Origin of the sequence: Citrobacter sp. MGH103 (assembly GCF_001034475.2) — a bacterium.
Lineage (GTDB): Bacteria > Pseudomonadota > Gammaproteobacteria > Enterobacterales > Enterobacteriaceae > Citrobacter > Citrobacter freundii.
Genome location: NZ_CP073043.1, coordinates 171,837 through 402,522, shown reverse-complemented (window position 1 = coordinate 402,522; position 230,686 = coordinate 171,837). Strand labels below are relative to the sequence as shown.

The window sequence follows — 230,686 nt, the reverse complement described above, 5'->3', positions numbered from 1 at the left end:
CATCGTTGATGATATGTTCGAAACGATGTATGCCGAAGAAGGTATCGGCCTGGCAGCAACACAGGTCGATATTCATCAGCGCATCATCGTTATTGATGTCTCTGAAAACCGCGACGAGCAGTTGGTACTCATTAACCCAGAGCTGCTGGAAAAAGACGGCGAAACCGGCATTGAAGAAGGCTGCCTGTCAATTCCTGAACAGCGTGCGTTAGTACCACGCGCAGAGAAAGTAAAAATTCGTGCGCTCGATCGCAACGGCAAATCTTTTGAACTGGAAGCCGATGGCCTGCTGGCTATCTGCATTCAACATGAAATGGATCACCTCGTCGGTAAACTGTTTATCGATTATCTGTCTCCGTTGAAGCAACAACGCATTCGTCAGAAAGTTGAAAAACTCGACCGCCTGAACGCCCGAGCTTAAGGACAAGAATCAACGTGTCAGACTCACTACGTATTATTTTTGCGGGTACACCTGACTTTGCAGCGCGTCATCTCGACGCGCTGTTGTCTTCTGGACACAACGTCGTTGGCGTGTTTACCCAACCGGACCGCCCGGCGGGACGCGGTAAAAAGCTGATGCCCAGCCCGATCAAAGTGCTGGCGGAAGAAAAAGGGATACCGGTTTTCCAACCTGTCTCTCTTCGCCCTCAGGAAAACCAGCAGCTGGTTTCTGATTTACGCGCAGACGTGATGGTGGTGGTGGCATATGGCCTGATTCTGCCAAAAACCGTACTGGAAATGCCGCGTCTGGGTTGTATCAACGTTCACGGCTCCCTGCTTCCACGCTGGCGTGGTGCAGCACCGATCCAGCGCTCACTGTGGGCAGGTGACACCGAAACAGGTGTAACCATCATGCAGATGGATGTTGGCCTCGACACCGGAGATATGCTGCTTAAGCTGTCTTGCCCGATTACGGCAGAAGATACCAGCGGTTCGTTATACGATAAGCTGGCAGATTTGGGGCCGCAGGGGCTGATTGAAACGCTAAAACAGCTGGCTGCCGGCACAATAAAACCGGTGGTACAAGATGAATCACTGGTTACGCATGCAGAAAAACTCAGCAAAGAAGAGGCCCGTATCGACTGGTCGCTTTCGGCTGTTCAATTGGAACGCTGCATCCGCGCCTTTAACCCATGGCCAATGAGCTGGCTTGAAATCGACGGTCAACCAGTGAAAGTCTGGCAAGCTTCGGTTATTGCGGAAAACACCCAGGCTGCGCCAGGCACCATTCTGGAGGCAACAAAGCAGGGTATTCAGGTCGCCACGGGTGACGGCATCCTGAATCTCGTCTCTTTGCAGCCTGCAGGTAAAAAAGCCATGAGCGCGCAGGATCTGCTTAATTCACGCCGGGAATGGTTTGTACCCGGTAACCGCCTGGTCTGACGGTTCATCTCTTTAAGCCCGGTGTTTCCGGGCATTTTTATTTTTGCGCTTATGAAAAAACATCTTAATTTACGCAGTATGGCGGCCCAAGCCGTCGAACAGGTTGTCGAAAAAGGACAGTCATTAAGCAACGTGCTGCCCGCCATGCAGCAAAAAGTTGCTGATAAAGACAAAGCGCTGTTGCAGGAACTTTGCTTCGGCGTATTGCGTACACTCTCTCAACTGGAATGGATGATCCAGCAACTCATGGAACGTCCAATGACGGGCAAACAGCGCACCGTACACTACCTGATCATGGTGGGCTTCTACCAACTTCTGCATACTCGTATTCCAGCACACGCCGCGCTGGCTGAGACAGTAGAAGGTGCGGTTGCCATTAAGCGTCCGCAACTGAAAGGGCTGATCAACGGCGTGTTGCGCCAGTTTCAACGCCGTCAGGATGAACTGCTGGCCGAGTTTGCGCAAAGCGATTTGCGCTTCTTACACCCCTCCTGGCTGGTGAAACGTATTAAAAGTGCGTATCCGCAGCAGTGGGAAGCTATTCTTGAAGCCAATAACCAGCGACCTCCGATGTGGCTACGCGTCAATCGTAATCACCATACTCGCGACGCCTGGATAGACCTGCTTACCGCAGCGGGATTAACCGGTTTCCCGCATCCAGACTACCCGGATGCAGTGCGTCTGGAAACACCGGCCCCAGTTCACGCCCTCCCTGGTTTTGACGAAGGTTGGGTCACCGTTCAGGATGCTTCTGCTCAGGGGTGCGTTAAATACCTGCTGCCGAAAGATGGCGAGCAGATTCTCGACCTATGCTGCGCGCCGGGCGGTAAAACGACGCACATTCTGGAAGTTGCTCCGCAAGCTAACGTCATGGCCGTCGATGTGGATGAAAAACGCTTATCGCGCGTTTACGACAATCTGAAACGTCTGGGCATGAAGGCAACCGTAAAACAGGGTGATGGTCGATATCCGCAACAATGGTGTGGCGAGCAACAGTTTGACCGTATTTTGCTGGATGCTCCGTGTTCTGCCACCGGCGTTATTCGTCGCCATCCAGACATCAAATGGCTGCGCCGCGACCGGGATATTGCCGAACTTGCGCAGTTGCAGGCCGAGATCCTGAATGCAACCTGGTTACATCTTAAACCTGGCGGCACGCTGGTTTATGCAACGTGCTCTATCCTGCCAGAAGAAAACCAGCAGCAAATTACCGCCTTCCTGGCACGCACGCCGGATGCGGTATTAAGCGAAACCGGTACGCCGGAAAAACCCGGACGTCAGAATTTACCGGGTGCGGAAGATGGCGATGGCTTCTTTTACGCTAAGCTAATCAAAAAGTGATGAGATAACGGGTCGCGACTGATGAAAATTATCATTCTGGGCGCAGGGCAAGTTGGCGGTACGCTGGCTGAAAACCTGGTCGGAGAGAACAACGATATCACGGTAGTCGATACCAATGGTGAACGTCTGCGCAGCCTGCAGGACAAGTTTGATCTCCGCGTCGTGCAAGGGCACGGTTCACATCCTCGCGTACTGCGTGAAGCTGGGGCCGACGATGCCGATATGCTGGTTGCCGTAACCAGCTCAGATGAAACAAATATGGTTGCCTGCCAGGTAGCTTATTCACTGTTTAATACGCCTAATCGCATCGCCCGTATTCGTTCACCGGATTATGTTCGTGATGCGGACAAGCTATTCCAATCCGATGCGGTACCTATCGATCACCTGATTGCGCCGGAGCAACTGGTTATCGATAGCATTTATCGACTGATTGAATATCCGGGTGCATTACAGGTGGTGAATTTTGCCGAAGGTAAAGTCAGTCTGGCAGTAGTAAAAGCCTATTACGGCGGGCCGCTTATCGGTAATGCGCTGTCAACAATGCGTGAACATATGCCGCACATCGATACCCGCGTTGCGGCGATTTTCCGTCATGACCGACCAATCCGTCCACAAGGTTCTACGATCGTTGAAGCGGGTGATGAAGTCTTCTTTATTGCGGCATCACAGCATATTCGCGCCGTAATGAGTGAACTGCAGCGTCTGGAAAAACCGTACAAACGCATTATGTTAGTAGGCGGCGGTAATATCGGAGCGGGTCTTGCACGTCGTCTGGAAAAAGATTACAGCGTCAAACTGATCGAACGTAATCAACAGCGAGCATCCGAACTTGCAGAGAAACTGCAAAATACGATCGTCTTTTTTGGTGATGCTTCGGATCAAGAGTTACTGGCCGAAGAACATATCGATCAAGTTGATCTGTTCATCGCAGTGACCAACGATGATGAAGCGAATATCATGTCGGCGATGCTTGCCAAACGGATGGGTGCCAAGAAAGTGATGGTGTTAATCCAACGCAGAGCATACGTCGATCTGGTGCAAGGTAGCGTGATCGATATTGCTATTTCACCGCAGCAGGCGACCATCTCCGCGCTGCTCAGTCACGTACGTAAAGCTGACATTGTCGGTGTTTCTTCACTACGCCGTGGCGTCGCGGAAGCCATTGAAGCCGTCGCACACGGGGATGAAACAACATCTCGGGTTGTGGGGCGTTCAATTGATGAAATTAAACTTCCCCCTGGAACCATTATTGGCGCCGTTGTGCGTGGTAATGATGTGATGATTGCCAACGATAACCTGCGCATTGAGCAGGGCGATCACGTAATTATGTTCCTGACAGATAAAAAGTTTATTACCGACGTCGAGAGACTATTCCAGCCAAGTCCTTTCTTCCTGTAATAATTTGGGCGCTAATACAGCGCCCTTTTTATTTCCCTTTATATTTCATGGTCTAATAAATTTTCCTTTCGGCAATACATAAATGGAAATTGCCTAAACATTTGTTAAACTTATAAACGTCAGCTGCATAGGGAGAATAAAATGAGCATTATTAAAGAGTTTCGCGAATTCGCGATGCGCGGGAATGTTGTCGATTTGGCAGTGGGTGTCATTATTGGTGCGGCATTCGGTAAGATTGTTTCATCACTGGTTGCCGATATCATCATGCCGCCACTGGGGTTGTTAATTGGTGGGATTGATTTTAAACAGTTTGCTTTAACGCTACGTGATGCACAGGGAGACATCCCTGCCGTGGTCATGCATTACGGTGTATTTATTCAGAATGTCTTCGATTTCATTATTGTTGCGTTTGCTATCTTTATGGCAATCAAACTGATCAACAAACTGAACCGTAAAAAAGCGGAGGAGCCAGCAGCACCGCCAGCTCCATCGAAAGAAGAAGTATTACTGAGTGAAATTCGTGACCTGCTGAAAGAACAGAATAACCGCTCTTAAACACTCACTGAAACAAGAAGGCCAGTGGTAAAAAAGTTAATTACTTTCTTGCCACTGGCCTCCCAGTTACCCCGATTGCCATGTTTGCCTTTACGTAGATAACTTCCTTTCCCTTTCTTATTTTTCTCAACGCGCTGTCTGAACAGTGGGTCATGCAGAAGCGCCTCAATGGCGTTGTCCTTTATCTGCCCTTTGGTGTGCTGATAACGACTCATAATATCTCCAGTTTGTAGTAATTTACGCCGCGAGTGTAGACCCGGCAGTTCAAGAAATCAACAGCCTGATGTTGTTCCACTGGCGCCTTGCTCAAGAGCTTCAAGAATAGAGCAGTACACGCTGCTGTGTGCCTTGCCGCAGCATGCATCATTCAATCGCTGCAGAGACCGCTGTATCGTCTGAAGTTCGGCAATACGTGCTTCGACTTCTTGCAGTCTTTCCTGGACGATCCCTTTTGATTCCTGACAGGTATGGTGTTCGGGATCAACACGGATCGAAAGCAATTCGCGGATCGACTCCAGAGTGAAACCAAGCTGGCGGGCATAACGAATAAACTTCAGGCGCTGAAGATCGCTTTCTGTATAGAGGCGAAATCCGCCTTCAGTACGCACTTCATGCTCCATCATCTGCTGCTTTTCATAGTAGCGGATAGTATCTGGCGTCACGTCAGCCAGTTTCGCTATTTCACCAATTCGGTACATGCTCTCTCCGCTATTCATCGTTGATCTTTTTTAGCAGCTTATCTGCGTAGTCACCGCGCAAAAACTCGGTGCTGAGTCCAGCCTGCCGAAGTTTAAGTTCCAGCAGCGACAGTCTTCGGCTCACCTCCGGATAACTTGGATCATCTTTGCGAATCCCCGCGAGTATTTCAAGCAGTTGTATTGCTTCTCTGCGTTGCTCGAGCTCAGGAGGAAGGCAACCTGCATTTTTTAATAAACGGTATCCGGCTCGGAGTTCAGGCGGGACATGGGAGTCATCGTCAAGAGTCAGCGGTTCGCCCGTTCCCGGTAAATCATCAAACTCACCTTTAGATTGTGCATCAATAATATGGCGCTCTGCCCACTGGTCCAGTAACCACATACAACACTCCAGGGGATGAACAAAAAGAGTACAGATATTGTAGATAAGTGGGGATATGACGGATATAAAAAAACCCGCCGAGGCGGGTTTTTTTACGTTACTACAGATTACTCTGCAGCAGCTTCTGTTTTCTCTGAACGATCAACCAGCTCGATGTATGCCATCGGCGCGTTGTCGCCTGCACGGAAACCACACTTCAGAATGCGAGTGTAACCACCGGCGCGGCTCGCGAAACGCGGGCCCAGTTCGTTAAACAGTTTTGCCACGATCTCGTTATCACGAGTACGGGCGAATGCCAGACGACGATTAGCTACGCTATCAGTCTTGGCAAGAGTAATCAGCGGCTCAACTACGCGACGCAGCTCTTTCGCTTTCGGCAGAGTCGTCTTGATGATTTCATGACGAACCAGTGAACCTGCCATATTGCGGAACATAGCCTGGCGATGGCTGCTGTTGCGGTTCAGTTGACGACCACTCTTACGATGGCGCATGACCTTATCCTTCTCAGTAAAACCTTAACCTGTGATCCGGTTACTCGTCAGCGATGCTTGCCGGTGGCCAGTTTTCCAGGCGCATGCCCAGAGACAGTCCACGGGAAGCCAGCACGTCTTTAATCTCGGTAAGAGATTTTTTACCAAGGTTAGGCGTCTTAAGAAGCTCAACCTCAGTACGCTGTACCAGATCACCGATATAGTGGATAGCTTCTGCTTTGAGGCAGTTAGCAGAGCGGACAGTCAATTCCAGATCGTCAACAGGGCGCAGCAGGATCGGATCGAATTCTGGTTTCTCTTCTTTAACTTCCGGCTGACGTACATCACGTAAATCAACGAAAGCTTCCAGTTGTTCAGCCAGAATGGTAGCCGCACGACGAATCGCCTCTTCAGGATCGATTGTGCCGTTGGTTTCCATTTCGATGACCAGCTTGTCCAGGTCGGTACGCTGTTCTACACGCGCTGCTTCAACATTGTAGGCAATACGCTCTACAGGGCTGTAGCATGCGTCGACCAGCAGACGGCCGATTGGGCGCTCATCTTCTTCCGAATGAATTCGGGTAGAAGCCGGCACATAACCACGACCGCGCTGAACTTTGATACGCATGCTAATAGATGCATTCTCATCGGTCAGGTGGCAGATCACGTGCTGTGGCTTGACGATTTCGACATCACCATCATGGGTAATGTCGGCTGCAGTCACAGGGCCAATGCCAGATTTATTCAAGGTAAGAATAACATCATCTTTACCCTGAACTCTCACCGCCAGCCCTTTCAGGTTGAGCAGGATTTCCAGGATATCTTCCTGAACGCCTTCTTTGGTGCTGTACTCATGTAGTACACCATCAATCTCAACCTCGGTCACCGCGCAACCCGGCATCGATGAGAGCAGAATACGGCGCAGTGCGTTACCCAAAGTATGGCCAAAGCCACGCTCTAAAGGCTCAAGGGTCACCTTGGCGTGCGTCGAACTCACTTGCTCGATATCTACCAGGCGCGGTTTTAGAAACTCTGTCACAGAACCCTGCATTGTGTCCTCTCTTTGGTACTAAGCTTTACTTGGAGTAAAGCTCGACGATCAGGTGTTCGTTAATGTCCGCAGACAGATCAGAACGCTCCGGCTTACGCTTGAACGTACCTTCCATCTTGCCAGCATCAACTTCCAGCCAGGTTGGCTTTTCACGCTGCTCAGCCAGCTCCAGAGCGGCTTTCACGCGAGACTGCTTCTTCGCTTTCTCACGAATGCTAACAACGTCATTCGGACTAACCTGATAAGAAGCGATGTTAACAACACGACCGTTTACCATAATTGCTTTATGGCTGACCAGCTGACGTGCTTCTGCACGAGTGGCACCGAAGCCCATACGGTATACAACGTTGTCCAGACGACCTTCCAGCAGACCCAACAGGTTTTCACCGGTGTTGCCTTTCAGACGTGCTGCTTCTTTGTAGTAGTTACGGAACTGACGCTCCAGCACACCGTAGATACGGCGAACTTTTTGCTTTTCACGCAACTGCACACCATAGTCAGACAGACGCGGTTTACGCGCACCGTGCTGGCCAGGAGCTTGTTCAATTTTACACTTGGTATCGATCGCGCGAACGCCAGACTTAAGGAATAAGTCAGTGCCCTCACGACGGCTCAGCTTGAGCTTAGGACCCAAATATCTTGCCATTTTCTTTCTCCAACAATCCTAGAAACGACAGCGTTATACGCGACGTTTTTTCGGCGGACGACAACCGTTATGAGGGATCGGAGTCACATCAGTAATATTAGTGATGCGGAAACCAGCGGCGTTCAGAGCACGAACAGTAGATTCGCGACCTGGACCCGGTCCTTTGACCATAACTTCCAGATTCTTGATACCGTATTCTTTTACGGCTTCAGCGCAACGCTCTGCTGCAACCTGAGCTGCAAACGGAGTGGATTTGCGAGAACCACGGAAACCGGAACCACCGGCTGTTGCCCAACCCAGTGCGTTACCCTGACGATCAGTAATGGTAACGATGGTGTTGTTAAAAGAAGCATGGATATGAGCCACGCCGTCAGAGACTTGTTTTCTTACACGTTTACGTGCACGAATTGGTGCCTTTGCCATTATTCAATCACCCCGATTATTTCTTGATCGGTTTGCGCGGACCCTTACGGGTACGTGCGTTGGTCTTGGTACGCTGACCGCGAACCGGGAGACCACGACGATGACGCAAACCGCGATAGCAACCAAGGTCCATAAGGCGCTTGATGCTCATGCTAACTTCACGGCGCAGATCACCTTCAACGACAAATTTGGCAACTTCGTCACGCAGCGTGTCGATTTGTTCTTCAGACAGCTCACTGATCTTAACATCTTCAGCGATACCCGCGGCAGCCAGAATGGCTTTAGAACGGGTCTTGCCGACGCCGTAGATCGAAGTTAATGCGATCACAGCATGTTTCTGATCAGGAATGTTAATGCCTGCTATACGGGCCACTATGCACTCCTACTATTTAATATGTACGCACCATGCTGAAAAGCCCGTTTTCAGGATACTCAAATGGAAACGCACAGACATACAAAAGATTGGCTGGCTAATCTAGCCAGCTCAACCCAACTTTGCAAGAAAAATATGCGAATAAATCAGCCTTGGCGCTGTTTATGCTTCGGCTCGGCACTGCAAATCACACGGATGACACCATCACGCTTAACGATTTTGCAGTTACGGCATAATTTCTTGACGGAAGCACGAACTTTCATTTTTACTCTCCGTAACTTCTCGGGCGACTGTTAACGGCCGTAGCCTTTCAGATTCGCCTTCTTCAATGCAGACTCGTACTGACTTGACATCATCAGAGTTTGCACTTGAGCCATAAAGTCCATAATCACGACAACAACGATAAGCAGTGAGGTCCCACCGAAGTAGAACGGTACTTTCATTGCATCACGCATGAACTCCGGGATCAGGCAGATAAAGGTAATGTAGAGCGCACCAACCAAAGTCAGGCGGGTCATTACTTTATCGATATACTTCGCCGTTTGCTCTCCCGGACGAATTCCTGGTACAAATGCACCGGACTTCTTCAGGTTATCTGCTGTTTCACGCGGGTTGAAAACCAACGCCGTGTAGAAGAAACAGAAGAATATGATTGCAGACGCATAGAGTAACACATAAAGCGGTTGCCCAGGCTGCAAATACAGCGAAATTGTTGTCAGCCAGTTCCAACCAGTCCCGCCCCCGAACCATGACGCGATGGTCGCCGGGAACAGAATAATACTGGAAGCGAAGATTGCCGGGATTACCCCCGCCATATTCACTTTCAGCGGTAAATGTGTGCTCTGTGCAGCATAGACACGACGACCTTGCTGACGTTTCGCGTAGTTTACCACAATGCGGCGTTGACCACGCTCAACAAATACAACAAAGAACGTCACTGCGAATACTAATACTGCAACCAACAGCAACACGAGGAAGTGCAGGTCGCCTTGACGCGCTTGCTCGATAGTATGGGCAATGGCTGGCGGGAGTCCCGCTACAATACCGGCGAAGATAATGATTGAGATACCGTTGCCGATACCACGTTCAGTAATCTGTTCACCCAACCACATCAGGAACATCGTCCCTGTAACCAGACTTACAACAGCGGTGAAATAGAATGCAAAGCCTGGGTTCATCACCAGGCCCTGCATACCAGGCATATTCGGCAGACCGGTAGCAATACCGATCGACTGGAATATTGCCAGCACCAGAGTACCGTAGCGGGTGTACTGGCTGATCTTACGACGACCAGACTCCCCTTCTTTCTTAATTTCTGCCAGCGTTGGATGAACCACCGTCAGCAGCTGGATAATGATCGACGCCGAAATATACGGCATGATCCCCAGAGCAAAGATAGAAGCACGGCTGAGAGCACCACCAGAGAACATGTTAAACATTTCAATGATGGTGCCTCGCTGTTGCTCAAGCAGTTTGGCAAGTACAGCGGCATCAATACCAGGGATCGGAATGAAAGAGCCAATACGGAACACAATCAGCGCGCCGATTACAAACAGCAGTCTGCGTTTCAGCTCGCCTAAGCCACCTTTGGCACTTTGAAAATCTAATCCCGGTTGTTTAGCCATCTGCTACTTATTCCTCGATTTTACCGCCAGCAGCTTCGATAGCAGCACGAGCGCCTTTAGTAACACGCAGGCCACGAACAGTTACCGGAGTAGTGACTTCACCAGCCAGGATCACTTTCGCGAACTCGATCTGGATACCGATAATGTTAGCTGCTTTCAGCGTGTTCAGGTCTACAACACCGCCTTCAACTTTAGCCAGGTCAGACAGACGAACTTCGGCTGTAATCGCTGCTTTACGTGAAGTGAAGCCGAATTTCGGCAGACGACGGTACAGAGGCATCTGACCACCCTCGAAACCGCGACGTACGCCACCGCCAGAACGAGACTTCTGACCTTTGTGACCACGACCACCGGTTTTACCGAGGCCAGAACCGATACCACGACCCAGGCGGCGAGCCGCTTTTTTAGAGCCTTCGGCCGGAGACAGAGTATTTAAACGCATCTCTTACTCCTCAACTTTAACCATGAAGGAAACCGCGTTGACCATACCACGAACAGCAGGAGTATCCTCGCGCTCTACGGTGTGACCAATACGACGCAGACCCAGGCCAAGCAGCGTTGCCTTGTGTTTCGGCAGACGACCGATTGCACTGCGGGTTTGAGTAATTTTAATAGTCTTTGCCATGGTTTATTTCCCCAGAATTTCTTCAACGGATTTACCACGCTTGGCAGCGACCATTTCCGGAGATTTCATATTTTCCAGGCCATCGATAGTTGCACGAACCACGTTAATCGGGTTAGTAGAACCATACGCTTTAGCCAGAACGTTACGAACTCCAGCGACTTCCAGAACGGCGCGCATTGCACCACCGGCGATGATACCGGTACCTTCGGAAGCCGGCTGCATGAATACACGAGAACCCGTGTGAGTACCCTTAACCGGGTGCTGCAGGGTGCCGTGGTTCAGCGCGACGTTAATCATATTGCGACGGGCTTTTTCCATCGCTTTCTGGATCGCTGCTGGAACTTCACGCGCTTTACCGTAACCAAAACCAACGCGACCGTTACCATCACCAACTACAGTCAGAGCTGTGAAGGAGAAAATACGACCACCTTTAACGGTTTTAGATACGCGGTTAACCGCGATCAGCTTTTCCTGCAGTTCGCCAGCTTGTTTTTCGATGTGAGCCATCTTACACCTCTACCTTAGAACTGAAGGCCAGCTTCACGGGCAGCATCTGCCAGTGCCTGGACACGACCATGATATTGGAACCCGGAACGGTCAAAAGAAACATCTTTGATGCCTTTTTCCAGAGCGCGTTCAGCAACAGCTTTACCTACAGCTGCAGCAGCGTCTTTGTTACCGGTGTACTTCAATTGTTCAGCGATAGCTTTTTCTACAGTAGAAGCAGCTACCAGAACTTCAGAACCGTTCGGTGCAATTACCTGTGCGTAAATATGACGCGGGGTACGATGTACCACCAGGCGAGTTGCACCCAGCTCCTGGAACTTGCGGCGTGCGCGGGTCGCACGACGGATACGAGCAGATTTCTTATCCATAGTGTTACCTTACTTCTTCTTAGCCTCTTTGGTACGCACGACTTCGTCGGCGTAACGAACACCCTTGCCTTTATAAGGCTCAGGACGACGGTAGGCGCGCAGATCTGCTGCAACCTGACCGATCAGCTGTTTATCAGCGCCTTTCAGCACGATTTCAGTCTGAGACGGACATTCTGCAGTGATTCCCGCAGGCAGCTGATGGTCAACTGGGTGAGAGAAACCTAAAGCCAGGTTTACTACATTCCCTTTAACCGCTGCACGATAACCTACACCAACCAGCTGAAGCTTCTTAGTGAAGCCTTCGGTAACACCGACAACCATTGCATTCAACAGGGCACGCGCGGTACCAGCCTGAGCCCATCCATCTGCGTAACCATCACGCGGACCGAAGGTCAGTGCATTATCTGCATGATTTACTGCAACAGCATCGTTGAGAGTACGAGTCAGCTCGCCGTTTTTACCTTTGATCGTAATAACCTGACCGTTGATTTTTACATCAACGCCGGCAGGAATAACGACCGGTGCTTTAGCAACACGAGACATTTTTTCCTCCGATTAGGCTACGTAGCAGATAATTTCGCCACCAAGACCAGCCTGGCGCGCTGCACGATCAGTCATAACACCTTTAGAGGTAGAAACAACTGCGATACCCATGCCAGCCATAACTTTCGGCAGCTCGTCTTTACGCTTATAAATGCGCAGACCTGGGCGACTGACACGCTGAATGCTTTCTACAACAGCTTTACCCTGGAAATACTTGAGAGTAAGTTCCAGTTCCGGCTTGGTGTCGCCTTCAACTTTAAAATCTTCAATAAAACCTTCTTCCTTCAGCACGTTGGCAATTGCCACTTTCAGCTTGGAGGAAGGCATGGTGACCGCAGCTTTATTCGCGGCCTGACCGTTACGGATACGGGTCAGCATATCCGCGATCGGATCTTGCATGCTCATCTGTCTTTACTCCCGTGATTCAATTGGTAATTACCAGCTAGCCTTTTTCAAGCCTGGTACTTCACCGCGCATGGCGGCTTCACGCAGTTTGATACGGCTCAACCCGAACTTGCCCACATAGCCATGCGGACGACCTGTTTGACGGCAGCGGTTACGCTGACGGGACGGGCTGGAATCACGCGGCAGAGACTGCAGCTTGAGAACTGCGTTCCAACGATCTTCGTCGGTCGCGTTCACATCAGAGATAATAGCTTTCAGTTCAGCGCGTTTTGCGAAGTACTTATCAGCTAAAGCTACGCGCTTTACTTCGCGTGCTTTCATTGATTGCTTAGCCATTCAGTAACCCTACCTTACTTGCGGAACGGGAAGTCAAAGGCAGCCAGCAGAGCACGGCCTTCTTCATCAGATTTCGCAGTAGTGGTAATGGTAATATCCAAACCACGCACGCGGTCGACTTTATCGTAGTCGATTTCTGGGAAGATGATCTGCTCACGGACACCCATGCTGTAGTTACCACGACCGTCGAAAGACTTAGCGGACAAGCCACGGAAGTCACGGATACGTGGAACAGCAATAGTGATCAGGCGCTCAAAGAACTCCCACATGCGTTCGCCACGCAGAGTTACTTTACAGCCGATCGGATAGCCCTGACGGATTTTGAAGCCTGCAACTGATTTGCGTGCTTTGGTGATCAGCGGTTTTTGACCGGAGATTGCTGTCAGGTCAGCTGCTGCGTTATCCAGCAGTTTCTTGTCAGCGATCGCTTCACCAACACCCATGTTCAGGGTGATCTTCTCGACCCGAGGGACTTGCATGACAGAATTGTAGTTAAACTCAGTCATGAGTTTAGCGACTACTTCGTCTTTGTAGTAATCATGCAGTTTCGCCATCGTACTACTCCAAATTACTTGATAGTTTCGCTGTTAGATTTGAAGAAACGGACTTTTTTGCCGTCTTCGAATCTAAAGCCTACACGGTCAGCCTTGCCGGTTGCCGCGTTGAAGATAGCAAGGTTAGAGATCTGAATAGCTGCTTCTTTCTCTACGATGCCGCCTGGTTGGTTCAGGGCCGGAACCGGCTTCTGATGTTTTTTAACCAGGTTGATACCTTCAACAATGACCTTGCCGGAAGACAGGACATTCTTAACTTTACCGCGTTTACCTTTATCTTTACCGGTTAACACGATAACTTCGTCATCACGACGGATCTTCGCTGCCATGATTCGCTCCTTAGAGTACTTCTGGTGCCAGAGAGATAATTTTCATGAACTTCTCGTTACGAAGTTCACGAGTTACCGGCCCAAAAATACGCGTACCGATAGGTTGCTCGCTGTTATTGTTTAAAATAACGCATGCATTACCATCGAAGCGAATGACAGAACCGTCCGGGCGACGAACACCCTTCTTGGTGCGCACCACTACCGCCTTCAGCACATCACCTTTTTTGACCTTACCACGCGGAATTGCTTCCTTGATGGTGATCTTGATGATATCGCCGACGCCTGCGTAGCGACGGTGCGAGCCACCCAGAACCTTGATACACATTACGCGACGTGCACCGGAGTTGTCGGCGACGTTCAGCATAGTCTGTTCTTGGATCATTTTAGTGCTCCGCTAATGTCAACTACTACTGAGACCCGAAAATCAGGTCGTTAAAAAAGCCCCATATCGGGGGCGCGGCATTATAACACCGCTTCAACGATATGGGTAGAAAAAATAAACGGCTCATCGCTGAGCCGTTTATTCGTTGAGAATGCCTACTGTATTACAGAACGGCTTTCTCTACAACGCGAACCAGCGTCCAGGACTTAGTCTTGGACAGCGGACGGCATTCGCGGATTTCAACCACGTCACCAGTACCGCATTCGTTGTTCTCGTCATGTACGTGCAGTTTGGTCGTACGCTTAATGAATTTACCGTAGATCGGGTGTTTCACAAAACGTTCGATAGCAACAACGATGGATTTCTCCATTTTATCGCTAACAACGCGACCTTGCAGAGTACGGATTTTATCGGTCATTACGCACCCGCCTTCTCAGTCAGTAAAGTCTTAACGCGTGCGACGTCACGACGCACTTGCTTCAACAGGTGAGACTGTTGCAGCTGGCCACTTGCAGCCTGCATACGCAGGTTGAACTGCTCACGCAGCAGATTCAGCAGCTCGGTGTTCAGCTCTTCAACACTCTTCTCACGCAGCTCTTTTGCTTTCATTACATCACCGTCTTAGTTACAAAGGTGGTTTTAATCGGCAGTTTCGCTGCTGCCAGCTTGAATGCTTCACGGGCCAGCTCTTCCGGTACGCCGTCCATTTCATACAGGACTTTACCCGGCTGAATCAAGGCAACCCAATACTCCACGTTACCTTTACCTTTACCCATACGCACTGCCAGCGGCTTTTCAGTGATCGGTTTGTCCGGGAATACACGGATCCAGATCTTACCTTGACGCTTAACTGCACGGGTCATAGCACGACGTGCTGCTTCGATCTGACGGGCAGTCAGACGACCACGGCCAACAGCTTTCAGACCGAAGCTGCCGAAGCTAACATCCGCGCCAGCAGCCAGACCGCGGTTACGGCCTTTGTGCATTTTACGGAATTTTGTACGCTTTGGTTGTAACATCAGCGACGCTCCTTATTTACGGCCTTTACGCTGCTGCTTTTTAGGTTGAGCAGCCGGTTTTTCCGGTTGTTCAACAGCAGCCATACCACCCAGGATCTCGCCTTTGAAGATCCACACTTTAACGCCGATTACACCGTAAGTGGTGTGCGCTTCAGAGGTGTTGTAGTCGATGTCAGCACGCAGAGTGTGCAGAGGTACGCGACCTTCGCGGTACCATTCGGTACGTGCGATTTCCGCGCCGCCCAGACGGCCGCTAACTTCAACTTTGATACCTTTAGCGCCCAGACGCATTGCGTTCTGTACAGCACGCTTCATAGCACGACGGAACATAACGCGACGTTCCAGCTGAGAAGTGATGCTGTCAGCAACCAATTTTGCGTCCAGTTCAGGCTTACGCACTTCGGCGATATTGATCTGAGCAGGAACGCCAGCAATATCCGCTACGACTTTGCGCAGTTTTTCTACGTCTTCGCCTTTCTTACCGATAACGATACCCGGGCGAGCGGTGTGAATGGTCACACGGATGCTCTTAGCCGGACGCTCGATAACGATACGAGATACAGACGCTTTAGCCAGTTCCTTAGTCAGGTACTGACGTACTTTAAAATCGCTGTCCAGGTTGTCAGCGAATTCTTTGGTGTTCGCAAACCAGGTTGAGTTCCATGGTTTTACAATACCCAGGCGAATACCATTAGGATGTACTTTCTGACCCATTGCTAGTCTCCAGAGTCTCAGCGATCGGACACAACCACAGTAATGTGGCTGGTGCGCTTCAGGATGCGATCTGCACGACCTTTTGCACGCGGCATAATGCGCTTCATGCTCGGGCCTTCGTCTACGAAAATTTTCGTAACTTTCAGATCGTCAATGTCAGCGCCATCGTTGTGTTCAGCGTTAGCAATGGCAGATTCCAGGACTTTCTTAACCAGTACAGCCGCTTTCTTATTGGTGTAGGTCAGAATATCCAGAGCCTGCGACACTTTCTTACCGCGAATCAGGTCTGCAACAAGGCGAACCTTCTGAGCAGAAGAACGAGCATGGCGATGTTGAGCTAAAGTTTCCATCTCTTCCTCCTACCTTATTTCTTCTTCGCTTTTTTATCAGCAGCGTGGCCGCGATAAGTACGAGTCGGTGCGAATTCACCCAGTTTGTGACCGACCATTTCGTCGGAAACAAATACCGGAACGTGCTGACGACCATTATGGACAGCGATGGTCAAACCGATCATGTTAGGAAAGATCGTTGAACGACGGGACCAAGTGCGCAGGGGCTTCTTGTCTCCGCTTTCCACCGCTTTCTCTACCTTCTTCAGCAAGTGCAGGTCAATAAAAGGACCTTTCTTGAGAGAACGTGGCATGGCTTATCCTCTAAAATTATTTGCTACGGCGACGTACGATGAATTTATCAGTACGCTTGTTGCTGCGGGTCTTCTTACCTTTGGTCTGAACGCCCCACGGAGTTACCGGGTGCTTACCAAAGTTACGACCTTCACCACCACCATGTGGGTGGTCGACTGGGTTCATCGCAGTACCGCGAACGGTAGGACGAACACCACGCCAGCGTGCAGCACCTGCTTTACCCAGAACGCGCAGCATATGCTCAGCATTGCCAACTTCGCCCAGAGTTGCACGGCAGTCTGCTTCGACTTTACGCATTTCACCAGAACGCAGACGCAGGGTGACATAAGCACCATCACGAGCAACGATCTGAACGTAAGTACCAGCGGAACGTGCCAGCTGACCGCCTTTACCTGGTTTCATTTCTACGTTATGAACGGTAGAACCAACCGGGATATTGCGCATCGGCAGGGTGTTACCTGCTTTGATTGCAGCATCAACGCCAGACTGAATCTGGTCGCCAGCTTTCAGGCCTTTAGGGGCCAGGATGTAACGGCGTTCACCGTCTTTGTACAGAACCAGCGCGATGTTCGCGGAGCGGTTCGGATCGTACTCAAGACGTTCAACAACTGCCGGGATACCGTCTTTGTTGCGTTTGAAGTCAACAATACGATAAGCCTGCTTGTGACCACCACCGATGTGACGAGTGGTGATACGGCCATTGTTGTTACGACCACCGGATTTGCTGTTTTTTTCAACCAGCGGAGCAAAAGGTTTGCCCTTGTGCAGCTCTGGGTTGACCACTTTAACAACGTGGCGACGACCCGGAGATGTCGGTTTACATTTAACAACTGCCATTGTATTACTCCTCCGACTTACTCAGCGCCGCCGACGAAGTCCAGATTCTGGCCTTCCTTCAGGGTGACGTAAGCTTTTTTCCAGTCGCTACGACGACCGATACGCTGTCCGTGACGTTTAACTTTCCCTTTAACTACCAGGGTGTTAACGACTTCGACTTCGACTTCAAACAGTTTCTGCACAGCAGCTTTGATTTCTGCTTTGGTCGCGTCTTTAGCAACTTTGAGAACGATGGTGTTAGTTTTTTCCATCGCAGTAGACGCTTTTTCAGAAACGTGCGGTGCGCGCAGCACTTTCAGCAGACGTTCTTCACGAATCATGCCAGCATCTCCTCAACTTGCTTAACAGCATCAGCAGTCATTACGACTTTGTCGAAGGCGATCAGGCTAACCGGGTCGATACCAGTTGCATCGCGTACGTCAACCTTGTGCAGGTTGCGCGCAGCCAGGAACAGGTTTTCGTCCAGCTCACCGGTGATGATCAGCACATCTTCCAGAGCCATGTCTTTCAGTTTCTGTGCCAGCAGCTTAGTTTTAGGCGCTTCTACAGAGAATGATTCGACAACGATCAGACGATCCTGACGTACCAGTTCGGACAGAATGCTTTTCAGCGCGCCGCGGTACATCTTTTTGTTAACTTTTTGACTGTGGTCCTGTGGACGAGCAGCGAAGGTCACGCCACCTGAACGCCAGATCGGGCTCTTGATAGAACCTGAACGCGCACGGCCGGTACCTTTCTGGCGCCACGGCTTTTTGCCTGAACCAGTTACTTCAGCACGAGTCTTCTGAGCACGAGTACCCTGACGAGCACCAGCTGCATAAGCAACAACAACCTGGTGAACCAGCGCTTCGTTGAAATCACGACCGAAGGTAGTTTCGGAAACAGTCAGCGCGCTCTGCGCGTCTTTCAATACTAATTCCATTGCTATCCCCTTACGCCTTCACAGCTGGTTTAACGATCAGGTCGCAACCGGTCGCACCCGGAACACCACCTTTAACCAGCAGCAGGTTGCGCTCAGCGTCAACACGTACTACGTCCAGGCTCTGAACGGTTACACGTTCGTTGCCCAGCTGACCTGCCATTTTCTTGCCTTTGAACACTTTGCCCGGAGTCTGGTTCTGACCGATAGAACCCGGAACGCGGTGAGACAAGGAGTTACCGTGAGTAGCGTCCTGGGTACGGAAGTTCCAGCGCTTAACGGTACCAGCGAAACCTTTACCTTTAGAGGTACCGGTTACGTCAACTTTTTTAACGTCAGCAAACAGTTCAACGCTAATGTTCTGACCAACGGTGTATTCTTCACCATCTGCCAGACGGAACTCCCACAGGCCGCGGCCAGCTTCTACGCCAGCTTTAGCAAAGTGGCCAGCTTCCGGCTTAGTTACGCGGTTAGCTTTTTTAGCACCGGTGGTAACCTGAACAGCGCGATAGCCATCGTTAGCCAGATCTTTAACCTGAGTAACGCGGTTTGCTTCAACTTCGATAACGGTTACTGGGATAGATACGCCATCTTCAGTGAAGATGCGGGTCATACCCACTTTTTTACCGACTAAACCAATCATTGTATCAACCTCTCAATCGCTCGATGACCTGATTAACCCAGGCTGATCTGCACGTCTACACCGGCAGCCAGGTCCAGACGCATCAGAGCATCAACGGTTTTTTCAGTTGGCTCAACGATGTCAACCAGACGCTTGTGAGTACGGATCTCGTACTGATCACGCGCGTCTTTGTTGACGTGCGGGGAGATCAGAACGGTGAAACGCTCTTTGCGGGTCGGCAGCGGGATCGGACCACGAACCTGCGCACCAGTGCGCTTGGCAGTCTCGACGATTTCCGCGGTTGATTGATCGATCAGACGATGATCAAACGCTTTCAAACGGATACGGATTCTTTGGTTCTGCATGAGACCAGAGCTCCAATTATTTTATAGACGAAATAGTTACTCCTCAAACCCATTACGATTGATGGGAGAGTGTAACCGTTCTTACAGAGTTCCCCGATTGGGAACATTGTCTGGTATTGCTTTCGCAGTACCGGTGGCTCATATCGAACCGCTGTCAATATTAGACAAGCCCGCGCATTATACGTAAATCTCAGTCTTAAGCAAGTGCCGCGTAGAAATTAATCACTCGTTCATAAATGCGGGCCTCCTTCCACTCTGATTGTATGTCCTGTGATGCAACGCGTTTTCCGTGGAAGAGAGCATCCATAACTCACATCCCGGACTTGTAGGGCCGGCGTGCTTACCCGAAGGTAAACTCTTTACCAAATGAGATTTGCCCATGTACATCGACCTCCCCTTTCTGCTGATTTATGTTTCGCTATCAGGGTTGCTCTTAGTCCATGACCTGCGTACCGGGTTGCTGCCCGACAAATTTACCTACCCTCTTTTGTGGGGCGGTCTTATTTATCATCAGTGCTGCAGACCTGCACAGTTATCCGACGCGCTTTGGGGTGCCGTAGCGGGCTATGGGGTATTTGCTTTGTTCTACTGGGGGTATCGTTTGATATGCCGACAGGAAGGATTAGGCTTTGGTGATGTCAAATTTCTTGCCGCACTGGGCGCATGGCATCGCTGGGAATCATTACCACTGTTGGTTTTACTTGCCGCGGGCATGGCATGTTGTCTCACCGGGATTTCTTGCGTCCGTTACGGGAGACAGATGCTAAAAAACCCGCTGCCTTTTGGGCCATATCTGGCGGCTGCGGGTTTCGTTATTGGCTGGGTAAATCTGATACAGGGCGGTTAGTCACTGACTTTAATTTGCGATTGCAGATAATTTTGCAAGCCAAGTTTTGCAATCAGGTCCAGCTCAGTTTCGAGCCAGTCAATATGCCCTTCTTCTTCAGTCAGGATCTCGATCATCATGTCCCGGCTGACATAATCATGAACGCTATCGGCATAGGCAATGGCTTCACGCAGATCTTTCGCCCCATCCAACTCGAGTCGAAGATCGGATTGCAGCATCTCTTCAACGTCTTCGCCAATACCCAACTTGCCAAGATCCTGCAAGTTCGGGAGCCCTTCTAAGAATAAAATACGCTCGATATATTTATCAGCGTGTTTCATCTCATCGATAGATTCATGGTACTCAACATCATTGAGGCGAGTCAGTCCCCAGTTTTTAAACATACGAGCATGGAGAAAATACTGGTTGATCGCGACAAGCTCATTTCCCAATAGTTTATTGAGATAATTTATGATTTTAACATCACCTTTCATTTTATAGTCCCTCCGCTTCCACTCTTAGAGCGTAGATGGGGCTACAGGGATGTCAAAAAAAAGAGTGTGACTTAGGCGATCTCTTTAAATTCTGGCATTTGCGTTAATTCATCCTGCATGACTTCACGGGCAGCACGAATGCACTTACCGCATTGATTTCCTACAGGAATAAATTTACGTAATTGCTGAAAGGACTGAGGGTGAAACTGGCGAACAGCCTGACGTATTTTTTTATCACTTATCGCATTACACAAACAAACGTACATGATCGCTCCCGTTCAATTTCTGCGCAAAGTGTAAATGAGAATAGTTATGATTACAATAGCACAGCGCTATTTACGCGGCGGGAGAATGAATAAAAAATGCGAATAAATATGACAGCTACTAAATTGCAGGCAGCAAAAAGGGCGCCGAAGCGCCCTTTTTAAGCTCAAAGCTAATTAATCAATAATTAGCTCATTACTTTAGCAACAACGCCCGCACCAACAGTACGGCCGCCTTCACGGATTGCGAAACGCAGACCGTCGTCCATCGCGATCGGGTGGATCAGGGTAACAACCATTTTGATGTTGTCGCCCGGCATTACCATCTCTACGCCTTCCGGCAGTTCGATGGTACCAGTCACGTCAGTAGTACGGAAGTAGAACTGCGGACGGTAGCCTTTGAAGAACGGAGTATGACGGCCGCCTTCGTCTTTGGACAGAATGTACACTTCAGATTCGAACTTGGTGTGCGGCTTGATAGAGCCCGGCTTAGCCAGTACCTGACCACGTTCGATTTCTTCACGTTTGATACCACGCAGCAGAACACCAACGTTCTCACCAGCACGGCCTTCGTCCAGCAGTTTGCGGAACATTTCAACGCCAGTACAGGTAGACTTAGCAGTCTCTTTGATACCAACGATTTCAACTTCTTCACCAACTTTGATGATACCGCGCTCTACACGACCGGTAACAACGGTACCACGACCGGAGATGGAGAATACGTCTTCGATAGGCAGCAGGAACGGCTTGTCAATCGCACGCTCTGGTTCTGGGATGTAAGAATCCAGGAAGCCAGCCAGTTCGATGATTTTCGCTTCCCACTCTGCTTCGCCTTCCAGCGCTTTCAGAGCAGAACCACGAACGATCGGAGTGTCGTCGCCCGGGAAATCGTACTGAGACAGAAGTTCACGAACTTCCATTTCTACCAGTTCCAGCAGCTCTTCGTCATCAACCATGTCGCATTTGTTCAGGAACACGATGATGTACGGAACGCCTACCTGACGACCCAGCAGGATGTGCTCACGAGTCTGCGGCATCGGGCCGTCAGTCGCAGCAACAACCAGGATCGCGCCATCCATCTGCGCAGCACCGGTGATCATGTTTTTAACATAGTCGGCGTGGCCCGGGCAGTCTACGTGTGCGTAGTGGCGAGTCGGGGTGTCATATTCAACGTGAGAAGTGTTGATGGTGATACCACGAGCTTTTTCTTCCGGCGCGTTATCGATCTGGTCGAATGCACGAGCAGCACCGCCGTAGGTTTTAGCCAGTACGGTAGTGATTGCAGCGGTCAGGGTAGTTTTACCGTGGTCAACGTGGCCGATGGTGCCGACGTTAACGTGCGGTTTTGTACGTTCAAATTTTTCTTTAGACACGGCTATATTCCTTACTATAGTGCTCTCCCCTATGGAGAGAGCACGGGACTTAGGTTTTAATCCTGTGGATTATTTACCACGGGCTTCAATAACGGCCTGAGCAACGTTGTTCGGCGCATCGTCGTACTTCAGGAACTCCATGGAGTAAGAAGCACGGCCTTTGGTCAGAGAACGCAGCTGGGTTGCATATCCGAACATTTCAGACAGCGGAACTTCAGCATGGATAACAACGCCAGTGACGTTGGATTCCTGACCACGAAGCATACCACGACGGCGGCTCAAGTCACCGATTACGTCACCGGTGTTCTCTTCCGGAGTCTCTACTTCAACCTTCATGATAGGCTCAAGCAGAACTGGTTTCGCTTTCTTAAAGCCATCTTTGAAGGCGATAGAAGCGGCCAGTTTAAACGCCAGCTCAGAGGAGTCAACGTCATGGTAAGAACCGAAGTGCAGACGCACGCCCAGATCAACAACCGGGTAACCAGCCAGCGGGCCAGATTTCAGCTGTTCCTGGATGCCTTTATCAACGGCCGGGATGTATTCGCCAGGAATTACACCACCTTTGATGTCGTTGATGAACTCGTAGCCTTTCGGGTTTGAACCCGGCTCCAGCGGGTACATGTCGATAACAACATGACCGTACTGACCGCGACCACCAGACTGCTTAGCGTGTTTACCTTCGATATCGGTAACTTTCGCGCGAATCGCTTCACGGTAAGCAACCTGAGGTTTACCGACGTTCGCTTCAACGTTGAATTCACGCTTCATACGGTCAACGATGATGTCGAGGTGCAGCTCACCCATACCAGCGATAATGGTCTGGTTAGATTCTTCGTCAGTCCATACGCGGAATGACGGGTCTTCTTTAGCCAGACGGCCCAGAGCCAGACCCATTTTTTCCTGGTCAGCTTTGGTTTTCGGTTCTACCGCGATGGAAATTACCGGCTCAGGGAATTCCATACGTTCCAGAATGATCGGGTGATCCGGGTCACACAGAGTGTCACCAGTGGTCACGTCTTTCAGACCGATTGCAGCAGCGATATCGCCCGCGCGAACTTCTTTGATCTCTTCACGTTTGTTAGCGTGCATCTGTACGATACGGCCGAAACGTTCACGTGCAGTTTTCACGGAGTTCAGGATGGTGTCACCGGAGTTAACCACACCAGAGTACACGCGGAAGAAGGTCAGGTTACCCACGAACGGGTCGGTAGCGATTTTGAATGCCAGAGCAGCAAACGGCTCGTCATCGCTAGCATGACGCTCAGCAGGAGTATCTTTACCGTCGTCCAGAATACCGTTGATCGCAGGTACGTCTACTGGGGATGGCAGGTAATCAATTACCGCATCCAGCATCGCCTGAACACCTTTGTTCTTGAACGCAGAACCACAGGTTACCAGGATGATTTCGTTGTTCAGAACACGCTGACGCAGAGCTTTTTTGATCTCTTCTTCAGTCAGTTCTTCACCACCCAGGTATTTCTCCATCAGCTCTTCTGAAGCTTCTGCAGCGGACTCGATCAGGTTCTGGTGCCATTCTTCAGCCAGTTCCTGCATGTCAGCCGGGATATCTTCATAAGTGAAGGTTACGCCTGCATCTTCTTCGTTCCAGTTGATGGCTTTCATTTTCACCAGGTCAACAACACCGGTGAACGCTTCTTCAGCGCCAATTGCCAGCTGCAGCGGAACAGGGTTCGCGCCCAGACGGGTTTTGATCTGACCAACAACTTTCAGGAAGTTCGCACCCATACGGTCCATTTTGTTAACGAACGCAATGCGCGGAACTTTATATTTGTTTGCCTGACGCCATACGGTTTCAGACTGAGGCTGAACACCACCAACTGCGCAGTAAACCATTACTGCACCATCAAGCACACGCATGGAACGTTCTACTTCGATAGTGAAGTCAACGTGCCCCGGGGTGTCGATGATGTTTACGCGATGCGGTTCATACTGCTTAGCCATACCAGACCAGAATGCAGTAGTCGCTGCGGAGGTGATAGTAATACCACGTTCCTGCTCCTGCTCCATCCAGTCCATGGTGGCTGCGCCGTCATGAACTTCACCGATTTTATGGTTTACACCGGTGTAGAACAGAATACGTTCGGTAGTAGTGGTTTTACCGGCGTCGATGTGCGCACTGATACCGATGTTACGGTAGCGCGCGATGGGTGTTGTACGAGCCATTTGATTCCTCGTTTATCTTTTAGGCGTTCAATTTAAGTAGCCCAAAGCGGGCTGCTTACTAGAAGCGCCCGCCTGGTGACTAAAACTCCGAAGGGATTACCAACGGTAGTGTGCGAACGCCTTGTTGGCTTCTGCCATACGGTGAACGTCTTCACGTTTCTTAACTGCAGTACCTTTGTTTTCTGCAGCATCAGAAAGTTCGTTCGCCAGGCGCAGAGCCATGGATTTATCACCGCGTTTACGAGCAGCTTCAACGATCCAACGCATTGCCAGAGCATTACGACGGACCGGACGGACTTCAACTGGTACCTGATAAGTAGAACCACCAACGCGGCGAGACTTAACTTCGACAGTCGGGCGCACGTTTTCGAGAGCTACTTCGAAAGCTTCCAGTTCGTTTTTACCAGAACGCTGAGCCAGGGTCTCCAGCGCGCTGTATACGATAGTTTCGGCAGTAGATTTTTTACCATCTACCATCAGGATATTTACAAATTTAGCCAGCAGTTCTGATCCGAACTTCGGATCCGGCAGAATTTTACGCTGACCAATGACGCGACGACGTGGCATGGAAATACTCCGTTGTTAATTCAGGATTGTCCAAAACTCTAAGAGTTTAGTTTGACATTAATATAAAACGTTTGGCCTTACTTAACGGAGAACCATTAAGCCTTAGGACGTTTCACGCCATACTTGGAGCGTGATTGCTTACGGTCTTTAACGCCGGAGCAGTCAAGCGCACCACGAACGGTGTGGTAACGAACACCCGGGAGGTCTTTTACACGACCGCCACGGATCAGGATCACGGAGTGCTCCTGCAGGTTGTGACCTTCACCACCGATGTAGGAAGTCACTTCAAAACCGTTAGTCAGACGAACACGGCAAACTTTACGCAGTGCGGAGTTCGGTTTTTTAGGAGTGGTAGTATATACACGAGTACATACGCCACGTTTCTGCGGGCATGCTTCCAGCGCAGGCACGTTGCTTTTTGCAACTTTGCGTGCACGTGGTTTGCGTACCAGCTGGTTAACTGTTGCCATTAAATAGCTCCTGGTTTTAGCTTTTGCTTCGTAAACACGTAATAAAACGACCTCATACAATATGAGGACGCAGAATTTTAGGTCGGTGTCGAAAAGGTGTCAAGAAATATACAACGATCCCACAATTACCAGGACATCTGGCTGGGATGCTTCACCGTAAGTCTGACGAAGTCAGTATAGCTAACCCTGACGACACTGTCTGAAATTTGACCGCTCAACCCGCGAGCCTTAATGTCTTCTTCCAGTACATAGACCTTAATGGAGGCATTTTGCAGACTTTCAAGGAAACGGCTTCCTTCGATTGCTGCCGTCACGCCATCCTGGAGCAATAAAAGTTCATCGTCTTTATCAATCAGACGAAGAAGAGAGGAGAAATCGGTAAGCCACGCGGAGCGATGTAGTGTGTGCAGCATGAGAGTCTCAAAACCTTAAAATGACGTCATAGTTGCCTAGCTCACGGCGTAAATCTTCCGGTTCAAGCGCTGTCGCATTGATCACAAAATTACTCCCCTGCTGAAGGCCCCGCTCGCGTAATGAGGCAGCGCAGAGCCAACATTGATCGATATCGTACAACCCTAACAGTTTGAAGGTCGCGATATAGTCTCGCGCCAGCACGGCATCCGGTTGCTGTCCCTGAAGGATTTGAAAGACGCCATCACCGATAAAAAACACACCGAGGTCTTCCGTTAATGCAGAGGTCGCCAGCAATGCATCTAACCCTTCACGGCCAGATGCGCTGCCGTGCGGCACGGTAGAAAAGACAAAAGCAACACGTTTCATCAGAATTGCACCACGCGATCGCAGGTCAGGGATGCCTCAGCCAGCGATCCAAGCCCGCTGAGGTTAAAACCTGATTGTAAATTAGCGCCTGCCAGCCCCAGCCGCTTTGCCTCAGTCTCATCAACCACACCGCGTCGCAACGCCGCAGCCACGCAAATATTCAGTGTTACACCATGCTGTTGGTTCAGCTGTTGCCAGGCCCGTACCAGATCGTATTCATCACTGGCAGGCGAAGTGAGTAGGTTGGCGTTATACACACCTTCACGATAGAAAAAGACGCTGCTTAGCTCATGCCCTTCTTTGAGTAGCGCATGAGCAAATTGCAACGCGCTGCTCGCCTGCTGCGTGCCGTACGCAGGCCCCGTCACCATGATGGCAAAACGCATTACTTATCTTGCCCCTGGAAATCGCCACTTTTGAACTGACGAATATAGAGGTAGACCGTATGTTTGGAGATGTTCAGCCGATCGGCGACCTGGTTGATGGCATCTTTAATATCGAAGATGCCTTTCTCATACAAATTCAGGACTATCTGGCGGTTCTTCGCGTTGTTGGAAACATTACGATCGGCATTCACTTCTTCGATTGTGAATTCCAGCGTCTGGGTAACCAGATCTTCCACCGAAGAAGCGAAGTTGACGGCAGAGCCCACTTCCGGGGTTTCCGGTGGGATAAAGGTATTCATTATCTGCGAGAAAGGGACATCAAGGTTCATGTTGATGCACAGCAGACCAATCACGCGATGCTCACGGTTGCGAATGGCAATCGTCACCGACTTCATCAAGACACCGCTTTTCGCACGTGTGAAGTAACACTTCGACACGCTGCTATCCGCACCCGTCATATCATGCAGCATACGCAACGCAAGGTCAGTAATCGGTGAGCCAATTTTACGGCCCGTGTGTTCACCATTAGCAATGCGGATGGCCGAGCATTTCAAATCCTGCAAAGAGTGCAATACGATTTCACAATGGGAACCAATGAGCATCGCCAACCCGTCCACTACCGCTTCGTAGGATTTGAGGATATCGAAGTCGGTTTGATCGAAAGGACGTTGATCCAGCAAATCTAGCTCACTGGTTTCGTTGGTTAAAAGCGACCTGGACATGAAAAAAAGCACTCCTTTTCAGGAGCCTGTCGTTATGTTGTCAGGGCAGGCTCATCACTATTATAGGGGCATCTAAAGTAATACAGCGCACAAGGCGCTTTCCAGTATTAATTATATCCTGTCGATAATAAAAAACCGCCGCCCTGTGGGCGGCGGTTTCTGTTAGCTTATTTTTTGCTGCTGTCTGCAGCTTTATCTGCCGGTGCAGCATCTGACTGCGCGTCAGCTTTCGGTGCCGGTTTGATGTCTAACAGTTCAACATCAAAGACCAGCGTAGAGTTGGCCGGAATGCCCGGAACGCCCGTTTTGCCGTAAGCCAGATCCGGTGGGATAACCAGCTGGATTTTGCCGCCTTTCTTGATGTTTTTCAGGCCTTCAGTCCAGCCCGGGATTACACCGTCAAGACGGAAAGAGAGCGGCTCACCACGGGTATAAGAGTTATCAAACTCTTTACCATCGATCAGCGTACCTTTGTAGTTAACAACCACGGTATCGCTGTCTTTCGGTGCAGCGCCGGTACCTTCTTTCTCTACTTTGTAGACCAGGCCAGTAGCCGAGGTTTTAACGCCTTTCTCTTTAGCAAATTTCTCGCGGTAAACTTTACCTTTGGCTTCATTGTCAGCCGCGTCTTTTTCCATTTTCGCCTGAGCGGAGCTCTTCACGCGCGCTTCAAACGCCTGCAGAGTTTGTTCGATTTCCTGGTCAGACAGTTTACTCTTGTCTGCAAACGCATCCTGAACACCAGCGATCAGTTGATCTTTATCCAGTTTGATGCCCAGCTTTTCCTGCTCTTTCAGAGAGTTTTCCATATAACGACCCAGGGACGCGCCCAGCGCGTAAGCGGCTTTTTGGTCGTCATTCTTGAATGCTGCTTTGCTGTCAGCAGTAGCGGCTGGTTTCGCAGCATCAGCAGCGAAGGTGATCGGGGCATGCAGAGCAACAGCCATTGTGGTCGCCAGCAGCGTTACTTTAAACAGTGATTTCATCCATATCTCCAGGGCCGGGGCATCTCACCCCAGGGTTAACTAACATAAAAATGTACTATAAAGCGTTGCAGAACAAATCAACATACAGGCACGCCCTATTATCACCACTTTTCAGACTCTTTTTGTTTAAATTAGTTTCGTGACCGAAGATTGAGTGCTGTGCAAACAGGCAAAGTTAAGTAGAATTCGCCGCAGTCCGCGATCTGCCGGAGAAAAAAGAAAGAGGTGAATCATGCAGGATACAACAATGGAAACTCGCCTGGCTGAACTGGAAAGTCGCCTGGCATTTCAGGAGATAACCATTGAAGAGCTCAACGTGACGGTGACCGCGCATGAACTGGAAATGGCCAAACTGCGCGACCATCTGCGTCTGCTGACGGAAAAGCTCAAAGCAACGCAACCGTCCCACATCGCGTCGCAGTCTGAAGAGACCCCTCCGCCACATTATTGAGACGTAAAAAAGCGGGGATATCCCCGCTTTTTTTGTGTCCGAAAGCGCTAACGCTTATCGGATCTACTCACATATACCCAAAGGATTTCAAATCACAGCAAGGCGGCAAGCTTGAGGAAGTCCTGGGAGCATAGATAACTATGTGACCAGGATTCGAAAGCGCAGCCAACACCGCTGTGGGTTGAAAGACGAAGGGTATTAGTGGCAACCGCAGCCGCCGCCGTTACCTTTACCGCCACCGCCGCAGCAGCCTTCGCCGCCGTGCTCGTGACCATGGTCGTGGCCGTGTCCACCGCAGCAACCGTCATGACCGTGGTCATGATCGTGGTCGTGACCGTGCGCACCGTGAACGTGGCCGTGAGCCAGTTCTTCTTCGGTCGCTTCGCGGATAGCAACAACTTCTACGTTGAATTTCAGATTCTGGCCAGCCAGCATGTGGTTACCGTCAACCACAACGTGGTCGTCTTCCACTTCGGTAATTTCTACCGGTACTGGACCCTGGTCAGTTTCAGCCAGGAAACGCATGCCAACCTGCAGTTCGTCAACGCCCATGAAGACGTCTTTAGGAACGCGCTGCACCAGGTTTTCGTCGTACTGACCGTATGCGTCGTTTGCGCCAACAGCAACATCGAATTTGTCGCCAACTTCATGACCGTCCAGCGCTGTTTCCAGGCCAGAAATCAGGGAACCGTGACCATGCAGGTAGTCCAGCGGTGCACTCACCGGAGACTCATCAACCAACACACCGTCTTCTGTACGTACCTGATAGGCCAGGCTGACCACCAGGTCCTTTGCTACTTTCATGATATCTCCTGAGCATGGAAAGAATAGTGGCGCAGATTGTAGCGGAATTCTGCACCCGTGTACCCTCTAGCTTAAAAAAAGCTGCGCCATATCGCTAGTCCGGATGAAAAATCCCGATCACTTGCTCTTCTTTGCGAACGTGCTCGCGCGCCTCTTTATCGGCTTCCCGCATCTGATGACCGCACTTAACACACTCAACAATATCGATATTATTTTCACGCCACATCGCCAGCGTATCCTGCGACTGGCAGGACGGACATTTTGCACCTGCGATAAAACGTTTACGAATTGCCATGATTATCCTCTACTCAAATTCATCCCAGCCATCCAGCTGACGTCGCTCTTGCTGCATCTCTCGTTGGAAAATTTCCTCCAGCTCGCGCCGTGCTTCCCTGGCTCGAGAGATTTGTACCGTATCTGTATGCATGGGGATCAGTTCCCGCAGCATGCGCATATCCAGCCGACGAAAATGCAGCTGAGCACGCTGGGCCTGGTGCGGATGCATCCCCAGTGTAACCAGCGTTTTACGCCCCAACTCCAGCGCACTGGAGAACGTTTCGCGGGAAAACTGCGTCACACCGGCCTGTAATAACTCATGCGCCTCTACACGTCCGCGCGCTCGCGCAAGAATATGCAAATGCGGAAAATACTGTTGGCACAGTTCCACCAGTTTCATTGTGTCTTCAGGCTCATTACAGGTAATAACAATAGACTGTGCCGCCTCTGCCCCTGCGGAGCGCAACAGTTCCACCTGAGTGGCGTCACCGTAGTAGACCTTATAGCCATATTTGCGCATCAGATTCACCGCGCTGATATCTCGCTCCAGGACGGTAATACGCATTTTATTGGCCATCAACAGGCGACCAATAACCTGACCAAAACGCCCAAACCCCACTACAATCACCTGCGGTTTATCATCTTCCACCCAGGGTTTTTCGTCTTCCTCATCCGTGCCGTTAAACTGGCGGGAGAGCCATTTATCAATCAACTTCATCACCAGCGGCGTGGTCATCATCGACAGCGTGACGGTCACCAGCAGCAACGCCATTTGGTCGCCCTGAAACAGCCGTTGCGAGGATGCCGTTGAAAACAGCACGAAAGCGAATTCACCGCCCTGACTTAAAACCCCGGCAAATTGCATCCGTTCAGAGCTTCTCATGCCGTTAAGACGCGCCAGTACATACAGCACCAGCATTTTTACGACCACCAGCACGATCACACTCGCTGCCACCCACAGAATATGGGTGTAGAGCACGCCGAGATTGAGCGACATGCCAACGGAGATAAAAAACAGCCCGAGCAACAGTCCTTTAAAAGGATCGATTGCCGTTTCCAGCTCATGTCGGTATTCACTTTCCGCCAGCAGCACACCCGCGATAAACGTTCCCAGCGCCATTGACAGCCCCAGCGCATCCATAAATAAAGCAGAACCCAGCACCAACAGCAGCGTGGCAGCGGTGAACACTTCCCGCACGCCAGAATCCGCAATAAAGCGGAAAACCGGACGCAGCAAATAGCGCCCGCCAATCAGCATGCCGGCAAAGGCCAGCACCTTCATTCCCACTTTAATCCAGTCAAAATGTTCGTCAGCAGACCCCGCCAGCAGCGGAACCAGCGCCAGTGCAGGGATCACCGCCAGATCCTGAAACAGCAGCACCGAAAAACCCAACTGCCCGGATTCACTGCGGTTCATGCCTTTCTCACGCATCAACTGCAGCGCCATCGCGGTCGATGACATCGCCAGACCAATGCCGCCAACCACTGCCGCCTGCCAGGAGAACGCAGTGAGCATCAATAATCCGGCCAGCACCACCGCGCTCAGCATCACCTGCGCGGCGCCGACGCCAAAAATTGAACGCCGCAGTTGCCACAGCTTGGCCGGATTAAGTTCCAACCCAATGATGAACATCAGAAAAACCACGCCCAGCTCGGAAAAGTGCAGGATTTCATCCACATCGCTGATGAACCCTAATCCCCACGGGCCGATGGCAATACCCGCCAGCAAGTAACCCAACACCGGGCCGATACCCAACCTGGACGCCAACGGTACCGCCGCCACCGCCGCGAAGAGAAACAACACTCCGGCTGTCAACAAATCTGAACCTTCCATCAGCGGCCTCCCACAGGGATCGGATTCGCCAGCCAGTCACCATACGCTTTCGCATGGCTGTCCAGCTCCTGCTTCGTTTGCCTTCTGGCCCAGTAAACGATAATAGGGCTCATCCAGTGCATGCGGCACATACCGGCCGTCAGCTCGAAAGGGCGCAGCACATCGCTCATTGGATAACGGTTTAGCGCGTCATAGCGGTAGGCACTTTCCGGTTCTCCGGTAGTGATAACGCTACGCCAGTACTTTCCCGCCAGTTGATTCCCTCCGGGACCGCTGGCAAATCCGCGGCTCAGTACGCGGTCAAGCCACTCCTTTAACAGCGCCGGACAGCTATAGGTGTAAAGCGGATGCTGAAAAACGATCACATCATGCTCACGCAGCAGCGCCTGTTCATGCGGAATATCGATAAAAAAATCAGGATAGTGCGCGTAAAGGTCGTGCACGGTAACATTGCTGAGCTGCATGGCCGGTTTAAGCAGAACACGGTTCGCGACCGAGTCCTGAGATTCCGGATGGGCATACAGCAGCAAGACTTTCGCTGGCTGGAACATCATCCCCCTCCCGGTTTTGTCTTTTGTCTATTTTCGACGTTTTGGGCTACCATTGCGCCTCGGTGCGGCAAACGGCCCGCACATTACATTATCATAATGATAAATTAACATAGTCTGAACATACGGCGCCTTATGATTGTTTTCTCATCGTTACAAATTCGTCGCGGCGTGCGCGTCTTGCTGGACAATGCCACGGCCACCATTAATCCAGGGCAGAAGGTTGGCCTGGTGGGTAAAAATGGCTGCGGTAAATCTACCCTGCTGGCATTGCTGAAAAATGAACTCAGCGCCGACGCTGGAGGATTTACCTATCCGGGAAACTGGCAGCTCGCGTGGGTGAATCAGGAAACGCCTGCGTTGCCACAGCCCGCGCTGGAGTACGTCATTGACGGTGACCGCGAATATCGTCAACTGGAAGCGCAGTTGAACGACGCCAACGAACGTAACGATGGACATGCCATTGCCACTGTCCATGGCAAGCTGGATGCCATCGATGCCTGGACCGTGCGTTCACGCGCCGCCAGCCTGCTGCATGGCCTCGGTTTCTCCAACGAACAGCTTGAACGGCCGGTCAGCGACTTCTCCGGTGGCTGGCGTATGCGCCTCAACCTGGCCCAGGCGCTGATTTGCCGTTCAGACCTACTACTGCTCGATGAACCTACCAACCACCTCGATCTCGACGCGGTGATCTGGCTGGAAAGATGGCTGAAAAGCTATCAGGGCACGCTGATCTTGATCTCCCACGACCGAGACTTCCTCGATCCGGTGGTGGATAAAATTATTCATATCGAACAGCAAACCATGTTCGAGTACACCGGCAACTACAGCGCGTTTGAAATCCAGCGTGCGACCCGCCTCGCGCAGCAACAGGCCATGTACGAAAGCCAGCAGGAGCGCGTGGCACATCTGCAAAGCTATATCGATCGCTTCCGCGCTAAAGCAACGAAAGCAAAACAGGCGCAGAGTCGTATCAAAATGCTGGAACGCATGGAGCTGATTGCCCCAGCGCACGTGGACAACCCGTTCCACTTCAGCTTCCGTGAACCGGAAAGCCTGCCAAACCCGCTGCTGAAGATGGAAAAGGTCAGCGCTGGCTACGGCGATCGCGTCATTCTCGATTCGATCAAACTGAACCTGGTGCCGGGTTCCCGCATCGGTCTGCTCGGTCGCAACGGCGCGGGTAAATCGACGCTGATTAAGCAGCTGGCCGGCGAACTGGCCCCCATCAGCGGCGAGATTGGCCTGGCGAAAGGCATCAAGCTGGGCTACTTCGCGCAGCACCAGCTGGAGTTTTTACGCGCCGATGAATCACCAATTCAGCATCTGGCACGCATGGCGCCGCAGGAGCTGGAGCAGAAACTACGAGACTACCTGGGTGGATTCGGCTTCCAGGGCGATAAAGTCAGCGAAGAGACTCGCCGCTTCTCCGGTGGCGAAAAAGCGCGTCTGGTGCTGGCATTGATCGTCTGGCAGCGCCCGAACCTGCTGCTGCTCGATGAACCGACCAACCACCTGGACTTAGATATGCGTCAGGCGCTGACCGAAGCGCTGATCGATTTTGAAGGCGCGCTGGTTGTCGTCTCGCACGACCGTCACCTGATCCGCTCCACCACCGACGACCTCTATCTGGTACACGACAAGAAAGTCGAGCCGTTTGATGGCGATCTGGAGGATTATCAGCAGTGGCTGAGCGATGTGCAAAAACAGGAAAGCCAGGGCGACGAACCGGCGAAAGAGAGCGTTAACAGTGCCCAGGCGCGTAAAGATCAGAAGCGTCGCGAAGCGGAACTGCGCACTCTGACGCAACCGCTGCGCAAAGAGATCACCCGTCTGGAAAAAGAGATGGAGAAACTGCACGCGCAGTTAGCTCAGGCGGAAGAGAAACTCGGAGACAGCGAACTGTACGACCAAAGCCGCAAAGCCGAACTCACCGCTTGTCTGCAGCAGCAGGCCAGTGCGAAATCCGGGCTGGAAGAGTGTGAAATGGCCTGGCTGGACGCTCAGGAACAACTTGAGCAGATGTTGGGTGAGTAAGTTTTTGCCGGATGGCGACGCTGGCGCGTCTGATCCGGCCTACATAAAGCGTGCGGCCTGCTGCCCGTAGGCCGGATAAGGCAAAGCCGCCATCCGGCAAAAGCCCAGCTTAGCCTTGCATCGCCAGACGCTGGCGGATTTCTTCGAAATGCTCGCGGTTAAACAGCTTGCCGTTGAGAAAACGAGTTTTCAGCTCCCCTTCCTGCTCTTGTTTCCAGGTTTGTTCATCATGCAGACGCAGTTCCCCTTGCTCATCACGTGTGACGCGAAGCAGACCACGGGCTGAACGCTTCAGGCCATTATCGGTTTTCGGCTCTTTGAAAATCGTCCGGCCTTTGCCGTCGACTTCTCCCCACGTCGCTTTCATCGCAAAACCGAAGGTGTCACGCGTGTTGTACTGATAGGTAAAGGAACCGACGCCAAACACGACGTTTGAACTGGCAAATCCTTTCGATTCCAGACGACGCAGGATCTCATTCGCCCGCTCAAGGGTGATGGAGTCGCCATAAATCAGTCCAACATGCGGGTCGAGCACCTTGTAACCTTTGGCGTTAATCGTACCGCCAAAAATCTCCCACAGCACTTCCACGGACCCTTTCTCCTGAGCGGTACGATCGCTGCTTGTATCGTTATCTTCGCCAGTACCGCACAGAATCTCTACCGGGTTGCCGCTATCCGGACGGAATACCACACGACCTTCACGCGCCAGAATGATGCTCTTCAGTTCACGGGTAAATTCCGTCAGCACCTGCCAGTAGTCCCAGGTATCAGATACTATCGATACAAATCCTTGCGGGTAGAGATCGGCAATCAGGCGGCGGAAGGTTTCAATCTCATGCTCGCGCTCGCCCATACACATCACGCTGTGTTCAGTAGCTGGAATGCTGGCGCCGATAAAATAGGGCTCGCCGTCGGTGTAGTAATCGCGGGCGTACAACAGAGATGGAATACTGTCGGTCCCTTTAAAGCTCAACAAATGCCCACTGCCCGCCTGCATGGTGTCCTGTAATCCGGACATACCGCGAAATGAAAAGTCATGGCACTGGAAGTCAAGATGCGTCTGGTCGCTACAGGTTTTCTGTGCCCAGCGTGCGCAGATTTTGCGGTAATGGTGAGCAATCGTGGCGTTTGTCGACGCTTTCCACAATTCCGCCGACAGGACGGTCTCCAGGTAATTCACCAGCCAGAAAAATTCGGGTTTGGTGTTGATAATGGTTAAAACCGGCACCGTCATTGGGACTTTGCTACCTTCATCCAGCGCCTTGATGTGCAGCGGCAGATAGCCCAACTGATGCAATGCACGAATATGGTCCACCGCCACTGCATCTTTGCCGAGATAGCTATCCATGACCTGTTTGTATTCACTCACAACCTCATCTTCCGGGCGGGCAAAGAACGCCTCATTAAACAGGTCGACTAAAAACCACTGCATAAACCCCTGCAGGCCGAAAAATACCAGTTTGCCATCCGCCAACGGCGAGGAGAAAAAGCGATCGCTGCGTGGGGTAAAGTTGGAATACACGCGACGGGTGCCCTGCGGATACTGCACGCGGTGAGACACTTTGTAGCCGTCGATAGCTAAAATTGGATTCATTTTCATAACAGGTGTCTCCCTCAGGCGCGGTAAATCGCGTCAATATCGATAAGTTCAAGCTGCGGATGTTCCAGCGTCGGGGCAGCTAAAGAAGTGGTGGTGTAGATGGCGTCAATACCGTTAGCAAACAGGTGTTCAACGCCCTTAGAAAAGATCCCGTGGGTGACGTACAGGCTAACGCTGCGGGCACCGGCATCACGTAGCACCTGCGCAGAACCTATGAAGGTGCCGCCAGCATCACACAGGTCGTCGACAATCAGCAGATCCCTCCCCCTGACGTCTCCGGCCAATAACGCAAATCCCGTCAGGCTGCCGCTTGCCACATCACGTTTTTTGCTCAGGATGGCGTACTGCTCCACACCGGCCGCTCTGGCTACGGCATCAATCTTCTTCAGCGATCCTGCATCGGGAGCAACCAACATCAGCGCGTTTTGCTGAAACAGCCGCGATAATGACGCGCTTTGCATCAGGCAAACCTCCTGGGGGATCGCCACAAAGTTGTCGATTGAAGCCGCCGCCGCGTCACTGTGCGGGTCGAGCACGTTGACCTTGTCAAATTTCAACGTATTGAGCTGACTGGCGAAGACTTTCAGCGCAAAGCTGTCACCCGATACCATATGTCTGTCCTGACGCGCCCACGGCAGCCAGGGAAGGTCGAGATGGCTGACCAGTACATCGGTCTGATGACGGACCGCCTCAACCAGTTGCGCCAGCAGCATAAAATCGTTCATATCGCGCATAGCCGTGGCACGGATGCGCATCAGGCGAGCAAAGGTTGGCAACGCATCGGTGACTTTTAACCAGACAGCACCATCAGGAAAAACACCGCTGGCAACGGCATAGACCTGGTCGTCCAAAGTTAGTGTCAATTTTATGTTCATCGCGCTCACCCCTTAATTGTGTCCCTTCGACACAATTAATAATGTCCCTAAGACACATATTAAGCAAGCAGAAAATGAATTATTTTTAAGCTGTTAGTTAATCCACTGATAAGTAATGAGAAAAAACGAACCTTGCCCCCCGTTGCCGGGCTGGTACACTTATCAGCGTTACAAATCATCGTGAGTACCTTATGACCACCGAAGCCGACTACCTGAATCAGTACGACGCCAGCCGCTTCCCTTCACCTCTGGTGACGGTAGATAGTGTGTTATTTACCCTGCATCAACAGGCGCTGTGCGTATTACTGGTCGAGCGGGCAAAGCAGCCGCAAAAAGGACGTTGGGGATTACCCGGCGGCTTTATTGATATCGAAAACGATGATTCAACCCGTGCCACCGCACTGCGCAAACTCACTGAAAAAACGGGTGTTTCGCCTTCGTGGCTGGAACAACTGGATACCTTTTCCGGGCCTGATCGTGACCCGCGCGGCTGGAGCCTGACGGTCACCTGGTTTGCACTAATCGCCTGGGTAGACTGCGCGCCCCATATCGCCAGCGTCAGCAATGCCCGTTGGGTGCCGGTTGATGAGTTGAAAAACTATTCACTCGCGTTTGATCACGAGAAAATCATTACAGCGGCGCTGCATCGCTTGCGGCAAAAAACGATGTACTCGCTCCTGCCAGTGTACTGCTTGCCGGAAACATTTACCCATGGGCAACTACTCGAAGCCACTGAGGTGATCCTCGGTCAGTCGATCCAGCGTAAAAGTCTGATTCGTCGCTTTGAAGCGTCAGGAATGTTTGAAGATACTGGAGAAAGCGTAGCGACAGGGACGCGTAAAGCCCGCCTGTGGCGACGTAAACCTAACGTCGATTTTCATTTTTTCTCGCGTAACCTGCTGACTGACTAGCGACAAAATCACATATTGGCTAACCCGCACGCGCTGTGCGCGGTATAGTTATTCTTCCCGATTATTAATTGCTCCGGTGTTATGGTTGAAATCACGTCCACAGAAATGACCCCACCTACCGACGATTCGCGAGAATTCCGCCCGATGCGCGGTATCAGTAACCGCCATCTGCAGACGATGCTGCCGCGATTAATTCGCCGTAAGGTGAAGTTCGACGCCCACTGGCAGCGTCTGGAATTGCCCGACGGCGATTTCGTCGATCTGGCGTGGAGTGAAGATCCGCAACAGGCGAAACACAAACCGCGCCTGGTGGTTTTTCACGGTCTGGAAGGTAGTCTGAACAGCCCCTACGCACATGGCCTGATTGAAGCAGCACAAAAGCGCGGCTGGCTGGGCGTGGTAATGCATTTTCGCGGTTGCAGTGGTGAGCCCAATCGTTTGAACCGTATTTATCACTCCGGTGAAACAGAAGATGGCACCTGGTTTTTACACTGGCTGGATCGTGAGTTCGGTCGCGCACCGACCGCCGCGGTAGGTTATTCACTCGGTGGAAACATGCTGGCTTGTCTGCTGGCAAAAGAAGGCAACGATATTCCGATAGATGCAGCGGTTATCGTTTCTGCGCCTTTCGTGCTCGAAGCCTGTAGCTACCATATGGACAAGGGCTTTTCCCGTGTCTATCAGCGCTACCTGCTCAATTTATTGAAAGCCAACGCCTCGCGTAAGCTTGAGGCGTATCCAGGTTCGCTGCCGGTAAGCCTGGCCCAGTTGAAATCTTTGCGCCGCATTCGCGATTTTGACGATCTGATCACCGCCAAAATCCACGGTTTCGCCGATGCTATAGACTATTACCGCCAGTGCAGCGCCATGGCGTTGCTCAATCGGATCGCCAAACCAACGCTGATTATCCATGCTAAAGACGATCCGTTTATGGATCATCACGTGATCCCGAAACCGGAAAATCTGCCTTCACAGGTGGAATATCAGCTGACTGAACATGGCGGCCACGTCGGATTTATTGGTGGCACAGTGCGCCGTCCTGAGATGTGGCTGGAATCAAGAATCCCGGACTGGCTGACAACGTATCTGGAGGCGTCATCATGATTATCCCATGGCAAGATATCTCTCCGGACGCGCTGGACAATCTGATTGAAAGCTTTGTCTTGCGTGAAGGCACCGATTACGGTGAACATGAACGCTCGCTCGAACAAAAAGTCGCCGACGTCAAACGCCAACTACAATCAGGTGAAGCCGTGCTGGTGTGGTCCGAACTGCATGAAACGGTCAACATTATGCCGAGGAAGCAGATTCACGAGTAATCCGTAGCCGCCGGCCGACTTTACTATAATTACAACCATTTCATGGAGTTGTTATGTCTGCCAAACATCCGGTGATTGCGGTAACAGGATCCAGCGGCGCGGGGACCACCACCACCAGCCTCGCGTTTCGTAAAATTTTCGCGCAGTTAAACCTGCGCGCCGCCGAGGTGGAAGGTGACAGTTTTCACCGCTATACCCGTCCGGAAATGGACATGGCGATTCGCAAAGCACGCGATGCCGGGCGGCATATCAGCTATTTCGGCCCCGAAGCTAACGACTTCGGTCTGCTGGAGCAAACCTTCATTGAATACGGCCAGACGGGCAAAGGTCAGTCGCGTAAATACCTGCACACCTACGATGAAGCAGTACCGTGGAATCAGGTTCCGGGGACATTCACGCCCTGGCAGCCGCTGCCTGAACCGACGGATGTCCTGTTCTATGAGGGACTTCACGGCGGCGTTGTCACCCCTCAGCAAAATGTGGCCCGGCATGTCGATCTGCTGGTTGGCGTGGTGCCAATCGTGAACCTGGAGTGGATCCAGAAGCTGATCCGCGATACCAGCGAGCGTGGACACTCGCGTGAAGCGGTGATGGACTCGGTGGTGCGCTCAATGGACGATTACATCAATTACATCACGCCACAGTTTTCCCGTACGCATATCAACTTCCAACGCGTACCAACCGTCGATACCTCTAATCCCTTTGCCGCCAAGAGCATTCCGTCACTCGATGAAAGCTTTGTCGTTATTCATTTTCGTAATCTGGAAGGGATCGACTTCCCGTGGCTACTGGCCATGCTGCAGGGCTCATTCATTTCTCATATCAATACGTTGGTCGTACCGGGCGGAAAAATGGGTCTGGCGATGGAATTGATTATGCTGCCGCTGGTGCAGCGACTGATGGAAGGCAAAAAGATAGAGTGATATGTGGAAAGCGCCCGATGGCGCTTCGCTTATCGGGCCTACGACTCAACATCACCCTGTAGGCCGGATAAGGCAACGCCGCCATCCGGCATCAGCAATTACGCGGCAACCACTTCATAGGAGTGGGTAATGTTCACCGCCTTTTCCAGCATCAGCGCCACGGAGCAGTATTTTTCCGCCGAAAGATCGACCGCACGTGCGACGGACGCATCTTTCAGATCGTTACCCGTTACGATGAAATGCAGGTTGATATGGGTAAACAGGCGCGGCGCTTCATCACGACGCTCGGAGGTCAGCTTCACTTCGCAGTTGGTCACATCCTGACGACCCTTTTGCAGGATCGACACCACATCAATTGCGCTGCAACCACCCGCAGCCATTAAGACCATTTCCATCGGGCTCGGCGCTTTATCACCGGAATTACCGTCCATCAAAATCTGGTGGCCAGAGGCGGACTCACCGAGGAAGGTCAGCCCTTCAACCCACTTAACACGTGCTTGCATATTTTATTACTCCGATGCATCAATTTTCCTGACAGATTACGCGCACACAACAAATCTCGCAACGGAAGGCGACCTGCGTCATGCTGAAGCGAGACACCAGGAGACACACGGCGAAAGCTATGCTAAAACAGTCGGGATGCTACAGTAATACATTGACGTACTGCATGTATGCAGAGGACATCACATTACAGGCCGTCGCACGTATTGACAGCCCCCTTCCCAGGTAGCGGGAAGCACATTTTTGCAAACCCAGAGACAGGATGTTTTTTGGCTCTGGAGACAGCTTATAACAGAGGATAACCGCGCATGGTGCTTGGCAAACCGCAAACAGACCCGACTCTCGAATGGTTCTTGTCTCATTGCCATATTCATAAGTACCCATCGAAGAGCACGCTGATTCACCAGGGTGAAAAAGCGGAAACGTTGTACTACATCGTTAAAGGCTCAGTGGCAGTGCTGATCAAAGATGAAGAAGGGAAAGAAATGATCCTTTCTTATCTGAATCAGGGCGATTTTATTGGTGAATTAGGCCTCTTCGAAGAAGGTCAGGAACGCAGCGCCTGGGTCCGTGCTAAAACTGCATGTGAAGTCGCTGAAATTTCCTACAAAAAATTTCGCCAATTAATCCAGGTCAATCCAGATATTCTGATGCGCCTGTCCTCTCAGATGGCTCGCCGTCTGCAGGTCACGTCTGAAAAAGTGGGCAACCTTGCCTTCCTCGACGTTACCGGTCGTATCGCGCAGACTCTGCTGAATCTGGCGAAACAGCCTGATGCGATGACCCACCCGGACGGCATGCAGATTAAAATCACCCGTCAGGAAATCGGCCAGATCGTTGGCTGCTCCCGTGAGACCGTCGGTCGTATTCTGAAGATGCTGGAAGATCAGAACCTGATCTCCGCACACGGTAAGACCATCGTCGTCTACGGCACACGTTAACCCCATCGAAGTGGCGCGTTACCCCGTAATGCGCCACTTTTGTTTGCTCCGATGTGGCGAAGACTGATATACCACCCAGAGATCAACTACGCACTACGACAAACGCTGGTGCTATGTTTACCTGTGGCCGTCGGCCTGATCATCGGTCAGCTTCATCTGGGACTCCTCTTTTCCCTCGTCCCTGCCTGCTGCAATATTGCCGGTCTTGATACCCCGCATAAGCGCTTTTTCAAACGCTTAGTGATTGGCGCGTCTTTGTTTGCCGGATGCAGTCTGATCATGCAATTACTGCTGGCACAGACTATACCGCTGCCGCTGATCCTCACCGGCCTGACGCTGATTCTTGGTGTAACCGCAGAATTAGGCCCTCTGCATGCGCGACTACTACCTGCCTCGCTTATCGCGGCAATTTTCACACTCAGTCTGGCAGGTAACATGCCCGTCTGGGAGCCGCTGCTAATCTACGCGCTGGGCACATTGTGGTATGGCCTGTTCAACTGGTTCTGGTTCTGGATGTGGCGCGAGCAGCCGCTGCGTGAGTCGCTCAGCTTGTTGTACCGCGAATTAGCCGATTACTGTGAGGCCAAGTACAGCATGCTGACCCAGCATGCCGACCCAGAAAAAGCGCTGCCTCCCCTGCTGGTGCGCCAGCAAAAAGCGGTGGATTTAATTACCCAGTGCTATCAGCAAATGCATATGCTGTCGGCGCATCGCAACAACGATTATAAGCGCCTGCTACGTGCCTTTCAGGAGGCGCTCGATTTACAGGAACATATTTCCGTTAGCCTCCACCAGCCGGAAGAGGTGCAAAAGCTGGTCGAACGTAGCCACGCCGAACAAGTGATTCGCTGGAATGCGCGCACCGTCGCCGAACGCCTTCGCGTACTGGCCGATGATATTTTGTATCACCGCTTACCGACCCGTTTCTCAATGGAAAAGCAGATTGGCACGCTGGAGAAAATCGCCAACCAGCATCCGGACAATCCGGTGGGTCAATTTTGCTACTGGCACTTCAGCCGTATTGCCCGTGTGCTACGCACCCAGCGGCCACTGTATGCCCGTGATTTAATGGCTGACAAGCAGCGTCGGCTGCCGCTGATCCCTGCCCTGAAAAGCTATCTGTCGTTGAAATCCCCGGCGCTGCGTAATGCCGGACGCATCAGCGTCATGTTGAGCATTGCCAGCCTGATGGGCAGCGCCTTACACCTGCCAAAACCCTACTGGATTTTGATGACAATCCTGTTCGTCACGCAAAATGGCTATGGGGCAACCCGGGTACGTATTTTACACCGTTCAGTAGGGACGCTCGTCGGCCTGGTGATCGCCGGCGTCACGCTGCACTTTCATATTCAGGAAGGTTACACGCTGGCAGGCATGCTGCTGATAACCCTGGTGAGTTATCTGACCATCCGCAAAAACTACGGCTGGGCTACCGTCGGCTTTACAGTCACCGCGGTATATACCCTGCAACTGCTGACGCTGAACGGGGAACAGTTTATCGTGCCGCGGTTTATCGATACGGTCACTGGCTGCCTGATCGCTTTTGGCGGGATGCTCTGGCTGTGGCCGCAGTGGCAGAGCGGTTTACTGCGTAAAAACGCCCACGATGCGTTAGAAGCCGATCAGGAGGCCATTCGCCTGATTCTTAGCAACGATCCCCAGGCCACACCGCTGGCGTATCAACGCATGCGGGTCAACCAGGCGCATAACACGCTGTTCAACTCACTTAACCAGGCGATGCAGGAACCTGGGTTCAACTCGCACTATCTGGCGGACATGAAACTGTGGGTTACGCATAGCCAGTTCATCGTCGAACACATCAACGCAATGACTACGCTGGCAAGGGAACATACGATGCTGACGCCGGATTTGGCGCAGCGATATCTGGAGTCCTGTGAAATTGCGATCCAGCGCTGTCAGCAGCGGCTGGAATATGACGGACCCGGAAGCTCCGGCGATGTGAATATTCTTGAGGCGCCAGAGATGCTGTCCCATGGGCCTTTAAGCACCCTTGAGCAGCATCTGCAGCGGGTTTTGGGGCATCTGAACACCATGCATACCATTTCGTCGGTAGCATGGCGTCAGCGACCGCACCACGGGATCTGGCTGAGCCGCCGGTTGCGGGACATGAAAGGTTAAGGTCGACTGCCGGATGCGCTACGCTTATCCGGCCTACGAATCACACCTTACCCTGTAGGCCGGATAAGGCGCTCGCGCCGCCATCCGGCAATCAGCCCACCACCTTCGCCACGGCCTGCGCGAAGCGCTGCATCCCTTCATCGATATCGGTCTGCTCCACCACCAGCGACGGCGCGAAACGCATCACGTCCGGTCCGGCGTTCAGTACCATCACGCCTTCATTCGCCGCGGCGTACAAGAAATCACGCGCCCGGCCTTTAAACTGCGGCTTCAGTTCGGCGCCAATCAGCAGTCCCATACCGCGAATGTCGCTGAAAATGTCAAACTGCTGGTCAATTTTCTGCAAATGCTGAACAAACGCCTGGCGTTTGGCCTGAATACCTTCCAGCACTTCCGGCGTGTTGATGATATCAAACGCAGCTCCCGCAACCGCGCAGGCCAGCGGGTTACCGCCGTATGTGGAGCCGTGTGAACCCACGTGGAACGCGGAGGCAATCTCCTGGGTGGTCAGCACCGCGCTCACCGGGAAACCGCCACCGAGCGCCTTGGCGCTGGTGAGGATATCAGGCGTCACGCCGTAGTGCATATAGGCAAACAGTGAGCCAGTACGCCCCATCCCGCTCTGTACTTCATCAAATACCAACAGCGCCTGGTGCTGATCACAGAGCTCACGCAAGCCTTGCAGGAATGCCGGCGTTGCCGCAGTAACGCCACCCTCGCCCTGAATAGGCTCGATCACCACCGCGCAGGTGTGATCGTCCATCACCGCTTTGACCGCATGCAGATCGTTAAACGGGACATGGATGATATCTGCCGGCTTTGGTCCAAAGCCGTCGGAATATTTCGGCTGCCCGCCGACGGATACGGTAAACAGCGAGCGGCCGTGAAACGCGTTATGGAAGGCAATGATTTTGGTTTTGAACGGGCTATGACGCACGCAGGCATAGTGGCGCGCCAGCTTAAAGGCGGTTTCGTTAGCTTCGGTACCGGAGTTCATGAACAGTACGCGTTCGGCGAATGTTGCCTCAATGATTTTACGGCCTAAGCGCAACGCAGGTTCGTTGGTGAAAACGTTGCTGGTATGCCACAGGGTTTCACCCTGGGTTTTTAACGCCTCAACCAGTGCAGGATGGCAATGCCCTAACGCGGTAACTGCAATGCCGCCCGCGAAATCAACATACTCTTTACCCTGTTGATCCCATACTCGACTCCCTTTCCCTTTTACCGGGATAAACTCAGCCGGTGCATAAATCGGCAGAATCACTTCATCGAATGTCGCGCGTGTAATTGCAATTTGTTCAGTTGCCATGTCATTACCACCCTGTTAAGCAGAAATGCTAGTGAAATTATAATCACAAAATATGAATAAAAAATCACTGAATAGCAACCACAAATCACCGGTTGAGGAAATTAGCCAGCAGCTGATGCCCCTGTTCGCTGAGAATGCTCTCCGGGTGAAACTGCACCCCTTCCATATCCCACTCCCGGTGGCGAATACCCATGATCTCCTGCGTTTCACTCCAGGCGGTCACCTCAAAGCAGTCAGGAAGGGTTTCGGGAGCAACCACCAGAGAATGGTAGCGCGTTACCGTTAATGGATTGGCGAGCCCCTGAAAAACGCCCTGCCCGTTATGCGTAATCGGCGACGTTTTACCATGCATCACTTTCGCCGCCCGAACCACGGTCGCGCCAAAGGCCTGCGCCATCGCCTGGTGCCCCAGACAAACGCCCAGCAGAGGGATCTTCCCTGCGAAATAGCGAATAACCTCCAGCGAAATACCGGCGTCATCCGGCGTACAGGGTCCCGGGGAAATGACGATTTTTTGCGGGCTCAGCGCGTCAATTTGCGCCAGCGTCAGATCGTCGTTGCGCCTGACAAGGACATCTGCCCCCAGTTCGCAGAAGTATTGGTACAGGTTCCAGGTAAAAGAATCATAGTTATCGATAAGCAGGATCATGGCGGCTCCGGTACATAAGAACCGCGCTATTCTACTCAGTTTCCAGTGCTTCGCTTACCACTTTACGAAATATCGCCCGCAGTGCAGACAGGTCACCCATCGCCCCGCTCTGATTAGCCTGATTCCACTCCTCAACCGGAATGCCATCCCAGCTCAGCACATACCCTGCATGAATCGCTAACTGTTCGAAGAAAATACGCTGCGCCAGACCGCTACCAATGCGAAACGGATGCAGCACATTGATTTCGCAATAATAGTGCGCAAGACGATCGACAAACTTGTCTTCCAGTAATCCCACCAGCCAGGACTCATCTTCCAGGTCCTGCATCAGTGCATTGCCCTCTTTCTCGATATAGGCGAAATGGCAAAAGCGAGTATCGCCCTGGTAAATATCGACTTCGCGCAGGTGTCCCGCCCAGTCAAAAATATCCCGATACAGCTGGCGATGAATGGCGCACAGGTGCGGTAAGCCCCGTTTAAGCGGCCCCAATTCGATAGTCGCCGCACGCAGCGCCGTCAGTTCATAAGCCGCCTGCGCCAAACGCTGCGCCTGATGAATCCCCAGACGGTTACGCATGACATTCAGGCCCGGATATAAATACGGGTCGCGACCATCACCGAATTTATCGCTCATAGTGCCTCCTCAGCTCTTCAAGACGCGCCAGAGCGTCTTCAGCACTCAGAGTAACCCGTAGAATATCTACGCCTTCCAGCCGTCGGCTGGCCTGGAAATTAGCGTTTCGCCGCTGTTCCCACAGCCTGGACTTTTGTTTATCGGTGAGTTTTTTCACGTGACCTCCCTGAATGAGCCGACACTTGCCACAAGTATAAGCAGCAATTTCGGGTTACGCAGAGAGAGGGGGGAACGCGGGCAAGAACTACCCGCGCTAGATGCGATTACGGCAGAACTTTAGCAGAAAGGATAACAATCGGTTTTGACGGAACATTCTGGTATGGACCGACATCATGGGTCTGTACCTGAGAGATCTTATCCGCGACATCCATACCTTTCACAACTTTTCCGAAGACAGCATAGCCAAAGTCGCGCTGGCCGTGATCGAGGAAAGCGTTGTCTGCAATGTTGATAAAGAACTGGCTGGTCGCGCTGTCTTTATCCGCTGTACGCGCCATAGCAATCGTGCCGCGGGTGTTACGCAGTCCGTTATCGGCTTCATTCTTGATTGGCGGGTTAGGTTTCTTCTGCTGCATCTGCTCGGTAAAACCGCCACCCTGCACCATGAAGCCAGGGATCACACGGTGGAACGTAGTGTTGTTATAGAAACCGCTGTTGACATAATCGACAAAGTTTTGCACTGAAACCGGGGCTTTCTGACTGTTCAGCTCCAGCTCAATGTTACCAGCAGAGGTTGTCAGCAGAACATGAGGATCACCTTTTGCTGCCAGTGCTGCGGGAGAGAGAGCAGAAAGAGCGAGAACAGCTGCAACAGCCGCCAGAGTCGATTTGAGCATGAGAATTCCTTAACAAGAGCAGAAATGAAGCAAGTGAATTGATTCTAAAGAGCCTTCAAGGACAAGGCCATCCCTTTACCTAATTTTACGTACTTGAAACAAATGTAACCTTACTGCCGCATGAATCAATGCGATTTAGATCACATACAAAAATGTAATAAACAAACTCATTACCAATAAATATTTAAATACATCACAAAAGCGCCTAAAATCTGCCCGCTCACGGCGCAGTCAATGCGCCTTACACTTCTATACAGGCCAGTCATGACTAACAGCAATCGCATCAAGCTCACATGGATTAGCTTTCTCTCCTACGCCCTGACAGGTGCGTTGGTAATTGTCACCGGGATGGTGATGGGAAACATCGCAGATTACTTCCATTTGCCCGTTTCCAGCATGAGTAACACCTTCACCTTCCTGAATGCCGGCATTCTGATCTCTATCTTTCTAAATGCATGGCTAATGGAAATCGTGCCCCTGAAAACCCAGTTGCGCTTCGGCTTTATCCTGATGGTACTGGCAGTCGCCGGACTGATGCTCAGCCATAGCCTGGCCTTGTTCTCTGCCGCCATGTTTGTATTGGGTCTTGTGAGCGGTATAACCATGTCGATTGGTACGTTCCTGGTAACTCAAATGTACGAAGGTCGCCAGCGCGGTTCACGCCTGCTGTTTACTGACTCCTTCTTCAGCATGGCCGGTATGATTTTCCCGATGGTTGCCGCGTTCCTGTTAGCGCGCAGCATCGAATGGTATTGGGTCTATGCCTGCATCGGCCTGGTATACGTCGCCATTTTCCTGCTGACCTTCGGTTGTGAATTTCCGGCACTGGGTAAACACGCTCAGCAGTCAGATGCGCCGGTAGTAAAAGAAAAATGGGGGATTGGCGTGCTGTTTCTGGCGATCGCCGCACTGTGCTACATCCTCGGTCAGTTGGGCTTTATCTCCTGGGTTCCGGAATACGCCAAAAGCCTGGGTATGAGCCTGAACGACGCAGGTAAACTGGTCAGCGACTTCTGGATGTCTTACATGGTTGGCATGTGGGCGTTTAGCTTCATTCTGCGTTTCTTCGATTTGCAACGCATCCTGACCGTACTGGCGGGTCTGGCCACCGTACTGATGTATCTGTTTATCACGGGTACGCCGGAACATATGCCGTGGTTCATTCTAACGCTGGGCTTCTTCTCCAGCGCGATTTATACCACCATCATTACCCTTGGATCCCAGCAGACGAAGGTCGCCTCACCCAAACTGGTTAACTTCGTTCTGACCTGCGGCACCATCGGTACTATGCTCACCTTCGTGGTAACCGGCCCTATTGTGGCACATAGCGGCCCACAGGCGGCATTGCAGACGGCTAACGGCTTATATGCGGTTGTATTCGTAATGTGCTTTATTCTTGGCTTCGTCACGCGTCATCGCCAGCATAACGCGCCAGCAACGCATTAATTTCAGTGCCGGGGGCGCTTCGCTAGCCCGGCCTACACACTGCCGGATTGTATCCACATCATCCGGCATATTTTCGCCTCCTCTCTTCTTTCTCTGGTCATGTAGGCCAATTCTTACAAAAACCCCTTAATTTGTACGCTATTTGTACAAACACGAAAACTCAAATAATTCCGTCACTTATAAAAATGCTGACAAATCAGTTATATACCTCTTAAGGAGTATATAAGGGCGAATTTGATTTGCATCAATAAGTGCGGTTGCTGAATCGTTAAGGTAGGCAGTAATAGAAAAGAAATCGAGGCAAAAATGAGCAAAGTCAGACTCGCTATTATCGGTAATGGTATGGTCGGCCATCGCTTTATTGAGGATCTTCTTGATAAATCCGACGCTGCCAATTTTGATATTACCGTCTTCTGTGAAGAACCCCGCAAAGCATACGACCGCGTACACCTGTCTTCCTACTTCTCCCACCACACCGCCGAAGAGCTTTCTCTGGTGCGTGAAGGATTCTACGAGAAGCACGGCGTTAAGGTGTTAGTGGGCGAGCGCGCAATTACCATTAACCGCCAGGAGAAAGTAATCCACTCCAGCGCAGGTCGTACGGTTTACTACGATAAGCTAATCATGGCGACGGGCTCTTACCCGTGGATCCCACCGATTAAAGGTTCGGAAACCCAGGACTGCTTCGTTTACCGCACCATCGAAGACCTCAACGCGATTGAGTCTTGCGCGCGCCGTAGCAAACGCGGTGCCGTGGTCGGCGGTGGCCTGCTGGGCCTGGAAGCCGCTGGTGCGCTGAAAAGCCTCGGCGTTGAAACCCACGTGATTGAATTCGCCCCAATGCTGATGGCTGAACAGCTGGATCATATGGGTGGCGAGCAGTTACGTCGCAAAATTGAAAGCATGGGCGTGCGTGTGCACACCAGCAAAAACACCAAAGAGATCGTTCAGGAAGGCACCGAAGCGCGCAAAACCATGCGTTTTGCCGACGGTAGCGAACTGGAAGTCGATTTCATCGTCTTCTCTACCGGTATTCGTCCACGCGACAAACTGGCCACCCAGTGCGGCCTTGACGTCGCGCCACGCGGCGGTATCGTCATTAACGACACCTGCCAGACTTCTGACCCGGACATCTATGCCATCGGCGAATGCGCAAGCTGGAACAACCGCGTGTATGGTCTGGTCGCTCCTGGCTACAAAATGGCGCAGGTTGCCGTTGACCATATTCTCGAAACTGAAAACGCCTTTGAAGGCGCGGACCTGAGCGCCAAGCTGAAGCTGCTCGGCGTTGACGTCGGCGGTATTGGCGACGCGCATGCTCGCACGCCGGGCGCACGTAGCTATGTCTATCTCGACGAAAGCAAAGAAGTCTACAAACGCCTGATCGTTAGCGAAGATAACAAAACCCTGCTCGGCGCGGTTCTGGTTGGCGACACCAGCGATTACGGCAATCTGCTGCAGTTGGTGCTGAACGCCATTGAACTGCCGGAAAATCCAGATTCACTGATTCTGCCAGCACATGCGGGCAGCGGTAAGCCATCTATCGGTGTCGATAAACTGCCGGACAGCGCGCAGATTTGCTCCTGCTTTGACGTCACCAAAGGCATGCTGGTTGCCGCTATCAACAAAGGCTGCCATACCGTTGCGGCGCTGAAAGCGGAAACCAAAGCCGGTACCGGATGTGGCGGGTGTATCCCGCTGGTAACGCAGGTCCTGAACGCCGAACTGGCGAAACAGGGTATCGAAGTTAACAACAACCTGTGCGAACACTTCCCGTATTCACGTCAGGAACTGTTCCACCTGATCCGCGTAGAAGGCATTAAAACTTTCGAAGAGTTGCTGGCTAAACACGGTAAAGGTTACGGCTGCGAAGTGTGTAAACCTACCGTGGGTTCCCTACTGGCGTCCTGCTGGAATGAGTACATCCTCAAACCACAGCACACGCCGCTGCAGGACACCAACGACAACTTCCTGGCTAACATCCAGAAAGACGGTACTTACTCCGTGATCCCGCGCTCTGCGGGCGGTGAAATTACCCCTGAAGGCCTGGTGGCCGTGGGCCGTATCGCGCGTGAGTTTAACCTGTACACCAAAATTACCGGTTCTCAGCGTATCGGTCTGTTCGGCGCGCAGAAAGATGACCTGCCGGAAATCTGGCGTCAGCTGATTGAAGCGGGTTTTGAAACCGGCCACGCGTATGCCAAAGCGCTGCGTATGGCGAAAACCTGCGTAGGTAGCACCTGGTGTCGTTATGGCGTCGGCGATAGCGTCGGCTTCGGCGTGGAGCTGGAAAATCGCTACAAAGGCATTCGTACCCCGCACAAAATGAAATTCGGCGTCTCCGGTTGTACCCGCGAATGTGCGGAAGCTCAGGGCAAAGACGTGGGTATCATCGCCACTGAGAAAGGCTGGAACCTGTACGTTTGCGGTAACGGCGGGATGAAACCTCGCCATGCAGACCTGCTGGCAGCAGATATCGATCGCGAAACGCTGCTCAAGTATCTTGATCGTTTCATGATGTTCTACATCCGTACCGCCGACAAACTGACCCGCACCGCACCGTGGTTAGACAATCTGGAAGGCGGTATCGAGTATCTGAAGTCCGTCATCATCGACGACAAGCTGGGCCTGAACCAGCATCTTGAAGAAGAGATGGCCCGTCTGCGTGAAGCGGTGGTCTGCGAGTGGACAGAAACCGTTAACACTCCATCCGCGCAGGTTCGCTTCAAACACTTTATCAACAGCGATAAACGCGATCCGAATGTCCAGGTTGTGCCTGAACGTGAACAACATCGTCCGGCCACGCCTTATGAGCGTATCCCGGTGACTCTGGTGGAGGAAAACGCATGAGCCAGTGGAAAAACATCTGCAAAATCGATGACATTCTGCCTGCAACAGGCGTCTGCGCCCTGTTAGGTAACGAGCAGGTTGCGATTTTCCGCCCGTATCACAGCGACCAGGTGTTTGCGATCAGCAACATCGACCCGTTCTTTGAGTCCAGCGTGCTTTCTCGTGGGCTGATTGCTGAACACCAGGGCGAATTGTGGGTTGCCAGCCCGCTGAAAAAACAGCGTTTTCGTTTAAGCGACGGACTGTGCATGGAAGACGAACAGTTCTCCGTGAAACATTACGAAGCGCGAGTGAAAGACGGCACGGTGCAACTGCGCGGTTAATTAATTTTTGGGAGGCGCAACGCCTCCCCTTTTTTGACGTATTTGTAGGTCTTTTATTGGTAGGCCTGATAAGCGTAGCGCCATCAGGCAATTGCAAAAGCACATTGCCGGATGGCGGCATAAATGCCTTATCCGGCCTACGGTTACGATTTCTTTTTATTTTTGTACTTCAAGGATAATCAACACATGTTCACAGACACTATCAATAAGTGTGCGGCTAACGCTGCGCGCATCGCACGCCTGTCGGCAAATAACCCGCTCGGGTTCTGGGTCAGTTCGGCAATGGCAGGGGCCTATGTTGGCCTCGGCATCATCCTTATTTTTACCCTCGGTAACCTGCTCGACCCGTCCGTACGTCCGCTGGTGATGGGTGCAACCTTTGGTATCGCCTTAACGCTGGTTATTATTGCCGGTTCAGAACTGTTTACCGGTCACACCATGTTCCTGACGCTTGGCGTCAAAGCGGGCACCATCAGCCACGGCCAAATGTGGGCTATCCTACCGCAAACCTGGCTGGGAAATCTGGTCGGATCCGTGTTTGTCGCCCTGCTTTATAGCTGGGGAGGCGGCAGTCTGCTGCCGGTCGATACCAGCATCGTCCATTCGGTCGCGCTGGCGAAAACCACCGCGCCTGCAACGGTGCTGTTCTTTAAAGGCGTACTGTGTAACTGGTTGGTTTGTCTGGCAATATGGATGGCAATCCGTACCGAAGGCGCGGCAAAATTCCTCGCTATCTGGTGGTGTCTGCTGGCGTTTATCGCTTCCGGCTACGAGCACTCGGTGGCCAACATGACGCTGTTTGCCCTCTCCTGGTTCGGTCATCACAGCGAAGCTTATACCCTGTCAGGAATTGGTCATAACCTGCTGTGGGTGACACTCGGTAATACTTTGTCCGGTGTCGTATTCATGGGATTAGGTTATTGGTATGCTACGCCAAAATCGGAGCGTCCGGCTCCGGCAAAAATCAACCAGCCAGAGGCGGCTGCTAATAATTAATTAAGGGGTAATGTCGTGGACCATTTGCCTATATTTTGTCAACTACGTGACCGCGACTGCTTGATCGTCGGCGGTGGTGATGTCGCAGAACGCAAAGCGCGGTTACTGCTGGAAGCGGGCGCCCGTTTAACGGTTAATGCACTGGCGTTTATTCCGCAGTTCAAAGTATGGGCAGATGAAGGCATGCTGACGCTGGTTGAGGGACCGTTCGATGAGTCCCTGCTCAACACCTGCTGGCTGGCTATTGCCGCCACCGATGACGATGCCGTCAACCAAAGCGTCAGCACCGCCGCGGAGTCACGTCGTATCTTCTGCAACGTGGTCGACGCGCCAAAAGCAGCCAGTTTTATCATGCCCTCCATTATCGACCGCTCGCCGCTGATGGTGGCGGTCTCCTCCGGCGGGACATCGCCGGTGCTTGCCCGTCTGCTGCGTGAAAGGCTTGAATCCGTACTGCCTCAGCATTTGGGCCAGGTCGCACAATATGCCGGCAAGTTGCGCTCCCGGGTGAAGCAACAGTTTGCCAGCATGGGTGAACGTCGCCGCTTCTGGGAAAAATTGTTTGTGAATGACCGCCTGGCGCAGTCGCTGGCTAACAATGACCTAAAAGCCGTCGAGGAAACCACCGAGCAAATGCTCAGCGAACCGCTGGATCACCGTGGTGAAGTGGTGCTGGTTGGCGCCGGTCCTGGCGATGCCGGACTATTGACGCTGAAAGGGTTACAGCAGATCCAGCAAGCGGATGTCGTGGTTTATGACCGCCTGGTTTCCGACGACATCATGAACCTTGTCCGCCGCGATGCAGACCGAGTGTTCGTCGGCAAACGTGCGGGCTATCACTGCGTACCGCAGGAAGAGATCAATCAGATCCTGCTGCGTGAAGCACAACAGGGCAAGCGCGTGGTACGACTGAAAGGTGGCGACCCGTTCATCTTTGGCCGTGGTGGCGAAGAGCTGGAAACGCTGTGCCATGCCGGTATTCCATTCTCTGTAGTGCCTGGTATTACCGCAGCCTCTGGTTGTTCTGCCTATTCCGGCATTCCACTGACCCATCGTGATTACGCTCAGAGCGTGCGTCTGGTTACCGGACACCTGAAAACCGGCGGTGAGCTGGACTGGGAAAACCTGGCGGCCGAGAAACAGACGCTGGTGTTCTACATGGGACTGAATCAGGCAGCCACCATCCAGGAAAAACTGATTGAGTTTGGCATGCAGCCTGATATGACCGTCGCGTTGGTAGAAAACGGGACTTCCGTGAAGCAACGCGTCGTCAACGGGGTTCTGACGCAGCTCGGCGAGCTGGCACAGCAGGTTGAAAGTCCGGCGCTGATTATCGTCGGTCGCGTGGTTGGACTACGCGATAAGCTGAACTGGTTCTCGAATCATTAATTGAATGCTAATAAATGCCCTGATATTCAGGGCATTTATTTATGATTCACAAAAGTTAATATTTAATCTAAATAAAATATCATCCATAGCATTCATCAATTTATTAAAAATAGATACATTTCATAGCATTTTAATTCATTAAAAATATAATTTACCCTAACATTATCATGTCCTTATTCGGACTATTTAAAATCTTCCTTAGTTGATATCTTAATCGCCGAGAAATGGATTTCATCCATTTAATAAATAGATATTTTACAAGGATTTTATCATGTTTAAATTTGCAAAAATCACCATCGTGGCAGGTGTACTGGCTACGCTGACCGCATGTACTGGTCATATTGAAAACACAAAAAACAACTGTAGCTACGATTATTTATTCCATCCGGCGATTTCAATTTCTAAAATTATTGGTGGCTGCGGCCCGGCTGCAAATCAATAATATACGCGATTGCGCAGATACAAAAAAACCGGGAATTTCCCGGTTTTTTCATTTTAGATTTACGCTCACTCACATGCACTCACGCTTTCCCGCAAAATACGCAGCACCGTTTCTTCTCCACTTCGGTTAGGATTAATGCGAATCGCATAATCACCCAGCAACGGATTCGCTTCACGGAAGGTCCCGGAGAGGCGATAAAACAGCGGCGGGATTTCATATTTCGACTCCGCTCCTACCGGATACGGTAGCGCACCTCTCTCTTGCGCCGCTTTCAGCACACGGGCGGCAATCGGCTGGTGAAACTCCACGATCAGCACCTTCGACTGGGCATTAGCAATAACCGCTTTTTTCACCTCAGGTATCACTCCACTATCGAGCAGATTCAGCAGACGCTCAGAAACGCCAGCCTGCACCGCATGCATCACCGGTGCGAAAACCAGACCGCGAAGTACCTCGAGCGCCTGCGCCCCCTGAATCTGGCTGCCGCCGGAATAGAGGGTGCTACGGATTTTAGCGATGACCTCTGCCTTGCCGACAACCGCCCCTACGCCTTCCGGGCCGAAGAGCTTAAAGCAGGAAAAGGTGGACAGCGTCGCCCCACACTCGCAGCCGATACCCTCTACTTTCATCACCGCGTAGTTATCATCGGTTAATGTCGGTACGCCGCATTGTGTTATTTCCGCCAACACATCCGCTAAAACGTAATGGTCCTGCGGTTGCTGCCGCGTATGCTGTACCAGCGCGGCATCAGGGCGATACTGCGTAATAGCCCGCATGATTGCCGAGGGACTGTTGAAATCAGCCCTGACCAGGGTGATGCCCATCTGCTCGATGATCACCTGTGTTGTAGGATACACAGGTGCGTCGTGTACCAGCAGCCGCTGCCCGGGTTTGAGCAGTGCGGCCAGCCCGGCGCGAATAGCCCCGGTGCCAGCCCCCTGAACCAGCACGGCGGCTTCAGCATGAAACGCCTCGGCCAGCACCTTTTCCACACGCTGCGTGACCCGGGGCTGATTCAGCCCCGGGGTCAGCCCGAAATCGCCACCGGCCAGAAAGTCAGCGCCAGGAAAGTGACGGCAGAGCGTATCCACCAGCGCAAACTGCTTTTGTTGTGCTTGCGCGAGCGTCAGACTTTGTAGAGGGAACGTCTTCATGTTTTACGCCTCCTCAGGCCGGAACAAACAGACCAAACCAGTAGAGAATATTCAGCACAATACCCGTAATCATCACCGCCACGACCGGGGCCGCCATCTTCTGCACCGGACGCCCTATCGATTCGTTAAGGAAGTAAATCGCCACCGCAATCGAGAAACCGGTGTAGCCAGCCATCTTAATGGCGGCAAAAATCGAGCCTATCAGCAGCGCCATTTCCATCAGCATATTCATCGCATTACGAATATTGTCCGATGCGTTACGCACTGACGGATAACGCCCCAGCCATTTGCCAATTGAGCGCAGCAGCAACACTTCCGCGGAAATCACGATAGCGCCAAGGATTGCCGCTATCCACGGGTTCGGTGCCAGATAACCAACGGAATAAACAAAGGTGAAGCCCGCTACCGCGTATACACCGGTTGCCAGCGCGGTGGTGGCAATCAACGGCACAAAACCCAACCCACGCATAAATTCCGCCAGCGCCGCCTGGTTAACCAGCGTCTGCGATTGCTCAGGCGTAATCCCCGCTGAATAGGCTTTTTCCAGCGTAAAAATTGAGACCTCGCTACCAGCAAAAATTTTCATACTGGCAACGGCGGCAATCAGCGCGCCTACAATGGCAATATACGGCAGGTTTTTAATAATCCGTGAGGTTCGTTCTTCAAAGACCGATAGCCCGCTGGCATCCATCTCCTCATCACCGCGATGGCGAATATCATGCGTAATAGCGATCGCCAGCAGCATCATCATCCCCACAAAAATCTCAATTGATTCCGGGTTCAGATGCGGGAAGTAACGCACCACCACCACGCGGGTCATCAGTACCACTACTGCCGCGATAATGCTGTGTTTCCAGCCAAACTGGTAGAAAATCGCCACCAGCGGGAAGAGTGCGAATGCAGAAACCACCGGCGAACTTAATTCACCCAAGCTACCCAGCACATCCACCGGCAGCGCCGTGAGCAGATGGTTCACCGGCAGCAGGCAGGTCAGAATCAATACGCCCCAGATAGCGCCCAGACCGAACGCCAACAGGCTGTTCATTGCCAGCACGCCGAGAATATCCGTCGGCAGGAACAGCAGCCAGGCGTTGAGCAAGCCGGTTTTCAGGGTAAAGGAGATCCCCACCGACGCGACAAAGCCGATACTCAGACCAAACGCGATACTTCCCGCCTCCCGGCGGTTCATGTACCCCTCGATCAGTTGCGGCAGAATCGGGCGGATGCCGTCATGAAAGACGGCCGCCGAGCGGTGTGCCAGAAGTGACGTCATGCCGGTCAGGCAGGCCACCACCACAATCTGAATATACAGATCCATAGTCATGCCTTTTATTTCAGGTGGTTAACCAGCATCGGAATCGCATGTTCAACATGTTCGACGGAGAGACCAAACGCCACTTTCCCTTCCGCAACCATTTTTGCGATATGTTCGTCTTTCGCCTTAATACCCGGCTTGGCGATAGTGCAACTCTTGTTGTAGCCAATCACCGCGATGGCAATCGACAGTGCTGCACCCGCACCGGTGTTACAAGCGCCGATGTAGTAATCCAGTTGTCCGGATTTCACCTTCATCGCCGCTTCCATATCGTTATGAATGGAGACTTCAAAGCAGCCCGGTGCTGCGGTTTCGATGGTTTTTTTAATCTGCTCACGCTGTAAGCCAGCAACGCCAATCTTTTTCATGATTCTGTCCTTATTGGAAAAATTTTGAGGGGTTATCACGTAACATCGTGTCCACATCGGCCTGACTGAATCCTGACTGGAGCAGCTGTGGGATAAAGGTGGTTAACAGATAGTCGTAGCCATTGCCGCCATTGGCTTTTAAATGCGAGCGGCGGGTAATGTCCATAGAGAGCATGACGTGGCTAAGCAGTCCGCAATCGCGTATCGCGTGCAGCATGGCGATGCGTTTCTCGTCCGGGTAATAGTTGTTTTTTCCGATGGTATCGAATTGCACATACGCGCCGAGCTCGATCATGCGTAAGATATTGTCGAGATTATCTTTCAGGTCGCAGTGACCAACGGTTACGCGGGAAAGGTCGACGCCGTGCGCCTGTAGCAACACCAGCTGTTCCACTCCCATCGTGCTAAAAGAGGTATGGGTTGAGATGGGGCGTCCGGTTTCGATGTGTGCCCGCGCCGCGGCGATAAACACCTTCTCTTCAAGCGGCGTAATCACGCCTTCACTAGAGCCAATTTCCGCGATAATTCCGGCCTTCAATTCAGTGCCATCAATACCGATGACTATCTCATCGACCATCTCCTGCGCGAGCTGTTCCACGCTGTGCGCCGCAACATGTTCAGGGAAGAACGCATCCTGGTAATAGCCTGTGCAGGCCACGACGTTGATGCCGGTATCGCGCATCAGGTCGAGCATGAATTGCGGATTACGTCCCATATAGCGGTTGGTCATCTCAATAATGTTGCTGACGCCTAACGCCCGGAGATCCTTCATTTCCTGACAAATGAGATCGTACTGATCTAACCGGCAGTCGAGGTTATTCTTAAATCCGGAGAGATCGATATGCAGATGTTCGTGGACCCAGGTGTAGCCCGTCGGATCAAAGTTCATAAGGTGTCTCCTGTAAGGCGCAATGCCGAGAGAAAAGAACAGCCGTTTTGTGGCGCCGCCGCGCCGAAAAATTCACACACCGTAGCGCCAACATCGGATAACGTCGCCCGGATGCCTAATTGCGCAGGCTCAAGCCCCTGTTGATACACCAATACCGGCACAACTTCCCGGGTATGGTGGCTGTGCCCTATGGTCGGATCGTTGCCGTGATCGGCCATGACCACCAGACAGTCATTTGGCTCCATAGCGGTCAGAAGGCGTGAAAGATTAAGATCAACAAGCTGCAGCCGTTCGGCATAACGTGCGACGTCTTCAGCGTGTCCGGCGAGATCGGTTTCCTGAATGTTGGTACAGATAAATACCGTCGATTCCGCGTTAAATTCGTTAAGCGTGATATCCATAATCTGCTGGCTATCTACCAGGTTTTGCCAGCTGCGCCCGTGCGGATTGCCAACGATGTCCGCCACTTTACCGACCAGCACGGTAGGGATTCCGGCGTCATGCAGTTTTTGCGGTACCTGTACCTGCTCATCTACGCCAAAGCCCATATGCCTGACCTGAAAACCGCTTTCATACGCGCCGGAGCGTGGGGCATTAATGCCGACAAAGCGCCCTTCCATCGTTTCGGCGGCATCCAGAATGCGCTGGCTGTTCGCAAGCTGGCCGCCAAAGGTGATGACGCGCCCGACCTGAACCTGTTCACGCACTACGCGGCCAATCTTTAGCACCTCATCAAACGCAATGGCGGACAGGTTGGCAGTGACGTTGTAGACCTGACCTAAATCCGCCTCTAGGTTATCGCCCACTGCAACCGCATCGTTGACCCACAGAAACGCCAGTTCGCCGCCGCGACGTTCCACCTGCCAGCCTGCGGCTTTTAGCGCTTGCTCAACGCGATCAATGACGTCGCTAAATGGCATCCGCAGCGGGGCCTGAGGCCGTGTGCCTAAAATCTCCTGATGGCCCATAAAGGTATCTCCCCCTTCATGCTGCAGTTCCGCAACGCCCCAGACCGCCGATTCCGAAGGTTTCATCACGCCAGGCGCAAAGCCCAGAGCGTTGATCAGCCCCAACTTCTCAAGCGTTGGCAGCCGTAACTGCGGGAGTTCGCCCAGGATATGACCACAGGTATTCGCTCCGGCATCCTGCGGCCTGACCCGCGTGACGTCTTTCATTGCGCCAACGCCAAAACTGTCGATTACCAACACCACGAATCGGGCCATTAGTCCTCCAGAATATTGCCGAGACTGTCGTATCGCGCGACGATTTCAGCTACGCCGCGCTGAATGCCCGACACCAGCACCACGTCGCTACGCGTCACGAAGATCTGGGTGCGAAAACAGAAGATCACCGCGCTGCTCACCGGAAACTCACCGGCCACAGGCAGGTAGTAGTCAATGCTGCTGTCGTCCACGGGTTTTAGCTTCGCTGCGATCGGCGCGTCATTTTCTGGCGTAAAGACCAGCGCATTTTGCGCATGGCCGCGACGATAATAGCCCCCGCCGTAGCAATAACTGTCCCCGCGAAAATTGTGCGATATCTCGCTCAACCACAGCATCGCAATGCGTTCCGGCTGGTCGCCTTTTTGATTGGAAGGAATGGTGCCGGTCAACGCATGACCCGGCTCCGCATGGGTGACACCATATTCCGCCAGCAAAGGGAGTGACGAACAGCTACTGGCTGACGGCGCATTAAGCTGCTCAATGGCAATCCCGGCCTCAACCAACTGACGTCGGGCATTTACCAGCGTATGCAGATTAGGCGTCGGCATCGTCTGCGCGGAGTTTTCATCCCATAACAGGCATGGGAAATGGGTGAGGCCGCTCAGGCGGAGGCCCGGCAGTCTGCGGATTTCATTGACCACATCCGTCAGATACATCAGCGGAAATCCGCTTTCCTGTCCCGGGTAGAGAAAATCATCTTTGTCGTACACCTTCAGCATCACGTTCTGTTCACAACCGGCCTTCACCGCAGCAGCGGAAACTTCGCGCGCTTTCTCCAGTGAGAACAATGTGATGACTTCAGTACCTTGCGCTACAGCTTCATTGACCAGCCGCGACGGGATCTGCACCAGATGTCCCTGATGCGCAACCGGCAACCCGGCACGGCGCATGACGCGACTCTCCTTGTAATCGACAACCACGATGCCTTCATAGCCAAGCTGCAACAGTTTCTCCGCCAGCCACGGGTTACGTCCAACCTGTTTGGTCATCAGATACAGCGAGATACCATGTTGCCCCGCGACATCCAGCAGACGTTTGCCATTCTCAATGACCTGGTCAACATCAATGACCCAACTATCAGGGGCGATCTTTCCCTGCTGCCATAACGCGATAGCGGCGGAGATTAGCGCAGGGTTCTGGCGTTTCAATGCGTCTATAAACATTTCTCGGCCTCGTTTCTAATCCTTCAGTTAAATATTCATTTTTTTGAATATTTAAGATGCAATAAGCTCATTTCCCAGTGATTTCAGACACCTTCGTTCGCCGCCATCCACAATCCATACAAGTTCGCCAACATATAGCCTTCTTCATTCGCGTGCAGCGCCACCGTAAACTCTTTCATCAGCGCCTGATGTACCAGCAAAATAGTTGGCCAGAGATGAGATTGCGCCAACTCCTCCAGCAACTCACCATCCAGCGCTTCAATCACTTCGCCCTGGCGACTGCGCATTAACGCACTCGCCATATGGGTCATCGCCATGGTTCCTTGCTCGCTGTGAATCGGCAAACGCCACTCTTCATCCAACCGCCTGACCACTTGCAGCATGCCGCTACAAATATCCTTGTCGATAACGCCTGCTTCACACAGCAGGTTAAGCCTGTTTTCCATGTCGTTTGCCTTCACTTAATAACTGGGTTCCTGTTCACCGTTCGCCACACGTTGTTGGTGGGCAAGCAGCGCCTCTTTGTTAACAACGGCGCGCAGTAGCTGCTGCATCGCATAATCCTCTGCGCGGGTAAGTACCACGGCCTCCGTGGCCTGCAAAAATCGCGGGTCGTTGGTGAGCGGCGTAGCTTCTAACCCCAAAACCGCCAGCTCGGCCTCGGCAACCACGTTCCAGATAACCGCATCCACATCCCCTTTCGCAATACGCTGCAAGCTTTCGTGATAAGGCATATCGATCAATTCAACGTCACGGTTGCCAAAACAGGCCTCGGTCATGATTTTCTGATCCGCCGAACGGTTATCGAGTCCGACACGTTTTACATCTGCAGATTCGCCCTTGCGACAAATTAGCTGATGCTCGCCAACGTAGGTATGCGGTCCCAGCGCCAACGTGATACGCAGCCCGTCCTGAGCAAGGTAACTTTCCGCCGCCAGACGAGAAACCACCGCCATGTCGTAGACGCCGTTTAGCAGGCATTCCACGCGAATATCAGCCCCACGCATGTGTGCGTAATAAAACGGGATCCCATCGAACTGCGCTTTCAGCCCACTCGCCAGTCCTTCATATAAACGGGTGTAAGGCAGCGGCATCGCACAGACCACGTTATTAATATCCACATGCTTTAGCAGCGTACGGTTATCCATATCCACCAGATAGCTACCGTTACGCCCACGACGCTCAATACGGATTGCCCCAGAGGATTCCAGCGTTTTCAACGCAGCCTGAGTTAACCCTACCGATGAGTGACACTCGGCTGCCAGTTCATCAATAGTTTTCAATCTGTTACCGCACTTCTCACCGAGCAGATAACGGGCCAGGGTTGTCAGCACAACCCCCTCTTTCTTGATAAATGTCCGACGCATTTTATATTTTCAGTAAATTGAATATTTATATCTTCATTAAAGTGAAGATATAACGCAATGAGGAAATATGCAAACGGCGAGGCGCTTCACATTTTTTGAGGTTCACAAACCAACAGGCGAAAAAAAACCGGGCGTAACCCGGTTTCTTCAACAACACAGAGCGCATTACGGCTTGGCGACAAAACCAATCGCTTCGTAAACGGCTTTCAGCGTAACAGAAGCACGTGCGCTGGCTTTTTCCGCACCGTCTTTCATCACTTTCTGCAGGAAAGCTTCATCGTTACGGAAACGGTGATAACGCTCCTGAAGCTCGGTCAGCATACCGGAAACGGCCTCTGCGACTTCACCTTTCAGATGACCATACATTTTGCCTTCGAAGTGCTGTTCCAGCTCCGGAATGCTCTGGCCGGTGACCGCAGAGAGGATATCCAGCAGGTTGGAAACGCCCGCTTTGTTCTGCACGTCGTAGCGTACAACAGGCGGCTCTTCAGAGTCGGTCATCGCGCGTTTGATTTTCTTAACCACAGATTTCGGATCTTCCAGCAGACCGATCACGTTGTTGCGGTTGTCATCCGACTTGGACATTTTCTTCGTCGGCTCCAGCAGCGACATCACGCGCGCACCGGATTTAGGAATGAACGGCTCAGGCACTTTGAAGATCTCGCCATACAGGGCGTTGAAGCGCTGGGCGATATCGCGGCTCAGTTCCAGATGCTGTTTCTGATCTTCGCCAACCGGTACCTGGTTGGTCTGATACAGCAGAATGTCTGCCGCCATCAGTACCGGATAATCAAACAGGCCGGCGTTGATGTTCTCCGCATAGCGTGCGGATTTATCTTTGAACTGGGTCATACGGCTCAGCTCGCCGAAGTAGGTGTAGCAGTTCAGTGCCCAACCTAACTGTGCATGCTCCGGTACGTGAGACTGCACGAAAATTGTACTTTTTTCAGGATCGATACCGCATGCCAGGTACAGCGCCAGCGTATCGAGCGTTGCTTTACGCAACTGCTGAGCATCCTGACGAACGGTGATGGCATGTTGGTCAACGATGCAGTAGATGCAATGGTAGTCATCCTGCATGCTCACCCACTGACGCAGCGCACCCATATAGTTGCCAATGGTCAATTCACCTGAGGGCTGTGCGCCACTAAAAACGATGGGCTTAGTCATTTTTTGATTCCTGATTTTCGCTATGCGGAAGCCCGAGAGCGGGCAGTAGTTCATTAATACGGTCGTAAATAACGTCGGGCTGGCTCAGCGCGATCGACTCACCGTAGTTGTAGCCATAGGTCAGGCCAACGGACGGACAGCCAGCAGCTTTTGCCGCCTGAATATCATTGCGTGAATCCCCTACGAAGAGCATTTGCTCAGGCTTGATGCCAAGCTTGCTTGCCACCAGCAGCAGCGGATCCGGATGCGGTTTTTTATTCTGCACGTCGTCACCACCGATGACCACGCTAAAGTATTTGGCGATATCTAATGCTTCGAGTAATGGCGCGACAAACGGGGTCGGTTTGTTGGTCACCAGACCCAGCGGCAATCCTTTCGCATGCAGCGCGCCCAGCGTGTCGGCAACATCAGGGAACAGGAATGTCCCCTCTTCTGCGACATCACCGTAGTATCTGTCGAACAGCTTACGCAAAATACGTACCTGTTCCTCAGCGGGAATATCATCATCAACGGGCGGTTTACCCATCGTTTTACGTAATGTCGCGCGCTCCTGACGAGACCACGCCAGCGCGCGCTCCATCAGTACGTCTGCACCGTTACCAATCCAGGTGATAACGCGTTCTTCTCCGGCAACCGGCAATTCCAGCGCATACAGCGCCATATCCACCGCTGCGGCTAATCCCGGCGCGCTGTCGACCAGCGTGCCGTCGAGGTCAAATGCAGCGCCCCGAATATCCTGAAACTTATCCATGACTTACCTTCGCCAGTTCATTGCGCATTTCATCAATGACTTTTTTGTAGTCTGGTTGGTCAAAAATAGCGGAGCCTGCGACAAACATATCTGCGCCTGCCGCGGCAATTTCGCCAATGTTGTTCACTTTGACACCGCCGTCCACTTCGAGGCGGATATCGTAGCCAGATTCATCAATGCGACGACGCACTTCGCGCAGCTTATCCAGCGTTTGCGGGATGAAGGACTGCCCGCCAAAGCCTGGGTTAACGGACATCAGCAGGATCACATCGAGCTTATCCATGACGTAGTCCAGATAGCTCAGCGGCGTTGCCGGGTTGAACACCAGGCCCGCTTTACAGCCATGTTCTTTGATCAGCTGTAAAGTACGATCGACATGCTCGGAGGCTTCCGGGTGAAAAGTAATGATGCTGGCACCGGCGGCGGCGAAGTCCGGGACAATACGATCAACCGGTTTCACCATCAGGTGAACATCAATCGGGGCAGTGATGCCATATTTACGCAGCGATTTCAGCACCATCGGTCCGATGGTCAAGTTCGGTACGTAGTGATTGTCCATGACGTCGAAGTGCACAACGTCGGCACCGGCAGTCAGCGCTCTCGCAGTGTCCTCACCCAGGCGGGCAAAATCAGCCGACAGAATTGAGGGGGCGATCAAATACTGTTTCATCCGCTTCTCCTTGAGATTTATTTCTTCGCAGGCGTTACAACTCCTGGTTTATACAGTGCCAGCAGTTCGTTCACCTTTTTACGCGTGCCGCCATTGCTGCTTATGCTGCGCCGCACTTTGACCTGAAAATGTTTCGCCGCTCGGTACCATTCACGGGTATCGGGCGTATCGTGGTTCGAAATTAACACTGGGATCTGCTTACTGACCAGCTTTTCTGCCATCTCGGCCAAATGCGCCTGCTCTTTCGGGCTAAAGCTATTGGTGTGATACGCAGTGAAATTTGCCGTCGCCGAAAGTGGTGCATAAGGCGGGTCACAATAGACCACAGAGTTGCTATCCGCACGGTCCATACACTCTTCATAGGAGAGGCAATGGAACTCCGCATTCTGCGCTTTCTCAGCAAAATGGTACAACTCGGCTTCCGGGAAGTAAGGTTTTTTATAACGCCCAAACGGGACGTTAAACTCGCCGCGCAGGTTATAACGGCATAATCCGTTGTAACCAAAGCGGTTCAGATACAAGAACAGCACTGCTCTGCGGAACGGATCCTGGCTGGCATTAAATTCTTCTCTGAACCGATAGTACACCTCAGCCTGATTGGTTTCAGGCATAAACAGCTCACGAGAAGCCTGCACATACTCATCGGTACGCGTCTTCACGATGTTATAGAGACTGATAAGGTCGCTGTTGATATCGGCAAGAATATAACGAGAAAAGTCGGTGTTGAGAAACACCGACCCGGCACCCACGAAAGGTTCAATCAGGCACTCACCCTGAGGTAAATGCCGTTTAATATCATCAAGCAGGGGGTATTTCCCCCCAGCCCATTTTAAAAAAGCGCGATTTTTTTTCATGCTGACTAACTAATTACACCTTCTCCGGCTGTGGAGAAAGCTCCGACAGCATCCTGCGCTTTAGTCTTTGTCCCGCAATTGGGCGAAACAGCAAACCATTGCAGAACATATCCTATCTTACTTCAAATCGGCCTGAACCTGGTGCAGCGGTTTTGCCCACGGGTTTTTCGCCTGAATATCAGCGGGTAACGTAGACACTGCACGTTTCGCATCTTCTTTAGACGCATACACGCCTGTTACCAGAACATACCACGGTTGACCGTTACGCGTTGTCTGGTACACCACATAGTTCTTCAGGTTTTCTTTCTTCGCCCAACCGTTCAGGTTGTCGTAGTTAGAAGAACTGCTGAGCTGCAGCGTGTAATGGCTGGACGGCGCAGATTTTAACGCTCCAACGTTACCTGCACTTTTCGCTCCGCCAGCAACAGGTGTTGTCGTTGTTGCTGTCGCCGTTGGCGCAGGCGTTGCGGTCTGTGCTGGCGCCGTCGTGGTTGCTTTCGGCTCAACGGTCGCTTTCGGCGTAGCGGTTACCACAGGCGCTTTGGTTGTGGTAGTCGGCGCAGTTGCGGTTGGTTTTGCCTGGGCAACAGGTTTCGGCTCTGTCGGCGTCGCTTTCACCGTAGTTTGCGGTTTGCTCTTCGGCTCAATTACGGCCTGTTTACGTTCCTGATGCGTAGCCGCAGGACGTTCAGTCGTTTCCGTTTTCGCAGTCTGGCGCGCAGCATTACCATTACGCATCGGCGCAACGGTCGCAGGTTCGGTCGGCAGCGTAGAGTTAACCACAGCGTTGTTAACTTGCTCCTGGCCTTGCGGTTGTGTCAGAGCGTTGTTCAAATCGCCCTGCACTTCAACACGCTGCTGCCCTTCAGTTGCCGCAGGTGTCTGACCTTGAGTCGGGGTAGAGGAAATCGGTGGCAGGGAAACATCCTGCTGGGTATTGCCAGCAGTCTGCTCTGCGCCCGTTGCAGGTGTCGTTGCACTCGCCTGATCCGTTGCATTGCTGCCAGAGAGATCGATGCTCTTCTCACCAGATACTGCCTGCTCATTGGAAGAAGATGAGGGGGCTTTCAGCGCAGAACCAATGCCGATAATCAGCAGCAGCAGTACCAGAACACCCACACCCATCATCATATACTGGCGGGAGGCAGGCTTGCTGGCGGCTTTCTTACGCTTGCGCGGACGACGTTCTACACGCTCTTCATCCACGGTATCGTCATCAGATTCATACTCTTCTTCAATGTCCTGCTCTTCATCACGCTCTTTGCGTGCGCGCGCAGGACGGCGATCGTCAGCATCCAGATCAACATCATCAAAATTGATTTGCGGCTCATTATCGCGTTCAGACGATTGACGAGAACGACCAGTACGACGATCGCTGGGATCGGGTTTCAGCTCGTCTTCTGGTTTGAATTCATCCATTTAACACCCCACTCAAAGGTTAATGCTTACGACTTTGCACATAACCTGAAGCTAAAAGACCTACGTTTCGCAACGTAAGCCTGACCTTTCTTGTTGTTACGCCTGCTGGCAATCAGCAATAGCGTTAAGAACCACCTCGTGCGACACTCCGCCGCGCACTTCACTCTTCCCTATCGCTCGCGGAAGCACCAAACGAATCTCTCCCGCTAACACTTTTTTATCTCGCAGCATGTGCGGCAGATAAGCCTCAGTGGACATTTCACGCGGCCCATTCACCGGTAAGCCTGCTCGCTGTAACAGCGTAATGATGCGCTGCGTATCAGCGGAGGTGAACTGACCCAAACGTTCAGACGTACGGGCAGCCATTACCATACCAGCGGCCACCGCTTCACCATGTAACCAATTGCCATAACCCATTTCAGCTTCGATCGCATGGCCAAACGTGTGCCCCAGATTCAGTAAAGCACGTAAGCCCATTTCACGCTCGTCTGCTGCGACAACTTCTGCTTTCAGCTCACAACAACGACGAATACAGTACGCCATCGCCGGGCCGTCCAGACGCAACAACGCATCCAGATTGTCTTCCAACCAGCTGAAAAATTCACCGTCAAGAATGATGCCGTATTTGATCACTTCCGCCAGCCCCGATGCCAGCTCACGCGCAGGAAGCGTTTTCAGACAATCGAGATCCACCACCACGGAGGCCGGTTGGTAAAACGCGCCAATCATGTTTTTACCGAGGGGATGGTTTACGGCGGTTTTACCGCCAACGGAGGAGTCGACCTGCGACAACAGGGTTGTCGGGACTTGAATAAAACGAACACCACGTTGATAGCTGGCTGCCGCAAAACCGGTCAGATCGCCAATCACGCCGCCGCCAAGGGCAACTAACGTGGTATCACGACCGTGCGGTTTTTGCAGTAACGCGGTGAAAACCGTATCCAGAACCGTCAGGCTTTTATGCTGCTCGCCATCGGGAAGGATAACGCTATCAACGTTAACACCCGCCTGTTCAAGTACGCCGCGAACCTTATCGAGATAAAGGGGGGCCAGGGTTTCGTTGGTCACCAACATAACCTGATCGCCCGATTTCAGCGGTAAGAATGAAGCTGGTTCATTGAACAAACCAGCCGCGATGGTGATAGGGTAACTACGTTCCCCGAGAGTGACTGTGATCCTCTCCATTACGCGACATCCACCTTAGTTACTTGTACCCGCAGACGAGTGTGTATTCAGCCAGAATTAGTTGCTTTCCAACATATGAATAATCTGGTTTGCTACGACTTTTGCGCTCTGATCGTCGGTGCGAATGGTCACGTCAGCAATCTCTTCGTACAGAGGATTGCGTTCGTCAGCCAACGCTTCCAGAACTTCACGAGGCGGTGATTCTACCTGCAGCAGCGGGCGTTTCTTGTCACGTTGAGTACGCGCAAGTTGTTTTTCAATTGTCGTTTCAAGATAGACCACGACGCCACGCGCGGAAAGACGGTTACGTGTTTCACGTGATTTTACAGAGCCACCGCCAGTTGCCAGCACAATACCCTGTTTTTCCGTCAACTCGTTGATGACTTTTTCTTCGCGATCACGGAAGCCGTCTTCACCTTCTACATCGAAGACCCAGCCCACATCAGCTCCGGTTCGTTTCTCAATCTCTTGATCAGAATCGTAAAATTCCATATTGAGTTGTTGAGCTAACTGGCGCCCAATAGTGCTTTTTCCGGCACCCATAGGCCCAACCAGAAAGATATTGCGTTTCTCTGCCATTTTTTCGGTACTACTAAGACTATTCGTTAATGGTAAACCCGCTTCGCAGACACCCAGCGCAGCAGGACATGAACTGAAACCTCATAAGATATTGCGAGAGTCAGACTGAAAATTATCTCAATACTCAAGCGGGTTTGGCAACTGAATAAATCACCAAACCTAACGCATTTCTGGTCGTGGCAGGCATGCTACCCTGCAAACATCAGACCTGGCGACGTATCGCGCAGCCAAATGACACCCAATAAGCCTATGGCACACCACCGGAAAGGCAAAGCGTATTCACTGCCGCATAAGTAAAGAAAAGTACCGACGCTCAAATCGGTACTCCTTGTATGCTAAATACACCCTCACGTCAAATCCCTGAAACGTGTTCAGTGCAAAAACAACGGCTTTTCATGCATAAGTTATTCCGTTGAAACCAGTCTGGGCGTAATAAAGACCACTAATTCGCGCCGTTCATCTTCTTTACCATCATGGCGAAAAAGAGAGCCAAGCCAGGGAATGTCGCCTAATAGCGGCACGCTGTCGGCTGCGGATTTATTCTTATGTGAAAAAATCCCGCCAAGCGCAATCGTCTCGCCGCTTCTTACCTCGACCTGCGTTTCAATCTCTTGCTTGTCGATAGCCAGCACTTCGCCATCTGCCTGTTGTAGAACCTGTCCCGGAACATTCTGGCTGATATGCAGTTTCAGCCTGATTCTCCCTTTCTGCAACACCGTTGGCGTCACCTCCATCCCCAGTACCGCTTCCTTGAACTCGACGGATGTCGCACCGCTTTCACCGCTGGAGACCTGATAAGGGATCTCACTGCCCTGCTTAATACTGGCAGGTTGCAGGTGAGATGCCAGTAATCGTGGACTGGCAATGATATCCAGTTGCTGTTTTTGCTCCAGCGCAGACAACTCCAGTTCCAGTAAACGACCGTTAATACGGCCAATGTTAAATCCCACACGGGATGTGGCGGTGGCTACAGAGAGATCGCTGGCAAGCGTTGTGACATTCCCAACCGCCCCCGGTTGTTGTGCGTCAGCCAGTGACCACTTCACCCCCAGCTCACGCAAACTTTTTTCATTAATGGTGACGATATGCGCCGCCAGTTCAACCTGGGCAACCGGCAAATCCATTTGCGCTACCCACGTTTCCAGGGTGTCGAGAACAACACGATTGTCACGCAGCAGTAAGCGGTTGGTTCGTTTATCCACCGTCATGCTTCCTTTGGCACTGAGCAGCTTTTCTCCGGCTTTTACCAGCTCGGTGGCATCAGCATAGTGCAAAATGATGCTGCGATGTTCCAGCGGAAGACTAGCCTGAATCCGCGCCTGCTCGTTTTCCTGACGAGCCGCATTTTCACTCTGCCATTGAACAGAATGCACATGCAGGACGTTGCCTTCCTGACGTAATACCAGCCCAGCACTTTTTACCACCGTCTGCAATGCCTGCTTCCAGGGGACATCCGTCAAATGCAGCGACAGCACACCGCTGACATCCGGCGAAACCACCAGGTTTTTTTGTTCCTGTTCAGCCAGCGCCTGCAATACCTGCGTAACCGGCACATCATCGACCACCAGCGTCACGTTTTGCGGTTTCGTCGCCAGCGCGCTCGTTATCCCGACCGCCAGTGCCATTACTATCAACGCTCTCCATCGCTTCATTTACCGCTCCTTGTCGCTGCCACTGCCACCGCGGCGGTTCGCAGTTTTTTTCTGTGTCGAGGGTTATGTTCTGGGCCGTTATCTGCATAATCGTCCAACCGTTTTTCAGGACGTCATTTCGCTTAACCCGCCGCCATTTTTTCTGGCTATCCTGAACGATGCCGATGGGTCGCGTGCCCTGACTCACCATGCCCTGAAAACGCCATGTCGACAGCTCAGCAATTTGACAACGGTCCTCCGGCGGCAGGAAGGGATTACGCATACCGGTAAGCATCAGTACGCTTATACATGCCAACAACCAGCGTTCAACCATCATTCAGGCGCTCCAGCTGTAGCGTTAGCAGCAGCTCCGTGCCTTCTGCGCTAAGCGAAAATCGGCTGACGTTCATCCCCTGAGCCGCCAACTGGACAAACGTCAGCGGGATAGCATCCCAGGCCGATATCAGCGCCATCTCTCCCCCCTGAGCTGAGGGTTGCCAGTGGATAAGACGGGTAAGTGAATTCTGAAACAGCAGCGGGGAGAACAAGGTCAGTTTCTCTTCAGACTCTGCTGGTGATGCCGCCAGCAGATATATATCTCGCCATTGCATCTGAATAGCCGCACGTTGCTGGACCAGCGACTCGCGTTGCATAGTCCGCTCCCGCGCTACGGGGTAAAGACATAGCGTCACCAGTATGAGTAACCCCAACATCCAGCCGCACCAGCATATGATTCGAAAGCGTGGCGACTGCGCTAACCAGACATCACAGAGCGTCATCATGCGCACCGCTCCGTGTCAGTCGAAAGTGGAATTGCCAGCGTCCCTGCGCATCCTGCTGCGTTTCTCCAGGGCTGTTCAACATAAACAACGGCAACTGGCGTAATTGCGCTTCCAATGCCTTCAATGCGGCAAAGTTCAGCGTGTTTCCCGTCAGTTCCAGCGTGTCCTGCTGCCAGGTCATTTTTGTTAACCACGCCTGCTCCGGCAGTAATTCCGCCAGCCCTTGCAAAGCCCGCTGCCAGCTTCGGGTCTGCTCACGCTGTTTGTTCCGCGCCTGAACCTGCTGCCATCGTTGCTGGCGCTGTTGCACACGCGGCTTCAGCGCCATGAGGGCCTCGGCCCGCGTCTTTTCGGCGTCTGCCAGCAACAATTCAGCCCGATTTTCTACACTCAAAACGCTGTAATAGCGCAACAACACGCCAATACTAAGCAAGAGTGAAGCGCTAAATAAGATGCCCCAGAAGCGCAGGCAAGCGTAACGCCGAGCCTGACGCCAGGGCAGAAGATTAATGGTCGCAATCATCAGTACACGCCCCCCATAGCGAGTCCCAGCGCAATGGCGAAGTGATGGCTTTGCGTTGGAATGGGCGGCTGGCGTACAGACACGGCGCTTAAAGGATCGAAGCCGCCGGGGGAGCATTGCGCAATGGCTGTCGTGGGCAGAGATAATGTCGTGGCAAGCTCCTCGATACGGCCAATATCGCCCGTTGATTTACGTCCCCATGCTGAACGGGTCGCCCATAGCCACTGGGCATCATCACGCCATACCAGACACTGGTGATGCTCCGGCAGGAAGGGAATAAATCGCTGTAACGCGCTGGCGTCCGGGGTAATCGCCGTAACCTGCACCTTAAGGGTTTGGATAAGCGTCAGAAGCGCTGAAATCTCTTTGCTTTGCGCAGCAGTGACGTTAAACGCCGGGCTCAACGTGTCTTCGCTATAATCAAAATGCAGTGCATCCGGCGCCATATCCAGTTCACGCGCCATCGAACCGGACAACCATGCGGTTTGCTCTGGCTCGCGTAACGTCATTGTCGGACGAGGAAACTTTTTTTGTAACGTCCTGTTGGCGGGAAAAGAGAGATGAATATGGTGTCGGCGAGGGAGCTCCCGGCTCCACGACAGTAGCGCGGCGACCAGTTGTTCAGGCTCGCGAATATGACCATCGACGATAACCTGAGGCGTCAGCGGTATACGCCACCAGCGCTGCAGATACCAACCTGATGCTTCGCGAACGATAGCGACAGCCAGCACTTCATGTTGCTGAATATGCAGACCAATTTTCCAGATATTGAAAGCCATTGCTGATGATCTCCTTATCACCCGTCGCTTTAACGGGTATATCAATGCGTCTGGCTTGCCTTTATACTACCGCGCGTTTGTTTATAAACTGCCCAAATGCCACTAAATGGGAAATCTCCAGTGAAGTTCGTAAAGTATTTATTAATCCTTGCAGTATGTTGCATCCTGCTGGGAGCAGGCTCGATTTATGGCCTTTATCGCTATATCGAACCGCAATTACCTGACGTCGCGACGCTCAAAGATGTGCGTTTACAGATCCCGATGCAGGTTTACAGCGCTGACGGCGAGCTAATCGCGCAGTATGGCGAGAAACGTCGAATCCCGGTCACGCTGGATCAGATGCCGCCGGTAATGGTTAAAGCCTTTATCGCCACAGAAGACAGCCGCTTTTATGAGCACCACGGGGTAGACCCGGTGGGGATCTTCCGTGCGGCCAGCGTAGCATTGTTCTCTGGTCACGCGTCGCAAGGGGCGAGTACCATTACCCAGCAGTTGGCGAGAAACTTCTTCCTGAGCCCGGAACGTACGCTGATGCGTAAGATCAAAGAAGTGTTCCTGGCGATCCGCATTGAACAACTGCTGAGTAAAGATGAGATCCTCGAGCTGTATCTGAACAAGATTTACCTGGGGTATCGCGCCTATGGTGTGGGTGCTGCCGCGCAGGTCTATTTCGGTAAAACGGTGGATCAACTCAGCTTAAGTGAAATTGCGGTGATTGCCGGTCTGCCAAAAGCGCCGTCAACCTTCAACCCTCTCTATTCGATGGACCGGGCAACCGCGCGACGTAACGTTGTACTGTCGCGTATGTTGAGCGAAAACTACATCACGCAGGCCCAGTACGATCAGGCGCGCGGCGAGGCCATTGACGCCAACTACCACGCACCGGAAATCGCTTTCTCTGCACCATATCTGTCTGAAATGGTGCGCCAGGAGATGTATAACCGTTATGGTGAGAAAGCCTATGAAGACGGGTATCGCATCACCACCACCATTACACGCAAAGTACAGCAGGCAGCTCAGCAGGCAGTACGTAACAACGTGATGGATTACGACATGCGCCACGGCTACCGCGGCCCATCGAACATACTGTGGAAAGTGGGCGAAAGCAGTTGGGACAGCAAAAAAATCACCGATACGCTGAAAGCGCTGCCGACTTATGGCCCGCTGTTACCGGCGGTTGTTACCAGTGCCAATCCGCAGGAAGCCATTGCCGCGCTGGCGGATGGTACGTCAGTGTCATTACGCATGGATGGTATGCGCTGGGCGCGTCCTTACCGCTCGGATACTCAACAAGGCCCAACGCCGCGTAAAGTGACCGACGTGGTACAGGCCGGCCAGCAAATCTGGGTACGCCAGGTGGGCGATGCCTGGTGGCTGGCGCAAGTGCCGGACGTCAACTCCGCACTGGTCTCCATCAATCCGCAAAACGGCGCGGTGCTGGCACTGGTTGGTGGTTTTGACTTCAACCAGAGCAAGTTTAACCGCGCAACGCAGGCATTACGCCAGGTGGGTTCTAACATCAAGCCATTCCTGTATACCGCCGCGATGGATAAAGGTCTGACGTTGGCGAGCATGCTCAACGACGTACCAATCTCCCGCTGGGATGCCGGTGCTGGTTCCGACTGGCAGCCGAAGAACTCCCCGCCGCAGTATGCCGGTCCTATCCGCTTACGTCAGGGGCTGGGTCAGTCGAAAAACGTGGTGATGGTACGCGCCATGCGCGCCATGGGCGTGGATTACGCGGCAGAGTATCTGCAACGTTTCGGTTTCCCGGCACAGAACATTGTGCATACCGAGTCACTGGCGCTGGGTTCGGCTTCGTTCACACCGTTGCAGGTGGCGCGCGGTTACGCAGTGATGTCTAACGGCGGCTTCCTGGTCGATCCGTATTTCATCAGTAAGATCGAAAGCGATATGGGCGGCGTTATCTTCGAAGCGAAGCCGAAAATTGCCTGCCCGGAATGCGATATTCCGGTGATTTACGGCGATACCCAGAAATCTAACGTGCTGGAAAACAGTAACGTAGAAGATGTCGCCGTCTCGCAGGAACAGCAGAATGCCGCCGTGCCTATGCCGCAGCTTGAGCAGGCTAACCAGGCACTGGTCGCGCAAAGCGGCACACAGGAATACGCTCCGCACGTGATCAACACACCGCTGGCCTTCCTGATTAAAAGCGCGCTGAACACCAATATATTTGGTGAACCAGGCTGGATGGGAACCGGTTGGCGCGCAGGTCGCGATTTACAGCGTCATGATATCGGCGGGAAAACCGGAACCACCAACAGCTCTAAAGATGCGTGGTTCTCCGGTTACGGACCAGGCGTGGTGACGTCAGTATGGATCGGCTTTGATGATCATCGCCGCAACCTTGGTCATACGACAGCTTCCGGCGCGATCAAAGACCAAATCTCCGGCTACGAAGGCGGTGCGAAGAGTGCGCAGCCAGCATGGGATGCCTACATGAAGTCCGTGCTGGAAGGCGTGCCTGAACAGCCGTTGACACCGCCACCGGGTATCGTGACGGTCAATATCGATCGCAGCACAGGACAACTGGCAAGCGGTGGCAATAGCCGCGCAGAGTACTTCATTGAAGGCACTCAGCCGACGCAACAGGCGGTGCATGAAGTGGGGACGACCATTATCGATAATGGTGAGACGCACGAACTGTTCTGATCAAAAAAGGCGCTTAGGCGCCTTTTTTGTTGTTCGTGTATTAGCTGCAGAGAAATTAAAGCCGCCCCTGCCCTTTCAGCCATTCGCGTACGAGGAACAACGCACTGACATTACGCGCTTCGTGAAAATCAGGATCTTCCAGCAGGTCCATCAAATGCGCCAGCGGCCAGCGCACCTGCGGCAATGGCTCAGGTTCATCACCCTCCAGCGATTCAGGATATAAATCTTCTGCCACCACGATGTTCATCTTGCTGGAGAAATAAGATGGTGCCATGCTGAGTTTCTTTAAAAACGTCAGATCTTTTGCGCCAAACCCCACCTCTTCTTTCAGCTCCCGATTCGCCGCCTCAAAAATGCTTTCGCCAGGATCGATTAATCCCTTAGAAAAACCCAGTTCGTAAGATTCGGTCCCGACTGCGTACTCGCGGATGAGGATCATGTGGTCGTCAACAATCGGCACAATCATTACCGCTTCACGCGTGGATGGACGCATACGTTCATAAACGCGGCGTACGCCATTGCTGAACTCAAGGTCCACGCTTTCGACTTTAAACAGCCGGGATTGGGCGACGGTTTCCACTTTCAAAATCGTGGGTTTCTGTAATGATTTGCTCATTGTGAGGATCTTTGCTGTGAAATCTGGGGTTATTGTGCGATATACCGCACGGTTTCGGCAATGTGAATTGCCGTTTATTTACATTTATGTAACGTACTAAAAGTTAATCCCTATTTCAAATTAAAAGTCAATAGGTTGAAATAACTCCAGGAATTTGCTGATATTCCATTTTTAGTGATTTTGCTATGATTCGCTTTTACTGGGCTGTACTTAAAGATGCTCAAGTTCGACTCCACACTTGCCGATAGCCAACCACAGAATCACGAATATTGAACAGGGTGCGACTGACCACGCCTGACAGACTAAGTAAGATGGGGAAAGCATGAGCACCATTCTGATTTTTTTAGCTGCTTTGCTGGCCTGCTCATTGCTTGCAGGATGGCTACTCAAATCAAAATCCAGGCAGAAAAATTTACCCTTGAGCAGCGTTTTCTCAGACGCCTCGAAACGTAAACTCGCGCCTGAAGAACGCACTGCCGTCGAAAACTATCTCGAAAGCCTTAGTCAAATTCAGCAAGTACCAGGTCCAACTGGAGCCAGTTCTGCGCCAGTCTCATTAACGTTGAATGCCCAAAGTAATAGCGTCATCGTGCTTACTCGTTCGATTACACGTTACGGCATCACTACCGACGATCCTAACAAATGGCGCTACTATCTTGATTCCGTTGAGGTACACCTTCCCCCTTTCTGGGAACAATACATCAATGACGAAAATAGCGTTGAGATAATCCATACCAATACAATACCGCTGGTTATCTCGTTGAACGGCCATACGCTGCAGGAATATATGCAGGAAGCGCGTGGCTATGCGTTGCAGCACACCGCTTCTACCCAGGCATCCATTCGTGGTGAAGAAAGTGAGCAGATTGAACTGCTGAATATTCGCCAGGAAACCCATGAAGAATATGCGCTCAGCCGCCCTTCGGGATTGCGCGAGGCGTTGCTGATAACCGCATCATTCCTGCTGTTCTTTTTCTGTTTGGTTATCCCGAATACGTTTGTTCCATGGGCAGTCGGTGGCGCGGTGTTGCTGTTAGCTGCGGGTCTGTGGGGATTATTCGCCCCGCCGTCCAAAACCGCCCTGCGGGAAATTCATTGTCTGCGCGGTACGCCGCGTCGCTGGGGGTTGTTTGGCGAAAACGACCAGGAGCAAATTAATAATATCTCGCTGGGTATTATTGATCTGATCTACCCACCTCACTGGCAACCTTACATCGCCCAAGACCTTGGCCAGCAAACGGATATCGATATTTATCTCGATCGCCACGTTGTCCGCCAGGGGCGTTTTTTATCTCTGCACGATGAAGTCAAAAATTTCCCGTTGCAACATTGGCTGCGCAACGCCGTCATCGCTGGCGGCTCGTTGCTGGTACTGCTGATGCTGCTGTTTTGGATCCCGCTGGATATGCCGATAAAGGTCACGCTTTCCTGGATGAAGGGCGCGCAAACTATCGAAGCCACCAGCGTTAAACAACTCGAAAACGCGGGCGTTCGCGTGGGTGACACGCTGCACCTGAGCGGTACGGGTATGTGTAATATTCATACCCAAGGGAGCTGGAATGCACAGCCCACCACGCCGTTTATGCCTTTCGATTGCTCGCAAATTATCTGGAATGACGCACGCGCATTACCACTGCCCGAATCCGATTTGGTGAATAAGGCCACTGCGCTCACGCAGGCCGTGAACCGCCAGCTGCATCCCAAACCTGACGATGACTCTCGCGTCAGCGCATCGCTACGCTCGGCAATCCAAAAGTCCGGCATGGTGTTACTGGACGATTTTGGTGAGATTGTCCTGAAAACGGCCGATCTGTGTGCAGCCAAAGATGAATGTGTACGCTTAAAGAATGCGCTGGTTAACCTCGGTAACAGCAAAGACTGGGCCGCGCTGGTAAAGCGAGCGAACGCAGGCAAACTGGATGGGGTGAACGTGCTGCTGCGTCCGGTAAGCGCTGAGTCGTTAGATAATCTGGTGAATACCTCTACGGCACCATTTATTTCACGCGAGACTGCGCGAGCGGCCCAGGCGCTGAATAGCCCTGCTCCCGGCGGTTTCCTGATTATCAGCGATGAAGGCAGCGATCTGGTCGATCAGCCGTGGCCGACGACCTCGCTATATGACTATCCTCCCCAGGAACAGTGGAACGCCTTCCAGCGCCTGGCGCAGATGCTGATGCAGACACCGTTTCGCGCAGAGGGGATCGTCACCAATATTTCGACTGACGCCAATGGCACCCAGCACATTGGCCTGCACCGTATCCCGGATCGTTCAGGGTTATGGCGCTACCTTGGCACGACGCTGCTGATGTTCTCCATGCTCGGATGCGCTGTCTACAACAGCGTGCAGGCATTCAGACGCTACCAGCGTCACCGCACCCGCATCGCGGAAATTCAGAGCTACTACGAAAGTTGCCTGAATCCAACGCTGATTGACGACCCGGAAAGCCTGATTCGATAACACGCTTGCACGACAGGATATGCTACTCTGTCGCGCATCATGTTTTCTTGTGGGGAGTTTCCATGCATATCAATATTGCCTGGCAGGATGTCGACACCGTGTTGTTAGATATGGACGGCACGCTGCTCGACCTGGCATTCGATAACTATTTCTGGCAAAAACTGGTGCCGGAAACCTATGGCGCGAAGCAGGGTATCTCTCCCCAGGAAGCCCAGGACTATATTCGTCAGCAGTATCATGCCGTGCAGCATACGCTAAACTGGTACTGCCTGGATTACTGGAGCGAGTGCCTGGATCTGGATATTTGCGCCATGACAACGGAACAGGGACCGCGCGCCGTTTTGCGTGAAGATACCGTACCGTTTCTTGATGCCTTAAAAGCCAGCGGCAAGCGCCGTATTTTGCTCACCAACGCGCATCCGCATAATCTGGCGGTGAAGCTGGAGCATACCGGTCTGGCCTCACACCTTGATTTATTACTTTCCACCCACACATTTGGTTATCCCAAAGAGGATCAGCGGTTATGGCACGCTGTGGCTGAAGAAACGGGAATGAGTGCAGAGAAGACGCTGTTTATTGACGACAGCGAACCCATTCTCGACGCCGCTGCTCTGTACGGTATTCGTTACTGCCTCGGCGTGACCAATCCCGACTCCGGCATCGCCGAAAAGCAGTACGCACGCCATCCGTCACTGAATGACTACCGCCGACTGATCCCCTCACTGATGTGAAGGAGACGCCATGAAAGAAAAGCCCTCTACTGAAGTCAGGCTGGATAAATGGCTGTGGGCTGCACGCTTTTACAAAACGCGTGCGCTAGCCCGCGAAATGGTTGAAGGCGGTAAGGTGCACTACAACGGCCAGCGCAGTAAGCCGAGCAAGATTGTCGAGCTGAACGCCACCCTCACCCTTCGCCAGGGAAATGACGAGCGAACGGTCATTATCAAGGCCATTACCGAGCAGCGTCGCCCGGCAACGGAAGCCGTTACGCTGTATGAAGAAACCGCGGAAAGCGTGGAAAAACGCGAAAAAATGGCGCTGGCGCGTAAACTTAACGCGTTAACCATGCCGCACCCGGACAGACGACCGGACAAGAAAGAGCGCCGCGACCTGTTACGATTTAAACATGGCGACAGCGAGTGACTGTCACCTGCAAGAGAGATGATTATGCCGCAACATGACCAATTACATCGTTATCTGTTTGAAAACTTTGCCGTGCGCGGCGAGCTGGTGACCGTTTCGGAAACCCTGCAACAGATCCTCGAAAATCATACTTATCCGCAGCCGGTCAAAAACGTACTGGCTGAGCTGCTGGTTGCCACCAGCCTGCTCACCGCTACGCTGAAGTTTGCCGGTGATATCACTGTGCAGTTGCAGGGTGATGGTCCGCTGAGCCTGGCCGTCATCAACGGCAACAACAATCAGCAGATGCGCGGCGTGGCCCGCATGCAGGGTGATATTCCTGAAGATGCCGATTTGAAAACCCTGGTGGGCAACGGCTACCTGGTGATCACCATTACCCCGGAAGAAGGCGAGCGTTATCAGGGCGTGGTCGGTCTGGAAGGTGACACGCTGGCAGCCTGTCTGGAAGACTACTTCATGCGTTCCGAACAGCTGCCGACACGCCTGTTCATCCGCACTGGCGACGTTGATGGCAAACCCGCTGCTGGCGGAATGCTGCTGCAAGTGATGCCGGCGCAAAACGCACAGGCAGATGATTTCGATCACCTGACCGCCCTGACCGAAACCATCAAGGCCGAAGAGTTGCTGACGCTGCCGGCCAACGAAGTGCTGTGGCGCTTATACCACGAAGAAGAGGTTACTCTCTACGATCCGCAGGACGTTGAGTTCAAATGCACCTGTTCACGCGAACGCTGCGCAGGCGCACTGAAAACGTTGCCGGACGAAGAAGTTGACAGCATTCTGGCGGAAGAAGGCGAGATCGATATGCACTGCGATTACTGCGGTAGCCACTATCTGTTTAACGCCATGGATATTGCAGAGATCCGCAGCAACGCCTCCCCTGCCGATCCACAGGTGCATTAATCACCGTCTTGCCTGAAGGCGCTTATCAGGCCTACGGAAAAACTGTCGTAGGCCGGATAAGGCGTTCGCGCCGCTATCCGGCAAAAACGCTGTCGGCAACACACTCACTCGGTGTAATAAGTCATCGGCAGTCTTTTGCCATCAATAGTGATATCCCGCCAGATTCTGGGGGCTGAACCCAGTTGCTGATTCGCCACCGCCTGCAGCAATTTATCCTTATTGAATCCTTCTGGTAGCCTGGCAACAGCTAACAAATCCCATTTGTTTTTCTGCATGCCGAAGACCAGACTCTCCCCATCGCCAAAAGCATATAGCACCTGCTCAGGATGACCATCCGCATTGAGGTCCTGACTCACCAATACGCACGCATTCTGCTCAGCACAAGAGGTGATACGATACCCCTGTGCTTTGACAAACGTCCAGAACGCATCGTCTGGCTTCTCGCTTCCCGGAGCAATCACAACCTTCGATACTAACTGTGTTGCGGTTAGCTCTTTAACCGGATCCCGGCTCCCTTGCAGCAGAGAATTCAAGTCGCGTCTGCGCTTACTGTCTTGATTAAACGCCACATCTTTTTGTAATGCTTCCAACGCTGCGCGCCCCGGTTTTCCGCTGTGATCCAACATATACAGGCTGACCTGATCCGGTTTAATTTTCCCGCTGTGATACAGCCCCATATGGCTGCTAACGCTGATACGCCAGGCATCAATAACCGGCGACGACAGCAGAACCAACAGCCCCAATGCCAGCAACGAAACGCCAAGAATGACCGGCCCCTGAAGCTCAAGCGGATTGCGCCCGCGGCGTAAAATGCTGGCCAGATAGCCAAACGACCATACCAGCAGTACCACGACCACCAGCACGCCATACAAACGCTCAGGCGTCCAACCGTACTGCTGTATTCGCACCCACAGTGACCAACCGGCAATCAGCATATAGATGGGCGCGACAATCAGAGAGCATTTGATCAGGTAGCGTAACGCGCCAGGATAGGGTAACGCCTCTTTTTGCGGTTCACGCACGATAGCCATCAACAGCAACAGGAGCAGCGTCAGCGTTGACATCAACCCGGCCGCAGACACGCGTTGCGAAATAGCCTCCAGTCCGGTGAAGGGCAAGGTCAGTATGAACATCAGCGCCAACAGCGCGACCAGAGGTAACAGACCGGTGGCAATAAACGTCAGTAATTTTTGTACCGCCGTGACCAAACGCGACTGTGTACGAGCCAGTACCACTGCCAGTGCGGTAATCAGACCAAAGGCCACATAGCCAAACCAGTCGGTATCAAAGAAGAGCGTGCTGAAGAAGGGAGTACCGACCAGCTTAAACATCTCGCTCCATAGCAGGAGCACCAGCCAGAACAGACCGTTGGCGACAAAGACAATCAGCAACGTCAACGCATTAAGCCACAATTGCCGATAAAAATGCGGGTAACGCGCCTGCTCACGAGAGACATGAAGCGAGTACTGAATCCAGGGCAAGGCAAGCATCGCCATCAGCAGTAAGCGCCAACCGTAGAACATAAAAACTTCATGTTGCCGCCACTTATCACTGTCCTCGACTTGCCACTTTAGCCAGACGCTCATCGCCAGCACCACAACAAAGATCAGCGCCATCCAATACCACAGCGCGCGTTGTTTGAAAGAAACGACATTAAGCAAAAGTGCCGAGGTGATCGCAATCGTCGCAGGCATGCCATAGAACAGCCAGCCGTCGTTATGGGGCACCAGATATGTCATCAGCAGGTAGCATAATGCCCCCTGCAGCAGGCCGATAAATATCATGCCCAAACGCGTCGTACGTGAAATTTCAGCACTATCCATGTCAGTTTCCAGAATGAAGGGAAAAGCTAATTATCGCATCAACTTCACAATTTTGAGCATTGGTAGGCTGATTTCAGACTAACGCGACGGGAAGTGAATCGATATTGTATATGTATGAGTTACGTTATTTTCTTACGTGAATGCGATTACACTCACAAGATTCCCGCCAAAAACACTCTTCATTAACGTTTTAAGAACATTTTCCACAACAAAAAAGGGTTTCCTGCCATAATATCCGCCTCTTTGTGACAGGAGTCGCAGCGTATTCGGTAACCCGTGATTTTCCCGGATGCGTAAATCTATGAGCCTTGTCGCGGTTAGCAATCCCTAAAAAACCTTACTATTCCAGGTAATACATATTGGCTAAGGAGCAGTGAAATGCGTGTGAACAACAGTTTAACCCCGCAAGATCTCAAGGCTTATGGTATCAATGACGTTCAGGATATCGTTTACAATCCAGACTACGACACGCTTTTCCAGGAAGAACTTGATCCAAACCTGGAAGGTTATGAACGTGGCGTGTTAACGAATCTGGGCGCCGTTGCCGTTGATACCGGTATCTTTACCGGACGTTCGCCAAAGGATAAGTACATTGTCCGTGACGACACCACGCGCGACACGCTCTGGTGGTCCGACAAAGGTAAAGGTAAGAACGACAACAAACCGCTCTCCCCGGAAACCTGGCAGCATCTGAAAGGATTAGTTACCCAGCAACTTTCCGGCAAGCGCCTGTTTATCATTGATGCATTCTGCGGCGCTAACGCCGATACCCGTCTTTCCGTGCGCTTCATTACCGAAGTTGCCTGGCAGGCGCATTTCGTCAAAAACATGTTCATCCGCCCAAGCGACGAAGAGCTGGTTGATTTTAAACCGGATTTCATCGTGATGAACGGCGCTAAGTGCACCAACCCACAATGGAAAGAGCAGGGTCTGAACTCTGAAAACTTCGTGGCTTTCAACCTGACTGAGCGTATCCAGCTGATTGGCGGCACCTGGTACGGCGGCGAAATGAAGAAAGGTATGTTCTCCGTGATGAACTACCTGCTGCCGCTGAAAGGCATTGCCTCCATGCACTGCTCAGCAAACGTCGGGGAAAAAGGTGATGTGGCAGTCTTCTTTGGCCTGTCCGGTACCGGTAAAACAACTCTGTCCACCGATCCGAAACGTCGCCTGATTGGCGATGACGAACACGGCTGGGATGACGACGGCGTATTTAACTTCGAAGGCGGTTGCTACGCGAAGACCATCAAACTGTCTAAAGATGCCGAGCCAGAAATCTACAACGCAATTCGCCGTGACGCGCTGCTGGAAAACGTCACCGTACGCGAAGACGGTTCCATTGATTTCGATGACGGTTCCAAAACCGAGAACACTCGCGTTTCCTACCCGATTTATCACATCGATAATATCGTTAAGCCAGTGTCAAAAGCGGGTCATGCAACGAAGGTTATCTTCCTGACTGCCGACGCATTTGGCGTGCTGCCGCCGGTTTCTCGCCTGACAGCAGACCAAACTCAGTACCATTTCCTGTCTGGCTTCACCGCCAAACTGGCCGGTACCGAACGCGGCGTTACCGAACCGACCCCAACCTTCTCTGCCTGCTTCGGCGCAGCATTCCTGTCTCTGCACCCAACGCAGTATGCAGAAGTGCTGGTGAAACGTATGCAGGCGGCAGGTGCGCAGGCGTATCTGGTTAACACCGGCTGGAACGGTACTGGCAAACGTATCTCTATCAAAGATACCCGTGCGATTATTGACGCCATCCTGAACGGTTCGCTGGATGACGCAGAAACGTTCCGTCTGCCGATGTTTGACCTGGCTATCCCGACCGAGTTGCCGGGCGTGGATACGCGCATTCTCGATCCGCGTAATACCTACGCGTCTCCAGAGCAGTGGCAGGAAAAAGCCAATGCACTGGCGAAACTGTTTATCGAGAACTTCGAGAAATACACCGACACCCCTGCGGGTGAAGCGCTGGTTAGCGCCGGACCGAAGCTGTAATTTTTGATTCGTTATATAGCCCCTTATCCGAGAGGGTAAGGGGTTTTTTATTGTGTTTATCTTTTAAAATGTACTCCGTACACCTATAATCTGTACTATCAACCCCATGCGCAGGACGCGCTATGTTCACATTTATTGAGCTACAAGGATTTAGTAAACGCCGTCCGTTACTTTTGCCTGACGATGAGTTTCGCGCTTTTCAAGAGGCGCTTATAGAGAACCCTGAGGCTGGAGATACTATCGCTGGTACAGGTGGATTCAGAAAAATTCGCTGGAGTCGCTCTGGTATGGGCAAACGCAGCGGTATTAGGGTTATCTATTACAACGTGACGCGCAAAGGTCGAATCTATCTCGCTTTGCTCTATCCTAAAAATGAACAGGATGATTTAACCGAAGAGCAAAAAAGAGTTTTAATGCACTTATCCAATATGCTGATTTAATCATGGGAATTTTAATCATCAGGACACCGCTATCCGGTGTGGTGAGGCCAAAATGAAAGACGAATTATTTGCCGATTTGCTGGCCAGTGCAGAAGAAATGGTGCGTATAGAGAAAGGTGAAGAAACACCTAAGCCTGAACATGTACATACCTTTAGCGAAATTGATGTTAAAGCCATCCGCGAAGCAACAGGGTTACGCCAACAGGATTTTGCCATAGCTGTTGGCGTGAGTTATGACCTGGTTAAAAGCTGGGAAACGAAACGACGCCAGCCGACTGGTGCACCAAGAAAACTGCTTTTATTAATTCAAAAAAATCCATTTATAATTAATCAATTAAAAGTAATTTAAGCCAGAAGTTTTACTCTGTATCCCGTAAACAAAGGGAGGCATTTCGCCTCCCTTTCTTATACGTCTTTCGTGATACCCTGCGCGCGAGTGAAAGGAACCGGAAGCCATGCACGAATCGACAACCCACCACGTTCACTGGTACCAATCTCCAGCATGCCGTTATGGTTATCGATAATACGTTGCACAATCGCCAGACCCAGCCCCGTGCCGCTGGTACTGCGCGCGCTGTCGCCGCGGACAAATGGCTGGAACAGGTGCTTACGCTGCTCCGGCTTGATGCCCGGACCATCATCTTCTACCTGGAACCAGGCGCGATGCGTCTCCGTACCGCTACTGACCTTAATCCAGCCGTTGCCGTAGCGGGCGGCGTTAACCACCATATTGGCAACCGCACGCTTGATCGACAGCGGGTGCATCTTCACCTGAATGGCGCCAGGCTGCAGCGCAGTTTCGATTTCACGTTCATAGCCGCTTTCTGCCGCAACCACTTCACCCAGCACCGAGTTCAGATCCGCCATCTCCATCGGCATCTCTTGACCGGTACGCAGGTAATCGATGAACTGCTCGATGATGGCGTTACACTCTTCGATGTCCTTATTGATGGACTCCGCAAGATAACCGTCCTCTTCGCCCATCATTTCCGTTGCCAGACGAATACGCGTCAGCGGAGTACGTAAATCGTGGCTCACGCCCGCCATTAACAGCGTACGGTCATCGGCCAACTGCTTCACACCTGCGGCCATATGGTTAAAGGCTCGGGTTACGGAGCGCACCTCTGAAGCGCCATACTCACGCAACGGCGGTGGAATGATACCTTTCCCCACCTGCAGCGCCGCATGTTCAAGATCCACCAACGGTCGGTTCTGGATACGGATAAACAGCCACGCGCCACCGATAGCCAGCAGCATAATCGCCAGCGTATAGCGGAACAGCGGTGAGAAATCGCCTTGATGAATTTCCGTAAGCGGCACACGTACCCAGATGTTGGGCGACAGCCAGGTTTTCAGCCACACAACCGGCGAGCTTTTGTTTACCTCAACGCGGACTTCCGTTGGGCCACCCAACTGCTGCGCCATCTGATGGCTTAAGAATTCATAGTGTTGCGCCCAACGCAGTCCGGCTTCTTCAGCGGCCTCGTTGGAATAGAGGGAAATACCCAGCTCACGATAAATTTCCCGACGGAATGCGGGCGGCACCACCAGTTGCGTACCGTCCTCCAGCTGTAGTTTATCGGTCATCAGCATACGAACTTCGTAGGCCAGGACCTTATTAAACTGCTGGAGGCTCGGCAGAATCGCGAAGTTCAGCACTACCAGGTAAGTCGTCACCAGGCTGGCAAACAGCAAGGTGACGATGAGCAATAACGTGCGGGCAAACGAACTTCGTGGCGAGAAGCGCATTCGCCTCATGCTTTAGAACCGTCCGGAACAAAGACGTAGCCCAGACCCCATACGGTCTGAATGTATCGTGGATGCGCCGGGTCTTCTTCCACCATGCGACGCAAACGGGAAATCTGGACGTCGATAGAACGTTCCATCGCAGAATATTCACGACCACGGGCGAGGTTCATCAACTTGTCGCGGGACAGCGGCTCACGCGGATGGCTAACCAGTGCTTTCAGCACTGCAAACTCACCGCTGGTGAGCGGCATAGGCTCATCTTCACGGAACATTTCACGCGTACCGAGGTTCAGTTTGAACTTACCAAACGCAATGACCGCTTCTTCCTGAGAAGGCGCGCCCGGCAGTTCATTCGCCTGACGGCGCAGGACTGCGCGAATACGTGCCAGTAGCTCACGCGGGTTAAACGGTTTCGGAATGTAATCGTCAGCGCCGATTTCCAGTCCTACAATACGGTCCACTTCTTCGCCCTTCGCCGTAACCATAATGATCGGCATCGGGTTGCTTTGGCTGCGCAGGCGACGGCAAATAGACAGGCCATCTTCTCCCGGCAGCATTAAATCCAGCACCATCAGGTGGAAAGACTCACGGGTCAGCAGACGATCCATCTGCTCAGCGTTTGCGACGCTTCGAACCTGGAAGCCCTGCTCGGTCAGATAACGCTCCAGAAGCGCACGTAAGCGCATGTCGTCATCGACCACCAGAATCTTATAGTTCTCTTGCATTGTTATTACTCCCAAAGGTTCGCAACAATTAAGTGTATATTCTTAAGAAAGCTAACGTGAGTCACCAGCGAATTCTGGTATGAATTCCAGGCTAAATTGTTACAAAGCATATTAAACAGCAGCTTAAGTATACAATGTTTCTCGCAATACATTATTTATTCTGTTGATATGCTCACGTAATACTAATTGTGCGCATCATCACAGAGTCGAAGGTAAAACAATAAGATGAAAACGCCCCTGATAACCCGTGAAGGGTATGAAAAACTCAAACAAGAGCTGAATTATCTCTGGCGTGAAGAGCGCCCGGAAGTCACCAAAAAAGTAACCTGGGCCGCGAGTCTGGGTGACCGCAGCGAAAATGCCGACTACCAGTATAATAAAAAGCGCCTGCGTGAGATCGACCGTCGCGTCCGATATTTGACCAAGTGCATGGAGAATCTGAAAATCGTCGATTACTCCCCGCAGCAGGAGGGCAAAGTCTTCTTTGGCGCATGGGTTGAAATTGAAAATGACGATGGCGACATCCGCAAATTCCGTATTGTTGGCTACGATGAGATCTTCGGTCGTAAAGATTACATCTCTATCGACTCACCAATGGCGCGAGCGCTGCTGAAAAAAGAAGTCGGCGATCTCGCAGTAGTAAACACCCCTGGTGGCGAAGCCAGCTGGTACGTGAACGAGATTGAATACGTTAAGTGAGACCGGAACAATCCGAAGCCCCGGCAGATGGCTGGCATTTTTGTCAGTCAATCCGTATAACTATCCCCTGATTTTTTATCCTATAGACGAAGCTATCCATGATGAATGATTCTTTCTGCCGCATTATCGCAGGTGAAATTCAGGCTCGTGCTGAACAGGTAGAAGCTGCCGTTCGCCTGCTTGACGAAGGGAACACCGTGCCGTTTATCGCACGATATCGTAAGGAAATCACCGGCGGTCTGGACGATACGCAACTGCGTAATCTGGAAACCCGTCTGGGATATCTGCGTGAACTGGAAGACCGCCGTCAGGCAATCCTGAAATCTATCGGCGAGCAAGGCAAACTGACCGACGACCTGGCGAAAGCGATCAACGGCACGTTAAGTAAGACCGAACTCGAAGATCTCTATCTGCCGTACAAACCTAAACGCCGTACCCGTGGACAGATCGCCATTGAAGCAGGCCTTGAGCCTCTGGCAGACCTGCTGTGGAACGAGCCGTCTCACGACCCGGAAACAGAAGCCGCTAAATATCTCAACGCCGACAACGGCGTGGCGGATACCAAAGCGGCCCTCGACGGCGCACGTTACATCCTGATGGAACGCTTCGCTGAAGATGCCGCGCTGCTGGCGAAAGTGCGTGACTACCTGTGGAAGAACGCGCATTTGGTTTCCACCGTGGTAAGCGGTAAAGAAGAGGAAGGCGCGAAATTCCGCGACTACTTCGATCACCACGAACCGATCTCTACCGTGCCATCCCACCGTGCGCTGGCCATGTTCCGTGGCCGTAACGAAGGCGTGCTGCAGCTTTCGCTGAATGCCGATCCGCAGTTCGATGAGCCACCGAAAGAGAGCCACGGCGAACAGATTATCCAGAACCACCTGGGACTGCGCCTGAACAACGCACCGGCAGACAGCTGGCGTAAAGGCGTGGTCAGCTGGACCTGGCGCATCAAAGTGCTGATGCACCTCGAAACCGAACTGATGGGCACCGTGCGCGAACGCGCGGAAGATGAAGCAATCAACGTCTTTGCCCGTAACCTGCATGACCTGCTGATGGCGGCTCCGGCCGGCCTGCGCGCCACCATGGGCCTCGATCCCGGCCTGCGTACCGGCGTGAAGGTGGCGGTTGTTGACGGTACCGGTAAGCTGGTCGCGACCGACACCATTTATCCACACACCGGTCAGGCCGCCAAAGCCGCCGTTGCCGTTGCGGCGCTGTGTGAAAAATACAACGTTGAACTGGTGGCGATTGGTAACGGTACAGCGTCGCGCGAAACCGAGCGCTTCTTCCTCGACGTGCAGAAACAGTTCCCGAAAGTCACCGCGCAGAAAGTGATCGTCAGCGAAGCCGGGGCATCGGTTTACTCGGCTTCCGAGCTGGCGGCGCAGGAGTTCCCGGATCTCGACGTTTCATTGCGTGGCGCAGTGTCTATCGCCCGTCGTCTGCAGGATCCGCTGGCTGAGCTGGTGAAAATCGATCCGAAATCGATCGGTGTGGGCCAGTATCAGCACGACGTTAGTCAGACGCAGCTGGCGCGTAAGCTGGACGCGGTGGTGGAAGACTGTGTGAACGCCGTCGGCGTCGATCTCAATACCGCTTCCGTTCCGCTGTTGACCCGCGTGGCCGGCCTGACACGCATGATGGCGCAAAATATCGTTGCCTGGCGTGATGAGAACGGTCAGTTCCAGAACCGTCAGCAACTGCTGGAAGTCAGCCGTCTGGGGCCAAAAGCCTTTGAACAGTGCGCAGGCTTCCTGCGCATCAACCATGGCGATAACCCACTGGATGCCTCCACCGTTCACCCGGAAGCCTATCCGATTGTGGAACGCATTCTGGCCGCTACCGAGCAATCGCTGCGTGACCTGATGGGCAACAGCAACGAACTGCGCAATCTGAAAGCCGCCGATTTTACTGACGAACGCTTCGGGGTGCCGACCGTCACCGACATCATCAAAGAGCTGGAAAAACCGGGCCGCGATCCGCGTCCTGAATTTAAAACCGCGCAGTTTGCCGATGGTGTCGAAACCATGAACGATCTGCTGCCGGGAATGATCCTGGAAGGGGCGGTCACCAACGTCACCAATTTCGGCGCGTTTGTTGATATCGGCGTTCATCAGGATGGTCTGGTGCATATCTCTTCGCTGTCGAATAAGTTCGTCGACGATCCACACACCGTGGTGAAAGCGGGCGACATTGTGAAGGTGAAAGTGCTGGAAGTGGACCTGCAACGTAAGCGTATCGCGCTGACCATGCGTTTGGACGAGCAGCCGGGTGAAACCAATGCGCGTCGCGGCGGCGGGAATAACGATCGCCCGGCGCCAAAAGCGGCGAAACCGCGTGGCCGTGACGCCCAGCCTGCGGGCAACAGCGCGATGATGGATGCGCTGGCGGCGGCAATGGGTAAAAAGCGCTAAGTTTAAACCGTGTGCCGGATGACGGAATCAATACCTTATCCGGCATATTTAATATATGCCCCGCTTTTCACCACAATATATTTATCACTTTATTAACAGATGAAACCTTAATTAAACATTAAGATTCTCAATAATTACCTCCGCGAACCATTCTTTCCCTACCAGAATAAATATTGAGGAATATCAAAATTGGCTCAAATTATTATCCAATTGTACATTCCGTCACATTTATTCTATTGATGATAGAAACCATTCTCATTATCATTGTTTTGTTGATTATTTACTCTTTCCTTACGTTGGCTAATCATCTGGTCTCATGCCGCCCTGTCGCCCCATGAGGTAATCATCCAGTTAGCGAGATATAAGTAGGTCCCTATGCAATTCACTCCTGACAGTGCGTGGAAAATTACCGGCTTTGCCCGTGAAATCAGCCCGGCTTATCGTCAGAAACTGTTGTCACTTGGCATGCTGCCCGGCTCCTCCTTCAACGTAGTACGCGTCGCCCCGCTCGGCGATCCTATCCATATCGAAACGCGTCGCGTAAGTCTGGTATTGCGTAAAAAGGATTTGGCGTTATTAGAAGTGGAAGCGGTTTCCTGTTAATACAGTGAGTCTATAAAAATGAAAAAACTAACCATTGGTTTAATTGGTAATCCTAATTCCGGCAAGACAACTTTATTCAACCAGCTCACCGGCGCGCGCCAGCGTGTAGGTAACTGGGCTGGCGTTACCGTTGAGCGTAAAGAAGGTCATTTCGCCACAACGGACCATCAGGTCACGCTGGTGGATTTACCCGGCACCTATTCTCTGACGACAATCTCATCCCAGACCTCTCTCGATGAGCAGATTGCCTGCCACTATATTTTAAGCGGCGACGCGGATCTGTTGATCAACGTGGTCGATGCTTCAAACCTTGAACGCAACCTCTACCTGACGTTGCAACTGCTTGAGTTGGGCATCCCCTGCATCGTCGCGTTGAATATGCTGGATATCGCTGAAAAGCAGCAAATCCGTATTGATATCGACGCTCTCTCAGCACGTCTTGGCTGCCCGGTGGTTCCGCTGGTTTCCACCCGCGCCCGCGGCATTGAAGCGCTGAAGCTGGCGATCGATCGCTACAAAGAAAACGACACCGTCGAGCTGGTCCATTATGCCCAGCCGTTGCTGCAGGAAGCGGACTCCCTCGCCGACGCGATGGCCAAAGATATGCCGCTCAAACAGCGCCGCTGGCTTGGCCTGCAGATGCTGGAAGGCGATATCTACAGCCGCGCCTATGCGGGTGATGCCGCGCAAAATCTCGATGCCTCTATCGCACGCCTGAGCGAGACAATGGACGATCCGGCGCTGCATATCGCCGATGCGCGCTATCAGTGCATTGCCGCTATCTGCGATACCGTCAGCAATACTCTGACGGCAGAACCGAGCCGTTTCACCACCGCGGTAGATAAAATCGTTCTCAACCGCTTCCTCGGGCTACCGATTTTCCTGTTCGTGATGTATCTGATGTTCCTGCTCGCCATTAACATCGGCGGCGCACTGCAACCGTTGTTTGACGTTGGCTCCGTAGCACTCTTTATCCATGGTATTCAGTGGATTGGCTACACGCTGCACTTCCCGGACTGGCTAACCATCTTCCTGGCCCAGGGCCTTGGCGGCGGGATTAACACCGTGCTGCCGCTGGTACCACAAATCGGCATGATGTATCTGTTCCTCTCCTTCCTTGAAGACTCCGGCTACATGGCGCGCGCCGCGTTTGTGATGGACCGTCTGATGCAGGCGCTGGGACTGCCGGGCAAATCGTTCGTCCCGCTGATCGTCGGCTTTGGCTGTAACGTACCGTCCGTGATGGGCGCACGTACGCTGGACGCCCCGCGTGAGCGTCTGATGACCATCATGATGGCGCCGTTTATGTCCTGCGGCGCACGTCTGGCGATTTTCGCCGTCTTTGCCGCGGCGTTCTTTGGTCAGAACGGCGCACTGGCGGTCTTCTCGCTGTACGTACTGGGTATCGTGATGGCTGTTTTGACGGGCCTGATGCTCAAACACACCATCATGCGTGGTGAAGCAACACCGTTCGTGATGGAGCTGCCGGTATATCACGTGCCGCACATCAAGAGTCTGATTATTCAGACCTGGCAACGCCTGAAAGGCTTCGTTCTGCGTGCAGGTAAAGTCATCATCATCGTCAGCATTTTCCTCAGCGCGTTTAACAGTTTCTCGCTGAGCGGGAAAATCGTCGATAACATCAACGACTCTGCTCTGGCCTCCGTTAGCCGTGTTATTACTCCTGTGTTTAAACCGATTGGCGTTCACGAAGATAACTGGCAGGCAACCGTAGGTTTGTTCACCGGCGCGATGGCGAAAGAAGTGGTGGTGGGTACGCTGAACACGCTCTATACCGCGGAAAACATTCAGGAAGAAGAGTTCAACCCGGCAGATTTCCACCTCGGTGACGAGCTGATCGGCGCAGTGGATGAAACCTGGCAAAGCCTGAAAGACACCTTCAGCCTGAGCGTACTGGCTAACCCTATCGAAGCCAGCAAGGGCGACGGCGAAATGGCGACGGGCGCAATGGGCGTGATGGGCGAGAAATTTGGCAGCGCCGCAGCCGCGTACAGCTACCTGATCTTTGTTCTGCTGTATGTGCCGTGCATTTCAGTGATGGGCGCTATCGCACGTGAATCCAGCCGTGGCTGGATGAGTTTCTCGATTCTGTGGGGCCTGAATATCGCCTACTCTCTGTCGACGCTGTTTTATCAGACGGTCAGCTACAAAGAGCACCCGACCTACAGCCTGGTGTGCATTTTAGCGGTCATCCTGTTTAACATCGTGTTGCTGGGCCTACTGCGTCGAGCTCGCAGCCGCGTGGACCTCGCACTGCTGGCAACCAACAGAACGGCGAGTTCCTGCTGTTCCAGCACGACTGGCGATTGCCACTAAGGTTATCGACAATGGCATCACTTATTCAGGTTCGTGATTTATTGGCTTTGCGGGGGCGTATGGAGGCAACACAAATTAGCCACACGCTGCATACCCCGCAGCCCATGATTGACGCCATGCTGAATCAGTTAGAAAAGATGGGCAAAGCGGTGCGGATTCAGGAAGATGCCGACGGGTGTCTTTCCGGAAGCTGCAAAAGTTGCCCGGAAGGTAAAGCCTGCCTGCGCGAATGGTGGGCTTTACGCTAATCAGATGCTATTTGCCGGATGGCGCTACGCTTATCCGGCCTACAAATGATGCAAACGTCCAGGCCGGATAATTCGTTTATGCAGATATCCGGCTTTTTTGCGTAATGGATTCCACATAGATTTCATTATTTCAGCAAAAAAGATCTATCCTCCAGCCAGCTACGCATCGTTATTAATTCGTGGATGATTACTGCCGACCATGAAAGTAGAGTCTCGTCATCTTGTTTCTCAGGTGACGGATCGCCATGAATACTGACACGACTGCTACGCCGCATGACGCGATTTTCAAAACGTTCTTAAACCACCCGGCAACCGCACGCGACTTTCTTCAGCTCCATCTTCCAGCCTCTTTACAAAAACTATGCGATCTTAAAACGCTGCAACTGGAATCAGGCAGCTTTATCGAGGACGATTTACGCGCGTACTATTCCGACGTGCTGTGGTCGTTAAAAACTCGCGAAGGTGATGGTTACATTTACACCATTATTGAACATCAAAGCAGCGCCGATGCTCACATGGCATTTCGGCTAATGCGCTATGCCATTGCGGTAATGCAGCGTCATCTGGATGCGGGACATAAGAAGCTGCCTCTGGTAATCCCCCTACTTTTTTATCATGGTGCAGCAAGCCCATACCCCTATTCACTTTGTTGGCTGGACGAGTTTGATGACCCAGAGTCCGCCAGACAGCTTTATAGCACCGCGTTTCCATTGATCGATATCACCGTTATGCCCGATGACGAGATTATGCAGCATCGCCGGATGGCGCTGTTGGAACTCATCCAAAAACATATCCGTAAACGCGATTTAATGGGGCTGGTAGAAAAACTGGCCATCCTGCTTGTTAAAGGACACGCTAATGACAACCAGTTGAAAGCCTTGTTTAATTACCTGATGCAAGCCGGAGACACCATGCATTTTGGGGAATTTATTCATGAAGTCGCCGAACGTTTACCCCAACACAAGGAGAGATTGATGACAATCGCTGAGAGGCTACGGCAGGAAGGACATTTTAATGGTCTTCAGGAAGGCCATAGGAAAGGATTACAACAGGGGTTACAAACAGGTCTACAACAAGGCAAACGAGAGGAAGCTTTGCGCATCGCGACGACCATGCTAGCGGATGGTATCGACAGATTAACAATACTCAGAATTACCGGGCTTAGCGCTAAAGACCTGCCTGCGCAACCGCATTAATTTCAGGCCCGGCAAGCGCGACGCTACCGGGCAAATCAACATTGGCTATAGCTGTTGTTTTAACGCCACCAGCGCTGAGCAGAACTCCGCCGGATGCGAGATAAACGGCGCATGCGCCGCCTTAGCAAACACCAACGACTCGCTCTGCGGCCACAGGGCATCCAGCATCGGGACGACTTTGCGCGGCACCAGGCCATCAAGATAGCCGTATAGCCGCAGGAAAGGCATTTCCACCGTGCACAGCGGTTCTCGCAGATCGACCGTTTTCAGGATCTCCAGCCCGCCATTAAGCACCTCGACTTCCGGCATGGGTAAAGCCAGCACCGTTTTCTTCAACGCTCGCGCATCCTGACGCGCGGTTTCAGTACCCATCGTTTGCAATGCCAGAAAACGCTCCACTGTACGCTGGAAATCTTCGCTCAGCTGCTGCTGGAAGCCTGCCAGCACCTCTGGCTTGATACCCGGCCACTCATCCCGCGCGTTAAAGCAAGGGGAAGACGCGACGGTCACCAGCGCCTGAACACGCTCAGGATGCGTTAGGGCTACCTGACTCGCGACCAACCCGCCCAGACTCCAGCCGAGCCAGATAGCTTTCTCCGGTGCCTGATTCAATACCCGCTCAGCCATCTCTTCCAGCGACATTGCACCGAAACCCTGGCTACGACCAAATCCCGGTAAGTCGACAAGATGCAGCGTAAAATGCGAACTCAGTTCCTCGCTTATGCAATGCCACACTTGCGCATTCAGTCCCCATCCGTGCAGCAGCACAAGATGGCAATTTCCCGAACCCTGGGTCTGCCACCAGATGTCATTCATCAGTTATTGTTCTCTTTTAGCCTGAAAGGATGCATCTATGCTAACAGTACCGGGATTGTGCTGGCTATGCCGAATGCCCCTGACGTTAGGGCATTGGGGGATCTGCTCAGTCTGTACGCGGGCAACGCGCCAACACGCCAGCCTATGCCCCCAATGTGGACTCCCTGCCGCTCATACCGTCATTCCCTGTGGGCGCTGTCTGCAAAAACCGCCGCCGTGGCAGCGGCTGGTCACCGTCAGCGACTATGTTCCGCCGTTGAGCGGACTTATCCACCAGCTCAAGTTTTCACGACGCAGCGAAACAGCCTCCGCTCTTTCGCGTTTGCTGTTGCTGGAGGTACTACAGGCCCGGCGCGCCAGCGCTCTTCCTCTGCCGGACAGGCTGGTCAGCGTCCCGCTCTGGCAACGCCGACACTGGCGCAGAGGGTTTAATCAGAGCGATTTACTGTGCCGTCCGCTTGCACGATGGCTGGGTTGCGACTGGGACAGCCGGACCGTCTCGCGGGTTCGGGCAACCGCCACACAGCACCACCTCAGCGCCCGATTACGTAAACGTAACCTGAAAAATGCCTTTCGCCTTGAATTGCCGGTGCAGGGACTCCATATGGTTATTGTGGATGATGTCGTCACTACCGGAAGTACCGTCGCGGAAATCGCGCAGCTGCTTTTACGCAACGGCGCGGCGACTGTCCAGGTATGGTGCCTGTGTCGAACCTTGTAGAGCCTCGATGATGGGCGTATTATAACCAAGTAAAATAGTCAACTATTAGGCCATTACTATGATCCATATTTCCGATGCTGCACAAGCGCACTTTGCCAAACTGCTGGCAAATCAGGAAGAAGGGACACAAATCCGCGTATTTGTGATTAATCCCGGCACGCCTAACGCTGAATGCGGCGTTTCTTATTGTCCGCCGGACGCCGTGGAAGCAACCGACACCGCCATTAAATTTGACCTGCTGACCGCATATGTTGATGAACTGAGCGCACCGTATCTGGAAGATGCAGAAATCGATTTCGTTACCGACCAGTTAGGCTCCCAGCTGACCCTGAAAGCACCAAACGCCAAAATGCGTAAAGTTGCCGATGATGCGCCGCTGATGGAACGCGTGGAGTACATGCTGCAATCGCAGATCAACCCACAGCTGGCTGGCCACGGTGGTCGCGTATCTCTGATGGAAATCACCGATGAAGGCTACGCCATTCTGCAGTTTGGCGGCGGCTGTAACGGCTGTTCAATGGTCGATGTGACGCTGAAAGAAGGTATCGAGAAGCAGCTGCTGGCTGAATTCCCTGAACTGAAAGGCGTTCGCGATTTAACCGAACACCAGCGCGGCGAGCACTCTTACTACTAACGACCAGACTTGTAGGCCCGGTAAGACGCATCCGCGTCGCCACCGGGCATCGATGCCGGATGGCAGCGTAAACGCTTTATCCGGCCTACGCCCTTACATTTCTCTGCACGTACCCTGTAATAATCCCCTGCATAATTTGACCAGCCTCTCATAATTTAAATTTTGCCTGCCCAGGTGATTTTCAAGCGCCACATGTTACCCGTATCATTCACATCAGCACCTAACACACACATAATAGTCCGCTAAACTGATTAGTTTTGCTGGCAACCAGCATTGGTGCTGAGAATACTCTGTTCCCGGTCGGGACAATCGGAATTTGTCATCTAAACACTGACGTTACCCATAACAAAGTTAAGGCCAGGTAAATCATGCCATTAGTCATCGTTGCTATCGGTGTAATCTTGTTACTCCTCCTGATGATCCGTTTCAAAATGAACGGCTTCATCGCTCTCGTCCTGGTGGCGCTTGCTGTCGGATTGATGCAAGGGATGCCACTGGATAAAGTCATCGGTTCAATTAAAGCCGGCGTCGGCGGAACCCTTGGCAGCCTCGCCCTGATTATGGGTTTTGGCGCCATGCTGGGCAAAATGCTGGCGGACTGCGGCGGCGCACAGCGCATCGCAACCACCCTGATTGCTAAATTCGGCAAAAAACATATTCAATGGGCGGTGGTATTAACCGGCTTCACCGTTGGTTTTGCCCTGTTCTACGAAGTTGGTTTCGTACTGATGCTGCCGCTGGTGTTCACCATTGCCGCTGCTGCCAATATCCCGCTGCTGTACGTTGGCGTGCCAATGGCTGCGGCACTGTCCGTAACGCACGGCTTCCTGCCACCGCACCCGGGTCCAACCGCTATTGCCACCATTTTCCACGCAGATATGGGTAAAACCCTGCTGTTTGGTACGATTCTGGCAATCCCGACCGTTATTCTCGCCGGTCCGGTATACGCACGTTTCCTGAAAGGCATTGATAAGCCAATCCCGGAAGGTCTGTACAGCGCAAAAACCTTCACTGAAGAAGAGATGCCAGGCTTTGGCGTCAGCGTCTGGACCTCTCTGGTCCCGGTTATTCTGATGGCAATGCGCGCCGTGGCGGAGATGATTCTGCCGAAAGGTCATGCTTTCCTGACGGTTGCAGAATTCCTCGGTGACCCGGTCATGGCAACGCTGATTGCAGTGCTGATTGCGATGTTCACGTTTGGTCTGAACCGCGGACGTTCGATGGATCAGATTAACGACACGCTGGTGTCTTCAATCAAAATCATTGCGATGATGCTGTTGATCATCGGCGGCGGCGGTGCCTTCAAACAGGTTCTGGTTGATAGCGGCGTGGACAAATACATCGCCTCAATGATGCACGGCTCTAACGTGTCTCCGCTGCTGATGGCATGGTCTATCGCTGCAGTACTGCGTATCGCATTGGGTTCCGCAACCGTTGCAGCGATCACCGCTGGTGGGATAGTGGCGCCGCTGATTGCAACAACCGGCGTAAGCCCTGAGCTGATGGTTATTGCGGTTGGTTCCGGTTCTGTCATCTTCTCCCACGTGAACGATCCAGGTTTCTGGCTGTTCAAGGAGTACTTCAACCTGACCATCGGTGAAACCATCAAGTCATGGTCAATGCTGGAAACCATTATCTCCGTGTGCGGTCTGGTAGGGTGTCTGCTGTTAAATATGGCAATCTGATGTAAAAAAGCCGGGTGGCGCTAGCGCCAACCCGGCTTGATTTCTTTATTTCTTCTTCGCCGCCGCTTTTCGCCGCTTATCCAAATCCTTAATCAGCTTATTCACTCTCTCATCGGCGAACATCTGCTCCAGCGTGGCGGTGAGCTTACGCCGCCAGTTTTTGTACTGGTCGCTGGTCCCCGGAATGTTAACCGGTTCAGCCATATCCAGCCAGTCTTCCGGTTGTAGGCCCAGCAGCGCACTGTTGCTGTCAGCGATGTAGCGTTGCATGCCGCGATTAAGAATCGGCGTCATCGACATCAGGGATGCCTTGTGACCGGCACGTTTTGGCAGGCAGCCGTATTTGTGCAGCGCGTCCAGCAGCCCCTGTTTCGCCAGTTCTCGGTCCTGATACAACCCGAGCAGCACGACTTCATCCGGATACAGGCCCAGTGCTTTACCCAGCGTCAAATCACCGCTATCCCAATAACCTTTAAGCGTAGGAAGGTCATGCGTCGCCGCGACTGCCATTGATTGTTCCGGGTACGCTTTCGGCGTACGGAAGTTTTTCTCATGGTCATTCTCGAAATAAAGCACTTTGTAGGAGTACACGCCGCTGTCGCGCAGCTTGCTGACGATCTCCACCGGCACAGTACCCAGATCCTCACCAATTACCATGCAGTGATGACGTTTACTCTCCAGCGCCAGAATTGAAAGCAGGTCATCGACCGGATAGTGCACGTAAGCGCCGTGATCGGCAGTTTCACCGTAGGGGATCCACCACAGACGCAGCATCGACATAACATGGTCAATACGCAGCGCACCGCAGTTCTGCATATTGGCGCGCAGCAGTTCGATAAACGGTTCGTAGGCGCGTGCCGTGATGATGTGCGGATCCATCGGCGGCAGCCCCCAGTTTTGTCCGAGCGGACCGAGAATATCCGGCGGCGCACCAACCGAGGCTTTCAGGCAATACAGCTCGCGGTCGCACCAGGTTTCCGCCCCACCTTCGGCCACGCCAACCGCCAGATCGCGATACAGTCCAATCGGCATCGCAAAACTCTGGCTGGTTTTCCAGCAGTCAGCAAACTGGGTATACGCCAGCCACTGTAACCACAGGTAGAAATCCACATCGTCACGATGTTCTTCGCAGAAGCGTTTTACCTCTGGCGAGTCCACTGACTGGAAAGCTTCCGGCCACACCGGCCATCCCCAGCGTAATGCGTCCTCTTTGACCTGATGCGCATGCAGCGCATCAAAGGCTGCCTGCCAGTAGAGGCTGTCCCCTTCCTGAGACACAAACTGGCGAAATGCCGCCATCTGCTCATCATCACGTGCAGAGAAGCTTTTCCACGCCATACGTAGCGCCGTCATCTTCAGTGCAGTAACGGCAGAATAATCAACCCACTCGGCATCGCGCGCACGTTGCAGAGCTTGCTGAGTCGCGGGTTTCTGCCACCACGCCTGCGCCTCTTTACTCAGACGGAAATCGTCTACGGCGTTCACATCAATATAAATCACGTTCAACCAGCGGCGTGAAGACGGGCTGTACGGGCTGGCGCTCTCCGGGTTAGCCGGATACAGCGCGTGAATAGGATTAAGCCCGATAAACGCGCCGCCGCGTTGCGCCACATCTACCAGCATGGCGCGGAGATCGCCAAAGTCGCCAATCCCCCAGTTCTTTTCTGATCGCAGGGTGTAGAGCTGAACGCATGCGCCCCACAGCTTCTGCCCGGCTAACAGCGCCTGCGGTTCATAGCAGCGCTTTGGTGCCACGATGATACGACAATGGGTACGCAGCTCGCCCTGGGTCAGGGTCAACGTGTGATACCCCTCCGGCAGCTTCGCCGGAAGAGTGAAAGATTTACCGCCGACGGCATGCCCTTTGTGCTGCACGCCCTCTTCGGTGGTCAGCAGCCAGTTAAACTCTCCGCTTCCCTCAACCGCCAGCGGCATTTTCTTACCGGCGGTATAGACCATGACATTCGGCACCGGAGTTACCGCCACCTGAGTGGCAGCGGTGGTGCGATGCATGGCGTCAAGCAAACGCCGTTTGGTTTCGGCACCAATAGACTGCGGTTTACCGTGGGCATTAATGTAATTGGGGCTGATCCCCGCCGCCAGCGCGGCATTATCCAGACGTTTGCTTTCCATCGCGATTCCTTAACGTTTCGCCTGCCAGATACGAGCCTGATAATCGCGGATGGAGCGATCCGAGCTGAACATGCCGCAACGTGCGGTATTCAGAATCGCCGCCCGGGTCCAGGCTTCCTGGTCACGATACAACACGTCAACCTGCTTCTGAGCTTCAACGTAGGCCGCGAAGTCCGCCATCACCAGATACGGGTCGCCGCCCTGCTTGCCGATACTGTGCAGCATCTGGTCAAAGGCATGCTTGTCGCCGTCGCTGTATTTCCCGCTTTCCAGCTCTTTCAGGACAGCATCCAGCACTTTGTCTTTTTTACGCCATTTCACCGGGTCGTAGCCTTTGGCTTTGAGCACCTTCACCTCTTCCACGGTATGACCAAAGATAAAGATATTCTCGTCACCCACCTTCTCGGCGATTTCGACGTTTGCGCCATCCAGCGTACCAACGGTTAACGCACCGTTCAGCGCCAGCTTCATGTTACCAGTGCCGGAAGCCTCTTTCCCTGCGGTTGAAATTTGCTCAGAGATATCCGCCGCCGGGATCAGCATTTCCGCCGCCGAGACACAATAATCCGGCAGGAAGACGACCTTCAGCTTGTCGCCAACTTTCGGGTCGTTATTGATAGTTTGTGCAACCTGGTTGATGGCGAAGATGATATTTTTCGCCAGGTAGTAACCTGGAGCAGCTTTTGCGCCAAACAGGAATACGCGCGGCACGCGATCTGCCTGCGGGTTGTCACGGATTTCTTTGTACAACGCCAGAATATGCAGCAGGTTGAGGTGCTGACGCTTGTATTCATGCAGACGTTTAATCTGGATATCAAAGATAGCGTTAGTCGTTATTTCAATACCGGTACGCGCTTTAATAAACTTCACCAGGCGCTCTTTGTTCGCCAGCTTGATGTCGCGATACTGCTGACGGAACTTCGCGTCGTCGGCATATTTTTCCAGGTTAATCAACTGGTCGAGGTCGTTGGCCCACTCTTTTTTCAGCGTTTTATCCAGCAGTGCGGCAAGCGCCGGGTTGCACTGCTTAATCCAGCGACGTGGGGTAATCCCATTGGTGACGTTATGGAATTTGTTCGGCCAGAGCTGGTGGTATTCAGGGAACAGATCTTTCACCACCAGATCGGAGTGCAGCGCCGCCACACCGTTAACAGCAAAGCCGCTGACCACGCACATGTTAGCCATGCGCACCTGTTTGTTGTGCACCACCGCCAGCTTCGCCCAGACTTCAGCATCACCCGGCCAGGTTTTATCAACCAACGTCTTAAAGCGCTCGTTAATCTCTTTGATGATTTGCATATGGCGCGGCAGTAGCGCTTTCACCAGCTCCTCGTCCCAGCACTCCAGCGCTTCTGGCATAAGGGTGTGGTTGGTGTAAGCAAAGGTTTTGCTGGTAATGGCCCACGCATCGTCCCAGCTCATCTGGTGCTCATCAATCAGCACGCGCAGCAGCTCAGGAATGGCAATGGTCGGGTGAGTATCGTTGAGCTGAATAACTTCAAAATCAGCCAGCTCATGCAGTTTACGCCCTGCCAGATGATGGCGGCGCAGAATGTCAGCTACGGAACAGGCACACTGGAAGTATTGCTGCATCAGGCGCAGCTTTTTACCCGCGGTGTGGTTATCGTTCGGGTACAGCACTTTCGTCAGTTTTTCGGCGTCGATGCCCTGCTGCTCTGCGCGCAGGAAATCACCGTCGTTAAATTTGGTCAGGTTAAACGGATGCGCGTGGCTGGCCTGCCACAGACGCAGCGGTTGCGCTACGCCGTTACGGTAGCCGAGAACTGGCAGATCCCAGGCCTGACCGGTGATGGTAAAACCTGGCTCCCAGTGGCCTTCTTTGCTGACCTTACCGCCAATCCCAACCTGCACATCCAGCGCCTCGTTGTGACGGAACCACGGGTAGCTGCCACGATGCCAGTCATCCGGGGCTTCCATCTGTTGCCCATCGGCAAACGACTGACGGAACAGGCCGTACTGGTAGTTGAGGCCATAGCCCGTCGCCGACTGGCCGACAGTCGCCATCGAATCGAGGAAGCAGGCTGCCAGGCGTCCCAATCCACCGTTACCCAACGCCGGATCGGTCTCTTCTTCCAGCAGGTCGGTCAGGTTGACGTCATGTGCTTTCAGCTCATCGCTCACCTCCTGATACCAGCCGAGGTTGAGTAAGTTATTGCCGGTCAGACGGCCAATCAAAAACTCCATCGAGATGTAGTTAACGTGACGCTGATTTTTTGCCGGTTTCGCCGCAGGCTGGGCGCTGAGTAACTCAGCCAACGCCCCACTCACTGCCTGCCACCACTGGCGCGACGTCATTTCTTGAGCCGACAGTAAACCGAAGCGCTGCCACTGACGCGTCAGGGCAGCCTGAAATTGATCTTTGTTGAAAGTAGGCTGTGACATAGGGGTTCCAGATCCTTAGGTAATAAAACAACGTTATCGCTAGTTTGCCTGGCTCGTTGTTGACATTCCTCATCCTGGCACGGATTAGGGAGGGAGGAGGAGCGGGGATGAGCATAAAAGTGTGATCTCCGCCACTTAAAGGGGGCGTAATCACCCGTAAATTCGCGCAAACCGTGCATAACGCTCTTTGGATGACGCATTAATAACAAAGGATTAATCGACAATCTCAAATAATGGAGTGACGATGAGAAACAAAATGTAAATAGAGAAATAGTTTCTAACCTGAAATATCTATGCCGGGTAAGATAATTCACATAAAAATTTTAAGTCGGCCACAAAATTCGTCGATTTTGATTAGCCGCCTGGGTAACCATATAAAAACAGAGGGATTTTTCGACACATTAAAAATTACAACGGATCCAGTCGCCACGCCTGTTGCGACTCTTTAAAACAATTATTGCAATAGATGTATAGATTTGTGACATAGTGCAAAATCAGACACACAAAAAGTCCGCTTAGCTTGCATAAAACACCAATCTGGCCGACCTTATATCTATTAATTACGAAGCGCAAAAAAATCATTCTTCCCTATTTTCACACAGTGAAGTGACTAACTTATGTTGATTCCGTCTAAATTAAGTCGTCCGGTTCGACTCGACCATACGGTGGTTCGTGAGCGCCTGTTGGCTAAACTTTCCGGCGTGAACAATTTCAGGCTTGCCCTGATAACAAGTCCTGCTGGTTATGGAAAAACAACGCTGGTTTCACAATGGGCGGCGGGGAAGAACGACTTAGGTTGGTACTCTCTGGATGAAGGCGATAATCAACAAGAGCGCTTTGCCAGCTATCTGATCGCCGCCATCCAACAGGCAACGGGTGGACATTGCACCACCAGCGAAGCGATGGTGCAAAAGCGCCAGTACGCCAGTCTGACGTCACTGTTTGCCCAGCTATTTATCGAACTGGCCGAGTGGCACCGTCCGCTCTACCTGGTGGTGGATGATTATCATCTGATCTCCCATCCAGCTATTCACGAAGCGATGCGTTTCTTCCTGCGTCACCAGCCTGAAAACCTCACGCTGGTCGTACTGTCGCGCAACCTGCCGCAGTTGGGTATTGCCAATCTGCGGGTGCGCGATCAACTGCTGGAAATAGGCAGCCAACAGCTGGCCTTTAACCATCAGGAAGCCAAACAATTTTTCGACCGACGTTTGTCCTCTCCCATTGAAGCGGCAGAAAGCAGCCGGATGTGCGATGACGTTGCTGGCTGGGCCACAGCGTTACAGCTGATCGCCCTCTCCGCCCGCCAGAACAACCATTCTGCGCACCAGTCCGCACGCCGTCTCGCGGGGATCAACGCCAGCCATTTGTCCGATTATCTGGTTGATGAAGTGCTGGACAGCGTCGACCTCGGCACCCGTCACTTCCTGCTGAAAAGCGCCATTCTGCGTTCCATGAACGATGCGCTGATCGTCCGCGTTACCGGAGAAGAAAATGGCCAGATGCGGCTGGAAGAAATTGAGCGCCAGGGGTTATTCCTGCAGCGGATGGATGACGTTGGCGAGTGGTTCAGCTATCACCCGCTGTTTGGCAGCTTTTTACGCCAGCGCTGCCAATGGGAGTTGGCGAACGAACTGCCCGAAATACACCGCGCCGCCGCCGAAAGCTGGATGGCGCAAGGCTTCCCCAGCGAAGCTATCCACCACGCGCTGGCGGCCGGTGACGCCCATATGCTGCGCGATATCCTGCTTAATCATGCGTGGGGACTGTTTAACCACAGCGAGCTGACGTTACTGGAAGAGTCGCTGAAAGCCCTGCCGTGGGAAAGCCTGCTGGAAAATCCGCGTCTGGTTCTGCTACAGGCCTGGCTGATGCAGAGCCAGCACCGCTACGGAGAGGTTAACACCCTGCTGGCGCGCGCAGAGCAGGAAATAAAAGGCGACATGGAGCCAACGCTGCACGCCGAATTCAACGCTTTACGGGCGCAGGTAGCGATTAACGATGGCAACCCTGACGAAGCCGAACGCCTGGCAAAACTGGCGCTGGATGAATTACCCATCGCCTGGTTCTATAGTCGTATCGTCGCCACCTCGGTGCACGGCGAAGTCCTGCATTGTAAGGGCGATCTCACGCGCTCTCTGGCGTTAATGCAGCAAACCGAGCAAATGGCACGTCATCATGACGTCTGGCATTACGCACTGTGGAGCCTTATCCAGCAAAGCGAAATTTTGTTTGCCCAAGGCTTTTTACAGGCCGCCTGGGAGACTCAGGAAAAAGCGTTCCAACTGATCAAAGAGCAGCACCTGGAACAGCTGCCGATGCACGAGTTCCTGGTGCGCATTCGTGCGCAGCTACTGTGGGCATGGGCGCGTCTGGACGAATCCGAAGCCTCTGCCCGTAGCGGTATTGAACTGCTTTCCACTTTCCAGCCGCAGCAGCAGCTACAGTGTCTGGCGCTGCTGGTTCAGTGTTCACTTGCGCGGGGCGATCTTGATAACGCTCGCAGCCTGCTCAACCGTCTGGAAAACCTGCTGGGCAACGGTCACTATCACAGCGACTGGATCTCCAACGCCGATAAGGTGCGGGTGATTTACTGGCAAATGGTGAGCGACAAAAACTCTGCCGCCAACTGGCTGCGCCACACGCCGAAACCAGAATTCGCCAATAACCACTTCCTGCAAAGCCAGTGGCGCAACATCGCTCGCGCGCAAATCCTGTTGGGTGAGTTTGAACCGGCTGAAATTGTGCTGGAAGAGTTGAATGAAAATGCGCGCAATCTGCGCCTGATGAGCGATCTGAACCGTAACCTGCTGCTGCTTAATCAGCTCTACTGGCAGGCAGGGCGCAAAAATGACGCCCAGCGTGTGTTACTCGAGGCCCTACAGCTGGCGAACCGCACCGGGTTTATCAGCCACTTTGTTATTGAAGGCGAGGCCATGGCGCAACAACTGCGTCAGCTGATTCAGCTCAACACCTTACCGGAACTCGATCAGCACCGCGCCCAGCGCATTTTGCGTGAAATTAACCAGCACCATCGCCATAAATTCGCCCACTTTGATGAAGGGTTCGTTGAGCGTCTGCTGACTCACCCGGAAGTACCAGAGCTTATCCGCACCAGCCCGCTGACCCAGCGCGAATGGCAGGTTCTGGGACTAATTTATTCGGGCTACAGCAACGAGCAGATCGCCGCAGAGCTGGCCGTCGCGGCAACGACCATCAAGACGCACATCCGCAATTTGTACCAAAAGCTCGGCGTCGCACACCGCCAGGATGCGGTGCAACATGCGCAGAAGCTGCTGAAAATGATGGGATACGGCGTTTAGTTAATGCCTGATACGCGACGCTTATCAGGCCTGGAATTACCTTAGCACAGCTCTAACTGAATATGATGGTCAGCAATCACCTGCATCACACCAGCAGGCGGCAGCGTATCGGTATACACCGCATCCACCATGCTGATGCTGCCCATATTCACCATCGCGTTACGCCCAAACTTCGAGTGGTCCACCACCAGCATCACATGACGTGAATTCTCAATGATCGCGCGTTTGGTGCGAACTTCGTGATAATCAAATTCCAGCAGCGAACCATCGCTGTCGATACCGCTGATGCCTAAGATGCCGAAGTCCAGACGGAACTGAGAAATAAAGTCGAGGGTCGCTTCGCCCATAATACCGCCGTCGCGGCTACGCAGTTCGCCACCGGCGAGGATTATGCGGAAATCCTCTTTCGCCATCAGCGTATTCGCCACATTGAGGTTGTTGGTCACAATACGTAAATTGCTGTGATTGAGCAGCGCGTGAGCCACCGCTTCCGGCGTGGTTCCGATATCAATAAACAGCGTAGAACCGTTCGGGATCTGCGTGGCAACTTTGCGGGCAATGCGCTCTTTTTCCGCCGTCTGCGTTGCTTTACGGTCATGCCACGGGGTGTTAACGGAGCTGGATGGCAACGCCGCGCCGCCGTGATGGCGCAAAATCATGTTCTGATCGGCCAGATCGTTAAGATCGCGGCGAATCGTCTGCGGGCTGACGGAGAAATGCTCCACCAGTTCTTCAGTACTGACGTATCCCTGTTTTTTTACCAGCTCGATAATCGCGTCATGTCGTTGTGTTTGCTTCATTATTGTTCCCTGAAATTTTGCCGGATGCGCTGACGCTTATCCGGCCTACAAATTGGTCCAAACGCACACCGCCTTCCGGCACCACAAAACTTGAATCAAGTTCGTTTTCGTACATTTATAGTATCGGCAAACGCCATTGCCAAACCCACGGCCAACCCGGCGATATGAGCGCCATTCGCCATCGACATGCCGAATAGATCAAACCAACCGGCAACAATCCAGATCAAGGCAAAGATAATCAAACCACGCTGCAGGAAAATACCGCTCTGCGGATCGCGCTCGCCGCGCAACCACACGTAGCCCATCAGCGCATATACCACGCCAGACAATCCACCAAACCACGGGCCGCTAAATTTCTGCTGAACATAGCCGCTCAACAGGGCGCTGATCACGGTAATAACAATCAGTTTTCCACTGCCCAGACGCTTTTCAACCGCACCGCCGAGATACCACCACCACAGCAGGTTGAACAGAATATGCATCAGCGAGAAGTGCATAAAAGCGTGGGTGAAATAACGCCAGAATTCAAATTTCAGCGAAGGGTCAAACGGCCATGCCAGCCAGAGCATCACAGCCTGGTCGCCCAGCACGTTCATCGCGATAAACACCAGCACACACGCGGCCATCACCAACCAGGTTACCGGACCTGCGCGTTCGCGCAATGTGGCCAGGAACGGATAACGTTGGTAGCGCAGACCGCTGTCGGTCTGACCCGACTGCCAGCTTGCCGCGAGGTAGCGCGGATCGCCCGGATTTTCCAGAAACCGCACCAGTTCAGCGTGCACGCGCTGAGCCTGGGACTCATCCGCCAGCCAGACATCCGTTTGCTGATGTTGTTGAATCGTCAGGATAACGCCCTGTGTCGCCATATAATCAACGAATGCCTGCGCCACGCGGGGGTTAGCAAAAGAGGTAATCATCAACATGGTTGCTGTCGCTTATTCCACACAAAAGAGGACAGTATATCTATCCTGCCCGTTTCAGGCTGCATCTTTGTTAGCTTACGAACCGTATGCCACTTCTGCCGGAAAATGTCGATGCCAGGCATCGAAGCCGCCGTCAACGCTGTAAACCGCGTCATAGCCCTGCTGCAGAAGATATTGCGCCGCGCCTTTACTGCTGTTGCCGTGATAACACATCACCAACACGGCAGTGTCGAAATCATGCTCGCGCATAAATGATCCCAGCGTGTCGTTCGTCAAATGAAATGCCTGTGGGGCATGGCCCATTGCATAGCTTTGCGGGTCGCGAATATCCACTAACACCGCCGCCCCCTGATGCAGCTTCTGATGCGCTTCTTCGACATTAATACATTCAAACTGATCCATTGCTCTCTCTTCTTTTTATGGCAGGTGACGCTTTTCGGACATGTTACTGCTTAGTGTACGTCCCGACGGCAGTTAAACGCCATAATGTTATATGTATCACTGTAAATTGTTTATCCGATGTTACCAATGGCGCGATTCTTTGCTATTATGCTCGATAACGAACATTAATGAGCTATAACGAAAGTGCGAGAGGCCAGCATGGAAACCAAAGATCTGATTGTGATAGGTGGAGGCATCAACGGTGCCGGTATCGCGGCAGATGCCGCTGGACGCGGTTTATCCGTGCTGATGCTGGAAGCGCAGGATTTAGCCTGCGCCACCTCTTCCGCTAGCTCCAAACTCATCCACGGTGGCCTGCGCTACCTGGAACACTACGAATTTCGTCTGGTGAGCGAAGCGCTGGCCGAACGTGAAGTGCTGTTGAAAATGGCACCACACATCGCCTTCCCGATGCGCTTTCGTCTGCCCCACCGCCCGCACCTGCGTCCGGCGTGGATGATCCGCATTGGTTTGTTTATGTACGATCATCTGGGCAAACGCACCAGTTTGCCAAGTTCTACCGGTTTGCGTTTTGGCGCAGATTCCGTAATGAAACCTGAGATTGTGCGCGGTTTCGAATATTCTGACTGCTGGGTAGACGATGCACGACTGGTTTTGGCAAACGCCCAAATGGTCGTACGCAAAGGCGGAGAAGTATTAACCCGCACTCGCGCCACCTCTGCTCGCCGTGAAAACGGTTTGTGGATTGTTGAAGCTGAAGATATCGATACCGGCAAAAAACACACCTGGCAGGCGCGTGGCCTAGTCAACGCCACCGGTCCGTGGGTGAAAGAGTTCTTCGACGACGGTATGCACCTGCCATCACCGTACGGTATTCGCCTGATTAAAGGCAGCCACATCGTGGTGCCGCGTGTACATACCCAGAAGCAGGCTTATATTCTGCAAAACGAAGATAAACGCATTGTGTTTGTCATCCCATGGATGGACGAATTCTCGATCATCGGGACGACAGACGTTGAATACAAAGGCGATCCGAAAGCCGTGAAAATTGATGAAAGCGAGATCAATTACCTGCTGAAGGTTTACAACGCGCACTTTAAGAAGCAGCTGGGCCGTGATGATATCGTCTGGACTTACTCGGGCGTGCGTCCGCTGTGCGATGACGAGTCTGACTCACCGCAGGCGATCACCCGTGATTACACGCTGGATATCCACGACGAAAACGGCAAAGCGCCGCTGCTGTCGGTCTTTGGCGGTAAGCTGACGACCTATCGTAAGCTGGCTGAACATGCGATGGAAAAACTGGCGTCGTACTATCAGGGCATCGGCCCGGCGTGGACCAAAGAGTGCATTCTGCCCGGCGGTGACATTGGCGGCGATCGCGAAGACTACGCGGCCAAACTGCGCCGTCGCTACCCGTTCCTGACCGAGTCGCTGGCGCGCCATTATTCTCGCACCTACGGCAGCAACACCGAATGGGTCATCGGCGAAGCCACCTCGCTTGCCGAGTTAGGTGAAGACTTTGGCCATGAGTTTTATGAAGCCGAGCTGAAATATCTGGTCGATCACGAATGGGTTCGTCGTGCAGAAGATGCGTTGTGGCGTCGCACGAAAGAAGGTATGTGGCTGAACGCTGAGCAGCAGTCGCGCATGACCCAGTGGCTGGCTGAATACATTGAGAAGCACCAGCTGTCGCTGGCGTCCTGATAAAAATGCCGGATGGCGGCGACGCCTTATCCGGCCTACAAAAGTGCATAAACGTAGGCCGGGCAAGCGAAACGCCCCCGGCCTCGTGTTTTACAACCGCACCGAATCAATATGCCAGATGTTTTCGGCGTACTCTTTGATCGTCCTGTCCGATGAGAAGTAACCCATGTTGGCGATATTAATCATCGACTTGGTAGTCCACTCTTCCGGGTGGCGATACAGTTCATCAACCTTATCCTGACAATCAACGTAACTGCGATAATCCGCCAGCACCTGATAGTGGTCGCCAAAGTTGATCAATGAGTCCACCAGGTCGCGATAGCGTCCCGGCTCCTCTGGGCTGAATACACCGCTGCCGATCTGCGTCAGCACCTGGTGCAACTCCTCGTCTTTCTCGTAATATTCACGCGGCTTATAGCCCTGACTACGCAAGGCTTCAACCTCTTCCGCCGTATTACCAAAGATAAAGATATTTTCTGCGCCCACATGTTCCAGCATCTCGACGTTGGCACCATCCAGCGTACCGATGGTCAACGCGCCATTCAGCGCAAATTTCATGTTACTGGTCCCGGAGGCTTCGGTCCCGGCCAGTGAAATCTGCTCAGACAGGTCGGCAGCAGGAATAATCACCTGCGCCAGGCTGACGCTGTAATTGGGGATAAACACCACTTTCAGTTTGTCGCCAATTTGCGGATCGTTATTGATCACTTTCGCGACATCGTTGATCAGATGAATGATGTGCTTCGCCATGTAATAGGCCGAAGCCGCTTTACCGGCGAAGATATTCACACGCGGCACCCACTCGGCGTCAGGATCGGCCTTAATGCGGTTGTAGCGGGTGATCACATGCAGTACGTTCATCAGCTGACGTTTGTATTCGTGAATACGCTTTATCTGCACATCAAACAGCGATTTCGGATTCACTACCACGTTAAGCTGCTGGGCAATGAGCGTGGCCAGACGTTTTTTGTTCTCCAGCTTCGCCCGGCGTACCGCCTGGTTCACCAACGGGAAATCACAGTGCTGTTCAAGCTCGCTCAACTGGCTGAGATCGGTACGCCAGGTGCGGCCAATATTCTCATCCAGCACCTCAGAGAGCGGCGGGTTAGCCAGCGCCAGCCAGCGACGCGGCGTCACGCCGTTGGTAACGTTGCAGAAGCGGGTTGGGAAGATCTTCGCAAAGTCAGCAAATAGCGACTGCACCATCAGGTTGGAGTGCAGTTCAGACACACCATTAACCTTGTGGCTCACCACGACCGCCAGCCATGCCATACGCACCCGGCGGCCGTTAGATTCATCGATAATCGACGTCCGCCCCAGCAGACCGGTATCGTTCGGATACTGCTCCTGCAGCGTTTTCAGGAAGTAGTCGTTAATCTCAAAAATGATTTGCAGATGGCGCGGCAGAATTTTGCCCAGCATATCCACCGGCCAGGTCTCCAGCGCTTCGCTCATCAAAGTGTGGTTGGTATACGAGAAAACCTGACAGCACACTTCAAACGCATCATCCCAACTGAACTTGTGCTCATCAATCAACAGACGCATCAGCTCAGGGATCGACAGCACCGGATGGGTGTCGTTGAGGTGAATGGCGATTTTATCCGCCAGATTATCGTAGGTTTTGTGCAGTTGATAATGACGATTCAGAATGTCCTGCACCGTGGAGGAGACCAGGAAATACTCCTGGCGCAAGCGCAGCTCGCGTCCTGAATAGGTGGAGTCATCCGGATAGAGCACGCGGGAGACGTTCTCGGAGTGGTTTTTATCTTCCACCGCCGCAAAGTAGTCGCCCTGGTTAAATTTACCGAGGTTGATCTCGCTACTGGCCTGGGCATTCCACAGGCGCAGCGTGTTGGTGGCATCGGTGTCGTAACCGGGGATAATCTGGTCGTAGGCAACCGCGAGGATCTCTTCGGTTTCTATCCAGCGCGTTTTCTTGCCTTCCTGCTGTATACGCCCGCCAAAGCGCACTTTGTAGCGCGTATTGTGGCGTTTGAACTCCCATGGGTTACCGTATTCCAGCCAGTAGTCCGGCGACTCTTTCTGTCGGCCATCAACAATGTTTTGCTTGAACATGCCGTAGTCATAACGAATACCGTAGCCGCGTCCCGGCAGTCCCAGCGTTGCCAGTGAGTCCAGGAAGCAGGCCGCCAGGCGCCCGAGGCCGCCGTTGCCAAGACCCGGGTCATTTTCTTCATCGATCAGATCTTCAAGATCCAACCCCATACCTTCCAGCGCATTTTTGACATCGTCATAAATACCCAACGATAACAGTGCATTGGAAAGCGTGCGGCCAATCAAAAACTCCATAGACAGGTAATAAACCTGGCGAGTTTCCTGGGATAATTGCGCACGATTAGAACGCAGCCAGCGCTCCACGAGACGATCGCGCACCGCGAACAACGTGGCGTTCAGCCACTCATGTTTATTGGCAATGACCGGGTCCTTACCAATCGTGAACATCAGCTTGTAGGCGATAGAATGCTTAAGTGCCTCTACGCTGAGTGTGGGCGATGCATAAGTAAATGGAGCATTCATATAGGTGATTCCTGGATATCTATTTCAAGCGATAGTAAAGCTCACGGTATGACTTCGCCGCGACTTGCCAGCTAAAATCCATGGTCATGGCCTGACGTTGTACAAACCGCCACAGCGAAGGCCGGGACCACAATACGAAAGCACGCCGGATCGCACGTAGTAGCGACCAGGCATTACTATCTTCAAATACAAACCCACTGGCGATACCATCCGCCAGGTTTTCCAGCGAACTGTCAGAGACCGTATCAGCCAGCCCACCGGTGCGCCGCACCAGCGGCAGCGTGCCGTACTTCAGTCCATACAACTGCGTTAAGCCACATGGCTCAAAACGGCTGGGAACCAATATCACATCGGCCCCACCCATGATGCGGTGCGAGAAGGCTTCGTGATAACCAATCTGCACGCCCACTTGCCCCGGATGCTCCGCCGCCGCGGCGAGGAAACCTTCCTGTAATACTGGGTCGCCCGCGCCAAGTAACGCCAGTTGCCCCCCCTGCTCTAACAGACCCGGCAGAGCCTCCAGCACCAGATCCAACCCTTTCTGACTGGTCAGGCGACTGACTACGGCAAACAGCGGCACTTTATCGTTAACCTTAAGTCCCATCGCGATCTGTAGCTGCCGTTTGTTCTCCGCCTTTTCTTCCAGCGTGTCACGCGTATAGCGCGACGCCAGCAGCAGGTCGGTTTCCGGGCTCCAGATTTTTTCATCCACACCGTTCAGCACGCCGGAAAGCCGTCCTTCCCGATGACGCTGCTGCAACAGACCTTCCATACCATAGGCAAACTGCGGCTCGGTAATCTCCCGCGCGTAAGTTGGACTCACCGCTGTAATGTGGTCTGCGTAGTACAACCCGGCCTTCAGGAACGAAATCTGGCCGTTAAACTCCAGCCCGTGCACATTAAAGAACGACCATGGCAATTGGATGTCATCCATATGCTTTGCATAAAACATGCCTTGATACGCCAGGTTGTGTACGGTGAACACCGATTTCGCCGGATGGCCGCGCGCCGCCAGATACGCCGGGGCCAGACCGGCATGCCAGTCGTGCGCATGCACCACATCCGGGCGCCAGAATGGGTCAAGGCCGCAGGCCATTTCACATCCGGCCCAGCCAAGCAACGCAAAACGCAGGACGTTATCGGTATACGCAAACAGGTTGGTGTCGTGATACGGGCTACCGGGACGGTCGTAGAGATGCGGCGCGTCAATCAGGTAAATACCCACACCGTTGAAATGCCCGAAAAGCAGCGTGATACGTCCAGCGAAGGTATCGCGACGCGTCACGACCTGTGCATCGGGAATGCCGCGACGAATATCAGGAAACGCCGGGAGCAACACGCGGGCATCCACGCCGTCCGCAATTTGCGCGGCAGGTAACGCCCCAATAACATCCGCCAGTCCCCCGGTTTTTAACAGGGGGAACATCTCTGAACAAACGTGTAAAACCTGCATTATCGCTCCTGTTTGATCTGCAGTTTGCGCAGCATTTCACGCGTGACCAGCACAATGCCTTCCTCTGAACGGTAGAAACGACGCGCATCTTCTTCCGCGTTTTCACCTATCACCATGCCTTCAGGAATAACGCAGGCGCGGTCGATAATGCAACGACGTAAGCGGCACGAACGTCCCACCCACACTTCAGGTAACAACACTGCCGAATCAATGTTACAGAATGAATTCACCCGCACTCGCGGGAACAGAACCGACTGCACCACCACCGAACCTGAAATTATGCATCCGCCAGAAACCAGCGAGTTCAGCGTCATTCCGTGGCTACCAGAACGGTCCTGCACAAATTTCGCCGGAGGCAGCGATTCCATGTGCGTTCGGATTGGCCAGTCCTGGTCGTACATATCCAGTTCAGGCGTCACCGAAGCCAGATCAAGGTTCGCCTTCCAGTAGGCTTCCAGCGTCCCCACATCGCGCCAGTACGGCTCGGATTCCGGGTCAGACTGCACGCAGGACAACGGGAATGGATGTGCATACGCCATGCCAGCTTCGGTGATTTTTGGAATGATGTCTTTGCCAAAATCGTGACTGGATTTTTCATCGAGATCATCTTCCGCCAGCAGTTCATACAGATAATCGGCGTTGAAAATGTAGATCCCCATACTGGCAAGAGATTTGGTCGGGTCGCCTGGCATCGCTGGCGGGTTGGCGGGTTTTTCAACGAACTCGATAATTTTATCGGTGTCGTCCACGTCCATCACGCCAAACGCGCTGGCCTCTTCAATAGGCACTGGCATACAGGCCACGGTGCAACGCGCGCCCTTCTCGACGTGGTCGATCAGCATGCGTGAGTAGTCCTGCTTATAAATATGATCGCCCGCGAGGATCACCACGTATTCCGCTTTATAGCGTCGAATGATGTCCAGGTTTTGGGTCACCGCATCCGCCGTTCCGCGATACCAGTTTTCACCCTGCATTCTCTGCTGGGCAGGCAGCAAATCGACAAACTCGTTCATCTCTTCGCTAAAGAACGACCAGCCGCGCTGAATATGCTGCACCAGCGTGTGGGACTGGTACTGAGTGATCACGCCGATACGGCGGATCCCGGAGTTAATACAGTTGGATAAGGCAAAATCGATAATGCGGAACTTACCGCCAAAGTGCACAGCAGGTTTGGCACGTTTGTTGGTCAAATCTTTTAAGCGGGTACCGCGGCCACCGGCCAGGATCAGGGCAACAGATTTTAATGGCAGCTGGCGCGCCAACATTACACGATCGTTCTTCTCTAAACTCACCATGACTAACTCCTTTTTTATCTTCTCTGGAACACACACAGTCCGTGCGCAGGTCCCTGCCAGACAGCCGTAAGCACCGGATTATCCTCTCCGGCAAATGGGGGAATGGCATGCCATTCCCCTTCAGGTAAAACGATATCTGTCACCTCAAGCGTGGCGTTTATTGCAATCAGAAAACGGTCTGAAAGCTGGATTTGCATCTGCCTCGGGCCGTTTTGCCACTCATCCGCACTTAAGGGTTGTGCGTACTTATTCAGCCAACGAACATTGCCATCGCCCTCTTCCCACCAGCAATCCCCTGTTAATGCAGGTATTTGCCGGCGCAGATGAATCAGCGCAGCGGTAAATGTGGTTAGCCCACTATTTGCCTGCTGCCAGTCCAGCCACGTTAAGGCGTTATCCTGACAGTAAGCGTTATTGTTGCCGTGCTGGCTATGACCATGCTCATCGCCCGCCAGCAACATCGGCGTCCCCTGAGAGAGCAACAGCGTAGTTAACAGCGCATGAATGCTGTCGCGCCGTCGCTCAATCAGGTCCAGCGTGCCGCCTAATCCTTCTTTACCATGATTGTCGCTGTAGTTATTGCTAGTGCCGTCGCGATTTTCCTCACCATTCGCTTCATTGTGCTTATTTGTGAAGCACACACAGTCGCGTAGCGTAAAACCGTCGTGCGCGGTCACCAGATTGACCGTGGCGCTGGGTTTGCGACCCTGGCGTTTAAACACATCGCTGGATGCGGCAAAACGCCCGGCAAACTCGCCCAACGAGAGATTACGCTGGAGCCAAAAGCGTCGCGTCGCATCGCGGAAATGGTCATTCCACTCGGCAAACGGAGGGGGGAAATTCCCCACCTGATACCCGCCTTCACCAATATCCCACGGTTCCGCAATCAGCTTCACGCGTGAGAGCAGCGGACAGGTTTGGATCGCGGTAAACAGCGGCGCATCCTGACGAAACGCAGGTGTACGCCCCATGACGGAAGCCAAATCAAAACGAAAACCATCTACATGGCAGGTTTCAACCCAATAGCGCAGGCATTCACATGCGTATTCCACAACGCCGGGATGGCTCAAATTGAGGGTGTTCCCACAACCGGTCCAGTTGTAGTAATCACCATCGTCCCTGATCCAATAATAGCTACGGTTATCAATTCCGCGCAGCGAGAAGACAGGCCCTTCGAGATCCAGCTCGGCGCTGTGGTTCAAAACGATATCGAGAATGACCTCAATCCCCGCTTTGTGCAGCGCTTTTACCGCGTCGCGAAACTCATCAAGCGCACTCTCCGGCGAACAGGCATAGGCCGGATGCAGCGCGAACATGGCCACCGGGTTGTAGCCCCAGTAGTTCGACAGGCCCAGCCGCTGAAGTCGCGGTTCGCTGGCAAAATGCGCCACCGGCAGCAGCTCCAGCGCGGTAATGCCGAGACGCTTGAAATAGTCGATCATTACCGGATGACCCAGCGCTTTGTAGGTTCCGCGAATCTCTTCCGGCAGGTCAGGATGCAAATACGTCAACCCTTTGACATGCGCTTCGTAAATCACGGTATTGCCCCACGGCGTGCGCGGCGGGGCATCATCCTCCCAGTCATAATGGTCGGACACCACCACGCCCTTCAGCGCGATGGTGGCATTATCATGGTGATCCGGTTCATTTAGCCCGCCGTGCAGCAGCGGGTTATCTTTTAACTCGCCCTCGACCCTACGGGCGCAAGAGTCGAGCAGCAGCTTGGCTGGGTTAAACCGGTGGCCCTGCTGCGGTTGCCATGGGCCATGGACGCGATAACCATAGCGCAGACCGGGCCGGGCGTTGGCCAGATAGCCGTGCCAGACATCGCCGCTACGCCCCGGCAGGTCGTAGCGGAGTTCGCAACCGTCCTCGTCAAATACGCATAATTCAACGCGTTCAGCGTGGGCTGAGAAGAGAGTAAAATTAACGCCATGGCCGTCATACGTTGCACCATGGGGGGTGGCGTTGCCGGTTGCCAGTTGCGTCATTCCCCCTCCCGAACCAGCCAGATCGTTGCCAACGGCGGTAACGTGAGGCTCAGTGAATGCTGACGACCATGACTGGCGATTTCATCACTGTGCACCGCACCGCCGTTGCCAGTATTGCTGCCGTGGTAATGCATCGAATCGGTATTGAGGATCTCACGCCATTTCCCCGGCTGGTTAATACCGAAGCGATAGCCATGGCGCGGCACTGGCGTAAAGTTGCTGATAACGATGATTTCATTGCCGACCTTGTCACGACGCACGAAAGCCAGCACCGAACGTTCTTTGTCATCCACCACCAGCCACTCAAAGCCATAGGCGTCAAAGTCGAGCTCGTGCAGCGCTTTGTGATGACGATAGGTGAGGTTCAGATCGCGCACCAGACGCTGTACGCCGTGATGCCAGTTATCACCGCCTTCCAGCAGGTGCCAGTCGAGGCTGGCGTCATGGTTCCATTCACGTCCCTGCGCAAACTCGTTGCCCATAAACAGCAGTTTCTTACCGGGGAAGGCCCACATCCAGCCGTAGTAGGCGCGCAGGTTGGCAAACTTCTGCCACGCATCGCCCGGCATGCGGTCGAGAATCGATTTCTTGCCGTGCACCACTTCATCGTGCGACAACGGCAGGACAAAGTTCTCGGTGTAGTTGTACAGCATGCCGAAGGTCAGCTTATCGTGGTGATGTTGGCGATAAACCGGATCCAGTTTCATGTAGTCCAGTGTGTCGTGCATCCAGCCGAGGTTCCACTTATACCAGAACCCTAAACCGCCCATGTCCTGCGGTCTTGAAACGCCGGCAAAGTCAGTGGACTCTTCCGCCATGCTCACCGCACCAGGCACCTGTTCGCCAAGAATACGGTTGGTATTGCGTAAAAACTCAATGGCTTCGAGGTTTTCACGACCACCAAATTCGTTCGGGACCCATTCCCCTTCTTTACGGCTGTAGTCGCGATAAATCATCGATGCCACGGCATCCACGCGCAGCGCGTCGATACCAAAGCGCTCAATCCAGTACAGGGCGTTGCCCACCAGATAGTTGCTGACTTCACGGCGGCCATAGTTGTAGATCAGCGTGTTCCAGTCCTGGTGATACCCTTCTCGCGGGTCGCTGTGCTCATACAGATTAGTGCCATCAAACTCTGCCAGACCAAAATCGTCCGACGGGAAATGGCCCGGCACCCAGTCAAGAATGACGTTCAGCCCCGCCTGATGCGCGGCATTCACAAAATAGCGGAAGTCATCGCGCGTACCAAATCGACGGGTCGGCGCATACATGCCGGTAGGTTGGTAACCCCAGCTACCGTCGAACGGATGCTCGTTAATCGGCAACAGTTCAAGGTGGGTAAAGCCCATCCACTTGGCGTAAGGCACCAGTTGATCCGCCAGCTCGCGGTAGCTCAGCCAGAAGTTGTTATCGGTATGACGACGCCATGAACCCAGGTGCACTTCATAGATAGATATTGGCGCATCAAACTGGTTGGCTTTTTTACGCTCCTCGCTTTGCACCACTTTTTCCGGCAGACCACAGATAAGCGACGCGGTTTCCGGGCGCATTTGCGCTTCGAAGGCGTAAGGGTCCGCTTTGATTCGCAGCTTACCGTTGGCATCGATCATCTCATATTTATACAGCTGGCCATGCTGCGCGCCGGGGATAAACAGCTCCCAGATACCGCTTTCTTTGCGCAGGCGCATCGGGTGGCGACGGCCATCCCAGTAGTTGAACTGCCCAACCACTGACACGCGTTGAGCGTTAGGTGCCCAGACAGAGAAGCGCGTGCCGGTTACGCCATCCATGGTATCCGCATGCGCGCCCAGCGTTTCGTAAGGTCGCAGGTGCGTACCTTCAGATAGCAGCCAGGCATCCATATCCTGGATCAATGGGCCAAAACGATAAGGGTCATCAATCAGATTCTGCTGTCCATGCCAGACAACGGCCAACTGATAGCGAAAGAAATTTTTACGGCGGGGAAGTACTGCACAGAAAAAACCACGAGAGTCGAGGCAATCCAGCTTGCCGACTTTGCGTCCGGTTTTGGGTTCGATCACCCACACTTCGGTGGCGTCAGGTAATAGGGCGCGGACTTCAAGTCCAGCGTCAGTTTGGTGCATACCGAGTACGGAAAAAGGATCCGCAAAATGGCCTGCAATTAGCGCATTAATCACGTCTCTATCGATACGAACGGACATGGTTGTCATCCTGTTTTATGGTGTCACCCCTTCCAACTGATTTTCGACATCAGGTAGCGACACTTTTTTTGACCTGAACGGCGCAGCACAATTGTGCATCCTCTCTGCGTCGTCCCACCTTCAGGCAACAACTTAATACCTCCGGTACTAAGTCACCCTTAAAGAATAGCCAATGCTTTATCTTACTCCCGGTAAAAAATGAAACATCTGCGCTTACTCCTGTATTACGCAAAAAAAAGGGTGACTCAGCACCCTTTGATCATTAACAAACCATTACGCCAGTTGACGTAACATGCGGCGCAATGGCTCCGCAGCACCCCAAAGCAGCTGGTCACCTACGGTAAAGGCTGACAGGAACTCCGGTCCCATATTCAGCTTACGCAGACGACCTACTGGCGTGGTCAACGTGCCGGTAACGGCCGCCGGGGTTAACTCACGCATGGTGATTTCACGATCGTTTGGTACTACTTTCGCCCACGGGTTGTGCGCCGCCAGCAGTTCTTCCACGGTCGGAATAGACACATCTTTTTTCAGTTTGATGGTGAACGCCTGGCTGTGGCAGCGCAACGCGCCGACGCGCACGCACAGACCATCAACCGGGATCACGGAAGAAGTGTTGAGAATTTTGTTGGTTTCCGCCTGTCCCTTCCACTCTTCACGGCTCTGACCGTTATCGAGCTGTTTGTCGATCCACGGAATCAGGCTACCGGCCAGCGGTACGCCGAAGTTATCAACCGGCAGTTCGCCGCTGCGGGACAGCGTCGTTACTTTACGTTCGATATCGAGAATAGCAGAGGATGGGGTCGCCAGTTCATCGGCCACATGGCCATACAGATGACCCATCTGAGACAACAGCTCGCGCATATGACGCGCGCCGCCGCCGGAAGCCGCCTGATAGGTCGCCACGGAGACCCAGTCGACCAGGTCGTTGGCAAACAGGCCACCGAGGGACATCAGCATCAGGCTAACGGTACAGTTACCGCCGACAAAGGTCTTAATCCCTTTATTCAGGCCATCGGTGATGACATCCTGGTTAACCGGATCGAGAATAATGATGGCATCGTCTTTCATACGCAGCGAAGAGGCCGCGTCGATCCAGTAACCCTGCCAACCGCTTTCACGAAGCTTTGGATAGATTTCGTTGGTATAATCGCCGCCCTGACAGGTCACGATGATATCGAGCGCCTTCAGCGCATCCAGATCAAAAGCGTCCTGAAGCGTGCCGGTCGCGGTTCCACCGAATGTCGGTGCCGCCTGCCCGAGCTGGGAAGTAGAAAAGAAAACAGGGCGAATGGCGTCGAAGTCACGCTCCTCAACCATGCGTTGCATGAGAACAGAGCCGACCATACCGCGCCAGCCGATAAAACCAACATTTTTCATAGCGTTTTTTTCCTGCAGAGATGTGTGCTGTGTATGTATGCCAGTGTCCTGGTGGCATATCCTTCACCATACAAAATGCAGCCAAAGTCGCAAGTGAAATTAATCAATGATAGCGAAGCCATCAGTAATGCGACTTATCCCGCTGCGCAAGCAAGCAGAAAGTCCGTGGTAATTATCAGGGAATTTGAGTTATGAATGAAATCATTTCAGCGGCAGTTTTATTGATCCTGATTATGGATCCACTCGGAAATCTGCCCATTTTCATGTCCGTATTGAAACATACCGAACCAAAACGCCGCCGCGCGATTATGATTCGCGAGCTGTTCATTGCGCTGTTGGTGATGCTGATATTCCTGTTTGCGGGCGAGAAAATTCTGGCATTTCTTAACCTGCGCGCGGAAACCGTTTCTATCTCCGGGGGCATCATTTTGTTCCTGATCGCCATTAAGATGATTTTCCCCAGCGCCACCGGGAATAGCACCGGGCTTCCGGCGGGTGAAGAGCCGTTTATCGTTCCGCTGGCGATCCCGCTGGTAGCGGGTCCAACAATCCTGGCTTCACTAATGCTGTTGTCGCATCAGTATCCTAATCAGATGGGGCATCTGGTAATCGCCCTGCTGATCGCCTGGGGCGGTACGTTTGTGATTCTGTTGCAGTCGTCGCTGTTTTTGCGTCTGCTGGGGGAGAAAGGGGTGAACGCGCTGGAGCGCCTGATGGGGCTGATTCTGGTGATGATGGCCACCCAGATGTTCCTCGACGGCGTACGGATGTGGATGAAGGGGTAATGTACTCGTTTCACGCCGGGTGGCGGCTTCGCCTTACCCGGCCTACGATGTGGATGTGTGCTCATTTGTAGGCCCGGTAAGCATAGCGCCACCGAGCAATGGTGTTGAAACTGGAAGAACATGGCATTTCAGAGAACGGTTCCGTTCACGTTATGTTCGTTGCTTCTCTGGAGTTTCTTCATCGGTGAACGTGTTAAGGGGGCTACGCAGCCCCCTTAACAATCCCGGCTCTCCGGCAGGAAAATTGTTGCTGCGCAATACCCTCCGCTTATTCCTCCAGGCTACCGGGCCGGGCGCGAGGAAACGTCCCTGTAAAACGCGCCCTGAGCCAGCATCCATGCTGGCTCCCCCGGCCTTACGGAAACACGTCGGCAATTTTCAGCCGGACCAGCCCACACCTGACCATCTGCGTTTTTATTTGAACAGGTTTGGACAGCAAAACAAATTTAACTGGAAGTCAGAGCGTTGAAGCGATGACACCGGTCCGGCTGAAAATCGATGAGGCGTTGACGGCTGACCGGGTCTGCCCGCAAGGATGCGGGCAAAGGGGACGGCCTGCAGGGACGCAGGCTCGGCCCCGACCCGACAGGCAGACGGAATAAGACGAATAACTCGCGCAGCGACGATTTTCCCGCCGGGAGCCTGGGTTGCAAGGGAGGCGGCGGTGAGCCTCCCTTGCACGTTCACGGGTATCAGCGCTTCAGAGAAATGACACCACTGAGGTGAACGGAAACCTGAGCAATAATCACATGTTCACCCTACATGTTTAACTGAACGGCATTGCGCTGTAATTTCAGGTATTCCTTATGCTTTTAAGTCACTGATATAACGTATTTTCATTTCTGCGAAGCGCCTTCCGGAATGCCCTCTTGTCAGCATCGTGGATTAGCCTTATCTTCTCGCTGCACCTGCAAAATCAGGTGTCAGAATTAGCCTTCTGAAAATCATACTGGCGACATATACTTCTATGTCGTGCGACCGATTTCGTCTCAATGGCGGGTCGAGCGGGGGCGTCGCAAGACGCGCCGGTATCCAGTATGACCGGTAAGGCTAACTCCGCTCGATTCTGCCACCCGCGAGATTAGCCTCTCCGGTGGTGGTTTAAATAAAACATACTGGAGGCTGCCCTATGGCGACTACCCCTCTCTTTTCACACTCTTTATTTACCCTGCCCTTTAGCCATGCCACGGATTTCACCGAACTGGCGGATAACTGCGAGCGTTTTGTCGAAGGACTGGTTGAATGCCATGACCCGGTTGAAAAACTGGCGATTTGTGCACGTCTGTCGGCCTGTCTCGCGTTATTGCAACCGACCTTAACGGAGCCTGTACCGCAGCATCTGCAGGCCAGTCTGACGGTAGAAACATTCCCGACCCGTTTTCCCCTTTTCGAGCCTGAGACAGACCAGATGGGGCGTTACTGCCAGCTTTTGACGCATTTACTGATGAGCAAAACGCTTTCTGATGATATGGAGCGAGTAGCGGGTGATTTGCTGCAGGATTTGGTGGGCTATTTCGCCGACACGCTGAAAGCGCCGCGTTGGTTGAAAACCGAGGATGGGGTGATGGTGCTGTAAAAAAGCCGGGTGACGCTTGCGCTTACCCGGCCTACGATGTGGATGTGTGCTCATTTCCAGGCCCGGTAAGCGCAAGCGCCACCGGGCAACAAGACTCAGCTCAACAGCTGGAAGGCAATCATACCGACAATTGCGCCGACCGTACCGAGGATGGTTTCCATCATCGTCCAGGTCTTCAACGTTTGTGCTTCCGTTGCGCCGGTAAATTTACCGAACAACCAGAAACCGGCGTCGTTAACGTGGCTGACCACGATCGAGCCGCCTGCGATACAAATAGACAGTGCCGCCATCTGTGCGCCGGAGAAGTTTAGCTGTTCAATCACCGGCATCACCAGACCGACCGCCGTTAAGCACGCCACGGTCGCAGAACCCTGAATGATACGCACCGCTGCCGCCAGCACGAAGCAGGTAATGGCAATCGGCAGACCCATTCCGGTTAACGCTTCGCCCAGCGCCGGACCGACGCCGGAATCAACCAGCACTTGTTTAAACACGCCACCTGCACCAATCACCAGCAGGATAATCCCCGCCGGTTGCAGCGCATGACCGCAGATCTCCATCACTTTGTCTTTTGGCATACCCTGGCGAATCGCCAGACCGTAAATCGCCACCAGACAGGCAACCAGAATCGCGGTAAACGGGTGGCCGATAAACTCAAACCATTCGTAAGTTGAAGAACCAACCGGCACAAAGCGCGCGGCGATGGTTTTCAGACCAACCAATACCAGCGGCAGCAGGATCAGCGACAAGCTAAAGCCGAAGGACGGCATTTTACCTTCGCCCAGATGCGGCTCGGTAATGTCATCAGGAATGTTCAGCTCAACGTAACGGCTGATGAAATTACCCCACAGCGGCCCGGCGATAATCATGCCCGGAATCGCGGCACACAGGCCAATCAGGATCATCCAGCCAAAGTCAGCGTGCATCTGCGAAGCCAGCAACATCGGCGCTGGCCCCGGCAGTAAAAACGCCGCAGCCGCCGCTACGCCTGCAAACAACGGAATGACTAATTTAACCAGGTTGGTACCGGTGTGACGCGCCATCGAGAACGCTACGCTAATCAGCAGCACAATCGCCACCTCAAAGAACAGCGGTAGCGCGCAAATCAGACCGGCCAGGCCAATCGCGTAATGTGCGCGGCTGTGGCCGAAGGATTTCAGCATTTTGACGGCAATTTGATCGACTGCGCCGGTCTCATGCAAAATCTTGCCGAACATCGCCCCCAACGCCACAACAATCGCCAGGAAACCGAGCGTGCCTCCCATCCCTTTTTCCATAGTCGCGGCGATTTTATCGAGCGGCATACCGGAAAAGAGACCTGCACCAATAGACACCACCATCAAAGCAAGGAAGGCGTGCATACGCGCCTTCATCACTAAAAACAGCAGTAATAAAACGGACCCTACTGCTGTTAAAACAAGCGTTAATGTACTCACTACTTACTGCCCTGGTTAATAACCTTAATGGTGCTGGCGACCACACCGTCCAGTGGTTGATCGATATCGACCACCAGTACATCGTTTTCATTCGCACCTGGTTCTTCCAGCGCTTCAAACTGGGTCACCAGCATCTGCGTTTTGAAGAAGTGGCCTTTACGCGCTTTCAGACGGCTTTCGATAACGTCAAAATCCCCTTTCAGATAGATGAAAGAGAGGTTCGGGTTACCGTCGCGCAGCTGGTCGCGATAGACTTTTTTCAGAGCGGAACAGACGATCAGCGAAACCTTGTTGGTACGCTGCATCGCAAAGGCGGCGTCATTCAGCGCCTGTAACCACGGTTTACGGTCATCATCGTTGAGTGGCTCACCAGAAGCCATTTTCATGATGTTGCTGCGCGGATGGAGAAAATCGCCATCAAGAAACGCGGCCTGCAGTTGATGCGCCACTTCGCTGGCGACAGCAGATTTACCGCTGCCCGATACGCCCATCAGAACGTAAACGTGGTGATCATGATTAGTCGTGCTCAAAGCGTTGCCCCCACTGGTACAAGAATCTGGAAATTGTTACGGGTAACTGTTATCGGTAACATTGTCCAGCCGGATAAATAGAGAAGCAATATCCATTCGTGCTCGAAGTGTATAAGTGTGAGCTACTTCAAACTTGTTGGCTTAAATAGATCCGCCCGGTGACAAGGTGAAACCTAAATCTAACATTTTAGGTGTGACTGCTTCACCACGGATGCGCGCCAGCAGGCGTTCAGCACCAATGCTGCCCATGCGTTCACGCGGCGTGAGCACGCTCGCCAGACGCGGCTCCATCACCTGTCCGATGTCGTGACCGTGGAATCCGGCAATCGCCATGTCATCCGGGATTTTTAGCCCTAAACGCTGGCATTCGAAGGCCGCCCCTACCGCCAGGTCATCGTTGGTACAGAAAATGCCGTCGAGCTGCGGGTATTCGCGTCGCGCCTGACGGATGAGTTCAATACCGGAGGAGTAGGAAGAAGACTGTTCCATCATCACGCTGTACGGCACCAGGTTGGCATCGCGCATTGCCTGCTCGTAGCCCCTCTGTTTGATGATAGTACGTTCATCAAGACGTGCGCCAAGATAGGCAACATGACGGTGCCCTCTGGCGATGATAGCGGCAGTCATCTGGCGCGCGGCTTCGAAGTTGTCGAAACCGACGGCGATATCCAGACACGGGGACTGGCTGTCCATCAGCTCAACCACCGGGATACCGGCGACCTCAATCATTTTCAGCGTACGAGGCGTATGGCTACGTTCGGTGAGGATCAGGCCATCGATATTCCACGACAGCATCGATTCCAGGCGCTCTTGTTCCATCTCTGGCTTATAGCCGTAGTGCGCAAGCATAGTTTGATAACCATGGGCGTCGGTGACGGCCTCAATGCCGCGTAACACTTCAGCAAAAACCTGGTTAGTGAGAGACGGTAACAACACGCCGATAGCGCGGCTGGTGGCGTTAGAAAGGATATCAGGAGCGCGATTGGGAATATAACCCAGCTCATCAAGTGCAGCGGCAATTTTGCCCCGCAGCGCCACGGAGACCTGCTCCGGGTTACGCAAAAAGCGACTGACCGTCATTTTAGTCACGCCCACGCGGTCGGCTACATCCTGAAGTACGGGTCTTTTCTTTTTCATCGTCCTGAAGCGTTAAAAAGGGATAGATTCCCCCAGTTTACCACGGACGCATGGAATTAATGACAAACGATGAAAAGCCGGATGTCGACGCTTTCGCGTCTTATCCGGCCTACATCAGGTTCCAGCACGTTATACAGGTGGCAAGTCAAACAGCAATACTTCGCTGTCGCTGTCGGCATGAATAGAAATTGCCTGTTCATTCCAGATTGCCAGACCGTCGCTGGTGGTCGCTTTGGTTCCGTTAATGGTGACGTTGCCTTTAACGACCTGGATCCAGACGCGACGTTCAGCGGCAATCTGATGTACCGACTGCTCATCTTTGACCAGCGCCCAACGGTACAGCTCCATATCCTGGTACACTTTCAGTGAGCCATCGCGGGCATCAGGCGACAGCACCAGTTGTTTACCCTGAGCGGCATCGAAACGGCGCTGTTCATAGCGCGGCGTAATACCGTTTTCCTGCGGCATGATCCAGATCTGATACAGATGCAGCTTCTCAGTATTACTCGGGTTGTACTCCGAGTGACGGATCCCCGTCCCGGCGCTCATAATCTGGAACTCACCGGCAGGAACCTGCTCTTTGTTGCCCATGCTGTCCTGATGTTCTACTGCGCCTTCCAGCACGTAGGTCAGGATTTCCATGTCTTTATGGGGGTGAGTGCCAAAGCCCTGGCCTGCGTCAATCACGTCATCGTTAATCACGCGCAGTGCCGAGAACCCCATAAAGTTCGGGTCATAGTAGTTGGCAAAAGAGAAGGTATGCCAGGAATCGAGCCAGCCATGATTCGCATGACCGCGGTCGTTAGCTTTGCGTAAATAGATCATTGTGTTCACCCCCAGATGTTTTCGATGGAGTAAGTGTGGACTCAATCCGCCTGGGATCATAGAGGGTGAAAATTGACTCCTCTGTTCAAAAAATATGAATAAACCCAGAGGAGTCTGTGCAGGCTATTTGGCGAGGGTTATCGTCGCCGGAGATGCCTGTTCGAAGGCGCGTTCGAGGATCTCCAGGTTGGTTAGAACTTCAGATTCCTTGACGTAATTAGGCGTACCGGCGGTCAGCGTCTGGTACAGCGCATCATAGACGCGACCGTAATCCCCCACCTCCGGCTTCACCTCTTCTTTTACTGTGATGCCGTCATCGTTGACATACTCCAGCATTCCGATGGAATCATCAGCAGCGAAACCTGGCTCACCCGGCATGATATTGGCCTTCAGACTGGTTTCCTGCTGGTCGATGCCGTACTTCACAAACGAGCCTTTGGTGCCATGAACGATAAACTTCGGATAGTCGATTTTTACCAGGTGGCTGGTTTTGACGATAGCCTTCAGGTCGCCGTAAAACAGCTGCGCTTCAAAGGTATCGTCCGGGTTCGCTTTATTACGCAGGCTGCGGATGTCATAGGCCACATGATCGGGGCGTCCGAACAACGAGATAATCTGATCCATGGTGTGTACGCCCAGGCCATAAAATGCGCCGTCCTGCGGCAGTCCCGGCTTAGTTTCCGCCTCGGGACGGTAGTAATCGAAATGGCTTTCAACCTCAACAATTTCGCCGAGCTTGCCGCTCTCAATCGCCTTTTTGGCGGTAAGGAAGCAGGAATCAAAACGACGATTCTGATACGGCGTAACGGTCAGCCCTTTGCTTTGCGCCAGTTCGAACAGCACTTTTGCTTCTGCCAGCGTCGGCGTGAACGGTTTCTCAACCAGCACGTTTTTACCCGCCTCCAGCGCACGTTTGGCGTAGTCAAAATGGCTGTCAGCATGGGTACAAACGATCACTAACTTCACCTGCGGATCGTTTAAGATCTCGTCGAGGTCGCTGGTGAAGTGAATATGTGAATACTGCGGCGCCTGCTCTTCCGGCCTGGCGTTACGGCGGAAAATGTGCGCGACATGCCAGCTATTTTTGCGGTTGAGGACGTACGGCAAATGGTAGCGAGTGGTACTTTTACCAAAACCAATAAATGCGCAGTGTAAAGTCATGAGACAGTCCTTTTGAAGGTGATTGTCTACACCATAGCGCAAAGCGGCTGGAGACTGAATGTTGGATTCTTTGCCGGATGCGGCGTTGCCTTATCCGGCCTACAAAACCCAGGCCTCAGCCGTAGGCCGGATAAGCGCAAGCGCCATCCGGCATCATCCCGGGGACAAAATGACAAGTAAGCCAGGCTGAAACAAAACCCCAAAAAAAAAGCCAGCAAAAGCTGGCTAAAGTAATACTGGAAGCAATGTGAGCAATGTCGTGCTTTCAGGTTCTCCGTAGGGGTTCCCCTGAACGCAGAGCAATAATAATCATTCTCATTCGCACTTGTCTACTTCTTTTTGCAAAAAAATGCAGTTGACGGAATTTTCTTTCTCAGCGAGGGTAAAGACTCAATTAACCCTGAAGGAGATAAGGAATGAGTGAGATAGTGATACGCCACGCTGAACCGAAAGATTACGACGCAATTCGTCAGATCCATGCCCAGCCAGAGGTGTATCACAACACGCTACAGGTTCCTCATCCTTCCATGGAGATGTGGCAAGAGCGACTAACCGAACGGGTCGGAATCAAACAACTGGTCGCGTGCATTGATGATATCGTCGTCGGACATCTCTGTATTGAGGTCGCGCAGCGCCCGCGCCGCAGCCACGTGGCCGATTTTGGTATCTGCGTTGATGCCCGCTGGCAGAATCGCGGCGTTGCCAGCGCGCTTCTCCGTACGATGATCGACATGTGCGACAACTGGCTGCGCGTCGACCGTATCGAGTTAACGGTGTTTGTTGATAACGAACCTGCTGTTGCGGTCTATAAAAAGCATGGCTTTGAGATCGAAGGGACAGGTAAGAAATACGGCCTGCGCAACGGCGAGTACGTGGATGCGTATTTTATGGCACGCGTGAAATAAATTTAAGGGCGAGTCTTATCGCCCTGTTTATTGAAAGGACGCAATAGTGAAAAAGTTTGTTCCCCTGGTTTTACTGGCCTCGCTCTCCCCAGCTTTTGCCACTACCGTACAAAATCTCGATGCCGTACCCGGCGTTATTCAACATACTGAAGGTAAACAGATTTTTGCTGAGCAAATGGCAGGGGCAACACCTGCGAAAGGATTTGGTGAACTTCCACAGGGATTATCAGAGAACCAGTGGATTGGCTGGGTTGCGCCGAACGAAAATCCTAATAATCTGATCCTCACCGGCGCCAAAGCATGGGGAAAAGAGGGTAAATATATTGGCATTGCCTGTTTTGCTGACAATCAGGCCGATGCCGGGCAGGCAAAAAAGTACGCGGATAACACCTGTCCGGAAAACTACAACAACGGACGCGCCAATAAATTATATCTCGGCGTTTTCTCCTGGCAGAACCAACAGCTACAACCGATTGCCCGCTTGGAAAAACCATTAAACCAGATCTCAGCGTGGAATAAAGCTGCCGAGAAAGGGAGCGATGATGAGTCCGTCAGACCGCTGGCTTATTATACAAAATTGGATCTGGCACCGTACCGGATCGCTCCCGATACTCTGGCGTTCGGGGTGCGCGGTGGCTACTCCGATGCCTACTCCGGCGGCGGGGCGTTTTATGAAGTGCTGGAACTCTACACCATCAAAGACAGCAAGATAATCAACGTGTTTTCTGACCTTGTTTATTACTATTCGGATATCGCCGGAGACTGGAATAAAGACGGCACAAGACAGCACGACATCAGCGAGAGTAAGTACATCCTGAAATTGCGGTCGGCAAAGACGCAGGGATTTTATGATTTAGAGGTCGTGAACCTGCAGGATAAAAGCAGCCAAATATTTCACTGGTCTGAATCACTGCAACAGTATGTTCCTTAAGGAACTAATAAGACCTGCAACGTTCAGAAGGCTGTAGGTCATTATCCTTAATTTCCCCGTCGTTACATCCAAAAGCGGAATTGCCATCCAATCCTGGCATAAAGTTGTTGATTGCAGTCCATCGCCTCCGCCGTCATCTTCAGGCGTAACAACCACCTGAATCATATGGTTATTTTACTTACTATCTTCATCGCTATTTATCTTAACTTTAATAATATTAATATTACATTTTTGTTTTTTTTTGGTTTCTGCCATCACTTTATGGTGACAATCACAACAATATACTTCCCCTGGGACTAACTTAACCACGGTGAGGTAAAAAATGAAATTTGAACGCCATCATAGAATATTGAAAGAAATCAGTATTTCGGGAGTTGTAAAAGTTTCAAATCTGGCGAAAAGTCTCAAGGTAACAAAGGAAACTATTCGCTCAGATCTCAATGAGCTTGCCGGACAGGGATATCTCACTCGCTGTCATGGTGGTGCATTTATTACCCTTGACTCTCTTGATAACGTTGCAAAAAACGAAATTGCTTATGTGCTGGAAAAATATGAATCAGCGCAGAAAATAAAAAAAGGTCTCTCTGCCATGAAGAATAATGTATGTGTTATTGGCTCGTTCAATGTTGATATTATCAGTTACCTACCGAGGCTCCCCTCGACAGGCGAATCATTACTTGCCGATAAATTTATTTTTTCGCCCGGAGGTAAAGGATGCAATCAGGCATTAGCTGCAAGCTATGCCGATTCTGATGTGCATTTTATTACTAAAGTAGGGTCAGACCATTTCAGTGATTACGCCATTAATTTTATAAACTCATCAAAAATCCATAAAAGCGTTATCTATCAGACCAAAGAAACACAAACAGGTACAGCTACTATTATGGTGAATGGAGATACCGGGGATAACGTCATCGCTATCTACCCCGGTGCTAACATGACAATTTCCCCTGATGAAATCACCATACAAAAAGAAGCCATCGTTCATTCAGATATTGTTCTCGTACAACTGGAGACAAATTACGAAGCGCTTCACCAAACCATTCGTCTCGCACAGAAAAATGATATCCCTGTCATTATAAATCCAGCACCATACAATGAAATGGTCAATACTATTATTGATAATATTGATTATATCACGCCAAATGAAACCGAAGCGGGTCTGTTGGCAAACATGTCCGTCAATGATATTGAGTCGGCAAAAAGTGCGGCAAAGATTATTCATCAGAAAGGCGTCAAAAATACCATTATCACCCTAGGGAGCAAAGGCTCCCTCGCTTATGACGGAACACAATTCATCTATTCTCCGGCATTCCCGGCAGTTGTAAAAAATACCGCAGGAGCGGGTGATGCCTTCAATGGTGCACTCGCATCTGGCCTTGCTAAAGGAAAATCACTGGCATCTGCATTGTGCTACGCCAGTGCATTCGCCTCGCTTGCTGTTGAAACACCCAATGCCTCTGACATGCCAGAAAACGAATCCGTTCTTCATCGCATTCAAGGTTCGCATTACAAACAAACTATCTCGACTCACTAAATCAAGGAGCAGACTATGAATAATACACAGAAAAAACTAAAGGTGCTCTTTATTGGAGAATCCTGGCATATTCACATGATCCATTCAAAAGGCTATGACAGTTTTACCTCCAGTAAATATGAAGAGGGTGCCACATGGTTACTGGAATGCTTAAAGAAAGGCGGAGTAGAAGTTGATTACATGCCTGCTCACACCGTGCAAATCGCATTTCCAGAAAGCATTGATGACCTAAACCGTTACGATGTCATTGTCATTAGCGATATCGGCAGCAATACGTTCCTGTTGCAAAACGAGACGTTCTATCAGCTAAAAATAAAGCCCAATGCTCTGGAATCAATTAAAGAGTATGTCAAAAATGGTGGTGGACTGCTCATGATTGGCGGCTATCTGTCATTTATGGGTATTGAGGCAAAAGCTAATTACAAGAACACCATTCTTGCCGAGGTTTTGCCAGTTATTATGCTTGACGGCGATGACCGGGTAGAAAAACCAGAAGGTATCTACGCTGAGGCTATTTCCCCTGAACATCCTGTCGTTAACGGATTCACCGACTACCCGGCATTTCTTGGATATAACCAGGTTGTCTCCAGAGAAGATGCCGATGTTGTCTTAACAATAAATAATGACCCGCTGTTAGTGTTTGGTGAATACCAACAGGGTAAAACCGCCTGCTTCATGAGCGACTGTTCGCCGCACTGGGGAACACAGCAATTTATGTCCTGGTCGTTTTATACCGACCTGTGGGTTAACACGCTTCAATTCATCGCCAGAAAATAAAAAACAATGGAGTAACGAAAGTTACTCCTTTTATAAAATATAAGGATTGATGTATGAACAAGAATAAGTACTCAACCCCCTTACTGATGCTTGCAACTATCTTAGCCGGTATGCTTTCCCCTATGCAGTCTGCCGTTAATGGGCAATTGGGACACTGGTTGCAGGATGGAAATGCTTGCGCAGTAATCTCGTTCGCCAGTGGTCTGGTCGTCATGTTTTTTATTATTATTGCGCGCAAAGAAACACGCCAGCAATTCGCGTCGATCCCAGCTCTGATAAAAACGCGGAAAATCCCTTTGTGGAATTGGTTTGCCGGATTATGTGGGGCGATGGTTGTATTTTCGGAAGGGGCATCAGCCAGCGCGTTGGGCGTTGCCACGTTTCAAACTGCATTAATTTCCGCCCTCCTCCTTTCCGGCCTGCTGTGCGACCGTTTTGGTGTCGGTGTGGACGAGAAGAAATACTTCACGCCATGGCGCGTTACTGGCGCATTGTTCGCTGTTATTGCCACGATTTTTGTCGTGTCACCACAGTGGCATTCAACCTCCTTTATCCTGCTCGCCATCCTTCCATTTTTGGCAGGATTACTCGCTGGCTGGCAGCCCGCTGGAAATGCCAAAGTTGCCGAGGCAACGGGCTCTATGCTGGTTTCCATTACCTGGAACTTCATCGTCGGCTTTTGTGTGCTGGGCGCTGCGCTGGCGATACGTGTCGCATTAGGTCATGTCACCGTCCAGTTACCCGATACGTGGTGGATGTATCTCGGTGGCCCGCTGGGTCTGCTGTCCATCGGGCTGATGGCGATTCTGGTCAGAGGCTTAGGGCTGTTGATGCTCGGTGTTGCTTCTACCGCGGGTCAATTGCTTGGCTCAGTGTTGATTGATGAACTTATCCCGTCACTGGGTAATACGGTCTATCTGGTCACGATCATTGGGACGCTGTTTGCGCTAATAGGCGCAATTGTTACCACCATCCCCGAATACAGAGCATCCAAAATGGCGCAAAAAATGGAGGTGTCAGGATGAAAGGTTTCCTGCAAACCGTGACAGGCCCAGTGGCGCACACGGATATGGGTCTGACGCTACCGCATGAGCATCTGTTTAACGATTTATCATCGGTTGTTGACGAACCGCATTATGAATTCTCACAGCAACTCGTGGGGAAAAAGGTCAGCGCTGATCTGCAGTGGGGATTGAAACATGATCCCTACTGCTGCGCCGATAACATGGACAGAAAGGAAATTGATGATGTCATCTTTGAAATCAACAACTTTATGTCACTGGGAGGCAGGACGATTGTCGACGCGACAGGTTCTGAATCTATCGGTCGAGATGTCTTGTCATTACGAGAAGTGGCATTAAAAACCGGTTTGAACATCGTAGCTTCATCAGGACCTTATCTGGAGAAGTTTGAAAGTGCCAGGATCCACAAACCTGTCGAGTTGTTAGCCTCACTTATTGATAAGGAACTGAATCAGGGGATAGGCGAGACGGATATTCGCGCCGGCATGATAGGTGAAATTGGCGTATCACCCGCTTTTACGCAGGCGGAACGCAACAGTCTGCGAGCGGCTTCTCTGGCACAACGTAATAATCCTCATACTGCGATGAATATCCATATGCCAGGGTGGCTGCGGCTGGGTGATGAGGTGCTGGATATTGTCCTTGAAGAGATGAACGTCTCTCCGGCAAAAGTCTCGCTGGCGCATTCAGATCCTTCGGGAAAAGATGTTGCCTATCAACGAAAAATGCTCGATCGCGGCGTATGGCTTGAATTTGACATGATTGGCCTGGACATCACTTTCCCAAAAGAAGGTATCGCCCCAGGCGTTCAGGAAACCGCAGATGCGGTAGCACATCTGATTGAATTGGGTTACGCCGATCAGATAGTTTTAAGCCATGATGTTTTTCTCAAACAGATGTGGGCAAAAAATGGGGGGAACGGTTGGGGATTTGTCCCGAATGTTTTCCTCGCCTATCTGGCCGCCCGTGGAGTAGACAACGATACTCTACGCAGGCTCTGTATTGATAACCCAGCGCGGTTGCTCACGGCATAGCCAACAAAACGCCCGGTGCCTGACACCGGGCTATTAATCAAAAATCAGTATCCCGCCGTTAAATCATCCACGGAACGCGGGTCAGATGCGCCATACAGTGCACCATCCGGTCCTACCATAATGCTCTGCGTGCTGCCCATCGCTTCCTTCAGCGCGACTTTCTGCCCTTTCTGCTCCAGCAGCTTAATGGTGTCCGGGCTAAACCCTTTCTCAACGCGCAGTTCATCGGGCAACCACTGATGATGGAAGCGCGGCGCGTTGGTCGCTTCGGCGACGTTCATTCCAAAATCAATGCTGTTGACTACCATTTGCAGCACGGTAGTGATGATTCGGCTCCCGCCAGGGCTGCCGGTAACCAGCCAGGTTTTCCCGTCTTTTACCACGATAGTCGGCGACATTGATGACAGCGGACGCTTCTTCGGCCCAACCGCGTTGGCATCGCCGCCCACCAGCCCATAAACGTTCGGCACGCCCGGCTTGGCGGAGAAATCGTCCATTTCGTTATTAAGCAGAATGCCGGTGTTACCCGCCACAATGCCGGTGCCGAAGGTGGTGTTCAGGGTATACGTCACCGCCACGGCATTACCGTCTTTATCCACCACCGAGAAATGGGTGGTCTGATTGCTTTCATACGGCGCGAGCTTGCCAGGTTTGATCTGGCTGGAAGGCTTAGCCTTGTTGATATCAATTTGATCGGCAAGCGATTTGGCATAGGCTTTGTTGGTCAGCGCCTGCCACGGTACTTTCACAAAATCCGGGTCGCCCAGATACTCCGAGCGGTCGGCGTAGGCATATTTCTCCGCTTCAGCCATTACCTGCATGGCATCAGCGCTGCCAAACCCGTACTTCTTCATATCGAAGTTTTCGAGAATATTGAGGATCTGCACAATGTGAATACCGCCAGAGGACGGCGGTGGCATGGAGAAGACCTGATATCCGCGATAGTCGCCGCTAATCGGCGTACGCTCCACGGCTTTATAGCTGGCTAAATCCTCTTTGGTCATCAACCCGCCGTTTTTCTGCATTTCCTCCGCAATCTGATCGGCAATTGCCCCTTTATAAAACGCATCCGGACCGTTCTCGGCAATCATCTCCAGGCTTTTCGCTAGGTTCGTTTGCACCAGCTTGTCACCCTTTTTCAGCGGCTCGCCGTCTTTCCAGAAAATGGCTTTGCTGTTCTCGTGATTAGGGAGCACTTCGCTGCCATAGGTTTTCAGATCGTCAGCCAGCGCGTCGTTAACCACAAAGCCTTCTTCCGCTAGCTTCATTGCTGGGCGCACGACTTTGTTCAGCGGCATCGTGCCGTATTTCTCCAGCGCCAGCGAGAAACCCGCCACGGTACCCGGCGTACCGGATGCCAGATGCGACGTTAGTGACTTTTTCGCATCGGCGTTGCCCTGTTCATCAAGGAACATATCACGGGTCGCGCCAGCGGGAGCCATTTCACGAAAATCGATCGCCGTGGTGTTACCGTCTTTGGTACGCAGCAGCATAAACCCGCCGCCGCCCAGATTGCCCGCCTGCGGATGCGTCACCGCCAGCGCGTAGCCAACGGCTACAGCGGCATCAACGGCATTCCCGCCCTGTTTCAGAATATCCACCCCAACCTGGGTGGCTAAAGCATCTACGGAAGCCACCATCCCCTGTTGCGCGCGAACGGGATGGAACACATCTTCCTCGACACCGTAGGATACCGGCGGTGGCGCAGCCGGCGCGGCAGCAACGCTAAAACAACTTCCTGAGAGCAGAGCAGCAATGGCTACCCGGCGTAAAAACGTCGGTTTTATCATCGTTATTCTCCAGATGTACGGGGGTCTGCCCCCACTAAGCCTGGTGCATAACTCTGAAATAATCATCGTAACGGCGAGAAAGGAGTAAACTTAAATGATCCCCGAGAGGAGAAAAGCGATGAAACGACTCTTACTTTTAGCCATGCTCTTGCCGTTTGCAGGCTTTGCACAGCCCATCAACACCATGAATAACCCGAATCAACCCGGTTATCAGATCCCGAGCCAGCAGCGTATGCAAACCCAAATGCAATCACAGCAGATTCAGCAGAAAGGGATGCTCAACCAGCAGTTGCAAACGCAGACGCGCATGCAGCAACAGCATATGGAAAACCAAATCAACACGAACACCCAGCGCGTGCTGCAGTCTCAGCCGGGCGAGTTGAATCCTGGACAGCAGCAAATGCTGCCTAACAGTAACGGTGGGATGTTGAGTGGAACCCGTAATCCGGACAGCTCGCTCAATAAGCAACATATGCTGTCGGAGAAAAAGAACGGCGACATGCTGAAGCCCTCCAGCACGCCGCAGCCTAACGTTCCGTTAAAAACGATTGGGCCTTAACAGGGTTGGAAATCCGGACCAATCGTATCAATGGCATCGGTACAGATGCAGTCCACCCCCCAGCGCAGCAGTTCCGCCGCGCGCTGGGGTCGGTTGACGGTATACACCAGAATACGTAGCCCCGCATCGCGCAGCACATCCACGCGCGCCTCATCCAGCAGCTTATGATTAAGATGAATAGAGACGCAGCCAAGCCGCGTGGTCAGCTCACGCCAGTCCTCGCGCCATTCATCCAGCAGCAAACCTCTCGGCAGTTCAGGCACCGCCTGCTGCGCCGCTTCTAGCGCATCAATTTCAAAGGATGACAACAGTGGTGGCGTCATTCCCGCCCACAATTCACGCGCGGCCAGCGCCACGACCTTCCCGGTGAGCGCCCCCGTCCCGGTGGTGGGTTTGATCTCAATATTTGCCATCATGCCGTGCTGGCGACAGCGCTCAGCAACTTGCGAGAGCAGCGGCAACGGTTCGCCTTTAAACTCACCGCTAAACCAGCCGCCGGCGTCCACGCGCAATAGATCCTGCCAGTTCAATTCGCCAGCCACGCCCCAGCCGTTGCTGGTGCGTTCCAGGTTGTCGTCATGCAGTAAGAAGATCTCACCGTCTTTCGACAATTTAGCGTCAAACTCAATCATGGTATGCCCGTATCGCGCCCCCACGTCGATCGCCGCCAGGGTATTTTCCGGGGCTAACTTACCGCCGCCGCGATGGGCGACAATATGGGGGTAAGGCCAGTTATTCATACGCGTTGTCCTGTTTCGCCATCAAAAAGATGCAGATGATGTTCTGGCAGATGCAGCCACAGCGTACTGCCTGCCGTCGGGCGATGCTGATGCGCCAACCGCACCACCAGCTTTTGCTCACCCCAACGTCCATGTGCCAGATTATCCGCACCCAGCATTTCCAGCGTGTCGACGACCAGCGGCACGCCGCCTTCGGCCTGCGAGCTTAGCGCAATATGCTCCGGGCGGATACCCAGCGTCATGTTACGCCCAATACACTCCCTGGCGCTTCTGCCAATGGGCAACGTCATGCCGCCCTCCAACTCAAAATGGGTACCCGTAGCGCTGATGCGCCCATCGAGCAGATTCATCGCCGGGCTGCCGATAAAGCTCGCCACAAAGCGGCTGGCGGGTTTTTCATACACCTCAACTGGGGTACCGATTTGCTCGGCAATACCTTTGTTCATTACCATTACCCGTTGGGCGAGGGTCATCGCTTCAACCTGATCGTGCGTCACGTACAGCGAGGTGGTTTTCAGTCGGCGATGCAAATGTTGTAACTCCAGACGCATCTGTACGCGCAGCTTGGCATCAAGGTTAGAAAGCGGCTCATCGAACAGGAATACCGCCGGGTCACGTACAATCGCTCGTCCCATCGCTACACGCTGGCGCTGGCCGCCGGAAAGTTCGCGCGGACGACGTTTGAGCAGCTCACCTAGCTCGAGAATACGCGCCGCCTCATTTACCCGCTCAGCAATGTGTTCCTTGCCCATCCCGCGGATTTTCAGCCCCCAGGCCATGTTTTCTTCCACGCTCATATGCGGGTAGAGAGCATAGTTTTGAAAGACCATCGCAATGCCGCGATCCTTCGGCTCCATCTCGGTGACGCGTTTATTATCAATCCAGATATCGCCGCCGCTTACCCGTTCAAGCCCGGCCACCATCCGCAGCAGCGTAGACTTACCGCAACCGGATGGTCCAACCATCACAATAAATTCCCCGTCCGCGACGTCCAGCGTCAGCGGTTTAATCACCTGGGTTTTACCGTCCCAGCTTTTGGTTACTGCCTGTAGTTTTAAACCAGCCATTTTTATTTCTCACTGTCCACTAAACCACGCACAAACGCGCGCTGCATGGCTAACACGATGATTACCGGAGGGATGAGCGTCAGCAGCATGGCGGCCATTACCTGGTTCCACTGCGTGGTGCCTTCACCGGTGGCAATCATGCCTTTGATACCCGCCACCGCAGTGCCCAAATTGACGTCGGTAATAATTAACAACGGCCACAGATACTGGTTCCAGCCGTAGATAAAGGTAATAACGAACAGCGCCGCCAGATTGGTTTTTGACAGCGGTAGTACGATATCGCGGAAAAAACGCATTGGTGACGCGCCGTCAATACGCGCCGCCTCAACCAGTTCATCCGGCAGGGTCATAAAGAACTGACGGAACAGGAAAGTCGCTGTCGCAGATGCCATCAACGGCAGTGTCAGACCCGCATAGCTGTCGAGCATCTTCAGGTTGGCGATCACTTCTACCGTCGGGAAAATACGCACCTCAACCGGCAGCATCAGGGTGATAAAAATCATCCAGAAGAACAGGTTGCGCAGCGGAAAGCGAAACCAGACGATGGCAAATGCGGAAAGCATAGAGACAGTAATTTTCCCTACCGTAATGCTGAACGCCATGATGAAACTGTTGAGCATCATCAGCCAGAACGGCGCGCTGTTGACGCCCACGCCGTTGACCCAGATGTATTTCATGTTTTCCAGCAGCTGCGTGCCGGGAACCAGCGTCATCGGCGTCTCAAACACCGCTTTGTTGTCCAGCGTCGCCGCGACAAACGCGACGTACAACGGAAACAGGATCACCATGATCCCCATAATCAACATGGCATGGCTGAATATTGTCAGCCCACGACGGTTCTCAATCATTGGTAACGCACCTTACTTTCCACATAGCGGAACTGCACCACCGTCAAAATAATGACCAGGAACATCAGCACCACCGATTGTGCAGCGGAAGAAGCCAGATCCAGCCCGACAAAACCTTCGCGATAGATCTTATAAATCAGCGTCGTGGTCGCCTGTACCGGCCCGCCTGCAGTGGCAGCATCAATCACCGGGAAGGTGTCAAAGAAGGCATACACCAGATTCACCACCAGCAGGAAGAAGCTCACCGGGGCAATGAGCGGCAGCGCCAGTTTAAAGAAGCGGCGAACCGGCCCCGCACCGTCAATCGCGGCGGCTTCGATCAGCGAGCGAGGAATAGACTGCAGTGCGGCAAAGAAGAACAGGAAGTTGTAACTAATCTGCTTCCAGACCGACGCAAACACCACCAGGAACATTGCCTGACCGCTGTTTTGCGCATGGTTCCAGTCATAGCCAAACTCACCGAGAAAATGGGTAATCAGCCCGCGCCCTGGGTTAAACAGGAAGATCCACAATACGGCGGCAACGGCGGGCGCAACGGCGTAAGGCAACAGCATTAGCGTTTGGTAAAAACGGCTGCCGCGCACCACGTAATTCACCAACGCCGCAAAAAATAACGACACCAGCAGACCGCTTAGCGTGACTAACGTACTGAACTTAATGGTGGTCCAGAATGAGTCGAGGTAGTACGGGTCATGAAACAGCGCGACAAAGTTTTCCAGTCCGACAAACTGGCTGGAAAGACCAAACGGATCAACGGATTGTAGCGAGTACCACAGCGCTTCACCGGCAGGCCAGATAAAGAAAATAACGGTGATAACCAGCTGCGGAGCCACCAGTAAATAGGGAAGCCAGCGCGAACGGAACACCGGACGGGATGAGGACATGGAAGTTTGATTCCTGAACAGCGCCGGATGGCGCTACGCTTATCCGGCCTACGCGCATTTGTAGGCCGGGTAAGGCACAGCCGCCACCCGGCATTTCACATTACGATTTGGTCGATTGCTCAAAGCGGCGCAGTAACTGATTGCCACGCTCAACGGCGGCATCCAGCGCCTGCTGCGGGTTTTTCTTCCCGGTCCAGACGCTTTCCAGCTCTTCATCCACAATGGTACGGATCTGCGGCATGTTGCCCAGACGCAGCCCTTTGGTGAACGGCAACGGCGGCTTGTTCAGCATCTGGCGGGTGGCAATATCAGCCCCAGGGTTCTTATCATAGAAGCCCTGCTCACGGGTCAGGTCGTAGGCAGCTGTGGTGATCGGCAGATAGCCGGTCTTCTGATGCCATTCGGCAGCAATTTCAGGCTTCGCCAGGAAGTTGAGGAACTTCGCCACGCCTTCGTAGGTGGCTTTGTCTTTGCCCTGCATCACCCAAAGACTGGCCCCACCGATAATTGCGTTCTGCGGCGCGCCCTTCACATCGGCATCGTACGGCATCATTCCGACGCCATAGTTGAATTTCGCGTAATGGCGGATATCAGCCAGCGAACCGGAAGAGGCGGTGGTAATGGCACAATCCCCGTTATAGAACTTCTCAGTGGATTCGTCCTTACGCCCGAAGTAGCTGAAATCGCCTTTTTTGTTCAGCTCTTCCAGCAGAGCGATATGTTTTACCTGTTCCGGTTTATTGAACTCCAGCACCGCGTCAGTACCGTCAAAACCGTTGTTTTTGGTAGCGACCGGCAGACCGTTCCAGGCACTGAAGTTTTCAATCTGAATCCACCCCTGCCAGCCGCTGGCGTAACCGCACTTCATGCCTGCCGCTTTCAGCTTCGCGGTGTACTCCGCCAGGTCCTGCCAGGTTTTCGGCGGCTGCTCAGGGTCTAAACCAGCTTTTTTAAAGGCATCTTTGTTGTAGTACAGCACCGGAGTGGAGCTGTTAAACGGTTGAGAAAGCAAATGTCCGCTTTTAGAGTCGGTGTAATAACCAGAAACCGTCGGTACGAACTGAGACTCATCGAAGTTGATGCCAGCCTCTTTGAATACTTCATAGACCGGTTTAATGGCTTTCGAAGCCATCATCGTTGCCGTACCCACTTCATAAACCTGTAGCAGCGCAGGCGCGTTTCCGGTACGGAAAGCGGCAATTCCTGCACTCAGGCTCTGCTCGTAGTTGCCTTTGTACTGCGGAACAATTTTGTAGTCGGGATTGGCGGCATTAAAACGTTGCGCCAGAGAATCAACTTCTTTACCCAGTTCGCCTTCCATTGAGTGCCAGAATGGGATGGTGGTGACCGCCAGTGCCTGACCTGCAAACGCCAGGCTAAGTGCCAGTCCTAAAGCTGTATGTCGTAACGATATCATCGGTTATCTCTCTTGTTGTGCCGGATGCGCGATATCACGCGTTTTATGCTCGCGGGGGTAACATGACATGCTCGAATGACAGAAAAATAACTTTTTTATTACAAAAAAAAGATAGTAAGGCGACAAACAGATGGCAAGGCGGTGAAAGCGTAGTGACAGGAAAATGCGGAGTGGTGCACAACAAAGCCGGGTAGCGGTATGCCTTACCCGGCCAGGATGGCGTTATCTGTTGCTGCAGGAGAAAGATTAATCTCTGCGCCAGCGTCGTTCGTACTCATTCTGTAAACGCTGCTGCTCTCGTCGCTCACGTTCACGTTGGATATCTGATTTATCATCTTCCCAGCCCGGGCATACCGAGCTGGTAAACACTTCGCAGGGCGAGTCGGATTGCGCTAACGGGTTGTCCGATTTCTCTTCCCAGATTGCGGGATCGCGCGGGTCAAACGCTGGCGGTGTCGAGGCCAGGGTAGTTAAAGAAAGCGTCAAAAACAAACTGCCAATCATCATGCAGGTACCTGAACGAATCATCCTTTCTCCATGTTCATTTTTTATTATTGATAACTATTCTCAATAATAACATAGCGCAATAAAAAGGGGCCACAGCGGGCCCCTTGTCTATTCAGAGAATGATTAACCACCCAGATACGCACTGCGCACCGCTTCGTTAGCCAGTAGCGCATCGCCGGTGTCTTCCAGCACCACATGACCATTTTCCAGCACGTAGCCGCGATCGGCGAGCTTCAGCGCCTGGTTAGCGTTCTGTTCGACAAGGAAGATGGTCATCCCCTGCTCGCGCAGTTGCTCAATGGTGTTAAAGATCTGCTGGATGATAATCGGCGCCAGACCCAGCGATGGTTCATCAAGCAGTAGCAGCCTCGGCTGGCTCATCAGCGCACGGCCTATCGCCAGCATCTGTTGTTCACCGCCGGACATCGTTCCTGCACGTTGAATACGACGCTCATGCAGGCGAGGAAACAGGTCATACACCCACTTGATGCGTTCCTGAAACTGGTCTTTCTCGGCAAAGAAACCGCCCATCGCCAGGTTCTCTTCCACCGTCATACGGGAAAACACGCGACGCCCTTCCGGCACAATCGCTACCGCTTCGCGCATGATTTTCGCCGTCTGCCAGTCGGTAATGTCTTTACCATCAAAGACGATTCGCCCGCTGGTCGCTCGCGGGTCACCACACAATGTGCCGAGCAGCGTGGTTTTTCCCGCGCCGTTGGCACCAATCAGAGTAACGATTTCACCCTGGTTGATATACAAGCTGACGTCATGCAGCGCCTGTATCTTGCCGTAGTGGGCGTTGACTTTGTCGAACGATAACATCGCCTTATCCATATTAATCCTCGCCCCCATTATGCTTCACCTAAATAGGCGCGGATAACATCCGGGTTATTACGAATCTGTTCCGGCGTCCCATTCGCCAGCGGCGTGCCCTGGTTCACCACGTAAATACGATCGGAAATCCCCATCACCAGCTTCATGTCGTGCTCAATCAACAAAATGGTGGTGTTGTGATGGTTACGCAGTTCAGCAATCAGTTCGTCCAGCTCTTTGGTCTCTTTCGGGTTGAGTCCCGCAGCGGGTTCGTCGAGCATCAGAATTTCCGGCTGGGTCACCATGCAACGGGCAATCTCCAGACGACGTTGATCGCCATAGGCCAGGTTACTCGCCTGACGGTTAGCGTGCTCCAGCAAACCAATACGCTCCAGCCAGGTGGCGGCGCGATCCAACGCTTCACTCTGCGCGCGACGGAACGACGGAGTTTTCAACAGGCCGGAGAAGACGCCGGTTTTCAGTTGCTGATGTTGCGCCACCAGCAGATTTTCAATCACCGTCATTTCGCGAAACAGACGTACGTGCTGGAAAGTACGCACCACGCCCATACGCGCGATTTGCTGACCCGGTAGTCCTTCCAGATGCTGGTCGCGCAGCTTAATCGTCCCGCCGGTCGGCTTATAAAAACCGGTCAGACAGTTAAAGACCGTGGTTTTTCCCGCGCCGTTTGGCCCGATTAACGAAACTATTTCCTGCGGCCGCAGTTCCAGTTCAACGTTGTTTACCGCCAGCAGACCGCCGAAGCGCATCATCAGGCCGTTAACAGATAATAATGGCTGACTCATGCCTGCTCTCCTTTTGCTTCCCCGTTTTTCAGTTTCAACTGTGGACGGGTCATCGGCAACAAGCCCTGCGGACGCCAGATCATCATCAGCACCATCAAACCACCCAGCATTAACATGCTGTATTCATTGAAATCACGCATCAGCTCGCGTGACACTACCAGCAGGATGGCCGCGAGGATCACCGCAAACTGTGAGCCCATTCCGCCCAATACCACAATCGCCAGCACAAAGGCCGACTCGGCAAAGGTGAAGGATTCCGGGCTGACAAACCCCTGGCGCGCGGCAAACAGCGTACCGGCAAAACCGGCAAACGCGGCGCTGATGGTAAAAGCTGTCAGTTTGATGCGCGTAGGGTTTAAGCCCAGCGAGCGACAGGCAATTTCATCTTCACGTAGCGCTTCCCACGCACGGCCCAACGGCATACGCAGCAGACGGTTAATCACAAACAGCGAGAAGACCACCAGCAGCAGCGCCACCAGATAGAGGAAAATGACGCGGTCAGAGGGATCGTACTTGACGTTAAAGAAGTTGCTGAAGGTATCCCAGCCGCCTTCACGGGCGGTACGGCTAAACTCCAGACCGAAAAAGGTCGGTTTCGGGATCTGGCTGATACCGTTCGGGCCACCGGTCACTTCGGTGTTGTTGAGCAGCAGGATACGGACGATTTCACCGAAGCCTAAGGTCACAATAGCCAGATAATCACCGCGCAGGCGCAGTACCGGGAAGCCGAGCAGGAAGCCAGCAGCAGCGGAAACCAGCCCCGCCAGCGGCAGACAGGTCCAGAAGCCGAGTCCGTAATAGTGGTTCAGCAGCGCGAAGGTGTAAGCGCCAATGGCATAAAAGCCGCCGTAGCCCAGCACCAGCAGGCCGGAAAGCCCCACCACCACGTTTAAGCCGAGGCCGAGGATGATATAAATCATCGTCAGCGTGGCGATATCCACCGTACCGCGCGAGACCATAAACGGCCACGCCACGGCAATCACCAGCAACGCCACCAGGAACAGCTTCTGTTTAACGGTGGAGCCGTCAATCGCCGGCAGAATAAACTTCGGTCCGGAGACGCTCTTCAGGCCCTTCTGGAAAGCTGGACGCAGCAACTGAAAGAGGAAGACCACGCCAGTACCAATAAACACCCACTGCCAGCGAATATCCGCCGCGGAATCCACCACCAGTTTGGTGCCGTCAAGCTCTAACTGAACGCCCATAAAGACGCCCGCCAGGACAAAGAACATGGCGGCAGAGAGCAGCGCCATTGCAAAATGCATCGGTTTCATACTTTCTCTACCTCCGGGCGACCCAGAATACCGGTCGGCATCACCAGCAGCACCAGAATCAGCAGCGCGAATGAAACGACGTCTTTGTATTCAGTACTCAGATAAGCAGAGGAGAGCGCTTCCGCGACGCCCAGAATCAGGCCGCCGATCATCGCCCCAGGAATGCTGCCGATGCCGCCAAGCACCGCTGCGGTAAAGGCCTTCATCCCGGCCATAAAGCCGATGTACGGGTTAATTACGCCATAGAATTGACCAAGCAGCACGCCCGCGACCGCCGCCATTGCCGCGCCAATCACAAAGGTCAGCGCAATCACGCGATCGGTGTTGATGCCGAGCAGGCTGGCCATTTTCAGGTCTTCCGCGCAGGCACGGCAGGCGCGACCCATACGGGAGTAACGGATAAACAGCGTCAGCGCCAGCATCGCCAGGAAGGTTACAATCCAGATAACCAACTGCATGGTGGTGATGGAAGCAGAGAAGTTTTCGCTACTGCCAACGGTCCACTGGCCATTAAACAGGCTGGGCAGTGCCACATCGCGCGAACCTTCCGTCAGGCTGACGTAGTTTTGCAGGAAGATGGACATCCCGATAGCGGAAATCAGCGCGATCAGGCGCTTAGAGCTGCGCACGGGTCGATACGCCACGCGTTCAATGCTCCAGCCGTAGGCGCTGGCAATCACAATCGCGCCGACGAAGCCCGCCGCGACCAGTAGCCAACTGGAATCAATGCCCATCATCATTAGCGCAGCGATGATCATAAAGGAGACATAGCTGCCGATCATATACACCTCGCCATGGGCGAAGTTGATCATGCCGATAATGCCGTACACCATCGTGTAACCGATGGCGATCAGCGCGTAGGTGCTTCCCAGCGTGACGCCGTTAAACATCTGCTGCAAGAAATAGAGGAACTGCTCGGACATAAGGTAACCTTTTTATACCCGCCCATTTTACACGGGCGGTGGGATAACTCGTCTTCAGGTATTACTTCGCGACGGTCGATGAACCGTCCGCATGCCACTGGAAGACACCAAACTCAAATCCCTTCAAATCGCCTTTTTCGTCCCATTTCAGCGGCCCAATCACGGTATCAGCCCCGTGTGCTTTCAGATCTTTCACCAGGTCCAGCGGCTCTTTGCTACCGCTGCGATCCATTGCTGTCGCCAATGACTGGACGGCTGCATAAGTGATCCACACGTACGGTCCAGTTGGATCTTTCTTGTCAGCTTTGAGCGCATCGACGATAGCTTTATTCGCCGGATCCTGGTCATAGCGTTTTGGCATGGTCACCAGCATGCCCTCAGCGGCATCACCAGCAATGTTAGACAGCGACGCATTGCCGACGCCCTCTGGTCCCATAAACTGGGTTTTCAGCCCGACGGAACGTGCCTGGCGCAGCATTTGCCCCATTTCCGGGTAGTAGCCGCCGTAATAAACAAAGTCGATATTTTCTTTTTTCAGGCGAGCGATCAGCGCAGAAAAATCTTTTTCCCCGGCGGTGATACCGTCAAAGAAAACGATGTTGGCTTTGCCCGCTTTCAGGCTGTCCTGCACTGAACGCGCCAGGCCTTCACCGTATTGCTGTTTATCGTGAATGATGGCAATGCGCTGCGGCTTCACCTTCTCCAGAATGTATTTCGCGGCGGTCGGCCCTTGAGAGGAGTCCAGGCCCGCTGTACGCATAATGTGAGCGTAACCGCGCTGGGTCAGTTCCGGGTTTGTGGCGCCCGGAGAAATCATCAGAATGCCTTCATCTTCATAGATATCTGATGCGGGCTGCGTGGAAGATGAGCACAGATGTCCAATAACGTACTGAATGCCGTCATTGACGATTTTGTTCGCTACTGCAACGGCCTGTTTCGGATCGCAGGCGTCGTCATATTCCACAGCGACCAGTTTGTCGCCTTTGACCCCGCCTTTGGCATTGATATCTTTAATGGCCTGACGTGCGCCATTAAATTCCATATCACCCCACTGCGCGACCGGACCTGACATCGCGCCGACAACAGCGACCTTGATATCTTCCGCCATGACCGCGTGTGACATTGCCAGTGCTATCACCCCTGCGATGATTGTTTTCGCATTCCGTTTCATTACCTGAATCCCCATTCGTGACGTAATTAATATTTTGTATTTATGTGGTTAAAAAGCAGTCTGTGCTTTTTTTGAACTGCACTATTTTTACCAGTCTCATTAATGGTTTAGAGCAGTCATTTAAGCAAAATCAGGCTAAAATCTCTATTTTTCAGTCGATTAAGAAAAGATAATATTCTGCTTTTCACTATAGATAAACAAAAAAAAGTACGTTTGTCAGCATAAAATAACGGTACAAAGAGCCGAATAAAATGCTGCATTCCAGGGTATTATTCTGCCTGTTTTTCAATCTCTACGGTTTCAAACTGTCATTACTGTTGTTACAAAATTATTAATCTGGTTATTCACATAAAAAAGAGAAAGCATCCGGGCGAATTATTTCGGTACACTCATTCCATCTTTTGTGATTTGGACATGCTGTTAATGAAGCTGACCATCGTTCGTTTAGATAACTTTAGCGACCAGGACCAGATTGATCTGGGCAAAATCTGGCCGGAATATTCCGCCTCATCATTAAGCGTAGATGAAACGCACCGGATCTACGCCGCGCGCTTTAACGAGCGTCTGTTAGGCGCAGTTCGCGTAACCCTGAGCGGCACACAAGGCGCATTGGATTCATTGCGCGTACGCGATATCACCCGCCGCCGCGGCGTCGGGCAGTATTTGATCGAAGAAGTGATCCGGGAAAACTCTGACGTGAGTTCATGGTGGATGGCCGACGTCGGCGTTGAAGACCGCAGCGTGATGGCCGCGTTTATGCAGGCGTTAGGGTTTACGGCCCAGGAAAATGGCTGGGAAAAAAGATAAAAAAGCCGGATGGCGCTGACGCTTATCCGGCCTACATGCTGGGAGAAAAAATAAAAAACCACCTCGCAATTTTCCAAGAATTTCGCGCTGCAGGAAGGCGGCAAGTTATGAAGTCCCCGGGAGCTTACAGAAGTAAGTGACCGGGGTTGAATAACGTAGCCAACGCACCTGCAGCGCGAAAGGCGCCAGGAAAATTACTTGGCGTCTGTCGCCGTACCATTAGCATGCCAGTCAAACACGCCGAATTCGAAGCCTTTCAGATCGCCTTTCGCATCCCATGACAGCGGCCCCATTACGGTTTCCACTGAGTTTGCTTTCAGGTATTTGGCAATTTCAGCCGGGTCGTCAGACTGGTTCAGACCGGCCTGCAAGGATTGCAGCGCGGCGTAGGTGGTCCATACGAATGCACCACTCGGATCCTGTTTCTTGGCTTTGATCGCGTCCACAATCGGTTTGTTCGCCGGAACCTGATCGTAGTTCTTCGGTTTCGTTACCAGTAAGCCTTCTGCAGACTCACCCGCGATGTTAGACAACGACACGTTCGCTACCCCTTCTGGTCCCATAAACTGGGTTTTCAGACCCGCAGCGCGTGCCTGGCGCAGAATCTGCCCCATTTCCGGGTGGTAACCACCGTAGTAAACGAAATCGATATTCTCTTTCTTCAGACGCGCCACCAGAGTAGAGAAATCTTTCTCGCCAGCGGTGATCCCATCGAAGAACACCACGTCAGCGTTGGCTTTCTTGAGGTTGTCCTGCACGGAACGCGCCAGGCCTTCACCATACTGTTGTTTGTCGTGAACGATCGCAATGCGCTTCGGCTTCACTTTTTCAACGATATATTTGGCAGCAGTCGGGCCCTGATCGGAATCCAGACCGGTGGTACGTAACACCAGGTTATAGCCGCGCGCGGTCAGCTCCGGCGCCGTTGCCGCTGGGGTAATCATCAGAATGCCTTCGTCTTCATAGATATCTGACGCAGGCTGAGTGGAAGATGAGCACAGGTGGCCGATAACGTATTTAATCCCGTCGTTGACCACTTTGTTAGCTACCGCTACCGCTTGTTTCGGGTCACAGGCATCGTCATATTTCACCATGACCAGTTTGTCGCCTTTCACGCCGCCTTTGGCATTGATATCTGCAATCGCCTGCTCTGCGCCAGTAAATTCCTGATCGCCATACTGCGCTACCGGACCGGACATCGCGCCGACGACAGCAACTTTAATATCCTTAGCAAACGCCATATTGCTCAAAGACAGGGCGATACATCCTGCCAATAACGCTTTACCCTTCATATTCATCCTGACAATCCCCATTATTGTGGTTATTACGTGTGTTGTGATGTTGTTGTTCAGCACTTTATTTCGATTATTGGATAGCCACCCGTGCTTTAGCAGCATACTCTGCTAAAACATACCCGATTTTTATTATTTTGGAATAGCTAAATTTGACATGCAGATAACAACTTGATGACAAAAAGCATAAACGTCAGGAGAGAGGGTGAGAGATAAAAACAAAAAACCCCGGATTTTCATCCAGGGTTTATCAGCATTTCCAGGTCGGCTGGAAGATTATGCTTCGATCGCCGCGCGCAATTTTTTCATGGCGTTCTTTTCAAGCTGACGAACACGTTCAGCGGAAACGCCATAGCGATCGGCCAGTTCCTGCAACGTCGACTTGTTGTCTTCGTCCAGCCAACGAGCACGAATGATGTCCTGGCTACGCTCGTCCAGACCTTCCATTGCGTGGGTCAGTTTGTTCGCGGCCTGATCTTCCCAGTTATCTTCTTCAATGCCGTCGGCAAAGTTAGAAGATTTATCCTGCAGATACAGCACCGGGGCCATCGGCTGGCTGTCAGACTCATCGTCTGAAGACATGTCAAACGTCATGTCCTGCGCCGCCATACGGGATTCCATTTCGCGCACGTCTTTGCTGGAAACACCCAGCTCGCGAGCAACCATTTCAACTTCGTCCTGGTTAAACCAGCCCAGACGCTGCTTGGTTTTACGCAGGTTAAAGAACAGCTTACGCTGCGCTTTAGTGGTCGCGACTTTAACGATACGCCAGTTACGCAGAACGTATTCGTGGATCTCAGCTTTGATCCAATGCACGGCGAAGGAAACCAGGCGCACACCCACTTCAGGGTTGAAACGGCGCACGGCTTTCATCAGGCCGATATTACCTTCCTGAATCAAATCCGCCTGCGGCAGGCCATAGCCCGCATAATTACGAGCAACATGAACAACAAAGCGCAGGTGAGACAGGATCAGCGTTTTAGCTGCTTCCAGATCGCCCTGGTAATGCAGCTTTTCAGCCAGTGCCCGCTCCTCGTCAGCCGACAACATCGGCCACGCGTTCGCAGCCCGGATGTAAGATTCCAGGTTACCAACAGGGGCTAAAGCTAAATTTTGCATTTCTTTGGTCATTCAAATCCTCTCAATCTTTTCATCTGGCGCATTGGCTAAAACCAATAGCAACAACCATGCCAGAGCTTATGAGCAACGAGAATATCATTCAATCTTTTATCAGACAGTGATTTTATCCACAAGTTCCATGTCGTAATGTGTATAGATTACGCACAAAATGTGACATCACAATGAATACGCCGGGAAGAGATCACAGGGACTCTTTCCCTGCAGAGCGAACTACTCAGTGCAGGGAAAGATTATACCAGAGATTTTTTAATCGGGGGTAAAGTGGCGTAAATGTTGAACCGTGGCAAGCCAGGCTGCCACCCAGCCAATCATCGAGCACACCAGCAGCAATAACAGGCATTCATCGAATGATAAACCATTGATATCAAACTTGGTTCCAAATACCTGTGCCACTTCAGTTACCGCTGACGACAGACGCATCACCAAAATTTCTGACAAAATCAGTGAAAGAAATGCACCGGAAAAACCGAGCAGTGCCCCGCCGTAGAGGAACGGACGCAGGATAAATCCATCCGTCGCGCCAATCAGTTTTTGCACGTTAATGGTATCGCGACGCGCAAAAATACTCAGACGCACGCTGTTACCGATGACGAGGAAGACCGCCGCTACCATCAGCACGCCAATCATCGCGGAAACGCGTCCGACAAGGCCCGTCAGCGCCGCCAGGCGAGCGAACCAGCTGTCATCCATCCGCACTTCATCAATACCGTTGATTTGTGCGATGCGGTCACGCAGCGTGTTTAGCGACTCCGTACCCTGGAAGTCCAGTTTCGGGATCACCACCGCCACGGCCGGCAGCGGGTTCTCTTCCAGCATATCCAGCGCACCGCCAAATCCAGACCAGTTACGGAATTCGCCCAGCGCGTCGTCACGGGAAAGATAATTCACTTTCTCCACGCCCTGCTCGGCCTGCAACTGACCAACCACCCGCGCCGCCGCATCATCATCCAACGTTTTTTGCAGGTAAACGGTGATCTGCGGGGACGGATAATACTGACTTGCTGCATGGTTTACGTTCTTATAAACCATGTAGCACACGCTTGGCAGCGTCAGGGAGATGGCAATAACCATCACCGTCAGGAACGTCGCCAGCGGCTTGCTTTTCAGGTCCTGTAACGCGCCCTGGAACGCATAACGTACCTGCTCATTAAAGACATTGGTTTTACGCGAGTTCGGCTTTGGCGCGGCCTTCGCACGCTTAGGCGCGTTGCGACCGCCATCACCCGGCGCACCGCCCGATTTACGAAAGCGATCCAGTCGGCCACCGAACTGTTTGATTTGGTTAATAGCGTCACGTCTATTCATGCGCCAGGCCTCCATGCAGATGTCCATCGCTCAGAACCATTTGGCGATAGGAGCGACGGGAGATCAGGCCAATATCGTGCGTGGCCATTAATACCGTGACCCCGACGCGGTTAAACTCTTCGAACAGGCGCAGGATCCCTTCCGACAGCGCGTCATCCAGGTTCCCCGTTGGTTCATCCGCCAGCAGCACCGCTGGTTTATTCACCACCGCACGGGCAATGCCGACGCGCTGTTGTTCACCGCCAGAGAGCTGAATCGGGAAGTTTTTCGCTTTGTCCAACAGCCCGACCTTATCCAGCGCCGCTGACACGCGACGACGAATATCGTCCCCGCTGGCGCCCGCGATGATCAGTGGGATTGCCACGTTGTCAAACACGGTTCTATCCATTAGCAGGTGGTGATCCTGAAAAATCATGCCAATCTGACGACGCAGAAACGGCACTTCGCGGTTTTTCAAACGGCTGATGTCATGCCCGCTAAAGTAGATTTTCCCGGCGCTGGGCCGTTCAATTCCACAAATCAGCTTCAGCAGGGTACTTTTCCCCGCGCCGGAGTGGCCGGTCAGAAACGCCATCTCGCCAGGCTGCATATGGAAGGTCACTCCCTGCAGCGCTTGTCTCCCACCGAGATAGGCCTTGCTGACATGTTCAAAGCGAATCATTGTTAATCCTCTCGGGCAAAAAGTGCCTCTATAAAATCGTCCGCTTTAAACGGACGTAAATCCTCGATACGTTCGCCCACACCGATATAGCGGATAGGGATGCCAAACTGATCGGCAACCGAGAAGATAACCCCGCCCTTCGCCGTACCGTCCAGCTTGGTCAGGGTGATACCGGTTAAGCCCACCGCTTCATGGAACAGTTTGGCCTGGCTTATCGCATTCTGCCCGGTGCTGGCATCGATAGTCAGCATAACTTCATGCGGCGCATCTTCGTCCAGCTTCTTCATGACGCGAACGATTTTTTTCAATTCTTCCATCAGGTGCGATTTATTCTGCAAACGCCCTGCGGTATCAGCGATCAGCACGTCTACGTTACGCGCCTTCGCCGCCTGGATGGCATCAAAGATAACGGACGCGGAATCCGCACCGGTATGCTGAGCAATCACCGGGATATTATTACGCTGACCCCAGACCTGCAGCTGTTCTACCGCCGCCGCACGGAAAGTATCGCCCGCCGCCAGCATTACTGATTTACCCTGCTGCTCAAACTGACGCGCCAGCTTACCAATAGTGGTGGTTTTACCCACACCGTTGACGCCAACCATTAAGATAACAAATGGTGTTTTGCCCTCAACATTCAGCGGTTCGTCAACCTTCGCCAGAATCTCGCCCATCTCTTCTTTCAGCAGGCCGTACAGCGCTTCCGCATCTTTAAGCTGCTTGCGGCTGGCACCTTCTGTCAGATTCGCAATGATCTTACGGGTCGTTTCTACGCCCACATCGGCGATCAGCAGCTGCTCTTCCAGCTCTTCAAACAGATCATCGTCGATCTTTTTACCACGGAACAGACTGATAAATCCGGAACCGAGGTTTTCTTTTGTTTTCAGCAGGCTGCGTTTCAGTCGCGCAAAGAAACCTTCTTTGGTTGGTTTTTCCTGCTCCTGGACCGCCTCTTCTTCTACCGCTTCTTCTACAGCAGGTTCTTCTACCGGCGCCACCATAACCGCTTCTTCAGCAGCCTCAGCGGCCAGCGCCTGGGCTTCCAGCTCTTCGTCGGTCAGTTGCGGCTCGTTTTCAGCTTCTTCTTCAGCCGCCTCAACGATTTCCACGGTTTCCGCTTCGGCCTGCCACTCTTCGGCAGAAACTTCTTCGGTTTTCACCTCTTCCGGCAGCGGCAATTCTTCGCGTTCGATAACCACCGCCGCTGGCGTTTCCACTACAGTTTCAGCAACGGGTTCAGCAACCAGCTCAATTTCCGGCTGCGCTTGTTTGGCGACAGGTTCTTCTTCCGGCTGCAGTTTCTCAATTTCCGCAACCTGTTCAGTTACTTCAACGACCTCAGCTGCAAAGGCTTGCGTTTCCGCCTCGCTACGGGTTTCCTCGGCGCGCGGCTGTTCGTCAACGACGGTAGTTTCTTCAGCAACCGGTTGTTGTTCTTCGTTTTTTACTTCTGTCTCGTTTTCCGGTGCCTGCTCTTTTTGACCAAAGCCCAGCCAGGAAAAAAAGCCACGTTTTTTCTCTTTCGCCATTTGCGACTACACTCCCCCGCTGTTGCTTCATGGCACAGCGTCAACGCTATGTACATAGCAGCTAAAAAAATGATGAAATAGTCTATCACTTATACCCAATGAATTTCGAGTTACGTCAAGGCGGCAAGCGCACGAATCCCGATGAGCTTACTTTTAGTAAGTGATTCGGGTGAGTAAGTGCAGCCAACGAAGAGGTAACTTGAAAGGCGACGGGTTAACTTAACTCACATCACCGCCTGGAATGACATGCTATAGGCGGATTGAGCAATAATAGAAATGAAAAAACCGAATCACTCTGGTAGCGGCCAGATCCGCATTATTGGCGGGCAATGGCGTGGCCGTAAACTCCCGGTTCCGGACAGCCCCGGCCTGCGTCCGACCACCGACCGTGTGCGCGAAACGTTGTTTAACTGGCTGGCCCCGGTAATGGTCGATGCTCACTGTCTGGACTGCTTCGCCGGCAGCGGCGCGCTGGGGCTGGAAGCGCTCTCTCGCTATGCGGCAAATGCGACGCTTCTGGAGATGGATCGCGCGGTATCTCAGCAGCTACAAAAGAATCTCGCCACGTTGAAAGCCTCCCATGCCCGCGTCGTCAATACCAATACGCTGGCATTTTTGGCTCAGACGGGTACGCCGCATAACGTGGTATTTGTGGATCCGCCGTTTCGCAAAGGGTTACTGGAAGAAACATTAACGCTTCTGGAAACTCATGGCTGGCTGGCGAACGAAGCGTATATTTACGTGGAAAGCGAAGTAGAAAACGGTTTGCCGCCGGTTCCGGTGAACTGGTCGCTATACCGTGAGAAAGTCGCCGGACAGGTCGCCTATCGCCTGTACCAACGTGAAGCACGAGGAGAACACGATGCTGATTAACCTGGGACGCCTGCTGATGCTGTGCGTCTGGGCATTTTTACTACTGAATATTTTCCAACCCTTTCCACGCCCGCTTAACATCTTCGTTAACGTCGCACTGATATTTATGGTGCTGATGCATGGCATGCAACTGGCGCTACTAAAAAGCACCATGCCTAAAGATGGCCCGCAGATGACCAACGGAGAGAAAATCCGTATTTTTCTGTTCGGCGTCTTTGAGCTACTGGTGTGGCAGAAGAAGATTAAAGATCAGTTGAAGAAGTAACTGCGATCTTTTCGCCCGGAGGCACGTTGCGAGCCGGGGCGAAAAAATCTGTAGGCCGGATAAGGCGTAAGCCGCCATCCGGCATCAGTCAGATGACACCTTAGCGTTCAAGCGTAAAATCAACAAAACGCGAACCTTTGTAACTTAGCGTGCCTTTATCCCCGACCGTTAGCGCATGGTACTGCTGAGCATCCAGACGAAACGTCTGCTCCAGGCCGCCGTTTTGTGGCTTAAAGCTGGCTTCATAGCGCATGCTGGTTCCCGCCGGGCTCACTTCCTGTTGACGGGATCGTCGATCGTTAAGCGGTTTTTCCCGTTTGTTACTCACCACCACCTGCTTTTGCACCAGCGGCGCCGCATCATTATCGGCTTTTTCACGCCGCTGCTGAACAAAGCGAAACGACGCGGCGACAACAATTAAGATAATGATAACAATGAAAAAAAGTGGTGGTTTGCTCATAGTATTAACCCATCAGAAAATGCGGAAATAAGCATACATTGCCCGTTATGGTGTTGTCATCTGGCAGTGTCGACCTCTACACTGGACAGTAGAGCCGTAAGCACCCCGCTTACGAAAAAATAACGAATTCAAGGAACTAAGATGCTTTGGTCGTTTATCGCTGTCTGCCTTTCCGCATGGTTGTTCGTGGATGCTTCCTATCGTGGGCCCGCCTGGCAACGCTGGGTCTTTAAACCCCTGACGTTACTCCTGCTGGCGCTGCTGGCCTGGCAGGCGCCAATGTTTAGCGCTATCAGTTACCTGGTGCTGGCTGGTCTGCTGGCCTCGCTGCTGGGCGATGCGCTGACGCTATTGCCGCGCCAACGCCTGCTGTACGCAGTGGGGGCATTCTTCCTGTCGCATCTGCTGTATACCATTTACTTCGCCAGCCAAATGACGCTGTCGTTCTTCTGGCCTTTGCCGCTGGTACTGGTGGTGCTGGGGGCGCTGCTGATTGCCGTGATCTGGACGCGTCTGGAAGAGTTGCGCATCGCTATTTGTACCTTTATTGGCATCACGCTGATGATGGTCTGGATGGCTGGCGAACTATGGTTCTTCCGCCCGACCGCTCCGGCGCTGTCGGCATTTATGGGCGCATCGCTCCTGTTCATTGGCAATATTGTCTGGCTGGGTAGCCATTACCGTCGTCGCTTTCGCGCCGATAACGCCATTGCCGCCGCCTGCTACTTCGCCGGACATTTCCTGATTGTTCGTTCGTTGTATCTTTAAAACGCTTGACTCTGGAGTCGACTCCAGAGTGTATCCTCCGGTTAATACGAAATGATTATCAACCGGAGGATGCCATGTCGACACCTGATACCAGTGGCAAAAAGGCCCCACAATTTTCTTCTTTCAAGCCAGCGCCTGCGCCACAAAAGGCGGATGACTGCTGCTGCGAAGGAAGCTGCTCCACTACACCGCCCGTATCCGATACCGTACTAGGTACCCGCTATTCCTGGAAAGTGGCAGGCATGGACTGCGCAGCCTGCGCCCGCAAAGTAGAGAATGCGGTCCGCCAGGTCAGCGGCGTCAACCAGGTCCAGGTTCTGTTCGCCACTGAAAAACTGGTGGTCGATGCCGGTTCCGATATCCGCCAGCAAGTTGAAAACGCGGTGCAAAAAGCAGGCTATACCCTGCGCGATGAGCACGCGACGGACGCCGCCCCCGAGTCACGTTTTAAAGAAAACCTACCGCTGATTTCGCTGATTATCATGATGGCGATTAGCTGGGGGCTGGAGCAGTTCAATCATCCCTTCGGTCAGATAGCGTTTATCGCCACCACGCTGGTCGGTCTGTATCCCATTGCCCGTCAGGCCCTGCGTCTGATGAAAACCGGCAGCTACTTTGCCATTGAAACATTGATGAGCGTGGCCGCCATTGGTGCACTGTTTATCGGCGCGACGGCGGAAGCCGCCATGGTGCTGCTGCTGTTTTTAATTGGCGAACGCCTGGAAGGATGGGCCGCCAGCCGTGCCCGTAAAGGGGTCAGCGCACTGATGGCGCTCAAACCGGAAACCGCCACGCGCCTGCGTAACGGCGGGCGCGAAGAGGTGGCTATTAATAGCCTCCGCCCTGGCGATGTTATTGAAGTTGCCGCGGGTGGGCGTTTACCTGCCGACGGCAAACTGGTTTCCGGCTTTGCCAGTTTTGATGAAAGCGCACTGACCGGCGAATCGATCCCGGTTGAACGCGCCACCGGCGAGAAAGTCCCGGCAGGTGCTACCAGCGTGGACCGTCTGGTTACGCTGGAAGTGCTCTCCGAACCGGGCGCCAGCGCCATTGATCGTATTCTGAAGCTGATTGAAGAAGCGGAAGAACGTCGCGCCCCCATTGAGCGCTTTATTGACCGTTTCAGTCGAATTTACACTCCAGCCATTATGGCGGTTGCGCTGCTGGTCACCCTCGTACCGCCGCTGCTGTTTGCCGCATCCTGGCAGGAGTGGATTTATAAAGGACTGACGCTGCTGTTGATTGGCTGTCCTTGCGCACTGGTGATTTCAACCCCCGCAGCCATTACCTCTGGTCTTGCCGCCGCGGCGCGTCGTGGGGCGTTAATCAAAGGCGGTGCCGCGCTGGAACAGTTGGGTAGAGTCACACAGGTGGCGTTTGATAAAACCGGCACCCTGACCATCGGTAAACCGCGCGTCACAGCGATTCATCCGGCAAGCGGTATTGGTGAAGCTGAACTGCTGGCACTGGCGGCAGCAGTAGAGCAAGGTGCGACACACCCGCTGGCACAAGCGATTGTCCGGGAAGCACAAACACGCGAACTGACTATTCCTGTCGCAAGAGAGCAACGGGCTCTGGTTGGCTCTGGAATTGAAGCGCTGGTCGACGGCGAGCGCGTGCTGATTTGCGCCGCCGGTAAGCAGCCTGCTGATGCCTTTGCCGGGCAGATAAGCGAGCTGGAAAGCGCGGGCCAAACGGTGGTGCTGGTGCTGCGTAACGATACTGTACTCGGCGTGCTGGCCCTACAGGACACGCTGCGCGACGACGCTCGCAACGCTATCGCCGAGCTTGATCAGATTGGCGTGAAAGGCGTGATCCTGACCGGTGATAACCCGCGTGCAGCGGCCGCCATTGCCGGTGAACTGGGTCTCGAATTTAAAGCAGGACTCTTGCCGGAAGATAAGGTGCAGGCCGTTACCCATCTCAACCGACAATCGCCGCTGGCGATGGTTGGCGACGGTATCAACGATGCTCCGGCAATGAAAGCGGCTACCATTGGCATTGCGATGGGAAGCGGTACCGACGTCGCGCTGGAAACCGCCGATGCCGCCCTGACCCACAACCGCCTGCGCGGTCTGGTGCAAATGATTCAACTGGCGCGGGCCACCCACGCCAATATTCGCCAGAACATTGCGATTGCGCTGGGCCTGAAGGGGATTTTCCTCGTCACCACGCTGCTCGGGATAACCGGATTGTGGCTGGCAGTGCTGGCCGATACGGGGGCAACGGTACTGGTGACCGCTAACGCGCTGCGGTTGTTACGTAAAGGATAGTTTTTTGCCGGATGACGGCGTGGCCTTATCCGGCCTACGGGTTACACGTTCTTTGTAGGCCGGATAAGCGTTAGCACCATCCAGCAAACAAAACTAGTGACCTTTACGCAGCAGATAGCGGTACGGCAGCGAGTCGGTCTCTTTGGCCACCAGCTCATGCTCCATAAAGGTACAGAAGCCAGGAATATCGCGGGTTGTTGCCGGATCGTCGGCGACAATCAGCAGTGTTTCACCGGCCTGCATGCCACGTACGGTTTTACGCACCATCATCACCGGTTCCGGGCAGCGCAGTCCCTGGGCATCAAGAGTATGGTCGGGGGAAGTAAACAGGTCGCTCATCGTCGTCTCATTCATACAAAAACGGCGTTATTTTACGCTCTGTTGTGGCGTAAGCCAATCAGGTTAACGATTGCGTGAAAAACAACCATTGCAATGTGCTCTTAAAGCAGTATCATGCGACGGTTTTTTATTGGGTTCCCTCACCCCATCCAACAAAAAGGTCACAATATGACTCCGTTTACACAAACTCAGCGCGTAAAAGCGTTGTTCTGGCTATCGCTATTTCATCTGCTGGTGATCACCTCCAGCAACTATCTGGTGCAGCTTCCAATCTCCATTTTTGGTTTCCATACCACATGGGGCGCATTTAGCTTTCCGTTTATTTTCCTCGCGACCGACCTGACCGTGCGTATTTTTGGCGCGCCGCTGGCTCGACGTATCATCTTTGCGGTGATGATCCCCGCGTTGCTGATCTCCTATGTCGTTTCGTCCCTGTTTTATATGGGATCGTGGCAGGGATTTGGCGCACTGCTGCACTTTAACCTGTTTGTTGCCCGTATCGCCGCCGCCAGCTTTATGGCTTACGCGCTGGGACAAATTCTGGATGTGCACGTCTTTAACCGCCTGCGCCAGAACCGTCGTTGGTGGCTGGCACCGACAGCGTCCACGCTATTTGGCAATATCAGCGATACGTTGGCCTTCTTCTTTATCGCTTTCTGGCGTAGCCCGGATGCCTTCATGGCCGAGCACTGGATGGAAATCGCGCTGGTCGATTACTGTTTCAAGGTGCTGATCAGCATTATTTTCTTCCTGCCGATGTACGGCGTGCTGCTGAATATGTTGCTGAAAAGGCTGGCAGATAAATCCGAAATCGCTGCATTGCAGACGAGTTAAAGGTTCATTTTCCGAGTTGTGATAAGATGGACGAATGAGCCGTTATGGCCGTTTATCGAAAGGAAGAAGTCAATGCGCAATCTGGTTAAATATGTCGGTATTGGCCTGCTGGTTATGGGGCTTGCAGCCTGTGATAATAGCGATACAAAAGCGCCAGCCGAGGGTGCTGCCGCAGAAAGTAGCGCCAGCGGACAACCGGTCAGCCTGCTGGACGGCAAACTCAGTTTTTCCCTGCCAGCGGATATGACCGATCAGAGCGGCAAGCTGGGCACCCAGGCGAACAATATGCACGTCTATTCTGACGCAACCGGCCAGAAAGCGGTGATTGTGATTGTTGGCGACAACACCAACGAAGACCTGGCTGTGCTGGCAAAACGTCTGGAAGATCAGCAGCGTAGCCGCGACCCACAGCTGCAGGTCGTCACCAATAAATCTATTGAGCTGAAAGGCCATACGTTGCAGCAGTTAGACAGCATCATCTCAGCCAAAGGCCAGACCGCTTACTCTTCCGTAGTGCTGGGTAAAGTGGACAATCAACTGCTGACCCTGCAAATCACGCTGCCTGCTGACGATCAGCAAAAAGCGCAGACTACCGCAGAAAACATCATTAACACGCTGGTTATCCAGTAACGGTTAAGACGATGACGCGGCCTCCGGTGACACCACCTGAGGCCGTTTTTTTAGCCGCCATGTCAGCAATAACGCCACCGCCACCAGCCCAGCTGCCGCCAGATAGATAACCGGCACGCCCGCCCACGTCATTATCAACCCGGCCAGCGGCCCGGTAACCCCCAGCGATAAATCCATAAACACCGTGTAGGTCGCCAGCGCAGCGCCCTGATTTTGCTGCGGGACGGCTTTTACCGCTACCACGCCCAGCGCCGGGAAAACCAGTGAGAACCCAGCCCCAGCCAGCAGAACGCCGATTTTCGCCATCCACGGCATGGAAGCCATCCCGACCAGCAGCAGCCCGACAATCTCGACGCTAAAGCAAATCATCGCCACATTCAGCCCGCCTAAACGGTTGATACCATTTGGGAACAACAGTCGAGTGCCGACAAATGTGCAGCTAAAAAGCGTCAGCGCGAAAGCTGCGCCGTCCCAGCCTTTGGCATCATAAAACAGGGTAATAAACGTGGCGATCACCCCAAATCCAGCGGAGGCCAAGGCCAGCGCCATACCGTACAACCAGACGCGCCCGAGCACCGCGCGAAACGGCAACGGTTTGCCTTTGCTGGCCTTCACCGCAGAACGAGGGAGCGCCAGCAGTATCGCCACCAGCGCCACGCCCATCACGGTCAGCGCCAGCCCCTGTAAGCCCCCCCAGGCATAAAACAGAACGCCCAGCGGCGCGCCTATCGCCATCGCGCCATAGGTCACGATGCCATTCCAGGAAATCACCCGTCCGATGTGCATTGAGCCAACCACCCCCACGCCCCACAGCGTAGAGCCAGTTCCGGCAAAGCTTTGCCCGATCCCGAGAATCACCCGCCCCAGGCACAGCAGCAGCAGACTAGCCAACGGCCAGCCGTTCGTTGATCCCGCCAGCAAATAGCCCAGACCACTTAAAAAGCAGCCACACAGCCCGAATACCACAATCTTCTTTGGCCCCAGCAGATCGGCATAGCGACCGGCATGCGGACGGATCAGCAGCGTAGCGAAATATTGCAGGCTGATAACCAGCCCAGCCCAGAAGGCGCTGAACCCCATCACATCATGAACATAGCCTGGCAAGACCGCGAGCGGCAGGCCGATGGTCAGATAGCTGGCGAAGTTGAACATCACCACAGAGACAATGCGCAGGTTAAGGCGTAAACCGCTCAGCGTCGGTTCAGCGACGGGTTCGGGCATGGAGGGTCACCACATTTTCACAACAGTGTTTCATTTCTACCATGTTGCCGCGCAGAAATCAGCAGTCAGTTTAGGAATCTCAGCCGCAAGCCAGCCGCTACACTTAATGCAAAAACGCAAACAGGAAGAAAATATGACAACCGCTCAGCCCGATAAAACGGGTTTGCACATTTTACTCAAACTGGCTGCTTTGGTGGTGATCCTCGCCGGTATTCATGCCGCGGCGGATATCATTGTGCAACTGCTGCTGGCCCTCTTTTTTGCCATTGTATTGAATCCGCTGGTCGCCTGGTTTATTCGCCGGGGAGTACGTCGCCCGGTTGCCATTACGCTCGTAGTGGTGGTGATGCTGTTCGTCCTCACGGCACTGATCGGCGTCCTCGCGTCTTCGATCACGGAATTCATGGCCATGCTACCCAAATACAACAAGGAGCTGACACGTAAGGTCCTGCATCTGCAAGAGATGGTTCCCTTTTTAAATCTGCATATGTCCCCGGAGCGCATGCTACAACGCATGGACTCCGACAAAATAATGACCTTCACCACCACGCTGATGACAAGTCTTTCCGGCGCCATGGCCAGCGTCGTTCTGCTGGTGATGACGGTCGTCTTTATGCTGTTTGAGGTACGTCATGTTCCTTATAAGCTGCGCTTTTCGCTGAACAACCCACAAATCCATATTGCGGGGCTGCATCGGGCGCTCAAGGGCGTATCTCACTATCTGGCACTGAAAACGTTGCTCAGCTTATGGACCGGTGCCATCATCTGGCTGGGTCTGGCACTGATGGGGATTCAGTTTGCTCTGATGTGGGGCGTGCTGGCCTTCCTGCTAAACTACGTGCCCAACATTGGCTCGGTCATTTCCGCCGTCCCGCCCATGATCCAGGCGCTGCTGTTCAACGGCATTTACGAATGCGTACTGGTTGGTGCGCTGTTCCTGGTGGTGCATATGGTGATTGGCAATATCCTCGAACCCCGCATGATGGGGCATCGGCTGGGATTATCGACGCTTATCGTCTTCCTCTCTTTGCTGGTATGGGGATGGCTGCTCGGCCCGGTAGGCATGCTGCTCTCTGTGCCGTTAACCAGCGTGTGTAAAATCTGGATGGAAACGACCACAGGCGGCAGCAAACTGGCAATTTTGCTTGGACCCGGCAGGCCCAAAAGTCGATTACCGGGATAAACTTGCAAACAGCATGTGAAGAGTGGTACACAACCCCATTATTACTAAAGGTTAGTCCTGATATGTACCGGATCGTTCTTGGGAAAGTTTCTGTTTTAAGCGCTGGCGAACTGCCTGCCGCGATGAAAGAGCAAGCGCCGCAAGGTGTTCGCCGTGCGCGCTGGCTGGCAGGTCGCGTGCTGCTTTCCCATGCACTTTCGCCATTACCGAACATCATCTATGGCGAGCAAGGAAAACCGGCCTTTTCCGCCGATACGCCGCTGTGGTTCAATCTCAGCCACAGCGGCGATGACATCGTCCTGCTGCTCAGCGACGAAGGGGAAGTCGGCTGCGATATTGAAGTTATTCGCCCGCGCGATAACTGGCAAACGCTGGCAAATACGGTATTCAGTCTTGGGGAACACGCTGAAGTTGAAGCCGAACACCCGGAGCAACAGCTGGCGGCGTTCTGGCGCATCTGGACGCGTAAAGAAGCTATCGTGAAACAGCGCGGCGGCAGTGCCTGGCAAATCGTCAGCGTCGACAGTACCGCGCTGACCTCCTCACTCTCCGTCAGCCAGTGCCAGATCGATACCCTGAGCCTGGCGGTTTGCACCCCCACGCCATTTACCCTGACCGCCGACGCCGTACACAGGCTGTAATGTTTTCATTCCCGTGCGCCGCCGCGCAATATCGTAAGGTTGAAATCTGATGCAACGTATCACCATCACACTTGATGACGATTTATTAGAAACGCTCGACGGCCTGAGTCAGCGCCGTGGCTACAACAACCGTTCCGAAGCGATCCGCGATATTCTGCGCAGCGCACTGGCGCAGGAAACCACTCAGGAGCACGGCACTCAGGGCTTCGCGGTACTCTCGTATGTTTATGAGCATGAGAAGCGTGACCTGGCGAGCCGCATTGTTTCTACCCAACACCACCACCACGATTTATCGGTCGCCACGCTGCACGTGCACATCAACCATGACGACTGCCTGGAAATCGCCGTACTAAAAGGCGACATGGGCGATGTACAGCATTTTGCCGATGACGTGATCTCCCAACGCGGCGTGCGCCACGGTCATTTGCAGTGCCTGCCGAAAGAAGAGTAATTGCCTGTTTCGTTGCCGGATGGCGGCTACGCCTTATCCGGCCTACTCCGTTACCGTTTGTAGGCCAGGCAAGCGAAGCCCCCTGGCAATAATGTTTACGCCATCGTGCCAATCGTCTTTCGAAAGCGCAGCAGCGCTATCAGGAAGAACGCGCTGCCAATCGCCAACAGCGTCAGGAACTGCGGCCAGACGATGCCAAACCCTGCACCGCGGTAAAGTATCGCCTGCGCGAGGCTGACAAAATGGGTAGTTGGCATAGTCAGCATTATGTCCTGCACCGCCTGCGGCATGCTTTCACGCGGTGTAGAACCACCAGAGAGCATCTGTAGCGGCAGCAGTACCAGAATCATCAGTAACCCCAGCTGCGGCATAGAGCGCGCCAGCGTGCCCATAAAAATACCGATCGAAGTGGTGGCGAACAGGCTCAGCGCCACGCCCAGCATAAACAGCGGTATCGAACCTTCAATCGGTACGCCGAGCACGCCTTTTACCATCAGCATCAGCGACAGACCGGAAACCACCAGCACCACCAGACCCATCGACCAGATTTTTGCCATCATGATCTCAAACGGCGTCACCGGCATCACCAGCAGATGCTCAATGGTCCCGTGCTCGCGCTCGCGGATCAGCGCCGACCCGGTAAGCACGATCGCCAGCATGGTGATGTTGTTGATAATCGCCATCACCGCGCCAAAGCGGGCAGGTTCCAGATTAGGGTTAAAGCGCATACGCATTTCCAACGCCACCGGCGGCTCACGATTGTCACGGTAACGCGCCACAAAGCTGTTCACCTCGCCGCTGATGATATTCTGGATATAGCTGTTGCCGGTAAAGGCCTGACTCATCCGCGTGGCATCGACGTTAACCTGTATATCCGGCTGCCGACCGGCCAACACATCACGCTGAAAATCAGGTGGAATGTTCACGGCGAAGGTGTAGCGCCCGGCGTCCAGTCCGGCATCCATCTCATCAGCGGTGATCATCTCCGGCGGTAAAAACCACGGGCGATAAAAGCTGTTCACAATCCGGTTCGACAACTGCGACTGGTCCATATCGGCAATAGCAATCGGCGCCAGATGCAGCGAACCCGGCAGGACGGTCGCGGAAGAATAAACCGAAATCGTGAAGGCAAAGACGATCAGCGTCAGCATCGCTTTGTCACCCAGCAGGCTGCGCAACTCCTTGATACCGAGGTTATAAATATTGCGTAATCGGCGCATCACCCCTCCTGTTTTTTCAGCAGTAATACGCTCAGACCAATCACCACCGGAATGGCTACCACCAGCGGAATAAACAGCTGCCAGAGATCGGTCAGATCCAACGCTTTAGAGAACGTCCCACGCGCGATGGTCAGAAAATGGCTGGTCGGGTAAATTTCACCAATCCAGCGTCCAGGCCCTTCGAGCGAGGCGACCGGATCGATCATCCCAGAAAACTGCGTCGCCGGGATCAGCGTAATAATCGCCGTACCAAAAATGGCCGCGATCTGGCTTTTCATAAACGTGGAAATTAACAGACCCAGCCCGGTGGCAATGGTGACGTACAACAGCGCGGCCAGCGTCAGGGTTAAAAAACTCCCCTTATGCGGCACGCCGAACACAAACACCGACAGCGCGCACAGCAGCAGGAAGTTCAGCATCCCCAGCACGATGTACGGCAACTGTTTGCCGAGTAAAAACTCGCTGCGGGTCGTGGGCGTAACGTACAGGTTGATAATCGACCCCAGCTCTTTCTCACGCACTACGCTGAGGGCGCTGAGCATCGAGGGGATCATCATCAGCAGCAGCGGGATCACCGCCGGAACAATCGCCGGCAGACTCTTTACATCCGGGTTGTAACGATAGCGAGTTTCAATGGTCATCAGCCCGTTTTGCCCACTGGAATTGGGTTGACGCGCCATCACATCCTGCAGCCAGGTCTGGTGCATCGCCTGTACGTAGCCTCTGACCGTTTCAGCGCGGCTCGGCATTGCGCCATCGACCCAGACGCCAATCTTCACCGGCGTGCCACGCGCGATATCGCGGCCAAAGTTTGGCGGGATCTCTATTGCTACCGCCACTTCGCCCGAACGCATCCGTTTGTCCAGCTCGTCATAACTGGTGAGCGGCGGCTGTTCGATAAAATAGCGCGATCCCGCCAGATTCAGCGTCCACGCCTGGCTGCTGACGGTCTGGTCACGATCGAGCACCGAAAAACGCAGGTTCTCCACATCCATGCTGATGCCGTAGCCCATGATCAGCATCAGGATCACTGTGCCCATCAGCGCCAGCGTTGAACGTACCGGATCGCGTCGTAGTTCCAGCGCTTCACGGCGGCTGTAGCTGAACAACCGCCGCAGGCTAAAGCCCTGCCGCGGCGGCTGACTATTTTCATGCGCTATCGGAACATTGGCTGGCGGTAACTGAGCTTCCGGAGCCGGGCCTGCCGCTTCCTGTAACCAGGAGATAAACGCCTCTTCCAGACTGGCGGCGCCACGCTGTTTCACCAGTTCCTGCGGCGTGCCGCTGGCCAGTACTTTTCCGGCGTGCATCAGCGACATCCGGTCGCAGCGCTCCGCTTCGTTCATAAAGTGGGTGGAGATAAAAATGGTCACTTTGTCCTGCCGCGACAGATCGACCATCAGTTGCCAGAACATGTCCCTCGCCACCGGATCGACCCCGGAGGTCGGCTCATCAAGAATGAGCATTTCCGGGCGATGAATCACCGCCACCGCCAGCGACAGGCGTTGACGGATCCCCAACGGCAGCGCGCCGGGCAACGCGTCTTCGACATCGGTCAGCGAAAAGCGCTCGCTCATCTCTTGTACCCGCCCGGGGATTTCTGCTTCGGGGATATGGAACAACCGCGCATGTAGTTCGAGGTTTTGCCGGACAGTTAGCTCGCTGTAGAGCGAAAACGCCTGCGACATATAGCCCACCCGGCGGCGGGTATCGATATTCTTCGGGTCAACCGCTTGCCCAAACAACCACGCCTCACCTTCGCTTGCGGGTAGCAGACCGGTGAGCATCTTCATGGTGGTGGATTTACCGCAGCCATTGGAGCCGAGAAAACCGAAGATTTCCCCGCGCGGAATACGAAAGTTAACGTGGTCAACGGCGACAAACTTACCGAAGCGCATAGTCAGGTCTTTCGCCTCGATAGCAATCTCTTCCTGCTCAGCGTGATACGGCGGGATCACCACCGGCTTATGCGCCTGGCGCTGGGCTTCAGGTAGCAGCGCGATAAACGCCTGCTCCAGCGTGTTGCTGTTGGTTTGTTCGCGTAGCTGCTGGGCGCTCCCGGTGGCTAACACCTCCCCGGCGTTCATCGCCACCAGCCAGTCAAAGCGCTCGGCTTCTTCCATGTAAGCGGTCGCAACCAGCACGCTCATGTTAGTCTGCCGCTGGCGAATGCTGTTAATTAGATCCCAGAACTGGGCGCGGGACAGCGGATCGACCCCGGTGGTGGGTTCATCGAGAATTAACAGTTCCGGGTCGTGGATTAACGCACAGCACAGCCCCAGCTTTTGCTTCATCCCGCCCGAGAGTTTCCCGGCGGGACGGTCGCGAAACGGTGCCAGGCCGGTGCTGTTCAGCAGCTCGGTAATCCGCGCTTCGCGTTCCGCTTTATCATGACCAAACAGCCGGGCAAAGAAATCGACGTTCTCATACACCGACAGCGTATGGTACAGGTTTTTCCCTAACCCCTGCGGCATCCAGGCAATGCGCGGGCAGACATCCCGTCGATGTTTTGGGTCGCGCATATCGCCGCCCAGCACCATCACGTTGCCGTGTTCAATGACCCGCGCGCCGGAGATGAGCGACAGCAGGCTCGATTTTCCGACGCCATCCGGGCCAATAAGCCCCACCATACAGCGGGCAGGGATATCCAGCGTGATGTTGTTCAGCGCGACCGTTTTCCCGTAATGCTGACTCACGCCGTCAAGGTGCGCCACGGGAGGAACGGGAACCAGCGCCAGATGCGTCATTGCGGCAACCTCACCACCAGGTCGTCAGGCCAGGGGCGATTTTCATCAACACGCACCCACGCCATGCCCGGCAGACCGGTTTTCACGTACTCCAGATGCTGCTGCAACAGCTCTGGCGGGATACGCGCTTTAACGCGGAACATCAGCTTCAGCCGTTCATCACTGGTTTCGACCGTTTTCGGCGTGAACTGCGCGACGCTAGCCACAAAGCTAATGGTCGCCGGAATACGCAGATCCGGCGCAGCATCCAGCACCAGGCGAGCTTCACCGCCAATCTTCAATAAACCAGCCTGTTCGGTAGGTAAGAAGAACGTCATGTAGACATCGCTGAGATCGACCATGTTCAGTACGCGACCGCCCGCGGAAAGCACCTCGCCCGGTTCGGCGACGCGGTACTGCACACGACCATCGCGCGGGGCTTTCAGCTCGCTGTCATCAATATCAGCGGCAATGCGACGTTCGGTGGCCTGCGCGGCTTCTACACGGGTTTGCGCCTGAATGATGCTGGTACGGGCGGCTTCAATTGCGGCTTTTGCCGCAGAGACCTGCGCCTTGGCGGATTCCAGTGCCGCGCGAGCACTTTCAGCCGCGGCCCTGTCGTCATCCAGCTGTTGCTCGGATACAGCCCCACGCTGGGATAGCGAACGGGAGCGAACGTGACGTTTAGAGACCGACTGCAGTTCCGCCTCGCGCTGTTTTACCACCGACTGCGCGGCGCGCATTTCACTTTGCCGCTGTTCCAGCAGCGCTCGTGCCGCAGCCACCGCGCTTTCAGCTTCTTTGATTTGCGCGACAGCTTCCAGCCGCTGCTCCTGCAGCACGCGGGTATCCATTTTCGCCAGCACCTCGCCCTGACGAACGAACTGCCCTTCCGATACGAGGATTGTGTCAATTCGTCCGGCAATCTTGGTGGCAATATCCACTTCGGTAGCTTCTATTCTGCCGTTGCTGGCCGCGAAACCTTCCGGAATCCCCGCAGGACGCAACATCCACCATGCTATTGCAGCAACCACCACCACAATACCCGCGCCCCACCACACCAGATGACGCTTAATCTTTTCCATATCCGACCCGCCGTAATCCCTGTTATCAAACGATGCGTGTCACAAAGCCCACTGAACAGCTATTCAGCGGGAGATTCCATCCGGGATGAGAAGGAATGAGAAATAATGGCCAGAGTGCGGACAGGCGTTATAGCAACGCACACCGCGAAGGAAGTGAGTGACGAAAATGCTGTGAAATCGGGTAGTAATGTTGTCATCATCAGCGTTCCTGGCCGGAAATGAAACACGCATACTCATAACTGCTGTCTATTGAATACTAACACCTGGATTCAATATGTCTATTCGGTTGTCGTTTCCAGTTCAGCCCTGGCACAAGAAATATTTCGTATATCAACGATTGATAAACAATCGCAACTATAAACATAATCAATGATTAGGCATCCCTATAATAGCGGCTCATTTACCGATCTCGTTATGGCGAGGCTCCTGTACAAATACAAGTTACCGCCCTGCTGGTATCGAGAGAGACCACTCAGGGAAATACAGGCATCCATCGAATCAAGGTGTTGCCAAGGTAACTTCTGACGATTTCACCATCGGACAGATACGTTGTTCAGTGCTAAAACCAGGACGTAGGGATCTGCCTGTGCTAACCCTGTCTTGTTCGCCCCTATGAGAGATTTTTATAGGGAATTACACCATGTCATCTATGCCACTCTGCGCCGCTCATCATCCTATGCCGGATTTCAACGGCGACGCTATCGCCCAATATATGCGCACCGATTTTATTACTCTGCCGGACCATCTCAGCGTGAACGGCGCTCGCGAGTACTTTGTCTCCCAACTCACAACGGATGACATCCCAGGCCAGGTCTTTGTTGTGGCCGGAAAAGCGCTGCGCGGGGTGTTATCCATCAAGCGCTTATTGCAGGAAAAAGATACGTCGCTGAACATCAACCATCTTACGGACAGCTGTTTATTTCATGTAAAGCCTGATGATGAACGGGCGCAGGTCGTTGCCGAGTTAGCCGAACGCGAAGTCGATCTGGTTGCTGTCGTTGAGAGAGGTGAGCTGGTCGGTTGTCTGATGGAAAAAGAGATCGCTCATCTACAGGAAGATGATGTTACTGAAGACGTTCAGCTTCAGGGCGCCACGCTACCGCTGGAAAAACCCTATCTGGAAATTAGTCCGTGGACATTGTGGAAAAAACGTTCGGTCTGGCTCCTGCTGCTGTTTGTCGCAGAAGCCTATACCAGCAGCGTGCTTCAGCATTTTGAAGAGGCGCTGGAATCCGCAATTGCCCTGGCCTTTTTTATTCCGCTATTAATTGGTACTGGCGGCAACAGCGGTACGCAGATCACTTCGACGCTGGTACGTTCAATGGCGCTGGGAGAAGTGCGGCTGCGCGATATGGGCCGGGTGATCCGCAAAGAAGTTTCAACTTCGCTGCTGATCGCTCTGACGCTGGGCCTGGCAGGGTGCTTACGCGCGTGGATGATGGGCATCGGCATGGAAATCACGCTGATCGTCAGCCTGACGCTGGTTTGCATTACGCTGTGGAGCGCCGTGGTGTCATCAGTGATCCCCATGGTGCTCAAGCGTATCGGCATTGATCCCGCCGTGGTTTCGGCCCCGTTTATCGCCACGCTTATCGACGGTACCGGGTTAATTATCTACTTTAAAATCGCCCAGCACTTTCTTGGTCTGAACTAATGATAACGCCCGGCAGCTCAGGTTGTCGGGCGTCACAGTCAGGCTGGCGCTAAATCTTGCGCACACGCCCAGGCGCTCGACCATGCCCACTGGAAGTTATAGCCTCCCAACCAGCCGGTAACGTCCATCACTTCGCCGATAAAATAGAGTCCCGGCACTTTACGTGCTTCCATCGTGCGCGATGAAAGCTCATTGGTATCAACGCCGCCCAGCGTGACTTCAGCGGTACGATACCCTTCCGTACCGTTCGGCTGCACCCGCCAATCGGTCAGCGTATCAACCAGCGTTTGTTGATCGCGCACGTTAAGCTGTTTCAGCGAGACGTCCGGGATTTGCCCTAACTGCTGTAAACATTCCACCAGCCGTTTTGGCAACTGCATAGCAAGCGTATTCTTTAAGCTCTGATTAGGGTGGGCGCTGCGTTGGTCATCGAGGAAGCTCGCAAGGTCAACATCCGGCAACAAATTAATGCTGACAAATTCGCCTGGCTGCCAAAAACTGGAAATCTGCAGTACGGCCGGACCAGAAAGCCCGCGGTGTGTAAAGAGCAGATTTTCACGAAAGACGGTGCCGTCCTCGGCGGTGATAACAGAGGAGACCGACACGCCAGAGAGCACCTGAAGCTGCTCCAGCAGTGGCTTATGCAACGTAAAGGGCACCAGTCCTGCGCGCGTTGGCAATACGTTCAGACCGAACTGTTCGGCAATTTTATAACCAAACGGCGTCGCGCCCAGCCCCGGCATAGAGAGACCACCAGAGGCAATAACCAGCTTTTTCGTGCCCACGATCATCCCGTTCAATTCGAGAATGAAATCATCACCCTCTCGCTCGACGCTCAGAACTTCGCTTCGTAACCGCATAGTTACGTTACCTTTTTCACACTCGTCTACCAGCATATCGACAATTTGTTGGGCGGAATCATCGCAGAACAGCTGACCCAACGTTTTTTCGTGCCAGGCAATACCGTGTTTGCCCACCAGGTCGATAAAATCCCACTGCGTGTAACGCGCCAGCGCCGATTTGCAAAAATGGGGGTTTTGGCTCAAATAGGCGGCAGGCTCGACATAAAGATTGGTAAAGTTGCAGCGTCCCCCGCCAGACATGAGAATCTTACGCCCTGGCTTTTTACCATTATCAATCAGCAGTACGCGACTACCTGCTTGTCCTGCCTGCGCGGCACAAAACATACCCGCTGCGCCAGCGCCTATAATAACGGTATCAAACCTTTCCACGTTGCGATCCTCTCTAAAAAGCGGGTGTGAATTGTAAAGATTCCTCAGTGGTCGCACCAGCACCAAACTACCGATAAAAGGTATTTAACTGAAATATATAGGATAATTCTTTAGTGGTGTAAAACAAAGCAGGAGACAAATCAAAAAAACTCTATATTTCACTTTGCCCGCGCCGCCAAAGTCACTGATAATGCGCCGCGTTCATGTCCTCAAAATGGCGTAACGTCCTATGCTACATTTGTTTGCTGGCCTGGATTTACATACCGGGCTTTTACTATTGCTTGCTCTGGCTTTTGTGCTGTTCTACGAAGCGATTAACGGCTTCCATGATACAGCCAATGCTGTCGCAACCGTGATCTATACCCGTGCAATGCGTTCGCAATTGGCGGTGGTCATGGCTGCGGTGTTCAACTTCTTTGGTGTTTTGCTGGGCGGTCTCAGCGTGGCATATGCCATCGTGCATATGCTGCCAACGGATCTGCTGCTCAATATGGGATCGTCACATGGCCTCGCCATGGTGTTCTCCATGCTGCTGGCGGCAATTATCTGGAACCTGGGTACCTGGTACTTTGGTTTGCCTGCATCCAGCTCCCACACGCTAATTGGCGCCATTATCGGTATTGGTTTAACCAATGCGCTGATGACCGGCACTTCTGTGGTAGATGCACTTAACATTCCGAAAGTTATCGGTATTTTTGCTTCGCTTATCATCTCGCCAATTGTTGGTCTGGTGGTTGCAGGCGGTCTTATCTTCATTCTGCGTCGCTACTGGAGCGGTACAAAAAAACGTGCCCGTATCCACCTGACGCCAGCAGAACGTGAAAAGAAAGATGGCAAGAAAAAGCCGCCGTTCTGGACCCGTATTGCCCTAATCCTCTCCGCTATCGGCGTGGCGTTCTCTCATGGCGCTAACGACGGGCAGAAAGGCATTGGTCTGGTGATGCTGGTGCTGATTGGCGTAGCGCCTGCAGGCTTCGTGGTGAATATGAATGCTTCCGGTTACGAGATTACCCGTACCCGTGATGCCATCAATAACGTCGAAGTCTTCTTCCAGCAGCGTCCTGACCTGCTTAAACAGGCCACAGGCGTAGACCAGTTGATTCCGTCCCCGACGGACGCGGCACCAGCGACGACGACAGAGTTCCATTGCCACCCGGCGAATACCATCAACGCGCTGGAACGTGCGAAAGGTATGCTGGCGAACCTGGAAACCTACGACAAGTTAAGCGTCGAACAGCGTGGTCAGCTGCGCCGTATTATGCTGTGCATCTCTGATACCACGGATAAAGTGGTTAAGCTGCCTGGCGTAAGCACTGACGATCAGCGTCTGCTGAAAAAACTGAAAGCTGACATGCTGAGCACCATTGAGTATGCGCCTATCTGGATCATTATGGCCGTCGCACTGGCGCTGGGCATTGGTACCATGATCGGCTGGCGTCGCGTAGCCACCACCATTGGTGAGAAAATCGGTAAGAAAGGCATGACCTATGCCCAGGGGATGTCGGCACAGATGACTGCCGCAGTCTCTATCGGTCTCGCCAGTTACACCGGTATGCCCGTTTCCACCACCCACGTTCTCTCTTCTTCCGTTGCGGGGACGATGGTTGTTGATGGCGGCGGTTTACAGCGTAAAACGGTGACCAGCATTCTGATGGCCTGGGTCTTCACCCTGCCAGCCGCAATTCTTCTTTCCGGCGGGCTTTACTGGCTCTCTCTGAAGCTTATCTAAGCGAATGCACGGTAAAAAAGCGGGTCAGTTTTCTGACCCGCTTTTTTTGTATCTGTCGTTGGCATCAGTGCCAGATAATCAGCGCAACCATGCTGATTAGCACCAGGCCACATAGCGCGCTGGTGAGGATGAACTGACCGCGAACCCGCTCACAGCGGCGAATAAACTCATCATCATGATGATCGCGGTAACGCTGAGCGTAGATATACCACACCAGACGCATCTGCTTGTTCGGTTGCCCATGCGAGGTAAAAAAGCCCCCACCATCTACATACTGGTAAAGCAATGGATCGCAACCACGAAGTACCACTAACAGTGCGCGTAACGAAGAAAAATAGCGCGCCATATTAACAATGCAAACGACACATAAAGCCCAGAACAATGCAATGGTGCTTATCATACCTCCTCCCCGGCGACCCGCCCACGGAACTCCTTTCCGGGACTACCGCTCCCCGATACCCTGCCAAATCATTCAGTGAAGAGTACAGCCGAACCGTTCGTATTAGTATCACGCATCCGAACGCCTCTCTAGATAGTGTAGGAGATTAGTTAATTTTTTTGCCAGAAGGTTAATCGCTATCAATGCAATTAACTAAAAAATTTGTTTAACTGCTTGGCAAGCAAGGCGGATTGACGGATTATCCTGGTCGCTATAATGTAAGGATAGTCCTTATATGGTACGTTTTTACGACTGGGCTAGCCCCGCGCGCAAGGTTCGCAGGATGCGGATGACGCGGCGGCAGGTAAACGCCAGCAGGCTAGTCATCGACAACTTATGGAAGGAGTAACACTATGGCTTATAAACACATTCTTATCGCGGTTGATCTTTCTCCGGAAAGCAAAGTTCTGGTTGAAAAAGCGGTCTCTATGGCGCGGCCTTACAATGCTAAAGTCTCCCTTATCCACGTTGACGTAAACTATTCCGACCTGTACACCGGGCTTATCGACGTGAATCTGGGCGACATGCAGAAACGCATTTCTGAAGAAACCCACCACGCGCTAACCGAGCTTTCCACCAACGCAGGCTACCCTATCACCGAAACCCTGAGCGGTAGCGGCGACCTGGGTCAGGTTCTGGTTGATGCCATCAAAAAATACGACATGGATCTGGTCGTTTGTGGTCATCACCAGGATTTCTGGAGCAAGCTAATGTCCTCCGCGCGCCAACTGATCAACACTGTCCACGTCGACATGCTGATTGTTCCGCTGCGTGACGACGAAGAAGCATAAAATGCTGGCCGTCGGGAGATTACCCGACGCGCTACAAGTCGTTAAGCCTGTAAACGCCCGCCTTTGCGGGCGTTTTTGTTTTTATCATTCAGACACAATTAGTACATCAATCCAACAAATAAATCATAATTAGTGTGATCAACTAATTGGATCGAAAACTATCTCTATAATACTCTACTCCTGCGGCCAATAACCGCAGTCTATAACAAAATAAGACTTTTTCGGCGCGTTTAAGCATACGCGTTCATACTTTTCGGGATGGCTTTGAAAGGCGATGGAATATGAATAAAACTGCACCTACGGGCTTGCTGCAGCAACCTCGTCCGTTCTTCATGATCTTCTTTGTGGAATTATGGGAACGATTTGGCTATTACGGCGTTCAGGGCATCCTGGCGGTATTTTTTGTTAAGCAGCTCGGTTTTTCGCAGGAACAGGCATTTGTCACCTTTGGTGCATTTGCCGCGCTGGTCTATGGCCTGATCTCGATCGGCGGCTACGTCGGCGACCATCTGTTAGGCACTAAGCGCACGCTGGTACTCGGCGCCATTGTGCTGGCAATCGGCTACTTCATGACCGGGATGTCACTGCTTAAGCCCGACCTGATTTTTATTGCTTTGGGTACCATTGCCGTCGGTAACGGGCTGTTTAAAGCCAACCCGGCAAGCCTGCTGTCAAAATGCTATCCACCGAAAGACGCCCGTCTGGACGGTGCTTTCACCCTGTTTTATATGTCGATTAACATCGGTTCACTGCTGTCGTTGTCGCTGGCACCGGTGATTGCCGATAAGTTTGGCTATGCGGTGACCTATAACCTGTGCGGGGCCGGGCTTATTGTCGCGCTGTTGGTCTACTTTGCCTGCCGTGGAATGGTGAAGAATATCGGTTCAGAGCCAGACCATAAGCCGCTGAATTTCCGTAATCTATTCTGCGTGCTGGCCGGAACGGTAGTGATGGTATTTATCTGCGCCTGGCTGATGCACAACGTACAGATTGCCAACCTGGTGCTGATCGTCCTGTCGATTGCCGTGACGATCATCTTCTTCCGTCAGGCCTTCAAACTGGATAAAACCGGGCGCAACAAAATGTTTGTGGCCTTTATCCTGATGCTGGAAGCGGTGGTGTTCTACGTGCTGTACGCGCAGATGCCAACTTCGCTGAACTTCTTTGCTATCAATAACGTGCACCATGAAATTCTTGGTTTCGCCATCAACCCGGTAAGCTTCCAGGCGCTGAACCCGTTCTGGGTGGTACTGGCGAGTCCGGTACTGGCCGCAATCTATACCCGTCTGGGCAACAAAGGTAAAGACCTGACCATGCCGATGAAGTTTACGCTCGGTATGTTCCTGTGCTCGCTGGGTTTCCTGACCGCCGCTGCAGCCGGAATGTGGTTTGCCGATGCGCAGGGGCTGACGTCGCCGTGGTTTATCGTGCTGGTGTATCTGTTCCAGAGCCTGGGTGAACTGCTGATTAGCGCCCTGGGGCTGGCTATGGTCGCCGCTCTCGTGCCACAACACCTGATGGGCTTTATTCTCGGGATGTGGTTCCTGACCCAGGCAGCAGCCTTCCTGATGGGGGGTTATGTCGCGACGTTCACCGCCGTACCAGAGAACATCACCGACCCGCTGCAAACGCTGCCTATCTATACCAACGTCTTCAGTAAGATTGGTCTGGTGACCCTGGCCGTAACGGTGGTGATGGCGATTATGGTGCCATGGCTGAACCGCATGATTAATACGCCGAGCACCGAACAATAACCTTCAGTGCCGGATGGTGGCTATTGCCCTATCCGGCATTTTCACTCACTACCCTTTACGCGCGTCTATCCACTCCTGCACTTCCACCACAAAGGTGTCCGGCGCTTTGCGGTACATTTTGCGCGCCAAGTCCAGAATCGTATGCTGACCGAGCGCTTCTTCCATCCGCTGCTGGGCCATGTCCATTACCGAACGCACACCACAAATGCCTTCACAGGCCCACTCTGGTGGATGCTCCTCAAATACCGCCAACCGCTGGCGAATTTCACGACATTCAAAGATGCGCTTATCACCATCAATAGCATTCACCACATCCAGCACAGTGATGTGTTCAGCAGGTTTAGCTAACTGGAAACCACCGCCCTTGCCTTCAATGCTGCGCACCAGACCCGCTTTGGACAGACGGGTGAAAATTTTTGCCAGATAGTCATATGGCACACTTTGCAGTTCGGCAATTTCCCGCACGCTCATATCCCGCGCGTCGCCCTTACTGTCGACCATACACATCAGGCTATGAATGCCGTACTCAACCCCAGAACTGTAGAATGCCATTCTCTTATCTCAGTCAAAATTAATCTGAGTTTATTGTAGCTTTTTCGTTTCACTCATTCCAGACAGCAAAGTAACCCCTCTTCACAATAAAACTTTAAATACATATTTATCAAACAGATAATAAAAAACCCTCATCCTTTGAGGCAAAAAGGATCTCGATCGCATTGCAATTTTTAACTACGACCAATAAAATCCGAGTAAATAACTCGTAGTCACCAGTGAGAAAACTCCAATGCGTAAACAAATTCTGATCGTGGGCGCCGGCTTTGCCGGTATGTGGGCAGCATTAAGCGCCGCACGACTGGCGGATAAACATCAGCAGGCCATTGATATTACAGTAATTGCGCCACAGCCAGAGCTGCGTATCCGCCCGCGTTTTTATGAAAGCGCCGTTCATACGCTGGTCGCACCACTGCAACCGCTGTTTGACGTTACCGGCGTCAACTTCCTGCAAGGTCACGTCGAGCAAATCCTCCCGGACTCTAAAGAGGTGAGCTGGAAAGATGCCAACGGTGACATTCATCTGCGCCGCTACGACCGCCTGGTGCTTGCCAGCGGAAGTCACGTAAACCGCGACGCCGTCACCGGTGCCGCCGAGCACGCGTTTGACCTCGACCAACTTGAGAGCGCCGCCGTACTGGAGCAGCACATTAACGATCTGGCATTACATCCGGAAAGTGAGGCTCGCAATACGGTAGTGGTCTGCGGCGGCGGCTTTACCGGCATTGAAATGGCGCTGGAATTACCAGGTCGTTTGCGCGAAATATTGGGCGCTGATGCTAAGACCAGAGTTGTCGTAGTTGAACGCGGCGCTCAGCCGGGTGGACGCTGGAGCCAGGAATTACGTGACGTGATTATCGAAGCCTCTGCTGAACTGGGCGTCGAGTGGCTGGTCAATGCGGAAGTAGAGTGCGTGGATGCCTCTGGCGTCACGCTGAAAGATGGACAGGTGATTTCTTCCCAGACAGTTATCTGGACCGTCGGCGTACAGGCTAATAGCCTGACAGCACAGATTAACGCCCCGCGCGATCGCCAGGGCCGTCTGCATGTCAATGCCAATCTACAGGTTGTGGGTCACGATGATATCTACGCCACTGGCGATGTAGCCTACGCCGCCACCGACGACAAAGGCAATCATGCGCTGATGACCTGCCAGCACGCCATCTTGCTGGGTAAATTCGCCGGTAATAATGCCGCGGCAGACCTGTTAAACATAACACCACTGCCATATCGTCAGGAAAACTACGTCACCTGCCTGGATCTTGGTGCCTGGGGTGCGGTGTATAGCGAAGGATGGGATCAGCAGGTGAAACTGACGCGCGCAGAAGCGAAAAAGCTGAAGGTGTCGATTGTCAGCGAGCTGATTTACCCGCCGAAGGCGGACCGCGCGGTAGCGTTTGAGATTGCCGATCCGCTGGCACCGTTTGTTTAACCCGTGATGCCGGATGCGGCTACCGCCTTATCCGGCCTACTAACGGCACCGAACTGTAGACCCGATAAGCGTAGCGCCATCGGGCACTATAGCTGACCATCTGGCCTATGCCGTTCCCGCATAAATATCGAACCGATGCCCTTTTGTAACTACCGCGTTCGGCGTGGCGACATCCGCCAGCGGCGGCGCGTAGTCCGGACGCTTCACCACCACTCGTTTGGTGGCTAACTGACGAGCAGGCTCCAGCAGCCCATCCGCATCCAGATCCGGCCCCACCAGCGACTGAAACACGCGCATCTCTTTTTTCACCAGCGCGCTTTTCTGCTTATGTGGGAACATCGGGTCGAGGTACACCACCTGCGGGCGCGGCGTGATATCGGTTAACGCCGTCAGGCTCGACGCGTGAATCAACTGCAAACGCTCCTGCAGCCACGGACCGATTTCCGGGTCGGCATACCCGCGCGCCAGGCCATCGTCAAGCAGCGCAGCAACCACCGGATTACGTTCCAGCATTCGTACGCGACAGCCTACCGAGGCCAGTACAAACGCATCGCGCCCCAGCCCTGCGGTTGCATCGACCACATCCGGCAGGTAATCGCCTTTAATGCCGACCGCCTTCGCCACCGCTTCACCGCGGCCACCGCCAAATTTGCGCCGATGGGCCATCGCACCGCCCACGAAATCGACGAAGATACCGCCGAGCTTAGGTTCATCGCGTTTGCGCAGTTCCAGATGTGCTGTCGTCATCACCAGCGCCATCAGGTTATCTTCATCGTGTTCCAGTCCCCAGCGGGCGGCCAGAACAGATAAGGCGCCGTCTCCGGCGCCTGTTTCATCGACTAAGCAGATTTTCACGTGAATAATCAGCCTTTAATCCCGTAATGCTCCAGCATCGCATCCAGCTGTGGCTCGCGGCCACGGAAGCGTTTGAACAGTTCCATCGGCTCTTCAGAACCGCCACGGGTGAGGATGTTATCGAGGAACGATTGTCCGGTTTGACGGTTGAAAATCCCTTCATCTTCGAAGCGAGAGAAGGCATCTGCCGCCAGCACGTCGGCCCACAGATAGCTGTAGTAACCCGCCGCGTAGCCACCAGCAAAAATGTGGCTGAAGGCATGCGGGAAGCGGCCCCAGGTTGGGCCCGGCACCACGGCGACCTGTTTCTTGATTTCGGCCAGTGTGTCGAGGATTTTCGCCCCTTGCTGCGGGTTAAATTCCGCGTGCAGACGGAAATCAAACAGACCGAACTCCAGTTGACGCAGAATAAACAGCGCCGCCTGGTAGTTTTTCGCCGCCAGCATTTTATCCAGCAGTTCCTTCGGCAACGGTTCGCCGGTTTCATAATGGCCGGAGATAAACGCCAACGCTTCCGGCTCCCAACACCAGTTTTCCATAAACTGGCTCGGCAGTTCGACCGCATCCCATGGCACACCGTTGATACCGGAAACGCCCGCGGTTTCGATACGAGTCAGCATATGGTGCAGACCGTGGCCGAACTCGTGGAACAGGGTAATCACTTCATCGTGGGTAAACAGCGCGGGTTTGCCGTTCACCGGACGGTTAAAGTTACAGGTCAGGTAGGCAACCGGTTTTTGCAACGTGCCGTCACTTTTACGCATCTGGCCGACGCAGTCATCCATCCACGCCCCGCCGCGTTTATGTTCACGGGCATACAGGTCGAGGTAGAAGCTGCCGCGCAGCTCGTTGTTTTCGTCGTACAGCTCGAAGAAACGAACTTCCGGATGCCAGACGTCAACATCGGTGCGCTCCTTAGCGGTAATGCCGTAAATACGTTTAACCACTTCAAACAGACCGTTAACGGCTTTGTTCTCCGGGAAATAAGGACGCAGTTGCTCGTCGCTGATACTGTAGAGATGCTGTTTTTGTTTCTCGCTGTAGTAAGCGATATCCCACGGCTGCAACTCATCAACACCAAATTCCGCTTTCGCGAAGGCGCGCAGTTGAGCCAGCTCTTTCTCCCCCTGCGGACGGGCGCGTTTCGCCAGATCGGTCAGGAAGTCGAGGACCTGCTGCGGGTTTTCCGCCATTTTGGTCGCCAGAGATTTAAAGGCGTAGCTTTCAAAGCCCAGCAGCTGTGCCAGTTCGTGGCGCAGCGCGAGGATCTCTTCCATTATCGGGCTGTTATCCCATTTGCCAGCGTTCGGCCCCTGGTCAGACGCGCGGGTGGAGTAAGCGCGATACATCTCTTCACGCAGTCCCTGGTTGTCACAGTAGGTCATCACCGGCAAGTAGCTTGGGATATCCAGCGTTAACAGATAGCCTTCCTGCTCTTTGGCTTCCGCCTGGGCCTTCGCCGCAGCCAGCGCGCTTTCCGGCATACCAGCCAGCTCGGCTTCATCGGTGACTAACTTCGTCCAGCCCATCGTGGCATCAAGGACGTTATTGCTGTACAAGTTGCCGAGTTCAGAAAGACGGGTGGCGATTTCACCATAACGCTGCTGTTTTTCCTTCGGCAGACCGATACCAGAAAGCTCAAAATCGCGCAGCGCGTTATCGACCGCTTTTTTCTGCGCGGTACTCAGGGTGGCGTAATGATCGCCATCACGCAGGTCGCGGTACGCTTTGTACAGGCCTTCATGTTGTCCAACCCAGGTGCTGTATTCAGACAGCAGCGGCAGCGTTTGTTCGTAGGCTTCACGCAGTTCCGGGCTGTTTTTCACCGAGTTCAGGTGGCTAACAGGAGAGAAAATACGCCCCAGCACATCGTCAACTTCCGCCAACGGCTGGCAGAGATTTTCCCAGGTGTACGGCGCGCCCTGCGCAACCACACGTTCAACGTTTTCGCGGCAATCGTTCAGCGCCTTAGTGACGGCAGGCACGACATGCTCAGGCTGAATTTTAGAAAACGGCGGCAGTTCGAAGGGAGTCAGCAATGGATTGGTCATTAGCGCGGTCCTGTTGAAAAGAGTGAATGAAGCGCGTATCCGGCGCTGTGCATATTAATTTGTACAATGGGGTTAAGTGTAGAGGATTTCAATGCTAACCGTGACGGAAAGACGCCCGATGGTGCTGCGCTTACCGGGCCTACGGGTAATCTGTGCCGATCTGCTGTAAACTGTGGCAAATCGTCATTTCAGCGGAATTTCATTACCCATGCTCAGTTATCGCCACAGTTATCACGCAGGCAACCACGCCGACGTCTTGAAACACACCGTCCAGAGCCTGATCATTGAATCGCTCAAAGAGAAAGAAAAACCGTTTCTCTATCTGGACACCCATGCTGGTGCTGGCCGTTATCAGCTGAGCAGTGAGCATGCCGAACGTACCGGTGAATATCTGGAAGGGATCGCCCGTATCTGGCAGCAGGACGATTTGCCTGCCGAACTGGAACCCTACATTGGCGTAGTGCAACACTTCAACCGTAGCGGTCAGTTGCGCTACTACCCGGGTTCTCCGTTAATTGCTCGTCAGCTGCTGCGCGAACAGGATAGCCTGCAATTAACTGAACTGCACCCGAGCGACTTTCCCCTGCTGCGCGGCGAATTCCAGAAAGATGAGCGCGCACGCGTGGCCAAAGCCGATGGTTATCAGCAGCTGAAAGCAAAATTGCCACCGGTTTCACGTCGTGGGCTGATCCTTATCGATCCACCCTACGAAATCAAAAGCGACTACCAGGCGGTGGTCACCGGTATTAACGAAGGCTACAAGCGTTTCGCGACCGGCACCTATGCGCTGTGGTATCCGGTGGTTCTGCGCCAACAAATCAAGCGCATGATCCACGATCTCGAAGACACCGGCATCCGCAAAATTCTGCAAATTGAACTGGCAGTGCGCCCGGACAGCGATCAGCGCGGTATGACAGCGTCTGGCATGATTGTGATTAACCCGCCGTGGAAGCTGGAGCAGCAGATGAACAACGTTCTGCCGTGGTTGCACAGCAAACTGGTTCCGGCAGGAACCGGTCATACCTCGGTAAGCTGGATCGTGCCGGAGTAATCGCAGCCATCGGTGGAACCTTTTAATATCAGGTATACAATCGCGAATATTTTGGCGGATGGCGTAACGCTTCTCCGCCCTACAATGAACATGAAGGAGCGGTCATGACCAAGCACTATGATTACATCGCTATTGGCGGCGGCAGCGGCGGTATTGCCTCCATTAACCGTGCAGCAATGTACGGCCAGAAATGCGCACTGATTGAAGCCAAAGAGTTAGGCGGCACCTGCGTTAACGTGGGCTGCGTACCAAAGAAAGTGATGTGGCATGCCGCCCAGGTTCGCGAAGCGATCCACATGTACGGGCCGGATTACGGTTTCGACACCACCATCAATAAGTTCGACTGGGATAAACTGATCGCCACGCGTACCGCTTATATCGATCGTATTCATACCTCGTACGACAATGTGCTGGGCAAAAATAATGTCGATGTGATTAAAGGTTTTGCCCGCTTTGTGGATGCCAAAACCATTGAAGTGAACGGTGAAACCATTACTGCCGATCATATTTTGATTGCTACCGGTGGTCGCCCGAGCCATCCGAACATTCCGGGTGTGGAATACGGGATCGACTCCGATGGCTTCTTTGAGCTGCCCGCGCTGCCGAAGCGCGTTGCGGTCGTCGGCGCAGGTTACATCGCCGTTGAGCTGGCAGGCGTGATTAACGGCCTGGGTGCCCAAACGCATCTGTTCGTGCGTAAACACGCGCCGCTACGCAGCTTCGACCCGATGATCGTCGACACGCTGGTTGAAGTGATGAACGCCGAAGGCCCGACTCTGCATACTCACGCGATTCCGAAAGCGGTCATTAAAAACGCTGACGGCAGCCTGACCCTGCAACTGGAAGATGGTCGTAGCGAAACGGTAGATTGCCTGATTTGGGCAATTGGTCGTGAACCAGCCACTGATAACTTCAACCTGGCAGCGACTGGCGTGAAAACCAATGAAAAAGGCTACATCGTCGTTGATAAATTCCAGAACACCAGCGTGCCGGGTATTTATGCCGTCGGCGATAATACCGGCGCCGTAGAGCTGACGCCGGTTGCCGTCGCCGCGGGCCGTCGCCTGTCCGAGCGTCTGTTTAACAACAAACCGGACGAACATCTGGACTACAGCAACATCCCGACCGTGGTCTTCAGCCATCCGCCAATTGGCACCGTCGGCCTGACCGAGCAGCAGGCTCGCGAACAGCACGGCGATGACCAGGTAAAAGTGTATAAATCATCGTTTACCGCGATGTATACCGCTGTCACCACGCACCGTCAGCCGTGCCGCATGAAGCTGGTTTGCGTCGGTCCGGAAGAGAAGATTGTCGGTATTCACGGTATTGGTTTTGGAATGGATGAAATGCTGCAAGGCTTCGCGGTCGCACTGAAAATGGGCGCAACCAAGAAAGACTTTGATAACACCGTTGCGATTCACCCAACGGCAGCAGAAGAGTTCGTTACCATGCGTTAATCAATAAAATACCGGATGGCGCTTTGCCATCCGGTTTTCTCTTATTTACCCTGCATATACGGCGTATACACCCCGTTCAGACTCTCAAGAAACGCCACGATATCGTCGATATCTTCCTGCGGCAGTTCTTTACCCACCTGATAACGCAGCATCAGTTTTACCGCACCGTCGAGCGTAGGCACATCACCTCGATGGAAATAAGGCGCGGTCAGCGCAACGTTACGCAAGCCAGGGACTTTTTGACGCAGCTTGTCACGTAGTTCATTAGTGACGTTCATGCGGCCAATATCTGCGGCAGTGACCTCGCCGAAATTAAAGTCCTTTTTCAAACCCAATGGCTCAAATGAACGCCCGCCTAAAATAATACCGCCATGACAGGTCGCGCACTTATTATCTTTAAACAACTGATAGCCATGTTTCTGCTGGGCGGTTAACGCCGCTTCATCACCGCGTAGCCATTTATCAAACGGCGAATTTGGCGTAATTAGCGTTTTCTCAAACTCAGCAATCGCATCGGTAATATTATCTCCGCTGAATCCCTGCGGATAAACCGCGATAAACTCTTGTTTGAGTTGCGGATCCTTATCCAGTTTCTGGATAATTTCATCCCAGGATTTAGACGCCATCTCGATAGGGTTCAACGGCGGGCCGCCTGCCTGCGCCTGCAATGTTGGTGCTCGACCATCCCAGAATTGTTCCACGTTGAAGACAGAGTTAAATACCGTCGGCGCGTTGATAGGACCAACCGCGCCGCCTACGCCGATTGACGTTTTGCGACCATCTACGCCCCCCGCATTCAGGGCATGGCAGTGCGCGCAAGAAATCGTGCTGTCACCGGAAATACGCGGGTCGTGGTAAAGCGTAAAGCCCAGCGCCACTTTACGGGCATCGGTCGGAATGCTTTCCGGTATCGGCTGCACAGGCTCGTTACGATGCTGCGCGGCGGTATCGTTACTGGCATAATACTGCTCGCGCTGTTTCGCAATCCAGCCCAGGATCTCTGCTCGCTCCGTATCGCTTACCTTGCCAGCCCAGTGCAGTGCGGTATAACGCGTCGGCGGCATGGTGTCGTACTGCATCACCCATTCAATTTTATTCAGGTCGCTTTGCGAAACGGGTTTATCTGCGACCAGCGCCGCACGAACGGCCTCAAGATTGAATGATTTGTATCCCAGTTGAATATCGTAATTCATCAACTGCTTAGCGACAGGAAAAGAAGAATAGAAAGGTAATTCAGCTGAAGGCGTGTGACAATAATCGCATCCTTTTTCGCGTAAAAAACCTAATACTTTATTATTTTCTTCCAGCGTAGAGGCCTGAACATCTGCCTGTTTACTACGTTGATTATCGTGATACCACACATAACCGGATAATCCAAAATAACAAATCACGACGCCAGCTATGGCTATCGCGGTAAGACGGGTAATGATTTTCATTATTTTACCCTCACCGTTGTGAGTTATTGTGACCCAGAAAAATTAGAATAATGAGTGCATAGTCTTTATCAGACTTAACCATCATAGAAAGTAAGGGATTTATTATTTTGATAAGTATCAAGCAATTACATGGGGGATAACTATCGATAGAATAGCCTGTGCCTATTACGGAGATAAGCCGTTATGGTTTTCCGTTCACAACTCGTTGCAATCGAATGTTCTGAAAATGAAATATCTTCAGGTCACGCAGAATTATGAATTCTTCATTATATTCATTGGGATAGTCTTATTTTCTAAATAATATGCAGCACTAAAATGTGATCAACCGCACGCTTTACTCACCAGACACCGAAGCGAATGTCTACGCTTAACTGACGACCGGGCAATAGCCTTAATCTTTCAACGTCCATCGGAGGTCTTTCTCATTATGCTCAACCAGAAACTACCCCACGCCCCTTCAGAAGAAATGACGATCGATATCGATCTGCTTTATGAAATGGATCCGTGCGAGTTAAAGCTGGATGAAATGATTGAGGCAGAGCCAGAGCCGGAGATGATTGCAGGGTTACCCGCGTCAGATGCGTTAACCCCCGCCGATCGTTACCTCGAGCTGTTTGAACACGTCCAGTCATCCAAACTATTTGCTGATAGCAAAACCTTCCCTGATTGTGCGCCCAAAATGGACCCACTGGACATTTTGATCCGCTATCGCAAAGTTAAACGCCACCGCGACTTTGATCTGCGACGTTTCGTCGAGAACCATTTCTGGCTACCGGAAACGCCCTCCAGTGAATATGTGTCCGATCCGGCAAGCTCGCTGAAAGAGCATATCGATCAATTGTGGCCTGTGCTGACGCGCGAGCCGCAGGATCACATTCCCTGGTCCTCGCTGCTGGCGTTACCGCAGTCATATATTGTGCCCGGCGGACGTTTTAGCGAAACCTACTACTGGGATTCCTACTTTACCATGCTGGGTCTGGCAGAGAGCGGCCGCGAAGATCTGCTGAAGTGTATGGCGGATAACTTTGCCTGGATGATTGAAAACTATGGTCACATCCCCAACGGTAACCGTACCTACTACCTGAGCCGTTCGCAGCCACCGGTCTTTGCGCTGATGGTGGAACTGTTTGAAGAGGATGGCGTACGCGGCGCGCGTCGCTACCTTGAACATCTGAAAATGGAATACGCATTCTGGATGGATGGCGCCGATTCCCTGGTGCTCAACCAGGCCTACCGTCACGTGATCAGAATGTCGGACGGCTCTCTGCTCAACCGCTATTGGGACGATCGTGATACGCCGCGTGATGAATCATGGCTTGAAGACGTCGAGACCGCCAAGCATTCGGGTCGTCCACCCAATGAGGTGTATCGGGATTTGCGCGCGGGCGCGGCCTCCGGCTGGGATTATTCCTCGCGCTGGCTACGCGATGCAGGCCGACTTGCCAGCATACGCACCACGCAGTTCATCCCCATTGATCTGAACGCCTTCCTCTACAAGCTGGAAAGCACTATCGCCAATATTTCCGCGCTGAAAGGCGACAAAGAAACGGAAGCACAGTTTCGCCAGAAAGCCAGTGACCGTCGCGATGCGGTAAACCGCTATCTGTGGGACGATGAAAACGGCTGCTATCGCGATTACGACTGGCGGCGCGAACAAATGGCCCTGTTCTCTGCCGCCAGTATTGTGCCGCTGTATGTCGGTATGGCAACACATGAACAAGCCGACCGGCTTGCTAACGCGGTTCGCAGTCGCCTGCTCACGCCCGGTGGTATTTTAGCCACGGAGCATGAAACTGGGGAACAGTGGGATAAACCGAACGGCTGGGCGCCGCTGCAGTGGATGGCGATCCAGGGCTTCAAACTGTACGGTGACGACCATCTCGGGGATGAAATCGCCCGTAACTGGTTGAAAACGGTGAATCTCTTTTATCAGGAACACCACAAGCTTATCGAAAAATACCACATAGCCGACGCAGCGCCGCGCGAAGGCGGCGGCGGGGAATATCCGTTGCAGGACGGCTTTGGCTGGACCAATGGCGTGGTGCGCCGACTCATCGGTTTGTATGGCGAACCCTAGCGGCTGACGGTCTGAGTCATCAGGATGTCAGTTAATCGCATCGTACAACTCGGCGTGAATTTTCTGCCATTTCTTGTTCTCAGGGCTTGGCTGGGCGCGAACACGCAGCTCGGCCTGCTCAAGATCATATTGCTGACGCGCAACGACCGCAGGCACGGAACAAAAACTTTGCAGATAACTTTTATGCAGCGATGTGAGTGACGCCCCATTCGACATCGCATGGCTGAGCGTAGTCATAAACTGTCGGCATGGTTTGCTTTCATCCATCTGCGAAGGGTAACGCAGCAGCAGTCTCAACACCTCGGTATTGCCCGCTGAGAACGCCTGCTCCGTCCACGCCAGCTTCCAGTCCATCCCACCCTGCAGGAACAGTGACGTCACGCGGGTGTCATTGCGATCGATAGCCGCCCGCATGTTAAAGGCATCCCAGGTGATACCCATTCGGGTCACCGCCTCCCGCGCGCTGGGGGCGTCACGTCGCGGTTCCTCCTGCACAATTTCAACGGATTGTCCGGAGGACGCCTGTGGCGCTGGCGAAGTGAATAACCAGAACGCACCCAGCGAAATCGCCAGCACCATCACGCCGACCGCTACCCACAACATGCCGGAAATCAGCTGTTCACGTTCTTCCGCCGAGCGTTTGGCTCGCTTCTCCGGCGGATCAATACTGTCTGCGATTTCATGCTTATCGCCTCCCGCTTGCTCGTCTTTTTGCTTTGCCGTTTCCCAAAACTGGCGGACCATGGACTCATCAGATTCCAGATACGACGCAGGATTAATGCGCGTACGCCGTTCTTCAAATGCCCGTTGCACAGGATGAGTTATCTGCCGGTACTGGTAGTCCAGCAACAGCAATTGTACTGACGTCAGCGGCTGCTGCGCGATAACGCAGTTACGAGCCAGGCGGCAATCATCCAAAAACATGCGTAGCGTGATGCGCGGCTCAACAAACGACATCAGCACCGAGGTATCGTTAAAAATCTGCGTAAAGTGGCGAACGAATAATTTCTTATCGACGACCATCAGTGCCAGCTCGCTAAACATCATACCGTCCAGCGCATCTCGTCCTTCGCCTAACTTTAGCCAGCGACGCAGACGTTCACCGCCAAAGTGCTGTTTCAGGAAGCTGTTGAGAGGATGCTGATCCGGCCATACCCGCGCAATCAGGGATTTGAGGGTTAATTCTATTGCGCGAAGTTGACGCTGCGCCCGCATCTGAGCATCCGGCTCCACAGGTGCAATTTCGGTTTGATACTTCAGGATGGGCTGTTGCTGGCGCAATTGTTCCAGAGAGGCCACAAAGCGCAGCGCTGAAATCAGCTGGTTTTCACTGACATCCTGGCCATTTTCATATTGGGGTACACTCTGTTGAAGATGGCGTAGCCGCAGAGTGAACTGGCTCAATTGCGCATCATTCATCTGCAACCGTCTGGCGACAGCCCCCCAGCCGCCCAGATTCAGTCGTGCCTGATCCAGTTGTTCGAGAAACCACCGAGGGTCTTTGCCTTCTGTGACATGTACGCCTAACAGCAGTAATATTTCTATCGACGCCTGACGGATAATCCCCAGACAATGTTCAAAGGGTGTACATGTCGCTTGTAACGCGCTATTGGTCATCATCTTCCCTAAAAGGACCCAAAACGTGCGGCCTCATCATGGTATGTAATTATCTTTTTTAAACGCAACGTTGTGCCGATGTAGACTAGAACACATTCATATAGCAAATAAATAAGTTTTACAGTGACTTCCGCACAATCATTGAAAATTATTCTGGAGATAAGCCTGTGCCTGTATTGCAAACATCACGTCTGCTCTGCCGCCCACTGACAGAAAATGACTGGACGTTCTTCTTAACGCTACAGCAGAATCCAGATGTGATGCGCTTTGTCGCTGACACGCGTAGTGAAGAAGAGATACGGACAGCCTTCAACTCCCGCCTGCCTGAATGGTCTCCCGGCAGCCCGCACTGGCTATGTCTGGTCCTGTGCGATAAGGCATCGGGAGCACCGCTTGGAGTGACTGGATATATTCATGAGAACAATGAATGTGCCGAGGTCGGTTTTCTGCTCGCCCCTGAAGCGCAGGGGAAAGGTTATGGTACTGAATCTCTGCATGCAGTTTGCGATTTTGCATTTACCACCGGAGGGCTACGCCGGCTGACGGCCTGTGTCACCGCAAGAAACGAAGCCTCACGGCGTCTGTTGGAAAAGGTCGGGTTCATTCACGAAGGCACGCTGCGGGAAAGCTACTGGCTGCATCAAAACTGGAATGATGACTGGATTTTCGGCCTGTTAAAACACGACTATCAGCCACCCGCAGCATAAGACGTTTTGCTGAAAAAACTGGCTGTATGGCAACTGGCGTAACGAGGGTGGTTTCTTAAAATAGGTCTCTTTGTACAGAGATGAATATGCCACTCCATTCAACGTATTTCACGCCCGCCTGTGTTGCATTTATTAAACAATGGCAAGGCCTGTCACTGGAAAAGTATCAGGACAAAAATGGTGTCTGGGTGATTGGCTACGGGCACGAAATCACATCCGATGAAAACTTTCCTGCGCCTGTTTCGGTAACGCAGGCAGAAACACTACTGCTCGCGGATCTGGAAATCTGCGAGGAATTCATACACCAGAAAATGCCGCAAATAAAAGAAAGGTTTCAACAGGAAGCGTTAATTGCGTGGATGCTCAGCGTGGGGATAAGCCGGTTTTGTGCTGCAGAATTCTGCTTGGGGGTTATTTCACAGCCAGAAACGTTCTGACTGTGAAATATTCGCCCGTTAAATAGCGTCGTTTAACATCATTGCCGCCTGCGTACGGTTTTTTACCTCGAGGCGCTGATACAGCGATTCAAGATGGGCTTTGACCGTTCCGGTGCTGATATTTAACAATCGACCAATTTGTTTATTTGATTCTCCGGCGGCAAGCATAGTCAGAATCTCTCGCTGACGCGCACTAAGCGATCTGATATTTTGCCCGCTGTTCTCGGGGGTTGCCATGCAATCTCTGGGGATAAATATCATTCCCATTGCAATGCTATTGAGAGCCAGCGTGAAGGTTTCCGCGTCAGAGTCGCGTGGAACAATGGCCAGCACATTCAATTGCGTAACCTCCTGCAGCCATTTTTTACGGCAGTCCGTTGCTGTTACCAGCACTTTTACCGTCGAAAAGCGTTGCGCTATCTGCTGTAGCAAGTCACGGCAGAACTCAGCGTCCTGGTCGCCATCCAGCATTATCAGTGCATCAGGGGTGTCTTCCAGTTTCTGCCAAAGGTCATCTGCCTGACTGACACCCTGAACATCCACTCCTGGAATACGCTCTTGTAAACTTACATTCATTCCATGAATAAATATCGACTGCCTGTCAAACATTATTACCTGCATTACTTATCTCCGTCTGAATAAGATACTAGCCTTAACACGCGGAAGGGTATTACCCGAGGGGTAAAATAAGAAGTCACCATTTGGCGGGGGCCATTTTACCGATAGACGGAGAAGAAAAAAGTAGAAATCGCAAATAGTTACAGCTAAAACCAAATAATCACACAAAGGGACAAAAGTGGCGCTAAACATTAAGGAAATCCTTAATATCCAATACTCAAAATCAGCTTATTAATATTAATTTTTCGAAGTTTATATTCTTTGCTAAAAATAAGGAACTCACGATAGCAGACAAATATGTTACAAAACGAAATATCGCATTAAATGATCATCAACTGTAGTTTTCCGCCTAACAGCGTTGCTATATCAATCGACACTGAAGGCTACGGGTGATTGCATCACTGTGATCAGGACTTCAAACAAACTGGTCTTGTAAAAAATCACCGTTCTTTAAGCGCAAATAATGGGCCTGAACCTGAGTCTCAACACCTTCGGCTATCGCCCGCAGATTCATTTTCTTCGCCAGTTCGATAACCCGCTGAACGCTTGCAGGGGCAAGCTTTTGCATAAGCGCCATCGCATCTGACTCAAAGTGCGCTTAGCGAACATTCATTGAAAATAGAAAGCAAAGATAACGATAAAAAAAGCCCCTCGCACTACATGCTCAGGGCAAATACCTGGGTTGACATCACTCACTCAGGTTATCTATTTTCTCCCTTTTTTTGACAGCATGAGTTGGGAGTTCGCTCACTTTGTAATAAACGGGAATGACATCAGGATAATTGATGACATAACCCTGACCTCTTATATTAAGGATAAAATCCCTGGGTAACCCCAGCAGGCCAAGTTTATTATTAAGATTGTGCAGGACTTGCCATAATCTTTGCGCAGAAGGGCTCAGATTATGCGCTTCCCAGATTTTTTCATATAACTCTTCTTTCGGTACCGGCTGGCTCCTGGCATTTATTAATAAATACAGGAAAAGCCTGAGCATTGTTTCATTAAAGTAAATTGACGCAAAAACGATGTTTTTCTCGGTATGGCTACCCGTAAGCCGATACAGTCGGCGATTAGAAATGTCAAAATGAATTTCAGCACCAATCATAAATCCATATAGACGATAGCCCATATCTTATACCCACGTTAAATGAAGACGAACATGCACCTCTACATATAAGCGTTGAGATAATCCATACCGTTTGTATGGTGGATTATATGACTGCTATAAATGCTTTCCAATCTTCATCCCAATCTACTATGAGGAAGCGGTCGTTTAGTATTCGTTTATGGTAGATTTGAGGTTATAAATGAAATTCACGATTTATTATTCTTCCTATGCGAAATTTTTAGCACATAGGCCATGTTTTCACATACGCGATCGAACGCTCAATTTTTAATGTCGAATTTTTAACATTTCAAAGAATTAAATTCTGAATCTGTGGGGGATGGGGAAGTGATCATGGTTTCTTCTGAGACAAATCCGCTGTCGAAGAAAAATGAGTTATTCAGAAAGTTTATCCCGGATTTCTTTCGGCACCGCGATCGCTGAATTAGATTGCAGATAATACCGGTAAACGCCACCAGCTATATTTTTACCTGGAGTGGCGCACCGGTTTTCTATTGCTCAAAAGCTGAATAAGATACGAGCGATTTACAGGAACATTCCGCCCGATACTTCGATACGCTGCGCTGTCATCCAGGCCAGCTCATCACTGAGCAACGCGGCAATCGCGTCGCCAATATCATCCGGCAAGCCCGCGCGTCCCAGCGCCGTTTGCGATGCCACATATGCATTCAGCTCTTTATTATCCCGCAGTCGACCGCCGCCAAAATCGGTTTCAATCGCCCCAGGCGCGATGATATTTACTGAAATACCCCGCTCTCCCAGTTCTTTCGCCTGATAACGCGTCAGTACTTCCATCGCCCCTTTCATTGAGGCATAGGCGGCATACCCTGGCAGTGCAAAACGCGCCAGTCCCGATGAAACATTCAGGATCCTGCCGCCATTCTGGATCAACGGCAACAGACGTTGGGTCAGGAAGAAGGGGCCCTTAAAGTGAATGTTCACTAATTGATCAAACATCGCTTCGGAGGTATCGGCAAAAGCGCCATACAGACCAATTCCGGCATTGTTCACTAAATAATCAAACGCCTCACGATTCCACATGCTCTTCAGCTGCGCTTGTACCTCATGGGTAAAGGACTCAAAGCCAGCCACATCGCTGACATTCAGTTGTATTGCCGCAGCTTTTCTGCCTTTTTGCTCAATTTCAGCAACCACATCCAGCGCCGCCTGCTGCTGGCTGTTGTAGGTAAAGATAATGTCCGTTCCTCTGTCAGCCAGCTTAAGTGCGGCGTTTTTACCGAGCCCACGACTACCACCAGTCACTAATGCGATACGTTGCGTCATAAGAAACCTCATTTCCGACGTTGTGATGATTGAGATAAAGCTTATTAGGTGATAGAAAAACAATAAATGTCGTCTGTTGCGCATTACTGTTTCATTTGGAACAACAATAGGGCATGAGAATGGATAAAATTCACGCAATGCAGTTGTTCATCCGCGTCGCAGAACTGGAGAGCTTTTCGCGTGCGGCAGACACCCTTGGTCTTCCTAAAGGTAGCGTATCGCGCCAAATCCAGGCCCTGGAAAATCATCTGGGCACACAGTTGTTGCACCGCACTACCCGCCGCGTTCAGCTCACACAAGACGGTATGATCTATTACGAACGCGCAAAAGATTTGTTGAGCAATCTGGATGAACTGGATGGACTATTTCATCACGATCCATCCAGCATCAGCGGCAAGCTGCGCGTCGATATGCCGGTTGGCGTGGCGAGAAACCTGGTGATGCCCCGCTTACCCACTTTCTTGCATCAGTATCCCGGCCTTGAGCTCGAACTCAGCAGCAGCGACCGCCTGGTGGATTTGGTCCGCGAAGGTTTCGACTGTGTGGTACGCGTAGGCACGCTGAAAGATTCAGGGCTGATTGCGCGCCCAGTGGGGAAACTCACGCAGATTAACTGCGCCAGCCCACAGTACCTCGCCCGCTTTGGTTATCCGGAAAGCCTGGAGGATTTAGCTTCACATGCAGTGGTGCACTACTCGGTCAATTTGGGAACGCGTGCGCAAGGTTTCGAAGTGGCGACAGAAAACGGCACGCAATGGGTTAAAACCGGCGGTATGCTAACGGTAAACAGTACCGAAACCTATCACGCGGCATGCCTTGCCGGTCTGGGCATTATTCAGGTGCCGCGCGTTGGCGTGCGTGATGCCCTGCGCGCCGGTACGCTGGTCGAAGTGTTGCCGCAATATCGCGCCGAGCCAATGCCGGTCTCTTTGTTATATCCACATCGACGCAACCTCTCTCGCCGGGTACATCTGTTTATGGAATGGCTGACTGGCGTGATGAAAGACTATGTGGATTAGTCCATTTTTCAGGATGCGCTCCTGAGCAGGCTATAATGTCATGAGTGAACAAAATAAGGACAACCGATCGGATGACGCAGGAACAAGACGCAAAACACCCTACGCCAGAACATAAACCAGCCTCCGCCGCGCCGGAGAAAAACGCTAAAGCGAACCAGGCGCTGAAAACGGCTCTGACCTTCGCCGATAAAATTCAACGTCAGCCCATCATCGCCCATCTTATTCGTGCCGCAGAGCGGTTTAACGATCGTATGGGGAATCAGTTTGGCGCCGCCATTACCTACTTCTCGTTTCTGTCGATGATCCCGATCCTGATGGTGTCGTTTGCCGCTGCGGGTTTTATTCTCGCTTCGCACCCTACACTGTTGCAGGATATCTTCAGCAAGATTTTGTTGAACGTCAGCGATCCGACGCTCGCCTCTACGCTGAAAAACACCATTAATACCGCCGTACAGCAACGTACCACTGTAGGTCTGGTAGGGCTTGGCATCGCGCTCTATTCCGGCATTAACTGGATGGGAAACCTGCGCGAAGCGATTCGTGCTCAGTCGCGGGATGTCTGGGAGCGTACCCCACAGGATCAGGAAAAAATTTGGGTCAAATATCTGCGTGATTTTATCTCATTGATTGGCTTACTGGTTGCGCTGATTGTTACCCTGTCCATTACCTCTATCGCCGGTTCCGCCCAGCAGATGATTATCTCTGCGCTGTATCTCGACGGTATCGAATGGCTGAAGCCCGCCTGGCGGCTGATCGGCCTGACCATCTCTATTTTCGCCAACTACTTGCTGTTCTTCTGGATTTTCTGGCGGCTACCGCGTCACCGACCGCGTAAGAAAGCGCTCATACGCGGCACATTTATCGCGGCTCTGGGGTTTGAAGTCATCAAAATGATCATGACATATACCCTGCCGTCACTAGTGCAATCGCCGTCAGGCGCGGCGTTTGGTTCCGTGCTTGGATTGATGGCGTTCTTCTACTTCTTCGCTCGTCTGACTCTGTTTTGCGCTGCCTGGATTGCCACCGCAGAATACAAAGACGACCCACGTATGCCGGGGAAAACGCAGTAGCCACCGCCGGATTAGTTGTGAATTACCGGATGGCGTCGCACGCGTCTTATCCGGCCTACGGGTGAGTTTTGTAGGCCGGATAAGCGCAGCTCCATCCGGCAATTATAATGCCGCCCGAACTCACCGATTTAGTGAATAAATCCAACCCGTAACTTTTATTTAACCAAAAACCAGTTTTATCATCTAAGTTTTAAATTATGTGAAGCATTTCATGGAAGTGAAATCTCAAGCCTAAAAATTATCCCCTTTTTGCTCCATTTTTGACCGATCTCAAAGTTTGTTACAGATTGAAATGTCTCTTTTGCTGTGCGTAATATGGCCTTTCGTTCGGCCAAAAATAAGAAAATATTATGCAAGCAACAGCCACAACACTCGACAACGAACAGGAACACACCCCGGTCAACTCGCGCAATAAAGTCGTCGTTGCCTCGCTCATTGGCACCGCCATTGAGTTCTTCGACTTCTATATTTACGCCACCGCCGCGGTGATCGTGTTCCCGCATATCTTCTTCCCGCAGGGGGATCCGACTGCCGCGACGCTACAGTCCCTGGCGACTTTTGCTATCGCCTTTGTGGCACGACCGATCGGTTCTGCGGTATTCGGGCATTTCGGCGATCGCGTCGGCCGTAAAGTCACGCTGGTTGCCTCACTGCTCACCATGGGGATCTCGACGGTTGTGATTGGCCTGCTGCCGGGCTATGAAACAATCGGCATTTTCGCCCCCTTGCTGCTGGCGCTGGCGCGTTTTGGTCAGGGTTTAGGTCTGGGCGGTGAATGGGGCGGTGCTGCGCTGCTGGCGACGGAAAACGCACCACCGCGCAAACGCGCGCTGTACGGATCATTTCCGCAGTTGGGCGCGCCTATTGGCTTCTTCTTCGCCAATGGTACCTTTCTGCTGCTCTCCTGGCTGCTGACCGACGAGCAGTTCATGAGCTGGGGTTGGCGCGTACCGTTCATCTTCTCTGCGGTACTGGTGATTATCGGGCTGTACGTTCGCGTTTCGCTGCATGAATCCCCGGTCTTCGCCAAAGTAGCCGCGGCGAAAAAGCAGGTGAAAATCCCGCTGGGTACCCTGCTGACCAAACATGTTCGCGTGACGATCCTCGGCACGTTCATCATGCTGGCAACCTATACGCTGTTCTATATCATGACCGTCTATTCGATGACGTTCAGCACCGCAGCCGCGCCTGTAGGACTTGGCCTGCCGCGTAATGAAGTGTTGTGGATGCTGATGATGGCGGTGATTGGCTTTGGCGTCATGGTGCCGGTGGCGGGCCTGCTGGCCGACGCATTTGGTCGTCGCAAGAGCATGCTCATCATCACCACGCTTATCATTCTGTTTGCGCTGTTTGCCTTTAAACCACTGCTCGGCTCTGGCAATCCGGTGCTGGTTTTCGCCTTCCTGTTGCTGGGCTTAAGCCTGATGGGGCTGACATTTGGTCCGATGGGCGCGCTGCTGCCGGAGCTGTTCCCGACCGAAGTGCGCTACACGGGGGCGTCGTTCTCGTACAACGTTTCGTCGATTCTTGGTGCTTCCGTTGCCCCATACATCGCTGCATGGTTGCAGGCGAATTATGGTCTGGCGGCAGTCGGTACGTATCTGGCATCAATGGCGGCGTTAACGCTGATTGCGCTGCTGTTAACCCATGAGACACGGCATCAATCGCTGTAATTTGATTGCCTGATGGCGCTATGCTTATCAGGCCTACAAACTGCAATCCCCCGTAGGCCGGATAAGGTGTTTACACCTCATCCGGCGCTCTCATCACTTCTTCATCTGCGACAGGATTGTCCGGCACTGATTAGCATCCCCTTCAGAAGGTGAAATCAGCGCCAGCAGGGCCGCCGCTGGCGTCACCAGCGTTGCCAGCGCAGCAGCAACCGCACCGCGCGCAATCAGCGGTCCGGCCTTCACGCCTGCCTGCGGATTCTTAAAGGTGCCGCGAACATACAACGGCGAACGCAGAGTAATAATACGAATCCCTTTACTCTCCGGATCGATGGTTAAATCCAGTTGCTCCGACGCAAAGCTTGCCGTACCGGTGACATTAATGACTGCGTTTTCCGTATCAAAAGCAAAAATCTGCGGACGCGCCACGCCGTTAACAATATCCAGATTCGCCGCCGCGCAGTTCACCCGCACTTCGTCATCGCCAAATATCTGCCCGACAAGATAGTTCCCCAGATTCAAGCCCACAATTTCCATCAGATTCCGGCTGATCAAACCGTCATTCATCAGCAGTTTCAGGTTGCCATTGCTGTTACCCAACAGCGCCGCCACCGAGTTTCCGCTCCCACTAAACCTGGCGTCACCGTTCATTTCACCAAGCGTTTTTTGCATCAGTTCCACATCCGGCATCAGCGCTTTAAGCTTCAGGCGGCGAGCCTGGATATCCGCCTGCCCCCGCATCGGCTTTTTATCCCCTTCCAGATGGATGCTGGAAACAATGCTGCCTCCAGCAAGACCAAATTTCAGCGGTTGCAGACGCAGGTCGGCATTTTTCAGGATGATATGAGTGGAGAGATCGCTGATCGGTAGGCTACTGCCATGCTCAATACGCCGTCCTTTGAAACGCACGTCAGCGTCCATTACGTTCCATTTGTCAGTTTCAAAACGGTCATACGGCAACACCTTGTCCGCAGGCTGAACGCTCTTCTCACCTTTGCGCTGTTCAGATTGTTTTGCCCGTTCCGCCCCTTTGCCTGAATCCACCCCGATCAGCGGCCCCAAATCGGCCAGCCTCAGCTGGCGTGATTCCACATCGCCCTTCAGCATGGGTCGCGGCTTGCCGGTGGTGTAGGCCAGCGTTCCGTGAATATCGCTGTCGCCAATGCGGCCATTGAAATCGCGATAATCAAAAACAGAGGATTTTTCCGGGTCAATTTTCGCCACCAGACGTCCGTCGGTTTCAAACGGCGGCGTATCCGGGAGCAGCACGCCGGTCAAATCGTATAAATCCCCTAGCGAATCTCCCGAGAATTTAAGTCGTAGATCCGCCCCACCCATGTTCATCGGATCGTTTATCGTGCCGATAAACGCTACGCGCGTATTGCCCGAACGGAAATCAGCCTGAATCGGGAAAGGCGTATCTTCACCACGCAGCGCCAGCATTCCGCCAATTTTTCCGCTACCGCTTAGCGGTTCGCCGTTATATCGCCCTTGCGCTTTCAGACCAAACACGTAGTCCTCGACGTGGGCGTTGCTCTCTTTACCTTTTGCGCCGGTCACTTCGCTAAAGGGCAACGGTTTGCCCAGCGGATCGACCAGGATCTCAATCTCCGACTTCGTCACCTTATCGTTAATGGCGATGCGTCCCTGGTCAAACAGAATGTTATCCAGCCGGAACGACCACGCGGATGGCGGCGCATTAGGATCGCGGTTTTCGTCCCCAGCTAAGTTAAAGGTCCAGTTATTGTTTTTCTCCGACAGGCGGATCAGCCGCGCATCGGGTTTGACCAGCTTGACCCACGGGAGCCAGACGGTTTTTGTCAGCAGTGCCAGTGGTGCGAGCGTAGCTTCAACACGCGGGAGATGCACCATGGTAACGTCAGGAATGTCTGGCGGGTTGCCGAGGATGATATCTTCAGCATGAACATGCGGCCACGGAACCCAGCTACGCCAGCCGGTTTCCTGCTTCTGGCGTTCCCAAACCACACCCAGGTCACCCCGTATAGCAAAGGGCCGGTTGAGTTCTGTAGAGACTTTCTGGTTGATGGTCGGTTTGAGCCGGTTCCAGTCAAATGTCGCAATCACAATGATGAGTACGACGATCAACAACAAGAAAACCCCTATTACTGAAGTGGTTATTTTACCTGTTTTCGTCATGTCTAACCTCTCTACTTCCTTCCTTGCCTGTCCTAAAGATAGTCCAGCAGGATGAAAAGGAGGTGTTCTACGTCCTCATCAAAGCGACAGGATCACCTCTTCAAGCGTGTCCAGAGGTACTGGACGAGAGAGAAAATAGCCTTGCGCGGCAAAAGCTGGTGAGTTTTGCACATCACGCCACTCTTCCAGCGTTTCAACGCCTTCGACAATCACGCCGCGGCAATAGCGGTTCATCAGCTGTAATAGTAGTGTGAAGAGATTACGTCCCTCCGGCGTCTTACGCAGCATGACGAACAGGTCTCGCGCCACTTTGATATAGTCATAATTCACTTCACTAAGCGCCGAGAAGTTCGCCATTCCGGTACCAAAATCATCCAGCCAGAGCGGGCCAAACTCGCACATTGAGGCGAAGGACGACCCCTTCGGTAAGCGGATATGTTCCACTAGCTCAAAACGCAGCCACGGTAGGCCTTCAATGATTTTCAGGATTTCGGGATCCTGGCGCATCGCTATGAGCGTTGGTCCGTCGACGTTCACGGAAGCCAGCAGGTTGTTGGCTCTGAAAAAGTCCCCTTTCAGCTCAAGTTGAAGAAGTTGCTCTATCACCACATCAACACGATGTCGGACGGTTACTTCGGCAAAATAGCGGTCTGGCGCAATACGTTGGGATGGATTATCAGGATGGCTCACGACAGTCAGCAGTTCAACGGCCATCAGTCGTCCGTTGGTCTGGTAAATTGGCTGGTAGGTGTAAGCACGCTCGCACTGCAGCCAATAGCGTCTCTCCTGCAAGTTTTCAATACTCGCATCGAGCGTAATGAGCTGCTGGGTAACCTGCTTTATCATCTGAGATGTCCTGTAAATAAGAGTGTGACTGACCGGACTCGTCAAAGGTTATCGGCGCTCAGACGCAGAACTTTACGTTCAGCTGTGCGCAAAAATAAAAACTAAGCGGCAAAAACAACGCAGAACACGTGCTGGCTCAAAAAAATAATGGAACGATGTTTTAATATAGTTGACCGCTTAACACCCACAGCGCACACTAACGCTAATTTTTTTCAGAGCAGGTTACGACTATGTCCAGAAAGATTGCCGTGATTGGCGAATGCATGATTGAGCTGTCACAGAAAGGCGCTGACGTTCAGCGCGGATTCGGTGGCGACACGTTGAATACATCCGTTTATATCGCCCGTCAGGTCGATGCTACGGCACTTTCCGTACACTATGTGACTGCACTGGGTACCGACAGTTTTAGCCAACAAATGCTGGAGTCCTGGCAGGGTGAAAACGTGGATACCTCATTAACCCAGCGCATGGAAAACCGCCTGCCGGGTCTCTACTACATTGAGACCGACAGCACTGGCGAGCGCACCTTTTATTACTGGCGTAATGAAGCCGCCGCAAAATTCTGGCTGGAGAGCGAGCAGTCTGCCGCGATTTGCGAAGAGCTGGCGACATTTGATTACTTGTATCTGAGCGGAATCAGCCTGGCGATTTTAAGCCCGGCAAGTCGTGACAAGCTGCTGTCGTTGCTGCGTGAATGCCGTGCCAACGGTGGAAAGGTCATTTTTGATAATAACTACCGCCCGCGTCTGTGGAGCAGCAAAGAAGAAACCCAGCAGGTGTATCAGCAGATGCTGGAATGCACCAATATCGCATTCCTGACGCTGGACGATGAAGACGCGCTGTGGGGTGAAAAACCCGTTGCTGAGGTGATTGCCCGTACTCACGCAGCTGGTGTACAGGAAGTGGTTGTGAAGCGTGGCGCAGACTCTTGCCTGGTTTCCATCGCGGGCGAAGCGCTCATCGACGTTCCGGCCGTTAAATTGCCGAAAGAGAAGGTGATCGATACCACTGCGGCCGGAGACTCCTTCAGCGCCGGATATCTGGCGGTACGTCTGACCGGTGGCGATGCTGCTGAGGCCGCAAAACGCGGCCACCTGACAGCAAGCACCGTGATTCAGCATCGCGGGGCGATTATCCCACGCGACGCTATGCCGCAATAACGTCGATTATCCGGTCTGCATACCGTAGGCCGGGCAAGCGAAGCGCCCCGGCATCTCCAATGCCGGATGGCGGCGTAACCGTCTTATCCGGCCTACAGGTTATTGTACCGGCGGGATATCTGTCACTTCAGGGTGTGATTCATCCGTTTCAACAGATGTTGCCGCTGCGGTAACGGGCGCCATAATGCTATCCCACGTCGCCTGCAGATCCTTCATATTGAATTCAGGTTCACCCTTCGGCTGCAGCAGAATTAACGCCATATCTTGCGACAGCTGCTGTCGCAGGTCCTGATTCAGCATCTCAACACTCAGGCTATTGAGGAAGCTCTGGCGTAAACGCTGATACTGTTCAGGCGCAATATCCACCACCTGATTTTGCAGCGAGCGCAAACGCTGGCTGATCAAAATATCGGTATCGGTACGACCATAGGTGGCAAACAGCTTCTGCAGTTCCAGATTCTTTTGCGCGACCAGCGCATTGAACTCTTCTTCCGGAAGTCCTTTATCACGCACTTTCGCCAGCTCACGCGCAACCGTACCCAGATTGGCGTTCAGCTTATCGTTTGGCGACTCAACGTTAATCGCACACTGCGCGCGCAGGAACAGCACCCGGCAGTCAAATCCGAGGCCAATGTCTTTGGCATTGTTTTTGGTTAGCTCTTGCTGAATGTGCCAAAACAGCGCCTCACGAGCTAAATCAGCGCGCCAGTAACGTAACAACGCGGCAGATTCACGGATCGGTTGCCACGGCATATCCCACATAATAGACAGGCGATCCTGGCGTACCGCATCGGTCATAATGCTTACGGCTTCTGCTCGCAGCGGAGAGAGCGTAGGTACCGGTGCAGGCGTTTCGCGTTTTCCTTTTAACTCGCCAAAGGTTTTATTGATTTGCTCAGCTACGCTGCGTGCATCAACGTTACCGACGATGATCAGCGTCATCGCGTCCGGGGTATACCATTTCTGGTAGAAAGACTGAATTTTCGCCGCATCTACAGGCGTTTTCAGCGGATCGGCGGGATCGTGCCCCAGCAGGGTCGATCCCTTCAGACGGTAACGCCACCACCCTTCTTTGGTATCTGACGGCCAGGTTGCAACCATATCTTCGCTGCTCAGCGCATGATTGACCGTTTCAGAGGTGATGCTCAGATTGCCGGAGATATTCGCCAGGTAAGAAAGTGACTCTTTCAGTAGATCGTTACGGCTGTTTGGCAGACTGAGGTTGTACAACGTGGAATCATAGGAAACGATAACCGGCGGCATGGGACGTTTGGGATCGAACCCCTGCTGCCACAATGAACGGGCTTGCGTGGCATCGAGGCCACCGCTTTGCGTCAGCGCGATACGTGGGATCGCATGGCTGAAACCACTCTGTTGCGTACTTTCGGTGAGTGAACCGGTATTAACCAGCAGGCGGACCTCAATACGGTCGCTGGGGCGCTGGGGAGTGGCTAACACTTGCCACTGTAGACCATTTGCCAGCGTACCCTGTTGCCACGCCGGGTCAGGCTGGAGCGCATCTGCCTGCACATAGCCGGCAGTGGCCATCATCAGCAAGCCGCCCGCTAAAAGTCGAATTTTTGTGCCCTGCATGTGAACCCCTGATCAACTATCCTGGAAATAAAAAGACAGCCCTCGAAAGGACTCTCTGAATATGACGTTAAAAACACTTCGTGTTAGACCGCGAGAACATAAAAATGTCACGGAAGAAGTGAAAAAATCCCGAGCCGACGAATCGACGGTTTCAGGCACAGGGGGTAATTATGCGCAAACGCCCGCAGTCCTGGAAGGGACTACGGGCATAAGTGGAGAGATTAAGAGGATATTTCGTGCGATTTGCCATCCGGCGCACGATTATTCAGCACATCGTCCAGCTTTTTATGGTCCAGTTCTTTGACCCATTTAGCGACGACGACAGTTGCCACACCGTTACCGACCAGGTTAGTCAGCGCACGTGCTTCAGACATAAAGCGGTCAATACCAAGAATCAGTGCCAGACCCGCAACCGGCAAATGGCCCACCGCAGAGATCGTCGCGGCCAGAACAATGAAGCCACTCCCGGTCACACCCGCTGCACCTTTTGAGGAGAGCAGGAGCACCACCAACAGGGTTATCTGATGGAAGATATCCATATGGCTGTTGGTTGCCTGAGCGATAAACACCGCCGCCATCGTCAGATAGATTGATGTCCCATCAAGGTTAAACGAGTAGCCCGTGGGTATAACCAATCCGACAACTGACTTCCGACAGCCCAGTTTCTCCATTTTATCGAGCATACGCGGCAGCGCGGATTCAGAAGAAGACGTACCCAGTACGATCAGCAGTTCTTCACGGATATAGCGGATGAATTTGAAAATGCTGAAGCCGGTTGCGCGAGCAATGGAGCCCAGAACCACAACCACAAACAGAATACAGGTGATGTAGAAGCAGATTATCAGCTGACCCAGTTGCACCAGCGTTCCGACGCCATATTTACCGATGGTAAAGGCCATGGCCCCGAAAGCACCGATCGGCGCCAGGCGCATGATCATATTGATGATGCCGAAAATAACCTGCGAGAAGCTTTCAATCACGTTGAAAATCATCTGGCCTTTGCTGCCCAGACGGTGCAGCGCAAAACCAAACATTACCGCAAACAGTAATACCTGCAGGATGTTACCGCTGGCGAACGCGCCAATGACGCTACCCGGGATAATATCCATCAGGAAGCCTACGATCCCCTGGTCTTTTGCCTGTTCAGCGTAAATGGCAACCGCTTTAGCGTCCAGCGTCGCCGGATCGACGTTCATTCCGGCACCGGGTTGCACCACGTTAACGATGATAAGGCCGATGATCAGCGCAATCGTACTGACAATTTCAAAATAGAGCAGTGCAACCGCACCGGTGCGGCCTACTGCTTTCATACTTTCCATGCCTGCAATGCCGGTCACGACAGTACAGAAGATGACAGGTGCGATGACCATCTTGATGAGCTTAACGAAAGCATCACCAAGCGGCTTCATTTGGGCGCCTAATTCAGGGTAGTAATGGCCAAGGAGAATACCAATGGCAATTGCTGTCAGGACCTGAAAGTAAAGGCTTTTGAATATAGAGGTCTTCATAGGGTGTCCTTAAAGTAAAAACCACAGGTCTTGTAAGGTTTTGTTTAACCTGCGGCCTTAAAGTAACACCCACTCAACATGACAGAAATGCACCTGGATCATAATTGATACAAAAATGTTAAAAATTTTGAGCTGGCTCGCACAAGCGAGACCTTTTTTAACTTTTGTAATCAGCGCTTTCCGGTGCCAGATAACGTTCTTCAAAGATATTTGCCGGAACGGGTCGGGCAAACAGGAAGCCTTGCGCCACTTCCACCCCGGCTTTTGATAACCATTCGCGTTGCGCTTCGGTTTCAACGCCTTCGGCGATCATCTGCAAGTTGAGGCTATGTGCCAGCTGAATGATGGCGGAGATCATGCTGCAATCTTCGGGCACGCCATCGACAAACATCTTATCGATTTTGAGTACATCCACCGGCAGCGACTTCATATGCTGTAGCTGTCGCAGACCCGCATACCCCATGCCAAAGTCGTCCAGGGCGATGCGCACGCCCGCGTTGCGCAGCGGTCGCAAAATGGCCACTGCGGCGTGAGGATCGTCAATATGCCGGCTTTCAGTCACTTCCAGAATCAATGTGCCTGGCTTAATGCGATAGCGCGTCAACAATTCCAGCAGATCAGACACCATACTTGGGTGCATCAACTGGAGAGCTGATAAATTCACCGAGAGCGGCAGCATGAGACCGCGTTCTTGCCAGGCTGACAGCTGGCGGCATGTTTCTTCCAACACCCAATAACCGACGGTCACCATCAGACCACAAGACTCAATTCTGTCGATTAACCCTTCAGGCAGCTCCCAGCTACCGTCCGGCTGCTGCATCCGCAATAATGCTTCTGCGCTCAATACCTTGCCGCTGGACATCTCTACCTGGGGCTGCATCCAGAGCGCAAATTGCTGGTTATCCATGGCGGTTAAAATATCGTTCTCTTGGGTTAAACGCTGCTGCGCCTCTTCCATCTGCAACGGATCAAAGAACTGAATTTGGTTTTTACCTTTATGACGCGACGTTAACACGGCTGACAGGGCGCGGCGGTAGAGCTGCTCTGCGGTTAAATCACCATAAAACATCGCCACCCCAATGTTGCAGGTAGGACGTAGTTGAATACCCTGAATCGGTAACCGCTCATTCACGATAGTGAGTACTTGCTGACCTAGCGTAATAGCGTGCCAGGGTTCTTTTACACCATGGGCGATAATGGCAAAGTCATAGCCACTCACCTGGGTAAGCACCATCCTGGGAGCCAATACCGACTTCAGTTTTTCGACCAGCGTAAGTAACAGGATTTCTCGCTGGGTTTCGGTTAACACCCCCGCGGTGTCACGTAGGGTTTCGCAAGTGACAATCATCAGCGCCGTCGTCTGTTGGCGGGTAACAACCTGCTCCAGCAGCCCCATTAAAAACGACTTATTGGGCAGTTCGGAAACCGGGAAACGCATTGCAAAGTCGCTTTGCTCTTCGCTATGTCGCTGAATCAACTGCTGATTAAGATTGTAGCTACGCACCAGCATACCAATCTCATCATCCTGATGTAGACGCGGCAATGCCAGTTGATAACCAATCAGGTCCTGCTGCTGAATGTCGTTCAGCTCACGGGCAATTTTACGTAAGGGGTGCACAATCAAGCGGTTAATGCACCAGGAGATGGCGACGGTCAGTATTAGCGACAAAAGTAAGTAAATGGTCACTAACGTCGAGAGCGTACTCATCACGAATTTGTACATGCGGTACGAATCCGCCTGCAGCACCAGATACGCCAGCGGTTGTGGGTTAGCGGAACGTTCAAGAGAATAGATCGGCAGCGAAATTTGTACCGGAAGCTCAAACAGGCGGGTCACCGTAACCGGAACCGGACGTTCGGGTATAAAGCTCATCCGCAGCGCCTGAAACTGATTAGGCAGCACCACATCGGCGCGACTTACCACGCCTGCTGGCCGAATACTTCTTAAAATAGCTTCCGCTTCGGGAATATCCCCTTTCAGGATAGTGTTCGACAGAGGTTCACGAACAGAGCGAGCGATACTTTCCAGTTGCGTAGCCGTGTTATAGCGGTTTTGCTGGACCAGATGGAACAACAAAACGGTGCAAAAAATAAAAACGAACACCATAACAACGGCCGCAACCATTGCCATCTGCTTAATTGTTAACGAGCGACTGACACGCAAACTGACTCTCCACGGATAGACGAAACTGCCGTCAGAGTATACCCGATCGTAGCGGTATTAAGAGAGGCGGTATCTGAAAACTTCCCAGCGTGCATTATCGCGACAGGATAGGCACCTGGCGACGAGATTTATCTGCATTTAAGCCGAAAAAGGCCGCAAGGTTAGCCCCTGCGGCCTGGTTCGGGCGCATGTTGCCATTACGGCAGGCAGACGCCCACAAAGTGCATTACTTCCTGTTACGCAGCCAGTTCACAATCAAGCTGGCAATAATGCCAGCGATAATTGGAGCCGCTAAATCGTGCCAGAAAGCCACGCCTAACTGTGCGAGCGTCATATAGCCGCCTGTGTTGCAATGGCAACTGTTCGCGGCTATTCTTAACTTGTCTGGAGTCAAGTTAGCCCCCGTTTTGTTGCCAGGTTTATACCGAACAACGTGCGGGGGTTTTCTCTTTCCAGCAACCTATGCCGCCGGGGATCAAGCCCCCGCAACATCGCGCCTCACCGGGTTAACCCGGCTTGCTGCTGATTCTACGGTAACACTTCCGTCTCATCACCCCAGAGTGATCCAGTCTGCGTAAAGCCTCGCAATTACGGCTTAATAAATCCGCCAATCGCTGGAAAGTTTCTTGCCAACTGGCAACTTTCCTGACGGCCATCCGCACGATAAAACTAATAACATATTGATATCTATTAGTTTATTTTCTGGCACAGCGATTGCTATATGACTGTGAGCTGTTCTGTTCCGAATCAAAGGAGATATCATGTCTGACTGTCGTACTTACGGATTCAACACCCAGATCGTTCACGCGGGGCAACAACCCGACCCTTCAACTGGCGCGCTCAGTACGCCTATTTTCCAGACTTCAACGTTTGTTTTTGACAGCGCCGAACAAGGTGCCGCCCGCTTTGCGCTCGAAGAGTCCGGGTACATTTACACCCGCTTGGGTAACCCTACCACTGATGCGCTGGAGAAAAAGCTGGCGGTACTGGAAAGAGGTGAAGCCGGGCTGGCTACCGCGTCCGGTATTTCTGCTATCACCACAACGCTGTTGACGCTTTGTCAGCAGGGTGACCATATCGTTTCCGCCAGCGCGATTTACGGTTGTACCCACGCGTTTTTGTCGCACAGCATGCCGAAGTTCGGGATTAACGTCAGCTTTGTCGACGCCGCGAAACCGGAAGAAATCCGCGCCGCCATGCGCCCGGAAACCAAAGTTGTGTATATCGAAACGCCCGCTAACCCGACGTTGTCGCTGGTCGACATTGAAACGGTAGCCGGTATCGCCCATCAGCAAGGCGCATTGCTGGTGGTGGATAACACCTTTATGTCGCCGTACTGTCAGCAGCCTTTGCAACTGGGCGCGGATATTGTGGTGCACAGCGTCACCAAATATATCAACGGTCACGGGGATGTGATTGGCGGCATCATTGTTGGTAAGCAGGAGTTTATCGACCAGGCGCGGTTTGTTGGCCTGAAAGATATCACCGGCGGCTGCATGAGTCCTTTCAATGCGTGGTTGACGCTGCGCGGCGTTAAAACGCTGGGCATTCGTATGGAGCGTCACTGTGAAAATGCGCTGAAAATCGCCCGCTTCCTCGAAGGGCATCCGTCCATTACCCGGGTGTATTATCCAGGCCTGTCATCGCATCCGCAGTATGAGCTGGGCCAGCGACAAATGAGCCTGCCAGGTGGAATTATCAGCTTCGAAATCGCCGGCGGCCTCGAGGCTGGCAGACGGATGATCAATTCTGTAGAATTATGCCTCCTCGCGGTCAGTCTCGGTGATACCGAAACCCTCATTCAGCACCCAGCGTCTATGACACATTCGCCCGTTGCGCCAGAGGAACGGCTTAAAGCAGGTATTACCGACGGGCTTATCCGTCTTTCTGTGGGTCTTGAAGATCCAGAAGATATTATTAACGACCTTGAACACGCCATCAGAAAGGCAACATTCTGACCAATATGGCCTGAACCGACGCCGTTCGGTTCAGGTTGTTGAGAATCAAGGCACAACAGTCTGGCAATACGCGCAATCCTCTTTCGGGGAGAACGTGTATTTTGGGCAGGGGGTTCTATGCAGGACAACACATTACAATTAAGCAACAATACAGCAACCGCCGTACCATTCTCAAAAAAAATACCGTTTACGAAATACGATTTTGGCTGGGTATTACTGTGCATAGGCATGGCCATTGGTGCCGGAACGGTACTGATGCCGGTACAAATTGGCTTAACCGGCATTTGGGTATTTATCGTCGCCTTTATTATTGCTTATCCGGCAACTTATATTGTGCAGGATATTTATTTAAAAACATTATCAGAAAGTGAAACCTGTAATGACTACACGGATATTATCAGTCATTATCTGGGAAAAAACTGGGGCGTATTTCTTGGCGTCATCTATTTTCTGATGATTATTCACGGCATATTTATTTATTCCTTATCCGTGGTTTTTGACAGCGCCTCATATATCAAAACCTTCGGCTTGACCGAGTCCGATCTTTCACAGTCGATAATCTACAAAGTGGCCATTTTTGCCGTGCTGGTCGCCATTGCTTCCGGGGGAGAAAAACTGCTATTCAAAATCTCCGGCCCGATGGTAGTGGTCAAAGTGGGTATCATCATCGTATTTGGTTTTGCGATGGTTCCGCACTGGAACTTCGCTAATATCAGCGCCTTCCCTGAAGCCTCGGTGTTCTTTCGCGATGTGCTGCTGACTATCCCGTTCTGCTTCTTCTCCGCGGTGTTTATTCAGGTGTTGAACCCTATGAACATCGCCTACCGCAAACGGGTGGCGGACCGGGTACTGGCCACACGTATGGCTATACGCACGCATCGGATCAGTTACATTACGCTGATAGCGGTCATCCTGTTTTTCTCTTTTTCTTTTACCTTTTCCATTAGCCATGAAGAAGCCGTTTCGGCCTTCGAACAAAATATTTCCGCACTGGCGCTGGCGGCACAGGTCATTCCGGGACAGATTATTCATATCACCTCAACGGTATTAAATATCTTCGCCGTATTAACCGCGTTCTTTGGTATTTATTTGGGATTCCACGAGGCGATCAAAGGAATTATTCTTAACGTACTGAGCCGCGTTATTGACGTGGAAAAAATTAATCCTCTGGTGCTTACGCTGGGTATTTGTACCTTTATTGTTATCACCCTGGTGATTTGGGTATCATTTCGCGTGTCAGTACTGGTGTTCTTCCAGTTAGGCAGCCCGCTGTACGGGATTGTGTCGTGTATTATTCCGTTTTTCCTGATCTATAAAGTCACACAGCTGGAAAAACTACGCGGGCTGAAAACCTGGCTAATCCTGTTGTACGGGATCCTGCTGTGCCTATCGCCATTACTGAAGCTGATTGAATAACCCGCGTAAACTGCGCCGTCAGCTCCTGGCGGCGCTTAGCTCACACTCTCCAGTTGATAGCTGCGAATTTTATTCAGTACCGTGGTATGTGATACCCCCAGCGCTTTGGCGATATGCCGCGACGACACATTCTCTTCCATCATCTGTTCAATAAGCTGGCGTTCCGCATACAAAACCTGCTCTTTAAAAGGACGTTCTGTCGGGCCTTGCTCAGCGGCGGGCAAATTCACCATCCCTAATTCTTCGGGCGTAATGACATCGGATTCCGCCATTAGCATCAGACGAATAATGGTATTTTCCAGTTCGCGCACGTTTCCCGGCCAGCTGTGATGGTGCAAGGCATCAAAACAAGCTTTATCCAGAATGATCCGCCGCTGGAATTCCTTTGCGTATTTCTGCACAAAGTGGCGAATCAACAGACTGATATCCTGCGGACGCTCCCGCAAGGGCGGAATAGTCAGGGAAAGTACATTGATGCGGTAATAGAGATCGGCGCGCAGCAGACGTTGTTCCACCATATCTTCCAGATTGGCGTTGGTTGCCACAATAATGCGTACATTAACCGGAATAATTTGCGCCCCGCCAACGCGACGGATCCCACCATCCTGCAGGACGCGCAATAATTTAGCCTGTAAGCCCAGCGACATTTCACCAAACTCATCGAGAAAAAGGGTGCCTTTATCGGCCATTTCAAACAGCCCTTTTTTGCCTTTACAATCCGCGCCGCTAAAAGCCCCTTTCTCATAGCCAAAGAATTCACTCTCCATAAGCGACTCAGGTAGTGCAGAGCAGTTGACCGGAATAAACGGATAAAAACGTCGCTGCCCGGAATTATGGATAGCCCGGGCCAGCAGCTCTTTGCCGGTACCCGTATCGCCACGGATCAGAACGGTATATTTGCTGTCAGCAATTTTTATCGCCTTTTCGATAAGCGCGTGCATGCTCTGGCTGCTGCAAATAATGTCAGAGAAATAACGCGGGCGTTCCGGCTCCGGCGTTGATAGCTCGCTTATCTCCTCACAGAGGTAGGCGACATTAATAATATCGGCGCGCTGGCTTAAACAGGATTGCACACAGGAAATATCCTGTAGCTGGCGGCACCAGGATTTAATCAGGATCCGTCCAGGTGTGACTTTCATGGAGATGATATTGATATCGCAGCAGGAAAATTCCTTCAGGACATCCTCAACCATCGACAGACGATCAATTGTTTTAATATCCCAGCGTATCGTGACCACATTTGCTCCTGATAGTTAGCAACTGCGAAATAGATATTTCTGTGACGAGAGGAAACCTGACTACATTTTAGACGCTGTGGAATAATGTTCTGCCAGAGGACTCACATTGTGGACGGAAAAACAAAATATAAAAAAACCGGAGCACAAGGCTCCGGTTATCGGGTCATAACCCACGTTTATTGCTGTGGGTTTTCGTCCTGGTCAACGGCGAAACAGGCCACCAGCTGACCGCCATAGTCTTTTAACTGTGGCTGAAGCTGAGTACACGGACCAAAGCGACGGCGGCAACGGGCGTTGAATGCGCAGCCTGGTGGTGGATTCAGTGGGCTTGGCAGCTCACCGGTCAGCTTGATACGCTCGCGGCGATCGTCCGGGTTCAGGCGCGGCGTTGCGGAGAGTAGCGCCTGAGTGTACGGATGCCGTGGATTATTGAAGATCTGATCCTTGGTTCCTTTTTCCACACAGCGGCCTAAATACATCACCATCACTTCATCGGCAATGTGCTCTACCACCGACAGGTCGTGCGAGATAAAGACGTATGACAGCCCCAGTTCCTGTTGCAAGTCCATCATCAGGTTCAGCACCTGCGCACGTACGGAAACGTCCAGCGCCGAGACCGGTTCGTCGGCAATCACCACATCCGGGTCAAGCATCAGACCGCGGGCAATGGCGATACGCTGACGCTGGCCGCCGGAGAACATATGCGGATAGCGGTCGTAGTGCTCGGTTTTCAGCCCCACTTTCGCCATCATCGCCAGCGCTTTTTCACGACGCTCCTCTTTGCTGAGCGTGGAGTTGATCAGCAACGGCTCTTCCAGAATCTGCCCTACTTTTTTACGCGGGTTCAGGGAACCATAGGGGTTCTGGAACACTATCTGGATTTTCTGCCGACGCAGCTTCTGCGCCTGCGGGTCATGCTTGAGTAAATCCTGACCCTGGTAATACAGCTCACCGCCAGTCGGGATTTCAATCATCGTCAGCAGACGGCCAAGGGTGGATTTCCCACAGCCCGACTCACCTACCACCGCCAGCGTTTTACCGCGCTCCAGAGTAAAGGAAACGCCATCCAGCGCTTTCACCAGGCGTTCCGGGGCGAACATGCCCTTCTTCACCGGGTAGTGTTTTTTCAGGTCAATTGCCTGCAACAGCGGCTGTTGCGCGGCGGCCTTTTGCGTACTCATAGCCCAGGCCTCCCGGCATCATCAAGTGGGTAGTGGCATTTCGACTGACGACCGCCTTCCAGCAGGTTCAGTTCAGGTTCTTCAGCGCGGCATTTGTTGGTCGCATAGGGGCAGCGTGGATTCAGCAAACAGCCCGTCGGACGGTCATATTTCCCCGGCACCACGCCCGGCAGTGAGGCCAGACGCGCTTTATCCTGCGCAAACTCCGGCAACGCACGTAGCAATGCCTGGGTATACGGATGACGCGGCGCGCGGAAGATATCCTGCGCGGCCCCGGTTTCCACTACCTGCCCGGCGTACATCACGATGATTTTGTGTGCCGCTTCAGCCACCAGCGCCAGATCGTGCGTGATTAAGACCAGCGCCATGTTCTCTTTTTGCTGCAATTCCAGCAGTAGCTCGATGATCTGCGCCTGAATGGTCACATCCAGCGCCGTTGTCGGTTCATCTGCAATCAGCAGCTTCGGACGACAGGCAATTGCCATCGCGATCATCACGCGCTGACTCATCCCACCGGACAACTGGTGCGGATAGACATCCAGACGCGAGGCCGGATCGGGGATCCCCACCAGCGTCAGCAGGTCAATTGCCCGCTGAATACGCGTTTTTTTGTTGCCGCCCTGGTGCACCTTGATGGCTTCCATAATCTGGTAGCCGACGGTATAGCAGGGGTTAAGACTAGTCATCGGGTCCTGGAAGATCATTGCCACTTCCGCACCCACCAGTTGGCGACGCTCTTTCTCAGAGATGCGCTTCAGGTCGCGACCATTAAACTCCAGATTTTCGGCCATAACGCGGCCAGGGTAGTCAATCAGTCCCATAATCGCCAGCGAGCTGACGGACTTACCAGAACCAGACTCCCCAACAATGCCAACCACTTCACCCTGATTCACACTGTAGCTAATGCGGTCTACGGCGCGGAATTCGGAACCTACGTCGCCGAAATGCACCGATAATTTATCTACATTTAATAACGCCATCTCGAACCTCTTACTGCTTCAGTTTGGGATCGAGCGCGTCACGCAGACCGTCACCCATCAGGTTAAATGCCAGCACCGTCAACAGGATCGCCAGCCCCGGGAAGGTCACGACCCACCAGGCGCTTTGGGCAAACTGCAGAACGTCAGAGAGCATGGTGCCCCATTCCGGCGTAGGCGGCTGTGCGCCCATCCCCAGGAAGCCGAGGGCAGCCATATCGAGAATGGCGTTAGAGAAGCCAAGCGACGCCTGAACAATCAGCGGCGCAAGACAGTTAGGCAGAATATTGACGAACATTTGGCGCATCGCGCCGGCTCCCGCCACGCGGGATGCGGTGACGTAGTCGCGGTTAACTTCCACCAGCACAGCGGCGCGCGTCAGACGCACATAGTGCGGCAATGCTACAAACGTCAGCGCCAGCGCAGCGTTGCCTATCGAGGGACCAAATACCGCCACCAGCACCAGCGCCAGTAACAGGCTCGGCAATGCCAGCATGATATCGACCACACGCATGATGACGTTATCGACAATTCCACCAAAGTAGCCAGCGATCAGCCCAAGAACCACGCCCATCAGCAGGGAGAGTACAACCACCAGACAGCCAACCAACAGCGACAGACGCGCACCGTACATCAGGCGGGACAGCACGTCGCGGCCCACATCATCAGTACCAAACAGATGCGCCATGGTACCGCCTTCCTGCCACGCAGGCGGAGCTAGTAGCGTATCGCGGAACTGGTCTGCCGGGTTGTAGGGTGCAAGGACGTTGGCAAAGACCGCAATCAGGATCATCACCACAACGTACACCAGCCCAACAACCGCACCTTTGTTGCGTTTAAAATAGTGCCAGAACTCCTGCAGCGGGGTCATGGGCACCGGTGCAGCAATAACTTTATTTTCAGTAACCTGTGACATGATGGCCCCTTACTTCTTATGCCGAATACGCGGGTTCACCACGCCGTACAGCAGGTCTACCAGCAGGTTGACGAGGATAATCATCGTCGCGACCAGCAGTACCCCACCCTGCACTACCGGATAATCACGGCGTTGTAGCGCATCGATCAGCCAACGTCCCAGCCCCGGCCACGAGAAGATAGTCTCGGTCAGGATTGCCCCTGCCAGCAACGTACCAACCTGCAGGCCGATAACGGTGACAACGGGCAGCATCGCGTTACGCAGAGCGTGAATGATGATGACGCGCATACGGGTCAAACCTTTAGCGCGCGCGGTGCGGATGTAATCCTCACCCAGCACTTCCAGCATCGATGAACGGGTCATACGCACAATGACCGCCAGAGGTATAGTGCCCAGCACCATTGCCGGTAGGACCATATGCGCCAACGCATCGATAAAGTTGCCCTCTTCACCCCAGATTGCGGTGTCGATCAGCATAAAACCGGTCAGCGGATTGGAATCATCAAGGAACACCATGTCGCTCACCCGCCCAGAAACTGGCGTCAGGTTCCACTGCACGGAAACCAGCATGATCAGCATCATGCCCCACCAGAAAATCGGCATGGAGTAACCGGTCAGCGCCAGGCCAACGGCGGTATGATCGAAAATGGAGCCGCGCTTAACGGCAGCAAGTACACCCACCGGGATACCCACTGAGACGGCGAAAATCATCGCGCAGACGCCGAGTTCCAGCGTGGCTTTGAATCGAGGTACGAACTCTTCCCACACCGGTAAGCGGCTTTTCAGTGAGATACCTAAATCGCCATGCATAACCCCCCAGATATAGTGGAGGTACTGCTGCCACATCGGCTTATCCAGACCGAGTTCAGCCAGCAGTTGAGCATGACGCTCAGGGGAGATCCCACGTTCACCTGCCATGATCATAACCGGATCGCCGGGGATCATATGGACGAAGGCAAAGGTGAGAAGAGTGATACCGATAAACGTGGGGATGACGAGTCCCAAACGTCGGAGAATGAACTGCAACATAACCCGGATTCTCTCTAATGACGCACGGCCTGGAACCGTGAGTCTGTATTGCTCACAAATCTTATCCCACGCAAACTGCATCGCGGGTAAAGCATTACGCCGGAGGGCGCTGCGCTTATCCGGCCTACACAATACCGGGGCGCAGCGCTTCCTTAATTGCTTTTAATTATTCGACAGAGACGTTTTCGAAGTGGTGTTTGCCTAATGGATCAACCACATAGCCTTTCACTTCTTTACGCACTGGTTCGTACACGGTGGAGTGAGCAACAATCAGAGCCGGGGCCTGATCGTGCATAACAACCTGAGCTTGCTTGTACAGTTCAATACGTTTGTTGTGATCGTCGGTCGCACGCGCCGGTTGGATCAGGTCTTCAAACGGCTTGTAGCACCAGCGAGAGTAGTTGGAGCCGTCTTTCGCTGCCGCACAACTGAACAGGGTGGCGAAGAAGTTGTCCGGATCCCCGTTGTCACCGGTCCAACCCATCATCACCGCCTGATGTTCACCCGCTTTGGCGCGTTTCAGATACTCGCCCCACTCATAGGTCACAATCTTGGCCTGAACGCCAATTTTCGCCCAGTCAGCCTGAACCATTTCCGCCATACGACGGGCGTTCGGGTTGTAAGGACGCTGTACCGGCATGGCCCACAGCTCAACGGTAAAGCCTTTGTCCTGACCGGCTTCCTTCAACAGCGCTTTGGCTTTCTCAGGATCGTAGGTGTAGTCTTTAACGTCGTCGTTATAGCCCCACATGGTCGGTGGGATCAGGTTTTTCGCGGCAACGCCAGCACCCTGATAAACCGCTTTGATGATCGCTTCTTTGTTCACCGCGTAGGTCAGCGCCTGACGGACTTTCACATCATCAAACGGTTTCTTCTCGGTGTTGAAAGAGAGGTAGCCAACGTTCAGACCGGCCTGCTCCATCAGGTTAATATTTTTATCCTGCTTCATGCGCGCGATGTCAGCCGGGTTCGGGTACGGCATCACCTGGCACTCGTTCTTCTGCAGTTTGGCGTAACGCACAGAAGCGTCAGGCGTAATGGAGAAGACCAGACGGTCGATCTGCGGCTTAGTGCCCCAGTAACCTTCGAATGCTTTATACAGAATACGAGAGTCTTTCTGGTACTGCTGCAGCTGGAACGGACCGGTACCGATTGGGTTCAGATCCACTTTCTCCGGGGAACCGGCTTTCAGCATGTTGTCCGCATATTCTTTGGAAAGAATAGAAGCGAAGTCCATCGCCAGGTCAGCCAGGAACGGTGCTTCCGGGCGAGTCAGTACGAACTGAACGGTTTTATCATCCACTTTTTTCACTTCGGAGATCAGGTCTGGCAGACCCATCCCTTCGAAGTATTCATAGCTGCCGCCAGAAACTTTATGGTACGGGTTCTGGGCATTTTTCTGACGATCGAAAGAAAACACCACGTCATCGGCGTTTAAATCGCGCGTCGGTTTGAAATCTTTGTTGTCCTGCCACTTCACGCCAGGGCGAAGGTGGAAGGTATAGGTTTTACCGTCTTCGCTGATTTCCCACTTCTCAGCAAGTCCCGGGATCACTTCAGTTGTGCCGGTTTTGAACTCGACCAGGCGGTTATAGATCGGCACGGAGCTGGCATCATAGGTGGTACCAGAGGTGAAAAGCTGCGGGTTAAAGCCTTCAGGAGATCCTTCTGAACAATAAACCAGAGTTTTAGCCTGTACGCTTGCTGCGACGGTCATAGCCACCAGGCTCAGACCAAGCTTCAGCATCCCTGACTTCTTCAAGGAAATACTCATTCTTCTGCTCCAAATGTGATGTTTGTTGTTTTACCCTTTGCAATGGGTTTGCACCGCCTGGCCTTTTTTGTTTTTTACCCGGCCGGGTCAGCGTTAAGAGGATGGGGATTCCGTTCACATAAGCGACTGAGTTGCAGTGCGGATTCTCCATGAAATGCCCCTCATACCCTACAATCTGTCAACAGAATGTGAAAACGTCAATACAGGTAACCGCGATTTACACCAACGGTGAGAATTGGCAAACAAAGATTAAAAAAAGTGCAAGCGGGTATTTTCAGCAGGGAAATTTGTGCTACGCGCACTATGCCAGAATAAACATCTTCATACTTCGCAACATTTGGAGATTAACATTTATGCAATTTATTCAAATTTTCCCAATGAATGCTGCATATCTGAGCGATTAATGCCATGAACGTTAAAACGCACAGCGGAAAATGCCAGCGCCAGCCATAAGTAGCGCAAAAAAAGTTTCAAGCAAACATAAAAAAAGGCAATGGAATATGTCACAGAATCGTTAACTGTCAGTGGGAAGTGATGCACAATTTTTGCAGATAAAAGGAAGGTCAAAGGTGGGGTTGGAATAACGCCATACACGCTGGGATGAAACTGAGTCTGTAGGCCGGATAAGGCAAAAAACCCTGCTCGTTGAGCAGGGTTTTGAATTTGGTCGGTGATAGAGGATTACTCGCCACTACGTGGCTCGCCCTGCGGGCCGTTGCTGACGCAACGTTCTCTCGCTACGCTCGAGTCGAACCTCTTACCCCCGGAGGTTCTCATCCTCCTGGGCTATAAAGCAAAAAACCCTGCTCGTTGAGCAGGGTTTTAAAATTGGTCGGTGATAGAGGATTCGAACCTCCGACCCCTTCGTCCCGAACGAAGTGCGCTACCAGGCTGCGCCAATCACCGAATGCGGGGCGCATCTTACTGCTCAGCCACGCGCCCGTCAATCCCTTAGTATCAAAATGCCATTTGATCGGCGAGAAAGTCAGCAGCTCTGTTACTGGGCTGTAACCTTCTTCGCGTCCGGGATACGACACCAGTTGTTATTCTCGTTAATCCCCCCATTTGGCGAGGTATAACCAAGGCAACCCAGAACGGTATCGTACAGTTCCACATGACGACGCGGCACCTTCATCTCAGCTTCTTGCTTCAGGTGCGCAAACGCCTTCGCATGGTCAGGGTCTTCCAGATATTTGTCAGACATCCACACCATCATAGGAACGCGGAACTGCTCAGGCGGCGCCATTTTACGCGGCGTTCCGTGCAGGTGCTCACGTTCGTTAATTGACTCACCGTGATCGGCGGCGTAGAACACAATCGCTTTCTTATCGCGCAATTGATCAAACACTTTGGTAATAAAGTGATCAACGTAGGTTACCGAATTATCAAATGAATTAATCATCTCAGCTTTCGAGCAGCCACTATCCACGTTGACACACTCCGGCTTCCACTGTGCATATTCGCGGGTGTAGCGCTGGGTGTAGTTAAAATGCGAGCCCTTGGTGTGCAGAATAATCAGACGCTTTTCGCCATCATCAGTCTTCTGTAAAGATTGCTGCATCTCATTAATCAGCAGCATATCGTCAACGTTTTTGCCACGGTTACGCGGCTCAGCGCCAATCTGCTCACGATAGGCAATGTTCTCTGCCATAGTATTGCTGTAGAACCACATCTCGCTTTGCATCGCGTAAAGATCGGTCTTGAACCCTAACTGGCCGAGCACAGAAAAGACGTTTTGTTCTTTCAGAGTACGCTGCGGGTTTTCTTCCGCCCCGCCCTCGCGCACAAACATACAGCGCAGCGAAAGTTTAGTCGCCGTATCACAGGAATATCCTCGGAACGCGGCCAGATTTTTCTCCTGGGCGAGCCTTGGCGTGGTATTGCGCTCATAGCCAAAAATCCCCATATGATCCCAGCGGGTCGTTTCGCCAATAATAAAGACCACGTAGGTGTCGTCGAGGTTTTTGGGCGCAACATAGGTAAACTTCTTCGCCGGGTTCATCAGCGATTTGTTGTCTGAGGATTCATCCACCTGTGCCCAGGCGTACAAACCCAGCGCAGAGAGCCAGTTTGACGGCAGATAGGAATTCGCCACAACCCCACCATAGCTGGGTAAATCGATTCCTGTTTCTCGCTCAACGCTTCTCTGTTGCATGCTCAGCAAGCGAATCGGCGCCCATACCATCAGGCCAGCCACCAATACCACCGCCACGCTACGCCATCTCATGCCAGGCGTGCGGATCTGTTTCATCAGGGTATAGCGGCAGCGATTACTCCAAATCAGAACCAACGGTAAAATGCTGACCGAAACCAGCCACACGATAAAATGCCAGCCAACAACTTCTTTCGATAAATCAATATCCGTTGTCATTACGGAGGCAATAATACCGTAGCCAATGACCACGTTCAGGAAGGTCATGTAATAGCTGGCGCCAGCAGAGCAGAGCACCACAAACGTTGCCAGTACACGCCAGGCGCGTCGGCCAAATAAAGAGAGAATACGGAGTAAAAAGAAGGTCACCAGCACAGTGCCAGCTAATTCAACAACCGCAGAGAGTCCTTTCCAGACGGTAAACTCGTGCGCATATCCGCTAAAACGACGGAAAAACACAGCGCAATTCATAAAAAGACCGATATAGATCGCCAGCAAGAAACTCAGCTTCTGCTGCGTCATCGATTTGATATATCTCATGCAAACAAACCCTGGAGGAAGGGATAAAAACACCCTGCGCAAAAGCCTGTCAGGCCATACAGGGGAAAAGTGCGACAAATGCAGATAATAAGACAATTCTACAGCGCAGGTAAGTAGACCACAGGAGGGAAGAAAAGTGCTTATAGAGAATGCAAACGGCGCATATATTTTTGTAAATATATGCGCCGGGCATTAATCAGACCACTAATAGATCAGGCGTGTGCCTCGGTATAGACGCTACGCTGCGGCTGACGAATAGTGGTAGAAAGCGCCAGCGAGATAATTAACAGCGCAAAGATAACGCAGAAGGTCACATAGAATCCGCCGAACAGCGAGGCGATAATGGAACCACAAATGCTGCCGATACCGAAACCTAAGTAAATGACACCGTAGTTTTTAGCCAGGTTGTTCAAACCGAAGAACTCACTCACCAGTGACGGGAACACGGTGATGGTGCCGCCAAAGTTAAATGCCACACAGGCAATCGCCGTAAAGAAGGTCACATCATTCAACGGCGCGAACAGCAGTGCCGCCATACCCACCAGCGAAACGACCTGCCCAATGGTGATAACGCGAATACGAGAGATTTTGTCGGACAGAATCCCCAGAACCAGACGACCGGACAGGTTAGCGATAGAAATCACGGTCACCGCGTTTGCCGCCGTTGCCACATCCATATGTGCCAGACTTTGTGCGATATCTTTCGCCACGCCAATTACGTACAGCCCGCTCATACACGCCGTCAGGAACATGACCGCCAGCATCCAGTACTGCGGTTTACGCATGGACTGCGCCAGGGTGTAGTCATTCTCAACCACGCCATTTTTCGTTTTCACTTCCTGATTCGGGGCGTCTTTCATCAGCGTGGAGCCAAAGACGATCATTACCAGCACAATCGCGCCCCAGATCATGAAGGTTTTTTCCAGACCCACGGTGCTCAACAGTTGGCTATCGATGAATTTAAAACCGAGGCTGCCAAGACCGTAAGAACCGATAGCGAAGGCGGAAATCAGCCCTTTACGCTCCGGGAACCATTTTACACAGTTGGAAAGTGTTAACAGGTAGCCTGCACCATCCGCCAGACCAACCAACACACCAGCGCTCAGCCACAGCATAATCAGGCTGTCAGAGTGGGCGGTTAAGAAGAAGCCAACACCGAGTAAAATACCGGAGGCCATGGTGACGCGTTTCACGCCAAAACGTTCCTGCAGTTTCCCGGCGACGGAAGAAGAAATTGCCAGCCCGAGGCTCAGCAGGCCAAAGGAAAAGGCAACCTGACTCACCGGCGCATCAAGCTTAGAAGAAAGCGCACCGTTAAACAGGCTCCAGGTATAAACAGAACCTAAAGCAAATTGGGTAATGATGGTGCCGATCAGTGTCAGCCAGCGGGTACGCTGATAATCAGAAGTTTTCATGGCAGTCTTCCTGCATAAACAAAATGGGAAATTCTCTGCCAACAACCATACCGAAGCGTTTTTATGAGCAGGGGAAAACGGCATGAAATGCCGCCAGGACGGAATGAAATGCCTGGAATGCGGAATGAATGACGAGACAAAAAGTCGGGTTACTGAATTTTATCGCATGAGTTAGTACACGCTATCGCTGGAGTGCGTGTGATTGTTGATCTCAACATGTAATCAAGATGTTTATGTGATGATTGTTTACGTTAAAATTTGGCGCTCACTCCCATGGTGTACATATAGTCGCTGTTGTTGGTGCTATTTTCCGCCTGCGACAGCGCCGCGTAAGCCGCCATATGCGGGTTCAACAGCATATCCGCACCGACGGTAACATCTACCCAGTTACCGTCCTGACCCGCCGCCGTCATGCGACTGAGACCCGACTGCGCCTTCCAGATATTTTCGCCAAACTGCTGGTTATAGCTGATTTGCGCCCACGGTCGCACATCACCGAACTGCGAATTGACTCGCCAGCCCAACGAGCTCACGCTGGCATGCCACAGCGGATCGTTCTGCGTTGCCGACGTCGCGCTATCGCCAAATTCGTTGTAAGTAGATGTGGTGGAACCGTCATAATGCAGCGCGGCAACCGGACCGGTTGTCACCTGCCTTGAAAGCGGGAAGTTCCAGCCCATACTCATGCCGCTGGTGGCATCCATTGGCGTCTCATCCGCCAGATTCACCACGGGCCCCGCCACGTTCTGAGTGGAACGAATACGTTCTTCCAGAATGTCGTTATAACGTGGTTGGTGATCGCTGTCCCATGTATAACGTTCAGCCGTATGCCCTGACAGCGCATCAACGATATATTCTTGTTGCCAGCCATATGCTGTATTGATGGACAGCGCACAAACTATGACGCTCGCCAGAGTTAACCTTTGGCGACCACTACTGTTTCTTATAAGCATCAACGCGACTCCAGAAAAGAGCCGAATTCGGCGATATTATTGTCATTGTGTGAAGTATTTGGGCCAGCAGGCCTTGTATTAAATATTGTCTTTTTAGCTGGCGCGTCAAGGCGGGCCGAATGAAATTTTTACGCCAGTAAAAACAGCGAGGAAGAATATGCAGCGTTGCGGATGGGTCAGTCAGGATCCACTTTACATTGCCTACCACGACAAGGAATGGGGCGTCCCCGAAACCGATGGCAAAAAGCTGTTCGAAATGATCTGCCTCGAAGGCCAGCAGGCCGGGTTATCGTGGATTACCGTACTCAAGAAACGGGAAAATTATCGCCACGCTTTCCACCATTTTGACCCGGAAAAAGTGGCAGCCATGACCGAAGAGGATGTGGAAAGGCTGGTACTGGATGCCGGCATAATTCGCCATCGCGGAAAAATTCAGGCCATTATCGGCAACGCTCGCGCCTTTCTGACGATGGCACAAAACGGAGAGTCGTTTAGCGAGTTCGTCTGGTCATTTGTTGATAACCAACCGCAAGTGACCCGCGCCGCCAACCTGAGCGATATTCCCACCTCCACGCCTGCGTCAGACGCGCTGTCTAAAGCGTTAAAAAAACGCGGATTTAAGTTTGTCGGCACCACCATTTGTTACTCCTTTATGCAGGCATGCGGCCTGGTCAACGATCATGTCACCAGCTGCATCTGTTATCCGGGAGAACAACATGATTCGTGAATCAAAGGCTGAAGATCTACCGGCGATTCTAACGCTGTGGATGGAAAGCACAATCCATGCCCATCCGTTTATCGAAGAGCGCTACTGGCGCGAAAGTGAATCCGTGGTGCGGGATGTTTATCTGCCAGCCGCGCAAACCTGGGTGTGGGAAGAAGAAGGCGAGCTCAAAGGTTTTGTCAGCGTCATTGATGACCGCTTCCTCGGCGCGCTGTTTGTCGCGCCTGCCGCCATCAGAAGCGGGATCGGCAAAGCGCTGGTGCAGCATGTGCAGCAGCGCTTTTCGTTACTCAGCCTGGAGGTCTACCAGAAGAATCAATCAGCGGTGAACTTCTACCATGCGCTGGGTTTTCGCATTGAAGACGGCGCATGGCAGGAAGAGACTCATCATCCTACGTGGATTATGGGCTGGCAGGCGGATCAAACGCCGTAAGCGCCAGGTTCGGTCCGCTGTATTTTTCGAGCCACGCCAGCGCGGTGTTGCCTGCGCAGCCATTCCCCAGCTTCGAGCTGGGGAGATCTTTGGTCAGCACGTTGACGGCGCCATTTTTACAAATACCGTTCGCTGCGAGATCCAAATCAGGCCAGGCGCCTTCATGAATACAGATGACGCCAGGTTTGATGCCCTCCGTCACCACAGCCCCCGCCAGAACGTGTCCACGCTGATTCCACACCCTGACCGTATCGCCATCCGCAATGCCGCGCGCGTGGGCATCCTGCGGATGAATCGTTACCGGCTCACGATCCGCTACCGCATACTGCTCACGCAACGCGCTGTAGTTAAGCTGACTGTGCAAACGGTGCGCCGGATGGGCGGAAAGCAGCTGTAGCTGGCCCGGTTCGGCATTACCGAACCACTCATCCGGCTCCAGCCACATCGGGTGCCCCGCACAGTCCGCGTAGCCGTAACCAGCAATCCTCGCGGAGTAGATTTCAATTTTTCCGCTGTCCGTTTTCAGCGGATGAGCCTGCGGGTCGCGGCGAAAATCCGCAAAACGGATAAACTGCGCGCTGGCGGCATTTTCCGGCATTTCGATCAGGGCGTTGCGCTGCCAAAACTCGGCGAAAGGCGGCAATGTCACCTGCTGACTGGCCCCACGTTGCCCGGCAATATTGTAAAACGTCTCCAGCCATTCCAGCTCGCTTTTGCCTTCGGTGAATCGCTCGTAACCGCCCTCTTCCCAGCGTTCACTCAGCTCAGCAAAAACATCATAATCATTTCGCGCTTCGTCCTGCGGCGGCACAACCTGCTTCATCGGCACCAGGTGCTGGTTGCTGTAGTCGCCGGTCATGGTCAAATCATTGCGCTCAAAGGAGGTGGTCGCTGGCAGTACGATATCGGCATGCTTCGCTGCGGCGGTCCAGAAACACTCCGAGATAACCACCAGCTGCGGTTTTTGCCAGGCGCGAATTAAACGGTTAGTGTCCTGATGATGGGTGAAGTTAGCGCCACCAGCCCACCACAACATGCGGATGTCCGGGAAATGGCGGTCCATGCCGTTGTGCTGGTAAAAACCACCGGGATTTTCCAGCGCTTCAACAATTCGCGCCACCGGGATTTTATCTACCGCGTCGGTACCGCCTTTAACGCTGCCCTGCATTGAAGCCAGCACCGCAGCCCGGCGCGTTGGATTGCCGCCGTTGGCAAAATGGTACGACAGCCCAAAACCGCCGCCTGGCGTCCCGATTTGCCCGAGCATGGCGGCCAGGGTGACGATCATCCAGTGTTTCTGCTCACCATACTGTTGGCGCTGCATCCCCCATCCGGCCATCAGCATGGTGGTATTTTGGTGAAATATCACCGCAAGTTCGCGTATTTTTGTTGCGGGTATACCGCAAATCTCCGCAGCCCACTCTGCCGTTTTCACAACATCATCAGATTTACCCAGCAGATAGTTTGCAAAACGGTCATAGCCGGTGCTACACCGGGCGAGAAAATCCTCGTCATGCCAGCCGTTTTCCACCAGCGTATGCGCGATGCCCAGCATCAGCGCCACGTCGGTCCCCATATGCGGGGCAATCCATTCCATCTTTTCGCCAAAGAATTCGACGCTTTCCGATCGCATCGGATCGATACAGATCAACCGTTTACCGCTGTCGCGCAAAGCCTCAAAGTAAGCAAGCCCCTGCTCATCGGACGCGTTCCAGGCAATCTTCAGTGTATTCAGCGGATTAGCGCTCCATAACACCACCACCTCGCTGTTCTCAAGCACCACAGGCCAGCTGGTTTGCTGCTGGTAAACCTCGTTACCGCCCACCACGTACGGCATGATCGCCTGCGCAGCCCCCGTCGAATAATCCCCCAGATGCCCGGTATAACCGCCTGCCAGCGCCATATAACGCTGTAGCAGAGTTGCCGCTTTGTGTAACACGCCATTAGATCGCCAGCCGTAGGAACCGGCAAAAATCGAGGCCGGGCCGTAGCTGTCACGGATACGTTTATGCTGCGTATGGATAAGATTCAGCGCATCGTCCCAACTGACGCGAACAAATTCATCCTGCCCACGCACGCCCTGGGGATTCTCCGGCGAGGCGAGAAAGCCTTTACGCACCATTGGAAAACGTACCCGCGTTTTACTGTGAACCTGGTCGCGCACCACGGTTTGCAAAGAGTTGGGATGGGAAGTGGGCAACGCGCCACACGAGGAGAAAACCGTCTCACCATCGGTGTCGACGAGAATTGGTCCCCAGTGGGCGGCGGTTAACACCGAGTAATGTGCGGGTGAATTAGCCAAGATGGCGCTCCTGAATGCGATGTGACGGCTTATTTATTATGCCGTTCAATGTTACTTACAAATTTCAGAGTCTTCCCTGGAATTTTCTTCATGTTCACACGTCATAATCAACCGCCACGGTCGCTGTGGCAAAGAAGAAAAAGTCATTAAGGAATTAAGATGAAGAAACGTGTTTTTGTTATTGCTGCCATCGTGAGCGGCGCCCTGGCGGTTTCTGGCTGCACAACAAACCCTTACACCGGCGAACGCGAAGCGGGTAAATCCGGCATTGGCGCGGGTATTGGCTCTCTGGTCGGCGCGGGCATTGGCGCACTCTCTTCTTCGAAGAAAGATCGCGGTAAAGGCGCACTGATTGGCGCGGCGGCGGGTGCGGCCGTTGGTGGTGGTATCGGCTATTACATGGATGTGCAGGAAGCAAAACTGCGCGAAAAAATGCAGGGAACGGGCGTCAGCGTGACGCGTAGTGGCGATAACATCATTCTGAATATGCCGAATAACGTCACCTTCGACAGCAGCAGCGCCAACCTGAAACCTGCTGGTGCCAACACTCTGACCGGCGTGGCAATGGTACTGAAAGAGTACAATAAAACCGCCGTCAACGTGCTGGGCTTCACCGACAGCACCGGCAGCCAGGATCTGAATATGCGTCTGTCTCAACAACGCGCGGACTCCGTGGCCAGCGCCTTGATCACGCAAGGGGTTGCCGCTAATCGTATCCGCACTCAGGGCATGGGTCCGTCAAATCCGATCGCCAGCAACAGCACGGCGGAAGGTAAAGCGCAGAACCGTCGCGTAGAGATTACGTTGAGTCCTGTGCAGTAATCGTTGAGCCGGGTGGCGGCTTCGCCTTACCCGGCCTACGTTCGACATGTAGGCCCGGTAAGCGCAGCGCCACCGGGCAAATTACTTGCTTCGTCAGATTTTCCCGCTAAGGTATTCACACGAAATTCAGGGAAATCAGCGATGAGCAAATCAACACGGGCAACCATCAGCGATGTGGCGAAAGCCGCAAAAACCGGCAAGACCAGCATTTCACGCTATCTCAACGGTGAAAAGCACCTGCTTTCCGACGCGCTACTGGCCCGCATTGAACAAGCCATTGCCGATCTCGACTACCGTCCCAGCCTGATGGCAAGAGGCCTGAAACACGGTCGTACCCGCCTGATTGGCCTGATCATCGCCGATATTACCAATCCCTACTCCGTCAACGTGTTAAGCGGCATTGAAGCCGCCTGCCGCGATAAAGGCTTTACCCCGCTGGTGTGTAACACCAACAACGAAGTGGATCAGGAACTGCATTATCTCGACCTGCTGCGCAGCTACCAGGTCGAAGGGATTGTGGTCAACGCCGTCGGGATGCGCGAAGAGGGGCTGAACCGCCTGCAGCAGTCTGCGCTGCCGATGGTGCTGATTGACCGTAAAATCCCCGATTTCGCCTGTGATATGGTCGGGCTGGATAACACCCAGGCGGCAACGGTTGCCACGGAACATCTGGTCGAACAAGGTTTTGAAGCCATCCTGTTCCTCAGCGAACCGCTCGGCATGGTGAATACCCGCCGCGAGCGCCTGAGCGCTTTTCGCGCCACCCTCGCACAGTACCCCGGCGTTATCGCGCAAAATGCCGAAGTCCCGCTCACGGACAATACGCAACTGGACGACACCCTGCGCCAGTTCCACCAGCAGCACCGGGGAATGCGCAAAGCCGTTATCTCAGCCAATGGCGCTCTCACACTGCAGGTTGCCCGCGCCCTGAAACGCATTGGCCTTAACTGGGGCAGCGATATCGGCCTGCTCGGTTTTGACGAACTGGAATGGGCCGAACTGGCGGGCGTTGGTATTACCACGTTGAAACAACCTACCTGGCAGATTGGCTACACCGCCGTTGAGCAGGTTGTACGCCGGATCGATGGCGGCTCTGCTGCCATTCAGGAACAGGTCTTCTCCGGCGAACTGATCGTTCGCGGCTCTACCGCCCGTTAAATTTCCTTCGTGATGGTGATCATAAATTCAACATCATAAGCTTTTCTTTGGAACCGGTTCCATCTAGCGTTATAGCAAGAACGCTAGTCTGGAGTTTCCATGAAAAGAAAAATTATGGTGGTCACCGCCGCTTACGGCCATGACCAGGTACGGGCCGCTGGCGGGCAAACGGCAATGCTGCCCATTATCGCTGAAGCCGGTGCTGACGGCGTCGAAATCCGCCGCGAATTGCTGACCGACGCCGAGCTGCACACGCTGTCTACGGTGGCATCTGCTATCGAAATTTTCGGCCTGCTGGCCTGTTACTCAGCGCCTGAGCCGTTGTTCCTTGAGGACGGTAGCCTCAATCCCCGACTTCCTGCGCTACTTGAAGAAGCACAGGCTCTGCAGGCGCTGTGGCTAAAAGTCTCCCTCGGTCATTTCTCCCATACCGAACAGTTCAACGTGTTACGCGAATGGCTGGACAACAGCGGAATGGAACTGGTTGTCGAAAACGATCAGACCGCCTGCGGACGCCTGAAGCCGATGCAGCGCTTTAACGAAGCCTGCCAGACGCAGAATCTGCCGATATCTCTGACCTTCGATATGGGCAACTGGCTGTGGGTGGGCGACTCCCCGGAACAGGCGGCGCAGAATCTGGCGTCAACCGTTGGGTATATCCATGTCAAAGCCGCCGTTGCACATCGCGACAGCTACCGTGCCGTACCACCTGATGCAGCCGATCCGCGCTGGCTGACGCTGTTGAAAACGCTGCCGGGCGATGTTCCACGCGGCATTGAGTTTCCCCTGGAAGGGCAGGATTTGGCGGCGGTTACTCGCCGTTACGTCGAGTTGTTACGCGAGGAGTAACGCATGAAAAATTCACTGGATGTGGTCACTATTGGTGAAGCGATGGCGATGTTTGTCGCCACGCAAACCGGCGAACTGGCGGATGTGGAGCAGTTTATCAAGCGCGTTGCTGGCGCTGAACTCAATGTGGCGACCGGTCTTGCCCGGCTGGGCCTGAAGGTCGGTTGGGTAAGCCGTGTAGGCAACGACAGTTTTGGCCGTTTTATCGTTAAGTCGCTGGAAAAAGAAGGGATTGATGCGCAGGGAGTCACCCAGGACGGGCGTTACGCTACTGGCTTTCAGCTTAAATCTAAGGTCGAAAATGGAACCGATCCCATTGTGGAATACTTCCGCAAAGGTTCCGCTGCCAGCCACCTCAGCATTGAGGATTATCACGAAGCCTACTTCGCCAGCGCGCGCCACCTGCACCTGAGCGGCGTAGCGGCAGCGCTTTCAGCCAGCTCTTATGAACTACTGGCGCATACCGCCCGTACCATGAAGGCCCAAGGGAAGACCATCTCGTTCGACCCGAATTTGCGCCCGGTGCTGTGGAAAAGCGAAGCCGAGATGGTGGAAAAACTGAACCGTTTGGCATTCCAGGCCGACTGGGTTTTACCTGGATTAAAAGAGGGCATGATTTTAACCGGTCAGCAGACGCCTGAAGCCATCGCCGACTTTTATCTGCGCCACGGGGTGAAGGCCGTGATCATCAAAACCGGGGCTGATGGCGCCTGGTACAAAACCGCCGGCGGTGAACAAGGCTGCGTTGCACCGGTAAAAGTCGACAACGTGGTTGATACGGTCGGCGCAGGTGATGGTTTTGCCGTGGGCGTTATTAGCGCCCTGCTGGAAGGCCGCTCGCTGCATCAGGCTGTGACCCGCGGCAATAAAATTGGCGCACTGGCCATTCAGGTTCAGGGCGACAGCGAAGGATTACCCACACGTGAACAATTAGGGGAATAAATTCCCGGCCAACTCTGCCTCTGTACCCTACATTCAGAGGCGGCGTATCAGTATAACCAGAGGGCAGTCTATGAATAGCTCAACTAATGCAGCAAAACGCTGGTGGTACATCATGCCAATCGTGTTTATCACGTATAGCCTGGCGTACCTTGACCGCGCGAACTTCAGCTTCGCCTCCGCCGCAGGTATCAACGAGGACCTCGGCATTACCAAAGGGATCTCTTCCCTGCTGGGCGCGCTGTTTTTCCTCGGCTACTTCTTCTTTCAGATCCCAGGCGCAATTTACGCCGAACGCCGCAGCGTACGAAAACTGATTTTTGTCTGTCTGATCCTCTGGGGTGCCTGTGCGTCGTTAACCGGCATGGTCAGCAATATTCCAATGCTTGCCGCCATCCGCTTTATTCTTGGCGTCGTTGAAGCCGCGGTCATGCCCGCAATGCTGATTTATATCAGTAACTGGTTTACGAAGTCCGAGCGTTCGCGCGCAAACACTTTCCTGATCCTCGGTAACCCGGTTACCGTCCTGTGGATGTCCGTGGTTTCCGGGTATCTGATCCAGGCGCTGGGCTGGCGGGAAATGTTCATCATCGAGGGCTTCCCGGCCATCATCTGGGCGTTCTGCTGGTGGGTGCTGGTAAAAGACAAACCGTCTCAGGTCGGTTGGCTGTCAGAATCTGAAAAAGCCGCCCTTCAGGCACAACTGGAAAAAGAGCAGCAAGGCATCAAAGCTGTGCGTAACTATAGCGAAGCCTTCCGCTCACGTAACGTCATCCTGCTGTGTATGCAGTATTTCACCTGGAGTATTGGCGTCTATGGTTTTGTCCTGTGGCTGCCGTCGATTATCCGCAACGGCGGTGCAAATCTGGGGATGGTTGAGGTTGGCTGGCTGTCATCCGTACCTTATCTGGCGGCGACTGCGGCGATGATCCTCGTTTCCTGGGCCTCCGATAAACTGCAAAATCGTAAGCTGTTTGTCTGGCCACTGTTACTGATAGCTGCTTTCGCTTTTATCGGCTCATGGGCCGTGGGCGCAGACCACTTCTGGATTTCTTATACGCTGTTGGTTATTGCGGGTGCGGCAATGTATGCCCCTTATGGTCCTTTCTTTGCCATCATTCCTGAAATGCTGCCGCGTAACGTTGCCGGGGGTGCAATGGCGCTGATTAACAGTATGGGCGCGCTAGGCTCATTCTTTGGTTCATGGTTTGTCGGCTACCTCAATGGCGCTACCGGCAGCCCGTCCGCCTCGTACATTTTTATGGGGGTAGCGCTTTTTGTCTCAGTATGGCTAACTCTCGTTGTTAAGCCTGCTAATAATCAACAGCTACCTATTGGCGCACGCCACGCTTAAATTTTAACTTACGGAGATTCGCATGAAGCCGTCCATTATTCTCTATAAAGCGTTACCTGACGATTTACTGC

The 230,686-nt window shown here is 52.8% G+C and carries 228 protein-coding genes, 1 tRNA gene, 1 other RNA gene, 2 pseudogenes and 1 riboswitch (2 of these 233 only partly in view); of the genes and pseudogenes, 84 read left to right on the top strand and 148 right to left on the bottom strand.

All coding sequences use genetic code 11. The annotated features are described in order from the left end of the window. The 5 genes from def to mscL form a co-directional block, all read left to right on the top strand. Positions 1-421, top strand: the 3' portion of a protein-coding gene (gene def, locus SK33_RS01985; protein ID WP_003031159.1) for a peptide deformylase. 89 nt of this gene lie to the left of the window's left edge; only the last 421 of its 510 coding nucleotides appear in the window; its start codon lies beyond the left edge, outside the window; the stop codon is at positions 419-421. 14 nt (positions 422-435) lie between these two features. Further along, positions 436-1,383: a methionyl-tRNA formyltransferase gene (gene fmt, locus SK33_RS01980; protein ID WP_048218750.1), complete on the top strand. Its 948-nt coding sequence runs from the start codon at positions 436-438 to the stop codon at positions 1,381-1,383. 51 nt (positions 1,384-1,434) lie between these two features. Next, on the top strand, positions 1,435-2,724 hold the full coding sequence (gene rsmB, locus SK33_RS01975; protein ID WP_016151083.1) for a 16S rRNA (cytosine(967)-C(5))-methyltransferase RsmB: 1,290 nt from the start codon (positions 1,435-1,437) through the stop codon (positions 2,722-2,724). A 21-nt stretch (positions 2,725-2,745) separates the two neighbouring features. After that, the gene (gene trkA / locus SK33_RS01970) at positions 2,746-4,122 is read left to right on the top strand and encodes a Trk system potassium transporter TrkA (protein ID WP_003031153.1); all 1,377 of its coding nucleotides are present in this window, start codon (positions 2,746-2,748) and stop codon (positions 4,120-4,122) included. Positions 4,123-4,263: 141 nt separating this feature from the next. After that, a complete protein-coding gene (mscL, locus tag SK33_RS01965) occupies positions 4,264-4,677 on the top strand; it encodes a large-conductance mechanosensitive channel protein MscL (RefSeq protein ID WP_003031152.1) in 414 nt (137 codons plus the stop codon). Here mscL and arfA read toward each other — a convergent pair. From arfA to rpsJ, 31 genes are all read right to left on the bottom strand, one after another. After that, positions 4,674-4,892, bottom strand: coding sequence for an alternative ribosome-rescue factor ArfA (arfA, locus tag SK33_RS01960; RefSeq protein ID WP_003031148.1), 219 nt, complete (start codon positions 4,890-4,892; stop codon positions 4,674-4,676). The genes mscL and arfA overlap by 4 nt on opposite strands. 57 nt (positions 4,893-4,949) lie before the next feature. Then, positions 4,950-5,375: a Zn(2+)-responsive transcriptional regulator gene (gene zntR, locus SK33_RS01955; protein WP_048218752.1), complete on the bottom strand. Its 426-nt coding sequence runs from the start codon at positions 5,373-5,375 to the stop codon at positions 4,950-4,952. A gap of 10 nt (positions 5,376-5,385) precedes the next feature. Next, positions 5,386-5,754, bottom strand: a complete 369-nt coding sequence (locus tag SK33_RS01950; protein WP_003845236.1) for a DUF1992 domain-containing protein — start codon at positions 5,752-5,754, stop codon at positions 5,386-5,388. Between the two features lie 107 nt (positions 5,755-5,861). Then, entirely contained in the window at positions 5,862-6,245 is a 384-nt protein-coding gene (gene rplQ / locus SK33_RS01945; protein WP_001216370.1) for a 50S ribosomal protein L17, read from the bottom strand. A gap of 40 nt (positions 6,246-6,285) precedes the next feature. After that, entirely contained in the window at positions 6,286-7,275 is a 990-nt protein-coding gene (locus SK33_RS01940; protein WP_003031139.1) for a DNA-directed RNA polymerase subunit alpha, read from the bottom strand. Positions 7,276-7,300: 25 nt separating this feature from the next. Continuing rightward, complete coding sequence (gene rpsD / locus SK33_RS01935) at positions 7,301-7,921, bottom strand: 30S ribosomal protein S4 (protein WP_003031138.1); 621 nt, start codon at positions 7,919-7,921, stop codon at positions 7,301-7,303. A gap of 33 nt (positions 7,922-7,954) precedes the next feature. Beyond that, positions 7,955-8,344, bottom strand: a complete 390-nt coding sequence (rpsK, locus tag SK33_RS01930; protein WP_003031137.1) for a 30S ribosomal protein S11 — start codon at positions 8,342-8,344, stop codon at positions 7,955-7,957. Positions 8,345-8,360: 16 nt separating this feature from the next. Beyond that, a complete protein-coding gene (gene rpsM / locus SK33_RS01925; protein ID WP_003031135.1) occupies positions 8,361-8,717 on the bottom strand; it encodes a 30S ribosomal protein S13 in 357 nt (118 codons plus the stop codon). Positions 8,718-8,863: 146 nt separating this feature from the next. Further along, on the bottom strand, positions 8,864-8,980 hold the full coding sequence (gene rpmJ / locus SK33_RS01920; RefSeq protein ID WP_000868187.1) for a 50S ribosomal protein L36: 117 nt from the start codon (positions 8,978-8,980) through the stop codon (positions 8,864-8,866). Positions 8,981-9,010: 30 nt separating this feature from the next. Beyond that, positions 9,011-10,342: a preprotein translocase subunit SecY gene (gene secY, locus SK33_RS01915; protein WP_001118864.1), complete on the bottom strand. Its 1,332-nt coding sequence runs from the start codon at positions 10,340-10,342 to the stop codon at positions 9,011-9,013. Positions 10,343-10,349: 7 nt separating this feature from the next. After that, positions 10,350-10,784 (bottom strand): 50S ribosomal protein L15, encoded by a 435-nt coding sequence (gene rplO, locus SK33_RS01910; protein ID WP_003031132.1) that lies wholly within the window; start codon positions 10,782-10,784, stop codon positions 10,350-10,352. A gap of 3 nt (positions 10,785-10,787) precedes the next feature. Beyond that, positions 10,788-10,967 (bottom strand): 50S ribosomal protein L30, encoded by a 180-nt coding sequence (gene rpmD / locus SK33_RS01905; RefSeq protein ID WP_001140434.1) that lies wholly within the window; start codon positions 10,965-10,967, stop codon positions 10,788-10,790. A gap of 3 nt (positions 10,968-10,970) precedes the next feature. Continuing rightward, the gene (gene rpsE / locus SK33_RS01900) at positions 10,971-11,474 is read right to left on the bottom strand and encodes a 30S ribosomal protein S5 (RefSeq protein WP_003031131.1); all 504 of its coding nucleotides are present in this window, start codon (positions 11,472-11,474) and stop codon (positions 10,971-10,973) included. A gap of 14 nt (positions 11,475-11,488) precedes the next feature. Beyond that, a complete protein-coding gene (rplR, locus tag SK33_RS01895; RefSeq protein WP_040243623.1) occupies positions 11,489-11,842 on the bottom strand; it encodes a 50S ribosomal protein L18 in 354 nt (117 codons plus the stop codon). Positions 11,843-11,851: 9 nt separating this feature from the next. Next, a complete protein-coding gene (rplF, locus tag SK33_RS01890) occupies positions 11,852-12,385 on the bottom strand; it encodes a 50S ribosomal protein L6 (RefSeq protein ID WP_003031129.1) in 534 nt (177 codons plus the stop codon). Between the two features lie 12 nt (positions 12,386-12,397). Further along, positions 12,398-12,790, bottom strand: a complete 393-nt coding sequence (rpsH, locus tag SK33_RS01885; RefSeq protein WP_003031127.1) for a 30S ribosomal protein S8 — start codon at positions 12,788-12,790, stop codon at positions 12,398-12,400. Positions 12,791-12,820: 30 nt separating this feature from the next. Then, the gene (gene rpsN, locus SK33_RS01880; protein ID WP_003031125.1) at positions 12,821-13,126 is read right to left on the bottom strand and encodes a 30S ribosomal protein S14; all 306 of its coding nucleotides are present in this window, start codon (positions 13,124-13,126) and stop codon (positions 12,821-12,823) included. A gap of 14 nt (positions 13,127-13,140) precedes the next feature. Continuing rightward, positions 13,141-13,680, bottom strand: coding sequence for a 50S ribosomal protein L5 (rplE, locus tag SK33_RS01875; protein WP_003031123.1), 540 nt, complete (start codon positions 13,678-13,680; stop codon positions 13,141-13,143). Between the two features lie 14 nt (positions 13,681-13,694). After that, positions 13,695-14,009, bottom strand: a complete 315-nt coding sequence (gene rplX, locus SK33_RS01870) for a 50S ribosomal protein L24 (protein WP_003031122.1) — start codon at positions 14,007-14,009, stop codon at positions 13,695-13,697. A gap of 10 nt (positions 14,010-14,019) precedes the next feature. Next, the gene (gene rplN / locus SK33_RS01865; protein WP_000613954.1) at positions 14,020-14,391 is read right to left on the bottom strand and encodes a 50S ribosomal protein L14; all 372 of its coding nucleotides are present in this window, start codon (positions 14,389-14,391) and stop codon (positions 14,020-14,022) included. A gap of 163 nt (positions 14,392-14,554) precedes the next feature. Continuing rightward, entirely contained in the window at positions 14,555-14,809 is a 255-nt protein-coding gene (rpsQ, locus tag SK33_RS01860; RefSeq protein ID WP_003031120.1) for a 30S ribosomal protein S17, read from the bottom strand. Next, a complete protein-coding gene (rpmC, locus tag SK33_RS01855; RefSeq protein ID WP_000644742.1) occupies positions 14,809-15,000 on the bottom strand; it encodes a 50S ribosomal protein L29 in 192 nt (63 codons plus the stop codon). The genes rpsQ and rpmC overlap by 1 nt, the downstream gene beginning before the upstream one ends. Next, positions 15,000-15,410, bottom strand: coding sequence for a 50S ribosomal protein L16 (gene rplP / locus SK33_RS01850; RefSeq protein ID WP_000941208.1), 411 nt, complete (start codon positions 15,408-15,410; stop codon positions 15,000-15,002). The genes rpmC and rplP overlap by 1 nt, the downstream gene beginning before the upstream one ends. A 12-nt stretch (positions 15,411-15,422) precedes the next feature. Then, a complete protein-coding gene (rpsC, locus tag SK33_RS01845; RefSeq protein ID WP_000529945.1) occupies positions 15,423-16,124 on the bottom strand; it encodes a 30S ribosomal protein S3 in 702 nt (233 codons plus the stop codon). Between the two features lie 17 nt (positions 16,125-16,141). Continuing rightward, entirely contained in the window at positions 16,142-16,474 is a 333-nt protein-coding gene (gene rplV, locus SK33_RS01840) for a 50S ribosomal protein L22 (protein WP_000448832.1), read from the bottom strand. Positions 16,475-16,488: 14 nt separating this feature from the next. Beyond that, positions 16,489-16,767, bottom strand: a complete 279-nt coding sequence (gene rpsS / locus SK33_RS01835) for a 30S ribosomal protein S19 (protein WP_001138115.1) — start codon at positions 16,765-16,767, stop codon at positions 16,489-16,491. 16 nt (positions 16,768-16,783) lie between these two features. Further along, complete coding sequence (gene rplB, locus SK33_RS01830) at positions 16,784-17,605, bottom strand: 50S ribosomal protein L2 (protein ID WP_000301869.1); 822 nt, start codon at positions 17,603-17,605, stop codon at positions 16,784-16,786. A 17-nt stretch (positions 17,606-17,622) separates the two neighbouring features. Continuing rightward, entirely contained in the window at positions 17,623-17,925 is a 303-nt protein-coding gene (rplW, locus tag SK33_RS01825) for a 50S ribosomal protein L23 (RefSeq protein WP_000617546.1), read from the bottom strand. Next, the gene (rplD, locus tag SK33_RS01820; RefSeq protein WP_003031119.1) at positions 17,922-18,527 is read right to left on the bottom strand and encodes a 50S ribosomal protein L4; all 606 of its coding nucleotides are present in this window, start codon (positions 18,525-18,527) and stop codon (positions 17,922-17,924) included. Before rplD ends, rplW begins: the two co-directional genes overlap by 4 nt. Positions 18,528-18,537: 10 nt before the next feature. Continuing rightward, positions 18,538-19,167, bottom strand: a complete 630-nt coding sequence (gene rplC, locus SK33_RS01815; protein ID WP_003031117.1) for a 50S ribosomal protein L3 — start codon at positions 19,165-19,167, stop codon at positions 18,538-18,540. 32 nt (positions 19,168-19,199) lie between these two features. Next, positions 19,200-19,511, bottom strand: a complete 312-nt coding sequence (gene rpsJ, locus SK33_RS01810) for a 30S ribosomal protein S10 (protein ID WP_001181005.1) — start codon at positions 19,509-19,511, stop codon at positions 19,200-19,202. Between the two features lie 379 nt (positions 19,512-19,890). Here rpsJ and SK33_RS01805 point away from each other — a divergent pair, with 379 nt between their 5' ends. Further along, complete coding sequence (locus SK33_RS01805; RefSeq protein ID WP_048218754.1) at positions 19,891-20,358, top strand: prepilin peptidase; 468 nt, start codon at positions 19,891-19,893, stop codon at positions 20,356-20,358. Here SK33_RS01805 and bfr read toward each other — a convergent pair. The 11 genes from bfr to fkpA all read right to left on the bottom strand — a co-directional run bounded on the left by bfr (position 20,355) and on the right by fkpA (position 28,562). Then, positions 20,355-20,831, bottom strand: coding sequence for a bacterioferritin (gene bfr / locus SK33_RS01800; RefSeq protein WP_003031113.1), 477 nt, complete (start codon positions 20,829-20,831; stop codon positions 20,355-20,357). The genes SK33_RS01805 and bfr overlap by 4 nt on opposite strands. Before the next feature lie 71 nt (positions 20,832-20,902). Further along, the gene (gene bfd, locus SK33_RS01795; protein ID WP_003031111.1) at positions 20,903-21,097 is read right to left on the bottom strand and encodes a bacterioferritin-associated ferredoxin; all 195 of its coding nucleotides are present in this window, start codon (positions 21,095-21,097) and stop codon (positions 20,903-20,905) included. Between the two features lie 185 nt (positions 21,098-21,282). Further along, on the bottom strand, positions 21,283-22,467 hold the full coding sequence (gene tuf / locus SK33_RS01790) for an elongation factor Tu (protein ID WP_003031109.1): 1,185 nt from the start codon (positions 22,465-22,467) through the stop codon (positions 21,283-21,285). A 69-nt stretch (positions 22,468-22,536) separates the two neighbouring features. Then, positions 22,537-24,651 (bottom strand): elongation factor G, encoded by a 2,115-nt coding sequence (gene fusA, locus SK33_RS01785; protein WP_003023659.1) that lies wholly within the window; start codon positions 24,649-24,651, stop codon positions 22,537-22,539. Between the two features lie 96 nt (positions 24,652-24,747). After that, entirely contained in the window at positions 24,748-25,218 is a 471-nt protein-coding gene (rpsG, locus tag SK33_RS01780; protein ID WP_003023657.1) for a 30S ribosomal protein S7, read from the bottom strand. Positions 25,219-25,313: 95 nt separating this feature from the next. Further along, the gene (rpsL, locus tag SK33_RS01775) at positions 25,314-25,688 is read right to left on the bottom strand and encodes a 30S ribosomal protein S12 (protein ID WP_003023654.1); all 375 of its coding nucleotides are present in this window, start codon (positions 25,686-25,688) and stop codon (positions 25,314-25,316) included. Positions 25,689-25,813: 125 nt separating this feature from the next. Next, positions 25,814-26,101, bottom strand: a complete 288-nt coding sequence (gene tusB / locus SK33_RS01770; protein WP_003023651.1) for a sulfurtransferase complex subunit TusB — start codon at positions 26,099-26,101, stop codon at positions 25,814-25,816. 7 nt (positions 26,102-26,108) lie between these two features. Then, a complete protein-coding gene (gene tusC / locus SK33_RS01765; RefSeq protein ID WP_003023649.1) occupies positions 26,109-26,468 on the bottom strand; it encodes a sulfurtransferase complex subunit TusC in 360 nt (119 codons plus the stop codon). Next, entirely contained in the window at positions 26,468-26,854 is a 387-nt protein-coding gene (tusD, locus tag SK33_RS01760) for a sulfurtransferase complex subunit TusD (protein ID WP_003023646.1), read from the bottom strand. Before tusD ends, tusC begins: the two co-directional genes overlap by 1 nt. Continuing rightward, complete coding sequence (locus SK33_RS01755) at positions 26,854-27,576, bottom strand: helix-turn-helix transcriptional regulator (RefSeq protein ID WP_003023643.1); 723 nt, start codon at positions 27,574-27,576, stop codon at positions 26,854-26,856. Before SK33_RS01755 ends, tusD begins: the two co-directional genes overlap by 1 nt. Before the next feature lie 167 nt (positions 27,577-27,743). Continuing rightward, on the bottom strand, positions 27,744-28,562 hold the full coding sequence (gene fkpA, locus SK33_RS01750; RefSeq protein WP_048218755.1) for an FKBP-type peptidyl-prolyl cis-trans isomerase: 819 nt from the start codon (positions 28,560-28,562) through the stop codon (positions 27,744-27,746). 232 nt (positions 28,563-28,794) lie between these two features. Between fkpA and SK33_RS01745 the strand changes: the two genes are divergently transcribed. Beyond that, positions 28,795-29,013 carry a protein SlyX gene (locus tag SK33_RS01745; RefSeq protein ID WP_003023639.1) on the top strand — a complete coding sequence of 73 codons (219 nt, stop codon included), beginning with the start codon at positions 28,795-28,797 and terminating at the stop codon, positions 29,011-29,013. A 198-nt stretch (positions 29,014-29,211) separates the two neighbouring features. On the opposite strand, the gene slyD is transcribed toward SK33_RS01745, so the two are convergent. The 4 genes from slyD to kefG all read right to left on the bottom strand — a co-directional run bounded on the left by slyD (position 29,212) and on the right by kefG (position 32,478). Then, positions 29,212-29,817, bottom strand: coding sequence for a peptidylprolyl isomerase (gene slyD, locus SK33_RS01740; RefSeq protein ID WP_003023634.1), 606 nt, complete (start codon positions 29,815-29,817; stop codon positions 29,212-29,214). 94 nt (positions 29,818-29,911) lie between these two features. Then, positions 29,912-30,112 (bottom strand): YheV family putative zinc ribbon protein, encoded by a 201-nt coding sequence (locus tag SK33_RS01735; RefSeq protein WP_003023632.1) that lies wholly within the window; start codon positions 30,110-30,112, stop codon positions 29,912-29,914. Between the two features lie 9 nt (positions 30,113-30,121). Next, on the bottom strand, positions 30,122-31,927 hold the full coding sequence (gene kefB, locus SK33_RS01730) for a glutathione-regulated potassium-efflux system protein KefB (protein WP_003023630.1): 1,806 nt from the start codon (positions 31,925-31,927) through the stop codon (positions 30,122-30,124). Then, positions 31,927-32,478 carry a glutathione-regulated potassium-efflux system ancillary protein KefG gene (kefG, locus tag SK33_RS01725; RefSeq protein ID WP_003023629.1) on the bottom strand — a complete coding sequence of 184 codons (552 nt, stop codon included), beginning with the start codon at positions 32,476-32,478 and terminating at the stop codon, positions 31,927-31,929. The genes kefB and kefG overlap by 1 nt, the downstream gene beginning before the upstream one ends. Before the next feature lie 132 nt (positions 32,479-32,610). Here kefG and SK33_RS01720 point away from each other — a divergent pair, with 132 nt between their 5' ends. After that, the gene (locus tag SK33_RS01720; RefSeq protein WP_048218757.1) at positions 32,611-34,512 is read left to right on the top strand and encodes an ABC transporter ATP-binding protein; all 1,902 of its coding nucleotides are present in this window, start codon (positions 32,611-32,613) and stop codon (positions 34,510-34,512) included. 109 nt (positions 34,513-34,621) lie between these two features. On the opposite strand, the gene SK33_RS01715 is transcribed toward SK33_RS01720, so the two are convergent. Beyond that, positions 34,622-36,112 (bottom strand): nicotinate phosphoribosyltransferase, encoded by a 1,491-nt coding sequence (locus SK33_RS01715; protein WP_048218759.1) that lies wholly within the window; start codon positions 36,110-36,112, stop codon positions 34,622-34,624. A 14-nt stretch (positions 36,113-36,126) separates the two neighbouring features. Next, complete coding sequence (gene prs, locus SK33_RS01710; protein ID WP_048218761.1) at positions 36,127-36,987, bottom strand: ribose-phosphate diphosphokinase; 861 nt, start codon at positions 36,985-36,987, stop codon at positions 36,127-36,129. Positions 36,988-37,178: 191 nt separating this feature from the next. On the opposite strand from prs, the gene SK33_RS01705 reads away from it, so the two are divergent. The 4 genes and pseudogenes from SK33_RS01705 to SK33_RS01690 all read left to right on the top strand — a co-directional run bounded on the left by SK33_RS01705 (position 37,179) and on the right by SK33_RS01690 (position 40,140). Beyond that, positions 37,179-37,898 (top strand): NUDIX hydrolase, encoded by a 720-nt coding sequence (locus SK33_RS01705; RefSeq protein WP_048218763.1) that lies wholly within the window; start codon positions 37,179-37,181, stop codon positions 37,896-37,898. Between the two features lie 35 nt (positions 37,899-37,933). After that, positions 37,934-39,002 (top strand): annotated as a pseudogene (locus SK33_RS01700) (hydrolase). Continuing rightward, positions 38,999-39,217, top strand: a complete 219-nt coding sequence (locus SK33_RS01695; RefSeq protein WP_003023615.1) for a YheU family protein — start codon at positions 38,999-39,001, stop codon at positions 39,215-39,217. The pseudogene SK33_RS01700 and the gene SK33_RS01695 overlap by 4 nt, the downstream one beginning before the upstream one ends. Positions 39,218-39,270: 53 nt before the next feature. Further along, positions 39,271-40,140 (top strand): phosphoribulokinase, encoded by an 870-nt coding sequence (locus SK33_RS01690; protein ID WP_003023614.1) that lies wholly within the window; start codon positions 39,271-39,273, stop codon positions 40,138-40,140. A 98-nt stretch (positions 40,141-40,238) separates the two neighbouring features. On the opposite strand, the gene SK33_RS01685 is transcribed toward SK33_RS01690, so the two are convergent. After that, positions 40,239-40,643 carry an OsmC family protein gene (locus SK33_RS01685; protein WP_003023611.1) on the bottom strand — a complete coding sequence of 135 codons (405 nt, stop codon included), beginning with the start codon at positions 40,641-40,643 and terminating at the stop codon, positions 40,239-40,241. Between the two features lie 306 nt (positions 40,644-40,949). On the opposite strand from SK33_RS01685, the gene crp reads away from it, so the two are divergent. Together crp and SK33_RS01675 are read left to right on the top strand one after the other, a co-directional pair. Beyond that, positions 40,950-41,582: a cAMP-activated global transcriptional regulator CRP gene (crp, locus tag SK33_RS01680; RefSeq protein WP_000242758.1), complete on the top strand. Its 633-nt coding sequence runs from the start codon at positions 40,950-40,952 to the stop codon at positions 41,580-41,582. Between the two features lie 51 nt (positions 41,583-41,633). After that, positions 41,634-43,721 carry a YccS/YhfK family putative transporter gene (locus SK33_RS01675; RefSeq protein ID WP_003023605.1) on the top strand — a complete coding sequence of 696 codons (2,088 nt, stop codon included), beginning with the start codon at positions 41,634-41,636 and terminating at the stop codon, positions 43,719-43,721. Positions 43,722-43,812: 91 nt separating this feature from the next. On the opposite strand, the gene argD is transcribed toward SK33_RS01675, so the two are convergent. The 5 genes from argD to ppiA form a co-directional block, all read right to left on the bottom strand. After that, positions 43,813-45,030 carry a bifunctional acetylornithine/succinyldiaminopimelate transaminase gene (argD, locus tag SK33_RS01670; protein ID WP_048218767.1) on the bottom strand — a complete coding sequence of 406 codons (1,218 nt, stop codon included), beginning with the start codon at positions 45,028-45,030 and terminating at the stop codon, positions 43,813-43,815. Between the two features lie 85 nt (positions 45,031-45,115). After that, a complete protein-coding gene (pabA, locus tag SK33_RS01665; RefSeq protein WP_003023601.1) occupies positions 45,116-45,679 on the bottom strand; it encodes an aminodeoxychorismate synthase component 2 in 564 nt (187 codons plus the stop codon). A gap of 31 nt (positions 45,680-45,710) precedes the next feature. Continuing rightward, positions 45,711-46,313 carry a putative adenosine monophosphate-protein transferase Fic gene (locus SK33_RS01660; RefSeq protein WP_048218768.1) on the bottom strand — a complete coding sequence of 201 codons (603 nt, stop codon included), beginning with the start codon at positions 46,311-46,313 and terminating at the stop codon, positions 45,711-45,713. Beyond that, positions 46,303-46,470, bottom strand: a complete 168-nt coding sequence (locus SK33_RS01655; RefSeq protein WP_003023597.1) for a YhfG family protein — start codon at positions 46,468-46,470, stop codon at positions 46,303-46,305. The genes SK33_RS01660 and SK33_RS01655 overlap by 11 nt, the downstream gene beginning before the upstream one ends. Positions 46,471-46,576: 106 nt before the next feature. Further along, positions 46,577-47,149, bottom strand: a complete 573-nt coding sequence (gene ppiA / locus SK33_RS01650; RefSeq protein ID WP_003023595.1) for a peptidylprolyl isomerase A — start codon at positions 47,147-47,149, stop codon at positions 46,577-46,579. 264 nt (positions 47,150-47,413) lie between these two features. Here ppiA and tsgA point away from each other — a divergent pair, with 264 nt between their 5' ends. The 6 genes from tsgA (at position 47,414) to SK33_RS01620 (ending at position 54,595) form a co-directional block, all read left to right on the top strand. Continuing rightward, positions 47,414-48,595, top strand: a complete 1,182-nt coding sequence (tsgA, locus tag SK33_RS01645; protein ID WP_003023593.1) for an MFS transporter TsgA — start codon at positions 47,414-47,416, stop codon at positions 48,593-48,595. Positions 48,596-48,901: 306 nt separating this feature from the next. Beyond that, positions 48,902-51,445 carry an NADPH-nitrite reductase large subunit gene (gene nirB / locus SK33_RS01640; protein ID WP_003023592.1) on the top strand — a complete coding sequence of 848 codons (2,544 nt, stop codon included), beginning with the start codon at positions 48,902-48,904 and terminating at the stop codon, positions 51,443-51,445. After that, positions 51,442-51,768 carry a nitrite reductase small subunit NirD gene (gene nirD / locus SK33_RS01635; protein WP_003023590.1) on the top strand — a complete coding sequence of 109 codons (327 nt, stop codon included), beginning with the start codon at positions 51,442-51,444 and terminating at the stop codon, positions 51,766-51,768. Before nirB ends, nirD begins: the two co-directional genes overlap by 4 nt. A 186-nt stretch (positions 51,769-51,954) precedes the next feature. Next, positions 51,955-52,764: a nitrite transporter NirC gene (gene nirC / locus SK33_RS01630; protein ID WP_048218930.1), complete on the top strand. Its 810-nt coding sequence runs from the start codon at positions 51,955-51,957 to the stop codon at positions 52,762-52,764. A 15-nt stretch (positions 52,765-52,779) separates the two neighbouring features. Next, a complete protein-coding gene (cysG, locus tag SK33_RS01625; protein ID WP_048218769.1) occupies positions 52,780-54,153 on the top strand; it encodes a siroheme synthase CysG in 1,374 nt (457 codons plus the stop codon). A gap of 271 nt (positions 54,154-54,424) precedes the next feature. Continuing rightward, positions 54,425-54,595 carry a YhfL family protein gene (locus SK33_RS01620; protein ID WP_003837939.1) on the top strand — a complete coding sequence of 57 codons (171 nt, stop codon included), beginning with the start codon at positions 54,425-54,427 and terminating at the stop codon, positions 54,593-54,595. 65 nt (positions 54,596-54,660) lie between these two features. Here the strand turns inward: SK33_RS01620 and SK33_RS01615 are convergent, their stop codons facing one another. The 20 genes from SK33_RS01615 to SK33_RS01520 form a co-directional block, all read right to left on the bottom strand. Continuing rightward, positions 54,661-55,749, bottom strand: coding sequence for an aminotransferase class I/II-fold pyridoxal phosphate-dependent enzyme (locus tag SK33_RS01615; protein ID WP_048218770.1), 1,089 nt, complete (start codon positions 55,747-55,749; stop codon positions 54,661-54,663). Positions 55,750-55,762: 13 nt separating this feature from the next. Next, positions 55,763-57,067, bottom strand: a complete 1,305-nt coding sequence (locus SK33_RS01610) for a YhfT family protein (protein WP_032950373.1) — start codon at positions 57,065-57,067, stop codon at positions 55,763-55,765. An 11-nt stretch (positions 57,068-57,078) separates the two neighbouring features. After that, positions 57,079-57,432, bottom strand: a complete 354-nt coding sequence (locus SK33_RS01605; protein WP_003023576.1) for a DUF2620 domain-containing protein — start codon at positions 57,430-57,432, stop codon at positions 57,079-57,081. A 10-nt stretch (positions 57,433-57,442) separates the two neighbouring features. After that, the gene (locus tag SK33_RS01600; RefSeq protein ID WP_048218771.1) at positions 57,443-58,321 is read right to left on the bottom strand and encodes a phosphotriesterase-related protein; all 879 of its coding nucleotides are present in this window, start codon (positions 58,319-58,321) and stop codon (positions 57,443-57,445) included. Continuing rightward, positions 58,318-59,544, bottom strand: a complete 1,227-nt coding sequence (locus tag SK33_RS01595; RefSeq protein ID WP_003847972.1) for a phosphopentomutase — start codon at positions 59,542-59,544, stop codon at positions 58,318-58,320. Before SK33_RS01595 ends, SK33_RS01600 begins: the two co-directional genes overlap by 4 nt. Beyond that, positions 59,544-60,707, bottom strand: coding sequence for a YhfX family PLP-dependent enzyme (locus tag SK33_RS01590; RefSeq protein WP_003023571.1), 1,164 nt, complete (start codon positions 60,705-60,707; stop codon positions 59,544-59,546). The genes SK33_RS01595 and SK33_RS01590 overlap by 1 nt, the downstream gene beginning before the upstream one ends. 83 nt (positions 60,708-60,790) lie before the next feature. Continuing rightward, on the bottom strand, positions 60,791-61,153 hold the full coding sequence (locus SK33_RS01585; RefSeq protein ID WP_003023568.1) for a hypothetical protein: 363 nt from the start codon (positions 61,151-61,153) through the stop codon (positions 60,791-60,793). Between the two features lie 15 nt (positions 61,154-61,168). Further along, positions 61,169-62,074, bottom strand: coding sequence for a GntR family transcriptional regulator YhfZ (yhfZ, locus tag SK33_RS01580; RefSeq protein ID WP_044701428.1), 906 nt, complete (start codon positions 62,072-62,074; stop codon positions 61,169-61,171). A 165-nt stretch (positions 62,075-62,239) separates the two neighbouring features. Beyond that, positions 62,240-63,244, bottom strand: coding sequence for a tryptophan--tRNA ligase (gene trpS / locus SK33_RS01575; RefSeq protein WP_003023564.1), 1,005 nt, complete (start codon positions 63,242-63,244; stop codon positions 62,240-62,242). Next, on the bottom strand, positions 63,237-63,995 hold the full coding sequence (gph, locus tag SK33_RS01570; protein ID WP_003837920.1) for a phosphoglycolate phosphatase: 759 nt from the start codon (positions 63,993-63,995) through the stop codon (positions 63,237-63,239). Before gph ends, trpS begins: the two co-directional genes overlap by 8 nt. Then, a complete protein-coding gene (gene rpe, locus SK33_RS01565) occupies positions 63,988-64,665 on the bottom strand; it encodes a ribulose-phosphate 3-epimerase (protein ID WP_003023561.1) in 678 nt (225 codons plus the stop codon). The genes gph and rpe overlap by 8 nt, the downstream gene beginning before the upstream one ends. 17 nt (positions 64,666-64,682) lie before the next feature. Then, positions 64,683-65,519, bottom strand: coding sequence for an adenine-specific DNA-methyltransferase (dam, locus tag SK33_RS01560; protein WP_003023558.1), 837 nt, complete (start codon positions 65,517-65,519; stop codon positions 64,683-64,685). Between the two features lie 117 nt (positions 65,520-65,636). Beyond that, positions 65,637-66,938, bottom strand: coding sequence for a cell division protein DamX (gene damX / locus SK33_RS01555; protein ID WP_048218772.1), 1,302 nt, complete (start codon positions 66,936-66,938; stop codon positions 65,637-65,639). 96 nt (positions 66,939-67,034) lie between these two features. Continuing rightward, on the bottom strand, positions 67,035-68,123 hold the full coding sequence (aroB, locus tag SK33_RS01550; protein ID WP_003837915.1) for a 3-dehydroquinate synthase: 1,089 nt from the start codon (positions 68,121-68,123) through the stop codon (positions 67,035-67,037). A 57-nt stretch (positions 68,124-68,180) separates the two neighbouring features. Continuing rightward, on the bottom strand, positions 68,181-68,702 hold the full coding sequence (aroK, locus tag SK33_RS01545) for a shikimate kinase AroK (protein ID WP_003023552.1): 522 nt from the start codon (positions 68,700-68,702) through the stop codon (positions 68,181-68,183). A 404-nt stretch (positions 68,703-69,106) separates the two neighbouring features. Continuing rightward, positions 69,107-70,327 (bottom strand): DNA uptake porin HofQ, encoded by a 1,221-nt coding sequence (gene hofQ / locus SK33_RS01540; protein ID WP_407056793.1) that lies wholly within the window; start codon positions 70,325-70,327, stop codon positions 69,107-69,109. Beyond that, positions 70,257-70,670 (bottom strand): HofP DNA utilization family protein, encoded by a 414-nt coding sequence (locus tag SK33_RS01535; protein WP_048218774.1) that lies wholly within the window; start codon positions 70,668-70,670, stop codon positions 70,257-70,259. Before SK33_RS01535 ends, hofQ begins: the two co-directional genes overlap by 71 nt. Continuing rightward, on the bottom strand, positions 70,660-71,115 hold the full coding sequence (locus SK33_RS01530) for a HofO family protein (RefSeq protein WP_048218775.1): 456 nt from the start codon (positions 71,113-71,115) through the stop codon (positions 70,660-70,662). The genes SK33_RS01535 and SK33_RS01530 overlap by 11 nt, the downstream gene beginning before the upstream one ends. Further along, positions 71,099-71,638: a PilN domain-containing protein gene (locus SK33_RS01525; RefSeq protein ID WP_048218776.1), complete on the bottom strand. Its 540-nt coding sequence runs from the start codon at positions 71,636-71,638 to the stop codon at positions 71,099-71,101. The genes SK33_RS01530 and SK33_RS01525 overlap by 17 nt, the downstream gene beginning before the upstream one ends. Next, positions 71,638-72,417, bottom strand: a complete 780-nt coding sequence (locus SK33_RS01520; protein ID WP_003837907.1) for a hypothetical protein — start codon at positions 72,415-72,417, stop codon at positions 71,638-71,640. The genes SK33_RS01525 and SK33_RS01520 overlap by 1 nt, the downstream gene beginning before the upstream one ends. Positions 72,418-72,537: 120 nt before the next feature. Here SK33_RS01520 and mrcA point away from each other — a divergent pair, with 120 nt between their 5' ends. After that, positions 72,538-75,090, top strand: a complete 2,553-nt coding sequence (gene mrcA, locus SK33_RS01515) for a peptidoglycan glycosyltransferase/peptidoglycan DD-transpeptidase MrcA (RefSeq protein WP_048218777.1) — start codon at positions 72,538-72,540, stop codon at positions 75,088-75,090. Positions 75,091-75,145: 55 nt separating this feature from the next. Here mrcA and nudE read toward each other — a convergent pair whose 3' ends face one another. Next, complete coding sequence (gene nudE, locus SK33_RS01510; RefSeq protein WP_003023537.1) at positions 75,146-75,706, bottom strand: ADP compounds hydrolase NudE; 561 nt, start codon at positions 75,704-75,706, stop codon at positions 75,146-75,148. 322 nt (positions 75,707-76,028) lie between these two features. On the opposite strand from nudE, the gene igaA reads away from it, so the two are divergent. The 4 genes from igaA to hslO all read left to right on the top strand — a co-directional run bounded on the left by igaA (position 76,029) and on the right by hslO (position 80,210). After that, the gene (gene igaA / locus SK33_RS01505) at positions 76,029-78,164 is read left to right on the top strand and encodes an intracellular growth attenuator protein IgaA (RefSeq protein ID WP_003023535.1); all 2,136 of its coding nucleotides are present in this window, start codon (positions 76,029-76,031) and stop codon (positions 78,162-78,164) included. Between the two features lie 62 nt (positions 78,165-78,226). Beyond that, entirely contained in the window at positions 78,227-78,895 is a 669-nt protein-coding gene (yrfG, locus tag SK33_RS01500; protein ID WP_003023533.1) for a GMP/IMP nucleotidase, read from the top strand. 10 nt (positions 78,896-78,905) lie between these two features. Continuing rightward, the gene (hslR, locus tag SK33_RS01495; RefSeq protein ID WP_048218778.1) at positions 78,906-79,307 is read left to right on the top strand and encodes a ribosome-associated heat shock protein Hsp15; all 402 of its coding nucleotides are present in this window, start codon (positions 78,906-78,908) and stop codon (positions 79,305-79,307) included. Positions 79,308-79,331: 24 nt separating this feature from the next. Continuing rightward, on the top strand, positions 79,332-80,210 hold the full coding sequence (hslO, locus tag SK33_RS01490; protein ID WP_003023531.1) for an Hsp33 family molecular chaperone HslO: 879 nt from the start codon (positions 79,332-79,334) through the stop codon (positions 80,208-80,210). 104 nt (positions 80,211-80,314) lie between these two features. Here hslO and SK33_RS01485 read toward each other — a convergent pair whose 3' ends face one another. Beyond that, on the bottom strand, positions 80,315-82,033 hold the full coding sequence (locus tag SK33_RS01485) for a DUF4153 domain-containing protein (RefSeq protein ID WP_048218779.1): 1,719 nt from the start codon (positions 82,031-82,033) through the stop codon (positions 80,315-80,317). Between the two features lie 378 nt (positions 82,034-82,411). On the opposite strand from SK33_RS01485, the gene pckA reads away from it, so the two are divergent. From pckA to nadS, 3 genes are all read left to right on the top strand, one after another. Beyond that, complete coding sequence (gene pckA / locus SK33_RS01480; protein WP_003023529.1) at positions 82,412-84,034, top strand: phosphoenolpyruvate carboxykinase (ATP); 1,623 nt, start codon at positions 82,412-82,414, stop codon at positions 84,032-84,034. Between the two features lie 122 nt (positions 84,035-84,156). Then, on the top strand, positions 84,157-84,474 hold the full coding sequence (locus SK33_RS01475) for a hypothetical protein (RefSeq protein ID WP_003847996.1): 318 nt from the start codon (positions 84,157-84,159) through the stop codon (positions 84,472-84,474). A 52-nt stretch (positions 84,475-84,526) separates the two neighbouring features. Next, the gene (gene nadS / locus SK33_RS01470; RefSeq protein WP_048218780.1) at positions 84,527-84,823 is read left to right on the top strand and encodes a NadS family protein; all 297 of its coding nucleotides are present in this window, start codon (positions 84,527-84,529) and stop codon (positions 84,821-84,823) included. A gap of 56 nt (positions 84,824-84,879) precedes the next feature. On the opposite strand, the gene envZ is transcribed toward nadS, so the two are convergent. Both envZ and ompR read right to left on the bottom strand, forming a co-directional pair. Further along, positions 84,880-86,232 (bottom strand): two-component system sensor histidine kinase EnvZ, encoded by a 1,353-nt coding sequence (gene envZ / locus SK33_RS01465; RefSeq protein ID WP_003837891.1) that lies wholly within the window; start codon positions 86,230-86,232, stop codon positions 84,880-84,882. Continuing rightward, positions 86,229-86,948 carry an osmolarity response regulator transcription factor OmpR gene (gene ompR, locus SK33_RS01460; protein ID WP_001157751.1) on the bottom strand — a complete coding sequence of 240 codons (720 nt, stop codon included), beginning with the start codon at positions 86,946-86,948 and terminating at the stop codon, positions 86,229-86,231. The genes envZ and ompR overlap by 4 nt, the downstream gene beginning before the upstream one ends. A 225-nt stretch (positions 86,949-87,173) precedes the next feature. Here ompR and greB point away from each other — a divergent pair, with 225 nt between their 5' ends. The 6 genes from greB (at position 87,174) to SK33_RS01430 (ending at position 94,448) form a co-directional block, all read left to right on the top strand. Continuing rightward, positions 87,174-87,647 (top strand): transcription elongation factor GreB, encoded by a 474-nt coding sequence (gene greB / locus SK33_RS01455; protein ID WP_003023524.1) that lies wholly within the window; start codon positions 87,174-87,176, stop codon positions 87,645-87,647. Positions 87,648-87,745: 98 nt separating this feature from the next. Further along, positions 87,746-90,064: a Tex family protein gene (locus tag SK33_RS01450; protein ID WP_048218781.1), complete on the top strand. Its 2,319-nt coding sequence runs from the start codon at positions 87,746-87,748 to the stop codon at positions 90,062-90,064. Positions 90,065-90,439: 375 nt separating this feature from the next. Then, positions 90,440-90,667 (top strand): ferrous iron transporter A, encoded by a 228-nt coding sequence (gene feoA, locus SK33_RS01445; RefSeq protein ID WP_003023519.1) that lies wholly within the window; start codon positions 90,440-90,442, stop codon positions 90,665-90,667. 18 nt (positions 90,668-90,685) lie between these two features. Then, positions 90,686-93,004, top strand: coding sequence for a Fe(2+) transporter permease subunit FeoB (gene feoB / locus SK33_RS01440; RefSeq protein WP_032937253.1), 2,319 nt, complete (start codon positions 90,686-90,688; stop codon positions 93,002-93,004). Positions 93,005-93,015: 11 nt separating this feature from the next. After that, positions 93,016-93,252, top strand: a complete 237-nt coding sequence (gene feoC / locus SK33_RS01435; protein ID WP_003023516.1) for a [Fe-S]-dependent transcriptional repressor FeoC — start codon at positions 93,016-93,018, stop codon at positions 93,250-93,252. Between the two features lie 245 nt (positions 93,253-93,497). Continuing rightward, positions 93,498-94,448 carry an Rpn family recombination-promoting nuclease/putative transposase gene (locus SK33_RS01430; RefSeq protein WP_048218782.1) on the top strand — a complete coding sequence of 317 codons (951 nt, stop codon included), beginning with the start codon at positions 93,498-93,500 and terminating at the stop codon, positions 94,446-94,448. A gap of 45 nt (positions 94,449-94,493) precedes the next feature. On the opposite strand, the gene bioH is transcribed toward SK33_RS01430, so the two are convergent. Beyond that, positions 94,494-95,264: a pimeloyl-ACP methyl ester esterase BioH gene (bioH, locus tag SK33_RS01425; protein ID WP_048218783.1), complete on the bottom strand. Its 771-nt coding sequence runs from the start codon at positions 95,262-95,264 to the stop codon at positions 94,494-94,496. 37 nt (positions 95,265-95,301) lie between these two features. Here bioH and gntX point away from each other — a divergent pair, with 37 nt between their 5' ends. The 3 genes from gntX to gntT all read left to right on the top strand — a co-directional run bounded on the left by gntX (position 95,302) and on the right by gntT (position 98,304). Next, on the top strand, positions 95,302-95,985 hold the full coding sequence (gene gntX / locus SK33_RS01420; protein WP_003848000.1) for a DNA utilization protein GntX: 684 nt from the start codon (positions 95,302-95,304) through the stop codon (positions 95,983-95,985). A 58-nt stretch (positions 95,986-96,043) separates the two neighbouring features. Then, a complete protein-coding gene (gene nfuA, locus SK33_RS01415) occupies positions 96,044-96,619 on the top strand; it encodes a Fe-S biogenesis protein NfuA (RefSeq protein ID WP_003023509.1) in 576 nt (191 codons plus the stop codon). A 368-nt stretch (positions 96,620-96,987) separates the two neighbouring features. Continuing rightward, positions 96,988-98,304 (top strand): gluconate transporter, encoded by a 1,317-nt coding sequence (gene gntT / locus SK33_RS01410; RefSeq protein WP_032950402.1) that lies wholly within the window; start codon positions 96,988-96,990, stop codon positions 98,302-98,304. A gap of 45 nt (positions 98,305-98,349) precedes the next feature. Here gntT and malQ read toward each other — a convergent pair whose 3' ends face one another. Beyond that, positions 98,350-100,437, bottom strand: a complete 2,088-nt coding sequence (malQ, locus tag SK33_RS01405) for a 4-alpha-glucanotransferase (RefSeq protein ID WP_048218784.1) — start codon at positions 100,435-100,437, stop codon at positions 98,350-98,352. Between the two features lie 9 nt (positions 100,438-100,446). After that, positions 100,447-102,840, bottom strand: a complete 2,394-nt coding sequence (malP, locus tag SK33_RS01400) for a maltodextrin phosphorylase (protein ID WP_048218785.1) — start codon at positions 102,838-102,840, stop codon at positions 100,447-100,449. 617 nt (positions 102,841-103,457) lie between these two features. Here malP and malT point away from each other — a divergent pair. Further along, positions 103,458-106,163, top strand: coding sequence for an HTH-type transcriptional regulator MalT (gene malT / locus SK33_RS01395; RefSeq protein ID WP_048218786.1), 2,706 nt, complete (start codon positions 103,458-103,460; stop codon positions 106,161-106,163). Between the two features lie 41 nt (positions 106,164-106,204). On the opposite strand, the gene SK33_RS01390 is transcribed toward malT, so the two are convergent. From SK33_RS01390 to glpE, 3 genes are all read right to left on the bottom strand, one after another. Next, the gene (locus SK33_RS01390) at positions 106,205-106,963 is read right to left on the bottom strand and encodes a DeoR/GlpR family transcriptional regulator (protein ID WP_003023499.1); all 759 of its coding nucleotides are present in this window, start codon (positions 106,961-106,963) and stop codon (positions 106,205-106,207) included. 95 nt (positions 106,964-107,058) lie between these two features. Continuing rightward, a complete protein-coding gene (gene glpG, locus SK33_RS01385) occupies positions 107,059-107,889 on the bottom strand; it encodes a rhomboid family intramembrane serine protease GlpG (RefSeq protein ID WP_003023496.1) in 831 nt (276 codons plus the stop codon). A gap of 75 nt (positions 107,890-107,964) precedes the next feature. Next, positions 107,965-108,291: a thiosulfate sulfurtransferase GlpE gene (gene glpE, locus SK33_RS01380; RefSeq protein WP_003023495.1), complete on the bottom strand. Its 327-nt coding sequence runs from the start codon at positions 108,289-108,291 to the stop codon at positions 107,965-107,967. A 198-nt stretch (positions 108,292-108,489) separates the two neighbouring features. Between glpE and glpD the strand changes: the two genes are divergently transcribed. Next, positions 108,490-109,998 carry a glycerol-3-phosphate dehydrogenase gene (glpD, locus tag SK33_RS01375; protein ID WP_003023494.1) on the top strand — a complete coding sequence of 503 codons (1,509 nt, stop codon included), beginning with the start codon at positions 108,490-108,492 and terminating at the stop codon, positions 109,996-109,998. A gap of 90 nt (positions 109,999-110,088) precedes the next feature. Here the strand turns inward: glpD and glgP are convergent, their stop codons facing one another. The 6 genes from glgP to asd form a co-directional block, all read right to left on the bottom strand. Then, on the bottom strand, positions 110,089-112,536 hold the full coding sequence (gene glgP, locus SK33_RS01370; protein WP_003023492.1) for a glycogen phosphorylase: 2,448 nt from the start codon (positions 112,534-112,536) through the stop codon (positions 110,089-110,091). A 19-nt stretch (positions 112,537-112,555) separates the two neighbouring features. After that, entirely contained in the window at positions 112,556-113,989 is a 1,434-nt protein-coding gene (gene glgA / locus SK33_RS01365) for a glycogen synthase GlgA (protein WP_003023490.1), read from the bottom strand. Then, positions 113,989-115,284, bottom strand: coding sequence for a glucose-1-phosphate adenylyltransferase (gene glgC / locus SK33_RS01360; protein WP_003023489.1), 1,296 nt, complete (start codon positions 115,282-115,284; stop codon positions 113,989-113,991). Before glgC ends, glgA begins: the two co-directional genes overlap by 1 nt. Positions 115,285-115,298: 14 nt before the next feature. Continuing rightward, a complete protein-coding gene (gene glgX, locus SK33_RS01355; RefSeq protein ID WP_048218787.1) occupies positions 115,299-117,275 on the bottom strand; it encodes a glycogen debranching protein GlgX in 1,977 nt (658 codons plus the stop codon). Next, positions 117,272-119,458, bottom strand: a complete 2,187-nt coding sequence (glgB, locus tag SK33_RS01350) for a 1,4-alpha-glucan branching enzyme (protein WP_048218788.1) — start codon at positions 119,456-119,458, stop codon at positions 117,272-117,274. Before glgB ends, glgX begins: the two co-directional genes overlap by 4 nt. Positions 119,459-119,731: 273 nt before the next feature. After that, positions 119,732-120,838, bottom strand: a complete 1,107-nt coding sequence (gene asd / locus SK33_RS01345) for an aspartate-semialdehyde dehydrogenase (protein WP_003023482.1) — start codon at positions 120,836-120,838, stop codon at positions 119,732-119,734. 191 nt (positions 120,839-121,029) lie between these two features. Here asd and yhgN point away from each other — a divergent pair, with 191 nt between their 5' ends. Both yhgN and SK33_RS01330 read left to right on the top strand, forming a co-directional pair. After that, positions 121,030-121,623, top strand: coding sequence for an NAAT family transporter YhgN (gene yhgN / locus SK33_RS01340; RefSeq protein WP_003023480.1), 594 nt, complete (start codon positions 121,030-121,032; stop codon positions 121,621-121,623). Positions 121,624-122,752: 1,129 nt separating this feature from the next. Beyond that, the gene (locus SK33_RS01330) at positions 122,753-123,199 is read left to right on the top strand and encodes a hypothetical protein (RefSeq protein WP_003023478.1); all 447 of its coding nucleotides are present in this window, start codon (positions 122,753-122,755) and stop codon (positions 123,197-123,199) included. Between the two features lie 95 nt (positions 123,200-123,294). Here the strand turns inward: SK33_RS01330 and gntU are convergent, their stop codons facing one another. The 5 genes from gntU to SK33_RS01305 all read right to left on the bottom strand — a co-directional run bounded on the left by gntU (position 123,295) and on the right by SK33_RS01305 (position 128,288). After that, positions 123,295-124,635 carry a gluconate transporter gene (gntU, locus tag SK33_RS01325; protein ID WP_003023477.1) on the bottom strand — a complete coding sequence of 447 codons (1,341 nt, stop codon included), beginning with the start codon at positions 124,633-124,635 and terminating at the stop codon, positions 123,295-123,297. Continuing rightward, the gene (gene gntK, locus SK33_RS01320; RefSeq protein WP_048218789.1) at positions 124,635-125,165 is read right to left on the bottom strand and encodes a gluconokinase; all 531 of its coding nucleotides are present in this window, start codon (positions 125,163-125,165) and stop codon (positions 124,635-124,637) included. Before gntK ends, gntU begins: the two co-directional genes overlap by 1 nt. 141 nt (positions 125,166-125,306) lie before the next feature. After that, positions 125,307-126,302: a gluconate operon transcriptional repressor GntR gene (gene gntR, locus SK33_RS01315; RefSeq protein ID WP_032937248.1), complete on the bottom strand. Its 996-nt coding sequence runs from the start codon at positions 126,300-126,302 to the stop codon at positions 125,307-125,309. Positions 126,303-126,431: 129 nt separating this feature from the next. Continuing rightward, positions 126,432-127,127 (bottom strand): quercetin 2,3-dioxygenase, encoded by a 696-nt coding sequence (yhhW, locus tag SK33_RS01310; RefSeq protein WP_048218790.1) that lies wholly within the window; start codon positions 127,125-127,127, stop codon positions 126,432-126,434. A 123-nt stretch (positions 127,128-127,250) separates the two neighbouring features. Continuing rightward, positions 127,251-128,288: an oxidoreductase gene (locus tag SK33_RS01305; RefSeq protein ID WP_003837856.1), complete on the bottom strand. Its 1,038-nt coding sequence runs from the start codon at positions 128,286-128,288 to the stop codon at positions 127,251-127,253. Between the two features lie 58 nt (positions 128,289-128,346). On the opposite strand from SK33_RS01305, the gene SK33_RS26610 reads away from it, so the two are divergent. The 7 genes from SK33_RS26610 (at position 128,347) to SK33_RS01275 (ending at position 134,494) form a co-directional block, all read left to right on the top strand. Further along, a complete protein-coding gene (locus SK33_RS26610; RefSeq protein WP_261175425.1) occupies positions 128,347-128,478 on the top strand; it encodes a hypothetical protein in 132 nt (43 codons plus the stop codon). Positions 128,479-128,704: 226 nt separating this feature from the next. Continuing rightward, a complete protein-coding gene (gene yhhY / locus SK33_RS01300) occupies positions 128,705-129,193 on the top strand; it encodes an N-acetyltransferase (RefSeq protein WP_003023469.1) in 489 nt (162 codons plus the stop codon). Between the two features lie 46 nt (positions 129,194-129,239). Continuing rightward, entirely contained in the window at positions 129,240-130,124 is an 885-nt protein-coding gene (locus SK33_RS01295) for a hypothetical protein (RefSeq protein ID WP_048218791.1), read from the top strand. 322 nt (positions 130,125-130,446) lie between these two features. After that, positions 130,447-131,661, top strand: a complete 1,215-nt coding sequence (locus SK33_RS01290; protein ID WP_003023466.1) for a PfkB family carbohydrate kinase — start codon at positions 130,447-130,449, stop codon at positions 131,659-131,661. Between the two features lie 15 nt (positions 131,662-131,676). Beyond that, positions 131,677-132,438, top strand: a complete 762-nt coding sequence (locus SK33_RS01285; RefSeq protein WP_046671270.1) for a glutamine amidotransferase — start codon at positions 131,677-131,679, stop codon at positions 132,436-132,438. 53 nt (positions 132,439-132,491) lie between these two features. After that, the gene (locus SK33_RS01280; protein ID WP_003023463.1) at positions 132,492-133,463 is read left to right on the top strand and encodes a DMT family transporter; all 972 of its coding nucleotides are present in this window, start codon (positions 132,492-132,494) and stop codon (positions 133,461-133,463) included. Next, positions 133,460-134,494 carry a phosphotriesterase family protein gene (locus SK33_RS01275; RefSeq protein ID WP_003023461.1) on the top strand — a complete coding sequence of 345 codons (1,035 nt, stop codon included), beginning with the start codon at positions 133,460-133,462 and terminating at the stop codon, positions 134,492-134,494. Before SK33_RS01280 ends, SK33_RS01275 begins: the two co-directional genes overlap by 4 nt. A gap of 44 nt (positions 134,495-134,538) precedes the next feature. Here the strand turns inward: SK33_RS01275 and ggt are convergent, their stop codons facing one another. Then, entirely contained in the window at positions 134,539-136,284 is a 1,746-nt protein-coding gene (gene ggt, locus SK33_RS01270; RefSeq protein ID WP_048218792.1) for a gamma-glutamyltransferase, read from the bottom strand. Positions 136,285-136,402: 118 nt separating this feature from the next. Between ggt and SK33_RS01265 the strand changes: the two genes are divergently transcribed. Then, on the top strand, positions 136,403-136,843 hold the full coding sequence (locus SK33_RS01265; RefSeq protein ID WP_003023456.1) for a DUF2756 family protein: 441 nt from the start codon (positions 136,403-136,405) through the stop codon (positions 136,841-136,843). Here the strand turns inward: SK33_RS01265 and ugpQ are convergent. From ugpQ to livK, 11 genes are all read right to left on the bottom strand, one after another. Beyond that, a complete protein-coding gene (gene ugpQ, locus SK33_RS01260) occupies positions 136,840-137,583 on the bottom strand; it encodes a glycerophosphodiester phosphodiesterase (RefSeq protein ID WP_048218793.1) in 744 nt (247 codons plus the stop codon). The genes SK33_RS01265 and ugpQ overlap by 4 nt on opposite strands. Continuing rightward, positions 137,580-138,650, bottom strand: a complete 1,071-nt coding sequence (locus SK33_RS01255; protein ID WP_003023452.1) for a sn-glycerol-3-phosphate import ATP-binding protein UgpC — start codon at positions 138,648-138,650, stop codon at positions 137,580-137,582. The genes ugpQ and SK33_RS01255 overlap by 4 nt, the downstream gene beginning before the upstream one ends. Positions 138,651-138,652: 2 nt before the next feature. Next, positions 138,653-139,498 carry a sn-glycerol-3-phosphate ABC transporter permease UgpE gene (gene ugpE / locus SK33_RS01250; RefSeq protein ID WP_003023450.1) on the bottom strand — a complete coding sequence of 282 codons (846 nt, stop codon included), beginning with the start codon at positions 139,496-139,498 and terminating at the stop codon, positions 138,653-138,655. Then, on the bottom strand, positions 139,495-140,382 hold the full coding sequence (gene ugpA / locus SK33_RS01245) for a sn-glycerol-3-phosphate ABC transporter permease UgpA (RefSeq protein ID WP_032937238.1): 888 nt from the start codon (positions 140,380-140,382) through the stop codon (positions 139,495-139,497). Before ugpA ends, ugpE begins: the two co-directional genes overlap by 4 nt. A 100-nt stretch (positions 140,383-140,482) precedes the next feature. Then, positions 140,483-141,799 (bottom strand): sn-glycerol-3-phosphate ABC transporter substrate-binding protein UgpB, encoded by a 1,317-nt coding sequence (ugpB, locus tag SK33_RS01240; RefSeq protein ID WP_003023445.1) that lies wholly within the window; start codon positions 141,797-141,799, stop codon positions 140,483-140,485. Between the two features lie 246 nt (positions 141,800-142,045). Beyond that, positions 142,046-142,327 (bottom strand): hypothetical protein, encoded by a 282-nt coding sequence (locus tag SK33_RS01235; RefSeq protein ID WP_003023442.1) that lies wholly within the window; start codon positions 142,325-142,327, stop codon positions 142,046-142,048. Between the two features lie 102 nt (positions 142,328-142,429). After that, the gene (gene livF / locus SK33_RS01230) at positions 142,430-143,143 is read right to left on the bottom strand and encodes a high-affinity branched-chain amino acid ABC transporter ATP-binding protein LivF (RefSeq protein ID WP_003827581.1); all 714 of its coding nucleotides are present in this window, start codon (positions 143,141-143,143) and stop codon (positions 142,430-142,432) included. Positions 143,144-143,160: 17 nt separating this feature from the next. Then, positions 143,161-143,928 carry a high-affinity branched-chain amino acid ABC transporter ATP-binding protein LivG gene (gene livG, locus SK33_RS01225; protein WP_003023438.1) on the bottom strand — a complete coding sequence of 256 codons (768 nt, stop codon included), beginning with the start codon at positions 143,926-143,928 and terminating at the stop codon, positions 143,161-143,163. After that, entirely contained in the window at positions 143,925-145,202 is a 1,278-nt protein-coding gene (gene livM, locus SK33_RS01220) for a branched chain amino acid ABC transporter permease LivM (protein WP_003023436.1), read from the bottom strand. Before livM ends, livG begins: the two co-directional genes overlap by 4 nt. Further along, a complete protein-coding gene (livH, locus tag SK33_RS01215; RefSeq protein ID WP_003023435.1) occupies positions 145,199-146,125 on the bottom strand; it encodes a high-affinity branched-chain amino acid ABC transporter permease LivH in 927 nt (308 codons plus the stop codon). Before livH ends, livM begins: the two co-directional genes overlap by 4 nt. Before the next feature lie 61 nt (positions 146,126-146,186). Beyond that, positions 146,187-147,296, bottom strand: coding sequence for a high-affinity branched-chain amino acid ABC transporter substrate-binding protein LivK (gene livK, locus SK33_RS01210; protein WP_003023433.1), 1,110 nt, complete (start codon positions 147,294-147,296; stop codon positions 146,187-146,189). Between the two features lie 423 nt (positions 147,297-147,719). On the opposite strand from livK, the gene panM reads away from it, so the two are divergent. Continuing rightward, the gene (gene panM, locus SK33_RS01205; RefSeq protein ID WP_003023430.1) at positions 147,720-148,103 is read left to right on the top strand and encodes an aspartate 1-decarboxylase autocleavage activator PanM; all 384 of its coding nucleotides are present in this window, start codon (positions 147,720-147,722) and stop codon (positions 148,101-148,103) included. Further along, positions 148,088-148,214 (top strand): annotated as a pseudogene (locus tag SK33_RS01200) (hypothetical protein). The gene panM and the pseudogene SK33_RS01200 overlap by 16 nt, the downstream one beginning before the upstream one ends. Before the next feature lie 83 nt (positions 148,215-148,297). Here the strand turns inward: SK33_RS01200 and livJ are convergent. The 5 genes from livJ to ftsY all read right to left on the bottom strand — a co-directional run bounded on the left by livJ (position 148,298) and on the right by ftsY (position 154,030). Further along, positions 148,298-149,401, bottom strand: coding sequence for a branched chain amino acid ABC transporter substrate-binding protein LivJ (livJ, locus tag SK33_RS01195; protein WP_003023428.1), 1,104 nt, complete (start codon positions 149,399-149,401; stop codon positions 148,298-148,300). A 270-nt stretch (positions 149,402-149,671) separates the two neighbouring features. Next, positions 149,672-150,526 (bottom strand): RNA polymerase sigma factor RpoH, encoded by an 855-nt coding sequence (rpoH, locus tag SK33_RS01190; protein ID WP_003023425.1) that lies wholly within the window; start codon positions 150,524-150,526, stop codon positions 149,672-149,674. Positions 150,527-150,781: 255 nt separating this feature from the next. Continuing rightward, a complete protein-coding gene (gene ftsX / locus SK33_RS01185; RefSeq protein WP_003837835.1) occupies positions 150,782-151,840 on the bottom strand; it encodes a permease-like cell division protein FtsX in 1,059 nt (352 codons plus the stop codon). Then, the gene (ftsE, locus tag SK33_RS01180; RefSeq protein ID WP_003023420.1) at positions 151,833-152,501 is read right to left on the bottom strand and encodes a cell division ATP-binding protein FtsE; all 669 of its coding nucleotides are present in this window, start codon (positions 152,499-152,501) and stop codon (positions 151,833-151,835) included. The genes ftsX and ftsE overlap by 8 nt, the downstream gene beginning before the upstream one ends. Positions 152,502-152,503: 2 nt before the next feature. After that, positions 152,504-154,030, bottom strand: coding sequence for a signal recognition particle-docking protein FtsY (gene ftsY / locus SK33_RS01175; protein WP_048218794.1), 1,527 nt, complete (start codon positions 154,028-154,030; stop codon positions 152,504-152,506). Positions 154,031-154,306: 276 nt separating this feature from the next. Between ftsY and rsmD the strand changes: the two genes are divergently transcribed. Then, the gene (gene rsmD / locus SK33_RS01170) at positions 154,307-154,903 is read left to right on the top strand and encodes a 16S rRNA (guanine(966)-N(2))-methyltransferase (protein ID WP_048218795.1); all 597 of its coding nucleotides are present in this window, start codon (positions 154,307-154,309) and stop codon (positions 154,901-154,903) included. Next, positions 154,893-155,168: a DUF1145 family protein gene (locus SK33_RS01165; protein ID WP_003023415.1), complete on the top strand. Its 276-nt coding sequence runs from the start codon at positions 154,893-154,895 to the stop codon at positions 155,166-155,168. The genes rsmD and SK33_RS01165 overlap by 11 nt, the downstream gene beginning before the upstream one ends. A 100-nt stretch (positions 155,169-155,268) precedes the next feature. Here SK33_RS01165 and SK33_RS01160 read toward each other — a convergent pair whose 3' ends face one another. After that, complete coding sequence (locus SK33_RS01160; protein WP_003023413.1) at positions 155,269-155,628, bottom strand: DUF2500 domain-containing protein; 360 nt, start codon at positions 155,626-155,628, stop codon at positions 155,269-155,271. 141 nt (positions 155,629-155,769) lie between these two features. Between SK33_RS01160 and SK33_RS01155 the strand changes: the two genes are divergently transcribed. Beyond that, complete coding sequence (locus SK33_RS01155; protein WP_048218796.1) at positions 155,770-156,396, top strand: lysoplasmalogenase; 627 nt, start codon at positions 155,770-155,772, stop codon at positions 156,394-156,396. 74 nt (positions 156,397-156,470) lie between these two features. Next, the gene (zntA, locus tag SK33_RS01150; RefSeq protein ID WP_048218797.1) at positions 156,471-158,669 is read left to right on the top strand and encodes a Zn(II)/Cd(II)/Pb(II) translocating P-type ATPase ZntA; all 2,199 of its coding nucleotides are present in this window, start codon (positions 156,471-156,473) and stop codon (positions 158,667-158,669) included. A 93-nt stretch (positions 158,670-158,762) separates the two neighbouring features. Here the strand turns inward: zntA and tusA are convergent, their stop codons facing one another. Then, the gene (gene tusA / locus SK33_RS01145) at positions 158,763-159,008 is read right to left on the bottom strand and encodes a sulfurtransferase TusA (RefSeq protein ID WP_003023404.1); all 246 of its coding nucleotides are present in this window, start codon (positions 159,006-159,008) and stop codon (positions 158,763-158,765) included. Between the two features lie 168 nt (positions 159,009-159,176). Here tusA and SK33_RS01140 point away from each other — a divergent pair, with 168 nt between their 5' ends. Then, complete coding sequence (locus SK33_RS01140) at positions 159,177-159,842, top strand: 7-cyano-7-deazaguanine/7-aminomethyl-7-deazaguanine transporter (RefSeq protein ID WP_003837818.1); 666 nt, start codon at positions 159,177-159,179, stop codon at positions 159,840-159,842. A 72-nt stretch (positions 159,843-159,914) separates the two neighbouring features. Continuing rightward, a complete protein-coding gene (locus SK33_RS01135; protein ID WP_003837816.1) occupies positions 159,915-160,472 on the top strand; it encodes a DcrB family lipoprotein in 558 nt (185 codons plus the stop codon). 3 nt (positions 160,473-160,475) lie between these two features. Here the strand turns inward: SK33_RS01135 and SK33_RS01130 are convergent, their stop codons facing one another. Then, positions 160,476-161,693, bottom strand: a complete 1,218-nt coding sequence (locus SK33_RS01130; protein WP_048218798.1) for an MFS transporter — start codon at positions 161,691-161,693, stop codon at positions 160,476-160,478. Positions 161,694-161,826: 133 nt separating this feature from the next. On the opposite strand from SK33_RS01130, the gene SK33_RS01125 reads away from it, so the two are divergent. From SK33_RS01125 to nikR, 3 genes are all read left to right on the top strand, one after another. Continuing rightward, positions 161,827-162,876 (top strand): AI-2E family transporter, encoded by a 1,050-nt coding sequence (locus tag SK33_RS01125; RefSeq protein ID WP_003023393.1) that lies wholly within the window; start codon positions 161,827-161,829, stop codon positions 162,874-162,876. A 62-nt stretch (positions 162,877-162,938) separates the two neighbouring features. Then, positions 162,939-163,517, top strand: coding sequence for a 4'-phosphopantetheinyl transferase AcpT (gene acpT / locus SK33_RS01120; protein ID WP_003023390.1), 579 nt, complete (start codon positions 162,939-162,941; stop codon positions 163,515-163,517). A gap of 49 nt (positions 163,518-163,566) precedes the next feature. Then, on the top strand, positions 163,567-163,968 hold the full coding sequence (nikR, locus tag SK33_RS01115) for a nickel-responsive transcriptional regulator NikR (RefSeq protein ID WP_032937232.1): 402 nt from the start codon (positions 163,567-163,569) through the stop codon (positions 163,966-163,968). Positions 163,969-164,063: 95 nt separating this feature from the next. Here nikR and SK33_RS01110 read toward each other — a convergent pair whose 3' ends face one another. Genes SK33_RS01110 through SK33_RS01100 form a run of 3 tightly spaced genes read right to left on the bottom strand, consistent with a single transcriptional unit; the run spans position 164,064 to position 168,999 of the window. Then, the gene (locus tag SK33_RS01110; protein WP_048218799.1) at positions 164,064-165,188 is read right to left on the bottom strand and encodes an ABC transporter permease; all 1,125 of its coding nucleotides are present in this window, start codon (positions 165,186-165,188) and stop codon (positions 164,064-164,066) included. Beyond that, positions 165,188-167,935 (bottom strand): ribosome-associated ATPase/putative transporter RbbA, encoded by a 2,748-nt coding sequence (gene rbbA, locus SK33_RS01105; RefSeq protein WP_048218800.1) that lies wholly within the window; start codon positions 167,933-167,935, stop codon positions 165,188-165,190. The genes SK33_RS01110 and rbbA overlap by 1 nt, the downstream gene beginning before the upstream one ends. After that, positions 167,932-168,999 carry an HlyD family secretion protein gene (locus SK33_RS01100; protein ID WP_048218801.1) on the bottom strand — a complete coding sequence of 356 codons (1,068 nt, stop codon included), beginning with the start codon at positions 168,997-168,999 and terminating at the stop codon, positions 167,932-167,934. The genes rbbA and SK33_RS01100 overlap by 4 nt, the downstream gene beginning before the upstream one ends. Before the next feature lie 401 nt (positions 169,000-169,400). Next, a riboswitch (M-box (ykoK) riboswitch) is annotated at positions 169,401-169,584 on the top strand. A gap of 55 nt (positions 169,585-169,639) precedes the next feature. Between SK33_RS01100 and SK33_RS01095 the strand changes: the two genes are divergently transcribed. Next, positions 169,640-170,653 carry a magnesium transporter gene (locus SK33_RS01095; RefSeq protein WP_003837796.1) on the top strand — a complete coding sequence of 338 codons (1,014 nt, stop codon included), beginning with the start codon at positions 169,640-169,642 and terminating at the stop codon, positions 170,651-170,653. A gap of 38 nt (positions 170,654-170,691) precedes the next feature. On the opposite strand, the gene SK33_RS01090 is transcribed toward SK33_RS01095, so the two are convergent. Beyond that, positions 170,692-171,885, bottom strand: a complete 1,194-nt coding sequence (locus tag SK33_RS01090) for an NAD(P)/FAD-dependent oxidoreductase (RefSeq protein ID WP_003023377.1) — start codon at positions 171,883-171,885, stop codon at positions 170,692-170,694. A gap of 229 nt (positions 171,886-172,114) precedes the next feature. On the opposite strand from SK33_RS01090, the gene pitA reads away from it, so the two are divergent. Continuing rightward, positions 172,115-173,614 (top strand): inorganic phosphate transporter PitA, encoded by a 1,500-nt coding sequence (gene pitA / locus SK33_RS01085; protein WP_003023373.1) that lies wholly within the window; start codon positions 172,115-172,117, stop codon positions 173,612-173,614. A gap of 64 nt (positions 173,615-173,678) precedes the next feature. Here pitA and uspB read toward each other — a convergent pair whose 3' ends face one another. After that, on the bottom strand, positions 173,679-174,014 hold the full coding sequence (gene uspB, locus SK33_RS01080) for a universal stress protein UspB (protein ID WP_003023371.1): 336 nt from the start codon (positions 174,012-174,014) through the stop codon (positions 173,679-173,681). 392 nt (positions 174,015-174,406) lie between these two features. Here uspB and uspA point away from each other — a divergent pair, with 392 nt between their 5' ends. Together uspA and dtpB are read left to right on the top strand one after the other, a co-directional pair. Then, positions 174,407-174,844 (top strand): universal stress protein UspA, encoded by a 438-nt coding sequence (uspA, locus tag SK33_RS01075; RefSeq protein WP_003023368.1) that lies wholly within the window; start codon positions 174,407-174,409, stop codon positions 174,842-174,844. Between the two features lie 281 nt (positions 174,845-175,125). Further along, complete coding sequence (dtpB, locus tag SK33_RS01070; RefSeq protein WP_003023364.1) at positions 175,126-176,598, top strand: dipeptide/tripeptide permease DtpB; 1,473 nt, start codon at positions 175,126-175,128, stop codon at positions 176,596-176,598. Between the two features lie 48 nt (positions 176,599-176,646). Here dtpB and SK33_RS01065 read toward each other — a convergent pair whose 3' ends face one another. After that, entirely contained in the window at positions 176,647-177,150 is a 504-nt protein-coding gene (locus SK33_RS01065; protein WP_003023361.1) for an RrF2 family transcriptional regulator, read from the bottom strand. Between the two features lie 232 nt (positions 177,151-177,382). Here SK33_RS01065 and SK33_RS01060 point away from each other — a divergent pair, with 232 nt between their 5' ends. Next, positions 177,383-178,582: an NAD(P)/FAD-dependent oxidoreductase gene (locus SK33_RS01060; RefSeq protein ID WP_048218802.1), complete on the top strand. Its 1,200-nt coding sequence runs from the start codon at positions 177,383-177,385 to the stop codon at positions 178,580-178,582. Between the two features lie 105 nt (positions 178,583-178,687). On the opposite strand, the gene rsmJ is transcribed toward SK33_RS01060, so the two are convergent. Further along, positions 178,688-179,437: a 16S rRNA (guanine(1516)-N(2))-methyltransferase RsmJ gene (gene rsmJ, locus SK33_RS01055; protein ID WP_003023353.1), complete on the bottom strand. Its 750-nt coding sequence runs from the start codon at positions 179,435-179,437 to the stop codon at positions 178,688-178,690. Positions 179,438-179,445: 8 nt separating this feature from the next. Then, the gene (prlC, locus tag SK33_RS01050) at positions 179,446-181,488 is read right to left on the bottom strand and encodes an oligopeptidase A (protein ID WP_003023349.1); all 2,043 of its coding nucleotides are present in this window, start codon (positions 181,486-181,488) and stop codon (positions 179,446-179,448) included. 208 nt (positions 181,489-181,696) lie between these two features. Between prlC and SK33_RS01045 the strand changes: the two genes are divergently transcribed. Beyond that, entirely contained in the window at positions 181,697-182,539 is an 843-nt protein-coding gene (locus SK33_RS01045; protein WP_003023347.1) for a 23S rRNA (adenine(2030)-N(6))-methyltransferase RlmJ, read from the top strand. A gap of 104 nt (positions 182,540-182,643) precedes the next feature. Next, a complete protein-coding gene (gene gorA / locus SK33_RS01040; protein ID WP_048218803.1) occupies positions 182,644-183,996 on the top strand; it encodes a glutathione-disulfide reductase in 1,353 nt (450 codons plus the stop codon). Positions 183,997-184,037: 41 nt separating this feature from the next. Here gorA and SK33_RS01035 read toward each other — a convergent pair whose 3' ends face one another. Further along, positions 184,038-185,432, bottom strand: coding sequence for a cytochrome-c peroxidase (locus SK33_RS01035; protein ID WP_003837773.1), 1,395 nt, complete (start codon positions 185,430-185,432; stop codon positions 184,038-184,040). 427 nt (positions 185,433-185,859) lie between these two features. Between SK33_RS01035 and SK33_RS01030 the strand changes: the two genes are divergently transcribed. Beyond that, positions 185,860-187,509 carry an alpha,alpha-trehalase gene (locus SK33_RS01030; RefSeq protein ID WP_003837772.1) on the top strand — a complete coding sequence of 550 codons (1,650 nt, stop codon included), beginning with the start codon at positions 185,860-185,862 and terminating at the stop codon, positions 187,507-187,509. 27 nt (positions 187,510-187,536) lie between these two features. Here SK33_RS01030 and SK33_RS01025 read toward each other — a convergent pair whose 3' ends face one another. After that, positions 187,537-189,126, bottom strand: coding sequence for an STY4199 family HEPN domain-containing protein (locus SK33_RS01025; protein WP_032950457.1), 1,590 nt, complete (start codon positions 189,124-189,126; stop codon positions 187,537-187,539). A gap of 167 nt (positions 189,127-189,293) precedes the next feature. Here SK33_RS01025 and SK33_RS01020 point away from each other — a divergent pair, with 167 nt between their 5' ends. Together SK33_RS01020 and SK33_RS01015 are read left to right on the top strand one after the other, a co-directional pair. Continuing rightward, positions 189,294-189,833, top strand: a complete 540-nt coding sequence (locus tag SK33_RS01020; protein ID WP_048218804.1) for a GNAT family N-acetyltransferase — start codon at positions 189,294-189,296, stop codon at positions 189,831-189,833. An 86-nt stretch (positions 189,834-189,919) separates the two neighbouring features. Next, positions 189,920-190,270, top strand: coding sequence for a glycoside hydrolase family protein (locus tag SK33_RS01015; protein ID WP_048218805.1), 351 nt, complete (start codon positions 189,920-189,922; stop codon positions 190,268-190,270). Positions 190,271-190,288: 18 nt separating this feature from the next. On the opposite strand, the gene SK33_RS01010 is transcribed toward SK33_RS01015, so the two are convergent. The 4 genes from SK33_RS01010 to SK33_RS00995 form a co-directional block, all read right to left on the bottom strand. Continuing rightward, the gene (locus SK33_RS01010) at positions 190,289-190,891 is read right to left on the bottom strand and encodes a response regulator transcription factor (RefSeq protein WP_003023327.1); all 603 of its coding nucleotides are present in this window, start codon (positions 190,889-190,891) and stop codon (positions 190,289-190,291) included. A gap of 412 nt (positions 190,892-191,303) precedes the next feature. Continuing rightward, the gene (locus SK33_RS01005; RefSeq protein WP_247751708.1) at positions 191,304-191,456 is read right to left on the bottom strand and encodes a diguanylate cyclase; all 153 of its coding nucleotides are present in this window, start codon (positions 191,454-191,456) and stop codon (positions 191,304-191,306) included. Positions 191,457-191,576: 120 nt separating this feature from the next. Beyond that, complete coding sequence (locus SK33_RS01000; RefSeq protein WP_003023322.1) at positions 191,577-192,017, bottom strand: winged helix-turn-helix domain-containing protein; 441 nt, start codon at positions 192,015-192,017, stop codon at positions 191,577-191,579. A gap of 522 nt (positions 192,018-192,539) precedes the next feature. Next, positions 192,540-193,298, bottom strand: coding sequence for an SDR family NAD(P)-dependent oxidoreductase (locus SK33_RS00995; RefSeq protein WP_003023319.1), 759 nt, complete (start codon positions 193,296-193,298; stop codon positions 192,540-192,542). A 119-nt stretch (positions 193,299-193,417) separates the two neighbouring features. On the opposite strand from SK33_RS00995, the gene SK33_RS00990 reads away from it, so the two are divergent. The 3 genes from SK33_RS00990 (at position 193,418) to SK33_RS00980 (ending at position 197,060) form a co-directional block, all read left to right on the top strand. Continuing rightward, entirely contained in the window at positions 193,418-194,317 is a 900-nt protein-coding gene (locus SK33_RS00990) for a LysR family transcriptional regulator (RefSeq protein ID WP_048218807.1), read from the top strand. 71 nt (positions 194,318-194,388) lie between these two features. Then, positions 194,389-195,387, top strand: a complete 999-nt coding sequence (gene yhjD, locus SK33_RS00985; protein WP_003023314.1) for an inner membrane protein YhjD — start codon at positions 194,389-194,391, stop codon at positions 195,385-195,387. A 350-nt stretch (positions 195,388-195,737) separates the two neighbouring features. After that, entirely contained in the window at positions 195,738-197,060 is a 1,323-nt protein-coding gene (locus SK33_RS00980) for an MFS transporter (protein WP_003023312.1), read from the top strand. A 93-nt stretch (positions 197,061-197,153) separates the two neighbouring features. On the opposite strand, the gene SK33_RS00975 is transcribed toward SK33_RS00980, so the two are convergent. Both SK33_RS00975 and pdeH read right to left on the bottom strand, forming a co-directional pair. Further along, a complete protein-coding gene (locus tag SK33_RS00975; RefSeq protein ID WP_048218808.1) occupies positions 197,154-199,214 on the bottom strand; it encodes an AsmA family protein in 2,061 nt (686 codons plus the stop codon). Between the two features lie 78 nt (positions 199,215-199,292). Next, positions 199,293-200,060 carry a cyclic-guanylate-specific phosphodiesterase gene (gene pdeH, locus SK33_RS00970; RefSeq protein ID WP_003023308.1) on the bottom strand — a complete coding sequence of 256 codons (768 nt, stop codon included), beginning with the start codon at positions 200,058-200,060 and terminating at the stop codon, positions 199,293-199,295. Between the two features lie 230 nt (positions 200,061-200,290). On the opposite strand from pdeH, the gene SK33_RS00965 reads away from it, so the two are divergent. Beyond that, positions 200,291-201,220, top strand: a complete 930-nt coding sequence (locus SK33_RS00965) for a sugar kinase (protein ID WP_016151138.1) — start codon at positions 200,291-200,293, stop codon at positions 201,218-201,220. Positions 201,221-201,319: 99 nt separating this feature from the next. Here SK33_RS00965 and SK33_RS00960 read toward each other — a convergent pair whose 3' ends face one another. The 4 genes from SK33_RS00960 to SK33_RS00945 form a co-directional block, all read right to left on the bottom strand. After that, complete coding sequence (locus tag SK33_RS00960) at positions 201,320-202,813, bottom strand: M16 family metallopeptidase (RefSeq protein ID WP_032950476.1); 1,494 nt, start codon at positions 202,811-202,813, stop codon at positions 201,320-201,322. Positions 202,814-203,034: 221 nt separating this feature from the next. Further along, positions 203,035-204,321, bottom strand: coding sequence for a C4-dicarboxylate transporter DctC (gene dctA / locus SK33_RS00955; RefSeq protein ID WP_032950477.1), 1,287 nt, complete (start codon positions 204,319-204,321; stop codon positions 203,035-203,037). A gap of 157 nt (positions 204,322-204,478) precedes the next feature. Next, on the bottom strand, positions 204,479-206,485 hold the full coding sequence (hmsP, locus tag SK33_RS00950; protein WP_071687011.1) for a biofilm formation regulator HmsP: 2,007 nt from the start codon (positions 206,483-206,485) through the stop codon (positions 204,479-204,481). A gap of 226 nt (positions 206,486-206,711) precedes the next feature. Further along, a complete protein-coding gene (locus tag SK33_RS00945) occupies positions 206,712-206,819 on the bottom strand; it encodes a type I toxin-antitoxin system toxin Ldr family protein (RefSeq protein WP_003023297.1) in 108 nt (35 codons plus the stop codon). Positions 206,820-207,246: 427 nt separating this feature from the next. On the opposite strand from SK33_RS00945, the gene megL reads away from it, so the two are divergent. Together megL and SK33_RS00935 are read left to right on the top strand one after the other, a co-directional pair. Continuing rightward, positions 207,247-208,443, top strand: coding sequence for a methionine gamma-lyase (megL, locus tag SK33_RS00940; protein WP_003023295.1), 1,197 nt, complete (start codon positions 207,247-207,249; stop codon positions 208,441-208,443). A 117-nt stretch (positions 208,444-208,560) separates the two neighbouring features. Further along, entirely contained in the window at positions 208,561-209,859 is a 1,299-nt protein-coding gene (locus tag SK33_RS00935; protein ID WP_016151142.1) for an aromatic amino acid transport family protein, read from the top strand. A gap of 35 nt (positions 209,860-209,894) precedes the next feature. Here the strand turns inward: SK33_RS00935 and SK33_RS00930 are convergent, their stop codons facing one another. From SK33_RS00930 to SK33_RS00875, 12 genes are all read right to left on the bottom strand, one after another. Further along, a complete protein-coding gene (locus tag SK33_RS00930) occupies positions 209,895-211,097 on the bottom strand; it encodes a sigma-54 interaction domain-containing protein (protein WP_003024321.1) in 1,203 nt (400 codons plus the stop codon). A gap of 176 nt (positions 211,098-211,273) precedes the next feature. Continuing rightward, positions 211,274-212,278, bottom strand: a complete 1,005-nt coding sequence (gene dppF / locus SK33_RS00925; RefSeq protein ID WP_003024319.1) for a dipeptide ABC transporter ATP-binding subunit DppF — start codon at positions 212,276-212,278, stop codon at positions 211,274-211,276. Next, positions 212,275-213,258 (bottom strand): dipeptide ABC transporter ATP-binding protein, encoded by a 984-nt coding sequence (gene dppD, locus SK33_RS00920; protein WP_048218810.1) that lies wholly within the window; start codon positions 213,256-213,258, stop codon positions 212,275-212,277. The genes dppF and dppD overlap by 4 nt, the downstream gene beginning before the upstream one ends. A 10-nt stretch (positions 213,259-213,268) precedes the next feature. Beyond that, positions 213,269-214,171, bottom strand: a complete 903-nt coding sequence (gene dppC, locus SK33_RS00915; RefSeq protein WP_003024315.1) for a dipeptide ABC transporter permease DppC — start codon at positions 214,169-214,171, stop codon at positions 213,269-213,271. Positions 214,172-214,180: 9 nt separating this feature from the next. Then, complete coding sequence (gene dppB / locus SK33_RS00910; RefSeq protein WP_003024312.1) at positions 214,181-215,200, bottom strand: dipeptide ABC transporter permease DppB; 1,020 nt, start codon at positions 215,198-215,200, stop codon at positions 214,181-214,183. A 166-nt stretch (positions 215,201-215,366) separates the two neighbouring features. Beyond that, entirely contained in the window at positions 215,367-216,974 is a 1,608-nt protein-coding gene (gene dppA, locus SK33_RS00905) for a dipeptide ABC transporter periplasmic-binding protein DppA (RefSeq protein ID WP_032937213.1), read from the bottom strand. Next, positions 216,889-217,125 (bottom strand): hypothetical protein, encoded by a 237-nt coding sequence (locus tag SK33_RS00900; RefSeq protein ID WP_127674029.1) that lies wholly within the window; start codon positions 217,123-217,125, stop codon positions 216,889-216,891. Before SK33_RS00900 ends, dppA begins: the two co-directional genes overlap by 86 nt. A 513-nt stretch (positions 217,126-217,638) precedes the next feature. Next, positions 217,639-217,772, bottom strand: a non-coding RNA gene (locus tag SK33_RS00895) — RtT sRNA. A 31-nt stretch (positions 217,773-217,803) separates the two neighbouring features. After that, positions 217,804-217,880, bottom strand: a tRNA-Pro gene (locus SK33_RS00890). 91 nt (positions 217,881-217,971) lie between these two features. Then, the gene (gene eptB / locus SK33_RS00885) at positions 217,972-219,666 is read right to left on the bottom strand and encodes a kdo(2)-lipid A phosphoethanolamine 7''-transferase (RefSeq protein ID WP_003024304.1); all 1,695 of its coding nucleotides are present in this window, start codon (positions 219,664-219,666) and stop codon (positions 217,972-217,974) included. Positions 219,667-219,878: 212 nt separating this feature from the next. After that, on the bottom strand, positions 219,879-221,081 hold the full coding sequence (locus tag SK33_RS00880; RefSeq protein ID WP_003024301.1) for an L-lactate MFS transporter: 1,203 nt from the start codon (positions 221,079-221,081) through the stop codon (positions 219,879-219,881). Between the two features lie 251 nt (positions 221,082-221,332). After that, a complete protein-coding gene (locus tag SK33_RS00875) occupies positions 221,333-222,034 on the bottom strand; it encodes an autotransporter outer membrane beta-barrel domain-containing protein (protein WP_003024299.1) in 702 nt (233 codons plus the stop codon). 157 nt (positions 222,035-222,191) lie between these two features. On the opposite strand from SK33_RS00875, the gene tag reads away from it, so the two are divergent. Continuing rightward, positions 222,192-222,761, top strand: a complete 570-nt coding sequence (gene tag, locus SK33_RS00870; RefSeq protein ID WP_003846107.1) for a DNA-3-methyladenine glycosylase I — start codon at positions 222,192-222,194, stop codon at positions 222,759-222,761. Further along, on the top strand, positions 222,751-223,191 hold the full coding sequence (locus SK33_RS00865; RefSeq protein ID WP_016151144.1) for an N-acetyltransferase: 441 nt from the start codon (positions 222,751-222,753) through the stop codon (positions 223,189-223,191). Before tag ends, SK33_RS00865 begins: the two co-directional genes overlap by 11 nt. Here the strand turns inward: SK33_RS00865 and SK33_RS00860 are convergent. Beyond that, positions 223,160-225,493, bottom strand: a complete 2,334-nt coding sequence (locus SK33_RS00860) for a molybdopterin guanine dinucleotide-containing S/N-oxide reductase (RefSeq protein ID WP_048218811.1) — start codon at positions 225,491-225,493, stop codon at positions 223,160-223,162. The genes SK33_RS00865 and SK33_RS00860 overlap by 32 nt on opposite strands. A gap of 159 nt (positions 225,494-225,652) precedes the next feature. Between SK33_RS00860 and SK33_RS00855 the strand changes: the two genes are divergently transcribed. The 6 genes from SK33_RS00855 to ghrB form a co-directional block, all read left to right on the top strand. Then, positions 225,653-226,315, top strand: coding sequence for an OmpA family lipoprotein (locus SK33_RS00855; RefSeq protein ID WP_003024287.1), 663 nt, complete (start codon positions 225,653-225,655; stop codon positions 226,313-226,315). A 141-nt stretch (positions 226,316-226,456) separates the two neighbouring features. Next, positions 226,457-227,473 carry a LacI family DNA-binding transcriptional regulator gene (locus tag SK33_RS00850; protein ID WP_005133828.1) on the top strand — a complete coding sequence of 339 codons (1,017 nt, stop codon included), beginning with the start codon at positions 226,457-226,459 and terminating at the stop codon, positions 227,471-227,473. Positions 227,474-227,572: 99 nt separating this feature from the next. Further along, complete coding sequence (locus tag SK33_RS00845; RefSeq protein WP_048218812.1) at positions 227,573-228,322, top strand: sugar phosphate isomerase/epimerase family protein; 750 nt, start codon at positions 227,573-227,575, stop codon at positions 228,320-228,322. 3 nt (positions 228,323-228,325) lie between these two features. Continuing rightward, complete coding sequence (locus SK33_RS00840) at positions 228,326-229,264, top strand: sugar kinase (RefSeq protein ID WP_048218813.1); 939 nt, start codon at positions 228,326-228,328, stop codon at positions 229,262-229,264. A gap of 70 nt (positions 229,265-229,334) precedes the next feature. Then, entirely contained in the window at positions 229,335-230,615 is a 1,281-nt protein-coding gene (locus SK33_RS00835; protein WP_003024280.1) for an MFS transporter, read from the top strand. 22 nt (positions 230,616-230,637) lie between these two features. Continuing rightward, on the top strand, positions 230,638-230,686 hold the beginning of the coding sequence (ghrB, locus tag SK33_RS00830) for a glyoxylate/hydroxypyruvate reductase GhrB (RefSeq protein ID WP_048218814.1). The gene runs 926 nt beyond the window's last position; the window shows 49 of its 975 coding nt (coding positions 1-49); its start codon is at positions 230,638-230,640; its stop codon lies beyond the right edge, outside the window.

Bases quoted from the DNA above. Each gene is read 5' to 3' on its own strand.
- rsmB (WP_016151083.1), top strand. From the start codon at position 1,435: ATGAAAAAACATCTTAATTTACGCAGTATGGCGGCCCAAGCCGTCGAA.
- trkA (WP_003031153.1), top strand. From the start codon at position 2,746: ATGAAAATTATCATTCTGGGCGCAGGGCAAGTTGGCGGTACGCTGGCT.
- mscL (WP_003031152.1), top strand. From the start codon at position 4,264: ATGAGCATTATTAAAGAGTTTCGCGAATTCGCGATGCGCGGGAATGTT.
- arfA (WP_003031148.1), bottom strand. From the start codon at position 4,892: ATGAGTCGTTATCAGCACACCAAAGGGCAGATAAAGGACAACGCCATT.
- zntR (WP_048218752.1), bottom strand. From the start codon at position 5,375: ATGTACCGAATTGGTGAAATAGCGAAACTGGCTGACGTGACGCCAGAT.
- SK33_RS01950 (WP_003845236.1), bottom strand. From the start codon at position 5,754: ATGTGGTTACTGGACCAGTGGGCAGAGCGCCATATTATTGATGCACAA.
- rplQ (WP_001216370.1), bottom strand. From the start codon at position 6,245: ATGCGCCATCGTAAGAGTGGTCGTCAACTGAACCGCAACAGCAGCCAT.
- SK33_RS01940 (WP_003031139.1), bottom strand. From the start codon at position 7,275: ATGCAGGGTTCTGTGACAGAGTTTCTAAAACCGCGCCTGGTAGATATC.
- rpsD (WP_003031138.1), bottom strand. From the start codon at position 7,921: ATGGCAAGATATTTGGGTCCTAAGCTCAAGCTGAGCCGTCGTGAGGGC.
- rpsK (WP_003031137.1), bottom strand. From the start codon at position 8,344: ATGGCAAAGGCACCAATTCGTGCACGTAAACGTGTAAGAAAACAAGTC.
- rpmJ (WP_000868187.1), bottom strand. From the start codon at position 8,980: ATGAAAGTTCGTGCTTCCGTCAAGAAATTATGCCGTAACTGCAAAATC.
- secY (WP_001118864.1), bottom strand. From the start codon at position 10,342: ATGGCTAAACAACCGGGATTAGATTTTCAAAGTGCCAAAGGTGGCTTA.
- rplO (WP_003031132.1), bottom strand. From the start codon at position 10,784: ATGCGTTTAAATACTCTGTCTCCGGCCGAAGGCTCTAAAAAAGCGGCT.
- rpmD (WP_001140434.1), bottom strand. From the start codon at position 10,967: ATGGCAAAGACTATTAAAATTACTCAAACCCGCAGTGCAATCGGTCGT.
- rpsE (WP_003031131.1), bottom strand. From the start codon at position 11,474: ATGGCTCACATCGAAAAACAAGCTGGCGAACTGCAGGAAAAGCTGATC.
- rplR (WP_040243623.1), bottom strand. From the start codon at position 11,842: ATGGATAAGAAATCTGCTCGTATCCGTCGTGCGACCCGCGCACGCCGC.
- rplF (WP_003031129.1), bottom strand. From the start codon at position 12,385: ATGTCTCGTGTTGCTAAAGCACCGGTCGTTATTCCTGCCGGCGTTGAT.
- rpsH (WP_003031127.1), bottom strand. From the start codon at position 12,790: ATGAGCATGCAAGATCCGATCGCGGATATGCTGACCCGTATCCGTAAC.
- rpsN (WP_003031125.1), bottom strand. From the start codon at position 13,126: ATGGCTAAGCAATCAATGAAAGCACGCGAAGTAAAGCGCGTAGCTTTA.
- rplE (WP_003031123.1), bottom strand. From the start codon at position 13,680: ATGGCGAAACTGCATGATTACTACAAAGACGAAGTAGTCGCTAAACTC.
- rplX (WP_003031122.1), bottom strand. From the start codon at position 14,009: ATGGCAGCGAAGATCCGTCGTGATGACGAAGTTATCGTGTTAACCGGT.
- rplN (WP_000613954.1), bottom strand. From the start codon at position 14,391: ATGATCCAAGAACAGACTATGCTGAACGTCGCCGACAACTCCGGTGCA.
- rpsQ (WP_003031120.1), bottom strand. From the start codon at position 14,809: ATGACCGATAAAATCCGTACTCTGCAAGGTCGCGTTGTTAGCGATAAA.
- rpmC (WP_000644742.1), bottom strand. From the start codon at position 15,000: ATGAAAGCAAAAGAGCTGCGTGAGAAGAGTGTTGAAGAGCTGAACACC.
- rplP (WP_000941208.1), bottom strand. From the start codon at position 15,410: ATGTTACAACCAAAGCGTACAAAATTCCGTAAAATGCACAAAGGCCGT.
- rpsC (WP_000529945.1), bottom strand. From the start codon at position 16,124: ATGGGTCAGAAAGTACATCCTAATGGTATTCGCCTGGGTATTGTAAAA.
- rplV (WP_000448832.1), bottom strand. From the start codon at position 16,474: ATGGAAACTTTAGCTCAACATCGCCATGCTCGTTCTTCTGCTCAGAAG.
- rpsS (WP_001138115.1), bottom strand. From the start codon at position 16,767: ATGCCACGTTCTCTCAAGAAAGGTCCTTTTATTGACCTGCACTTGCTG.
- rplB (WP_000301869.1), bottom strand. From the start codon at position 17,605: ATGGCAGTTGTTAAATGTAAACCGACATCTCCGGGTCGTCGCCACGTT.
- rplW (WP_000617546.1), bottom strand. From the start codon at position 17,925: ATGATTCGTGAAGAACGTCTGCTGAAAGTGCTGCGCGCACCGCACGTT.
- rplD (WP_003031119.1), bottom strand. From the start codon at position 18,527: ATGGAATTAGTATTGAAAGACGCGCAGAGCGCGCTGACTGTTTCCGAA.
- rplC (WP_003031117.1), bottom strand. From the start codon at position 19,167: ATGATTGGTTTAGTCGGTAAAAAAGTGGGTATGACCCGCATCTTCACT.
- rpsJ (WP_001181005.1), bottom strand. From the start codon at position 19,511: ATGCAGAACCAAAGAATCCGTATCCGTTTGAAAGCGTTTGATCATCGT.
- SK33_RS01805 (WP_048218754.1), top strand. From the start codon at position 19,891: ATGTACATCGACCTCCCCTTTCTGCTGATTTATGTTTCGCTATCAGGG.
- bfr (WP_003031113.1), bottom strand. From the start codon at position 20,831: ATGAAAGGTGATGTTAAAATCATAAATTATCTCAATAAACTATTGGGA.
- bfd (WP_003031111.1), bottom strand. From the start codon at position 21,097: ATGTACGTTTGTTTGTGTAATGCGATAAGTGATAAAAAAATACGTCAG.
- fusA (WP_003023659.1), bottom strand. From the start codon at position 24,651: ATGGCTCGTACAACACCCATCGCGCGCTACCGTAACATCGGTATCAGT.
- rpsG (WP_003023657.1), bottom strand. From the start codon at position 25,218: ATGCCACGTCGTCGCGTCATTGGTCAGCGTAAAATTCTGCCGGATCCG.
- rpsL (WP_003023654.1), bottom strand. From the start codon at position 25,688: ATGGCAACAGTTAACCAGCTGGTACGCAAACCACGTGCACGCAAAGTT.
- tusB (WP_003023651.1), bottom strand. From the start codon at position 26,101: ATGCTGCACACACTACATCGCTCCGCGTGGCTTACCGATTTCTCCTCT.
- tusC (WP_003023649.1), bottom strand. From the start codon at position 26,468: ATGAAACGTGTTGCTTTTGTCTTTTCTACCGTGCCGCACGGCAGCGCA.
- tusD (WP_003023646.1), bottom strand. From the start codon at position 26,854: ATGCGTTTTGCCATCATGGTGACGGGGCCTGCGTACGGCACGCAGCAG.
- SK33_RS01755 (WP_003023643.1), bottom strand. From the start codon at position 27,576: ATGTCCAGGTCGCTTTTAACCAACGAAACCAGTGAGCTAGATTTGCTG.
- fkpA (WP_048218755.1), bottom strand. From the start codon at position 28,562: ATGAAATCACTGTTTAAAGTAACGCTGCTGGCGACCACAATGGCTGTT.
- SK33_RS01745 (WP_003023639.1), top strand. From the start codon at position 28,795: ATGCAGGATACAACAATGGAAACTCGCCTGGCTGAACTGGAAAGTCGC.
- slyD (WP_003023634.1), bottom strand. From the start codon at position 29,817: ATGAAAGTAGCAAAGGACCTGGTGGTCAGCCTGGCCTATCAGGTACGT.
- SK33_RS01735 (WP_003023632.1), bottom strand. From the start codon at position 30,112: ATGGCAATTCGTAAACGTTTTATCGCAGGTGCAAAATGTCCGTCCTGC.
- kefB (WP_003023630.1), bottom strand. From the start codon at position 31,927: ATGGAAGGTTCAGATTTGTTGACAGCCGGAGTGTTGTTTCTCTTCGCG.
- kefG (WP_003023629.1), bottom strand. From the start codon at position 32,478: ATGTTCCAGCCAGCGAAAGTCTTGCTGCTGTATGCCCATCCGGAATCT.
- SK33_RS01720 (WP_048218757.1), top strand. From the start codon at position 32,611: ATGATTGTTTTCTCATCGTTACAAATTCGTCGCGGCGTGCGCGTCTTG.
- SK33_RS01715 (WP_048218759.1), bottom strand. From the start codon at position 36,112: ATGAAAATGAATCCAATTTTAGCTATCGACGGCTACAAAGTGTCTCAC.
- prs (WP_048218761.1), bottom strand. From the start codon at position 36,987: ATGAACATAAAATTGACACTAACTTTGGACGACCAGGTCTATGCCGTT.
- SK33_RS01705 (WP_048218763.1), top strand. From the start codon at position 37,179: ATGACCACCGAAGCCGACTACCTGAATCAGTACGACGCCAGCCGCTTC.
- SK33_RS01695 (WP_003023615.1), top strand. From the start codon at position 38,999: ATGATTATCCCATGGCAAGATATCTCTCCGGACGCGCTGGACAATCTG.
- SK33_RS01690 (WP_003023614.1), top strand. From the start codon at position 39,271: ATGTCTGCCAAACATCCGGTGATTGCGGTAACAGGATCCAGCGGCGCG.
- SK33_RS01685 (WP_003023611.1), bottom strand. From the start codon at position 40,643: ATGCAAGCACGTGTTAAGTGGGTTGAAGGGCTGACCTTCCTCGGTGAG.
- crp (WP_000242758.1), top strand. From the start codon at position 40,950: ATGGTGCTTGGCAAACCGCAAACAGACCCGACTCTCGAATGGTTCTTG.
- SK33_RS01675 (WP_003023605.1), top strand. From the start codon at position 41,634: ATGTGGCGAAGACTGATATACCACCCAGAGATCAACTACGCACTACGA.
- argD (WP_048218767.1), bottom strand. From the start codon at position 45,030: ATGGCAACTGAACAAATTGCAATTACACGCGCGACATTCGATGAAGTG.
- pabA (WP_003023601.1), bottom strand. From the start codon at position 45,679: ATGATCCTGCTTATCGATAACTATGATTCTTTTACCTGGAACCTGTAC.
- SK33_RS01660 (WP_048218768.1), bottom strand. From the start codon at position 46,313: ATGAGCGATAAATTCGGTGATGGTCGCGACCCGTATTTATATCCGGGC.
- ppiA (WP_003023595.1), bottom strand. From the start codon at position 47,149: ATGCTCAAATCGACTCTGGCGGCTGTTGCAGCTGTTCTCGCTCTTTCT.
- tsgA (WP_003023593.1), top strand. From the start codon at position 47,414: ATGACTAACAGCAATCGCATCAAGCTCACATGGATTAGCTTTCTCTCC.
- nirB (WP_003023592.1), top strand. From the start codon at position 48,902: ATGAGCAAAGTCAGACTCGCTATTATCGGTAATGGTATGGTCGGCCAT.
- nirD (WP_003023590.1), top strand. From the start codon at position 51,442: ATGAGCCAGTGGAAAAACATCTGCAAAATCGATGACATTCTGCCTGCA.
- nirC (WP_048218930.1), top strand. From the start codon at position 51,955: ATGTTCACAGACACTATCAATAAGTGTGCGGCTAACGCTGCGCGCATC.
- SK33_RS01620 (WP_003837939.1), top strand. From the start codon at position 54,425: ATGTTTAAATTTGCAAAAATCACCATCGTGGCAGGTGTACTGGCTACG.
- SK33_RS01615 (WP_048218770.1), bottom strand. From the start codon at position 55,749: ATGAAGACGTTCCCTCTACAAAGTCTGACGCTCGCGCAAGCACAACAA.
- SK33_RS01610 (WP_032950373.1), bottom strand. From the start codon at position 57,067: ATGGATCTGTATATTCAGATTGTGGTGGTGGCCTGCCTGACCGGCATG.
- SK33_RS01605 (WP_003023576.1), bottom strand. From the start codon at position 57,432: ATGAAAAAGATTGGCGTTGCTGGCTTACAGCGTGAGCAGATTAAAAAA.
- SK33_RS01600 (WP_048218771.1), bottom strand. From the start codon at position 58,321: ATGAACTTTGATCCGACGGGCTACACCTGGGTCCACGAACATCTGCAT.
- SK33_RS01595 (WP_003847972.1), bottom strand. From the start codon at position 59,544: ATGGCCCGATTCGTGGTGTTGGTAATCGACAGTTTTGGCGTTGGCGCA.
- SK33_RS01590 (WP_003023571.1), bottom strand. From the start codon at position 60,707: ATGTTTATAGACGCATTGAAACGCCAGAACCCTGCGCTAATCTCCGCC.
- SK33_RS01585 (WP_003023568.1), bottom strand. From the start codon at position 61,153: ATGGAAAACAGGCTTAACCTGCTGTGTGAAGCAGGCGTTATCGACAAG.
- yhfZ (WP_044701428.1), bottom strand. From the start codon at position 62,074: ATGCGTCGGACATTTATCAAGAAAGAGGGGGTTGTGCTGACAACCCTG.
- trpS (WP_003023564.1), bottom strand. From the start codon at position 63,244: ATGACTAAGCCCATCGTTTTTAGTGGCGCACAGCCCTCAGGTGAATTG.
- gph (WP_003837920.1), bottom strand. From the start codon at position 63,995: ATGGATAAGTTTCAGGATATTCGGGGCGCTGCATTTGACCTCGACGGC.
- rpe (WP_003023561.1), bottom strand. From the start codon at position 64,665: ATGAAACAGTATTTGATCGCCCCCTCAATTCTGTCGGCTGATTTTGCC.
- dam (WP_003023558.1), bottom strand. From the start codon at position 65,519: ATGAAAAAAAATCGCGCTTTTTTAAAATGGGCTGGGGGGAAATACCCC.
- damX (WP_048218772.1), bottom strand. From the start codon at position 66,938: ATGGATGAATTCAAACCAGAAGACGAGCTGAAACCCGATCCCAGCGAT.
- aroB (WP_003837915.1), bottom strand. From the start codon at position 68,123: ATGGAGAGGATCACAGTCACTCTCGGGGAACGTAGTTACCCTATCACC.
- aroK (WP_003023552.1), bottom strand. From the start codon at position 68,702: ATGGCAGAGAAACGCAATATCTTTCTGGTTGGGCCTATGGGTGCCGGA.
- hofQ (WP_407056793.1), bottom strand. From the start codon at position 70,327: ATGGCACTGGCGGTCGGGATAACGAGCGCGCTGGCGACGAAACCGCAA.
- SK33_RS01535 (WP_048218774.1), bottom strand. From the start codon at position 70,670: ATGATGGTTGAACGCTGGTTGTTGGCATGTATAAGCGTACTGATGCTT.
- SK33_RS01530 (WP_048218775.1), bottom strand. From the start codon at position 71,115: ATGATGACGCTCTGTGATGTCTGGTTAGCGCAGTCGCCACGCTTTCGA.
- SK33_RS01525 (WP_048218776.1), bottom strand. From the start codon at position 71,638: ATGATTGCGACCATTAATCTTCTGCCCTGGCGTCAGGCTCGGCGTTAC.
- SK33_RS01520 (WP_003837907.1), bottom strand. From the start codon at position 72,417: ATGGCTTTCAATATCTGGAAAATTGGTCTGCATATTCAGCAACATGAA.
- nudE (WP_003023537.1), bottom strand. From the start codon at position 75,706: ATGAGCAAATCATTACAGAAACCCACGATTTTGAAAGTGGAAACCGTC.
- igaA (WP_003023535.1), top strand. From the start codon at position 76,029: ATGAGCACCATTCTGATTTTTTTAGCTGCTTTGCTGGCCTGCTCATTG.
- yrfG (WP_003023533.1), top strand. From the start codon at position 78,227: ATGCATATCAATATTGCCTGGCAGGATGTCGACACCGTGTTGTTAGAT.
- hslR (WP_048218778.1), top strand. From the start codon at position 78,906: ATGAAAGAAAAGCCCTCTACTGAAGTCAGGCTGGATAAATGGCTGTGG.
- hslO (WP_003023531.1), top strand. From the start codon at position 79,332: ATGCCGCAACATGACCAATTACATCGTTATCTGTTTGAAAACTTTGCC.
- SK33_RS01485 (WP_048218779.1), bottom strand. From the start codon at position 82,033: ATGGATAGTGCTGAAATTTCACGTACGACGCGTTTGGGCATGATATTT.
- pckA (WP_003023529.1), top strand. From the start codon at position 82,412: ATGCGTGTGAACAACAGTTTAACCCCGCAAGATCTCAAGGCTTATGGT.
- SK33_RS01475 (WP_003847996.1), top strand. From the start codon at position 84,157: ATGTTCACATTTATTGAGCTACAAGGATTTAGTAAACGCCGTCCGTTA.
- nadS (WP_048218780.1), top strand. From the start codon at position 84,527: ATGAAAGACGAATTATTTGCCGATTTGCTGGCCAGTGCAGAAGAAATG.
- envZ (WP_003837891.1), bottom strand. From the start codon at position 86,232: ATGAGGCGAATGCGCTTCTCGCCACGAAGTTCGTTTGCCCGCACGTTA.
- ompR (WP_001157751.1), bottom strand. From the start codon at position 86,948: ATGCAAGAGAACTATAAGATTCTGGTGGTCGATGACGACATGCGCTTA.
- greB (WP_003023524.1), top strand. From the start codon at position 87,174: ATGAAAACGCCCCTGATAACCCGTGAAGGGTATGAAAAACTCAAACAA.
- SK33_RS01450 (WP_048218781.1), top strand. From the start codon at position 87,746: ATGATGAATGATTCTTTCTGCCGCATTATCGCAGGTGAAATTCAGGCT.
- feoA (WP_003023519.1), top strand. From the start codon at position 90,440: ATGCAATTCACTCCTGACAGTGCGTGGAAAATTACCGGCTTTGCCCGT.
- feoB (WP_032937253.1), top strand. From the start codon at position 90,686: ATGAAAAAACTAACCATTGGTTTAATTGGTAATCCTAATTCCGGCAAG.
- feoC (WP_003023516.1), top strand. From the start codon at position 93,016: ATGGCATCACTTATTCAGGTTCGTGATTTATTGGCTTTGCGGGGGCGT.
- SK33_RS01430 (WP_048218782.1), top strand. From the start codon at position 93,498: ATGAATACTGACACGACTGCTACGCCGCATGACGCGATTTTCAAAACG.
- bioH (WP_048218783.1), bottom strand. From the start codon at position 95,264: ATGAATGACATCTGGTGGCAGACCCAGGGTTCGGGAAATTGCCATCTT.
- gntX (WP_003848000.1), top strand. From the start codon at position 95,302: ATGCTAACAGTACCGGGATTGTGCTGGCTATGCCGAATGCCCCTGACG.
- nfuA (WP_003023509.1), top strand. From the start codon at position 96,044: ATGATCCATATTTCCGATGCTGCACAAGCGCACTTTGCCAAACTGCTG.
- gntT (WP_032950402.1), top strand. From the start codon at position 96,988: ATGCCATTAGTCATCGTTGCTATCGGTGTAATCTTGTTACTCCTCCTG.
- malQ (WP_048218784.1), bottom strand. From the start codon at position 100,437: ATGGAAAGCAAACGTCTGGATAATGCCGCGCTGGCGGCGGGGATCAGC.
- malP (WP_048218785.1), bottom strand. From the start codon at position 102,840: ATGTCACAGCCTACTTTCAACAAAGATCAATTTCAGGCTGCCCTGACG.
- malT (WP_048218786.1), top strand. From the start codon at position 103,458: ATGTTGATTCCGTCTAAATTAAGTCGTCCGGTTCGACTCGACCATACG.
- SK33_RS01390 (WP_003023499.1), bottom strand. From the start codon at position 106,963: ATGAAGCAAACACAACGACATGACGCGATTATCGAGCTGGTAAAAAAA.
- glpG (WP_003023496.1), bottom strand. From the start codon at position 107,889: ATGTTGATGATTACCTCTTTTGCTAACCCCCGCGTGGCGCAGGCATTC.
- glpE (WP_003023495.1), bottom strand. From the start codon at position 108,291: ATGGATCAGTTTGAATGTATTAATGTCGAAGAAGCGCATCAGAAGCTG.
- glpD (WP_003023494.1), top strand. From the start codon at position 108,490: ATGGAAACCAAAGATCTGATTGTGATAGGTGGAGGCATCAACGGTGCC.
- glgP (WP_003023492.1), bottom strand. From the start codon at position 112,536: ATGAATGCTCCATTTACTTATGCATCGCCCACACTCAGCGTAGAGGCA.
- glgA (WP_003023490.1), bottom strand. From the start codon at position 113,989: ATGCAGGTTTTACACGTTTGTTCAGAGATGTTCCCCCTGTTAAAAACC.
- glgC (WP_003023489.1), bottom strand. From the start codon at position 115,284: ATGGTGAGTTTAGAGAAGAACGATCGTGTAATGTTGGCGCGCCAGCTG.
- glgX (WP_048218787.1), bottom strand. From the start codon at position 117,275: ATGACGCAACTGGCAACCGGCAACGCCACCCCCCATGGTGCAACGTAT.
- glgB (WP_048218788.1), bottom strand. From the start codon at position 119,458: ATGTCCGTTCGTATCGATAGAGACGTGATTAATGCGCTAATTGCAGGC.
- asd (WP_003023482.1), bottom strand. From the start codon at position 120,838: ATGAAAAATGTTGGTTTTATCGGCTGGCGCGGTATGGTCGGCTCTGTT.
- yhgN (WP_003023480.1), top strand. From the start codon at position 121,030: ATGAATGAAATCATTTCAGCGGCAGTTTTATTGATCCTGATTATGGAT.
- SK33_RS01330 (WP_003023478.1), top strand. From the start codon at position 122,753: ATGGCGACTACCCCTCTCTTTTCACACTCTTTATTTACCCTGCCCTTT.
- gntR (WP_032937248.1), bottom strand. From the start codon at position 126,302: ATGAAAAAGAAAAGACCCGTACTTCAGGATGTAGCCGACCGCGTGGGC.
- yhhW (WP_048218790.1), bottom strand. From the start codon at position 127,127: ATGATCTATTTACGCAAAGCTAACGACCGCGGTCATGCGAATCATGGC.
- SK33_RS01305 (WP_003837856.1), bottom strand. From the start codon at position 128,288: ATGACTTTACACTGCGCATTTATTGGTTTTGGTAAAAGTACCACTCGC.
- SK33_RS26610 (WP_261175425.1), top strand. From the start codon at position 128,347: ATGTTGGATTCTTTGCCGGATGCGGCGTTGCCTTATCCGGCCTACAAA.
- yhhY (WP_003023469.1), top strand. From the start codon at position 128,705: ATGAGTGAGATAGTGATACGCCACGCTGAACCGAAAGATTACGACGCA.
- SK33_RS01290 (WP_003023466.1), top strand. From the start codon at position 130,447: ATGAAATTTGAACGCCATCATAGAATATTGAAAGAAATCAGTATTTCG.
- SK33_RS01285 (WP_046671270.1), top strand. From the start codon at position 131,677: ATGAATAATACACAGAAAAAACTAAAGGTGCTCTTTATTGGAGAATCC.
- SK33_RS01280 (WP_003023463.1), top strand. From the start codon at position 132,492: ATGAACAAGAATAAGTACTCAACCCCCTTACTGATGCTTGCAACTATC.
- SK33_RS01275 (WP_003023461.1), top strand. From the start codon at position 133,460: ATGAAAGGTTTCCTGCAAACCGTGACAGGCCCAGTGGCGCACACGGAT.
- ggt (WP_048218792.1), bottom strand. From the start codon at position 136,284: ATGATAAAACCGACGTTTTTACGCCGGGTAGCCATTGCTGCTCTGCTC.
- SK33_RS01265 (WP_003023456.1), top strand. From the start codon at position 136,403: ATGAAACGACTCTTACTTTTAGCCATGCTCTTGCCGTTTGCAGGCTTT.
- ugpQ (WP_048218793.1), bottom strand. From the start codon at position 137,583: ATGAATAACTGGCCTTACCCCCATATTGTCGCCCATCGCGGCGGCGGT.
- SK33_RS01255 (WP_003023452.1), bottom strand. From the start codon at position 138,650: ATGGCTGGTTTAAAACTACAGGCAGTAACCAAAAGCTGGGACGGTAAA.
- ugpE (WP_003023450.1), bottom strand. From the start codon at position 139,498: ATGATTGAGAACCGTCGTGGGCTGACAATATTCAGCCATGCCATGTTG.
- ugpA (WP_032937238.1), bottom strand. From the start codon at position 140,382: ATGTCCTCATCCCGTCCGGTGTTCCGTTCGCGCTGGCTTCCCTATTTA.
- ugpB (WP_003023445.1), bottom strand. From the start codon at position 141,799: ATGATATCGTTACGACATACAGCTTTAGGACTGGCACTTAGCCTGGCG.
- SK33_RS01235 (WP_003023442.1), bottom strand. From the start codon at position 142,327: ATGATTCGTTCAGGTACCTGCATGATGATTGGCAGTTTGTTTTTGACG.
- livF (WP_003827581.1), bottom strand. From the start codon at position 143,143: ATGGATAAGGCGATGTTATCGTTCGACAAAGTCAACGCCCACTACGGC.
- livG (WP_003023438.1), bottom strand. From the start codon at position 143,928: ATGAGTCAGCCATTATTATCTGTTAACGGCCTGATGATGCGCTTCGGC.
- livM (WP_003023436.1), bottom strand. From the start codon at position 145,202: ATGAAACCGATGCATTTTGCAATGGCGCTGCTCTCTGCCGCCATGTTC.
- livH (WP_003023435.1), bottom strand. From the start codon at position 146,125: ATGTCCGAGCAGTTCCTCTATTTCTTGCAGCAGATGTTTAACGGCGTC.
- livK (WP_003023433.1), bottom strand. From the start codon at position 147,296: ATGAAACGGAATGCGAAAACAATCATCGCAGGGGTGATAGCACTGGCA.
- panM (WP_003023430.1), top strand. From the start codon at position 147,720: ATGAAGCTGACCATCGTTCGTTTAGATAACTTTAGCGACCAGGACCAG.
- livJ (WP_003023428.1), bottom strand. From the start codon at position 149,401: ATGAATATGAAGGGTAAAGCGTTATTGGCAGGATGTATCGCCCTGTCT.
- rpoH (WP_003023425.1), bottom strand. From the start codon at position 150,526: ATGACCAAAGAAATGCAAAATTTAGCTTTAGCCCCTGTTGGTAACCTG.
- ftsX (WP_003837835.1), bottom strand. From the start codon at position 151,840: ATGAATAGACGTGACGCTATTAACCAAATCAAACAGTTCGGTGGCCGA.
- ftsE (WP_003023420.1), bottom strand. From the start codon at position 152,501: ATGATTCGCTTTGAACATGTCAGCAAGGCCTATCTCGGTGGGAGACAA.
- ftsY (WP_048218794.1), bottom strand. From the start codon at position 154,030: ATGGCGAAAGAGAAAAAACGTGGCTTTTTTTCCTGGCTGGGCTTTGGT.
- rsmD (WP_048218795.1), top strand. From the start codon at position 154,307: ATGAAAAAACCGAATCACTCTGGTAGCGGCCAGATCCGCATTATTGGC.
- SK33_RS01165 (WP_003023415.1), top strand. From the start codon at position 154,893: ATGCTGATTAACCTGGGACGCCTGCTGATGCTGTGCGTCTGGGCATTT.
- SK33_RS01160 (WP_003023413.1), bottom strand. From the start codon at position 155,628: ATGAGCAAACCACCACTTTTTTTCATTGTTATCATTATCTTAATTGTT.
- SK33_RS01155 (WP_048218796.1), top strand. From the start codon at position 155,770: ATGCTTTGGTCGTTTATCGCTGTCTGCCTTTCCGCATGGTTGTTCGTG.
- zntA (WP_048218797.1), top strand. From the start codon at position 156,471: ATGTCGACACCTGATACCAGTGGCAAAAAGGCCCCACAATTTTCTTCT.
- tusA (WP_003023404.1), bottom strand. From the start codon at position 159,008: ATGAGCGACCTGTTTACTTCCCCCGACCATACTCTTGATGCCCAGGGA.
- SK33_RS01140 (WP_003837818.1), top strand. From the start codon at position 159,177: ATGACTCCGTTTACACAAACTCAGCGCGTAAAAGCGTTGTTCTGGCTA.
- SK33_RS01135 (WP_003837816.1), top strand. From the start codon at position 159,915: ATGCGCAATCTGGTTAAATATGTCGGTATTGGCCTGCTGGTTATGGGG.
- SK33_RS01130 (WP_048218798.1), bottom strand. From the start codon at position 161,693: ATGCCCGAACCCGTCGCTGAACCGACGCTGAGCGGTTTACGCCTTAAC.
- SK33_RS01125 (WP_003023393.1), top strand. From the start codon at position 161,827: ATGACAACCGCTCAGCCCGATAAAACGGGTTTGCACATTTTACTCAAA.
- acpT (WP_003023390.1), top strand. From the start codon at position 162,939: ATGTACCGGATCGTTCTTGGGAAAGTTTCTGTTTTAAGCGCTGGCGAA.
- nikR (WP_032937232.1), top strand. From the start codon at position 163,567: ATGCAACGTATCACCATCACACTTGATGACGATTTATTAGAAACGCTC.
- SK33_RS01110 (WP_048218799.1), bottom strand. From the start codon at position 165,188: ATGCGCCGATTACGCAATATTTATAACCTCGGTATCAAGGAGTTGCGC.
- rbbA (WP_048218800.1), bottom strand. From the start codon at position 167,935: ATGACGCATCTGGCGCTGGTTCCCGTTCCTCCCGTGGCGCACCTTGAC.
- SK33_RS01100 (WP_048218801.1), bottom strand. From the start codon at position 168,999: ATGGAAAAGATTAAGCGTCATCTGGTGTGGTGGGGCGCGGGTATTGTG.
- SK33_RS01095 (WP_003837796.1), top strand. From the start codon at position 169,640: ATGTCATCTATGCCACTCTGCGCCGCTCATCATCCTATGCCGGATTTC.
- pitA (WP_003023373.1), top strand. From the start codon at position 172,115: ATGCTACATTTGTTTGCTGGCCTGGATTTACATACCGGGCTTTTACTA.
- uspB (WP_003023371.1), bottom strand. From the start codon at position 174,014: ATGATAAGCACCATTGCATTGTTCTGGGCTTTATGTGTCGTTTGCATT.
- uspA (WP_003023368.1), top strand. From the start codon at position 174,407: ATGGCTTATAAACACATTCTTATCGCGGTTGATCTTTCTCCGGAAAGC.
- dtpB (WP_003023364.1), top strand. From the start codon at position 175,126: ATGAATAAAACTGCACCTACGGGCTTGCTGCAGCAACCTCGTCCGTTC.
- SK33_RS01065 (WP_003023361.1), bottom strand. From the start codon at position 177,150: ATGGCATTCTACAGTTCTGGGGTTGAGTACGGCATTCATAGCCTGATG.
- SK33_RS01060 (WP_048218802.1), top strand. From the start codon at position 177,383: ATGCGTAAACAAATTCTGATCGTGGGCGCCGGCTTTGCCGGTATGTGG.
- prlC (WP_003023349.1), bottom strand. From the start codon at position 181,488: ATGACCAATCCATTGCTGACTCCCTTCGAACTGCCGCCGTTTTCTAAA.
- SK33_RS01045 (WP_003023347.1), top strand. From the start codon at position 181,697: ATGCTCAGTTATCGCCACAGTTATCACGCAGGCAACCACGCCGACGTC.
- gorA (WP_048218803.1), top strand. From the start codon at position 182,644: ATGACCAAGCACTATGATTACATCGCTATTGGCGGCGGCAGCGGCGGT.
- SK33_RS01035 (WP_003837773.1), bottom strand. From the start codon at position 185,432: ATGAAAATCATTACCCGTCTTACCGCGATAGCCATAGCTGGCGTCGTG.
- SK33_RS01030 (WP_003837772.1), top strand. From the start codon at position 185,860: ATGCTCAACCAGAAACTACCCCACGCCCCTTCAGAAGAAATGACGATC.
- SK33_RS01025 (WP_032950457.1), bottom strand. From the start codon at position 189,126: ATGACCAATAGCGCGTTACAAGCGACATGTACACCCTTTGAACATTGT.
- SK33_RS01015 (WP_048218805.1), top strand. From the start codon at position 189,920: ATGCCACTCCATTCAACGTATTTCACGCCCGCCTGTGTTGCATTTATT.
- SK33_RS01010 (WP_003023327.1), bottom strand. From the start codon at position 190,891: ATGCAGGTAATAATGTTTGACAGGCAGTCGATATTTATTCATGGAATG.
- SK33_RS01005 (WP_247751708.1), bottom strand. From the start codon at position 191,456: ATGCAAAAGCTTGCCCCTGCAAGCGTTCAGCGGGTTATCGAACTGGCG.
- SK33_RS01000 (WP_003023322.1), bottom strand. From the start codon at position 192,017: ATGGGCTATCGTCTATATGGATTTATGATTGGTGCTGAAATTCATTTT.
- SK33_RS00995 (WP_003023319.1), bottom strand. From the start codon at position 193,298: ATGACGCAACGTATCGCATTAGTGACTGGTGGTAGTCGTGGGCTCGGT.
- SK33_RS00990 (WP_048218807.1), top strand. From the start codon at position 193,418: ATGGATAAAATTCACGCAATGCAGTTGTTCATCCGCGTCGCAGAACTG.
- yhjD (WP_003023314.1), top strand. From the start codon at position 194,389: ATGACGCAGGAACAAGACGCAAAACACCCTACGCCAGAACATAAACCA.
- SK33_RS00980 (WP_003023312.1), top strand. From the start codon at position 195,738: ATGCAAGCAACAGCCACAACACTCGACAACGAACAGGAACACACCCCG.
- SK33_RS00975 (WP_048218808.1), bottom strand. From the start codon at position 199,214: ATGACGAAAACAGGTAAAATAACCACTTCAGTAATAGGGGTTTTCTTG.
- pdeH (WP_003023308.1), bottom strand. From the start codon at position 200,060: ATGATAAAGCAGGTTACCCAGCAGCTCATTACGCTCGATGCGAGTATT.
- SK33_RS00965 (WP_016151138.1), top strand. From the start codon at position 200,291: ATGTCCAGAAAGATTGCCGTGATTGGCGAATGCATGATTGAGCTGTCA.
- SK33_RS00960 (WP_032950476.1), bottom strand. From the start codon at position 202,813: ATGCAGGGCACAAAAATTCGACTTTTAGCGGGCGGCTTGCTGATGATG.
- dctA (WP_032950477.1), bottom strand. From the start codon at position 204,321: ATGAAGACCTCTATATTCAAAAGCCTTTACTTTCAGGTCCTGACAGCA.
- SK33_RS00945 (WP_003023297.1), bottom strand. From the start codon at position 206,819: ATGACGCTCGCACAGTTAGGCGTGGCTTTCTGGCACGATTTAGCGGCT.
- megL (WP_003023295.1), top strand. From the start codon at position 207,247: ATGTCTGACTGTCGTACTTACGGATTCAACACCCAGATCGTTCACGCG.
- SK33_RS00935 (WP_016151142.1), top strand. From the start codon at position 208,561: ATGCAGGACAACACATTACAATTAAGCAACAATACAGCAACCGCCGTA.
- dppF (WP_003024319.1), bottom strand. From the start codon at position 212,278: ATGAGTACGCAAAAGGCCGCCGCGCAACAGCCGCTGTTGCAGGCAATT.
- dppD (WP_048218810.1), bottom strand. From the start codon at position 213,258: ATGGCGTTATTAAATGTAGATAAATTATCGGTGCATTTCGGCGACGTA.
- dppC (WP_003024315.1), bottom strand. From the start codon at position 214,171: ATGTCACAGGTTACTGAAAATAAAGTTATTGCTGCACCGGTGCCCATG.
- dppB (WP_003024312.1), bottom strand. From the start codon at position 215,200: ATGTTGCAGTTCATTCTCCGACGTTTGGGACTCGTCATCCCCACGTTT.
- dppA (WP_032937213.1), bottom strand. From the start codon at position 216,974: ATGAGTATTTCCTTGAAGAAGTCAGGGATGCTGAAGCTTGGTCTGAGC.
- SK33_RS00900 (WP_127674029.1), bottom strand. From the start codon at position 217,125: ATGGAGAATCCGCACTGCAACTCAGTCGCTTATGTGAACGGAATCCCC.
- eptB (WP_003024304.1), bottom strand. From the start codon at position 219,666: ATGAGATATATCAAATCGATGACGCAGCAGAAGCTGAGTTTCTTGCTG.
- SK33_RS00880 (WP_003024301.1), bottom strand. From the start codon at position 221,081: ATGAAAACTTCTGATTATCAGCGTACCCGCTGGCTGACACTGATCGGC.
- SK33_RS00875 (WP_003024299.1), bottom strand. From the start codon at position 222,034: ATGCTTATAAGAAACAGTAGTGGTCGCCAAAGGTTAACTCTGGCGAGC.
- tag (WP_003846107.1), top strand. From the start codon at position 222,192: ATGCAGCGTTGCGGATGGGTCAGTCAGGATCCACTTTACATTGCCTAC.
- SK33_RS00865 (WP_016151144.1), top strand. From the start codon at position 222,751: ATGATTCGTGAATCAAAGGCTGAAGATCTACCGGCGATTCTAACGCTG.
- SK33_RS00855 (WP_003024287.1), top strand. From the start codon at position 225,653: ATGAAGAAACGTGTTTTTGTTATTGCTGCCATCGTGAGCGGCGCCCTG.
- SK33_RS00850 (WP_005133828.1), top strand. From the start codon at position 226,457: ATGAGCAAATCAACACGGGCAACCATCAGCGATGTGGCGAAAGCCGCA.
- SK33_RS00845 (WP_048218812.1), top strand. From the start codon at position 227,573: ATGAAAAGAAAAATTATGGTGGTCACCGCCGCTTACGGCCATGACCAG.
- SK33_RS00840 (WP_048218813.1), top strand. From the start codon at position 228,326: ATGAAAAATTCACTGGATGTGGTCACTATTGGTGAAGCGATGGCGATG.
- SK33_RS00835 (WP_003024280.1), top strand. From the start codon at position 229,335: ATGAATAGCTCAACTAATGCAGCAAAACGCTGGTGGTACATCATGCCA.